The sequence below is a fragment of the Shewanella marinintestina genome (assembly GCF_023283845.1).
GTDB lineage: Bacteria > Pseudomonadota > Gammaproteobacteria > Enterobacterales > Shewanellaceae > Shewanella > Shewanella marinintestina.
Genome location: NZ_JAKILC010000003.1, coordinates 115344 through 336778, shown reverse-complemented (window position 1 = coordinate 336778; position 221435 = coordinate 115344). Strand labels below are relative to the sequence as shown.

Annotated in this window: 191 protein-coding genes, 11 tRNA genes, 1 other RNA gene and 1 pseudogene (1 of these 204 only partly in view); 146 read left to right on the top strand and 58 right to left on the bottom strand. The window is 41.8% G+C overall.

Annotation, left to right across the window (positions count from 1 at the left end):
- Window positions 1-1111 precede the first annotated feature (1111 nt).
- The 23 genes from L2747_RS05440 to L2747_RS05330 all read left to right on the top strand — a co-directional run bounded on the left by L2747_RS05440 (window position 1112) and on the right by L2747_RS05330 (window position 22969).
- A tRNA-Ser gene (locus L2747_RS05440) sits at window positions 1112-1203 on the top strand.
- Between the two features lie 21 nt (window positions 1204-1224).
- Window positions 1225-1301: transfer RNA gene (locus L2747_RS05435), tRNA-Arg, on the top strand.
- A 30-nt stretch (window positions 1302-1331) separates the two neighbouring features.
- Window positions 1332-1408, top strand: a tRNA-Arg gene (locus L2747_RS05430).
- Between the two features lie 32 nt (window positions 1409-1440).
- Window positions 1441-1517, top strand: a tRNA-Arg gene (locus L2747_RS05425).
- Between the two features lie 31 nt (window positions 1518-1548).
- Window positions 1549-1625, top strand: a tRNA-Arg gene (locus L2747_RS05420).
- A 17-nt stretch (window positions 1626-1642) separates the two neighbouring features.
- Window positions 1643-1719 (top strand) — tRNA-Arg (locus L2747_RS05415).
- A gap of 9 nt (window positions 1720-1728) precedes the next feature.
- Window positions 1729-1820: transfer RNA gene (locus L2747_RS05410), tRNA-Ser, on the top strand.
- A gap of 78 nt (window positions 1821-1898) precedes the next feature.
- Window positions 1899-1975: transfer RNA gene (locus L2747_RS05405), tRNA-Arg, on the top strand.
- A gap of 33 nt (window positions 1976-2008) precedes the next feature.
- Window positions 2009-2085: transfer RNA gene (locus L2747_RS05400), tRNA-Arg, on the top strand.
- Between the two features lie 9 nt (window positions 2086-2094).
- A tRNA-Ser gene (locus L2747_RS05395) sits at window positions 2095-2186 on the top strand.
- A 349-nt stretch (window positions 2187-2535) separates the two neighbouring features.
- Window positions 2536-4086 carry an arylsulfatase gene (locus tag L2747_RS05390; protein WP_248998060.1) on the top strand — a complete coding sequence of 517 codons (1551 nt, stop codon included), beginning with the start codon at window positions 2536-2538 and terminating at the stop codon, window positions 4084-4086.
- 114 nt (window positions 4087-4200) lie between these two features.
- Window positions 4201-5178, top strand: a complete 978-nt coding sequence (locus L2747_RS05385) for an AAA family ATPase (RefSeq protein ID WP_248998076.1) — start codon at window positions 4201-4203, stop codon at window positions 5176-5178.
- Between the two features lie 24 nt (window positions 5179-5202).
- Entirely contained in the window at window positions 5203-6129 is a 927-nt protein-coding gene (locus L2747_RS05380) for a DUF58 domain-containing protein (protein WP_248998059.1), read from the top strand.
- The gene (locus L2747_RS05375; RefSeq protein WP_248998058.1) at window positions 6126-6641 is read left to right on the top strand and encodes a DUF4381 domain-containing protein; all 516 of its coding nucleotides are present in this window, start codon (window positions 6126-6128) and stop codon (window positions 6639-6641) included. The genes L2747_RS05380 and L2747_RS05375 overlap by 4 nt, the downstream gene beginning before the upstream one ends.
- Complete coding sequence (locus L2747_RS05370) at window positions 6631-7668, top strand: VWA domain-containing protein (protein WP_248998075.1); 1038 nt, start codon at window positions 6631-6633, stop codon at window positions 7666-7668. Before L2747_RS05375 ends, L2747_RS05370 begins: the two co-directional genes overlap by 11 nt.
- Window positions 7658-9229, top strand: a complete 1572-nt coding sequence (locus L2747_RS05365) for a hypothetical protein (protein WP_248998057.1) — start codon at window positions 7658-7660, stop codon at window positions 9227-9229. Before L2747_RS05370 ends, L2747_RS05365 begins: the two co-directional genes overlap by 11 nt.
- The gene (locus L2747_RS05360) at window positions 9222-10688 is read left to right on the top strand and encodes a hypothetical protein (RefSeq protein WP_248998056.1); all 1467 of its coding nucleotides are present in this window, start codon (window positions 9222-9224) and stop codon (window positions 10686-10688) included. The genes L2747_RS05365 and L2747_RS05360 overlap by 8 nt, the downstream gene beginning before the upstream one ends.
- 497 nt (window positions 10689-11185) lie before the next feature.
- Window positions 11186-11431, top strand: a complete 246-nt coding sequence (locus L2747_RS05355; protein WP_248998055.1) for an OadG family protein — start codon at window positions 11186-11188, stop codon at window positions 11429-11431.
- A gap of 21 nt (window positions 11432-11452) precedes the next feature.
- Complete coding sequence (oadA, locus tag L2747_RS05350) at window positions 11453-13264, top strand: sodium-extruding oxaloacetate decarboxylase subunit alpha (RefSeq protein ID WP_248998054.1); 1812 nt, start codon at window positions 11453-11455, stop codon at window positions 13262-13264.
- Between the two features lie 8 nt (window positions 13265-13272).
- On the top strand, window positions 13273-14403 hold the full coding sequence (locus tag L2747_RS05345; protein ID WP_248951236.1) for a sodium ion-translocating decarboxylase subunit beta: 1131 nt from the start codon (window positions 13273-13275) through the stop codon (window positions 14401-14403).
- A gap of 208 nt (window positions 14404-14611) precedes the next feature.
- The gene (locus tag L2747_RS05340) at window positions 14612-16324 is read left to right on the top strand and encodes a type I secretion system permease/ATPase (RefSeq protein WP_248998053.1); all 1713 of its coding nucleotides are present in this window, start codon (window positions 14612-14614) and stop codon (window positions 16322-16324) included.
- 10 nt (window positions 16325-16334) lie between these two features.
- On the top strand, window positions 16335-17648 hold the full coding sequence (locus tag L2747_RS05335) for an HlyD family type I secretion periplasmic adaptor subunit (protein WP_248998052.1): 1314 nt from the start codon (window positions 16335-16337) through the stop codon (window positions 17646-17648).
- 35 nt (window positions 17649-17683) lie between these two features.
- Window positions 17684-22969: a calcium-binding protein gene (locus L2747_RS05330; protein WP_248998051.1), complete on the top strand. Its 5286-nt coding sequence runs from the start codon at window positions 17684-17686 to the stop codon at window positions 22967-22969.
- A 4-nt stretch (window positions 22970-22973) separates the two neighbouring features.
- On the opposite strand, the gene L2747_RS05325 is transcribed toward L2747_RS05330, so the two are convergent.
- Both L2747_RS05325 and L2747_RS05320 read right to left on the bottom strand, forming a co-directional pair.
- A complete protein-coding gene (locus L2747_RS05325) occupies window positions 22974-23162 on the bottom strand; it encodes a hypothetical protein (RefSeq protein ID WP_248998050.1) in 189 nt (62 codons plus the stop codon).
- A 102-nt stretch (window positions 23163-23264) separates the two neighbouring features.
- A complete protein-coding gene (locus L2747_RS05320) occupies window positions 23265-24518 on the bottom strand; it encodes a dicarboxylate/amino acid:cation symporter (protein WP_248998074.1) in 1254 nt (417 codons plus the stop codon).
- Between the two features lie 487 nt (window positions 24519-25005).
- Between L2747_RS05320 and L2747_RS05315 the strand changes: the two genes are divergently transcribed.
- From L2747_RS05315 to L2747_RS21520, 5 genes and pseudogenes are all read left to right on the top strand, one after another.
- Window positions 25006-27843: a M16 family metallopeptidase gene (locus L2747_RS05315; protein ID WP_248998049.1), complete on the top strand. Its 2838-nt coding sequence runs from the start codon at window positions 25006-25008 to the stop codon at window positions 27841-27843.
- A 178-nt stretch (window positions 27844-28021) separates the two neighbouring features.
- The gene (gshA, locus tag L2747_RS05310) at window positions 28022-29587 is read left to right on the top strand and encodes a glutamate--cysteine ligase (RefSeq protein ID WP_248998048.1); all 1566 of its coding nucleotides are present in this window, start codon (window positions 28022-28024) and stop codon (window positions 29585-29587) included.
- A gap of 7 nt (window positions 29588-29594) precedes the next feature.
- A complete protein-coding gene (locus tag L2747_RS05305; RefSeq protein WP_428848507.1) occupies window positions 29595-30029 on the top strand; it encodes a hypothetical protein in 435 nt (144 codons plus the stop codon).
- 126 nt (window positions 30030-30155) lie between these two features.
- Window positions 30156-30773 carry a transglycosylase SLT domain-containing protein gene (locus L2747_RS05300; protein WP_248998046.1) on the top strand — a complete coding sequence of 206 codons (618 nt, stop codon included), beginning with the start codon at window positions 30156-30158 and terminating at the stop codon, window positions 30771-30773.
- A 57-nt stretch (window positions 30774-30830) separates the two neighbouring features.
- Window positions 30831-30977: pseudogene (locus tag L2747_RS21520) on the top strand (methyl-accepting chemotaxis protein); the annotation flags it as partial.
- A gap of 370 nt (window positions 30978-31347) precedes the next feature.
- Here the strand turns inward: L2747_RS21520 and L2747_RS05290 are convergent.
- Window positions 31348-32610 carry a sensor domain-containing diguanylate cyclase gene (locus L2747_RS05290; RefSeq protein ID WP_248998045.1) on the bottom strand — a complete coding sequence of 421 codons (1263 nt, stop codon included), beginning with the start codon at window positions 32608-32610 and terminating at the stop codon, window positions 31348-31350.
- Window positions 32611-33051: 441 nt separating this feature from the next.
- Here L2747_RS05290 and purE point away from each other — a divergent pair, with 441 nt between their 5' ends.
- The 3 genes from purE (at window position 33052) to L2747_RS05275 (ending at window position 34948) form a co-directional block, all read left to right on the top strand.
- Entirely contained in the window at window positions 33052-33555 is a 504-nt protein-coding gene (purE, locus tag L2747_RS05285) for a 5-(carboxyamino)imidazole ribonucleotide mutase (RefSeq protein ID WP_248998044.1), read from the top strand.
- A 255-nt stretch (window positions 33556-33810) separates the two neighbouring features.
- Window positions 33811-34365 (top strand): sigma-70 family RNA polymerase sigma factor, encoded by a 555-nt coding sequence (locus tag L2747_RS05280; protein WP_248998073.1) that lies wholly within the window; start codon window positions 33811-33813, stop codon window positions 34363-34365.
- Window positions 34358-34948 (top strand): hypothetical protein, encoded by a 591-nt coding sequence (locus L2747_RS05275; protein ID WP_248998043.1) that lies wholly within the window; start codon window positions 34358-34360, stop codon window positions 34946-34948. The genes L2747_RS05280 and L2747_RS05275 overlap by 8 nt, the downstream gene beginning before the upstream one ends.
- 81 nt (window positions 34949-35029) lie before the next feature.
- Here L2747_RS05275 and L2747_RS05270 read toward each other — a convergent pair whose 3' ends face one another.
- The gene (locus tag L2747_RS05270; RefSeq protein ID WP_248998042.1) at window positions 35030-35446 is read right to left on the bottom strand and encodes a hypothetical protein; all 417 of its coding nucleotides are present in this window, start codon (window positions 35444-35446) and stop codon (window positions 35030-35032) included.
- 483 nt (window positions 35447-35929) lie between these two features.
- Between L2747_RS05270 and L2747_RS05265 the strand changes: the two genes are divergently transcribed.
- The 4 genes from L2747_RS05265 to L2747_RS05250 all read left to right on the top strand — a co-directional run bounded on the left by L2747_RS05265 (window position 35930) and on the right by L2747_RS05250 (window position 42545).
- Window positions 35930-39208, top strand: a complete 3279-nt coding sequence (locus tag L2747_RS05265) for a S41 family peptidase (RefSeq protein WP_248998041.1) — start codon at window positions 35930-35932, stop codon at window positions 39206-39208.
- A 350-nt stretch (window positions 39209-39558) separates the two neighbouring features.
- On the top strand, window positions 39559-40695 hold the full coding sequence (locus L2747_RS05260) for an HlyD family secretion protein (protein WP_248998040.1): 1137 nt from the start codon (window positions 39559-39561) through the stop codon (window positions 40693-40695).
- The gene (locus L2747_RS05255) at window positions 40685-41740 is read left to right on the top strand and encodes a DUF2955 domain-containing protein (protein ID WP_248998039.1); all 1056 of its coding nucleotides are present in this window, start codon (window positions 40685-40687) and stop codon (window positions 41738-41740) included. The genes L2747_RS05260 and L2747_RS05255 overlap by 11 nt, the downstream gene beginning before the upstream one ends.
- Before the next feature lie 217 nt (window positions 41741-41957).
- Window positions 41958-42545 carry a lipid-binding SYLF domain-containing protein gene (locus tag L2747_RS05250; RefSeq protein WP_248998038.1) on the top strand — a complete coding sequence of 196 codons (588 nt, stop codon included), beginning with the start codon at window positions 41958-41960 and terminating at the stop codon, window positions 42543-42545.
- A 69-nt stretch (window positions 42546-42614) separates the two neighbouring features.
- Here the strand turns inward: L2747_RS05250 and L2747_RS05245 are convergent, their stop codons facing one another.
- From L2747_RS05245 to L2747_RS05225, 5 genes are all read right to left on the bottom strand, one after another.
- Window positions 42615-43061 (bottom strand): OsmC family protein, encoded by a 447-nt coding sequence (locus L2747_RS05245; RefSeq protein WP_248998037.1) that lies wholly within the window; start codon window positions 43059-43061, stop codon window positions 42615-42617.
- 179 nt (window positions 43062-43240) lie between these two features.
- A complete protein-coding gene (locus L2747_RS05240) occupies window positions 43241-43768 on the bottom strand; it encodes a hypothetical protein (protein WP_248998036.1) in 528 nt (175 codons plus the stop codon).
- A 238-nt stretch (window positions 43769-44006) separates the two neighbouring features.
- The gene (locus tag L2747_RS05235) at window positions 44007-44333 is read right to left on the bottom strand and encodes a DUF3325 domain-containing protein (RefSeq protein ID WP_248998035.1); all 327 of its coding nucleotides are present in this window, start codon (window positions 44331-44333) and stop codon (window positions 44007-44009) included.
- Between the two features lie 3 nt (window positions 44334-44336).
- Window positions 44337-45962: a PepSY-associated TM helix domain-containing protein gene (locus L2747_RS05230; RefSeq protein WP_248998034.1), complete on the bottom strand. Its 1626-nt coding sequence runs from the start codon at window positions 45960-45962 to the stop codon at window positions 44337-44339.
- A 3-nt stretch (window positions 45963-45965) separates the two neighbouring features.
- Window positions 45966-46265, bottom strand: coding sequence for a hypothetical protein (locus tag L2747_RS05225; RefSeq protein WP_248998033.1), 300 nt, complete (start codon window positions 46263-46265; stop codon window positions 45966-45968).
- Between the two features lie 593 nt (window positions 46266-46858).
- On the opposite strand from L2747_RS05225, the gene hpf reads away from it, so the two are divergent.
- Complete coding sequence (gene hpf, locus L2747_RS05220) at window positions 46859-47215, top strand: ribosome hibernation-promoting factor, HPF/YfiA family (protein ID WP_248998032.1); 357 nt, start codon at window positions 46859-46861, stop codon at window positions 47213-47215.
- Between the two features lie 88 nt (window positions 47216-47303).
- Here the strand turns inward: hpf and L2747_RS05215 are convergent, their stop codons facing one another.
- Entirely contained in the window at window positions 47304-49238 is a 1935-nt protein-coding gene (locus L2747_RS05215) for a monovalent cation:proton antiporter-2 (CPA2) family protein (RefSeq protein WP_248998031.1), read from the bottom strand.
- On the bottom strand, window positions 49238-49858 hold the full coding sequence (locus tag L2747_RS05210) for an NAD(P)H-dependent oxidoreductase (protein WP_248998030.1): 621 nt from the start codon (window positions 49856-49858) through the stop codon (window positions 49238-49240). Before L2747_RS05210 ends, L2747_RS05215 begins: the two co-directional genes overlap by 1 nt.
- Before the next feature lie 407 nt (window positions 49859-50265).
- On the opposite strand from L2747_RS05210, the gene L2747_RS05205 reads away from it, so the two are divergent.
- From L2747_RS05205 to L2747_RS05180, 6 genes are all read left to right on the top strand, one after another.
- Window positions 50266-51477, top strand: coding sequence for an NnrS family protein (locus L2747_RS05205; RefSeq protein WP_248998029.1), 1212 nt, complete (start codon window positions 50266-50268; stop codon window positions 51475-51477).
- Window positions 51478-51634: 157 nt separating this feature from the next.
- On the top strand, window positions 51635-52996 hold the full coding sequence (locus L2747_RS05200; protein ID WP_371987871.1) for an ammonia-forming cytochrome c nitrite reductase subunit c552: 1362 nt from the start codon (window positions 51635-51637) through the stop codon (window positions 52994-52996).
- A 342-nt stretch (window positions 52997-53338) separates the two neighbouring features.
- Window positions 53339-53830 (top strand): hypothetical protein, encoded by a 492-nt coding sequence (locus L2747_RS05195; protein WP_248998027.1) that lies wholly within the window; start codon window positions 53339-53341, stop codon window positions 53828-53830.
- Complete coding sequence (locus tag L2747_RS05190) at window positions 53820-54872, top strand: AraC family transcriptional regulator (protein WP_248998026.1); 1053 nt, start codon at window positions 53820-53822, stop codon at window positions 54870-54872. The genes L2747_RS05195 and L2747_RS05190 overlap by 11 nt, the downstream gene beginning before the upstream one ends.
- Window positions 54873-55034: 162 nt before the next feature.
- On the top strand, window positions 55035-57155 hold the full coding sequence (locus L2747_RS05185; RefSeq protein WP_248998025.1) for an alkyl/aryl-sulfatase: 2121 nt from the start codon (window positions 55035-55037) through the stop codon (window positions 57153-57155).
- Between the two features lie 459 nt (window positions 57156-57614).
- Complete coding sequence (locus L2747_RS05180) at window positions 57615-58703, top strand: hypothetical protein (RefSeq protein ID WP_248998024.1); 1089 nt, start codon at window positions 57615-57617, stop codon at window positions 58701-58703.
- A 481-nt stretch (window positions 58704-59184) separates the two neighbouring features.
- Here the strand turns inward: L2747_RS05180 and L2747_RS05175 are convergent, their stop codons facing one another.
- From L2747_RS05175 to L2747_RS05150, 6 genes are all read right to left on the bottom strand, one after another.
- A complete protein-coding gene (locus tag L2747_RS05175; protein ID WP_248998023.1) occupies window positions 59185-61422 on the bottom strand; it encodes an acyl-CoA dehydrogenase in 2238 nt (745 codons plus the stop codon).
- Between the two features lie 625 nt (window positions 61423-62047).
- Entirely contained in the window at window positions 62048-63781 is a 1734-nt protein-coding gene (locus L2747_RS05170) for an alkaline phosphatase family protein (RefSeq protein ID WP_248998022.1), read from the bottom strand.
- A gap of 178 nt (window positions 63782-63959) precedes the next feature.
- Window positions 63960-65090 carry a ribosome small subunit-dependent GTPase A gene (rsgA, locus tag L2747_RS05165; protein WP_248998021.1) on the bottom strand — a complete coding sequence of 377 codons (1131 nt, stop codon included), beginning with the start codon at window positions 65088-65090 and terminating at the stop codon, window positions 63960-63962.
- Window positions 65091-65558: 468 nt separating this feature from the next.
- Window positions 65559-66194: an HAD family hydrolase gene (locus tag L2747_RS05160; RefSeq protein WP_248998020.1), complete on the bottom strand. Its 636-nt coding sequence runs from the start codon at window positions 66192-66194 to the stop codon at window positions 65559-65561.
- A 12-nt stretch (window positions 66195-66206) separates the two neighbouring features.
- Window positions 66207-66839 carry a CIA30 family protein gene (locus L2747_RS05155; protein ID WP_248998019.1) on the bottom strand — a complete coding sequence of 211 codons (633 nt, stop codon included), beginning with the start codon at window positions 66837-66839 and terminating at the stop codon, window positions 66207-66209.
- Between the two features lie 120 nt (window positions 66840-66959).
- Window positions 66960-67601: a hypothetical protein gene (locus tag L2747_RS05150; protein WP_248998018.1), complete on the bottom strand. Its 642-nt coding sequence runs from the start codon at window positions 67599-67601 to the stop codon at window positions 66960-66962.
- Between the two features lie 681 nt (window positions 67602-68282).
- On the opposite strand from L2747_RS05150, the gene L2747_RS05145 reads away from it, so the two are divergent.
- Window positions 68283-68984: a hypothetical protein gene (locus tag L2747_RS05145; protein WP_248998017.1), complete on the top strand. Its 702-nt coding sequence runs from the start codon at window positions 68283-68285 to the stop codon at window positions 68982-68984.
- A 58-nt stretch (window positions 68985-69042) separates the two neighbouring features.
- Window positions 69043-69171, top strand: coding sequence for a hypothetical protein (locus L2747_RS21395; protein WP_283107187.1), 129 nt, complete (start codon window positions 69043-69045; stop codon window positions 69169-69171).
- Between the two features lie 167 nt (window positions 69172-69338).
- Here the strand turns inward: L2747_RS21395 and L2747_RS05140 are convergent, their stop codons facing one another.
- Together L2747_RS05140 and L2747_RS05135 are read right to left on the bottom strand one after the other, a co-directional pair.
- Window positions 69339-69854: a hypothetical protein gene (locus tag L2747_RS05140; RefSeq protein ID WP_248998016.1), complete on the bottom strand. Its 516-nt coding sequence runs from the start codon at window positions 69852-69854 to the stop codon at window positions 69339-69341.
- A gap of 13 nt (window positions 69855-69867) precedes the next feature.
- Window positions 69868-72024, bottom strand: coding sequence for an LruC domain-containing protein (locus L2747_RS05135; RefSeq protein WP_248998015.1), 2157 nt, complete (start codon window positions 72022-72024; stop codon window positions 69868-69870).
- A gap of 361 nt (window positions 72025-72385) precedes the next feature.
- Here L2747_RS05135 and L2747_RS05130 point away from each other — a divergent pair, with 361 nt between their 5' ends.
- Window positions 72386-73201 (top strand): hypothetical protein, encoded by an 816-nt coding sequence (locus L2747_RS05130; RefSeq protein ID WP_248998014.1) that lies wholly within the window; start codon window positions 72386-72388, stop codon window positions 73199-73201.
- Window positions 73202-73220: 19 nt separating this feature from the next.
- Here the strand turns inward: L2747_RS05130 and L2747_RS05125 are convergent, their stop codons facing one another.
- Entirely contained in the window at window positions 73221-74222 is a 1002-nt protein-coding gene (locus tag L2747_RS05125; protein ID WP_248998013.1) for a lipid A deacylase LpxR family protein, read from the bottom strand.
- Window positions 74223-74898: 676 nt separating this feature from the next.
- On the opposite strand from L2747_RS05125, the gene L2747_RS05120 reads away from it, so the two are divergent.
- On the top strand, window positions 74899-76419 hold the full coding sequence (locus tag L2747_RS05120; RefSeq protein ID WP_248998012.1) for an EAL domain-containing protein: 1521 nt from the start codon (window positions 74899-74901) through the stop codon (window positions 76417-76419).
- A gap of 134 nt (window positions 76420-76553) precedes the next feature.
- Here L2747_RS05120 and L2747_RS05115 read toward each other — a convergent pair whose 3' ends face one another.
- Window positions 76554-77114 carry a CBS domain-containing protein gene (locus tag L2747_RS05115; RefSeq protein WP_248998011.1) on the bottom strand — a complete coding sequence of 187 codons (561 nt, stop codon included), beginning with the start codon at window positions 77112-77114 and terminating at the stop codon, window positions 76554-76556.
- A gap of 305 nt (window positions 77115-77419) precedes the next feature.
- Between L2747_RS05115 and nfsA the strand changes: the two genes are divergently transcribed.
- The 4 genes from nfsA to L2747_RS05095 all read left to right on the top strand — a co-directional run bounded on the left by nfsA (window position 77420) and on the right by L2747_RS05095 (window position 81011).
- The gene (gene nfsA / locus L2747_RS05110) at window positions 77420-78142 is read left to right on the top strand and encodes an oxygen-insensitive NADPH nitroreductase (protein WP_248998010.1); all 723 of its coding nucleotides are present in this window, start codon (window positions 77420-77422) and stop codon (window positions 78140-78142) included.
- 238 nt (window positions 78143-78380) lie between these two features.
- Window positions 78381-78908, top strand: a complete 528-nt coding sequence (locus L2747_RS05105; protein ID WP_248998009.1) for a YbhB/YbcL family Raf kinase inhibitor-like protein — start codon at window positions 78381-78383, stop codon at window positions 78906-78908.
- A gap of 124 nt (window positions 78909-79032) precedes the next feature.
- Window positions 79033-79833 (top strand): helix-turn-helix transcriptional regulator, encoded by an 801-nt coding sequence (locus tag L2747_RS05100; protein WP_248998008.1) that lies wholly within the window; start codon window positions 79033-79035, stop codon window positions 79831-79833.
- Between the two features lie 836 nt (window positions 79834-80669).
- On the top strand, window positions 80670-81011 hold the full coding sequence (locus tag L2747_RS05095; RefSeq protein ID WP_248998007.1) for a zinc ribbon domain-containing protein YjdM: 342 nt from the start codon (window positions 80670-80672) through the stop codon (window positions 81009-81011).
- A gap of 504 nt (window positions 81012-81515) precedes the next feature.
- Here L2747_RS05095 and L2747_RS05090 read toward each other — a convergent pair.
- On the bottom strand, window positions 81516-82328 hold the full coding sequence (locus tag L2747_RS05090; RefSeq protein WP_248998006.1) for an AraC family transcriptional regulator: 813 nt from the start codon (window positions 82326-82328) through the stop codon (window positions 81516-81518).
- Window positions 82329-82429: 101 nt separating this feature from the next.
- Between L2747_RS05090 and L2747_RS05085 the strand changes: the two genes are divergently transcribed.
- Complete coding sequence (locus tag L2747_RS05085) at window positions 82430-82963, top strand: carboxymuconolactone decarboxylase family protein (protein WP_248998005.1); 534 nt, start codon at window positions 82430-82432, stop codon at window positions 82961-82963.
- A gap of 18 nt (window positions 82964-82981) precedes the next feature.
- The gene (locus L2747_RS05080) at window positions 82982-83419 is read left to right on the top strand and encodes a DUF417 family protein (protein ID WP_248998004.1); all 438 of its coding nucleotides are present in this window, start codon (window positions 82982-82984) and stop codon (window positions 83417-83419) included.
- A gap of 83 nt (window positions 83420-83502) precedes the next feature.
- Here the strand turns inward: L2747_RS05080 and L2747_RS05075 are convergent, their stop codons facing one another.
- The gene (locus L2747_RS05075) at window positions 83503-84201 is read right to left on the bottom strand and encodes a RepB family protein (protein ID WP_248998003.1); all 699 of its coding nucleotides are present in this window, start codon (window positions 84199-84201) and stop codon (window positions 83503-83505) included.
- Between the two features lie 171 nt (window positions 84202-84372).
- On the opposite strand from L2747_RS05075, the gene L2747_RS05070 reads away from it, so the two are divergent.
- The 4 genes from L2747_RS05070 to L2747_RS05055 all read left to right on the top strand — a co-directional run bounded on the left by L2747_RS05070 (window position 84373) and on the right by L2747_RS05055 (window position 88411).
- Window positions 84373-85857 carry a hypothetical protein gene (locus L2747_RS05070; protein ID WP_248998002.1) on the top strand — a complete coding sequence of 495 codons (1485 nt, stop codon included), beginning with the start codon at window positions 84373-84375 and terminating at the stop codon, window positions 85855-85857.
- Between the two features lie 151 nt (window positions 85858-86008).
- Window positions 86009-86635: an inovirus Gp2 family protein gene (locus tag L2747_RS05065; protein ID WP_248998001.1), complete on the top strand. Its 627-nt coding sequence runs from the start codon at window positions 86009-86011 to the stop codon at window positions 86633-86635.
- Window positions 86636-87071: 436 nt separating this feature from the next.
- Window positions 87072-88034, top strand: a complete 963-nt coding sequence (locus tag L2747_RS05060) for a hypothetical protein (RefSeq protein ID WP_248998000.1) — start codon at window positions 87072-87074, stop codon at window positions 88032-88034.
- Between the two features lie 44 nt (window positions 88035-88078).
- Window positions 88079-88411 (top strand): hypothetical protein, encoded by a 333-nt coding sequence (locus tag L2747_RS05055; protein ID WP_248997999.1) that lies wholly within the window; start codon window positions 88079-88081, stop codon window positions 88409-88411.
- A gap of 70 nt (window positions 88412-88481) precedes the next feature.
- Here L2747_RS05055 and L2747_RS05050 read toward each other — a convergent pair whose 3' ends face one another.
- From L2747_RS05050 to radC, 4 genes are all read right to left on the bottom strand, one after another.
- Window positions 88482-88895, bottom strand: coding sequence for a DUF2787 domain-containing protein (locus tag L2747_RS05050; protein WP_248997998.1), 414 nt, complete (start codon window positions 88893-88895; stop codon window positions 88482-88484).
- Window positions 88896-89100: 205 nt separating this feature from the next.
- Window positions 89101-89433 (bottom strand): type IV toxin-antitoxin system YeeU family antitoxin, encoded by a 333-nt coding sequence (locus L2747_RS05045; protein WP_248997997.1) that lies wholly within the window; start codon window positions 89431-89433, stop codon window positions 89101-89103.
- A 113-nt stretch (window positions 89434-89546) separates the two neighbouring features.
- Entirely contained in the window at window positions 89547-89909 is a 363-nt protein-coding gene (locus tag L2747_RS05040; RefSeq protein ID WP_248997996.1) for a hypothetical protein, read from the bottom strand.
- Window positions 89910-89969: 60 nt separating this feature from the next.
- Window positions 89970-90446, bottom strand: coding sequence for a RadC family protein (gene radC, locus L2747_RS05035; RefSeq protein ID WP_248997995.1), 477 nt, complete (start codon window positions 90444-90446; stop codon window positions 89970-89972).
- 186 nt (window positions 90447-90632) lie between these two features.
- On the opposite strand from radC, the gene L2747_RS05030 reads away from it, so the two are divergent.
- Complete coding sequence (locus tag L2747_RS05030; RefSeq protein WP_012154513.1) at window positions 90633-90836, top strand: helix-turn-helix transcriptional regulator; 204 nt, start codon at window positions 90633-90635, stop codon at window positions 90834-90836.
- 385 nt (window positions 90837-91221) lie between these two features.
- Here L2747_RS05030 and L2747_RS05025 read toward each other — a convergent pair whose 3' ends face one another.
- Complete coding sequence (locus tag L2747_RS05025; protein WP_248997994.1) at window positions 91222-91416, bottom strand: hypothetical protein; 195 nt, start codon at window positions 91414-91416, stop codon at window positions 91222-91224.
- Window positions 91417-91609: 193 nt separating this feature from the next.
- Here L2747_RS05025 and L2747_RS05020 point away from each other — a divergent pair, with 193 nt between their 5' ends.
- Window positions 91610-91849, top strand: coding sequence for a helix-turn-helix domain-containing protein (locus L2747_RS05020; protein WP_248997993.1), 240 nt, complete (start codon window positions 91610-91612; stop codon window positions 91847-91849).
- A 768-nt stretch (window positions 91850-92617) separates the two neighbouring features.
- Window positions 92618-94750 carry a TonB-dependent receptor family protein gene (locus tag L2747_RS05015; protein WP_248997992.1) on the top strand — a complete coding sequence of 711 codons (2133 nt, stop codon included), beginning with the start codon at window positions 92618-92620 and terminating at the stop codon, window positions 94748-94750.
- A 117-nt stretch (window positions 94751-94867) separates the two neighbouring features.
- Here L2747_RS05015 and L2747_RS05010 read toward each other — a convergent pair whose 3' ends face one another.
- The gene (locus L2747_RS05010; RefSeq protein ID WP_346347774.1) at window positions 94868-95056 is read right to left on the bottom strand and encodes a helix-turn-helix domain-containing protein; all 189 of its coding nucleotides are present in this window, start codon (window positions 95054-95056) and stop codon (window positions 94868-94870) included.
- A 602-nt stretch (window positions 95057-95658) separates the two neighbouring features.
- On the opposite strand from L2747_RS05010, the gene L2747_RS05005 reads away from it, so the two are divergent.
- Entirely contained in the window at window positions 95659-96987 is a 1329-nt protein-coding gene (locus tag L2747_RS05005; RefSeq protein ID WP_248997990.1) for a sensor domain-containing diguanylate cyclase, read from the top strand.
- Window positions 96988-97048: 61 nt separating this feature from the next.
- On the opposite strand, the gene L2747_RS05000 is transcribed toward L2747_RS05005, so the two are convergent.
- Window positions 97049-97948, bottom strand: a complete 900-nt coding sequence (locus L2747_RS05000) for a LysR substrate-binding domain-containing protein (RefSeq protein ID WP_248997989.1) — start codon at window positions 97946-97948, stop codon at window positions 97049-97051.
- Between the two features lie 477 nt (window positions 97949-98425).
- Between L2747_RS05000 and L2747_RS04995 the strand changes: the two genes are divergently transcribed.
- The 24 genes from L2747_RS04995 (at window position 98426) to L2747_RS04880 (ending at window position 123047) form a co-directional block, all read left to right on the top strand.
- A complete protein-coding gene (locus L2747_RS04995) occupies window positions 98426-100204 on the top strand; it encodes a flavocytochrome c (protein WP_248997988.1) in 1779 nt (592 codons plus the stop codon).
- Window positions 100205-100817: 613 nt separating this feature from the next.
- Window positions 100818-101726 (top strand): LysR family transcriptional regulator, encoded by a 909-nt coding sequence (locus L2747_RS04990; RefSeq protein WP_248997987.1) that lies wholly within the window; start codon window positions 100818-100820, stop codon window positions 101724-101726.
- A gap of 133 nt (window positions 101727-101859) precedes the next feature.
- Window positions 101860-102069 (top strand): Flp family type IVb pilin, encoded by a 210-nt coding sequence (locus tag L2747_RS04985; RefSeq protein ID WP_248997986.1) that lies wholly within the window; start codon window positions 101860-101862, stop codon window positions 102067-102069.
- A gap of 21 nt (window positions 102070-102090) precedes the next feature.
- Complete coding sequence (locus L2747_RS04980) at window positions 102091-102528, top strand: A24 family peptidase (RefSeq protein WP_248997985.1); 438 nt, start codon at window positions 102091-102093, stop codon at window positions 102526-102528.
- A 62-nt stretch (window positions 102529-102590) separates the two neighbouring features.
- On the top strand, window positions 102591-103424 hold the full coding sequence (locus L2747_RS04975) for an RcpC/CpaB family pilus assembly protein (protein WP_248997984.1): 834 nt from the start codon (window positions 102591-102593) through the stop codon (window positions 103422-103424).
- A gap of 2 nt (window positions 103425-103426) precedes the next feature.
- Window positions 103427-104767, top strand: a complete 1341-nt coding sequence (locus tag L2747_RS04970) for a type II and III secretion system protein family protein (RefSeq protein ID WP_248997983.1) — start codon at window positions 103427-103429, stop codon at window positions 104765-104767.
- Window positions 104764-105252 carry a hypothetical protein gene (locus L2747_RS04965; protein WP_248997982.1) on the top strand — a complete coding sequence of 163 codons (489 nt, stop codon included), beginning with the start codon at window positions 104764-104766 and terminating at the stop codon, window positions 105250-105252. Before L2747_RS04970 ends, L2747_RS04965 begins: the two co-directional genes overlap by 4 nt.
- Window position 105253: 1 nt before the next feature.
- Window positions 105254-106489: a CpaE/TadZ family protein gene (locus L2747_RS04960; RefSeq protein ID WP_248997981.1), complete on the top strand. Its 1236-nt coding sequence runs from the start codon at window positions 105254-105256 to the stop codon at window positions 106487-106489.
- Entirely contained in the window at window positions 106486-107757 is a 1272-nt protein-coding gene (locus L2747_RS04955; RefSeq protein ID WP_248997980.1) for a TadA family conjugal transfer-associated ATPase, read from the top strand. Before L2747_RS04960 ends, L2747_RS04955 begins: the two co-directional genes overlap by 4 nt.
- On the top strand, window positions 107754-108662 hold the full coding sequence (locus L2747_RS04950; RefSeq protein ID WP_248997979.1) for a type II secretion system F family protein: 909 nt from the start codon (window positions 107754-107756) through the stop codon (window positions 108660-108662). The genes L2747_RS04955 and L2747_RS04950 overlap by 4 nt, the downstream gene beginning before the upstream one ends.
- A 76-nt stretch (window positions 108663-108738) precedes the next feature.
- Window positions 108739-109575, top strand: coding sequence for a type II secretion system F family protein (locus L2747_RS04945; protein ID WP_248997978.1), 837 nt, complete (start codon window positions 108739-108741; stop codon window positions 109573-109575).
- A 3-nt stretch (window positions 109576-109578) separates the two neighbouring features.
- Window positions 109579-110286 (top strand): tetratricopeptide repeat protein, encoded by a 708-nt coding sequence (locus tag L2747_RS04940; protein WP_248997977.1) that lies wholly within the window; start codon window positions 109579-109581, stop codon window positions 110284-110286.
- Complete coding sequence (locus tag L2747_RS04935) at window positions 110286-110777, top strand: TadE family protein (protein WP_248997976.1); 492 nt, start codon at window positions 110286-110288, stop codon at window positions 110775-110777. Before L2747_RS04940 ends, L2747_RS04935 begins: the two co-directional genes overlap by 1 nt.
- Window positions 110767-111291 (top strand): tight adherence pilus pseudopilin TadF, encoded by a 525-nt coding sequence (gene tadF / locus L2747_RS04930; RefSeq protein ID WP_248997975.1) that lies wholly within the window; start codon window positions 110767-110769, stop codon window positions 111289-111291. Before L2747_RS04935 ends, tadF begins: the two co-directional genes overlap by 11 nt.
- Window positions 111292-111296: 5 nt before the next feature.
- Window positions 111297-112787 (top strand): TadE/TadG family type IV pilus assembly protein, encoded by a 1491-nt coding sequence (locus L2747_RS04925; RefSeq protein WP_248997974.1) that lies wholly within the window; start codon window positions 111297-111299, stop codon window positions 112785-112787.
- Between the two features lie 3 nt (window positions 112788-112790).
- Window positions 112791-113486, top strand: coding sequence for an OmpA family protein (locus L2747_RS04920; protein WP_248997973.1), 696 nt, complete (start codon window positions 112791-112793; stop codon window positions 113484-113486).
- A gap of 427 nt (window positions 113487-113913) precedes the next feature.
- Entirely contained in the window at window positions 113914-114261 is a 348-nt protein-coding gene (locus L2747_RS04915) for a hypothetical protein (RefSeq protein WP_248997972.1), read from the top strand.
- A gap of 637 nt (window positions 114262-114898) precedes the next feature.
- Complete coding sequence (locus L2747_RS04910) at window positions 114899-119140, top strand: RHS repeat domain-containing protein (RefSeq protein ID WP_248997971.1); 4242 nt, start codon at window positions 114899-114901, stop codon at window positions 119138-119140.
- Window positions 119130-120038, top strand: a complete 909-nt coding sequence (locus tag L2747_RS04905; protein ID WP_248997970.1) for an RHS repeat-associated core domain-containing protein — start codon at window positions 119130-119132, stop codon at window positions 120036-120038. Before L2747_RS04910 ends, L2747_RS04905 begins: the two co-directional genes overlap by 11 nt.
- Window position 120039: 1 nt before the next feature.
- Window positions 120040-120423 (top strand): SRPBCC family protein, encoded by a 384-nt coding sequence (locus tag L2747_RS04900; RefSeq protein ID WP_248997969.1) that lies wholly within the window; start codon window positions 120040-120042, stop codon window positions 120421-120423.
- 591 nt (window positions 120424-121014) lie between these two features.
- Complete coding sequence (locus L2747_RS04895; protein WP_248997968.1) at window positions 121015-121713, top strand: HNH endonuclease signature motif containing protein; 699 nt, start codon at window positions 121015-121017, stop codon at window positions 121711-121713.
- A gap of 1 nt (window position 121714) precedes the next feature.
- Window positions 121715-122125, top strand: a complete 411-nt coding sequence (locus L2747_RS04890; RefSeq protein ID WP_248997967.1) for a hypothetical protein — start codon at window positions 121715-121717, stop codon at window positions 122123-122125.
- Window positions 122116-122427: a hypothetical protein gene (locus L2747_RS04885; RefSeq protein ID WP_248997966.1), complete on the top strand. Its 312-nt coding sequence runs from the start codon at window positions 122116-122118 to the stop codon at window positions 122425-122427. Before L2747_RS04890 ends, L2747_RS04885 begins: the two co-directional genes overlap by 10 nt.
- A gap of 107 nt (window positions 122428-122534) precedes the next feature.
- Window positions 122535-123047, top strand: a complete 513-nt coding sequence (locus L2747_RS04880) for a hypothetical protein (protein WP_248997965.1) — start codon at window positions 122535-122537, stop codon at window positions 123045-123047.
- A 388-nt stretch (window positions 123048-123435) separates the two neighbouring features.
- On the opposite strand, the gene L2747_RS04875 is transcribed toward L2747_RS04880, so the two are convergent.
- The 3 genes from L2747_RS04875 to smpB form a co-directional block, all read right to left on the bottom strand.
- Window positions 123436-124635, bottom strand: coding sequence for an integrase domain-containing protein (locus L2747_RS04875; RefSeq protein ID WP_248997964.1), 1200 nt, complete (start codon window positions 124633-124635; stop codon window positions 123436-123438).
- Window positions 124636-124801: 166 nt separating this feature from the next.
- Window positions 124802-125157, bottom strand: a transfer-messenger RNA (tmRNA) gene (gene ssrA, locus L2747_RS04870).
- 109 nt (window positions 125158-125266) lie between these two features.
- Window positions 125267-125761: an SsrA-binding protein SmpB gene (gene smpB / locus L2747_RS04865; RefSeq protein ID WP_220760005.1), complete on the bottom strand. Its 495-nt coding sequence runs from the start codon at window positions 125759-125761 to the stop codon at window positions 125267-125269.
- A gap of 193 nt (window positions 125762-125954) precedes the next feature.
- On the opposite strand from smpB, the gene L2747_RS04860 reads away from it, so the two are divergent.
- Together L2747_RS04860 and L2747_RS04855 are read left to right on the top strand one after the other, a co-directional pair.
- The gene (locus L2747_RS04860) at window positions 125955-126386 is read left to right on the top strand and encodes an SRPBCC family protein (RefSeq protein ID WP_248998072.1); all 432 of its coding nucleotides are present in this window, start codon (window positions 125955-125957) and stop codon (window positions 126384-126386) included.
- The gene (locus L2747_RS04855; protein WP_248997963.1) at window positions 126383-126715 is read left to right on the top strand and encodes an RnfH family protein; all 333 of its coding nucleotides are present in this window, start codon (window positions 126383-126385) and stop codon (window positions 126713-126715) included. The genes L2747_RS04860 and L2747_RS04855 overlap by 4 nt, the downstream gene beginning before the upstream one ends.
- Before the next feature lie 94 nt (window positions 126716-126809).
- Here the strand turns inward: L2747_RS04855 and L2747_RS04850 are convergent, their stop codons facing one another.
- On the bottom strand, window positions 126810-127304 hold the full coding sequence (locus L2747_RS04850; RefSeq protein ID WP_248997962.1) for an outer membrane protein assembly factor BamE: 495 nt from the start codon (window positions 127302-127304) through the stop codon (window positions 126810-126812).
- A gap of 477 nt (window positions 127305-127781) precedes the next feature.
- Between L2747_RS04850 and L2747_RS04845 the strand changes: the two genes are divergently transcribed.
- The 4 genes from L2747_RS04845 to aceB all read left to right on the top strand — a co-directional run bounded on the left by L2747_RS04845 (window position 127782) and on the right by aceB (window position 133828).
- Window positions 127782-128588 (top strand): SAM-dependent methyltransferase, encoded by an 807-nt coding sequence (locus L2747_RS04845; protein ID WP_248997961.1) that lies wholly within the window; start codon window positions 127782-127784, stop codon window positions 128586-128588.
- Window positions 128589-128676: 88 nt separating this feature from the next.
- Window positions 128677-128889, top strand: a complete 213-nt coding sequence (locus tag L2747_RS04840; RefSeq protein WP_248997960.1) for a hypothetical protein — start codon at window positions 128677-128679, stop codon at window positions 128887-128889.
- Window positions 128890-128893: 4 nt separating this feature from the next.
- Window positions 128894-130678: a tetratricopeptide repeat-containing diguanylate cyclase gene (locus L2747_RS04835; protein ID WP_248997959.1), complete on the top strand. Its 1785-nt coding sequence runs from the start codon at window positions 128894-128896 to the stop codon at window positions 130676-130678.
- Between the two features lie 1545 nt (window positions 130679-132223).
- Window positions 132224-133828 (top strand): malate synthase A, encoded by a 1605-nt coding sequence (gene aceB / locus L2747_RS04830; RefSeq protein WP_248998071.1) that lies wholly within the window; start codon window positions 132224-132226, stop codon window positions 133826-133828.
- Window positions 133829-133962: 134 nt separating this feature from the next.
- Here the strand turns inward: aceB and L2747_RS04825 are convergent, their stop codons facing one another.
- From L2747_RS04825 to L2747_RS04810, 4 genes are all read right to left on the bottom strand, one after another.
- On the bottom strand, window positions 133963-134457 hold the full coding sequence (locus L2747_RS04825; protein WP_248997958.1) for a nuclear transport factor 2 family protein: 495 nt from the start codon (window positions 134455-134457) through the stop codon (window positions 133963-133965).
- Window positions 134458-134522: 65 nt separating this feature from the next.
- Window positions 134523-135347, bottom strand: a complete 825-nt coding sequence (locus L2747_RS04820; RefSeq protein ID WP_248997957.1) for a M90 family metallopeptidase — start codon at window positions 135345-135347, stop codon at window positions 134523-134525.
- A 209-nt stretch (window positions 135348-135556) separates the two neighbouring features.
- Entirely contained in the window at window positions 135557-136006 is a 450-nt protein-coding gene (locus tag L2747_RS04815; protein ID WP_248997956.1) for a CopG family transcriptional regulator, read from the bottom strand.
- Window positions 135966-136709: an AAA family ATPase gene (locus tag L2747_RS04810; RefSeq protein ID WP_248997955.1), complete on the bottom strand. Its 744-nt coding sequence runs from the start codon at window positions 136707-136709 to the stop codon at window positions 135966-135968. The genes L2747_RS04815 and L2747_RS04810 overlap by 41 nt, the downstream gene beginning before the upstream one ends.
- Window positions 136710-137270: 561 nt before the next feature.
- On the opposite strand from L2747_RS04810, the gene L2747_RS04805 reads away from it, so the two are divergent.
- From L2747_RS04805 to L2747_RS04790, 4 genes are all read left to right on the top strand, one after another.
- The gene (locus L2747_RS04805; RefSeq protein WP_012154549.1) at window positions 137271-137495 is read left to right on the top strand and encodes a DUF3820 family protein; all 225 of its coding nucleotides are present in this window, start codon (window positions 137271-137273) and stop codon (window positions 137493-137495) included.
- A 278-nt stretch (window positions 137496-137773) separates the two neighbouring features.
- On the top strand, window positions 137774-138076 hold the full coding sequence (locus L2747_RS04800) for an NrfJ (protein ID WP_248997954.1): 303 nt from the start codon (window positions 137774-137776) through the stop codon (window positions 138074-138076).
- A gap of 228 nt (window positions 138077-138304) precedes the next feature.
- Window positions 138305-138802 (top strand): GNAT family N-acetyltransferase, encoded by a 498-nt coding sequence (locus L2747_RS04795; RefSeq protein ID WP_248997953.1) that lies wholly within the window; start codon window positions 138305-138307, stop codon window positions 138800-138802.
- Between the two features lie 61 nt (window positions 138803-138863).
- Window positions 138864-139385, top strand: coding sequence for a GNAT family N-acetyltransferase (locus tag L2747_RS04790; RefSeq protein WP_248997952.1), 522 nt, complete (start codon window positions 138864-138866; stop codon window positions 139383-139385).
- Between the two features lie 129 nt (window positions 139386-139514).
- Here the strand turns inward: L2747_RS04790 and L2747_RS04785 are convergent, their stop codons facing one another.
- On the bottom strand, window positions 139515-141278 hold the full coding sequence (locus L2747_RS04785) for a bifunctional metallophosphatase/5'-nucleotidase (RefSeq protein ID WP_248997951.1): 1764 nt from the start codon (window positions 141276-141278) through the stop codon (window positions 139515-139517).
- Window positions 141279-141423: 145 nt separating this feature from the next.
- A complete protein-coding gene (locus L2747_RS04780) occupies window positions 141424-142497 on the bottom strand; it encodes a CNNM domain-containing protein (protein ID WP_248997950.1) in 1074 nt (357 codons plus the stop codon).
- Between the two features lie 160 nt (window positions 142498-142657).
- On the opposite strand from L2747_RS04780, the gene rlmN reads away from it, so the two are divergent.
- From rlmN to der, 8 genes are all read left to right on the top strand, one after another.
- On the top strand, window positions 142658-143779 hold the full coding sequence (rlmN, locus tag L2747_RS04775) for a dual-specificity RNA methyltransferase RlmN (protein WP_248997949.1): 1122 nt from the start codon (window positions 142658-142660) through the stop codon (window positions 143777-143779).
- A 32-nt stretch (window positions 143780-143811) separates the two neighbouring features.
- The gene (pilW, locus tag L2747_RS04770; protein ID WP_248997948.1) at window positions 143812-144600 is read left to right on the top strand and encodes a type IV pilus biogenesis/stability protein PilW; all 789 of its coding nucleotides are present in this window, start codon (window positions 143812-143814) and stop codon (window positions 144598-144600) included.
- Window positions 144600-145589, top strand: coding sequence for a RodZ domain-containing protein (locus L2747_RS04765; protein WP_248997947.1), 990 nt, complete (start codon window positions 144600-144602; stop codon window positions 145587-145589). Before pilW ends, L2747_RS04765 begins: the two co-directional genes overlap by 1 nt.
- Window positions 145590-145611: 22 nt before the next feature.
- Entirely contained in the window at window positions 145612-146727 is a 1116-nt protein-coding gene (gene ispG, locus L2747_RS04760) for a flavodoxin-dependent (E)-4-hydroxy-3-methylbut-2-enyl-diphosphate synthase (RefSeq protein ID WP_248997946.1), read from the top strand.
- A gap of 138 nt (window positions 146728-146865) precedes the next feature.
- Window positions 146866-148140, top strand: a complete 1275-nt coding sequence (gene hisS, locus L2747_RS04755; RefSeq protein ID WP_248997945.1) for a histidine--tRNA ligase — start codon at window positions 146866-146868, stop codon at window positions 148138-148140.
- A 15-nt stretch (window positions 148141-148155) separates the two neighbouring features.
- Window positions 148156-148776 (top strand): YfgM family protein, encoded by a 621-nt coding sequence (locus L2747_RS04750; protein WP_248997944.1) that lies wholly within the window; start codon window positions 148156-148158, stop codon window positions 148774-148776.
- An 11-nt stretch (window positions 148777-148787) separates the two neighbouring features.
- A complete protein-coding gene (gene bamB / locus L2747_RS04745) occupies window positions 148788-149975 on the top strand; it encodes an outer membrane protein assembly factor BamB (protein WP_248997943.1) in 1188 nt (395 codons plus the stop codon).
- 85 nt (window positions 149976-150060) lie between these two features.
- Window positions 150061-151533 (top strand): ribosome biogenesis GTPase Der, encoded by a 1473-nt coding sequence (der, locus tag L2747_RS04740; protein WP_248997942.1) that lies wholly within the window; start codon window positions 150061-150063, stop codon window positions 151531-151533.
- Window positions 151534-151649: 116 nt separating this feature from the next.
- Here der and L2747_RS04735 read toward each other — a convergent pair whose 3' ends face one another.
- Together L2747_RS04735 and xseA are read right to left on the bottom strand one after the other, a co-directional pair.
- Window positions 151650-152357: a hypothetical protein gene (locus L2747_RS04735; protein WP_248997941.1), complete on the bottom strand. Its 708-nt coding sequence runs from the start codon at window positions 152355-152357 to the stop codon at window positions 151650-151652.
- Between the two features lie 166 nt (window positions 152358-152523).
- A complete protein-coding gene (gene xseA / locus L2747_RS04730; RefSeq protein ID WP_248997940.1) occupies window positions 152524-153861 on the bottom strand; it encodes an exodeoxyribonuclease VII large subunit in 1338 nt (445 codons plus the stop codon).
- 120 nt (window positions 153862-153981) lie between these two features.
- Here xseA and guaB point away from each other — a divergent pair, with 120 nt between their 5' ends.
- The 3 genes from guaB (at window position 153982) to tadA (ending at window position 157790) form a co-directional block, all read left to right on the top strand.
- A complete protein-coding gene (gene guaB, locus L2747_RS04725; protein WP_220781142.1) occupies window positions 153982-155454 on the top strand; it encodes an IMP dehydrogenase in 1473 nt (490 codons plus the stop codon).
- Window positions 155455-155576: 122 nt separating this feature from the next.
- Window positions 155577-157154: a glutamine-hydrolyzing GMP synthase gene (gene guaA, locus L2747_RS04720; RefSeq protein WP_248997939.1), complete on the top strand. Its 1578-nt coding sequence runs from the start codon at window positions 155577-155579 to the stop codon at window positions 157152-157154.
- An 87-nt stretch (window positions 157155-157241) separates the two neighbouring features.
- Entirely contained in the window at window positions 157242-157790 is a 549-nt protein-coding gene (tadA, locus tag L2747_RS04715; protein ID WP_283107182.1) for a tRNA adenosine(34) deaminase TadA, read from the top strand.
- Here the strand turns inward: tadA and L2747_RS04710 are convergent.
- Together L2747_RS04710 and mltF are read right to left on the bottom strand one after the other, a co-directional pair.
- Window positions 157780-157917, bottom strand: coding sequence for a hypothetical protein (locus tag L2747_RS04710; RefSeq protein ID WP_248997938.1), 138 nt, complete (start codon window positions 157915-157917; stop codon window positions 157780-157782). The two genes, tadA and L2747_RS04710, sit on opposite strands and share 11 nt — an antisense overlap.
- A 229-nt stretch (window positions 157918-158146) precedes the next feature.
- Window positions 158147-159601, bottom strand: a complete 1455-nt coding sequence (gene mltF / locus L2747_RS04705) for a membrane-bound lytic murein transglycosylase MltF (protein ID WP_248997937.1) — start codon at window positions 159599-159601, stop codon at window positions 158147-158149.
- 293 nt (window positions 159602-159894) lie between these two features.
- Between mltF and purL the strand changes: the two genes are divergently transcribed.
- From purL to L2747_RS04680, 5 genes are all read left to right on the top strand, one after another.
- Window positions 159895-163776 carry a phosphoribosylformylglycinamidine synthase gene (gene purL, locus L2747_RS04700; protein ID WP_248998069.1) on the top strand — a complete coding sequence of 1294 codons (3882 nt, stop codon included), beginning with the start codon at window positions 159895-159897 and terminating at the stop codon, window positions 163774-163776.
- A gap of 1222 nt (window positions 163777-164998) precedes the next feature.
- Window positions 164999-166555: a cytochrome ubiquinol oxidase subunit I gene (locus L2747_RS04695; protein ID WP_248997936.1), complete on the top strand. Its 1557-nt coding sequence runs from the start codon at window positions 164999-165001 to the stop codon at window positions 166553-166555.
- A gap of 15 nt (window positions 166556-166570) precedes the next feature.
- The gene (gene cydB, locus L2747_RS04690; RefSeq protein ID WP_248997935.1) at window positions 166571-167710 is read left to right on the top strand and encodes a cytochrome d ubiquinol oxidase subunit II; all 1140 of its coding nucleotides are present in this window, start codon (window positions 166571-166573) and stop codon (window positions 167708-167710) included.
- 15 nt (window positions 167711-167725) lie between these two features.
- Window positions 167726-167842, top strand: a complete 117-nt coding sequence (cydX, locus tag L2747_RS04685; RefSeq protein WP_012154573.1) for a cytochrome bd-I oxidase subunit CydX — start codon at window positions 167726-167728, stop codon at window positions 167840-167842.
- Window positions 167843-168104: 262 nt separating this feature from the next.
- Window positions 168105-169358, top strand: a complete 1254-nt coding sequence (locus tag L2747_RS04680; protein ID WP_248997934.1) for a dicarboxylate/amino acid:cation symporter — start codon at window positions 168105-168107, stop codon at window positions 169356-169358.
- Window positions 169359-169481: 123 nt separating this feature from the next.
- Here L2747_RS04680 and L2747_RS04675 read toward each other — a convergent pair whose 3' ends face one another.
- Entirely contained in the window at window positions 169482-170054 is a 573-nt protein-coding gene (locus L2747_RS04675) for a hypothetical protein (RefSeq protein WP_248997933.1), read from the bottom strand.
- A gap of 162 nt (window positions 170055-170216) precedes the next feature.
- A complete protein-coding gene (locus tag L2747_RS04670; RefSeq protein ID WP_248997932.1) occupies window positions 170217-172220 on the bottom strand; it encodes a methyl-accepting chemotaxis protein in 2004 nt (667 codons plus the stop codon).
- A 190-nt stretch (window positions 172221-172410) separates the two neighbouring features.
- Between L2747_RS04670 and L2747_RS04665 the strand changes: the two genes are divergently transcribed.
- On the top strand, window positions 172411-172662 hold the full coding sequence (locus L2747_RS04665; protein WP_248997931.1) for an HP1242/YdcH family protein: 252 nt from the start codon (window positions 172411-172413) through the stop codon (window positions 172660-172662).
- A 2-nt stretch (window positions 172663-172664) separates the two neighbouring features.
- Here L2747_RS04665 and L2747_RS04660 read toward each other — a convergent pair whose 3' ends face one another.
- Window positions 172665-175760 carry an efflux RND transporter permease subunit gene (locus L2747_RS04660; protein WP_248997930.1) on the bottom strand — a complete coding sequence of 1032 codons (3096 nt, stop codon included), beginning with the start codon at window positions 175758-175760 and terminating at the stop codon, window positions 172665-172667.
- 6 nt (window positions 175761-175766) lie between these two features.
- Complete coding sequence (locus L2747_RS04655) at window positions 175767-176891, bottom strand: efflux RND transporter periplasmic adaptor subunit (RefSeq protein ID WP_248997929.1); 1125 nt, start codon at window positions 176889-176891, stop codon at window positions 175767-175769.
- 203 nt (window positions 176892-177094) lie between these two features.
- On the opposite strand from L2747_RS04655, the gene L2747_RS04650 reads away from it, so the two are divergent.
- Both L2747_RS04650 and L2747_RS04645 read left to right on the top strand, forming a co-directional pair.
- Window positions 177095-177709, top strand: coding sequence for a TetR/AcrR family transcriptional regulator (locus tag L2747_RS04650; protein ID WP_248997928.1), 615 nt, complete (start codon window positions 177095-177097; stop codon window positions 177707-177709).
- Window positions 177710-178016: 307 nt separating this feature from the next.
- Window positions 178017-178913 carry a DUF6268 family outer membrane beta-barrel protein gene (locus tag L2747_RS04645; protein ID WP_248997927.1) on the top strand — a complete coding sequence of 299 codons (897 nt, stop codon included), beginning with the start codon at window positions 178017-178019 and terminating at the stop codon, window positions 178911-178913.
- A gap of 37 nt (window positions 178914-178950) precedes the next feature.
- Here the strand turns inward: L2747_RS04645 and L2747_RS04640 are convergent, their stop codons facing one another.
- The 3 genes from L2747_RS04640 to L2747_RS04630 form a co-directional block, all read right to left on the bottom strand.
- On the bottom strand, window positions 178951-179511 hold the full coding sequence (locus tag L2747_RS04640; RefSeq protein ID WP_248997926.1) for a chalcone isomerase family protein: 561 nt from the start codon (window positions 179509-179511) through the stop codon (window positions 178951-178953).
- 42 nt (window positions 179512-179553) lie between these two features.
- Window positions 179554-180033, bottom strand: a complete 480-nt coding sequence (locus tag L2747_RS04635; protein ID WP_248997925.1) for a DUF2947 domain-containing protein — start codon at window positions 180031-180033, stop codon at window positions 179554-179556.
- 123 nt (window positions 180034-180156) lie between these two features.
- Complete coding sequence (locus L2747_RS04630) at window positions 180157-182628, bottom strand: 6-hydroxymethylpterin diphosphokinase MptE-like protein (RefSeq protein ID WP_248997924.1); 2472 nt, start codon at window positions 182626-182628, stop codon at window positions 180157-180159.
- Window positions 182629-183294: 666 nt separating this feature from the next.
- Here L2747_RS04630 and pseB point away from each other — a divergent pair.
- The 6 genes from pseB (at window position 183295) to L2747_RS04600 (ending at window position 189422) form a co-directional block, all read left to right on the top strand.
- Window positions 183295-184293: a UDP-N-acetylglucosamine 4,6-dehydratase (inverting) gene (gene pseB / locus L2747_RS04625; protein WP_248997923.1), complete on the top strand. Its 999-nt coding sequence runs from the start codon at window positions 183295-183297 to the stop codon at window positions 184291-184293.
- On the top strand, window positions 184293-185441 hold the full coding sequence (pseC, locus tag L2747_RS04620; RefSeq protein ID WP_248997922.1) for a UDP-4-amino-4,6-dideoxy-N-acetyl-beta-L-altrosamine transaminase: 1149 nt from the start codon (window positions 184293-184295) through the stop codon (window positions 185439-185441). Before pseB ends, pseC begins: the two co-directional genes overlap by 1 nt.
- The gene (gene pseF, locus L2747_RS04615) at window positions 185438-186136 is read left to right on the top strand and encodes a pseudaminic acid cytidylyltransferase (RefSeq protein WP_248997921.1); all 699 of its coding nucleotides are present in this window, start codon (window positions 185438-185440) and stop codon (window positions 186134-186136) included. Before pseC ends, pseF begins: the two co-directional genes overlap by 4 nt.
- Entirely contained in the window at window positions 186133-187671 is a 1539-nt protein-coding gene (gene pseG, locus L2747_RS04610) for a UDP-2,4-diacetamido-2,4,6-trideoxy-beta-L-altropyranose hydrolase (RefSeq protein ID WP_248997920.1), read from the top strand. The genes pseF and pseG overlap by 4 nt, the downstream gene beginning before the upstream one ends.
- A complete protein-coding gene (gene pseI, locus L2747_RS04605) occupies window positions 187664-188719 on the top strand; it encodes a pseudaminic acid synthase (RefSeq protein ID WP_248997919.1) in 1056 nt (351 codons plus the stop codon). Before pseG ends, pseI begins: the two co-directional genes overlap by 8 nt.
- A 73-nt stretch (window positions 188720-188792) precedes the next feature.
- Window positions 188793-189422: a pseudaminic acid biosynthesis-associated methylase gene (locus L2747_RS04600; RefSeq protein WP_248997918.1), complete on the top strand. Its 630-nt coding sequence runs from the start codon at window positions 188793-188795 to the stop codon at window positions 189420-189422.
- A 191-nt stretch (window positions 189423-189613) separates the two neighbouring features.
- On the opposite strand, the gene L2747_RS04595 is transcribed toward L2747_RS04600, so the two are convergent.
- From L2747_RS04595 to L2747_RS04580, 4 genes are all read right to left on the bottom strand, one after another.
- Entirely contained in the window at window positions 189614-189868 is a 255-nt protein-coding gene (locus L2747_RS04595; RefSeq protein WP_248997917.1) for a hypothetical protein, read from the bottom strand.
- Window positions 189868-191196 carry a motility associated factor glycosyltransferase family protein gene (locus L2747_RS04590; RefSeq protein WP_248997916.1) on the bottom strand — a complete coding sequence of 443 codons (1329 nt, stop codon included), beginning with the start codon at window positions 191194-191196 and terminating at the stop codon, window positions 189868-189870. Before L2747_RS04590 ends, L2747_RS04595 begins: the two co-directional genes overlap by 1 nt.
- Before the next feature lie 225 nt (window positions 191197-191421).
- A tRNA-Arg gene (locus tag L2747_RS04585) sits at window positions 191422-191497 on the bottom strand.
- A gap of 294 nt (window positions 191498-191791) precedes the next feature.
- On the bottom strand, window positions 191792-192961 hold the full coding sequence (locus L2747_RS04580; RefSeq protein ID WP_248997915.1) for a flagellar assembly protein FlgT: 1170 nt from the start codon (window positions 192959-192961) through the stop codon (window positions 191792-191794).
- Between the two features lie 488 nt (window positions 192962-193449).
- Between L2747_RS04580 and L2747_RS04575 the strand changes: the two genes are divergently transcribed.
- Both L2747_RS04575 and L2747_RS04570 read left to right on the top strand, forming a co-directional pair.
- Window positions 193450-194070, top strand: coding sequence for a FlgO family outer membrane protein (locus L2747_RS04575; RefSeq protein WP_248997914.1), 621 nt, complete (start codon window positions 193450-193452; stop codon window positions 194068-194070).
- Complete coding sequence (locus L2747_RS04570) at window positions 194071-194517, top strand: LPP20 family lipoprotein (RefSeq protein ID WP_248997913.1); 447 nt, start codon at window positions 194071-194073, stop codon at window positions 194515-194517.
- 98 nt (window positions 194518-194615) lie between these two features.
- On the opposite strand, the gene L2747_RS04565 is transcribed toward L2747_RS04570, so the two are convergent.
- The 3 genes from L2747_RS04565 to flgA all read right to left on the bottom strand — a co-directional run bounded on the left by L2747_RS04565 (window position 194616) and on the right by flgA (window position 196271).
- Window positions 194616-195041 (bottom strand): flagella synthesis protein FlgN, encoded by a 426-nt coding sequence (locus L2747_RS04565; protein WP_248997912.1) that lies wholly within the window; start codon window positions 195039-195041, stop codon window positions 194616-194618.
- 62 nt (window positions 195042-195103) lie between these two features.
- Window positions 195104-195421, bottom strand: a complete 318-nt coding sequence (gene flgM, locus L2747_RS04560) for a flagellar biosynthesis anti-sigma factor FlgM (RefSeq protein ID WP_248997911.1) — start codon at window positions 195419-195421, stop codon at window positions 195104-195106.
- 76 nt (window positions 195422-195497) lie between these two features.
- Window positions 195498-196271, bottom strand: a complete 774-nt coding sequence (flgA, locus tag L2747_RS04555) for a flagellar basal body P-ring formation chaperone FlgA (RefSeq protein ID WP_248997910.1) — start codon at window positions 196269-196271, stop codon at window positions 195498-195500.
- 204 nt (window positions 196272-196475) lie between these two features.
- On the opposite strand from flgA, the gene L2747_RS04550 reads away from it, so the two are divergent.
- The 25 genes from L2747_RS04550 to fliG all read left to right on the top strand — a co-directional run.
- On the top strand, window positions 196476-197396 hold the full coding sequence (locus tag L2747_RS04550; RefSeq protein WP_248997909.1) for a chemotaxis protein CheV: 921 nt from the start codon (window positions 196476-196478) through the stop codon (window positions 197394-197396).
- Between the two features lie 136 nt (window positions 197397-197532).
- Complete coding sequence (locus tag L2747_RS04545) at window positions 197533-198372, top strand: CheR family methyltransferase (RefSeq protein WP_248998068.1); 840 nt, start codon at window positions 197533-197535, stop codon at window positions 198370-198372.
- Between the two features lie 192 nt (window positions 198373-198564).
- Window positions 198565-198963 carry a flagellar basal body rod protein FlgB gene (flgB, locus tag L2747_RS04540; protein WP_248997908.1) on the top strand — a complete coding sequence of 133 codons (399 nt, stop codon included), beginning with the start codon at window positions 198565-198567 and terminating at the stop codon, window positions 198961-198963.
- 2 nt (window positions 198964-198965) lie between these two features.
- Window positions 198966-199382 (top strand): flagellar basal body rod protein FlgC, encoded by a 417-nt coding sequence (flgC, locus tag L2747_RS04535; RefSeq protein ID WP_012276534.1) that lies wholly within the window; start codon window positions 198966-198968, stop codon window positions 199380-199382.
- Between the two features lie 25 nt (window positions 199383-199407).
- Window positions 199408-200223, top strand: a complete 816-nt coding sequence (gene flgD / locus L2747_RS04530) for a flagellar hook assembly protein FlgD (protein ID WP_248997907.1) — start codon at window positions 199408-199410, stop codon at window positions 200221-200223.
- Window positions 200224-200311: 88 nt separating this feature from the next.
- Window positions 200312-201673 carry a flagellar hook protein FlgE gene (gene flgE, locus L2747_RS04525; RefSeq protein ID WP_248997906.1) on the top strand — a complete coding sequence of 454 codons (1362 nt, stop codon included), beginning with the start codon at window positions 200312-200314 and terminating at the stop codon, window positions 201671-201673.
- A gap of 236 nt (window positions 201674-201909) precedes the next feature.
- Window positions 201910-202653, top strand: coding sequence for a flagellar basal-body rod protein FlgF (gene flgF, locus L2747_RS04520; protein WP_248997905.1), 744 nt, complete (start codon window positions 201910-201912; stop codon window positions 202651-202653).
- Between the two features lie 10 nt (window positions 202654-202663).
- The gene (gene flgG / locus L2747_RS04515; RefSeq protein ID WP_248997904.1) at window positions 202664-203452 is read left to right on the top strand and encodes a flagellar basal-body rod protein FlgG; all 789 of its coding nucleotides are present in this window, start codon (window positions 202664-202666) and stop codon (window positions 203450-203452) included.
- A 22-nt stretch (window positions 203453-203474) separates the two neighbouring features.
- A complete protein-coding gene (flgH, locus tag L2747_RS04510) occupies window positions 203475-204149 on the top strand; it encodes a flagellar basal body L-ring protein FlgH (RefSeq protein WP_248997903.1) in 675 nt (224 codons plus the stop codon).
- Window positions 204150-204187: 38 nt separating this feature from the next.
- On the top strand, window positions 204188-205279 hold the full coding sequence (locus L2747_RS04505) for a flagellar basal body P-ring protein FlgI (protein WP_248998067.1): 1092 nt from the start codon (window positions 204188-204190) through the stop codon (window positions 205277-205279).
- 28 nt (window positions 205280-205307) lie between these two features.
- Window positions 205308-206414 (top strand): flagellar assembly peptidoglycan hydrolase FlgJ, encoded by a 1107-nt coding sequence (flgJ, locus tag L2747_RS04500; RefSeq protein ID WP_248997902.1) that lies wholly within the window; start codon window positions 205308-205310, stop codon window positions 206412-206414.
- A 43-nt stretch (window positions 206415-206457) separates the two neighbouring features.
- Window positions 206458-208380, top strand: coding sequence for a flagellar hook-associated protein FlgK (gene flgK / locus L2747_RS04495; protein ID WP_248997901.1), 1923 nt, complete (start codon window positions 206458-206460; stop codon window positions 208378-208380).
- 38 nt (window positions 208381-208418) lie between these two features.
- Window positions 208419-209609 (top strand): flagellar hook-associated protein FlgL, encoded by a 1191-nt coding sequence (flgL, locus tag L2747_RS04490; protein ID WP_248997900.1) that lies wholly within the window; start codon window positions 208419-208421, stop codon window positions 209607-209609.
- Between the two features lie 93 nt (window positions 209610-209702).
- Complete coding sequence (locus L2747_RS04485) at window positions 209703-210524, top strand: flagellin N-terminal helical domain-containing protein (RefSeq protein WP_248997899.1); 822 nt, start codon at window positions 209703-209705, stop codon at window positions 210522-210524.
- A gap of 330 nt (window positions 210525-210854) precedes the next feature.
- Window positions 210855-211673 (top strand): flagellin N-terminal helical domain-containing protein, encoded by an 819-nt coding sequence (locus L2747_RS04480; RefSeq protein WP_248997898.1) that lies wholly within the window; start codon window positions 210855-210857, stop codon window positions 211671-211673.
- A 147-nt stretch (window positions 211674-211820) separates the two neighbouring features.
- Complete coding sequence (locus L2747_RS04475) at window positions 211821-212198, top strand: flagellar protein FlaG (RefSeq protein WP_248997897.1); 378 nt, start codon at window positions 211821-211823, stop codon at window positions 212196-212198.
- A gap of 42 nt (window positions 212199-212240) precedes the next feature.
- Window positions 212241-213611: a flagellar filament capping protein FliD gene (fliD, locus tag L2747_RS04470; RefSeq protein WP_248997896.1), complete on the top strand. Its 1371-nt coding sequence runs from the start codon at window positions 212241-212243 to the stop codon at window positions 213609-213611.
- Window positions 213612-213649: 38 nt separating this feature from the next.
- Window positions 213650-213976: a hypothetical protein gene (locus L2747_RS04465; protein WP_248997895.1), complete on the top strand. Its 327-nt coding sequence runs from the start codon at window positions 213650-213652 to the stop codon at window positions 213974-213976.
- Between the two features lie 7 nt (window positions 213977-213983).
- On the top strand, window positions 213984-214394 hold the full coding sequence (fliS, locus tag L2747_RS04460) for a flagellar export chaperone FliS (protein WP_248997894.1): 411 nt from the start codon (window positions 213984-213986) through the stop codon (window positions 214392-214394).
- A 279-nt stretch (window positions 214395-214673) separates the two neighbouring features.
- Entirely contained in the window at window positions 214674-216107 is a 1434-nt protein-coding gene (locus L2747_RS04455) for a sigma-54 dependent transcriptional regulator (RefSeq protein WP_283107177.1), read from the top strand.
- A 383-nt stretch (window positions 216108-216490) separates the two neighbouring features.
- On the top strand, window positions 216491-217588 hold the full coding sequence (locus tag L2747_RS04450) for a sensor histidine kinase (RefSeq protein ID WP_248997893.1): 1098 nt from the start codon (window positions 216491-216493) through the stop codon (window positions 217586-217588).
- Window positions 217581-218933 (top strand): sigma-54-dependent transcriptional regulator, encoded by a 1353-nt coding sequence (locus tag L2747_RS04445; RefSeq protein WP_248997892.1) that lies wholly within the window; start codon window positions 217581-217583, stop codon window positions 218931-218933. The genes L2747_RS04450 and L2747_RS04445 overlap by 8 nt, the downstream gene beginning before the upstream one ends.
- Before the next feature lie 375 nt (window positions 218934-219308).
- A complete protein-coding gene (gene fliE / locus L2747_RS04440) occupies window positions 219309-219641 on the top strand; it encodes a flagellar hook-basal body complex protein FliE (RefSeq protein WP_248997891.1) in 333 nt (110 codons plus the stop codon).
- A gap of 42 nt (window positions 219642-219683) precedes the next feature.
- On the top strand, window positions 219684-221384 hold the full coding sequence (gene fliF / locus L2747_RS04435; RefSeq protein ID WP_248998065.1) for a flagellar basal-body MS-ring/collar protein FliF: 1701 nt from the start codon (window positions 219684-219686) through the stop codon (window positions 221382-221384).
- Window positions 221374-221435 carry the 5' end (the start) of a flagellar motor switch protein FliG gene (gene fliG / locus L2747_RS04430; RefSeq protein ID WP_248997890.1) on the top strand. 988 nt of this gene lie beyond the right edge of the window, so 62 of the gene's 1050 nt are visible here — the first part of the coding sequence; the start codon lies at window positions 221374-221376; its stop codon lies beyond the right edge, outside the window. The genes fliF and fliG overlap by 11 nt, the downstream gene beginning before the upstream one ends.

Genomic DNA, 221435 nt, shown 5'->3' with positions numbered 1-221435 from the left:
AAAAGTCAGGCACGCCAATCGACGACGGCAACTTCTGATCTGTATCAGAATGATTTAAGAATTCTAGAAGCCAGTTGTTAAGCAACTGGCTTTTTTATTAGCTTAACTCTGCTTTAGTTGATTGGATAAACGAATAGCAGAAGTCTCTTCTACGTAATGAACCTAACGTGAAGAGATTTACCAGCGCATTCAGTCTGAAAAGTCAGGCACGCCAATCGACGACGGCAACTTCTGATCTGTATCAGAATGATTTAAGAATTCTAGAAGCCAGTTGTTAAGCAACTGGCTTTTTTATTAGCTTAACTCTGTTTTAGTTGATTGGATAAACGAATAGCAGAAGTCTCTTCTACGTAATGAACCTAACGTGAAGAGATTTACCAGTGCATTCAGTCTGAAAAGTCAGGCACGCCAATCGACGACGGCAAATTCTGATCTGTATTAGAATGATTTAAGAATTTTAGAAGCCAGTTGTTAAGCAACTGGCTTTTTTATTAGCTTAACTCTGCTTTAGTTGATTGGATAAACGAATAGCAGAAGTCTCTTCTACGTAATGAACCTAACGTGAAGATATTTACCAGCGCATTCAGTCTGAAAAGTCAGCCACGTCAATCGACGACGGCAGCGTTTATCGCACATGAGTACTTATTATAGACCGACGAGTTTTTATATCGTCTATTTTGTCGCGATTTTAAATCTTTGTACTCATAAATTAGGAAGGGCTTTTTTGCTTGAGTGGTAAAGGTCTTTATTTGGCAAGCTAACTCCTTTAGTTAGGGGAGTGTTTGGCTTTTTATAAAAATGTTTCTGCTTTACTAGAGCTAATAATTGATAGTTTCAGTTGAGGCTGTAGCGTTAAGAAGAGCTTTAATGGAGACAAATTTGTTTACCACACGCTTTTTAGTAAAAATTTTAGATTTATAAAAGCGGCTCCGTAACGAGTTTTATTCAGTTTAGATAATTGAAATTGAGTTTAATCACCTATAAAAGCCAACTTTTAAGGGGAGTTAGATTGTTATAGCATCAAGATGCTTAAAAACACCTCAAACGGAAATGGTTTCTTAAAAAGGGTTTGACTTATTTTCGGCAGACAGTAATATGTGCGCCAAGAAACGGAGAGGTGGCCGAGTGGCCGAAGGCGCTCCCCTGCTAAGGGAGTATGGGCTTTAACTCCCATCGAGGGTTCGAATCCCTCCTTCTCCGCCATTTCTTACAATAGACAACGATGCGGATGTAGCTCAGCTGGATAGAGTACCTGGCTACGAACCAGGCGGTCGGAGGTTCGAATCCTCCCATCCGCACCATTTCTATTGTCGTGATAAATGTTTTAGTGAGCGGATGTAGCTCAGCTGGATAGAGTACCTGGCTACGAACCAGGCGGTCGGAGGTTCGAATCCTCCCATCCGCACCATTAAATCATTTATAGCAGTAAACGTTCTATATGCGGATGTAGCTCAGCTGGATAGAGTACCTGGCTACGAACCAGGCGGTCGGAGGTTCGAATCCTCCCATCCGCACCATAGAATGAAAAGAATTTAAAATTTTATATGAGCGGATGTAGCTCAGCTGGATAGAGTACCTGGCTACGAACCAGGCGGTCGGAGGTTCGAATCCTCCCATCCGCACCATATGAAATAACGATTTTGCGCGTGTAGCTCAGCTGGATAGAGTACCTGGCTACGAACCAGGCGGTCGGAGGTTCGAATCCTCCCACGCGCACCATGAATTGACGGAGAGGTGGCCGAGTGGCCGAAGGCGCTCCCCTGCTAAGGGAGTATGGGCTTTAACTCCCATCGAGGGTTCGAATCCCTCCTTCTCCGCCATCATTTGAAGCAAAAAACCGCAACTTGGTTGCGGTTTTTTGTCCTCAGAATGATTGTGATGTTTTAAGTTTTATATGAGCGGATGTAGCTCAGCTGGATAGAGTACCTGGCTACGAACCAGGCGGTCGGAGGTTCGAATCCTCCCATCCGCACCATATAAAACAATTGATTTAAGTAGTACCGATTTTGCGCGTGTAGCTCAGCTGGATAGAGTACCTGGCTACGAACCAGGCGGTCGGAGGTTCGAATCCTCCCACGCGCACCATGAATTGACGGAGAGGTGGCCGAGTGGCCGAAGGCGCTCCCCTGCTAAGGGAGTATGGGCTTTAACTCCCATCGAGGGTTCGAATCCCTCCTTCTCCGCCATCATTACATACAAAAAAACCGCACTTAGTTGCGGTTTTTTTGTATCTGTTGTTTAGCGTATCGAATTCAATAGTTCCTGCTTTTGTTTATGCACTTTATATAAAAATTCAATTTAATAACCTCGTAAATTTCTCCTATTTTAAAATTTTTTTCTATACTGGTTCTAGTTAAGACTATTTTTCAATCACTTAATTCAATTGTAATTTAGGTTGATTACTATTTGTACTCGTGTAGGTTGGTGTAACCAATATTTTTTATGTTGTGTCGTAATTACTCTGGAAGTCGCTTTTGCGCAGGGTGAACACAGGTTTGTTTTCAACAAATTTGTTTTAAAGAATGGAGATCTTATATGGCGTTTTTTCAAAACCATCTTAAAAAGAAGTTAACAGCAATATCCCTTGCTGCTAGTTTTCTTTCTTGTTCCGCTATTGCCGCAGATAAGCCTAATATTTTGGTGATCTGGGGTGATGACATCGGTCAATCAAATATCAGTGCTTATACCTTTGGCATGATGGGTTATAAAACCCCAAATATTGACAGTATTGCCAATGAAGGCATGATGTTTACCGATTACTATGGTGAGCAATCTTGTACCGCAGGTCGTTCGACCTTTATTACCGGTCAAAGTGTATTTAGAACCGGTCTATCTAAAGTGGGTATGCCCGGTGCTGATATTGGTTTACAAGCTACTGATGCCACAATTGCCGAAATTTTAAAGCCAATGGGTTATGCCACAGGCCAATTTGGTAAAAACCATCTTGGCGATCAGGATAAATTCTTACCAACAAATCACGGGTTTGATGAGTTTTTTGGTAATTTGTACCACTTAAATGCGGAAGAAGAGCCGGAAAATATCGACTACCCGAAAGATCCTGAGTTTCGTAAAAAATTTGGCCCCCGTGGAGTGATTAAGTCATCTGCTGACGGCAAAATTGAAGATACGGGACCATTGACCAAAAAGCGTATGGAAACCGTTGATGATGAGACTGTCGCCGCTGCCATCGACTTTATGGAGCGCAAAGTCAAAGCTGAAAAGCCTTTCTTTGTGTGGTGGAGTGGTACTCGTATGCACTTTAGAACGCACGTTAAACCAGAATTACAAGGTTCAAGTGGGTTAAGCAACTATGCAGACGGTATGATTGAGCATGATAATCATGTTGGTCAGTTATTAGCTGCAGTAGATAAAATGGGCATTAAAGATAACACGATTGTATTTTACTCAACTGATAATGGTCCGCATATGAACACATGGCCTGATGCGGGTACAACGCCATTTAGAGGTGAGAAAAATACTAACTGGGAAGGTGCGTACCGTGTCCCTGCAATGGTTCGCTGGCCAGGAAAGATCGCAGAAGGTAGTGTCTCTAATGACATCATGCATCATATGGACTGGTTGCCAACATTTGCGGCCGCAGCCGGTGATAGCAAGGTTAAAGATAAGCTACTTAAAGGCCATAAAGCAGATGGGAAAACATTTAAGAATCACTTAGATGGTTATAACTTCCTGCCTTATTTAACAGGTAAAGATATGACTCCTCCAAGGGAAGAGATCTTTTACTTTACTGATGATGGTGATCTTGCGGCACTACGCTTTAAAGATTGGAAGTTAGTGTTTATGGAGCAGCGTGTTGAGGGAACCCTGTTGCTATGGGCTAATCCATTTACCGTACTGCGTTTACCTAAAATTTATAATTTGCGTATGGACCCTTATGAAAATGCGGACATTACTTCTAATACCTATTGGGATTGGATGTTAGATCGCGCCTTTATGTTAGTTCCAGCTCAAGCTTATGTAGGTAAGTTCTTAGAAACCTTTAAAGAGTATCCGCCTAGTCAAAAAGCAGCGAGTTTTAGCTTAGATCAGGTGATGGAGAAGTTACAGACTCCACCAAGCAAGTAATGATATTAGTTAAGAGGGCGCTTGCGCCCTTTTTCTATTTTTAAAGCAAATGTATACGTTTGCTTTAAAAATAGAAAGTTAATCAAGGAATGTATTTCTACGGAAGGGGATGGTGTGGATAACCAAATAATTCATGGGCAACTGACAGACTTACAATCGGCATTAGCACAACAAGTATTGGGGCAACAGCACGTGGTGAAAGGCCTCATTTTAGCTTTACTTGCCAACGGCCATGTTTTGTTAGAGGGCTTGCCTGGAACAGCGAAGACACGCTCGGTAAAAACATTAGCTGATTTATTACATTTATCCCAAGGTCGGGTGCAGTTTACCCCAGACCTGCTTCCCTCTGATGTGATTGGTTATGAAGCACTTTCAACTACTAATGACAAGCAAATTGACTTTAATCCTGGTCCTGTATTTAACCATATCTTATTGGCTGACGAGATAAATCGTGCTCCTCCTAAAGTACAGTCTGCACTTTTAGAGTCGATGGAGGAACGGCAGGTAACGGTTGGCAATACTACCCACACGATGGAAGAAGTGTTTCTCGTTTTAGCAACCCAAAACCCTGTTGAGCAAGAGGGGACCTATCCGTTGCCTGAAGCGCAAATGGATAGATTTCTATTTAAGATAGTGATTGATTATCCTGATGATGATATTGAACTTGAGATTATTCGTTTAACGAGAGGTCAAGAAGCGACTAACGCACAAGATAATATTGCTATTGATGATGCGGAAGCTTTAATTAAAGCAGCTAGAGAAAAAGTACATGATGTTTTTACGTCTGAGAGCATTGAAAAATATATTGTTTCCCTAGTAATGACAACAAGAAAACCGCAGCGTTATCCCGATAGCAACCTTCAAAAATATATCAAGATTGGTGCAAGCCCAAGAGCATCTATCGCACTCGATAAAGCCTCTAGAGCTCATGCAGTTTTAGAGGGGAGGGATTACGTTGATCCTGACGATGTGCGTGCCGTTGTGTCGCAAGTTTTGAGTCATCGAATTGCATTGTCTTATTCTGCTGTTGCCGATGGAAAAAGTGCTCAAGATATTGTTGACGAGATAGTTAGGGTGACGCCAGTTCTTTGAAAGAAAACGCATGAATAGGTTCGTATGAGCAAAAAAGATCCTCGTATTTACACCAATTTAGATGCTTTATTGGCGTTTAGGCAAGATAGTCGACAGTTTTCATTGTCACCAAAATATCGCCCAGCAGGTATGTTATCGGGCCGTCACGCTTCGACAGTAAAGGGGCGTGGTCTTAATTTTGAAGAATTAAGACAATATCAAGCTGGCGATAATATTCGTCAAATCGATTCTCGAGTTTCGGCAAGGTTGGGTAAGCCTTATGTAAGAGTTTATTCAGAAGAAACAGATCGCCCGGTGCATTTGATTATTGATCAGCGCTTACCTATGTTTTTTGGCAGCCAAAATTATACTAAATCAGTTTCTGCAGCTCAGCTTGCTTCGATGCTGGCTTGGCAAGCTTTTGACAGTGGTGATCGAGTTGGTGGCTTGGTTTTAGGCTGTCAGCAAAATATTCAAATACCAGTAAAGCGTTCGCAAGAAAATGTTATTCGGCTGTTAGAGGCGATTGTTAGTGCTAATAATCAGTTAAGTTTGGCTAAGGTAAAGGACAAATCTTCTTTGTCTTTACTATCTCAGGCAAGGCCGCTTATTTCCACATTAACTAGCCAAAGTGTGATTATTTTTATTACCGATATTGAGGGTATAGAGACATCTGAGATAGCTGAATTAGAGGTGATCTCACAAAAATCTAATGTGTTACTTTTTATAGTCCAAGACCCACTAGAAGATGATCTCTCTCGCGCTCATGGTTTAAGTGTCTCTCATGGTAAGCAGCAAGTAAATATTCAATCAGATACCGACAGCCAATTTAAATATGACCAACTTTATCAACAACGTTTAACCACGCTTGAGCGCAGCTTGTTAGTCAGCGCCATGCCTGTTGGTGTTATTAATACTGAAGACTCTGTGTCATTACAACTGCGGCACTTACTCACGGGAGAGTGGCAATGAACTCAATAGCACAGCTAGTTGATATTACAGCTCCCAATGCCATTCCTTGGTGGCCGCTAGCTCCTGCATGGTACGCTATTTTCGCTATTTTGGGCTTATGTGGGCTTTATGGTGGCGCTCTTAAACGCAGGCAATGGTTAGCTAATCGATATCGGCGTGAAGCCCTTAATGAGCTTAGTAGAATAAGCGTGGTAGATGCTGGTAGATTAAATCAAGTGTTACGCCAAGCAGCATTGAATGGGTTATCGCAAACTTCTACAGCACAGGAGTGCAATCCTAAGACATCACAATCAGCATTATTAAGTCAAACTGGAAAAGAATGGTTTGCGCTGGTAAATAAGACAAGCCCTAGAGAGTTGTTTACGGCCGAACAAGTTTATTTGCTAGAAAAGCTGAATTACCAGAATAGGAACATGAGTAAACAGGATGAGATGACTCAGGCAGAGTTTGAGCGGTTAAAGAACCTATGCGAAAGGTGGGTGAGGGAGCATCAGTTTGAACATGTCTCTTGAATACCCATGGTTATTATTATTAGTTATTTTACCACTTTTTATTTTTAGATTTTCGCCTGCGTATTTGCAACCTGCAGCTTCTATTTATTTACCTTTCTTTGCTCGTTTAATTCGCGCTACAGGGCAAAAGCCTACTTCTGGAAGTCATATCAAGCAACGTAGGTTCATTCAAATGCTGGCTTTATGTTTAAGCTGGATTGCGATTGTTGTCAGCCTAGCTCGACCTGTATTAATTGGTGAGCCAGTAGTCGTTGAAAAAGCGGGTCGTGACTTAATGGTTGCAATCGATCTTTCGCAATCAATGGAGCAACAAGACTATCAGTTAGGTAATGATACCAATGTCTCTAGGGTTGTAGCGTTAAAAGCCCTACTCACTGAGTTTGCCGCTCAACGTACTGGTGATCGCTTAGGCCTGATAGTGTTTGGTTCTGGAGCCTATCTACAGGTTCCGTTTACTCAAGATATAGGGCTTTGGCAAACGCTTTTACAGCAAATGGATACACAGATGGCTGGTCCTGCAACTGCGATAGGTGATGCAATAGGTTTGAGTATTCGCGCATTTGACAGCTCAACAACAGAGCAACGTGTATTGTTACTTGTTACGGATGGTAGTGATACAAGTTCACGGTTAGATCCTGTTGATGCTGCTCGTATCGCTGCTGCTGATGGTATACAGATTTATACTCTGGGAATGGGCTCTATTACTACGGTTGGTGAAGATAAGGTCGACTTTAATACGTTAAATAAAATAGCGCTCATCAGTAAAGGACAAGCATTTGAGGGCAATAATAGTGATGCAATTTCGCAAGTTTTAAAGCAAGTGAATAGCATTGCACCTGCAACATTTGAACAGCAGATCTTTCAAAGAAAAACCGATCTATTTCCATATTTGATAGGGCCGATGATGATTTTCTATATTGTTATTTGGCTCATACTTTGGTTAATGTCCAGGTGGCACAACAGTGCAGCAACGCCATGGTTTAATCGCTATAAGCAAGAAGCCAAGGAGCGCAATAATGTTAACTGACTTTCAATTTGCCTCAGCACATTGGCTTTGGTTATTTATTCCTATCATTGGGCTTATGTATACGATATGGCGACAACGAGTTAGCGACCAACAAGCTGGACAGGGCATTATTGCAGAGCATTTAGCAAATGTGTTTTCGGTACAAAATAGTCAGCGTGCAAGTAAGCTGCCGATACTTATGACATTAGTTATTGCTAGCATCATTATAGTGGCGTTGGCCGGGCCAAGCTGGCTGAGAGCTGGGGATGATAAAATAAAAAGCCCGTTAATTATTGCGCTGGATTTATCTCCGTCGATGATAGGTAGGCGTGGTGAAATTACTCGGCTTGAATACGCAAAGTTACTGGTCACGGCTGTGCTAAAACAGGCTGCAAACAGACCTATATCTTTGGTTGCTTTTGCTGGCAGTAGTCATCAAGTTCTGCCACCTTCAGAGCAATTTGAACTATTAACTTTGTACTTAGGCTATATGGCACCGGAGGTTATGCCGTTAGAAGGCAATAATCTCGACTCTATTATAAGTGTACTGAATGCAACGCCAGCAGCACAGGAGTTTGGCTTTGATATTTTAATCGTCACTGATGGCGTTGATGGACCATCCCGCGAGCTTGCAGGTTATTTAGCTAGCCACAAAGCACATGGAATTGTGGCAGCGTTAAGCTCTAATGCTGAAGAGCTCGCAAATCAACTTAATTTGGAGTTGATTACAAGCAGTGAAATAGATAAAAGCACGCAGCAGGTGGCTGAGCTAGTCGCTAAATTGGCAGCTGATGCGATTGCTAAGTCTAGTATCTTAGTTAACCAAGGTTATTGGCTACTTTATCCGGCAGCTTTGCTATTGTTATTGTTTTTTCGTCGTGGTTTTAATCTTTATTGGACGCCTGCTGTATTGCTAAGTGTTAGTTTAGTGCCTGTTCCTGCACAAGCTAATTGGCTTGATTGGTTTGTCAGTGCTGATCAACAAGGGCAATATTATTTTGATCGTGGAGATTATCAAGAAGCAGCAATTAGATTTAATGATCTAGACTGGAAAGCTTTATCTTACTATAAGGCGAAAGAGTACCGTAAAGCTGCGAAAATATACCGCAGTCAAGCCACACTTCAAAGTTTGTTCAATCTAGCAATGACTTACACTCGGGGGCGTAATTACACCAAGGCGCAGCAGTTGTATGAACTGCTATTGGAAATTGAGCCAGATAATCAAGCTGCACAAAATAACCTACGTATTGTTAAACAGCTCATTCGAGACATAAAACAATTAGGTGAAAGTCAGCAAGAGGAAAGCCCACCAGAATCAATTGACGCTGATGAGATGATTGACAGTAACTTAGGTGCCGATAAACAAACCGTCGGTAAGGTTGAAGTTAAACTGCAACGTCTATCAGTTAGTGAACTACTAAAAAGTGATAGTAAAAAGCAGCAATGGCTGCGAGATATTAGTAAAGATCCCCAACAGTTTTTGGCGTCGAAATTCCAAGCTGAATTTAATAAATCCTTTGATAGCACTAATACTGATATGGGTAAGCAGCCGTCATCGTCAAAGGAAGGTGTTGATGATTAATGGCTTACGTTTGAGTATTAATAACGTTTTACTGCGGTCCTTGCTTAGAAAGGCCATAGCGGGCTTATTGTTGATTGGAGTTAGTCGAGCGAGCCGAACGATAGCTATTTTGATATTAAGTACATTGCCTTTAGGTGTTAACGCAGCAAACCTAAACGATGCTGTAATGAGCCTAAATAGTACGATACAGGGGGATAATTTAGATGTAAATTTTACTCCCCGAGTTAGTGTTAGCCGCTCTGAATCTCACCCTGTAGTTGGCCAAAAAGTTGTATTACGATATGAACTTTTGGTCGACGGTTTCTTTAATGGTGGTACTCAATTTGAGTTGCCATCAATCTCTAGCGCCAGTCTAGCTAAAGCTTCCTCCTTTGCGATTAATGGTAGCAAGCGACTTGAGGGGCGTAATTTGACATCGCAGATCTGGGAAGTGTATCTCTACCCAGAACAGCAAGGACTAATCCAAGTGCCAAGTATTAGTTTTGCTATTAGTTACCAAGATGCCAGCTCTAACTCGTCAAAATCGACTATCTTGCTCGCTAAGCCCGCCTTACTTTATGCATATGTTCCGCCAGAACTCGATATCATAGCCCCTTACTTAGTCGCAGAGGCTGTTACAATTGAAGATAATTGGTCGACATTGAAGGACTCGTATCAGCAGGGAGATGTGATTACACGAAGTGTCGTTATTGTAGCCACTAACCTTCCTGCGAGCCATATACCCCCTTTTAAGGCGAAGCAATTCGATGGTGGCAGCATTATAGCTAGAGAGCCGCAACTTGAAGATATTAGTCGACGCGGCGAAAGTCTTGGTCGTCTTACTCAAGAGTTTAGTTATCTTATTGAAACAAGTGGTGACTATAGTTTGGGGGGAGAAACTATAAGCTGGTGGAAGTTAGGAAGTGGCGTTGAACAGCATTTTTTTACCACATTTAAAATAGATGTTGTGGGCTGGAGTCAGGGCAATTGGTATCAGCTAGTGTTTATACTTAGCTGTGCTGCTATCATTTTGTTGGGTAGGATTGTTTTTCGTTATCAAAAAAATACCTTGTATTGGAAAGCACGACACGCGTTAGTTACTAAAGATTGGCCTTTGTTTGTTGGTTACCTCTATCAACAAAGGGACTCAGTAAAGGCTATTTCAAGGCTAAAACAGGAAACCCAATTAGACACCTCTTCTAAGCAATTGATGCGCAATCAAGCTCAAACATCTATAAAAAATGCCAAAGGGTTGTGGTTAAACGCTGAGCTTGCTTCAACTATGGTAGAAGCTGAGAAGACAAATGGAATTACGACTCGGCTGTTTGCATACTTGTACAGCAAGCGTATTGAAGATAGTTCATCAGAGTCAACTGATCACAGACAAGTAGCAGAAGATGCACTAAAAGCGCGTTCGCAATACCTTAGTGTGTTAGATATGAAGCATTTATTAAAGCAATGCTTTAATAAGTTCTTTTGATCAATTTCTCTAGTGTGAAGAGCCATTCCAAGATTATTCAATTCTAAAATTTCTTTATTCACTCCCCTTCTAAAAATAAGCTGTTAGCAATTAAAAGTAGGCTCCTACCTTTAAAGCTATGCTGCATAAAATTGCAAAGTCGGAAAAGTAGTCTAATTTGTTCTAATTTCTGAATTCATTTTCCACTAAAACCATAGTTAAATTATAAAGAGTTTGTCATAAAAACAAGTATATTGAGGATTGTTCATTTAAAACGTTATTTTAATATTGATTTGTTAGGTGGTGCCCGTTAATTAATGATTTTGTGGTATGACCAATTTACAAGGTGGTCGCTATTTTGTTATAGATTGGTTATTGTTTTTTATCCTTGTTCATCATTTGGTCGTAAAGATGTATCTCAAATGAATGGAATGAAATGCATAATATGTGAATGGTAGGTGAATATTTATTGGCGCACCCCTGTTTTATTCACAATTTAATACCAACGAGAGGAAGAGATGGCTTCAATATCTGAGCAGCTATATGACGCATTAGGGATCATGGTACTAGGTATGGCACTAGTATTTTTATTTTTGAGCTTTCTTATCTTGGCGATGAATTTAGTCGCTAGAAAATTCGGACCTGTGCCACAAGTAGATAATACATCACCAGCGGTTCAGCCTCAGATGAGTACAACAGCTGTAAGCCCATTAATGACTGTGGTAATAACTGCAGCAATTCATCAGCACCGTAAAAAAGCATAATAAAAAGTAGGGAGTATTTGTATGAGCAAGCCATTGGCTTTAACTGATGTGGTCTTAAGGGACGCGCACCAATCTATTCTCGCTACTCGTTTGCGTACCGAAGATATGTTACCCATTGCACCGTTACTGGATAAAGTTGGTCTTTGGTCAATTGAATCATGGGGCGGTGCGACCTTTGATTCTTGTATCCGTTATTTAGGAGAAGATCCATGGGAGCGCATTCGTGAATTAAAAAAGGTAATGCCTAATACCCCGCAGCAAATGTTGTTACGTGGACAAAACTTACTAGGCTACCGCCATTATGCTGATGATCTAGTGCACCGTTTTGTTGAACGTGCTCATACCAATGGTGTTGATGTATTCCGTGTGTTTGATGCAATGAACGATGTGCGTAACCTAGAAACCGCAGTTAAATCAGTAATTGAGGTTGGCGGTCATGCACAAGGTACGCTGTCTTATACAACTAGCCCTGTGCATAACCTAAACACTTGGGTTGATATGGCTAAGCGTATCGAAGATATGGGCTGTCATTCTTTATGTATTAAAGATATGGCTGGCCTGCTCAAGCCGTTTGAAGCTTTTGACTTAATCAGCCAAATTAAGTCGCAAACAGATCTTGTGGTATCACTGCATTGCCATGCAACAACAGGGCTAAGCACTGCGACATATCAAAAAGCGATAGAAGCGGGCATTGATGTGCTCGATACTGCCATTTCGTCAATGAGCCAAACTTATGGTCATAGTGCAACCGAAACCTTGGTCGCTATGGTAGAAGGCACTGACCGTGCAACCGGCTATGACATGGATCTGCTTGAAGAGATCGCGGCTTACTTTAGAGTTGTACGTAAAAAATACGCTGCATTTGAAGGCGAGCTAAAAGGCATCGATTCACGTATTTTACGTGCACAAGTACCAGGCGGCATGCTAACAAACATGGAAAGCCAGTTAAAAGAGCAAGGTGCTGGCGATAAGCTTGATTTAGTTTTAGAAGAGATCCCACGAGTACGTGAAGATTTAGGTTTCTTACCATTAGTTACCCCAACGTCTCAAATTGTAGGTACTCAGTCAGTAATCAACGTTTTAACTGGCGAGCGCTATAAGTCAATGACTAAAGAGACTGAAGGCGTATTAAAAGGCGAGTACGGCGCGACTCCTGCACCAGTTAATGCGGAGCTGCAGCAGCGTGTATTAGCGGGTAAAGAAGCGATTACTTGTCGCCCAGCAGATCTACTTGAATCAGAACTTGGTAAGCTGCGCATTGAGCTAAAAGAGAAAGCTGAAGCTGAGGATATCAAGCTTGCTGATGAACTTGATGATGACGTATTAACTTATGCATTATTTCCACAAATCGGCCTTAAATTCCTTACTAACCGTAATAACCCTGACGCATTTGAGCCAAAGCCAGAAGTCGCTGCTAAGGCATTAGAAGAAGCGAAAAAAGCAGAAGTAAAAGAGGCAAGTCAGCAAGGCCCTGAAACTTACACGGTAACGGTTCAAGGTCAAAGTTTTGTTGTTGAGGTTGCTGAAGGCGGAGATATCAGCCAAATCACCCCGACAGAAAATGTTGTGCCATTTACAGCTCCTGCTGCATCAGCACCCGTTGTTGATTTGTCAGCGGTTAAGCATGAACAAAATGCACCTTTGTCGGGTAACATTTTTAAAGTCCATGTTTCGCCTGGAGATACGGTTAAAGAAGGTGACGTGGTGATTATCCTTGAAGCAATGAAGATGGAAACCGAGGTCCGCGCCGAAGCTGATGGAGTGATCTCCAAGGTTTGGGTGAAAGAAGGTGACGCAGTAGCTGTTGGTAGCCAATTGTTGGCATTAGCTTAGGAGTCATCATGGACGGATTAATTGCATTTTGGGCTGAATCTGGCATTGCTAACTTTGACGGCGGCCAGTTGCTCATGATGGGCGTAGGCTGCATATTGCTGTATCTAGCAATTGCGAAAAAGTTTGAGCCATTACTGCTACTGCCTATTGGTTTTGGTGCCATATTGGCCAACATTCCTAACGGTGGATTTACTGACGAAGGCGGCTTACTGTATTTCGCCTATTACGTCGGTATTGAAACCGGCATTTTCCCGCTACTGATCTTTATGGGAGTGGGAGCATTAACAGATTTTGGTGCGCTTATTGCGAACCCTAAAATGTTATTGCTAGGTGCTGCGGCGCAGTTTGGTATTTTTGCAACTTTGCTTGGAGCGATAGCGCTTAACTGGATCCCAGGTTTTGATTTCTCAATGACAGATGCTGCAGCCATCGCCATTATTGGAGGTGCAGATGGGCCTACAGCGATTTTCTTGGCCTCCAAACTCGCCCCTGAATTACTTGGCGCTATTGCCGTTGCTGCATATTCTTATATGGCATTAGTACCGTTAATTCAGCCGCCAATCATGCGCTTGCTAACGACTGAAGCTGAACGTCAGATTAAGATGGAGCAGCTGCGTGAAGTGAGCAAGAAAGAGAAGATTATCTTCCCGTTGATGGTGCTTGGACTAACGATTTTGTTCCTACCAGCTGCAACTCCACTAGTGGGTATGTTCTGCTTAGGTAACTTAATGCGCGAATCTGGCGTTGTTGATAGATTATCAAGCACAGCGCAAAATGAGCTAATCAATATCGTGACTATTTTCCTTGGTCTAGCTGTTGGTTCTAAGTTATCTGCAGAGCAATTCTTACAGATGGAAACTTTAGGTATTTTAGTACTTGGTGCTGTTGCATTCTCTATCGGTACGGCTTCAGGCGTATTAATGGCGAAAGTGATGAGCAAACTATCCGGTGGTAAAATTAACCCTCTACTTGGTGCCGCAGGTGTATCGGCAGTACCAATGGCTGCGCGAGTTGTTAATAAAGTAGGCTTAGAGTCGAATAACCAAAACTTCTTATTGATGCATGCAATGGGACCAAACGTTGCGGGTGTACTAGGTAGTGCGGTAGCGGCTGGTGTGCTACTTGCTGTGTTGGGGTAAACCTCATTAACTAAACTTATCTAAACCTATTTTAAGTTATTTGTTTTTGAAATCAATCCTGTACTGCCAAGTACAGGATTTTTTTTTGCTGTAAGCAAAATAATATGCGCTGTTGACTATACTAAGGCTTAATAAAAGTAATCAGTATAAAGACTTGCCTGTGTAGCGGGCATCTAGCGGAACCCATTCGCAATGGAGTGCGATTGTTATGAATGACAACTTCAACAGTATTATTCGCTCACTACAAACGGAATTGAAGTATGTGGCGATATTCAGTTTTTTTGTCAATTTATTGATGTTGGCATTACCCATCTACAGCTTGCAATTGTTTGGACGTGTAATTGCCAGCTCTAGTTATCACACCCTAATTAATTTAACTCTAATCGTTATTTTTCTTCTGCTTATTCAAGCTTCTTTAGACTTCGTGCGTAATAAGTTATTACAGCAAAGTGGTTTGAAACTTGAGATGCGCTCAAGCTCATTATTGGTTAATGAGGCTATTCAGGAGTCAGCCCGTCAAGGTGGAATAAGCAAACAAAGCTTGCTTGATGTTCGTGAAGTGAGAACGCTGTTATTAACCCCATCTACCAGCGCTATTTTCGATGCGCCTTGGGTAATAGTGTTTTTGATTGTGCTATTTGGCTTGCATCCGCTACTTGGTGTTACAGCTACCGTTGGTGCAGTGATTTTGTCATTACTGGCTTTTGGTGTTAAAGCTGCTGCTAAGCTGCCACAAGATGCAGCCTCTAAAGCTGTGATTGAAAGCAGTATGCAGATTAATGATATTTTGCGTCATGCCAGTTCATTGCAAGCGATGGGAATGGCGACTGATGTTGCCAAACATTGGCAGCAGGGGCATAAGCAATTACTTGGACTACAGTGGAGCGTTGCCGACAAAGTCAGCATGATGTTGGTGCTCACCCGTTTAACTCGAACTTTACTGCAAGTGGCCGTTATTGGTATCGGTGTTGGCCTTGTTTTGACTCAACAGTTAGGCACTGGCGAAATTATTGCCGCTTCTATTATTCTTGGCCGAGCCTTGGCTCCTATCGAACAAGCTGTAGGTTGTTGGAAGAACTGGGAGTCTAGCTATCAAGCCTACCAAAGATTAAAACTTGCACTAAAACCCAAAACCAATAAGCCAAAAACTTCGTTACCAGCTCCCCGTGGTGAGTTTTTATTAGAGCGAGTTAACTTTGTCATCAATCGCCATAATAAACCGGTGCTTGCTAACATTAACTTTAGGCTACAAGCAGGATTGTCTTTGGCAATTATCGGCCCAAGCGGTTCAGGGAAGTCGACGTTAGCTAAGTTGTTGATGGGAATAGTAGCACCGACAAGTGGCATTGTTAAGCTCGATGGTGCCTGTTTAAGTCAATGGAATGCTGATGAATTGGGACGTTATATCGGCTTTGTGTCTCAAGATGTTGAGCTACTTTCAGGCACAGTTGCACAAAATATTTGCCGCTTTAGCGATGCCGACCCAAAAGATATTGTTGATGCAGCGCGTCTTGCGTGTGTCCATGAACTGATTATTGCTTTGCCTAATGGTTATGAAACCCAACTAGGGGAGGCCGCTAACCAAATTAGTGGCGGTCAAAAGCAGCGGCTTGCTCTGGCAAGAGCAATATTTAGCAAACCTAAAGTGTTAATCCTCGATGAGCCCAATTCTAATCTCGATCCCGAAGGAGAAGTTGCCCTCGCAATTGTGTTGCAACACTGCAAAGAGCAAGGGATCACAGTGATCATGATAAGTCATAGACCCGGTTTTTTAAGGCAAATGGATTGGGTCGTATGTTTACGTGATGGCTGCATTGAAAAAGCCGGACCGAAAGAAAAGTTTATTTCTGACATTCATGAGATCAGCGAGCGTACTGAAAACGCGGTGCAATCTATCGACAAATCTGCCGCTAATCATTAAGAGGTGAATCATGGACGATATTACCGACTTTAATACCCGTAAAGTCATTACCTCTGGCATCGCAATTATTGTGTTTGCTGTGGGCGGTTTCGCTCTTTGGGCTGGGTTAATGCAAATTGATGCCGCGGCTATCGCGCCCGGTAAATTGGTGGTCGAGTCGCAGCGCAAAAAAGTGCAGCACTTGCACGGTGGACAGGTAAAGCAAATTCTCGCGTTTGATGGGCAGCAAGTTGAAAAAGGTCAGACACTGATTGAGCTCAGTGATATACAAGTTGAGGCTGATTACCAACGCATTTTATTAAAGACTCTTAGAGCGCAAGCTCAAATCGATAGATTAACCCCCTTGCTAAATGAAGCCGATATCATCAATCAAACACAGCTAGTTTTTTCTCCTTTAATTAGCGTGCATCAAGAAAAGCCTGAAATTAGTCAACTTATTGTGATGCAGCAACTGATCTTCGATCGACAAATGTCAGACTACAAACTGCTTAACCAGCAATACCAATTCCAGAAAAACCAGCTAGAGCATAGTTTGAAAGGAACTGAGTTAAGAATAAAAGCTACCGAAAAGCAGCTCAGCTTAATCAAGGAAGAGGTAAAGATGAATGCCAGTCTGCTTGATGATGGTTTTGTATCGAAATCAAGGCATTTAGCCATTCAACGCAGTGAATCAGGTGTTGAGGGATTGCTTGCTCAACTGACATCAGAGGCAGAGGTGATTACTGCTCAACTTGGTGAATTAACCCAAACTCATGCAACCAGCCGATCGCAGCGCCAACAAAAATGGGCCCAGCAACTGCAAGAGCAGCGTCAGCTTAGAGATGAAGGCTTGCATGCATTATCGGCTCAGAGTGATAAGAAGCAGAATATCAATATTACCGCAGAGCATAGCGGAACTGTAGTTGCTATGAGCATACATTCCATTGGCGCTGTGATATCGCCTGGTCAGGTGTTAATGGAGCTTGTGCCAGAGTCAGACGAAATGATCGTTGAAGCGTATGTTCGTCCTGAAGATATCGATGTGGTGTATGTCGGCCTATCCACTCAAGTGAGGCTAACCGCTTACGACAGCCGAGATGCAATCCCGATGCAAGGCGAAGTTATTCATGTTTCCGCCGACCGTTTTTTTGCGGCATCAGCCGGACAGCCTGAAGGTTATTTAGTTAAAGTTAGGCTTAATTTAGATGATACTCCACAACCTAATATCAAACTCCACCCAGGGATGTCTGCTGATGTATTTATCGTGCTTCAGCCCCGTTCACTATTGCAATACTTACTTTCCCCGCTAGGTCACTCCTTCGAGTTGGCATTTCGAGAAAGTTAATTGAAAACAATACTTAATTTAAGAGGATTCTTGTCATGGACGATAGCAATCAAAATGATTTGTTAGTAGGAACAGAAACAGATAATCATTTAGAAGGACTGGAAGGTAATGACATTATTGATGGCCGAGCAGGTGATGACTACCTAGTCGGAGGTGCGGGCGATGACAATATTTCAGGCCAAGAAGGGCAAGATTTTATTCTAGGGGATCAAGGGCTAGATCAGCAATCAACAACGCCAGTGGTTGAAACCGCAGAGACAACGGCTTGGGGCGTAGCGCAGACGGTATTTACTGCCGGTAATACTCTAAGCCCTATCACTGATAATTCTCCTGCTACGCAAATTATTAATATTGGTGGTCATGTTGGTAGTGCTGGTAATAACTTTAACTTGAATGTATCTGTGCCTGCAGGTAGCCCTTTGTTGGATGCTGGTACAGAACTGACCGTAAATATTCTTATTCCAGATGCCAACGGGGAAATGGTTATTGCAACCACCGGAACCGTGACGCAACTTCCTGACGGCACGATTCAAATTAATTTTGAGCTGATTCCTGAACAATTAGATTCTAGTGGTGATATTCAGTTGCAGTACCTTACGAGTGGATTAGAACCGAATGAAGAAGTGGTTATCGATTCGGTAGAACTCGTCGCATTAAACACTTATGACGACATCCTTGATGGTGGTGTTGGAGATGACCATTTAATGGGTCAGCAAGGTGAAGATACCTTATATGGCGGTGAAGGTGACGATCTGCTCGATGGTGGTATTAATAATGACAAGCTTCATGGGGAGGCGGGTGATGACTTGTTGATGGGCGGACAAGGCGATGACTTACTTAGCGGCGGTGAGGGATCTGATACGCTAATGGGTGGTGATGATGCCGATACGCTGCATGGTGGTAGTGGCAACGACACGTTAATGGGAGAGCTGGGTGATGACACCTTATATGGTGAAGAAGGTGATGACTTACTAATAGGTGATGATGGTCAAGATGCTTTATTTGGCGGAGCAGGACATGATCAGCTATTAGGCGGTAAAGGCGCTGATGAATTAACTGGTGGTGAGGGTAATGACTATCTGCAAGGCGATGAAGGTCATGACGTGTTATCTGGTGGCAAAGGGAATGACACAATAGTTGCAGGTAGCGGTGATGATGTATTGCAAGGGGATGAAGGCGATGACCTTTTACTTGCAGGTACAGGCAATGATGCCCTTGCAGGCGGAGACGGCAATGACAAACTATTTGGTGAGCAAGGAAATGACACCCTAAGCGGCGGCGATGGCAGCGATGAATTACATGCTGGTAGCGGTGATGATTTATTAACTGGTGGTTCTGGTGACGATGTGCTCTTCGGCTACTCCGGTGCCAATTTACTTGATGGCGGTACAGGTAACGACACCATTTATGGCGGTAGTGATAGCGATACTATAGTAGGTGGTGAAGGCGATGATCTTGTATATGCGGAATCAGGTGACGACAAGATTGACGGCGGGCTAGGTAATGACGCTCTATATGGTGGTGAAGGCAATAACATTATAGATGGTGGAGAAGGCCACGACACAATTTTTGCAGGAGATGGCGATGACAGCTTAACAGGTGGCAGCGGTGACGACACGATTTACTCTGGTGATGGTAAAAACACCATAGATGCTGGCGAGGGAAACGATACTGTTTATGCAGGTATTGGTGAAGACAATATTGATGCTGGTAGTGGTGATGATGTGGTATTTGCTGGCGGTGGCAATGATACCGTGATTGCTGGAGCTGGCAGCGACACCATATATGCTGGCGCTGGTGATGATGTATTAGCGGGTGGTGAGGGCGATGACACTATCTACGGCGAAGATGGTGATGATCTTATTAGCGGCGGTGCGGGTAACGATACCTTGTATGGTGGTTCTGGGCGCGACAGGCTTGAAGGTGGCAGCGGAGATGACAGTCTTAGCGGTGGTGGTGGGGATGATATTTTGCTATCAGGCTCTGGTAATAACTTTGTTGATGGCGGCCAAGGTGATGACAATATTATTGCCGAAGAAGGCGATGATGTGCTCATTGGTGGTGATGGTGTTGATAGCATAATTGCTGGGGCAGGTAACGATATCGTGGATGCCGGCTCTGGTAACGATAACATTGACGCCGGAGAGGGTAACGATACTGTTTATGCCCAAGGTGGTGACGATACTGTTGTTGGTGGATTAGGTAACGACTTACTTCACGGTGGTGTTGGTAATGATCACCTTGATGGTGGAGAAGGCGATGATGCTCTTTATGGCGATGACGGTGTCGATACGCTTGTTGGCGGATTGGGTAATGACATGCTTGATGGCGGCGCTGGAGCTGACATTCTTCAAGGGGGAGAGGGCAACGACACTTTAATTGGTGGCGCAGATGATGACAAATTATCAGGTGGAGTTGGCGACGATATTTTAGTCGGTGACGGCGGTGATGACGTGTTATTGGGTGAGGCGGGCGATGACACCATCTATGCAGGTTCAGGCGCTGATATCCTTGAGGGCGGTGATGGTAACGATAAGCTATTTGGTGGCGATGGTAACGACGAGCTAAGAGGCGGTGCTGGTTATGATGAGCTTTATGGCGGTGCGGGTAACGATACTCTCTATGCGGAAAACGAAGCGGGTCTGCTGGCGGGTGGTGCAGGTGATGATCGCTTAATAGGCGGTACAGCAGACGATGAGCTTTATGGTGATGCGGGTAACGATACTATTACTTCTGCCGAGGGTAATGATTTTGTTTTCGCCGGCGAAGGTAACGATAATGTCGATACGGGTGTTGGCAATGATACTGTTTTTGCTGGCGGTGGTGACGACATCATAGATACCGGTGACGGCGATGATAAAGTTTTTGGTGAAGACGGCAGCAACACTATTAATACTGGGGCGGGTAAAGACGAGATCTACGGCGGAATAGGTGCTGACACAGTATTTGCGGGCGGGGGTGATGATGTAATCTATGGCGGTGACGGTAACGATAATCTGCATGCAGAAGACGGAGATGACTTTGTCGATGGCGGTACAGGTGATGATGCTATTAGCGGTGGCCTTGGTGTCGACACATTATTTGGTGGTGATGGAAGTGATACCATTAGTGGTGATGAGGGCAACGACTTGCTGTTCGGCGGTGAGGGCAACGATAACCTCAGTGGTGGTGAAGGAGACGACCAACTTTATGGTGAGGGCGGTAACGATACATTAGCGGGTGGTGTGGGTGCCGATCTGCTATTTGGTGGTTCTGGTAAAGACAAGCTAGATGGTGGTGGCGGAGATGATCAACTCTTTGGTGATGACGGCAGCGATACTATCGTCGGCGGTTTAGGGGCTGACTTTATTGATGGTGGCAGTGGTAGTGATGATATTGATGGCGGAGAAGGCGACGATATTCTTTTAGGCGGCGACGGTGATGACACCATTGCAGGTGGAGCAGGAGCTGATAAGTTATTTGCTGGCAGTGGAAATGATCACCTATTAGGTGGTGCAGGTAATGATGAGCTGCACGCTGAGTTTGGTGATAACACCTTAGATGGTGGCGAAGGTGACGACGTATTGTATGGCGGCGCGAATAACGACACTTTAATTGGTGGTGCTGGTAAAGATTATATTGAATCGCACCAAGGCCATAATATCGTTGATGGTGGCGCAGGTGAAGATACCATTATTACTGGCAGCGGCAACGATCAAATCGCAGGCGGCGCCGAAAACGATAGTATCGAAGCAGGTAATGGTCATAACATCATAAGCGGTGGTGCTGGTGATGACAATATTGTTGCCGGCAGTGGCAATGACGTTATAACTGGTGACGAAGGCCACGATACTATTCACGCTGGCGAAGGTAATAACCAAATTAGTGGTGGCAGCGGAAATGACAGCATTGTAGCGGGTAGCGGCAACGATATAATTTCTGGCGGAGAGGGCAATGACACCATCAATGCAGGTAATGGCGATAACCAAATAAGCGGTGATGATGGCAACGATACCATTGTCGCAGGTGCGGGCAGCGACATTATTGCTGGTGGAGCCGGTGATGACACAATTCGCGCTGGTGATGGTCATAACACTATTACTGCAGGGCTTGGTATTGATTCAGTAATCGCGGGTTCTGGTAACGACAATATTTCAGGCGGCGATGGCAATGACGTCATTGATGCTGGTGCTGGCAATAATGTACTAAGCGGTGATGCTGGCAATGATACTCTGGTCGCTGGTGGCGGGAATGATGTGCTTAGTGGCGGCGAGGGCATTGATAACCTTAATGCTGGTGATGGTAATAATGAGCTTTCGGGTGGCGCTGGAGACGACAAATTAGTCAGTGGCTCAGGTGCTGATTTGTTAGACGGTGGTGACGGTAATGACTCTCTATCTTCGGGTAGCGGTAACGATCAACTCTTTGGTGGTGCAGGTAACGACACCCTAAGTGGCGGCTCAGGCGATGACATGCTTTATGGTGAAGCTGGAAACGATAAGTTAACCGGTGGTGGCGGCCATGATCAGTTGTTTGGCGGTGAAGGTGATGACAAGCTAATTGGTGGCGGAGGTAATGACCAACTGCATGGTGATGCAGGCCATGACCAATTAAGTGGTGGTAGCGGTAACGATTTATTATTTGCCGGAGAAGGCAACGATAGCTTAGATGGCGGTAATAATGATGATGAACTATATGCAGGCAGCGGTGATGATAAGTTAGCAGGTGGCAGTGGTAACGATAGTTTATTCGGTGAGGCGGGTAGCGATACCTTAGACGGTGGAACTGGTGCTGACTTAATGTTTGGCGGTGGCGGTGACGACACCATAGTATTTGACCGAGAGGACTTTGGTAGCAACGCTGATGGCAGCATGAACAGTGATAGCTTTAGTTACGATGGTGGCGACGGGTTTGATGTGCTGCAGGTATCAAGTAGCAATAATGAAATTATTGATATGACAGGCGCAGGCATTCAAAACATGGAGGCCTTTATTGTTGAAGACGGCGTAACTGATATTCAGTTGATGTTGTCGCTCGATAAAATCTATCAACAAAGTGATGGAGACGGTATTGCATCTAACGATGCTGACGACCCATTTGAAAATAATTTCTTAGTCGTCGGTAGCGAGAATCTAGATTTATCGGGTGGTAATTGGAGTCAATCTGAAACCATGTTAACTAGCCAAGATATGGATGATGAGCTTCGTGAAAAATATGAAGCAGAAGGAGTCGACATCGACACCTTACAAGGCTTTATTTTCTCCAGTGACGAAGGAGATGTGGTCATATGGAGCGATATAGACTTATCTGATATCTCGCTCAATGATGAAGCATTAGGTTAGCACGTTAGGTTGCCATCACATTTTGCCCTGCGGTGAGCCAAAGTAAAAAGGCGAGGGCAAAGATGATGGTCAAGCTGATCCCTATTATATAAAGAAACCCTGTTTTACCTTGTTTTAACGGTACGCCGTTATAGTTAAGAAAAAGCGCCCAAGCCAGAGAAAGTAATATTGGCAGAATGAAAAGTTTAGTCATATCTAAGCGCTCCAATAGGGTATTTATATTTAGTAGAATATTGAAAAGTATAAAGTAAAAAGGCCGCAATTGCGGCCTTTTTTATTAAAGCTAAAGTGAATGTTAGCTACGAACTTGCTCTATTTCGGTATTTTCTTGGGCGTAAAACTGCTGCTCATCAAGCTGACCTTCAGACTTACCTATCACTACCGCTGTCATCATGTCGCCTGTAACATTGGTTGCTGTGCGGATCATGTCGATAATGCGATCAACAGCTGCGATAAAGGCGATACCTTCAAGCGGTAAACCAACAACACCTAAAGTCACAGTTAGCATCACCATTGCACTTCCTGGAACGCCTGCAGTGCCGACTGAGGCCACAGTCGCTGTAACAGCAATCAGCATGTAATCGGTCATATCAAGTGGAATGCCATAGATTTGTGCAATAAAGATTGCCGCAATAGCAGGGTAAATGCCGCCACAACCGTCCATATTCATGGTCGCGCCTAAGGGCAATACAAATGAACCATAACGTTTAGATACACCCATTGATTCAGTACAGCGCGTGCTAGCTGGCAGGGTGCCAAAACTTGATGCAGTGGTAAATGCAACAATTTGTGCCGGTATTGCTTTACGGAAAAATTGAATCGGGCTTAGTTTTGCTGCAAATTTAACTAGGCCGCCATAAACAAAGATAATGTGTATGAGTGCAGCTAAGTAAATAGCGCCAATAAACTTACCTAGTGGCAGTAAAGTCGATAAACCATATTCGCCTACAACCCAAGCCATTAAACCAAATACACCAATAGGAGTGAGTTGTAAAACCATACGAGTCAGCTGGAACATCACTTCTGCACCTGCTTCAATAGTGCGCTTTAATGGCTCGGCTTTTTCACCAACTTTATTAATTGCGATACCAATAAGTGCTGCGAAGATAATGATCTGTAAAACTTTACCTTCAGCCAGTGAGGCAAATGGATTGACCGGGATCATATCTAACAAGACTTGGGCAAAGCCTGGCACATTTCGCTCTCGCACTTCTGTAGCGACAAGCTCCATTGAGCCACCCATATCAATCACTGAACCAATTGTTAAACCGATTAGTGACGCAATCGTACCGGTAAACATAAACATGGATAAGGTTTTGAAGCTAAGCCTCTTAAGACTAACTTCTGACCCGAGTGAGGTAATGCTGACAACAATTGCACAAAAAATGAGTGGCGCAACTAGCATCTTAATCGCGCTAATAAAGAGATCACCTAACGGTTTGAGTACAGTTGCTGATTCACCAAAAATGACACCGACGCCAGCACCTAAAATAAAGGCGGCTAATACTTTCTGCCAAAATGGGATATTTTTAATTGTTTGCCACATTATCAAAATTCCAGTGTTTGATTTTTATTAAACAACTTATCAGGGGAGTAACCTTTGTCTATAGCATCGACTAGTTTGCAGACATTAACGCGTAAACTCTATCGAGATTTACATTTAGTTACCCAATTGGAGTCATTCTATAGATAGTGTTGCTTGCATCACAAACCGATTTGGTTATAACTTATCGTAATATAAGAGTTTGTTTTAATAACTTTAAATTTTAACCCTGTTGCAACATGGTAAGTGTTTTGTCATCAATTGTGTAAAAAATTAAGTTAATTCACTAGATAAGCGAATTTTTTAATTTGTGGATTGTCGATATAACCAAGTATTTTGCTTAGAACTTGTTATTAAAACGGATATTTTTTTACTCCGTAAATTCAAATTTCATCGCTGGTTGTTTTTCTTGTTGTGGGTAATACTAGACGCAATATTGAACTGCATTGTAAGAATTAGACATTATAGCCAGTTGTGAACAAGGAGAACGTCATTGAAAAAATGGATATTAGCGGCGGCAGTGAGCGCTGCATTAATGGGCTGTGCGGGACAACAACAAAGCGCAGTAAATTTACCAGAAGGTGTAAAGCTGCTTGAGACGGTGAGCTTTACAGGGGAGCAAGTTGGCATCCCATATCGTAAATATCAATTAGCGAATGGCTTAACGGTTATTTTGCATGAAGATCACTCAGACCCTTTAGTCCACGTTGATGTTACCTACCATGTGGGCTCTGGCCGTGAACTAGAAGGGCGCAGTGGCTTTGCTCATCTATTTGAACATATGATGTTTCAAGGTTCGCAAAATGTCGGCGACGAGCAACATTTTAAAATTATCACTGAAGCCGGTGGAACATTAAATGGCACCACTAATACCGACAGAACCAATTATTTCGAGACTGTGCCTAATAACCAGCTAGAGAAAATGCTTTGGCTTGAATCTGATCGCATGGGCTTTTTCTTACCGGCGCTAACAGAAGAAAAATTTGAAGTTCAGAGAGAAACGGTCAAAAACGAGCGCGCCCAACGTATCGATAATCGTCCTTACGGACGAATGGGAGAACGCTTTAACCAAGCATTTTATCCTCAAGGTCACCCCTATTCTTGGCCTGTCATTGGCTGGCCAGAAGATTTAAATCGCGCTGATGTTGAAGACGTGAAACATTTCTTCCAACGTTGGTATGGCCCTAACAATGCCACTTTAACCATAGGCGGTGATTTTGACGAAATGCAAACTCTCGCTTGGGTAAATAAGTATTTTGGCGAGATCCCAGCAGGCCCTAAAGTCGACGCGCCAGTCAAAGAGTTGGTCACTTTAGATGAAACTCGCTACCTATCTATGGAAGACAGAGTTCACCTGCCACTGCTTCGTATTGGTATGCCAACAGTTTATGCCCGCCATGAAGATGAAGCGGCACTTGATTTACTATCAAATATTCTTGGTGGCGGCAAAACATCTCTGTTTTACAAAAACCTAGTTAAAGATGGCCTAGCAGTGCAAGCTGGCGTTAGTCATCCATGTCAGGAGCTTGCCTGTCAGTTTTCTATGTATGCGTTAGCGAACCCTGCTCGCGGTGGCAACTTAGCTGAAATCGAGCAAGCCATGCAAGATTCGATAAAGGAGTTTGAACAGCGAGGTGTAACCGATGACGACCTTGAAAAGGTTAAGGTTAACTTTGAAGCGGGCACTATTTTTGGCCTGCAAAGCGTACAAGGTAAAGTGTCTAGCTTAGCCTTCAATGAAACCTTTTCTAACAATCCAGACATGATAGGTTTTGATTTAAAGCGCTACGCCAATGTCACCAAAGAAGACGTGATGCGGGTGTTTAATAAGTACATTAAAGACAAGCCAATGGTAGTTATGAGTGTGGTACCGCAAGGTCAATCACAATTGATCGCTAAAGCAGATACCTTTACACCAGCCGCTGAAAAGGTTGCAGCTGTTGCGGTTGAAGATCTCGATGTTAAACCGCAAATCGTGTCATCGTTTGATCGCAGTGTTATCCCTGCAGAAGGTCCAGCTCCTGTACTGACTATGCCAGCACTTTGGCAAGGTGAGCTTGCTAATAAGATTGAAGTGATTGGTACTGAAACCAGTGAAACACCAACGGTTGAGATTGTTATCTACCTTAATGGTGGTCACAGACTACTCGGCGTAGAACAGGCTGGTCTTGCTGGCATGACGGCGGCGATGATGAACGAGTCTAGCCAAAAGCGCAGTGCAGAAGAGTTAACTCAAGCGCTAGAAATGCTCGGCAGTAATGTAAGCTTTAGTGCTAGCGGTTACCAAAGCCAAGTTAAGATTTCATCGCTAACGGCAAATTTAGATAAAACCATGGCGATTGTGCAAGAAAAGCTTTTTGAGCCAGGCTTTAAAGCGGCAGACTTTGAGCGTGTTAAACAGCAAAAGTTACAGCATTTACAGCGTGAGCTTACCGAGCCGAATTATTTAGCCTCAACGGCGTTTAGTGAGTTGCTTTATGGTAAAGACAGCCCATTTGGCGTAAGCAGTGGTGGTACCCTTGAAACAGTGTCTGCAATGACGCTTGATGATGTCAAAGCTTTCTATAAGAAGCAGTACACAGCGGGTAACGCACAAATCGTTGCCGTGGGTAATTTAAATGAAGCGCAAATGGTGTCAAAGCTTGCTACGCTTTCTACTTGGAAAGGCGCTGCAACGCCACGCCCTGAGCTTGCTGAGCTGCCTAAAGTGGATGGTGGTAAAATCTACATTGTTGATAAACCAGAAGCGGCGCAGTCAGTGATTAAGATTGGTAAGCGTGGTCTAAAGTACGACGCAACTGGTGAGTTCTTTAAGTCATACTTGATGAACTATCCCCTAGGCGGTGCGTTTAACAGTCGCATCAACCTCAATCTGCGTGAAGATAAAGGTTACACCTATGGTGCAAGAAGTTACTTTACTGGTGGCCCTGAAGAAGGTTTCTATCAAGCAACGGCAAGTGTGCGTAGCGATGTAACTAAAGAAGCGTTAGTTGAGTTTATTAAAGAGATTAGCGCCTTCCAAAAAGACGGCATGACACAGAAAGAACTCGACTTTATGAAGAGCTCTATTTCACAGTCAAAAGCACTTGATTATGAAACGCCGTATCAAAAAGCAGGGTTAATGCGTAATATTCAACGCTATAATTTGGATAATAATTACAGTGAACAGCAGACTGAGATTACCAATGAAATTAGCCGTAATGAGTTGAACCAATTGGCTAAAGAGCAGTTGGATTTAGACGATATGGTTATTTTGATTGTGGGTGACCGCGCCAAAATAGAGTCTGAATTATCAACACTTGGTTATCCAATTCAAGTTTTACAGTTGTAAAAGCTTGATCTAGACCATATATCCGGGAGATGGTGTCGATTCTGTGGCATCATCTCACCGTTTATTATGTTGGCAGTTAAATAAACGCTAATTTGGTACGACTTGAAATTTAAGTTGGCTATGGCGGGTCTGACTGACATGCTATTAAAGTTAGAGTCACGTACTAGAGAGTAATATATTGAAATCTTTCAATGAATTAGTAGGCAAACTGTCGGATCCGGCAAGTCGTCAGGCGCTAAAATCAATGCAACGTGGCATTGAGCGTGAAGCGTTAAGAATTGAAAAGTCAGGTCATTTAGCCTTGGATAAACATCCACAGGCGCTGGGCTCGGCATTAACGCACTCGCGGATCACCACTGATTATAGTGAGTCATTACTAGAGTTTATTACGCCAGTTTTTGAAGATATTGATGAGCTAGTCGAAGATCTGACTTTGACCCATGCCTACAGCGTGCGCCACTTAAATGGTCAGCGTTTATGGCCTGTGAGTATGCCTTGTTATTTAGGTGACGCCGGCGATATTCCAATCGCTGATTATGGCAATTCTAATACTGGACAAATGAAGCGACTATATCGAAAAGGCCTAACTTACCGATATGGCGCGCAGATGCAAATTATCTCTGGAGTTCACTTTAACTTTTCAGTTTCAGATCAGTTATGGGACCGACTTTATGAGCTTTCAGATACGTCGTTAACCTTAGAAGACTTTATTTCAGAGTCTTACTTTGGCCTTATCCGAAATTATCGCCGCTTAGTGTGGGTATTACCTTATTTGTTTGGTGCATCCCCAGCACTGTGTAGCACCTTCATTCAAGATCCTAAAACTAATAACTTCCCATTTGAGGTTATTGGTAATGGTACTCTTTATTTACCTTATGCAACCTCTTTACGCATGAGTGACTTAGGTTACACCAACCAAGAGCAAGATAATTTAAACATTAGCTACAATGGCTTGCCTTGTTACTTAGAGGGCATGAAGTCAGCGATTAATATGCCGTCAGCTAACTTTGCTAAAATCGGTGTCAAAGTTGATGGCGAATATCGTCAGCTTAACGCCAATATTTTGCAAATCGAAAACGAGTTTTATTCGCCAATCCGTGCAAAACGTGTTGCTAAAGGCAATGAGAAACCGTCAGAGTCTTTAGCTCGAGCTGGTGTTGAATATATCGAAGTACGCGCATTAGACGTTAACCCTTACAGCTCTGTGGGTATTGAAAAGTCACAAATTCGTTTCTTAGATTTGTTCCTACTTAACTGTTTATTACAGCCGTCTAAAGCGACTGATGCAGCAGAAGAAGCTGAGATTTCTGCCAACCTAAACTCGGTAGTATTAGAAGGGCGTAAGCCGGGATTAATGCTAACGCGTTCAGGTGAAGATATTAACCTAAGTATTTGGTTAGATTCGTTATTTGACAATTTAAAAGATATCGCAAAATTGCTTGATGACGAGCAAGATGATTATCAAGTTGCTTTAGCTAAGTGGCAAAAAGCAGTTAACAATCCTGATGAAACCCTATCGGGTCAAATCATTAAAGGTTTGAAAGAAGATCAAATTGACCACAGTGATTGGGTATTAGAACTTGCCGAGCAATATCATCAACAATTGAAAGCTTATCCGTTATCGGAAGCGATGACTTGTCGATATGAACAAGATGCTAAGGTATCACTTGAGAAGCAAGCTACTATCGAAGCTGAGCCAAGTGTGAGCTTTGATGAATTCTTAGCTGATTACTTCAAGGCGTAATAGCGTGATTAAAAGCGCTATATCAGCACTAAGCTTGTCTGTATTGGCAGTACTGGTATCTGGTTGTGCATCACAACCAGATACCAGTAATCAATGCGGCATAGTTGCGACGTATATGGAGCCAGATCCTGAAGCTAATATTTATCGAGCGGTGGTAACTCACCTAGATGGTAAACCTGTTATTTCTCAGCCTAATTATCGTCTCAGCCCAGGTAAGCATACGTTTATTCTCGCCGAGCTAATTGACGCGCCTAGCCTGAAAGTTAAGCTGTCAGCACGAACACCAAAAGAGTTGACCATCTCTGTTGAACATAATGAGCGCTATCATATTGGTGCTAAGTTTAACGTAGATAAGGTCTATCGTGGTGATGATAGTGGTTTTTGGCAACCAGAAGTTTGGCTACAAGAGTCCTATGAGTGTGAGTTTCCTGCACCGCTTTAATCTACGACTGGTATCGATTTCCCCTTCTTGATTTGTAACACAATTTACTCAAACCTCAATTGCATGTTTTGCTTATCAATGTGACACTACGACTTTGCTTTTACTGTCTGTTGGTATCCTTATTTTATGAAATGGCCTGCATTATTTGCGACTGTTGTTTTAGCAACCCTGTTAACAGGGTGTGCCACTCCTCCTCCGAAAGATCCTGAGAATCTTTGTTCGATATATACTGAAAACAGATCTTGGTATAGCGCGGCTAAAAACACTCGTGAAAAGTGGGGCGTACCTGTGCATGTGCCGTTGGCAATGATGTACCAAGAAAGCTCCTTTAAACATAATGCAGCCCCGCCAATGGAATATTTTTTAGGTTTTATCCCTATTGGTCGAGCCAGCGATGCCTATGGTTATGCGCAAGCAAAAACAATGACATGGGATGATTACGTAAAAGAAACCGGTAACTCTTGGTCTAGCCGCAGTAACTTTGACGATGCGATGGACTTTATGGGCTGGTTTATTTACAAGACCCATAAAATAAACGGTGTGTCGAAATGGGATGCTCGTAACCAATATTTAAATTATCACGAAGGCTGGGGCGGATATAAGCGTAAGACCTATAATCAAAAAGCTTGGTTGATTAAAGTTGCTGCTAGGGTCGATGCTCGCTCTAAACGGTATGCTGCGCAATATAGGCAATGCCAAGAAGATCTTGATTCATCATGGTTATGGCGTTTATTTTTCGGTTAAGCGAATAAGTTGTCACTCAGCTATTAATGAGCCTCTGCAGTGCAGAGGCTTTTTTATTTAGATCTCCTCCGGCAAGATAGTGATGAGATTGGTAATGTACTTGAAGTGATAAAAGGGATTGCTAAGCAAACTAACTTATTAGCATTAAATACGGCTATTGAGGCGGCTCGTGTCGGTGAGCAAGTGCTTACCGGGAATGGCTTTTTGAACTCAAGAGTCGACTGTTGAGAGCCAAAGTATTGTTGATGAGTTATCAAGATAAAACCAGCAGTAAAATAGCGACTATTACAGCAAGCCAAAAAAGTTTATTACAATGCGAAAGCATCACTGCTGCATTTATTCAAATCGACGCAGTGTTAAACTAATTGGATAGGCTTGCTGGGGAGATCCGTTTCAGTATTGAACGACAAAAACACGCGACCTCTACCATAATAGATAAAGTGGGCGAAATTGAACGGTTAAGCCACGAAATGCACGCCAGCTAAAAAGTACTTCACAGCAAGCTCAACAACAAAAACATACTTCTATAATGCTCGATAAAGCTCTTAGAGGTATTTGCGTGTAATCTTTTAGCTTAGGTTGATGATTGCTTGAGCCGCTTGTTGCGATACATAATGTCATCGGCTGTTTTAAAACTTGCTGCTAAATTGCCTTGGAACTTAGCAATACCATAACTAAAGCTTATGCTTTGGCTAAGGTTACCACTAGTATGGGGAGAGAGACCAGATTGCTGCTCGGTTAATGCTTGTTGCATTAACGTTAAGTCAGCTTCAACTTTTTCCAAAGGGCCGTGACAAAGCACGATAAACTCATCTCCACCATAGCGCGCAACCAGATACTGTTTATGCCAATGCTGCTTTAGTATATTGGCAAAATGTTGTAGTGCTTTATCTCCTGCAAGGTGGCCACCTGTATCATTAATCATTTTGAGGTTATCGAGATCTAGAATCACTAAATAGCTGCCAAAGTGCTGCTTAATTTTCCAGTCTTTTACACCTTGTTCAAAGCGTTGTCGGTTGTACAGTTGAGTTAAGCTATCAAAATTAGCTAATAAGTTAATCTGGCGGGTCTTTTGATATAGGGCAATGGCATTTGCTGCTTCATGAGTCAAAATCGCGACGAGGTTTCTATCGTAGTGGTTAAAGGCTTTTGGCCTAGCACTATCTAGGTTGAGCATGCCATATAAGTTGCCATCAATATGTATCGGGCTAGAAAGAGTTGACCGAATAGGCGCTTGCGGTGCGGTGAGTAATACATTTTGTTCTTCAGCAGATAAAGTACTGTGGGCATTGATATTTGCCATATCATCGATCACCACCACTCTATCGCATTTACCTTTTGTCAGTTTGTACTCAAAAGATTGGCTTAGATTAAACTGCACGCTGCGAAGTTTGTTGATATCAATGCCTATAGTTGACTCAAACTGTAACGCGCCATCGTTAGGGTCAACCTTAATAATTGAACCCATTTCTGCACCATCGATACTACTAACCGCTTTTTTTAATAGAGCGTTGAGAAAGGCGCGCTCATCATGATATTGATTAGCAATGTTGACCAGTTCAAAGGTTGTATCGTTTACATGAATAACCTGTTGTAGGTGCTCCCAAAGGCGATTTAGCCGACCTTGGTGAAAGTAATAACTCAAGCTATAACCTAGTAAATAAATGACGGCGACTAAAATTAGGTTGGCAATAGAGTTTGCGCTATGGGTAATGCCAATGAAAATACCCCAACCAATAAGTAAAAGCAGCATGGGGGTACCTAAGAGGGCTAGGTGGGTTTTTAAATCAACAGAATCAATTTTCTTTTTCTTCAAGCTATCTTTAATAGGTGCCATGAATATCCTTATTCGTAAAACTACCGTGATATAAAGTGTTTGCTGATTGAAAGAGTGTTCGTCATAGCGACTCCTGTATTTATTGTTTATGTTTCTCATCATATGTAAAAAAATCATGACTGACAAAGGTGATTGAGCTTTAAGCCCGCCATCGTCGCCATTTTGGCTGAGTAAACATTACTACCACCTAAATGAGAGCATTATTTACTGCTGAAAAAGCAAACCTTCACACAATAAATATAGCAAAATTAACCAGTAAAGATATTTATCAACTATTTTGCAGCTTTGTTATACATATGTATGAATAAGTTATTTGCAGTTATTTCAAACCTTAGGGATAATTGCGCGGCAGGCTTGGGGGAAGCCTGTTTACTAAGTGCGCTAAATTTCATTATAATGCGCGCAAATATAATAATGTACCGCCCTACTCAAGGACTTAAAATGAGCAAACCATTTGTTGCAGTATTAATGGGATCTGATTCAGATCTGCCTACAATGCAAGCCACCCTCGATGTGCTTAAAACTTTCGAAATCAACTTTGAAGCAAAAGTAACTTCAGCGCACCGTACGCCTGCAGCTACGCATGCATACGTAACTGATGCTGAAGCGCGTGGTTGTAAAGTCTTTATTTGTGCTGCAGGTCTTGCTGCGCACTTAGCTGGTGCTGTTGCGGGTATTACAACTCGTCCAGTTATCGGTGTTCCAGTTGATTGTGGTCCACTACAAGGCCATGATGCATTGCTATCTACAGTGATGATGCCAGGTGGCGTTCCTGTTGCAACCGTTGCTATCGGCAGCGCTGGTGCTAAAAACGCAGGTTATCTAGCAGCTCAAATGCTTGCTGTAGGTGATGATGCTCTAGCTGTAGCAGTTAAAGAAGAGCGTGCTAAGTCAGCTGAAGCTGTTCAAGCTAAAGACGCTGCACTACAAGCTAAATTAGCTTAAGTTTTCAGGTCAACATCTAAATTCGCCTGTTAACAATGAAATGCCGCTAAGAGTAACGCTCTAGCGGCATTTTTTATATTCAGCTTTGCCCGATATCAGTTATTGGCTATTTTCTCTAACGTCTTTCCACGCTAGACAAATCTCAAGCACCCATGCAGACTTAAGCGGTTATTATTTTTAGCTAAGGAAGATGCGGTGGAGCAATCTTTGTCATTAGATAATCCCTCGAGTGAAGTAGACTCAGACCAAGCGTTAATGTTGCAATATGCAGCGGGAAATGCTCGAGCATTTGAGCTGCTTTATGTAAAGCATAAAGGCCCATTATATCGCTATTTTGTCAGACAAATTAACGATCTGCAGTTAGCGGAAGATTTGTATCAAGAAACTTGGAGCCGAGTAATTAAGGCTGCGAGTCAGTATGAAACCAGTGCAAAGTTTACCACTTGGCTCTACCGAATAGCCCATAACTTAGTGATTGACCATGTCCGCGCACTAAAGCCTGTCAATAACTTCACCGAAGTGTTTGAACCCGAACAAGATCATGAGGCGCAATTAGGTTGTGATGACGCTAATCTTGAGGCACAAATGCTCGATAGCCAAAAAGCTCATTTATTAAAAGGCTGTGTAGCCAATCTACCTCAGGTACAAAAAGAGGCATTTTTACTCAATGTTGAAATGGGCTTTACTGCGGCGATTATTGCCGATATTGCTGGAGCAACATTAGAGGCAACTAAAAGCCGCATTCGTTATGCTTATAAAGGATTAAAAGAGTGCGTGGATTTAAAGTGGCAAGGAGCGAATCATGACTGATAAAGAGCAAGCTACAATAGAAGCTGAGATCCAGTCTATGTATCGAAAAAGTGCCACAGAGCAACCATCTTCAACTCTAGATAGCGATATCATCGCTCAGGCTCGCGCGCATGTCTCGCATTCAAATAGTGGTCAAACTAGCCAATCTTTCTGGCGCCAATATCGATGGCCATTGTCATCGGCTGCTTCGGTATTGGTTGTCGTCACGTTATTTATGATTAACCCTGCGATACAAAATAGCGCTGATTCACCACAAGGCGAGCCAATGATGATGTCGGCTCCACAAGTGGCGACACCAGAGCCGCAGATGATGCGTTCGATGCAAGATAGCGCAGCTGCAGCCAAGGCGGTTGATGCATCTAAATCAATTAACGATAGTAAAATTGACCAGCAAGGCTCTGTTAATCAAGCTATTGCTAATCAGCTTGATGCAGTAGCGCAATTATTAAAATCCAAGCAACTTAGCCAAGCTGATGAGCTATTACAGCAGGTTCCTAAGCAGTGGCCGTCAGTACTTGAAGACAATCATCCACTTCATGCTCGTTACCATCGTTTGCAGAAAGCGATTATGGCTGACCATTGAAGATAAAAATTGTGCTAAAAATATAGAATAATGAAAGTAAAAGCCTGCATTTGCAGGCTTTTTATTTAAGAGACGGTAACCTTAAAGTGATTTAAACCAGTCCCAAATTCCCAAAGATGAATCTTCAAAAAGGTCGATCCCCAAAGCTGATTTGAGTAAGTAAAGTAACAAAAGTCCCAGCAGTAAGGAGATTAGTACAAACCCAACAACGCATAGGGTAAACAAGGCTAAAGTGAGCTGTTTTTCTTTACGGCTATATGCACGCTTATTGCGGCCAATAAGCACAACATAGAAAAACCGCCAACCAATAAATGGAATATAAAAGCTGCCTCGATTATCGATAAAGTGTCGTTGCCATTTATTGTTAATGAGGGCTAAGCGCATGTATACCAGCTGTGGCTCAGAAAAACTGTTTGCACAATGTTTTGGCATATTACCCAAGGCGTTATTGACTCGGGTGTCATCCCTTAATGAGGGGCGTGGGTAGTCTGTTTGCATAGGTACCTCGAACAGCCGCTTAGTTCAAATAAATAAGGGTTCTGTTTATTACTTTATGCCAAAATGAGTTTAGGTTTTGAACGCTTATTCTTGTTAGCAAGCATTCTTTGTTATGCGTAAACAAGCATTTGCATATATTTATAGTTAGCTTAGTTGAGATTTTATCAATAGCGCTGCTTGTTTAAGTATTTAATACTTTTATATGGGAGGTTGCTAAAGTTTGAAGCTCAATCTACGAGGGTTAAAAAGTAAACTAAGTGATAACGGTTAATTTTAACTAAGCTCATCGATGAAAAATTGCAGCAAGTTTGGCATAGATTCGAACTTGTGGCAGCGTTAGTTAACTTGTGACTTATTGTTATTGTGACAACACATTTGCTAATACATATTTGCAGATATTTTGCTGATGCATGGGTAAAAGTTTGCTACCTTGTTGGGCTGAAAGAATTCGTCCGAATAATAACAATAGGATTACTAGCTTAGATGAAAATTCGTCACTCACTCGCATGCTGCATGCTTGCCCTAGGTACTTTGACTCTTTCCCCTGCACACGCCTCAGAATCGACTCTTAAGCCGGGCTACTTTCGAGCGCCGGCGCTAAACGAGCAAACCTTAGTGTTTACCGCTGAGGGCGATTTGTGGACTCAAGCACTATCAGACACCCAAGCTAGGCGCTTAACCAGTTTACCGGCAGAAGAGCTTGGCGCAAGCATCTCAAAAGACGGTCAGTTTGTGGCATACGTTGCCAATTATGAAGGCTCGTCAGAAGTTTACGTTATTCCAATTAATGGCGGGCAAGCTAAGCGCGTAAGTTTTGAAAACAGCCGCGTGCGAGTACAAGGCTGGACCGCTGATGGAAAAGTTTTATATGCCACAGATAATGCATTTGGTCCGGCGAACTACTGGGTATTAAGAACCGTCGATCCACAAACCTTGCTCACAGAAGACTTGCCTTTGGCCGATGCCATTGAAGGGGATATTGATGATAAAGGTGAATATGTTTACTTCACCCGCTTTGGCCTCCAAACAACAGGCGATAACGCTAAAGTGTATCGTGGTGGCGCTAAAGGTGAGCTGTGGAAATATAAGCTTGGCAGCAAACAAGAAGCGACGTTGTTAACGGCTGCTCATCAAGGCTCTGTCAGACAACCTATGTTATGGGACTCTCGCCTTTATTTTGTTAGCGATAGTGATGGCAATGACAACATTTGGTCAATGGCTACGGATGGCAGTGATCTTAAGCAGCATACTCAATATAACGAATGGCAAGTGCGTAATGCACGACTCGACCAAGGTCGCATCGTGTTTCAGCAGGGCGCCGATATTAAGTTGTTTGATATAGCAACTAACCAAGACCAAACTGTTGAGATTGATTTAACATCAGACTTTGCCCAAAAGCGTGAGCACTGGGTGAAAGCACCAATGAAATACGCAACAGCCACTAACTTATCGCCTCAGGCTGACAAAGTGGTGATCACCGCCCGCAGCCATGTGGCAATTGCTGGCACCGATGGTCAACGTTTAGTGGAGATATCTTTGCCGGGTCATAACCGCGTACGTAACGCAGTGATGAGCCAAGATGGCGCTTGGGTATACGGTATTAGCGATGCAACGGGCGAGCAAGAAGTGTGGCGCTTTGCGGCAGATGGCAGCGATAACGCCAAGCAGCTAACTAAAGATGGCAAAACCCTAAGACTCGATCTGCACTTGTCACCTGATGGACGTTACCTTGCCCATGACGATTATGACGGCAATGTATGGTTGTTAGATTTAAAGAAAGGCAGTAATAAAAAAATCATCACTCAAGGCGAGGGGCTGGGTCCATATGCTGATATCGTTTGGTCTGGTGACAGTCAATTTATTGCATTAACCAAAGCGGAAATGGGTAAAGCGCGCCCGCAAATCGTGTTGTACTCATTAGACGATAATCGCGCTGAATCACTGACTAGCGATAAATACGAGTCATTTTCGCCAAGCTTTAGCGCCGATGGCGACTGGCTGTATTTCTTATCAAATCGTCAGTTTGTGTCTACACCGACTTCACCTTGGGGAGACAGAAACCTAGGGCCAATGTTTGATAAGCGCACCCAAGTGTTTGCGATAGCCTTGAATGAAGACGCGCGTTTTGCCTTTCAAAAGCCAAATGAGTTGTTATCAAAACCTGCAAAAGCGGATGATGACGAGATTGAAACCGAAGTCGATTGGAAAGGTTTAGCCAATCGTTTATGGCAAGTGCCAGTGCCTGCGGGTAACTACAGCTCACTGCAAATGGCAGACGATAAGTTTTACCTGCTTGATACCACAACTAGCGGTAAATCTAGCTTGAAAGTGGTTAAGTTTGATCCGTTAAGCCCTAAAGTTGACACCTTTGCTAAAGATGTTGGCGAGTATCAATTGTCTCAAGACTCAAGCAAATTATTTATTCGTAAGCAGTCTAAGCAAGGCAGCGAAATGCTGATTGTTGATGCAGGCGATAAACTGCCAAAAGAGCTGACTAACGCCAATGTAAAAACCAATCTATGGCAGCTGGCGATTGAGCCTGCGAGCGAGTGGCAACAGATGTTTGAAGACGCTTGGTTGATGCACCGCGATTCTTTTTATGACAAGAGTATGCGCGGACTTGATTGGCAGGCAACCAAAGCCAAATACCAACCGTTAGTCGATAGACTAACCGACCGTCATGAATTGAATGATCTGTTTACGCAGATGATGGGCGAACTAGATTCTTTGCATTCACAGGTGCGTGGTGGTGATGCACCAAAAGATGCCGATAAAGCAAAATCAGCCAGTCTTGGCGCGCGTCTTGAGCAAACTAAGGCGGGAGTAGTCATTGAGCATATTTATCAAGGCGATCCTGAGTTACCAGCACAAGCAGCGCCACTGGCGCAAATGGGCGTTAATGCCAAAGTCGGTGATGTGATTGTCTCGATTAACGCTAAGCCGCTCAATAATATGGCCGATGTGACTAAGCTGCTGCGTAATCAAGAGGGCAAGCAAGTATTACTTACTCTTAAGCGCGGCAGTAAAACTCATCAAACAATTGTAGAGCCAGTAAGCCCATCTAAAAATGCCAAGTTGAGATACACAGACTGGGTGCAACATAACAGCGCCAAAGTGTCCAAAGACAGTAATGGTAAGTTTGGCTACTTGCACCTATATGCCATGGGTAGCGGTGATATCTCAAGCTTTGCGCGAGAGTTTTACGCTAACGTCAATAAAGACGGGTTAGTTATCGATGTGCGCCGTAACCGTGGCGGTAATATTGATAGCTGGATCATTGAAAAGTTACTGCGCAGGACTTGGGCATTTTGGGCGCCAACCCATGGCACACCATCAGGCAATATGCAGCAAACCTTTAACGGTCAGTTAGTTGTTCTGACCGATCAGCTAACCTACTCTGACGGCGAAACCTTCTCTGCAGGCGTTAAGGCGTTGGGTATTGCGCCATTGATTGGTAAGCAAACAGCAGGCGCAGGTGTGTGGTTATCTGGGCGTAACTCATTAACAGATAAAGGCATGGCACGTGTAGCTGAGTATCCACAATATGCAATGGACGGTAGCTGGATTATTGAAGGCCGCGGTGTTAGCCCTGATATTGAGGTCGACAACCTACCATACGCAACATTTAGCGGCACAGATGCGCAATTAGATAAAGCAGTTAGTTATCTAAAAGAGGCGCTTAAACAGCAACCTGCCACTAAGCTAGTACCTAAACCTATGCCAGTAAAAGGCATGGCCGAAGATGTGCATAAGGCATTCTGATAAACCGCTAGTTAGTTAACTGTGTAAGATGGCGTTATGAGCCTTGAATAATGGCCTATAACGTCTATCTTTATCCCTCCTTTGCTTAGTAACCTTCTTTATTCCTTTAGCAAGCGCAGTGCTCAATCTCGATCGACTACATGTGGGATCTTGCTTACGCGATTTTGTTGAATTTATTTTACAAAAATATTGAATATTTATAGTTATAGACACTAAACTGGATAAAAAATAATGTGAGTAATCAAGCGTTAATTCATACTAATCTAAAGAATTTATTGCTTAATTATTTAATACGCCATTCACGCAGAGCTTTTATTGCAGCTTGCCAGTCGGTTACCAAAGGGATGAGTATGACTGAAGAAAAAACAGCGATCGCAAATGATGAAGTGAGTACTAGCGATAACGCGCCGCAAGAGAGCCCAAGTAAAAATAACAAAATACGTAAAGCGACCAATATTATTTTAATCGTCGTAAGTTTTTTATTTGTATTCCACCTTATTGCCGACCGCTTTATTCCCTCTACCGATTTAGGTCGAATTCGTGGCTATGTAGTGCCTATTAGCCCGCAAGTCTCAGGTGAGATTGTCGATATTTTAGTTGAGCCAAACACCTTGATTAGACAAGGTGATGTGCTGGCAAAAATTAATCCACAAGATTATGAAATTGCTCTGAATCAAGCCGAACAGTCCCTTAAAAAAGCAGGCCAAAACGTGGGCGCGCAAACCGCTAACGTAGCTGCGGCGCAAGCAAAGGTGACTAACGCGCAAGCCAATCTTAAGAATGCCCAAGTACAGTCTAAACGTATCTTTGCCATGGTTGATAGAGCGGTGATGTCGCAGGCCGATGCGGATAATGCTAGGGCTGAGTTAACGAAGGCTGAAGCTGGCGTTGCTGCGGCTAAAGCCGAACTGGCGAAAGCAGAGGAGCGCCTTGGTGCAGAAGGTGAAAATAATACTAACGTTAAATCAGCATTATTGAGCCTTGAAAAAGCCCAGTTAGATTTAGCACGGACCTCGATTACAGCGCCGACTGATGGCGTTGCGTCAAACTTCAGATTAAAAGAGGGGATTTACGCCAGTGCGGGTCAGCCGGTGATGACGTTTATCTCATCGGAAGATGTATGGATTGAAGCTTACTTTAGAGAAAATAGCTTAGGCAATATGCAGCCTGGCGATAAAGTTGAGTTTGCACTTGATTACGCGCCCGGAGAGGTCTTTCAAGCGACGGTTGGTAGCATTGATTACGGTATCGACTGGGGGCAAAGCGAGCAAACAGGTAAGCTTGCACAGGTATCTGGTCAAACAGGCTGGCTGCGTCAATCTCAGCGTTTTCCTGTCACTATCGTGTTGCCTGCAGATGAAGCTGTGGGGCTAAGACGTGTTGGTGGCCAAGCCGATGTGATTGTTTATACCAGCGACAGTAGCATCATTAATCTATTTGGTAAGTTTTGGATCCGCCTTGTGAGCTGGTTCTCTTATGTCAGATAGTCGCAGTGCTTCAATAAATACAAGGATGGCCTCTGAAGAGGCCATCTATACCAGACGCGTTCTACGTTTTACTTTAGGTATTGGTTTAGCGGTTGCGATATCAGCTATTTGGGCGTGGCCACTGGCGTTTATCGTGCCGGTTTTTGTGGCTAAGTTTTTAGTTGATAGGCAAGAGCCAACCGTGCAAACCGTGTACGAGCTGCTTATCTCGATGATTTGTACTATAGGTCTGGCGTGGATAGTGAGTTTCGGACCAACCCAATACCCTATGGTGTTATTGCCACTAATCGCGATGATGATGCTTTGGGGTTATTACCTATTTAGCGATCCTAGGTGGAACTTCTTTGCGACCATATTCATTGTCGCAACCTTACTTTTACCTTATATGAGTTTATTGCAGCCGGGAGCTGCGATATTAGTTGGAGTAGGGTTAAGTTTTTCGGGTGTGGTTGCGGTGTCTATTTTTGCCTTGCTGCATGCATTGCTACCGGATTTATCGCCCAATAGAGAGCAACTAGCGAGTGCTGCGCAAAGTCATGATGAGCGAACTCATGAAGCGTTTAGGGCGTTGATTATTGCGTTCCCAGTTATTTGGTTCTTTTACTTCCTGGAAATATCTGGCGCGCTGCTAACCATGATTTTTATTGCCATTTTGTCGTTGCAGGCTGCGGGCGCAAAAAGCATTAAGGTCAGTCTGTTTTTATTGATCACCAATGGTATTGGCGGTGCATTAGCGATTGTGTTTTACAACATGCTTACCATAGTACCCGAACTGCCTTTTTACATTGGTATGTCAATGCTCGCAGCCTTGTTGTTTGGGCAAAAAATATATGCCAATCCAGAAAAAGCGCCGCTTTACGCTGGTATTTTATCAGCATTACTGGTTGTGGTTGGCTCAACGGCATCTTCGACCGATAAAGATGTTGCAGTGAATTTCTATTTAAGGATCTTACAGCTGTTTTTGGTTGGGGTTTATATGATTTTCGCATCCTTCTATTTAGAATCTCGTGATTGGAAGTTTTTAAAGAAAAGAAATAGCCTTTAGCTGCAGACTTTAAGCGCTCGTATTGAGTTGCTCTTGTGATGCAATAAACACATTCGAACAAAAGTGATAGTGATAAAGCTTGTATCAAGCAGCCGTTAAGCTTTGAGGTGATATATAACTGAATCAATAGCTTGATTCTTGTGCTATACGTTAAATAGTTCAACTAGCTACATCTTGAGTGCCAATGCTCCTCATTATTTTTGTTAAGGATTAATCCATGTTTCAACTGAACTCTCTTAAACTTGCGGCAATTGCTATTCCTGTATTTCTCGTGGGTTGTGCAACCGGTGATACACCTGAAGCCAAAAAAATGCATGCCCGGGAAGAAACTCAATCTGCGTTGCAAGAGATTTATAGTGAACACTCCGGGGCCAAATCGGCTGTAGCTAACTCAGTTGGCTATGTCGTCTGTACAGGCAGTAACAGTTACCTGTTTGCCTTATCTACCGGTGGTGGAGTATGTGTGTTACACGAAGGAGGGAGTCGTTCTTATTATCGTTTTGCTACTGGTGGTGTCGGTGCAGGTATTGGTTGGAAGCAAGTTGCTTTTGTACAAGCGTTTAGTGAACGTGCAGCGCTGACGCGATTTAAAGAGTCTGGCTATGAAGGACAAGCGCAGGCAGAAGCAAGCGCCGAGTATGAGGGCAGTGGTGAGCAAGCGTCCGCGAACCAGTCGGTAGATGTATCTGGCGTGAAAACTTACCAAGTAAACTTAATGGGCGCTGCTGCGCAAGCCACGGTACAAGGTTATAAGTATTGGGAAACTGACTTTACAGATGACTTTATCGAAAATGATGCAGAGTAAATTTTAAACGCTCAAATTAATAAAAAAGCTAGGCATAAGGCCTAGCTTTTTTATTGGGCTATTTCAAAGTTAATATTTGATTTCAAAAGCTGTTTCGTTACTTAAACTATTAGCGATAAAGCAGTTGTTATGAGACTTTTCATGCATTTTCTTGAGCACATCTTCATTAACTTCAGTCGCAAACTCAACATGGGGTTTTAATACAATTTTACTGATAAATATTTGTCCCTTAGAGTTTTTGCCTAGTTCAGCATAAGCATTATCTTGGTAACTTAATATGGGGAGTCGTTTAAGATGGGCGATAGTGAGAAAAGTCAGCATGTGGCAGCTTGCTAATGCAGCGAGTAAACTTTCTTCTGGGTTAACTTTATCATCTGAACCCTTGTATTCAGGCGCAGATGAACCCTGAATTTGTTGGCCGCTGCCGAAAGTAATTTGATGATCTCGGCAAAAGTTTTGTAGTTCTGTTACTGGTTTATCAGTAGGGGACCAACTGAGGTTGATATTAAAGCTCATATTTTGCTAACTCTTATTATTAGGTAATCACAATTAGTACAACATTACTGTTCATTTTTAATCGATTCAGAGTTGCTTTACCAGTCAATTTAGTGAGTTATTATTTTACTAAATTAGAGAATTAGCTTAATACGTTCTATAAAACAACCTTGCTTTTTCAGCGTTGCTGGAGACAAGAGTTAGCTTTGTTCATTCAAGTTCTGGCTGGTGCTGGCGTAGGTTTGCATGGTAGCAATTTGTTGTTGCTGAGCTTTAGCGTTCACGCCCGCTGCGCGGGCGTCATCATTATTAACCAAGTAATGGGCGGTCATTGGCGATACTCCTGAATTATTACCTGTGACGACATTAGCCATATCAGCATAGATTTGGTATTGCATCTTAGCCTTTTTATATTCGATGTAGACCTCTGCTTTTTCGCCTTCATTTGGCAGGTTAGGTCTGTTAGCGAGGACTTGAGCATCATTTTTGTTAGTTGCAGATAGTTTTATTGATTCTTCGCTTAAGCTCACGGTGTCTTGATTGTTTATTGCAGGCTGAGTCTGCCGACTTGAGCTTGAGTGTTTAGTTGAATCGATAGTCTGAATTGTTGCAGATGCGCCACTTTGTGTAAGCATATTTCTGGCAGGAGCTTTATTGGTATTCGCTGAGCTATCATTATTTTGAGTGGGAGTATGATTAACTGAAGCGCTAGGGGAGGCTGTAAGCATGGGATCTCAGTATGGTAAGTTATTCTTGGTAGCGTCAATACTAAAACCTCTAAACTGTACCTAAGCTGAACTAAGATAAGAACTTGGCCTTGTTGGGTTTTTTCTCACTAAAATTGAGAGTAGTAATAGGTTTGTGTACGGGCCTGTTATTTTTAGCCTGCAAAGTCTCATGATACAAAAAGCCTTTTGCATGACTGCAAAAGGCTTAGTGCATATTAACCAGCTAACAGTTCTGCAGTTAGTTAATAGCGATTAATACTGAGCTAAAAACTGTACTTGCAGCCATTGAGTGAGGCAAAAATTTGGCTCTATAGCTGAGCATTAAAATGACTAACAGACCCGCAAAAGACAATAAACCAAAGAACAAAATACTGCCGTAGGCAAAGCCTTGGTCTGTAATGCATCCCCAGTAAGTAGTGCTAATGCCAACCCAGCCAGCAATGTAAAGTAACCTAGCTTGTAAAGGACTCGGTGCTTTGCCAAATGCATCTCGATAATGAGAAAACATCGCTAACGCGAGCAGTCCAAATGCGAGATAGCTAAACCCCAAAAGACTTAATATCACGGTTTATACTCCCTCTTTTACTGCAGATTCATTATGAGCTCTGCGTTTAGGTGTCACATTCTTGGTTATGACAGTGTTTTTACTAACTAGTTTCACTCGGGCAAAAAACAATGCAAACCCCATTATCACAGCCATTAAGTCAAAGCCAACTAATGGCCATTGTTGCATGGCTATGTTACCGAATAGGTGGCTGTTTGATGTGAACGCATTTAATACTGGGATAGCGATTAATAAGCTTCCTGTAACTGCTAGTGCGGTTCTCCAAGCATTGCGAGAACGATTAATACAAGCGAGTAATCCCATGGCTGCTAAGGCAATGAAGAAGCAATTGACCTCCCATTGAGCACGGTTAAGCATCTCAGTAGGAAGTAGTCTATTAGCATAGAAAAATGCTGCTGTAGCGAAAGGAAGACCGACAATGAAGGTTAGGTTTAAACCTTCGACTAAACGTAAGCCAAAGCTTGCTTTCGCGCCTTGTTGAATTTGTTTTTGCTGCTTTTGGCGAATTTTAACAGCCCAAAGTAATGTCCCTGTCGTGATCATTGCGCAGCCTAAAAAACCGCTGATAAAGAACAATGCACGTAACAAAGGCTCTGCAAAACGGCCAGTATGCAGCGCAATTAATGTATCGTAAGTATCTTGTGCACCAGAGTCAGGTTCAATTCCAGGGTTAGTTAGCTCGCCGGTAGTGCCGTTAAATACTACAGCAGTTCTTCTATCGGTTACCGTTTCGCCAGTATCTCGATAAAAGTTAACTTGGCTATTTTTATCACTTGGATTGTTAATCACGACTTGCTTAATCGTCGAATCTTTAAATATACGTTCAACGTCAGGAAGTAACAGACTTAGTGCCACTGTTTGAGCTTCAATGCCTACTGGTTGAACTTGTACTCGACTTGGACTTAACTCCTTTCTAAAGGATTTAAAGTCGCCGTCATAGGCAGTCATAACTCCCCAAGGCATATACATCATCATTAATGTAATCAATCCTGTATAGGTGATCATCAAATGGTAAGGTAATGCTAGCACCGAGCTGACGTTATGGGCGTCTAACCACGAACGGCTGCCTTTGTTGCGACGAAAGCTAAAGAAGTCTTTAAAGATTCTTTTGTGAATAACAATGCCACTGATCAGTGCGACCAACATAAACATGGTACAAAAACCAACTATCCAGCGTGCTATTTTGGCCGGCATGTAGTGCAGATCAAAATGCAGACGGTAGAAAAAGTGGCCACCTTTTGACTCCCGCACATTGGTTATTAATGTATCGCCTTCAATTGGAGCGATATGTTCTTCAAACTTACCGCGGCGTTGCCCTTCTTCTGGCTGTGTTTGCCAGCCGTAGCTCATATAAGGTTTGCGGTCAGTAGGAAAGTTAATTCGCCAATCACGAGCGTCTGGAGCTTGTGCAGATAAGTAGTTTTGAGCCCGAGTTAATTCACTAGCGACATTAATGTTTTCATACTGCTGAATAACATTTTTGTGCAGTTCAGGCTTGCTCCAAAGCGTCATTTCATAGCGGTAATAACTTAATGTACCAGCAAAAAACACTAATAATAGTACCCAACAAACAAGTAAACCTACCCACGTATGCAGCCAAGTCATGCTGCGAAAAAAAGAGTCTTTCATTATTTAACCTATGATCAAAATGAGTAGGTAGAACAAACCACTGAGGCAGAGCAGGTCGGTGAGTGCACGCCATTGGTTTTTTACGCTAAACGCCCAAATTCCGGCACCGGCATAAGCTGAAAATGACAGCATCATTGCCGTCAATGTGCTATCAACGGGCGAGAGAGGCAATACCATTGCCAACAAGGCAGATAAAGTTGCTGCAACTAGATACCCTGCAAAGATGGCTGACAGTGCTCTTATTGCAACGTCGCACTTATCGGTATTGAGTGAGAGGAGTATTTTTGTTTTTGTTGTTTGCACTTCGATAAGCACCTAAGAGATCAGCATTTGGAAAGAAAATATGATTGACGGTATTCTACATTAATTTATTTAACTGATAACTGTTTTCATTCGTATTTAATGGTAAATGTACTAGACTTGGGAGTTAGATCTCAATTGAATGCGGCTTAGTGTTGCTGGAGTTCACTTGAATTTAGGTGGTTTTTTTCAGTTTTTTACGCATTCGCTGTAAAATATTTAATCAGTAAGTGTCTGATGTGTGACGAACGTTGGAGTTTGTTTATATTTTTTAGGTAAAGCGTAATAAAAATCAAGCTAAAGCGTTTTTTTTTGTCTAAATTAGTAGAGGGCTGATTAGGCCTTATATAACCGTATGCTAATCAACTACACTAATGAAGGGCGCCGTTCTGCTGGTGTTTTAACCACACCAAGATGGTTGCTTGAATAAAATTATTAAATAACAAAAACTGTTTTTACCCGATACACACTGGGCTACAGCAACGAGTTGACTATTTTACCAACAAGCTTTAGATAAATTATTTTTAACAAAAGCTTGTAATTTAAAGCTAAAAACCCAAATGTAATAGGTGAAATCATTGTAAAAAGGAAAACCTATGAAAATAAATCTTTCTGGTCACCACGTTGATGTAACAGACGTAGTAAGACAGCATGTCCAAGAGAAGTTTTCGAAGATAGAGAGCCATTTTCCAACCCTGATCGCACTTGATATTATCATTGCTAAAGAGCACGGCGACTTCCAGGTTGAAATTAGAACGAATTATGAGGGAAGCAGTATTTCCGCTTCTGGTAATGACTCAGTTATGTACCCAGCCATTACCAGCGCAGCTAAAAAACTCGATGCGGCACTAAAGCATCGTAAAGGACAACTGAAGGCTGATTTGCATTCTAAGCCAGTTGTGACGACACCAGAAATTGCACATGAGAAAGTGCAAGAAATGAATTTGGTATAAAGTAATTAGCCAGCCTTTGTTAAACGAATAGTTTAACGGTTGATAGATTAAAGCCCCGATAACGTTAAACGTTTTCGGGGCTTTTTATTTACGCTTCGTCGTTTTCTGATTGAGAAAATTCAGTGTGGTTATTCTTTGGTGGCGGCGTCCAACCACGTTCCATTTTAGAAAAGCTACGATAACGTTCATCTTTCATCGCAGCACTTAAGGTTTCTTCTAATTGAATAAACATATCTCGGTAGTGCACTAAGTATTTGTCATCTTCTGTAACTTGTTTCCACGCTTCATAAAGGGTGTCTTTGTGCGTCACCTCGGTTTCATAAAATGTTGCCCGCTGTTGTTCAGCTTTAAACGGGTGTACCCCAAGTCGAATTAACGCGTGCTTACCTAGGTTTAACGCTGAATGGAAAGTTTCACTGACCATAAAGTCTGCGCCAGCATTACGCAGACGGTATAGATGACGACGGTCAAATGCACGCGCCATCACAATCACATGCGGATGGGTATGCTTTATATATTCAACAAGTCCAACCGCGCGCTCAGGATCGTCAATGGCAATGACCAACATTTTAGCTTTATCTATGCCGGCGGTATGCAGTAAGTCGGGTTGAGTTGCATCACCATAGAAGCTCTTGGTATTAATTTTTCTTAAGTTTTCTACCTGCTGCACCTCGTGATCGAGTACCACTGTTTTTACGCCGTTAGTCACTAATAGTCGGTTAACGATCTGACCAAAACGGCCAACTCCGGCAATAATGACAGTGCCTTTTTCATTAATATCATCAGGCTCACGGGTATTCTCTGTTTTTTCATAGCGCGGCAAGATGACTTTATCAAACAGGATAAATAGGCCTGGAGTTAAGAACATAGAAAGAGCGACAACTAAAGATAATAGCTGGGCTAACTCAGTTGGAATAACATGGTTTTGTACTGTGTAGCTCAGTAGTACGAAACCAAACTCACCGGCTTGGGCCAAGCTCAGTGCAAACAGCCAGCGATCGCTGCCCCTGATCTTAAAGATAAATGCCAAAACTAATAACACTAGCGCTTTAATGAGCATCACTGCAAAAGTCATTGCTAAGACTGGCGCAATGTTGGCAAACAACACCTCAAAGTTAATACCTGCACCTACAGTAATAAAAAATAACCCGAGCAATAGCCCTTTAAAGGGTTCGATATTTGACTCTAGCTCATGCCTAAATTCGCTGTTGGCTAGCACTACGCCGGCAAGGAATGTTCCTAAGGCAGGGGACAAACCAACAAGGCTCATCAGTGCGGCAATACCAATGACTAACATGAGTGCTGTGGCGGTAAATATTTCACGTAGTCCAGAGCTTGCTACATAGCGAAATAACGGCCGACTTAAAAAGTGACCGCCAACCACCACGCTGGCTATGGCTAGTAAAACTACGATGGCATAGGCCCATCCTGGAAGGCCAGCAACTAGTGACATTTCTTCATGATGCTCAGCTGCTGTTTGTGCCAAAGATTGTGCTTTCTCGACTAGCTCTGGTAATGCTAGCAACGGAATAAACGCTAACATGGGGATCACGGCAATATCTTGAAACAACAATACCGAAAAGGCGTTTTTACCGCCTTCTGTTTTTGACAAACTTTTTTCGTTAAAGGTTTGCAGCACAATAGCGGTAGAAGATAAGGAAAATATCATGCCGACTGTTAGCGCAATGGTCCAGCCATAGCCAAAGCTCATGGCTATCCCCATAACCACTAATGTGGATAGGCCCACTTGTAATCCACCTAAGCCAATTAACTTATTGCGCATGTCCCACAGCATTCTGGGCTCAAGCTCTAAACCAACTAAGAACAACATCATCACCACGCCAAATTCGGCAAAATGCTGCAAGGTGTTGGTTTCGGTGCCAACTAAACCAATGATAGGGCCAATAACAACACCGGCGATAAGGTAGCCAAGAACTGAACCAAGGCCTAAGCGTTTGGCAATGGGCACTGCAATAACTGCTGCGCATAGATAAATAAAAGCTTGAATAAAATAGGCTGTCATTAGTGCTCCCGGATCACTTGGTCGAGATGGTCATTCAGTTTTTCGACTTTTTGCGCTAGCGCAATATCGATACGGTCTTCACTTAGTGCTTTTAATGTTGTAATCCATTTATCGATATGGTTTTGCACTCGGTTTTCTTCAAATGCACTGCGGGCACAAAAAAGTGCAAACGGAGCGATAAATTGCATCCCAGTTAAATTGGCGGTTTGTTCTAGAGGACGAAGCAATTCTCTGAGAGTAAAGTGGTTAAAGCCATCTTCCTTATACGCAGCTTCACTGCCGCCAGCACTTAATACACATAAAAAGGTTTTGCCCTCGAGCGCTTTTCCATTAGCGCCGTAGGCAAAATTGTATTCTAAAACCAAGTCTTGCCACTCCTTTAAAATCGCAGGAGTGGAATACCAATATAATGGGAACATAAACACAATGACATCGTGCTCGACGAGCCTTTGTTGTTCCTTATCGATGTTAATCCTAAATGTGGGATATTCAGCATAAAGATCAACTGCAGTGACGTTAGGTTGTAGACCCGTGGCATGAAAGAGTGGTTTATTGATTTCAGAACGCTCTTGAGAGGGATGAGCATATAAGACGAGGATTTTTTTTGCCGCGGTAGTCATGGTTGTCCAGTCACTTTGCTTAAAAGATTGTAATTAAATCTAGCATAGACAATCGGCTGAGCTAAATATTTTTGCCGATAAGCTGTTGGCGTAGAAATAATTAATAGCCATCAGGTTACAGCTTTTAAAACGAATTGGGCTATTACTCTCAGTTCTTGCAGACTAAAGGCGCTGATGGTGGTAAAAGCAGCTAACATTAAGAGAAAGCCAACTGTTGAACTGGGGCTAAAATAGTAACAAGATAACGTTTTAAGCGATGACTACCTCTAAAGTTATAAACAAAAACAGAGAGATAGCAACCCAGCTCACAGAAGTCATAATCGTTTTTAATTTCCATTGTTATCGAAAAATGACCTAGATACACTAAAGCGGTATTTTAAATGCAAGTTTTATGTAAGGTTTAAACTATGCTCAATATTGATGATCCTAAACAGACAGAAAAAATCCCTGCCATATTTCGCTTAGGCTTCAGGCCTTTCTTCTTGGGCGGCGCAGCGGTGGCTATGTTGTTTGTGCCTTTATGGTTGTTAACTTGGTTTTATCCACAATATAGTCTATTCCAAACAGACTTTTGGGTGAAGGTCGTGCCTTTATGGTGGCATCCACATGAAATGCTGTTTGGGTTTGCGTTAGCCATAGTGTGTGGCTTTTTATTAACCTCAGTGCAAACTTGGACCAATCAGCCAGGCATGAAAGGTTGGGCGCTAGCACTCACGTTCAGTTGTTGGTTACTGGCTAGGTTAACACTACTACTGCCTGTATCGATTCCGTTGTGGCTGCCAGCGTTATTTGATTCGCTGTTTTTAAGCTTCACTGCCATTAAGCTTTGGCGCTGCATTTATAAAGTAAAGCAATGGCATAATATTGGTTTCCCCATAATGCTATTTGTTGCTATGAGTATTAACCTATTGAGTTATTACGCATTAAGCCAAAGAGACTTTTCTTTGAGCCAACAAATTTGGCAATCTATGCTGTGGTGGTTAGGCTTGTTAATCACTATAGTGGGTGGGCGTGTTATTCCGTTTTTCACCGCTATTCGTATTAAACAAACTAAACCTAATCCCATCCCTGTACTGGATAAAAGCCTAATTACGATTATGGTGTTGCTAGTGGTGCAAGCGATTAGCCAAGCGATGCCTAAAGGGCTGGAGCAAGTTTTATTGTTTACTGCTGCAGCATTACACTTTGTTAGGTGGTCACGTTGGTTCCCTCATAAGACATTAAAAGAACCAATGTTATGGTCATTGCAAATAGCCTATTTATTCCTTCCCATCACATTATTCCTATTAGCTTGGAATATTGCAGACTCAATGGCATATAGGCATCTATTGCATCTGTTTGCGATAGGCACTTTAGCTGGGATCTGTTTATCGATGATTTCACGGGTATCGCTTGGGCACACCAGTCGCAATATTTATGAGGGACCAAATATGCTGGTGGCTTTTTCTTGCTTACCAATAGCCGCGGTTATCCGCGCTGTGATGCCGATTGTTTGGCCGGCGCAGTATCAAATTTGGTTGTGGTTAGCGGGTGGCTTGTGGTCATTGGCATTTGGCATGTTTGTTGTTAATTACGCGGCGATTTTATCTAAGCCGCGTATTGATGGACGTCCAGGATAACGCTGAGTATACAATTAGTTTAGTGAATCATGTTTTATCGTAAATGGCGATAATGGTTGAAAAGAGTAGTTATAACAATAAAGGTTGATAGTAAAAAATGATGGTACATAAGAGTGTTAAATTAGCGAGTGTATTTACCGTAGGCTTGTTGTGGCCAATGGGAGACGCATTCGCTGAGTCGGCAGTAGAGCATGACAAAAAAAGCCTAAGTAAGGCTGCTGTGGAGCAGCAAAAAAGGGATAAAGGATTACGTGATAAGTTTCCTGTGCAATATCAAAGCTGGCAGCAAACCTCTGAGCAAACTGAACGTGAAGATATGCTGGCAAGCTACCCCGCGGCAGTGATTTTATGGGCGGGCTCATCTTTTGCTAAAGAATATAATAGCCCACGCGGGCATCACTTTGCTGTTGCCGATGTTACCCATACTCTGCGCACAGGCGTGCCGCCAAAAGACGGTGAAAAGGGACTATCAGCGAGCTGCTGGACCTGTAAAACCCCTGATGCCACGCGTTTGATGAAAGAGTTAGGCGTTGAAGGGTTTTCAGCTAAAAACTTTACCGATGTTGGTACTGAAATTAATAGTGTCGTCTATTGCACTGATTGCCATGTTGACGGCAAAGCTGAGCTAGCGATGCCGCGTCCGCATGCACAGGATGCGATGGCGAAAGTACATATTCCATTTGATAAACAAGACGCCAATATGCAAGGCGCACAAACTTGTGGTCAATGCCATGTGACCTATTATTTCCAGCCAGAGCGCAGCGACAAAGTGAATATTCCTTGGATCTTCGGTAACACCGTTGATGACATTGAAAAGTACTACGATACTCGCCGTTTTTATGAGTGGATCCATCCAATATCGCAAACGCCGATATTAAAGGCGCGCCATCCAGAGTTTGAACATTGGAGCCGCAGTAAACATGCGCAGGCGGGGGTCACTTGTATTACTTGCCATATGCCTGAAGAAACCGATGCTAAAGGCAACACTTTTACTAGCCATAAAGTCAGTAAAGCATTGGATCACTTTGATACGGTTTGCCAAGGTTGTCATAAGAGTGAAAAGACTATTGTTAAATCGCTTGAAAACAGCAAGGCTGAAATTAACGCAAAAGCCCGTGAAGTTGAAGGCCTATTAGTTAAAGCGCACTACGAAGCGAAAGCAGCATGGGATGCAGGCGCCACGTGGCCATTGATGAATGACGCAATTATGGCTATTCGTCACTCACAATGGCGCTGGGATTTTGCTATGGCTTCGCACGGCCTTTATGCTCATAACCCTGAAGAAGGCCATGCACTACTAGATATGGCGATTAAGCAGGTTAATTATGCGCGTGAGTCATTGGCTGAGATCTTGAAAAAATTCGAAGTAAGTAAAGTTGCTTACCCAGATATAACCACGAAAGAGTCTGCGCACAAAGCCGTTGGTATTGAGCTCGATAAACTGACTGAGCAAAAAAAGCAGTTTATTAAGCAAGAAGTCGATAAAGAGTGGTCTGAAGTGACTCATTATGGTTATTAATCAGTATCATTTCTGAATAAACATTAATACTCGTTAAATAGTGATTCTCTTAGGCTCAAAGGTTTACCTTTGAGCCTTTTTTATATTTTGCTCCTCCGTATTATCGCTAACAAGGGAGGGCTATTATTAGGGTTTAATGCTTTCTAATTTAGCGACTACATATCAATGTGATATGTATAATTAGTGCAGTGACAAGATGAGTCTAAAGCTGGTAATCTATTGTTAGTGTTTTAAAAACAACCAGTTTTAATTGGTATGTTATTCATGGATGAAGATTTTTTATTGTGTGAAATACCACAATACTAGATCAACTTATTTAGCTAAAAAGCTGAGGTATAGGATATGCGGCACCTAATAAAAAGCTTAACTAAAAACGTAATTATCGGTTTTTCTAGTTTGCTTTTTGTCACATCAAGTTTTGCATTCGATAGCTTAAGTGAGGCAACACTTAAGCAAAAAGGAATGGCATTTGTACAAGCTACCGAGGCTAGATTGCAACCGGACACCACAGTTGCCGATATTGAGCACTACATTAGTCTTTTATCAGATAATTTTATTGACGAATATGTACACTATCAAGTCACATTTGCTGCAGATAAAAATAAATTACGCGCCCGTTTGATTGAAAAAATGAACAGCGAGATCTCGGACAGTAAAGTGACGATGCAACAGATGATGGTAGGTCCTAATGTTGTGGTTTTGAAGCTCAAACAGCTAGGACAGATTAAACCCGTCGGACAGGGAGACGTCATTCCTATGGATAAAGTGAGTGTGCTTACACTTGAGTTTGATAAGAATGGCTTGATTAGTCACATTCGTCGTCATGAACCGTAATCCCCCCATCATGACCGAAGTCAAAGGTGCAGCTCGATACAGCACCATTGCAGCTTGGTCACTTGCGATTGCTAGAGCATTAAGCGTTACAGGTATAGAGCCGAACAGCTTGTTTGAACAAGCTGGCCTTTGTTTAGGTGAACTTGAAGCAAAACCCGAGCAACGTGTCGATATAGATAAAATGACTCGGCTTTGGCAATTAGCGGAAACAAAAACTGAGTCGAGTGATTTTGGCTTAACAGTAGGTCAATATGCTTACCCTATTCATTTTCATTCTTTAGGCGCACTGATGCTAAGTAGCGATTCGCTTGCACAAGCTTTTGAAGCGCTACCCGACTACTCAGCTTTGGTCAGCAATGGCGCTCGGATCCGTTTGCAACGTACACCACAGTGGTTAGGTTTTACTATTACACCGCTTAATGGCGTTACCATTAGCGAACTGGCAATCGATGCTTTTTTTAGTAGTTTGATGCAGCACGGAAAGCAGATGGTTGGCCATCGACATTTTATTAGAAAGGTTGAGTTGATCCGCAGTACGCCTAAAAATGCCGATGCATGGCATGAGTACTTTAACTGTGAAGTGACAATGAATGCGACTGACAATTGTATGTGGATGGATAGGGGGATCTTAGAGCAAACTGCGATGACTAAAAACCCACAGCAAGCTAAGCAAACTGAAGCCGTAGTAAGGCAGTATTTGCATCAAATGCAGGCATTAAGTTGGCGACAGAAAGCCAGCCAAGGGATCCATGCTGTTTTACTTAACCAAGAGCCGACAGCATTGATGATTGCGCAGATGTATAACATTAGTGAGCGCAGTTTAAGTCGTTATTTGAAGGCGGAAGGCACAGGGTTTAGAGAGTTACTAAAGCTGAAAAGACAAGAGCTCGCTTTACATTATTTAACTAATACCGATATGACAATAAGTGAGCTTTCAGACACCTTAGGCTATACCAGTGTCAGTAATTTTACTCGTTCATTTACGACTTGGATAGGAGTGAGCCCATCGCAATACCGGCACAAAGTGTATCGTCAACAATAAGCTTTTATCAAAGCGTTTCTCCGACAAAGTCAATTACAGAGTAACGAACTAAAAGCAGACGAGTAACTGCTGTGCAATTCAGGTTGGCGAGAAATGATAAACCTTGTGTTGCCTTAATGTAATAGGTTGGGTTTATCTTGTTAACTAATAAAGCGGTTTAGTATGTCATCGTCTCTGATTGTTCTCCAACAAAAGCGGCTAGCTCTTGCTAGCACTCAAGCTAAAGTTTTCGCTAGATCCCGCGCTAGCATTAGCAAAAAACTTTGCATTCTTCCTGCTGTTAAACCTTGCTTTATCAGTATATTGACGTCGGTGCTGGCTTCGGTATTAGTCTTGGGCTGTCAGCCAGATCTCAGCGTGAATGCTGTAGGGGCTGACAGTGAGTTACAAGGCGCTGATCCAGCTGGGTTTACGCCAGCAAGCCCACATACTGTTGCCGCTAATAAAGCGGTTCTAGGTGCGCTGCCTTTCGATAATATACAAGACTTTGAAGATGCGAAACGTGGCTTTATCGCCAGAATGCCACAGCTTAAAGTGGTTGATGATACTGGCAAGGTAATTTGGGACAGAACTGCTTATGACTTTATTCAAGGGGAGGCGCCTAATAGCGTCAACCCAAGTCTTTGGCGTCAAGCAAGCCTAAATAACATCGATGGCTTATTTGAAGTCACCAAAGGTGTTTACCAATTGCGTGGTTTTGATTTAGCCAATATGACGGTGATTGCAGGTGATAGCGGTTGGATTATTGTTGATCCATTAACCACGGCTGAAACCGCCAAAACCGCACTAAAATTTTTAAATCAAACCTTAGGTGAACGACCTGTATCGGCGATTGTATTTACCCACAGTCATATGGACCATTTTGGTGGGGCTTTAGGCTTATTTGAGCAAACGCCTGATGACGCTATTGATATCATTGCGCCAGCCGGATTTATGCATGAAGCTACCAGCGAAAACGTGATGGCGGGCACCGCAATGAGCCGCCGCGCCATGTACATGTATGGCAAGCAACTACCGCGCTCTAGCCGCGGCCATATCGATTCTGGCTTAGGTAAAGAGCCTGCTTTTGGTGAGTTCGGTATTCTCAGCCCTAATATCGTGGTTGAGCAAGACTCTGCCATGGAAATCGATGGCGTCCCGTTTGAGTTTCAAATCGTATCAGGCTCAGAAGCACCTGCTGAGTTTACCTTTTACCTACCTGAGCAGCAGGCTTATTGCGGCGCCGAGCTAGTCTCTAAGAACATGCATAACCTTTACACCCTGCGAGGCGCTAAAGTACGTGATGCCTTAGTATGGAGTCGAGCAATCGATGATGCCCTTAACGCTCAGCGTGACACCAAAGTGTATTTTGGTAGCCACCATTGGCCTATCTGGGGTCAAGCTGAGGTGAATGAGTTTTTACAAAAGCAGCGTGATACTTATAAGTATATTCACGACCAATCGGTGCGCATGCTTAACGCAGGCTTTACTCCTGCTGAAATTGCCGAGCAAATACAGATGCCGCCATCACTGTCTAATACCTTTGCTAGCCGCGGTTATTACGGCACAGTTAAGCACAATGCCAAAGCGGTATACCAAGCTTATTTAGGCTGGTACGACGCCAATCCCGTTAATTTAGACCCATTACCAGCAACTGCATCAGCGGTTAAGTATGTGGAGTTAATGGGCGGCGCTGACAAGATCATAGCTGCGGCTAACAAGGCGGTTGCTGCCGGGGAGTATCGCTGGGCGGCTGAATTAGTTAATCATCTAGTGGTTGCAGACCCAGATCATAATGAAGCCAAAGTTTTGCTTGCGAGTATTTATGATCAGCTGGGTTATCAGGCAGAATCAGCGCCTTGGCGTGATGTCTATTTGACTGCTGCGTATGAGCTAAGGCATGGCAGCCCTGAGGTGGGAATTGATTTAGCCTCAATGAAGCAGATTTTGCTGCAATCACCAGTCGAGAACTTTATGCAGTCGATGGCATCAAGAGTGATTGGGCCTGAAGTGTTCGGTGAAGAGTTTATCCTTAATATCAACTTTACCGACCTTGATAAAAACTATGTGCTAGAACTTAAAAACTCAGTGCTACACCATAAGCTTGCGCCAAAGTCTGCCGAGGCTAATGCGACGTTAAATATTAGCCACGAGCTATTTGTCGATCTGATTATTGGTAAAGCAGGAGTAAAAGAGGTGCTATTTTCAGATGAGCTTGCAATCGAAGGCAGTAAGCTTGATTTTATCAGCTTTTTTTCGTCACTAGATAAACCCAAAGGTGTGTTTAATATTGTGACACCTTAGTGATTAGGGCGTTAGCTACGAATTAATATCAGGCTTACCTAGGCACTACCAGTGGCTATAGGGATTTACGATAGAGAAAGGCTCGTTGAGTGCTGAGTTCACATGTCGCTATTTCTGTGGGACGCTGTAAAGCCATCCATGGCCGCTCTGCGGTTTCATCCCTGAAACCGAAGCCCACAGCCGCAGCGACATCTGATGTTGCATTTTACGAGTTATCTATCTTAGATACTGCAATTCATTGTTGGATAGAAAAGATTTAGAAAGGTAATTTTTCTATTTGTCTTCGGATAATACCTAGTAATGCAAATCGCTTGAGGTCTTCATCGTTCACTTCTTTTTATAGATCAAAATTAGTGCATCATCGGATTCAATCATTAAGTTGAAGAATCGAAAAACTATCACTATCATCGTCGCTATTATTCATAATATTTTCATGCGGTTACAAAAGTTGATTAACGAATGAGAAACGTTGTTAGTGAAGATAAATTCAGAGATTTCCGAGACTTAGTAAATTCTAACTCAAGCTTTGTATATCAAATCTACAAAGATAAAGGTGGTAAGAACCTATTTAATCTAGTTTGTTCTTGTATGGATTGGGTTACTGTTTCAGTTCGACATTTGGAGAATGTACCTGAGTTTGATAAAAACTTAGATACAAAATGTATGCAGGTATATTCCCTAATCTCTTCGATTGATCTTATATTCGAGGCAATCAAACAGCTACACAGGGTCTTTGTAAACGAAAAAAACATTCCATTTTCAGGCGAAAAGAAGTGTTTTAAGAATCGACTATTTCTCAATGAAGATGATAACACTTATTTCAAAACAATTAGAGCTTGCTTCGGCGCTCACCCTGTAGATTTAAAACAATCAAACTCAAAACGTTTTGCTAGTTGGCCGTTTGAGAGTCATTTCAATAGCGGGGATTTATGTGTTCATTTATACAGTAGGGATGTAAATGAAGAAGATTTAGCGCTAAACCTAAATATAAATGAATTATTGGAGTTTCTCACGACTCGATATGACTATCTTGATGTTATTACAGGAAAAATACAAAGCTTGTTTATCGAATATCAGAAGAGTCTTTCAAATCAACCGATTGAAACTAAATCTGATCCGCTTGAACAACTCTACGTACTTAGAGCTGAGTCTGAAAAACGCTTAGACAACGAATACTATAACGGTGAGATTGATGATCTGATTATGATTTTCGAAGCAGAAGTAACAACTCTAGAGCTTGTATCAATTGCTGATAGTTACAAAGGCTCACTCTTACCGCTCATTGAAGAAATTAAGACCAATCTTCAAACAATGAATATTATTGATTTAGAACATGGCTCTGATCTAAGAATAAGGTCAGATCTTAGCAGAGAGTTGAGCTACGAACTTTCAAAGTTCTATACTTGGGTTCATGATGATAGGTATGCTCCCCTGATTCATTACTATTTCGAACGGTTTAACGATGTTACGAACGGTAAGTTTGATTTCAACAACACAGATGAAATTAACCTCACGTTTCTTAAAGCAAAGCTGATGTTAGCAGAATAGCTTTTCTAATAAAGGATTGATTCGTTAAGAGTATCTATTCTAAGTAGAAATAGGGCTGTTCCAAGTTTGAAATCGAACCTCTAAGTCGAGTTAATACGCCAATAACTAGGTGTAGATGCGGCTGAAGCCGTCGAAAACATGGATGTTTTCGTTGAGCCTACACGGACGTACTAGCAGCGAGCTTCAGAAGTATCTGCACATGCGGTCGTTCATTCACATCTGACCCATAGGGATATGGGAAATGTCATTATGATGTAGGGAACATCATTGACCATGTGATCACGACATTCGGACATCCTGTCCAGCACCCGCTGCAGGCGATTAATCACTCTGAAGCGTCAATTTAGAACTCACTGTCATATAACACCGAGCAAAAACAAAAATCCAATTAGCTTATTTCGAAGCTAAAAAAACCACCTTGCGGTGGTTTTTGGGTGACGGTCTATTACTGCTTACTGGGCAGTGATTACAGAATTAGCAACTAGTTAGCGATTTTAAGCTCTGCTCGGTCGCTAATCAGATTGAGGTCAAAATCAAACTCATCGACGCGGATGGCACGTTCACGCTTAAGATTATAATCTTGTAGCAATTTATGCTCAGTATCGCTAATCACTTTTGCCTCAAGTGCGGCATCTAAGGTGAGTGCAAAGCGAACACCTGGCTTAAATGTCTTGGCGCGAATTGCTTTTTTGACTTTAGCCAATAGCGGTAAACACTCGATTTTAGCAAGGTAAGCTTGCTCGTTAATGTCGTTGCCATCACCGGCAATTGGCTTAACGAGGTGAGTCAGATGCTTTTTAAACTCGGTATTTAACTGCGCTTGCTCTGCTAACTCTCGCACTAGGTCGTCGTTGATTTTTGGCATCTTAGCTGAGTAAGTCACGGTGATTAAACGCATAAACTTACGTGTCGCTGATGATGGGAAGTTATCTAAGAAGTCTAGTAACGCTTTTTCAGCTTGGCACAGTGACCAGCGAGTCGCGTAATGGAAGTAAGCCGCGGCTTCTTTTCGCTCGGCAGCGGTTAGCTTTTGCTCGTAGTAACGAATTGACGCCATCGCAGCGTACAAGTAGCTCATTACATCACCAAGACGGGCTGACAGCATCTCGGCTTGCTTCAGTTTGCCGCCAAGTACCAACAATGAGAAGTCAGCATAGACAGCAAGCTTCGATGCAAGCTTATGTACTGATTGCTCGTAAGGCTTCACTTCGGCAAGAGTTGATGCTGCTGAAGCGGTAAAAGGTAATAGACCCAGCTTAAAGGCGCGTAAGCTGTTGCCCACACTGTAGCTAACGGTTTTACGTAAGATGCCATTAAAGACTTTGTCAGCACTTTTCTCGTTTGAGTGAATAGACTCAACCATAGATTGCAAGTATGGGTGACAACGCATCACGCCTTGACCGAAAATCATTAGGTTACGAGTAAGAATGTTTGCGCCTTCTACGGTAATCGCAATGGGCTGCGCCACATAGCCAGAGGCTAAGGTGTTTTGCGGACCACATTGAATTGCTTTACCGGCTTGAATGTCCATCGCAGAATCGAGTACATCACGGCCAAGCTCTGTCATGTGGTATTTAGCTATTGCAGTAACAACAGATGGCTTTAGCCCAAGACCAAGCCCTTCGGTTGTGAGTACGCGCATTGCTTCTTGCAGATAGGTTTTGCCGGCAATATCGGCAAGCTTTTCTTGAATACCTTCAAACTTACCAATTGATAAACCAAACTGCTCACGCACTGCTGCGTATTCCGCTGATGATTTAAATGATGCTTGGCTGACTGATACGCCCAGTGCTGGCAGTGAAATACCGCGACCAGCGCCTAGACAAGCCACTAGCATTGCCCAGCCGCGACCGATATTCTTTTGGCCGCCAATGATAAATTCCATTGGAATAAATACGTTTTCGCCGCGGGTAGTACCGTTATAAAAACGAATCCCCATAGGATCGTGACGATTACCGAGCTGCACTCCAGGATGTGATTTTGGAATAAGTGCGCAGGTAATACCAAGCTGTTCTTTACCGCCTAATAAGCCGTTTGGATCTTCAACCTTAAAGGCTAAACCTAATACGCTGGCAATAGGCGCTAGCGTAATGTAACGCTTGTCCCAGGTAACGCTTAAGCCAAGTACCTGTTCACCTTGGTATTCACCCATAGTGACGGTACCAATATCTGGAATGCCACCAGCATCTGAACCTGCCTCTGGGCTGGTTAGTGCAAAACATGGGATCTCTTGACCATTGGCTAAACGTGGTAGCCAGTAATTTTGTTGCTCTGAGGTACCGTAATGCATCAGTAGCTCACCCGGGCCGAGTGAGTTTGGCACCATTACGGTAACAGCTACGGCAGAGCTTTTAGCGGCAATTGTTGCCACAATCGTCGAGTTGGCGTACGGGCTAAACTCAAGACCACCAAACGACTTTGGAATGATAAGCGAGAAAAACTTATTCTCTTTTAAAAAGGTAAGAATGTTTTCGGGTAGATGCTTGCTGCGCTGGATCTCAAAATCATCGACCATTTCAAGCAAGGTAGCAACTGGGCCGTCTAGGAATGCTTGCTCATCGCTTGATAGCGTTGCAACAGGAATATCACGCAGGGCTGCAAAGTCTGGTACACCTTGGTAAATCGAACCTTCTAACCACACATCACCGGCATCGAGTGCCTCTTGCTCTGTAGTAGAAATGCTTGGCAGTACTTTTTTTAGTTTAGTTCTAATGCTCATATTAAATGCTCGTCCGACCAGAAGTTATATCTCACATTACGTCACAAAATGAGTCGCAGATCAAATTTTCAAACGATAAATTTAAACACTTGTTTGGATTTTGTTTTGGTTTGCGTTTGGTTTTGTGCTTTTAGGTTAAAAATTTCATAGGCTTACGAGTGTACGCTTAAATGAATTTATTTTTTAGTAAATTGATTTTGTTAGTGAAAAAGACTGCATAAATATATCAATATAGTAGAAATTGCATATGCTGTTATCAAACAGGCTTGTTAGATTTAAGCAAAAGTCGCCCCCCAAATGATAGCTAATGAGTTAACAATGTGGCGTTAGAACTCTGATAATAAGATTGAGTTTTAGAATTTTAAATTGCCTGAAACAGCTACCTAACTATGTTGAGAACAGCTAGATTTAAGTCAAACAAAATCGCGTTGAAATCAGTCTAGAAGTTTTGCTTGTGCGGCATTAATAGGCGCTGCGGGTGTGAGGGGCAATTACGGCAGTATTAATTTCGAAACTATTAATTCCGATACTATTAATTTCGTTATTATTAATTCAATTATGAAGCGGAGGGTAATAATAACGAGGCAAGTTTGTATTTACCTCGCTATTAAAAATTCACTTGAATTTAATCTTGATCGATAACTTCAATGAGTACATTACCATCGCTGCCTGAGGGCTGTTTTGTATCTGCAATCGTGGCAAGGGTTATGGCAATATCAACGGTTTCTACCGTACGTGATACCGTCTGCTGGTCAATGTTTTTTCCAGCAAAAATAAGCGGTACAAACGTGTCGTATCGCCAAGGTGAACCATGGCTTGATGCCACGCTTAGCCCATCAAATTCGTTAATGAAATAATGGGGTTTGAACACGATATAAATATCACCTGAACGTTGAGGGTGGTGGTTGTTTGAAACTAACTTTGCTACGCGGGTATCAGGTAAATGATTGTTGTTTATATCGCTGCTGGTGGCGCTAAAGGCAACACCGTGTAACTTAGTAATTTCATTGGCCACCGCACGTTGAACTTGCTCGGGGTTGAGCTGATATTTGGCTAGCGTAACGTGATTTAGATATAAGTAGGGCGTTTGAAACTTATTGATAAGTTTATCGCTTGAGGCAATTTTAAATTGCTGTTTAACAGCTTTAATCGCTGTTTCTGTTTCCCATTTATTTGGGTCTACGTATTGCGCATCTATGCCCATATTTTGTAGGTATTCTGGCGACTCAGGACTGCCGTGATCGGCTGAAAGTACGATCACGGTATTATCTAAGCCGACTTTTTTATCGATATAATTGAGTAGGTCGGCCAAGGTCTTATCAAGGTGAAGCAGATTATCTTCGGCTTCTAAGCTCGATGGACCAAAAATATGACCAACATAGTCGGTAGATGAAAAGCTTACCGAAAGATAGTCGGTGATCTCGTCTTGGCCAATGGCTTCATTCTCTATGAGTAATTTGGCAAAGTTTGCGGTGAGCTGATCACCGGCGGGGCTTAAGGTTAAAAAGGTAGTGAAGTACTTACCGTCGCCTGCGCCATATTGATGGGGAAAGGTTCGCCCAAAACCAGGAAAAGCAACTTCCCAATCTTGATCATCGTTGTTGGCAAATAAATAGCTGTTTTGCGGTTTAGCTAACTGCCAAGTTTTATTGGCATAGTGTTGCGCTGGCTTCGTGGCGTTATGCTGTTTTACCCAGTTTGGATAGTCTTGATAATAAAACTTTGAGCTGACAAATTCTCCCGATTTTTTAGAAAACCAGAAAGCTTTACCTGCATGACCAGCCATGGCTACAGCGCCTCGATCTTTCACTGATACGCCAAACACTTTGGCCTTACCATTGGTTTTAAGTGCTAGCTCATCACTGAAAGTCGATACTAAAATGTTCATTGGTGAACGACCTGAGGTACTAGCGGTTTTTTGAGTGGGGTCTATTTCTGTCTTTTTATTTACATCACCGTCGGCAGACAGTAGCGGATAACGAGGATCTTCAATATTGTAAACAGAGTGGCCTAGGCTGCGGTCATACCACACGTTGCCGACCATCCCGTGATTAGCAGGGTAGGCGCCAGTAGACAAGGTTGTGTGGCCTACTATGGTTTCGGTATTGGCGTGAGCATGTTGGGCATTTTGATAAACAATGCCTTTATTGAGTAGGTAATTAAAGCCACCTTCACCAAATCTGTCTTGATAGCGGTTTAGCATGTCACCGCGCAGTTGATCGACCGTAATTTGTAAAATGAGCTTTGGTGTTTCAGCCATAGCATCATGAGCGAATAACGCACTGGCTAAAGATAGCGTTAACATACTGATACTGGTGAATCTGGCTAAAGTAGGTAGAGGATTGCAAGATGTTAGCATTTGAATTCCTTATCTTAGTGCTACTCAAAAGTATTGATTAAGCTTACTACATACTTGGAAAGATCCACCATATAAGGCTAATAGGTATTAAAAAAGGGCTAATTCATAGCCCTTTTTATCGGTTTTAAAACTTGTTACCTCTAGTGGTTAACACTACTTGATAGCACGGCTCGATAACTCAGCCGCGCTTATTGGCTCGCGCATTCCCTTGAACTCGTTTATACATTTTACTTAAGCTTTTACCTTTAGCCCGCTTCTCAGCAATGCTTGCGCCATTGAGCGCTTGTTCACGCATCAACTTTTGAAAGCTTTGTAGGCGGCGCTCGGTTAACAAGCCTGCTTCAATAGCAGTTTGCACTGCGCAACCTGGCTCTTGTTCATGTTGGCAGTCGATAAACTTACATTGCTGCGCATATTTGACTAAGTCGGCGAAGGTTTCGTGCAAGCCTTCTTCACAATCAGCAAGTTGTAATTCACGCATTCCCGGCGTATCTAACAACAAACCACCGTTGGCGGTGATGTGCAATGAACGGCTTGTGGTAGTATGGCGGCCTTTGCTGTCATCTTGGCGAATATCCGAAGTTAACTGGCTTGCGTCGCCAAGCATGGCGTTAACTAGGGTCGACTTACCTACGCCTGATGAGCCTATAAAGGCAACTGTTTTGCCTTCGCTGCAATAGTTGCTTAAAGCCTTTGCGCTTTCACTATCTAAACCGTTAACGGTTTCAATCAGTAAGTTTGCATCTAGCTCGCGCAGAGATTCAATAAATGGGCTTAAGTCATCGCATAAATCAACTTTAGTTAGCACAATAACTGGCGTGACTTTTGCCTCATTCACTAGGGCTAAATAACGCTCGATACGGTTAACATTAAAGTCATCATTTAATGATGATACGATAAATACCCAGTCAAGGTTGGCGGCGATAAGCTGCTGCTCTACTTTTGAGCCTGCAGCCTTTCGACTAAAAAGTGCACTGCGCTCAAGTAATGATACAAAGTTATGTTGTTCATCTAAAAGTACCCAGTCGCCTACCGTCATTTCTGGCATAGCTTGATGGATAGCTAGGCTTGTTTCGCCGCTCTCTGTTAGCAGTTGATACTGACTACGGTGGTGGGCACTTACTCGTGCAACATAGGCATAATTTAGTGACTCTGTAATAAGCTGCTGCTGAAAAAATCCGTTCCAGCCCATTTGCTTTAAGCTTCTTAATAGCGCTATTGGTTTAGCCTGTACAGGAGCACTGCTAGCTGCAGTTGTTTTAGTTAGAGTGTTTGATTTTAAGTGGTTAAAACGATTTGATTTGGTCATGTAAACCCCAGCGCAAAGCGCCTGAATATTGATTCTGGGGGACTTTAAATAGATAAGTTCCCGGTATTGTTGTGCGGTACCGGGCAAAGCGCTTTTAAAAAGTCAGCAGAATAGGTAAGCATGATAAATATCATACAAACTCGCTCAAGTGACTTGCATGATAAACATGCCTAATACTGACTCTTGTTGTTAACAAGAGAGGGTACTTAAAGTGCTGCAGCTGCCCAGTTAGGGTTTACTACAATCATCAAATTCTCCAATTTATAAAGCTATCGTTAATAGGCTCGCTTGCTGTGTAAAACGCAACAACACAAGATTTGCAGGTAATTTAGCAACTCCTTAGTTGCAAGGCGAGATTTGCATCATTAATGTTACTTAATTTGTGCTCGTTCTCACATTTTTCTTGGGGATAACGGCCGTTATAGAGTGCTAGACGTATTAAACCTTAGCCTACGGTTTTTGTTTAAATTATGTTTGCAGTTGAGAGTGAAAATAGTCAATGAGTGTTAGGTAGCTGCTGCAAACAATATCAGCTTGGTTGGCGTAGTCTGGGATCAGGCTTGGTGTATAGAGAACACTTCTTGTGCCAGCGTTATTGGCGGTTTGAAGATCAAACAGATAATCGCCAACAAATAAAATATTTGCAGGCTTGATTTGCCATTTTGCACAGATCCGTTCAACGCCCTCTGGGTGGGGTTTCGCTTTGGCATCAAAACGAGTTAACAATGGGTCAAAATCAGTGCCGACTGTTAAGTCGAGGTTGGCTAGTGTGATGTGGGCGGCTTCTGGCATATTGCGGGTTAGAATCGCTTGCGGTATACGTAGGCTGGTTAAAAATGCCATCAGTTGTTGCGCACCAGCGATCCAGGTAGCGTCGTGTGAGCTTTCAAGCTCATAGTGCTTGATTATGGCATGTGTTTGCTCTGCCAGAGTGGGCTCTGTGATTGAATTTACGTAGCTTAATATATCGGTTCCGGGCTTGATACCGAGCTCAGCTCTTAATCCTTCAAAATTTGGGTTTGAGTTTGCCAAGGTGCCATCTAAATCAAAGATCACTCCTTTGATTTGATTAAAATCGACATGGCTATTGATGGTTATGCTCAATCAGAATTATCCTTAATCTGCGCAGATGAAATTAATTTCTTTAAACGATAGCTCGAACTCACCAGCTTGCTTGTCGGCGACTAAAAAGCCCAGTTGTTTAATATTGTTGAAGTTAAGTGCGGGCGCATCAACGCTGCGTCCTCGATACACGGCGGTAAAGTCACTAGGGCTGAGCAGCAGGGTTATCCAACTGTTTTTTTGGGTGTGAAAAGAGCTCGAGTAAGCAAAAGAATCCCATTGATTATCGATTCTAAGTCTTAATTGATAATCTCTACCATCGCCTTTGACCTGCAAGCGGATCATGTTTATGTCACTGGTAACCGGTGTTGATAATGATGTGCGAGTGGAAGCAAAACCGCCATTTTGTTCTAACGATAAAGTGCCCGAAAAAGTGGCAGTGCCCTTATCGATAGTAAGTCTACTTGCGGATATGCCACCCATTACTGTGTCGTTAATCATTCGCCATTGAGATGCTTGATTGAGTGCTAACGCAAACTCTTGTGCTTGAGCATTGCTTGGATAATGGGTTGTCATAATCAAAAGTACCGCCATGACCAAAATTGAGTAAATAGATTTTTTATTATGATGTTGTTTTTGTGCCAAATCACTATACATCTTTGGCAACGGCTTCACTATCGGTTGCATGTTTTTACCTTGCTAAAAGCTTGGTTTGATATTGATTACGAAACAAATGCACAAAAGGTTTATAGTGCTACGCCAAAATAAAAAAGCCACACTGAGGTGTGGCTATTTTTGAACGTCAATTTAGCTTACATAGCTCATCCATTCTGCTATTTCAGCAGGGTTACCGTAGGCTTTAAGCCAACGGATAAAGCTTTGAGGGCACCGAGTATGGAGGTTGAGTTGGCACCAAGCATCTAAAGAGGCTTGGGTATTATAGCCATCAATGTATGCGTTATAGGCTTTGTCTGCATGACGCCAAAAATTATGGTCAATGCGTCCACGTTCAGCAAGAAATGGATGGTCGCCTTTAGGCTGGATCTGCTTACAAACGTCAGTACTCAAATCAGTCAAAATTCGTTGTAGTACATCGGCGCCGATCTCATTGATCTCCAGTTCATCAATGCGAGCGATATCGTTACCTACGATCAAGCTTACGCGTTCAATTAAATAATCAGTATTGAGGTTAATTGCCATTTCATAGGCAAAAACATCCAGCCTGGCAAAGATACGGTCTCTAAACTCCTCTTTAGTGAAAACTTTATCTTTTAGCGCTTTGTTGTAGCTTTTACTATTAGGATGCTTACTCGTTAGCTCTTTTTGCAGTAGCGGGTATTCGCTTAAGTTCTCTTTTGGTAGCAGAGAAAGGAGGTGAATAAGCTCTGGCGTATTAACCATTAAGCTACCGAGTTCAGCTTGTGCTTTAGACGAAAGAGTTGTTGCCATTAGGACTCCATGTTGGCATACCTGTAGTTTCATATTACCTTGTTTTTATTCATTTCCAAATATTACTAACCAATACTAAGAGCCCGTGAGTTTTTTAGTAATTGTTAAGCAGGCAGACTGCGTTAATTGAATGATTAATGACTTTCTAAAGCTTCATGGACTCTCTAGCCAAGGATGGCCCCCAATCTGTTTATGCATCGCTACGGCGACTGGACAGAGTGAATTGGGATTGAGTGTCATTTCATTTCTTCGCTGCTTTATTTCTTTAGCCCCTCACTTTTTAAGTTTAGATTTCGTTTCTTTGTTGCCGTAAATCAATGCCGTGTAGCCATGTGATTAGGCTATTTTAGGTTTGCCTGTAATATGTTCGAGTTCAACACCTCTGTTGACTATTTTAATCATGTTTTAGTGCACCTAGGGTTGAAGCCTGCTTTATGTATAGCGGCATTACATTTCTGGATTTAATGATTTCTACTGTTTACCAATTTTCTTAATGATGTTTGGTGAAACGGCTCTCTTTACCATGTGCTCATCTTAACGGCGACCTTGATGACCTAAGCGGTTATGACCGATTCGTTGAGGCTGGGGGCAAATCCTCATAAATACCAATCACCACGTTCAAAGGATGGAGTGGTAACACAGGCATGATGCCTTTGTTTATTTATATAGAGAGAATGAATCATGAAAAAAGCATTACTTACTTGCGTATTATCTTCTGTTGTGGCTGTTTCTGCTATTGCGGTTTCACCTATTGCTGCCGCAAGCGACTTTACAATTAACCCTATGGTTGGCGCATCTAAAAATAAGGCAATGGGCACGAATGTAGCAGCGGGTCTTGAAGCCGGTTATAAGGACTTTATCTTAGGTTATACCTACACTGGCGAAACAGAAAAAGACAGTCAATCAACAAGCTTTAATATTGACGAGGCTTTTCCCGGTGGAGCGGATTTCCATACAATAGACGCATCTGTTTATCAGAAAGAAAAATATAAGGCGCATACTTTATATCTTGGTTATCAATTTCAGTTGGGAAGCGGTCATTTAGCGGTTAAGGCCGGCGCCGATTTTTCAAAATATGATGGCTCGCTAGGCTTTTCTGCTCAGGAAGTCGTCCCTGGTGGTGTTGCTCATAAAGCAGGGATGAATATTAAAGGCAAGAGTAATACCGAAGTGCGCCCAATGGTTGGTGTGGGTTATTACTTAGATAACGGTGTTAACTTTAACTTGCACTATACCTTCCAGACTGGTGCGCGCGACCTTAACTATAGTGCTAGTGGTTATATTGATGGCAACAGTGGTTCAACTCCGATAGGTAAAGGTAAAAACCATATGCAAAATAAAGATTTCGGCACTTGGATGTTTACTGTTGGTTACCGCTTCTAATCCAAATGATTGTATGAAAGCGCCCAAGGGCGCTTTTTTGCGTAAGAGGTATTTAGCGATGATGAAACACTTAGCTGCTACGATTATTTTAGTGGTGCTATTTATTTTAATTTTTGGCTGCAGTCAGCAATTTGCTAACACTCAAGCTGAGCTTAAATTTAATACAAGTATGCATTCATCGAGCTAGGATAGGCTTTAAAAGTCGCGCAGTCTTTTTTTGTTTAATGCATGGATTAAGTTCTGGCGGTAAGATCATTTTTTCGAGGGGGACAGATTTATTCAAAAAAGCTGCGATCCAGTGGAGAATGAATCGCAGCAAAACTTGATATTAAGCTATTGCGGGTGACGATAGGACTAATTCATAGTAAGTACTTGTGAGTCCGCATCTTGTAAATAACGCCATTCTACAAATTGAGGCGCTTGACCATCGTAGAACCAAATAACAGCAATTAACTGACTTGCGTGATTGGCTACTTTGACTTGTTTTGCCAGTTTGCCGTCAGTGAGTGGTCCTCTAAATAAACAAGAGTTGAAGTTAACCTTGTAACCAGTGCCATTAGCTTGATAATCATCGCAAAGTGAAAAATAACCGCGATTAGTATTTCCTTTATCTACATCGATTTGTAAGGTGTACGCCGATTGCAACTTGTTATCAGCGTCCACAATCAAATCATCTAGTGACGTTGGATCCGGAGCAGGATCTGGAGCCGGTGTAGTTGTTGTTGGTGGCGTAGTTGTGGTTACTGGTGCTGGAGTCGAAGGGGCTCCACCGTCATCATCTCCGCCTCCACCACATGCAGTTAAAAGAAACGCGCAACATACCATTAAGCTAACAGGACGATTAAACAGAGTGTTGATTTGAATATTCATGGCATGCTCCAATTTAGTTGTTGAAAATTAGTGAGTCATCGGCATTTTCATACCAAGTCGGGTTGGTGTTACCTGTGCTATCAGCTGCAAAGTCAACAAACTCAGTATAGGCATTGTCTAAACGCTCTTTCTCTTTAGGGTGCTTCCAGTCCACAGGGATCTCAATTGCCCATGCCATGCCGTTCTCATCTTGGAAGTATTGTGAGGCTCCAGGATTTGAAGCATCATCTCGAGCGCCAAAGTAGTTCGTAGAGAACTTATCTGTAGGTGCTTGGTTTTTTAAGTGGATCTCTAATTGACGACCCGGGTTAGCTCCAACAACATTTTTTGCCGCTAGACCATGGTCAGTATTTGGCGTTGCGAAAATGAATGGGTCATAAGGGAAAGCTGGCACAATACTTTCGTCGACAGGTGTATCAAACGGAATATCTAATGACCAAGTAGTTCTAAATGCGGTTTCACATCCAGTTTCTGTTCTTAGGTATTCACAGCCCTGCTCGAGGGTGACGTAGTCAGATAGATCTTGAGTAAACACAAATACCGCATTGGTTTGCCCAGTTTCTAAAGGTGACTCTGTTTGCTCGATATTATCAATCGACCAACTAATAAGAGACTCTTTGATTTTTCCACGGCTAACTCCTGGTAAATGAACCGCGAAACCATTGTGATACGCTGCGCCCATTGCAGCTAGCTGCGCTTCAAAACCAATGCGTCTTACCTTGTTATTTTTAACATACTCAATGATGCGTAATTGTACGACGACATCATTCATATCAAAGTCACCTTGGTCAGGATAAAGATCCTCATAGGCAAGGGTGGTAAAGGTTGAAGATGAAGGGTAGTAATTAATGGTGACGCCAGTTTCTGTTAAATTAACGGCGTAATCCTCGACTTCACCATCGCCGACACCACCTGTAGGCGTAATGTCTCGTTGAGTACTTAAACGAAAACGTGCCCAAGTAGGTCCTGCTTTTGCCCAGCTTGGAACTTCAATGCTGAGTGTGTTTTGACCATCATCAATACGTTCACCAAGGATTATTTGCTCTTCTAAGTCAAACTCACCATTTTGGTTCCAATCAAACCAGGCATTAAGAAATCCATCACCACCAGTGGCGTCCACTAGAATTATTGCGGTTTCACCTAGCTCAAAGCCTGTTGGCATGGAGATCCCGTCTTCATCGTCTGCATTATCACTAGCATCATCTGACAGAGGAGAGGCATAACCGTCCGATTCATTATCGACGCTGCTACCAAGATACAAGCTATTACTAATTGTGTGTCGAGCACCGTTAGAGGCTAACAAGGTGCCGTAGGAGTCTGGAGCATCACCAAAGTCGACAGTGTCACCCACTACGACTTCAGCTAATGCACAGCGTGCGCCGTCATTACTTGAAGAGGATGGACCATAAGCAAATAGTACTGCGCTTGGTGAAGGAGAGTCGACATTTACTTTGTAGATATTACCGTTACTGTTGTTGCTGACGTAAAGATTACCGTCTGGGTCAAAGAATTGTGCGCCAAAGATAAAGTTACCCGAGGTTGAGGTGATAACTGTACCTAAATTAGTTGCTTCTGCTGAGCTTGGGTCAATACGCAGTAGCTTACCGGTAGATCCATTGCTGATACTGTACATGTAACCGTCTGTCGGATGAAAAGCTAAATCGGTAATATTGTAGGTGGCATTATTTTTACTGCCAGGTACTAATGTCATGTTATAGCTAGCGGGGTTATCAAGAGGGATTTTGAATAAGCCTTTACCTTTACTGTAGCCGTACCAAGTGTTCTCGCTAATCGCGACATCACCCACATAAAAGTTCCCGGCAGAGGCTGATGATGCGTCTTTGTTAACGGTTAGAGCAACAATTTGATAATCGTCACCTGCACGACCTAAAGAGCCTGAGGCATAATCCCAACCATATAAATAGTTGTCGTGATAGTTAAAACCTACACCGTTGTAGCCGCTGCCAGTCCCCATATCATCAGAGAGCTCCACATAACTACCAGTGGCTAAGTTAACGCCATAACTCTTAGGAGTGTTGGATTGTTTCTGGATGACAAAAGCCTCTGTAGGACATGCACTAAAAGGGTCTGATGCGCTGACATTAGCTGAAATGAGCACGCTTAAAATTAACGGGGAGCAGCTTAATGGGATCTTCTTGGATATTTTCATAATGCATCTCTCACAGTCTTGTTATCAATGTATCTTGATAAAGCATAAGCTGTGCCAATAATGGTAGTGATTTAATATCAATGGCTTACGTGTTTTCGTTTGTTGCTTTTGTCGTTTCATTCGCATTTTGCAAATCAAAAAAACAAACTGTTATTGTTAAAAATGTGGAGATTTATTTATCCGTGGAAGGTCGTTTTATAACGTTGTGAACTAGAGCGACTAAGCGGCTTATTAAGTTGTTGGTAACTTAAAATACTTAAGCGAAATAAGCGCTTTGGGCATCTAATGTAGATGTATTACACTCGACTCAATATGCTGCAGCTTGTAACAATCTGGATGTTTAATACTGGGAGTATTGTGAGTGAGAAAATTGACCGCGATAATGTGTATGTTGCTACCAAGCAGTATGGCAAATGCTGAAGATGTATATGAAATTGGTCCTGATTCACCTAAAGAAGATGAGTGGAACTACCTTATTGCTTTTCCTATGGTGTGGGCGCCAGACATCTCTGGAGCCATCTCTGCCGATACTGAGCGGGTTGATATTGATGTCCCCTTTAAAAACATCGTCGATAACCTTAACTTTGGCGTGATTGGTGAGCTTTATGCACAAAAAGGTAACTGGCTTTATAGCTTACGGGTTAACTACCTAAGGATAAAAAGCGATAGTCAAACAGTGGGGCTAAAAGGGCCAATAACCGGTGGCATTATCTCTCCAGGGCACAATATTGAGACTGATATGCATTTAGCGGTGAATGACTTTCTCGCCGGTTATGAGGTTTCGCCAGGTCTTAGACTATTTACGGGCGTACGGCATGTTTTTAGTAAGATTGATTTGAACGTTACGCCGCTTAAGTATGATGGACTTATTAATATTAACGCAGAGGTTCCTGTTGCAGATGAACACCTTTTCGATTGGTTAGTGGGGGCAACTTACCGCCACTGGTTTACCGAATCGTGGGGTATGTCAGTAGGCGCAGATACAAAGATCTACGGTGATAACGACAGAGATTTTGGTTTTAATGCCACCGCCTTATATCGTTTTGGCCACCTGCATAATGTTTGGGTCGGTTATCGTTACTTACAAATTGGCAATGACTCACACCGTGATGGAGTCAAGTACGAGATGGATTTCATTGAAAAAGGCCCGCAAATAGGCTGGGCCTTCAGTTTTTAATCTCGTGTCCCGTACTAAGTTATAGTTGCTTGCTGTAACTTAGTACGCCGTAGCCATGCCATTTATCACTGTCTGACTCATATTCTTTAGTATATAAATCAAAGCTCCAACTGACTGACCAAGTGGGAAAAGCCCAAATCACTCCGGTGCTTGCTTTTGCCTGTTGATGCTGAATCTGCACGTAAGAGTCATAAGGTAGAGAGCCATCTATGGTCAAATCATTAAATCGGTAACCGGCTTGTGCTCGGGCATATACCGTCCAGCTGCCCCTTTGGCGGGCGCTATTACTGTATTGGCCATAGTGGCCATCGTGGCTGCTCAATTGACCAAAAGATTGTGCTAAATCATCCCCCCATCTGAACGTTAGACCTAAGTTAGCCTCAGAGCGAAAATTGCCTAGCATATTATGGCTATAACCACTTAACTCCCACTGACTATCTTTTCCGGCAGGCTGTCTGGTAAACAAAGAATCGACCTCGTAAGCCAGTTGTACAGTGAGCTGATTTTCTACTTGGTATTTCCACCCATTTGGTGATGTTGAATCTGTTATTTTATGTACAAACTCTTGCATCGTTTGTGCACCGGAAGCTGGGCCTATAACACCAATGCTGAACCAATTTTTTTGCGCTAAGATTTCGCTAAAACTACCGGTAAAGCTCTCAAGCTCTAATAAACCGGCATAGGGACGATCAAAGGGTTGGGCGTAATCATATTCAATCTCTTTTGGTGTCCATAATCTTTGATAAATTTTAGCGCCCCATTGCACAGTTTGTTTTGTGCCTTCAGTGGTAGCTCTTAACTGCTTTTGCCAATTAAAAGGCCAAGGTGCTTGGCTAAAGTCTGCTTGTGGTAATTCTTGCCAGCCTAAAACAAAGCCATTGGAATAATCGCCATCTTGGCCAATAACGACATCATTATCAAAACTAAGGTGCCATTGAGAGGCGGAAAGGGTGAGGGGCAAACACAGTAGTGCGCTAGACAAGGTTAGAGAGCGGTAACGTAACGGCAATAATAAGGCCAATGTATGCTCCTCAAAGTTTAGTGTGGATGTATGATTTCAGGCAAAATTTTACATTCAGACTAACCCACCCAGCATAGCGTTAAAGGGTTTTATTGTGCAAATAAATTTGTTTACAGTTTTGAACTGACATAATTAAACATTAGTGTTGGCTTATTTAATTGATTTGTTTGATGTTTATCAAGTTCAGTATTTACTTATTAGTTTTTTATTCTGTTATTTTTGGTTTTACGTTGTTTATTGGATTGTTTTGGAGTTATTTCTAAATTATTAGGGTTTTTATGCTGCTGATTAACTTTAGTTTTGTAACTATTAAAGAGTGGATAAATCAACATGAACTTACTTAACTGATTGAAATTGTTATCTTTAGTTCTGGGTTGGCTGCGGCTGTCATTGATGTGTTTGTCGATAAAAAGCCTTACGTGTACATTAAATTTCATGACTGTGAATCCGCTCTGTTTTTAAACAAATTATAGTTGACCTTGTTTTTGAACAGGCGTAGATTCGCGCCCTCTTAAAATGGTGGCTTTTTAGTCACTGCAATTTAGCGCATTACATTAGGCTTTTGGTTTTAGGTTCTTAATCTTTGTGTATTGCTAATGTTGGGTGTCGAATGTACCTGATACGTTCGACGTTGGATTTTACGTTCCTGTTATCTATTTAAATTGGCCGTACATTAATGCCTACGATTATCAATAAAGCTATGAAGGTAAACCTTCCGTGGCTCTTTATTGCTATGGTTCTGCTCTGTAATGTGATTTCGTATTACATGGTGCATTACCGTTTATATAAAACATTTTCAGCTAAAGTGGTAAGGCTTGATAACTCATATTTGGCTGGGCTTACTGCAGCGAATAAGCATTTAACTGACTTGCAAGGTAAGTTAAAAAACCTGACGACAGCAGGCTGTTCCGCTGAGCTAGTTGATACGCTAAGAAACTATATTTTAACGTCACAAGAGCAAGATATTGTTTGGTTAAAGTTTACTGACGAGCCGCTTATATGTTCGGCGCTGGGGGTGACTCGCGCCTTTGGTCCTCATTATAACCATATTTATCAATCGAATGAGTTAGGCCTTGATTTGTATCAGCCAGTTAAAGCTAACTCCTCAAATGCGGTTGAACCGATTTATCTAGGAAAGCGTGCAGATCAATACAGACTGTTTGTTAGTACTGAGACAATTCAAGATCAACTTGATATTTTAGCGGGCAGTAAACTCTGTAGTGGTTTGATTGTACATTTAGCAAACGGTAAAGAGTTACTAAGATTTAATGTCGATAAGTTTGATAGTGAGCTTGTTGAGTTTAAGTCAGGCACTACGGATCTGCGTTATCAATTTGGCCTGAATAACCAATATAAACAGCTATTAAGATTACATTACTTTTTTGTGTCTATCATTGCACTAGCAATGATTCTACTGAGTGGATTTTTACTAAGAGGGATATTAACCCAAGTTTTGTTGTATCGAAACTTCGCTCAAGGATTAAAAAGAAATGAGTTTTACCTCGTTTATCAACCAATAGTTGATGCTGCAACCAGTTCAACATTAGGAGTTGAAGCACTTTTAAGGTGGCGTAGCCAAGATGGAACAACTAAGAATACCGCTAGCTTTATCGGTGAATTAGAGCTGTCACCATTAATGCCTAAAGTGACTCGATGGGTCGTTACTACCGCGCTAACAGAGTTGCATAGCAAACTTGATGGCAAAGGCTTAGCTTGGTGCAGTATTAATATAAGCGCTAAAGAAATTGAGTTAGGACAAATGGGGGCATTTTTACAAGATCTTGCAGCTGAAGGGTATCCGGTAGAGTATTTAAGCTTTGAATTGACCGAACGGATCCCAATTTCAGACTGGAATAAGCTGAGAGAGTTTATTGCTGTTTGTCAGGAGCTAGGTTGTAAAGTTGAGCTAGACGACGTAGGTACGGGCTATGGTGGTAATTTATGGCTACAAAACTTGGAATTCGATTACCTTAAAATAGACCAGCAATTTGTTAGTCGTTTAGGCTGCGCTGGTAGCAAACTGTCTTTAATATTGTCTTATATAGCGATAGCCGAAGAACTTGATATTGATGTAATTGCAGAAGGGGTCGAGACTCAAACTCAGGCCGATATCTTGAGCTCACTCGGCGTACACTTGCATCAAGGTTGGCTTTATTCAAAAGCCTTAACAGCAACAGATTTGATGCTTACTGACTAAATAAAGAGTTATTTAGTCAGTATCTAACTTAAAAAGGCCCTATTGCAACGAATATGTAATAGGGCTTTTTTGTTGCGCTAGCAATATATGGTCGTGACATGTAGCCAAAGTGGCGAACAAAAGTCACATATTTACTATCTTGTTGCCTTAAAGATTTGTGAAAATGATGGTGGCTGATGAATATCAATTGGAATGTTTAACTTTCTGGCGACGTCGTTCGCTGCAATAAGGCCACGTATATGGTGTAACTCGTGGTCAATAACTAACATGTGATGTAGCCCGTTTTCCTCTAAAGCTCTAACGACATCACTAACTTTTGCCGTGGCGACTTGATGATAGTCCAGCGCCATTAAGCCTTCTCTTGCAACCATCATATCGGTAACTTGAAGGTCGTTAATATGCATTGAGTTTTTGGTCGCTAATTTCATCATCTTGCTGTGTGACAATTCATATTGAGTAATGATCCCAAGAAACCGATTGGTTGTGTCAACAACTAGACGCATAAAAGCATGGGTCTTAACCATGATCTCAGCGGTATCTACAGCGCTTGCTGAAGAATCGATAACCATAGGCTGAGAATGGTCAAAATCAGTGAAAATTGAGAGGGCAGGTGAGTCGAGATTGGCTGAGTATTCTTTTTGTGACCACATTAAATGGTCAATTGAGGCTGTGCTAAATAATTCTAGGTTTCTCATCAGTATGCTCCATGAATATTTATGGCTGACGGAGATGGCAAAATGTGATCTCTGTTCCATATGTTTATTAACCTATTCCTGTAGTAGGGATTGGTCAATAAAGATGAATCACAATTAATTTTAGTTACTTTTTTGTCTTAGTTGTTAACTATAGGTTGTTTTTTGCTCGGTAATTTTTTCTGCGTAGTTGTTATGACGATGACTTAACGGCTTTATTATTGAATAAATAGCTTTTTCTCTTGGTAGTTGCAGTAAAAATATAAGATGAGTAGGCTGGCATTAAAAAATGTATAGGTTAAATAATAATGAACCAAACTATAGAGACCATTTTACAGCATCGTTCTATTAGGCATTTTACTGAGCAGACTATTGAAGCTGACAAGTTAGACTTGATCCTACAATGTGCCAATGCCGCTTCGAGCTCCAGTTTTATCCAATGTACCAGTGTGATAAGAATTACTAATCAAGATAAGCGTTCTAAAATTGCCGAATTAGCAGGTGGGCAAAGTTATGTCGAAACTGCAGCGGAGTTTTTAGTCTTTTGTGCTGATTTTAATCGTCATCTACAGGTGAGCCCTAATGCGCAATTAGGTTTTACTGAGCAAACCTTAATTGGCGCTATTGATACCGGTTTAATGGGGCAAAATGCACTGTTAGCGGCTGAATCTATGGGTCTTGGTGGTGTATACATTGGCGGGATCCGTAATGATCCCTATAAAGTAACGCAACTATTGGATTTACCCCAGTATGTAGTGCCGTTATTTGGAATGTGCATTGGTTACCCAGCGAAAGTCCCCGAAAAGAAGCCGCGCTTACCTTTGAGCATTGTTGTGCATCAGGAATGTTATCAAGTAATAGATCGCAATGAATTAGCACAATACGACCAACATATTAGAGACTATTACGCAGCGCGGAGCAGTAACAACAAGCAAATCTCTTGGTCTGAGCAGGTTAGTGCTACCTTAGACAAAGAGTCGCGACCGTTTATGCAAGCATTTTTGGAAAGTCAGGGACTTAGTACTCGATAATCTTAACGCTAAAGAAACTTATCGAGTATTAGCTTTGGTTGTGGGCTCAATGATGAGTTATTAGATGACATTTTTTATCTATGAGCTTATTTAGGTTGATCATTTAAATTTCTTATTACTTTAACGAAAACTTTCAAAATTTGTGTCGATAAAGTATTAAATGATAGTTTGCGTTCATTAATCTTGTTGTTATTAACTAAACTAGATGTACATTCAATTAAGGCGTCTAGGATCGATTATGAAGCACATAGGTTTAATTATCGCGTTATTGGCTTTTTCTGCTCACAGTTATGCATTAGAGCTTACGAGTACAGATATCAAAGAAGGACAGTTGATGTCATCGAAATTTGAATACAATGGCATGGGCTGTAAAGGGCTAAATTTATCACCGCAATTGTCTTGGAAAAACGCACCTAAAGGCACAAAAAGCTTTGCGATAACGGCTTTTGACCCTGATGCGCCAACAGGCAGTGGCTGGTGGCATTGGACGGTACTCAACATTCCTGCAGACACGGCATCAGTAGCACAAGGCGCATCAGGTAAAGTCAATATTGGTCTTGAAACAAGAACTGATTATGGTAAGCCGGGTTACGGTGGAGTTTGCCCGCCAGAAGGCGATGGAATGCACCGTTATCAATTTACGATTTGGGCATTACCAGAAGCTAAAATCGATTTGCCTAGCGACATATCTCCGGCTGTAGTCGGCTTTACATTGAATAAAATGGCAATAGATAAAGCCGTATTAACAGCAACCTATGTGCGTTAGTTTTTATAGCCTTGCCTAGTTAAAATCGACTGCCTAGCCTGTGCTAGGCAGAAAGCTTAGTTAGAAATAGATCTAATGTTATCTTAGCTAAGCATTACATGGGTGTTGGTTGCAGGGAATAGAGTTGAGTTCACTAGTTAAAATTGATCGATATTACAGTCACAAGCCACAACCGTTACGCAATGTTCCTGTATTTACGCCAAGTATTATTGCCGTTACTGCAGGTGTAAAGCATCTGCAATGGCAGGGACAATCGCTGCGCTTTAACCGGCTCAATTGGTTATTAGCCGCTGAAAATCAGCCGCTGACTTTTATTAATGAACCTGCACAAGATAAATTTCAATCTGTTCAAATATCATTTAAATCTTTGCCATCATCAGCATTGCTTAAGCAAATATCGACTGCTGATAAAGAACTGTTACAACCGCCTAGCATTGAGGTGAATGATAACCTTAAGTTTGCATGGTCACAGTTAATAGCCATGGCAGATTTACCATTAAGTACGGCTGCTCAGCAGTATTATTTAGATGGTTTTTATCAGCAGCTTCATGAAGTAGGAGCTTTATCGCAACTGTTTGCAGATGAGCTATTTTCTTTACGGCAAAAAGTGAGTCGTTATCTATCTACTGATCCTGCGAACCATCACAGCATAGAAAGCACCTCAGCGCAGTTTGCGATGAGCCCAGCGACATTTATGCGTCATTTAAGTAAAGAAAATGCGTCATTTAGAGAAATTCTAGCTGAAGTACGAATGCTTAATGCTATCAGTATTATGCAGTCGGTCAATTTCCGTAAAAAGCAACCTTTGAGCCAGCTGGAGCTTGCATTTCGATGCGGCTATCAATCAGAAAGTCGATTTAGTCAGCGCTTTAAAGCTCAATTTGGGGTCTCTTTAAAGCAGTACCAACAAACAATTGCTTGCTGAATAGTTGTTAAATCAAAGGGCTAAATATATCTGCTTTTAATAGAGAAATATTGAATGGATTTTTTGGCTTAAAAGCCTGTGGCGCATGGAATACAGGCTATAATTAATCATGAAAAGCGTATTTTAGAAAGTGACGTAAGTCGGTAGGAAAGTCGTAAGTAAAGTAGGAAGTAAAGTTAGTTGAGCATTGTAGCTTGTGTGTTTGAGCAATGTGAAAGTTAGCTTGTTTGTAGGTAATCGTCACTGCTCTAAGAGCAGCAACCACGTTATTTGGGGCTTAAATCGTGGTCAACGAGGGATGAAGCATAGCCCGGTTATCGCTATATGACTCGCTTCCCGCGACGCGCTTTTCACTCATCTACTTATCATCTATACCCAAGGCTTACTATTGAGTAAGCCTCTTTTATGCGCGCTATAAACTCAACCGCGGATTTATGTTGAGCACTTTGATTTTACGGTAATATATTAGTCAGGATTAAGCTGTATTTACTAACGTCTTTTACCACTGATTTAAGTTTAGAATATTAGCGAGAGTTGCATCAATGTCTGAGATCACCTTGTGATCAATATCCTTGTATTGGATAGCCAGCTAGTTTGATAAAGCTGTTGAGTATGTGAAATGCAGATAATTTATACTGAATAGGCCTTATTCTGTTACCTAGATCAAATGTTGAATTTCACAAAATATTGCGCGCTCACAAGACGACTTTTTGAACCTAGCTGATAATCGAAAATTTTATTATAATGTGTCTTTAAAAGGTGGATCCTTTAGTGGCCATTTTATCAATGGTGCATTAAGCCTGATCCAACAATTTATTCATTAAAGAGAAAATGCCATGAGCGCTATCCCACCATGCCCAAAATGTGAGTCAATCTACGTATACGAAGATGGCTCAAACCTAGTTTGCCCAGAATGTGCTCATGAATGGAACCCGAACGAAGTTATCGTTGATCCAGATGCAATCATCTTAAAAGATGCTGTAGGCAACCTACTAGCAGAAGAAGACAAAGTCACGCTAATTAAAGACCTTAAAGTTAAAGGTTCATCGCTTATCCTGAAAGTAGGTACTAAAGCGGTTATTAAGCGTTTTGTTGATGCTGACCACGATATTGACTGTAAAGTTGATGGCCACGGCCAGATGATGCTTAAGTCTAAGTTTGTTAGAAAGCAAAACTAATCAGCTGGCTATGAAATAAAAGCTGTTTTGAAACATAAGCTGATATGAAGAAACCTGCCTAGTGCAGGTTTTTTTGTATCTGAATATCTATGTGGGATTAAACTCGGTACAAGGAGCTACAGTAGGTAAACCTAAGTGTAATGAATACATTCTCTATCTTTAGCCATGTGGAATGAATACCTCTATGTGGCTACATGTATTGCAATAGTAGAGTTGGTTTGAATTTTATATAGAGTTCGGTAAACAACAGATACAAAAAAGCCGCTAAATCCGTCTGGTAGGGATTTAGCGGCCTTTGAAGGTTATTGCTAACCTAGTATTGGTGGAGGCGGCGGGGCTCGGTATTGGTGCTTACCTATTTGTTTTAATGTGCTTTATTTATTGGTTTTTACTTAGGTGTTACTTTTGGTGTTACATTAAAGTCTGGTCACTTTTAAATAATTTTAAAATATTTTATGTCGCTTAAACGATACAGCTGAAAACGAAGTTAACAGACATGTTTATTTAAGTTTGTTTCAGATACCAAGCTCGTGGCGTGATACCGAATTGACGTTGAAATGCGCGAGAAAATGCAACGCTTCCGCTGTACCCCACCTCTAAACATACAGATTTGATTGGTTCTCCCTTCATCAGCAACTTTTTAGCTAACAGCAGCCGAGCCTCTGTGACGTAGCTGAGAGGCGGTTGTCCAATGGTTTGATTAAATAATGCTGCAAACCTAGCACGTGACATCCCAACTTTATTCGCTAACTCATCAATGGTCCATGGGTAATCTATTTGTTTGTGGATTATTTCGATGGCTTTTGAAAGCTTGGGATCTGATAAAGCTGATAAAACACCTTCTTGGCATATTCTGTTTTCAACTAAATAACGAAGTATCAATAACAGCAGTAGATCAAGTAAAGTTGAGATGATGGCAGCTTGAGCAAAACGTGATGTAAAAGCCTCAACAAATAACATGTTGATTGTGTCAGATAGACTTTCTAATTCGCTAAGAGGGAGAACTATAGCATCGGGTAGAGCTCGGTATAGTGGCGAATCTTTAAAGTTTAGGTTGGCACATACAACATCACAACCATCTAAGGTTTGCGGTTGGAGACGATGGGCTTTCCCTTTGGGGTAAATAATGAGTGTTGGTTCAATGATTCTATGCGTTAAGCCATGCTCTTCGAATAGAAGCATCTCTCCGGTTCTAACTAAGTGCAATATCCCACCTGCAGGGTGCTCTGTACTTGAAGAGCTTCCACATAAATTACCTGAGAAGAATAAGTTCGCTTTGGGTTCTGCATGAGATATTAATGCGGATAAGGTATCCATTTGAGACTCTGGGTATGTATATCAAGATTAATAGTGATAAATCGTATTACTGATAGTGTCAATATCAATATCGTAAATTCACTTAATCAAAGGAGCTCAACATGAGCCGTATTCTTCCAGTATCAAATCCATCAGGTGATGTAGCGACTACGTTAGCAGCAATCAAAAGTAAGTTAGGAATGGTACCTAACCTTTATGCAACCATTGGTCATTCATCCACGGTGCTTAATGCGTACCTTGCATTTAGTGATGCTTTATCCAAAGGGCGTTTAAGCGCGAAACAGCGAGAGTTAATCGCTTTGGCGATAGCTCAGGTAAATCAGTGTCAGTATTGCTTATCTGCTCATACCCTTATTGCAGGTAATACTGGATTAGCAAAGCATCATATCAAGGAAGCAAGACAAGCTAAGGCTGATAACACGTTGGATCAAGCACTGATTACCTTAGCCGTAGATTTGGTTGAGCAGCGTGGAGAGCTCACTACAGAACAATTAGATATAGCTAATAAAAATGGAGTTGATAGCGAGTTGATCTTTGAAGTGCTAGCCCTACTGACGGCTAATATATTTACCAATTATGCAAATCATTTAGCTCAAACAGATATTGATTTTCCAGAAGTAAGCCTTACGGTTTAATATTGAAAGGAGCAATTTATGCAGCAGGAAAGAGGTTATTTAGTCGGTCTAGCTGGTGTTGTACTTACGCTATTATGGATTGGTGTATTTAAGTTTACTCCGACAGAGGCGGAAGCAATTAGGCCACTAGTTGAAAGCCACCCGTTAATGAACTGGATGTTCAGCATTTTAAGTGTACAAGGGGTGTCAAACCTAATTGGGATTACTGAAATTATTGTCGCTATAGGTATGGTTGTTGGTATTTGTAAGCCAAAAATTGGTTATTGGAGTGGCTTAGCAGCAATAGTTATCTTCATTACTACATTAAGCTTTCTTTTTACTTTGCCAGGAGTTTGGAAAATAGTTGATGGTGTACCTGTAACTGATTTTTTTATACTTAAAGATGTCGTCTTCTTAGGCATTGCTTGGTTTAGTGTTGAAAGAAGTCGAGAGCTTATGAATAAAGGTAATAACTAAATTAAAGGTTTTATTAGGCGTCATTATGTTATGGCGCTTTTTATTATTTTAAAGTAAAGAGGTTGAATGGCCATTTTTATATATCATTTTAGCATGCTGTTATAATAAATGATTGACGCATTATCGTAATTACACCCACTTATAAGAGTTTTCTCATGTTGAGATTCCCTTAATATCTCAAACAGATTGCTAATATTTTCTTTTAACTCTTCTATAGTAGACTCTTGTTTACCTATATTTTCTTTTAATCTATCTAACTCCTCTTTTTTTATTTTTGAATTGGATATTGTGGCTTCTAGTTTTTTACTGTCTCGAGTTTGCTTTAATATTAATTCATTGTGTTGTTTTTCAGATTTTAATTTTTGTTCAGCATTAATCTGATGCTCAAGTGAACCCTCTATCATCACTTCTATTACTTTGTTTTTTTGCATGCCTTGATACGTGCAAATAAGCTCTAGCTTCTGCATATGCTTAGGTGTAATTGCTACATTAAGCATCTTTTTGGCTCCGTATTTTTTACGATAAAGGCGAGCTTTATGTGCTTTATACATCTTACTAGCAACGCTTTTAATAAACACAGTCGCTTCGACACTTGAATTATTTGTTTGGTACTGTAGGAAAAGCTGATCTTTCATCTGGGGTAGAATGAGGGTTGCATCAAGCGAAATTAATAATTTTTTCGAAAAATACTCCCTTACCCACACTAACTCAGCTGGTGTTTCTGAACGCAGAAAATCGAAGAGTTTGTAAAATTCTGCTCTAGTTAAGTTCCTCTCCATCATTGGTAATGCTCCTTAATTTGACTTGAACTAGCGATATTTGCATGAAACAGTTAACGATCTTCGTATATTCAACTAGTAGATTTACTAGTCGATAAATTGAGAATTATGACGATATTATCTCGGTTTTTGACGCTTTATTGTGCTATCCATAGCAATTATAGAAACTAATACATGGATTTACGTAAAGTGAAGTTGCTTAAAAGTATGACAGGAGCATCGCCCGAAACTAGGATCATCTTATTGCTATGGATAGCAATGAGGCGAGAGCTTTACGTGGCTTTGCCTTCGGAATATGCCAAGTATCTTGGTGTGAGTAAGAGAAGCCTAATGAAGGCCATTGATTACCTGCTATCAGAAGGATACATAGAAGAAGTGCCAGGCCTATCAAGGCGAAAGGGACGAAAGAGAGGGAGTGGGTATGATATCTCTTGTACATCATTACAATGGTTCGAGGAGTCAGTGAATGAGATATTTTTAAAGGATTATTTTTATAGCACTTTATATTTGAATATAAATGGGGATAGTCAAAAGCTAAGCTTAGAACCTCAAGTTTTGCTTCTAGTACTAATATCCACATCCGATCAGTTTTCAAGAGTTTATAATGTAGATTATGAATACATTAGTCAATTAACAGGGCTTAAACTTGAATATATAAAGTACAATCTATCCACTCTTGTTAATGAAGGTTTTTTGCGTCCGCTAGTCGTCGATTTTAAACCTAAAGGACGATTTTCAGTTATTGATCTTGTATACGAAGTAATAAAACCTCCATGTTTAATAAGCAAATTTAATTTTGAACCCTTGTTGTTGGGTTGTAATTATGAAAGTAGTTATTTTTACTTTGATGTAATACTGAGAGACTTATCACTTATTTATGATTGTTTAACAAAAGATAGGCGGGGGACAGCTTTATCAGAAAGGAATTGTGAATATGTTTTTAGAGAAATAATGACTATTAATGATAAACATCGTCATATTTATTTTGTAGGTTTCTTGCATTACAGTTCTAAAATAGGACATATGATTTTTAATGACAAAAAACTAAAAGAGCAAATTTTTATTTGTCATGAGATTTGTATAGAAAACCATGTTTTACTAGAGTTAAATGATGATGAATTGATTGATGAAATAGTATCATTTCTTAAGAGAATTTTTCCTTATGACGGAAGTGATGAGTTTAAACCTGATATGCTTAGAAATATGGTTAGTATTTATAGCGTTTATAAAAATAAGTTTGAATTTGTCAAACAGTGTAAAGACGTTAATGGCTTATCAAACATGGGGCTTTTTTATCACTTGTGGGCAGAGTCAATGCTGCCGTTTATCAAGAGTCTTTCGTCTCAATTAAGAGTGCTGTCTGAATCAAAGTCCTTGAAGGTGGAAGCGATAAGACTTTTACCAACGTCGAATGGAATGATTACTCAAAGGCCCGTTACCGAAAGTGGTGATGTACTGATGGGAAATACTATAGATGAAAAAGGCATTTCATATCAATTGGCTGTTAAAGATTCGGTTGAATTTTTTTGTGGTAACACTGGCTCACTTAAAGACAAGTATTGTGTCTTCGGGAAGGATGTCTATGAAAATAACTCCAGAGTAATTATTGGTGAGAAGGAGTACGAGATTACTATTAAATATAATTCTCAGGTATTTTAGCTTCCGGATCGCTTGGGCTAGTATCATCCGGTATGTTTCGGTAATAGTATTATATACACAACTCTTAAGTTATTACGTGTTGAGACCAGTCATCATGTAAAAGATTACACAGATATATAAACCTATGTAATTAATCATAGGAGTATCAATCATGTTTCAATTCGAGTCATACCATCAGTTAAACACTCCATCTCAATATCGATATATCGAAAGCTACTTGTCTATCTTTGAAAGGGTACTGCACCAGCAGTTGGCATGTAACAAACGTATTACCTGTATAAGATTAGACTTACGATTCCCTAAAGTTTCCAATTACCAGGACCCTAAAGTTATTTCACGCTTTATTGATGCACTTAAGGCGAGACTTAATGTTTGGAAATCACAACATGCAGTCCAAGGTAAACAACATCATCGACTAGGGTTTAGTTATGTGTGGGTTAGGGAGCGCCACAACTCTCATAACTGGCACTATCATTTAGTGCTGTTCTTCAATAAAGATGCGTTTGCTTATTTAGGTATTTTAGATTTAAACAGAGACAACATGCGATCTCGTCTTGTTGAAGCCTGGTCTAGCGCGACTGGAATGATTGATATTGAAGTTAAGTCATTAGTACACATTTCTAACAAAGATATTAAGTACTTAGATTCAAACTCTGCAGAGTTTTATGAACAGTTAAACCGCTTGTGGCAACAGCTTACCTATTTGGCAAAAGTGGTTACTAAAGATGTAAATGACGGTAACCGTAATATTGGTTACAGTCGAAAGGTTTTCTATTAGACAAAAAATCATGAGAGGTTTAGGCCTCTTTGGTATCTAGGCATTGGATGTAATCAAGCTGAAAGCTTGATTACATCTCAGCAGTGGCAACCGTTAAAAAGTGTGGTTTCTTACTTTTTAAACTGATGTTATGCATAAAATAAAGCTGACAATTATCAAAATTTCTAAGGTATTAGCATACTCTTTACTGAAGGTTGTTAATTATTTGACAAGGTGGTCTTAAAAACTATTAGCCGATGAAATATACAAATATTTAACAATCTGGATACGTGCGCTGTGTCTAAATATTGTTCAGGCCAATAAAGTAGAGGGTTGCTATGGAAACTAAATGGCAACATTTTATCACACTTGATACATGTTGTATCGAGCGTTTATTAATCATTGACAAGATTTAACAATTACTTTTTTATTAATCTCTAAATTATGGAACTTAAATATGGATGTTTATGAAAAATTTAATGTTATTTTTTTATTTTGTTCTTTTTCTGCATCAGCTTATTACCCTACCTACGTAAGTAGAACAGATCACCTTACAGAGCTAAGTTATAAATCTTCGGGATCATGGAGAAGCATAGTCATAAATAATAGTCTGGCGGGAAAACCTTTACATAATGAAGTCAAATCTGCTTTCAACTCGATAAATAGTGAACTATTTGATTATGTTGAGTCTGCAGCAAGAGAAGAAATCAATGATATACCCACTCTTCGTTTTCGAGAATTAAAGTATGCGAAGCTTGTTGGGCCGTTAAAAACAAAAATAATAACAAGTGGAGATGGTGTTATCACAACTGAGGTAAGTGGATTTAATTTTTCTTCTGAAGTGAAAGTAGAGTTTACGTTATTTACTCTATATGGGAAGGTTAATACATCTGAACTAAGGTTTTCGGCTGATTACGATGTTATAACTGGCAGAGTTTATAACCTCCGTGACATTGGTCATATGCAGGTTAATTTTGATGTTGACGGAAATGGAATAATCAATAGCGCTGTTGCTGAAGTTTTAGAAGCATTAGTGAATATCTTTAAACCTGATTTTATTCAAGACTCGGTAGATGAATCACTTGATCAGTTGATTGAAAATGAATACTACATTGCAGGCTTGGATAGTGTTATTCCTGAGGGGGTGTGGGTCATAGAGAATATCGATATAGGCATTAAAATTAAGGATGCTATTCGCGGTATAAAGGCTGGAGAATATATCGATATAACCCTAACAGAGTGGGATCAACGTTTCTATGAAGGTTCAAAGTACAGATACTACTATCGTAATCGAGTTCAAATAGATATCTCAAATAATTACAAGTTCGACTATGGAAATGAACCGGTATTTGCTACAGGAGATTGGATAAACCCCTGTGCTGGACCAGGTGGTTCTAATAGTGGTTGCTATGAGCCGTAATACATATTCACCGCTTTCCCTTAAATTTAAACAGGATGTTGATTATGACTAAATACTTATTAATACTTACATTATTAGCCAGCATTTTTCTTACTGGCTGTAGCTCGTTACATGAGGTACCTGCCAGTAGCAGTGCTTCAGTAAGTCAGAACCTTAAGGTTGGTGATACAGTTAAGATTACCAAACTATCTAATGATGTATTGGAGTTTGAGATTGAAGGCATAACAGGAAAAAGAGTGTTTGGTGAAGGTATATCAGTAGATATCTCCGACATTGGAAAAATTGAAAAGAAGGAGTTCAGTGTATTTAAAACACTGTCACTTTCTTCAGGGCTTGCAATACTCGGTGCAATGGGAATTCTCATCATTGCCTTATAAGCTAGGTAACCATAGAAGTTTGGGGGACTGTTTATAGTCCCCTGGAATTCCTATAGCATCGACTACAGTGTCAATCTAATTGTATGTGGATTGTGTAAACGCCCATTTCTTGATAAGCGATAAAGTTATCGCAAAACATTGAAACCAACTCCCGTGCTTCTCGTTCACCAATCCATCCACTGAATAAGCTATACACTTGCTGTGAGTTAAAACAGATATCGATATCTTTTACTAGTTCAGGAAATGGACTCCCTCTAAAGGCAAAGTCGGTCACATAGACTAAGCGCCAATGATCTTGTTGTTTCTCTAGTCGGACTTCCACTGGATGGTAGCCACCATTGTCAGCTGAATAATCAGGATCACGGAAGTTGAGGGTGATGGCATTTGAGTTATTGGGGTGGGTATTAAAAAGTACCCGTTCCAGTAGTGTAAAAAATGCTGTGGGCATCTTGGGTGTTTGGTTTCTAGCGATATTAATGGTCATGGTGTATTCCTTTTTAATTGTCATAATGAAATAGGCCTAAGCACATAAATGCTTAGGCCTTGTGTGCTTGCTGAGTGGTGTAACGGCTTGAAGTGCGATAATTAGGTGATGCTAAGTTTTTAAGTTAACTAGAGTGATAAGGGAGCTGGTGAGGGGGAGTGGTAGAAGGACGGAAGGGATAATCTAGTTTGCTCGTATAATATTTTTAAGATGTGGGATAAATGGCAATGTACAAATAACCATGGCTGCCTAAGGTGTCAGCCTCACAGGTGAAATCACCTTGTTGAATCTCGACACATTGCTGGTGGCGGTGATCAAGCTTGCCAGAGAGTACCTGGTTTTCAAGTTGCTTAATGATCTCAGGGAAGGCGTCGTTGAGTAGCTGACCTTGCTCTGGGGGAAAGTTGCCGACAAAGCCTGAGCGATCCCACAGGAAGTCTAAGCGACTGCCTTGCAGAATAAGCCGCGCACCAAATCGCGGCGTAATATTACGCTGTAAGCCCCATTGATAGGGCATAGATGGTTGAATCGTTGTCATGCTGAAACTCCTTTGAATATTTGCTTGAGTTGATGTGTTGCAGGTGGATGTGAGGTAACGCTATAGAACAACAGATAAGTGGTGATGGCAGATGTTTAACTAGGGGCATGTATTTAAGTATGTACGCTCCAATTGGCTTGCTGATTACTGCCATGGTTGTAATAGACACCGTTGATAGTGCGCTGCCAAACATCGGTAGGTTGACCGTGCTCATTGCAGATACAACTGTAACGACAAAAATCTATCTTTTTTGGTAAATGCTCAACCAGATCCCTTTGAGAGACAAACAGCAATGTCTTATGTAGGGTGGTGTTGGGTTTGACGATAGGGTGACCTGTCGTTTCACCTCTTTCATTAAGCGGTCTTGCAAACATCGGTAAGATGAATTCAACCATCAATCTTCTGCGCAAGTCAGGAAATGCGGCGCAAGCTTCAGCCACGCATGCTTGAGAAAAACTGTCAGTAAATTCGATCATGCTGAACTCCTTATTGATTCGGTAACCCGTTGGTATTAGTCATTGTTGATTACACAGTTGCTATAGCAAGCCGCGCTCAGCGAATGACACTGGTGTTTTACCTACCACGATATGATCGAGTACTCGCACATCGATCAATGCCAATGCATCGGTTAAACGCTTGGTGATCAGTTTGTCAGCTTGAGAGGGCTCAGCTTCACCGGATGGATGATTGTGGGCCAAGATAACCGCAGCGGCATTAACTGCTAATACGGCTTTTACTACTTCTCTGGGATAGACGCTGGCAGCATCAATGGTGCCAAAAAACAGCTCATTGAATTCCATTAGCCGATGTTGGTTATCGAGCATCATTACTGCAAATACCTCACGCTCGTAGTTGATCATCTTGTAGGTCAAAAATTGTTTAGTTGCTTCAGGATTAGTGAAAACATCGTCAGAAACTAACTTTTCGGCGATGATGTTGGCGGCAGTGGCTAAAATTTCATTAGATGTTTTTGGCCAGGTTTTTATGTCAGTAACAGATGATTTAGCTAGCATATTAAGACTCCTTATTTGTTTAGTGGGTCTATTCGCAAAGTTGATATATATCTAAAAAAATTTGTACGGGATTGAAAGCAATGAGCTTTGGGTTGAGGACTGTTGAGATCATGTTTAGGGAAGAGACTGCAAGTTAAAAATTACTGGCACTGGTTATTGAATGAGATTAACTACCGGGACCTCATCATGAAACTAATCAGACTCAAAGATGTAATCGCATGCACAGGCTTAGCACGTTCAACAATCTATAAGTACATAGAAGAAGGGATTTTCCCTAAGTCAGTGTCATTAGGCGACCGCGCTGTAGCGTGGGTAGAGAATGAAGTGCAGGAATGGATATTAGAACGGATTGAAGAACGAGACTTACGGAATGGAAAGGTTAGTGAATGATAGATTGACTGCATAAACGGAGAGCCTAAAAGACTCTCCATGATATTGAGCTAAAATGCTTTAGCTATCCGATTCAACCGCCCACTTATAACCAGCAATAACGCCAAGCAAGAATAACTCAGCAATTGGCTTGTGCATCACAAAATTAAACATAATTCTGCTCCTTTAAAGCTTGGTAAATACTCACGCCAACCGCAAAGCCTGCGATAAATGCAATAGGCATAACGCCTCCTAAATGAATCACTAGAAAGTAAAAAACAGCTGGTGGCTTGATGTCCACCAGCTGCTTTGCTGTGCCGTTATTGGTTACAGCATAAGGATGATATATAGGTGAAAATATTTCCAAATTTGAATTAAAAGAGGCTAAACACCTATGCCTTTCCCCCTATTTATTAGCTGGTTCTTGAATACCTTTAGTTTTGATGTAAACCGTTATTGAATATCCAATTCCGTACATTGCTGCAAACATTCCCCAGCCAGCGGCAGCCTCAAGATCTGTCTCTGCAAACGCTACAGTTAGTATCAAACATAATGAGAAAAAGCCCATCCCTACAATTGACATAGTTTTAACGACTGACATGTATTACTCCTTTGTTACATTGTTTGTGTGCTGCACTAGTTAAGAAAGCATAGGTATGATTCAAATTTGATTATGGGATTAATAGTCTAAACTTAAATGACCTCTATAGAGGTCAGATGGTACCCCTTAGTGCGTGGTTAGTCTACCTGAATCTACGTGAAAATCGTCAGATGTATATACTCTGGAGATCTCTGTGGATAATGATGAAGTTACAAAAGTTGGTTTAGTATTTGGTAAAGCGATAAAGCTTCGCCGGATAGAACAGGGACTAAATCAAGAAGAGTTAGCTGACAAAGCCAATTTAGCGCGCTCTTTTGTGTCAGGTATTGAGCGAGGTGTTGCTAAAGCAACCGTCATTTCAGTGTGGAAACTAGCTACGGCTTTAGATTGTAAGCCGTCTGATATTTGGGTTGTTGCAGAACGTTTATATTAAACTCAATCCATAAACGGTTTATATAAGTTTGCATTAAAAAATGTAAACCAAGAGTCTGTTAACAATATTGGTGACTTGGCTAAGGTTTACATTTTAGATGGTTTTGTTATTAAAATGAAAATATCGTGAATACCAGCCTGATTGCGTTGCGGTTTTGTGACGCGATAATGTAAAGCTGTTTTTCTTGTGGCTGATAGAGGTTAATAAATCGCTTGATCTGCAGATGCAAATGATAACTAATATCATCAGTTTATTGGTTAGATATATGCACCATTATGTTTTTCGAAAACTTATTGAGTTCTTCCTACGCTACACAAGTTGATATTTTATTCATTAAAAACTTGGCTTTCTCATCATTGAGCAAAGAAGTACTTTTTTATACAGACTTTATTTTATCTGTTTTAGATCCTGAATATTTCACCTTTCTAAATCCGCTTCTTATCTTTTATTGCGTAGCACTCTTGTGCTTTGTTCCTCTCTCGATAATTCATCTATCCAATGTCAAAAATGCAAGGCAAGAAACACTTTCAGGCCGCGACTTTAAAGAACTTTCTGTATCGCCTCAGATTCATGTCGGGTCATCGTCAATTCTTTGGATTTTCGGGCTTTATTGGCATAACGCTTCAATTTCACATTTTTACCAAGACTTCGAAACATTAGCTGCAATAAGGCTTAAGTCTTGTTGTTAGTTAAAGAGCGAATGATCTAGGTACATCAAAACATCTGCTTTAAATACGAGTAAGACCAAACGAAACTTAAGGAATAAGTATGTTTAATGATAGATCCAAGTTTACTTTGAACACGCTAGCACTGGCAATTTCAACTAGTTTGAGTTGTTCAATCGCCTTTGCTGAAACACAAGATTTAGATAAAAAACCGGAAGTCATAGTTGTCACAGGTAGTCTATTAGGTAATTCAGAAGTTGCCGATTTAAAGAATTATACGGGTAACCGCTCCATTATCACCTCAAACCAAATAGAGCGTACATCAGCCCGCTCTATTGATACAGCCTTACAGCAGGTGCCAGGGATTAAGATTAAAGATGAAACTGGAACTGGCATTTTGCCTAATATTTCTGTTCGTGGTTTAGATAGCAGTCGAAGCGGCTACGCACAAATATTGTTAGATGGTATCCCTATGACATTGGCGCCCTACGGGCATACAGGACAATCACTTTTTCCCGCTACATTATTTATGATAGATAGAATCGATGTCGCACGTGGTGGAGCATCGATTCAATATGGCCCTAACAATGTTGGTGGTGTAATTAACCTTATCTCTAAACCAATTCCAACAGACTGGGAAACAAGCTTCAATGAACGCATTACTTTCTTTGGAGATAGCCGCAATCTGTTTGATACTAATGTCAGTACTGGCGGTGCAATCAATGACGATTTCTCTATGCGTTTAGATGGCAACCTCACCAAAGGAGAATCCTTCCGTGACCACTCAGATACAGACATTAAAAATCTGATGCTGAAGACTGTTTGGAATATTGATGAGCAAAATAGTTTAGATACGACATTACAATATTATGATGCTTTTTCTGAACTACCTGGCGCACTCAATACGCCAGCTTACGAAGCCGACAGAACACAATCCCTTCGCCCTAATGATGAATTTAAAGCCGATACAAAAAGAGCCTCCCTTAAGTATAGTCATGTACTTGATGAGTCGACCTTCATTGACTACGGTGAGTTTGACCTTACGGCTTTTGGTAATAAAAGTTCACGTAATTTTCAGTGGGATTTCTATGATAAGAACAAGGATACAGATGGTGACTTAGGCAGTCATTGGAGTGACACAACTCAAGAAGCTACTCATCTGAGAAATTCTCCTCGAGATTTTACGGTATTTGGTATAGAACCAAAAGTAAGCTTGTTAATTGATGGGGAGATAAACCAACACATTATAGCTGGAGTTCGATATGTTAACGAAGATATCAGCTATAAACTCAATCATATTGATAAGTCTACACAGATAGCTGTCCGTCCACGTGATTGGCAGATGGATACTGATGCAATGGCCTATTATATTAGTAACAAGATTAGCTTCCTTGATGATGTGTTTTCTATTACACCAGGTCTAAGGTATGAAGATGTCCGTATGACTTTTACCAACATTGGCCAAGATTACAGTCAGGATAACCATGTTAAAGAGTGGCTTCCAGGTATAACAATGGGCTATGAATTCTCTGATAATTGGTTTGGCTATGCAAATGCGCAGCGCTCTCTGCGAACACCGCAAATTTCACAGTTATGGCCAAAAGGGCAAACGCTTGAATCTGAGCTGTCGTGGAATTATGAAGCTGGTGTACGCTTTACACCTACAGATCGCAGCAACTTAAACTTAGCACTCTATCGTATAGACTTTAAAAACAAAGCTGAATATGACAGAAACATCAGCATGTTTGTTAATATAGGAAAAACTAAAAACCAAGGTATCGAGTTAGAAGGGACTTATTCGCCAGCTTCACTACCAGATCTTACTTTAACAGGCGCTTATAACTATTTAGACACAGAACAGTTAGATGGGCAGTTCGTAGGCAATCAGTTACCGTTTGTATCTAAGCATCAATTCTCTGCCAGCGCGCTCTATAGTATTCAAGAGGTTGATTTAGGCCTTTTGGCTTATCACTACAGTAAGTCATTTGCTGATCTAGCTAATACAGTTGAAGAAAATGTCTCTGGCACTGCAGGAGAGATGCCTGCCTATACAGTGGTAAATTTCAATATAAGTACTGAATTTTTTAAGAAGAACAATCATGGGGTTAAAGTGGGATTATCGGTAAATAACCTGCTTGATAATGAGTATTACTTTAGAGGATTAGATGTCTCACCCGCAGGTCGCGTGCCAGCTCCTGGACGTTCGTTTAGCTTAGATTTGGGCTATACGTTTTAAGAGTGACTATTTAGATGTAAAGTTACAAATGGAGGCGGCTCTAATCAAACGATTAGAGCCGCCTTTTTTAAGTTAGCTAATAAATATTTATCATTATTTTTTCTAGTTAGCGTGAAGTTAATGTCCGCTAAAAACCTTCAGAAATTCATGCGCAGTGGTTCCGCAAGCAATACAAACCTGTTCTAGCTCTAAAATTCTAAGCTGTCGCTCACCACTTTCGTATTTTGAGACGAAACTTTGTGGTTTGTTTAACTTCTGTGCTAGTTCACTTTGGTTTAAAGTTGCATTCTTTCGCATTAATTTCAATGCATTACGAAGAGATTCTTCTCTGTCTGACCATTTTTCATCTTGAAATGATATTTCAGATTGAAAAGTATCCCAAAATAGGATATTTTGTTGTTCTGATCCTCATGTATAGTTTTAAAGCTCCCTAGCATTTATGAAGAATGGATGTTGACGTTATTTAAGTTTAGCTGGTTATCTAGAAAAGTGAGGGAATGTCTTAAGGTGGCTTTATAACTGATGATTTTTATTGGTGTACCTGCAGGTTTTAGCTACATATAAAATTTGTTTATAGATTTTAAGTGGTAGTGCAGAAACGAACAGTTTTGTGGATTTATGTTAATTGTAGTTTTTAGCTTATGTTGTTACACGTTTAATTAACGTTATTTACAGAACTGATAATATGTGAGTGGATGCGTAACAAAGGTTTGATTCAATCTACTTTCTTGTTTAATTAAAATATAAAAATGTACGATTGGTATATAGACAAAAACCATGCTGTACGTATAATGCGCAGCCTCCTAAATATTCATTCTAAATAGAACGTTATATCACTTATCTGTTGAATATACTTTCAGTTAAAAGCTAAATTAGGTCACGCTTAACCACATGGATTGGTAGTTGTTATGTTGAATAAATTTTTTGTTTTTTTATTTTTGATGATAATGATTTTAATTACTAACTTTATTGTCTACTCATTAGATAGAGTTAAAGATGAGAAACGTTTGTTTCTAGTTGTTGCTGAATTAAACAAAGTGATGGCGTCAATTTTCAATGGTGCATTAATATCATCTGAAGTTTTGAAAGAGATGGTCGAAGTATCTGATGAAAATAACTTAACATCAAAGAAATTTGACCGAATTTCGAAAGATTTACTAAAAAGCCATAAGAATGTTGATTCAATATTGCTATTGCCAAATGGCGTTGTTACCTATGTCTACCCTTATGAGGATAATAAAAAAGCTATTGGGCATGATGTGTTATCGGATCCAAATAGAAAGTTAGGGAGTATGGAAGCAATATTAAAAAGTGAGGTTTCAGTAATTGGTCCAGTTTCATTAATTCAAAATGATAAGCAAGCTTTTATTGTTAGAAGAGTAATTCGAAATGGAACTGAATTTTGGGGGCTAACATCCTCTATAGTTTACTTGGAGTCTATACTTAGCAGTATCGATACAGTGATAAAAGACTATGATATCGATAGTTATCATATATCTGGCTATAACCCTGATAGTAAGGCACCTTGCGAAAAGATCATAACTTCTAAGGGAATAATTGAAGGTAGAGAGCTATCAGCAGTTGTCGGTGTTTTTAACACAAAATGGGAAATCTCTGTATCTAAAAGCAAATCAGAACCATATATTAAAATATTTATATTTTTGTCTTTATTAGTACTTTTTTTGTTATTTCTATCACCTTCCTTTAGGTACTTTAAAAAGTACAAGGGTAGTGAAAAAGAAAAGTTAATACTGGAAAACGAAGCTCATACTGACTATTTAACTGGTTTGCCTAATAGAAGAGGGTTTGAACACCAGATTAGGAGCTTTCATCATTCAGATAATTTTGGCTCAGTTGCTATTTTTGACATTGATTTCTTTAAGAAAATCAACGATACGTATGGCCACGATGTCGGCGATGGAGTCTTGGTAGGTTTTGCTAACTTTTGTAGAAAGCATGTTCCGGATCGCTTTGTCTTATCGAGAAGCGGAGGCGAAGAATTTATATTATTAATGCCATTAACTAAAATCGAAGATGCAAAAGCTCAATGTGAACAATTAAAGGTGTTGATTTCAAATGAAAAAATAGCTGTTGATTCTTTAGTTTTAAACTTGACGATGAGTGTCGGTGTTTCTTACTTTGAGCATACCAAAGAGATTAAAGCTGCTCTAACTTTAGCTGATAAGGCACTATATCGAGCTAAACAGGGGGGAAGAGATCGTGTTTGCGTTAATTGATTTTATACCAACTAGTTAATCAATGTCGTAGATTAACCAGTTGATTTTAAATTGTATTTTGTTAGGCGGTGTCTTTGCAGTTTTTTAAGATGGCATAATATAATTTTGCAGTTGACTCATGTTGCATATTTTCATAAGTGGTTACTAAGTGGTAAGACGGGGATTTGTGATCAGGTATTTCTATGTCGAAAGGTTTAATTAATCGTCCACTTCGCAACTCTTTTTGCACTAAAATGCTATTTACGTATGCTATGCCCCCACCTTGCATTGCAGCTTCTATAGATTGAATTGAGTTTTGAAAAGTAAGCTTCTGTTGTGTAAAACTATTACTTAATAAATTTAGTCTTTGCAGTACAATATCCCATTGGACGAGTCTATTATTGGTATAGATAAGTGTACTTTTATCTATAGTCTCTTGATCAAAGTGATGGCCTTTGTCTTTTAGATAATCTGGATGACATACGGGGATCATTGTTTCATCGAACAAATGTACTGAGTACATATTTTCCCAGGTATCGTAACCATATCGGATAGCGAGGTCTAAATCTGATTTAGAAAAATCTAGATAGTCTAAGGTGTCAACAAATTCAATATTACTATCTATATTTGAATCTAAGTCATTCATTAGTACTGGAAGTAACCAGTTCTTCAGTAAAGATGGGGGAACTGCAACTCTAACTTGTGGCCTTTTTCCTTCAATTCCAAGATCAATCGTAGCCTCTTCGATATTCTTAAGAATAATTGATATTCTTGAATAATATCTGAGACCATAACTCGTTAGTTGTATTTGTCTATTCCCCCTAATGAAAAGAGACTTACCGATAAATTCTTCAAGCTTGTTTATCTGATGACTTACTGCGCCAGGTGTCACATTTTGTTCTGCTGCTGCCAATTTGAAACTCTGAAAACGGGCCACAGATTCAAAATAGATAATAGATTTTATTGGTGGGAGTGTTCTCATTTTATTCGTATCCTTGTAAATAAATGAACTTATCAATCAATCTAAATTGTCAGGTTACATTTATTGTTTATAAATTTTACTCTGGTAGTTTAGTTTTTTTATTGTATTTAAAATAACTAAGCTGTCAGGTTAATTAAATTAAACTATTATCTTGTCGGTTTAACTCAATTGATTTGATGTATATTAATGTTTAAATTTGTGGTGTGAATGTTATTTGGATCTCATTATCAACTTATTTTTTATTTATTATCTTTTAGATGTTCTAACCAGAAAGTAGTAGATGGTAATAATTGGTTTACGTTCTAGTTGTATACAGTTTTGTGTGCTTTTTTCTTTTTTGCTTTTTCATTTTTAGATGGAAAGAAGAAGTGACTGACGACAACGGTTTCTTAATTATTGATTTACTACTTTTTCTTGGAACTACAGGAAGTTTCTTTCTAGGTTTATTTATAAAAACACTAATCTAAGGGTAAGTTGATGAAAAAAATAACATTATTATCGTTGTTTATTTATGCGAGCTTTTCAGTTAATGCCGCTGATAATCTTGCTGAATTCCATAATGAGTCGGGTATTGATTGTAAAGATTGTCACGCAACAGGGGTAAAGAATGTTCAGGATAACCAGCTAGAACAAGATACTGCATGTGTGTCTTGTCACGGTGATCTAAATACAATTGCAACAAAGGAACTTAAAGAGAAAGAGCTATCCGTTCATCATAACCATCTAGTAGATATTGGCTGTACCTCTTGTCACTCGGGACATGCTGAACCTGTTATGAATTGCATAACATGCCATCAGAATTTTGATGAGAAATTTGCTATGCCGTTTTTAAATGGCAAGTTAAATGCATCGATAAAATTTGATGATGTCACCGAAAAAGAGCTAACAGATGCGATTATGGATGGACCCGCAGAAACACATCAAATGATTATTATTGGTGCAGGCTCTGCTGGTTACTCTGCTGCAGTACAAGCAAAAATGTCTGGTCTTGACGATATAATTATTTTCGAGAAACAACCTTATATCGGCGGCAACTCTCAATTATCTGCTGGTGGCTACTCGGCTGCAGAAACAATAGCTCAGGCCCGCTTAGGTTATAAGGATGGTATAGAACAGTTTTATAACGACACCATGAAGGGCGGTCATAATATCAATGATCCTAAGTTAGTAAAAAAACTAACAGAGGATAGTGCAGATGGACTTAGTTGGTTAACTGCCTTAGGAGGAGACTTTTCCGCTGCAAGGCGTGGTGGGGGACATACGGCGGATAGACTTCACAGACCAGCAGGCGGGAAGAAGAATGGTCCTGAACTAATATCTGTTCTGCAACGTAATTCAGATGCATTGGGCGTGAAAGTCGAGACAAATAATAAAGTATTAAAGATTGTTCGGGCCAAGAGCGGCGAAATAGCGGGTGTTGTAGTACAAGGAAAACACTCAGGTCTTCGCTTCATTGCTGCACCAACAGTTGTGTTGGCTACTGGTGGCTTTGGGTGGGATAACAAGTTAGTCGCACAATATCGACCAGATTTACTCGGAACGCCCTCAACAAATGCGCCTGGTAATACAGGAGATGGTATCGGTTTAGCTAAGGGAATTGGCGCAAAGATGGTTGATCTGAAAGAGATCCAAACATTCCCTACAGCAGGTAATGGTGTACTGGTTATTACAGGAACAATACGTGGTGCTGGTGCGATTTTATTAAATCATCAAGGTAAGCGCTTCTGTGATGAAATGGGGCCAAGAGATAAGGTTTCTGAATGTATTTGGGAGTTAAAAGAAAGAAGTGCTTGGCTAGTTTGGGATGAAGAGATAATGAATGAGGTCAGTCAAGTTAAAGGGCTTGAACCTCTAGGTATGTTAACTAAGATTGAAAGCTACAACGATTTTAAGAAGGTTAATATTGACCCTGCTGTAGCTAAAGTATCGATAGAGCAATATAACAAGTACCAGAAAGATGGAAGCGATCCTGATTTTGGACGTAAATTTATGGCTCGTTCACTTAAGTTCCCATTGTATTTGGTCGATACCTCGCCAGCGATTCATCACACCATGGGAGGTGTAGGAATAACGCCAGAAGCTCAAGTTCGAGACGAAAATGACGAGATTATTCCTGGTATGTTTGCTGCTGGAGAGGTGACTGGTGGCGTTCATGGGGCAAATCGTCTAGGTGGAAATGCGATTGCAGATACAGTTGTGTTTGGTCGTCAAGCAGGTAAGTCAGCTGCACATTATATTATTAATAAGACTCTATAGTTAAAACTTTAAAAATAGGGTAGCGATGAGCGCTATCCTATTTTAGTCTGTTCCAATCATATTATGAATTTTATAGCTACCGTAATTAATCAACAGTCAATTAATTCACGTTTGTGGTCAATGACTATTTTTAAAGGTATAAAGTCACCATCTCGTTTTTTTAGTTTTTAGTTAGTTTTCTATTTGAAATTGATTTCTCTATCTTTTATGGATTTATTTTTGTATTTACAAATCACGCCTTTGTGAAACAATATGTAACACTTGTTGTTGTTTTGTTTTGATTGTATTTTTATTTAGTACCCTTGTTGTTTTGTTTGTTTCGCATCGAATTAATTCATTTTTAAATATAAGTTAGTTATATAGTGATTATAAGTGCTACTTATTGCACTTATGTTTTTGTTGTTTTTTAATTGATTGATAGTTGTTTTGTATATCTTGGTTTGGATACAATGTAAGAAATATAAAGTTAGCTTGGTTTTATATTGATTGGAATTCTAAAATGTTGTGTTAGTGCACTGGTTAACTTTTTCGTCTGTTGATATTGAGTTTTGATAAACGAATTTTTAGATAATTACTAACATGGAAGTGAAATGTTTAAATGTAGATGTTAATTATGAAAATTCAAATAGAAAGTTTAAACACTTTTATCGCTGCTGCTGATACTGGTTCATTTAGTGCTGCAGCAAGGAAACTGAGTAAGTCTCAAGCTGCAATAAGTCTTTCGATTCAGAACTTAGAGATTGATTTAGGGTTCGCTTTATTCTATAGAAACAGAAAACTCCCAGAGTTGACACAGCAGGGGGAGTTAATTTTGAAAGATGCTAGAGACCTTATGTCTCAGTATCGAGCCTTTATTGAGCGTTCAATTTCCATTTCTAACGTAGAGCAAGTTAAGTTATGTATAGGGATAGACCCACTTGTTTGTTGTCATAAGATTAATGAAATAATTCAAGATTTTTCAACAGCTTTTCCATTGATTGAGCTTAAGATTGTACAGCGGAGCAGTGAGTCATTGAACCAAAAACTCAATGATAAGAAAATAGATTTTGCGTTGGGTATATTCAAACATGATATTAAAAGTAATTTTGAGTATCTCTCTGCATTTAAATTACATGGTTATTGGGTCGTTGCCCCTAACTATGCCAAAGAATTGAAGCTATTTTCTGATAATGGAGTCGTGAAAGCAGACAAGAGTCTGTTTAGTAGAGCTCGAATTTTATTGCCTTCAGAAACCCCTTCAATATATATAAATGAAACCAACATATCAAAGCAAGTTTGGTATGTTGAAGATATACATACACTTTTGTCTTTTTGCCGAAATGGACTAGGTTTTGCTTATTTGCCAAGCTTTGTTGTTGAGCATGACTTGAAAAATGGGAAACTAGATAAGTTATTATTGGAGTCTGATTTGAGATCTGAAAACTACTTGATGGCATCATTGATTTACCCTGCAGGAATAAGCAAGTCAATAGCTATGGAATGGTTATCTCAACGTTTCTTAGATTTTAAAGTATGTCGATGATTCTGAATGTTCTTAATCGAGAACTATAAAGTAATCTGATAGGTCCTATTTTTATTTAAATTTAACTGTGAGATAAGCTCTGCCTTGTATTTATTTTTATCTCTAATGTAATTTGAATTAAATAGGATTTTTTATGAATAAGTTTTACTGCAATGCAATGGCTTTTCTTGCTACATACAAAAAAGACGAGCGCGGTGTAACAGCTATTGAATATGGTTTAATTGGCGTCGCTATGGCTGTCGCTTTGACCGCTGCATTTGCTTCTGACGGGAGCTTAATGACTGCATTAAATGACGCATTTGCAAAAATTACAGCTAACTTGACTAAAATGACTGGTAGCTAAGTTAATTTTTAGTTTCTTATTATGATAGCGATCACTCTTTTATTGGTTATTTTGGTTTTATGTTGCCTTAGCGATATATTTTACCGCCGTATTTCAAATAAAGGGTGTTTCGCTGTATTGATTACTTGTGTGTGGCTTGCAGCTAGTCAACAAATATTGCTTGAAGGTCTTCTTAATGGACTTTCAATTTTTCTGTTGAGCCTATTACTTTTTAGATTCAGGTGGCTTGCCGCTGGAGATGGAAAGTTAGCGAGTGCGCTTGCTGTTGCCTTGCCTCAATCTTTACTGCCTATTGCACTTTGGTTCACATTGTTATGTGGTGGAGTGCTAGCCGTAATCTATCTAGTTAAGTATCGAGTGATTAACCGTATTCCCCGTGAAAGGGAGCTTGGATTACCATATGGTATTGCAATTTCTTTTGGGTTTTACATTCCTATTTTGACCTCTTATCTAGGTTAACAGGGAAGAACACGATTGTTAAATAACTACTGATGTTTATCGGCCCAACAGAATAGTTGAAAATGCTTAATTCCAAATTGATATTCATTATTGCATTTATTGCGGTCCTTGCTGGGCTATACGGCGTAGCCGATAAACTACTCACTAATCCAGAGCCTGAAGTTCTCGTCTCGACAGACGACAGTGCTTTGAACACATTAACTTTATGGCAACTCAAAGCTGCAATGAAAGAAGGCAGTCGCTTATCTTTTGCAGATCTCAAAAGGGTTCAGTTGAATAAAGATGATGCTTTAACTATTGGTGTAAAAGCTGATGTCGAACTTCAGATAGACCCTAGAACAGTATTAAATTCACCGGTTAAGGCTGGTCAGTACTTATTACCTGAGTTGCTTTCGAATCCTGGTGATCCTGGTTATTTGAATCTTATTACGCGTGACGGTATGACTCTTTATCCATTATCCGTAGCTACTCGTAATTTAATCGAAAATTATATTATTCCAGGCGACCATATCAACATTTTGGCTGTTAGCTCTCCTCTATATAACTTAGCCAACGACAATGGCAATTCGAATGATTTTGAAGGATTACAGGCTTCTTTGTTGATGACAAAAGTGAGGGTGATCTCGGTAGGTGATTCTGATACCAAAAATCAAGGCAGTAGTATAAATCCAAGTATGAAAAGTACTAATAAAGATGAAATCCGAATTGTTATTGAAGTCAGTCCACAAGATCTTGCTCGGTTAACGTTAGCGCAAAGAACGATGCATTTACAGATTTTTCATAGTTCTGATGATGCTGACGGCTCCAGCGCAGATGTCAGCGATATTATCAAGAATTATACCGGTATCGTTGAGTTACGAGGCGATTCACAAAACAATGTTGGTGGAATATTTTAACCATGAAAAAACGGATATTTACTTGGATTAATAGCGTACTCGTTAGCGTGTTTTTATGTGGTAATACATTGGCTGCGGACAGGTTTGTTACATTAAATGATGCTACAAGCATTGAACTTGAACAGGAGATTGGTACGGTTTTTATCAGTCAGCCTGAGATTGCAGATTATAAAGTTACCGGTAAAAATAAATTAGTGGTTTACGGACGACAGTTAGGGCAAGCCCGGTTATTTATCTATAACAAGGCCCATGAAGTTATTTTATCGGAACTTCTTCATGTAGATCTCAACCTCTCTCAGATAAGACGCCAACTAAAACTTGTGTACCCGGAGCTGGATATATCACTTGCCTCTGTTGGTGATAAAGTTGCAGTTCGAGGCGTAGTTTATAGTGAAGAACAACGTAGTGATATTTATCGCCAAGTTGCAACGTTTCTTGGCCGTGAGAAGATCGAGCGTTTTGATGAATCAGAGTTGGTCGAATTTAAGGACTCCTTCACTGAAGCTAACTGGTTAGCGTATGAGCGTAACTTTACTTGGCAAGGGATTATCGAGGGGCTAACACTTTCACAAACTCAACAGGTTAACGTCAAGGTGTCAGTTGCTCAGGTGACAAAGGAGTTTAATGAAACCCTTGGTGTGAACTGGTCTACTGTTGGGCGTAGTGTCGGCGAGTTCTCTTTCTTGGACTTTAAAGCCGATGATTTAACAACAGTGATAAATGCACTTGGAAAAGACAGTATTGCTGAAGTCCTAGCTGAACCTAATTTATCCGTCATGTCAGGAGAGTCTGCTAGTTTTTTGGTTGGTGGTGAAATCCCTGTGATATTTACTAACAATAACACCACCAATATTACCTATAAAGAATTTGGTATTCGTTTAGATTTATCGGCCAAAGTACTCAATAACGATAAAATTAAGTTACAGATGATGCCTGAAGTCAGTGCTGTGGAAGGTTTTATCGAAGCCGCAGGAATTAAGATCCCCCAATTAACAACACGACGTGCAATGACCACAATAGAATTGGGTGACGGCGATAGTTTTCTGTTGGGTGGTTTGATGAGCAGTGATGAACTTGAGAATATTAGCAAGATCCCCTTGCTAGGAGATATTCCCGTTTTTGGCTCATTGTTTCGCCAAGCAGGTACAAGCCGTAAAAAGACAGAGCTTGTGATTGTAGCCACTGTCAACCTTGTGAAACCACTTTCCCCCGCAGAGATCAGACTACCTAAGATCACTCCGACCAAATCATTAGCCCGCTTTTTTAACGTAACACCTGCAGCTGGGGAAAACGAAAACATTAATGTCATTCAGATGCTTAACCAGGGTGGATTTATTCAATGAAAACGTTAATTGTGAGCAGTTTAATATTTTGTTTATTAGCTGGATGCGCTGATAAAGCAATGCCTCAAATAGGCAGCGAAGCGATTATTTATCAGGAACTACACCATTTGATTATCGAAATGGAGGGGAAGCAAACCTCTGATGAAATAGGTCACCAAATTGAACTCTTTATTGATGGTTTTGACAGTAATATCGAACAAACTTATTGGACTTTAGATTATCAGAATGCTGATAAAGCATTCATTGAGCCTTTAAGAAATCAATTGCTCAAACGAGGTGTCACGCCAGCTCATATCGTCATTGAAACAGTACCTTCTACAGATAGAGTGATAAAAATTCGTGTTGGCCAATATAAGGTTAGAACCCAAATATGCCGTCGTGGCATTTTTGGAGAAATGAGTGATGACATAGGTTGTTATGTTGAATCTATGCGGCTGAAGCAGGTGAGAGAGCCACGAAGCCTAGTATTAAAGAAAGGGACATAAGATGTTTGACTTAGCCAAAGTTATCACTAAAAACAGTGAGAATTCGCGGGAACAAAATGGACCCGCTAGTTGTTCTTTTTATTATCAAACGTCTGAATGTTTAGCTTTAATCGAAGAGGTCTTTCGTTTTGAAGGTTGGAACCTTCCATATTGTATAAAAAGCTCTACTCCAAGTGCAATGCAGTTTGATGGTCTTAAAGATATCGTCATCTTAGAGCTTAATCAGTCTACTAATGTTGTTAAGGATGCTCGAGAGTTTTCAGCGAAACTTCCCAATCAAAAGGGGGTGGTGGTTATAGGTAAAGAAGACACCATTACCACGCTGAGAGAGTTAAAGGAAATGGGGATTTACTACCTGTTTTGGCCACTGAATCAAGAGGAATTAAGTGAGTTTCTTCGCCATGTTCATAATAATCTTCAACAAGCTTCTGGAGTAAACAAGAACCGTAAAGCCAAGCGTGTTGCTGTTGTGAGTAGTAAAGGCGGTATTGGTAATACAATGATTACTTGTGAATTAGCCGCCACCTTGTCTTACCAAGGGGTTGATACGATACAGGTTGATCATCAGTATTTTAGCAGTAATACCGATATTCTATTGGGCCTTAAAAACTTTGAACGTCAGGATACAGAAAATCTCTCCCTGCAATTACGTGATATGGATGAAGTCAGTGCGAGTAATTATTTAAGGAACGTTGATAAACACTGGCGTTTATTGGCATTTATAGGGCCTAAATCTGCAGACGAACTTTATAGCGATAGCCAAAATATCGCTGACTTACTTAGCCGTCAAGCCAACTTTATTATTGAAGATTTCTCTAGTTCTAATGATTTTGTAATGGATGCTTCGTTGCTTTCTGAGCGTATTGACGTGTTTGTTATAGTGCTAGATGCCACCGTGTCTTCCGTAAGGAATGCTAGCAAGATCATAGAGAAAATTGATCTTCATAATCTATCAGGTACGGCGGATATTCGTATCTTAACTTTTTTGAATTTACATCGTCCAGATGGGGCTTTCCCTTTAAAAAGGGATGAAGTTGAACGTTACCTATCGCGACCAATCGATGTGCAGTTAGATTATGCTGCTAATTTTTCAGCCTCGATGCTATCAGGTAAACGCCTACATAGATTGGAAAAGCGTAACGGGGCGTTCAGTCGTTTAGCTCGCCTTATTCAAGGTAAAAAACCAGAAGTGGTCCATTCCCCATTCGGTAAGTTTAAGGCTCTGGTTACACGATGAATAACAAAGAAATTTATCTAAGCTTTCGCGATCAAATTTTCGAGGCGCTCGATGCTCAAGTGATCGCTAATATGTCGCGTGAGGAACTTTCTCGGCAGATCCAAAGCGCCGTAGAAGTGCTAGCCAACAATTTTAGTCAACCTATATCTACTGCTGTACGCGGGATGACAGTCAAAAATTTGGTTGATGAATTGCTAGGGCTTGGGCCGCTGCAGCCGTTGCTTGAAGATGACAGTATCAATGACATTATGGTCAATGGACCCGACCAAATCTTTTATGAGCGAAACGGCAAGATTCATAGTTCTGACGTGGTGTTTGTGAATGAAGCTCAATTGCTTGAAATTGCACAACGTATAGCCGCTAGGGTGGGGCGTCGAGTAGATGAATCATCACCGATGGTTGATGCGCGTCTGAATGATGGTAGTCGAGTTAATATTGTTATCAAACCCATTGCTATTGACGGTACAACGATCTCTATTCGTAAATTTAGAGAGCAAAAAATTGGGTTAGAAGAACTTGTCGGGTTTGGCTCGCTATCCCCTGAAATGGCTAGAGTTTTGATGATTGCAGCTCGTTGCCGCTTAAATATCTTAATTTCGGGTGGAACGGGCTCGGGTAAAACAACGCTATTAAATGCACTCTCAAATTATATCGCAGATGATGAGCGCATAATTACTATAGAAGACGCGGCAGAATTGAACCTGCAGCAACCTCATGTTGTTAGGCTTGAGACTCGTCCCGCGAGTATTGAGAACAGTGGTCAAGTAGACCAAAGAGATCTAATTATTAACTCTCTTCGGATGCGTCCAGATAGGATTATTTTGGGTGAATGTCGTGGTGCAGAAGCATTCGAAATGCTACAAGCCATGAACACTGGCCATGATGGGTCAATGTCGACACTCCACGCCAATACTCCAAGAGACGCCATTTCGAGAGTTGAGTCTATGGTAATGATGGCCTCGCTTAATCAACCTTTAGACGCTATCCGCCGTACGATTGTTGGCGCGGTCAATCTGGTTGTCCAGGTAAATCGTCAACGAGATGGCTCTCGAAAAATTACCAGTATTTCAGAGGTAGTCGGCCTTGAAGGAGAGAACGTTGTAATGGAAGAGTTATTCCGCTTTCAACCTTCTGACGGCCAAAGCATGGATAAGGTACTTGGGGAATACCTTTCTCCAGGGATAATGCAGCGATCTATTTTGATGCAGCGTTCTGCGTATTTTGGTTTGCAAGAGGAATTAATGCACGCTTTCAGAGGTGTGCAATGATCTTGTCTCTATCTTTCATTTTATTTGGCGTTGCAGCGCTATTGTGGGGCATGCGAAGCCGCTCGATAAAGAGTCAATTTCTAGTTAACAAAGTGCAATCTTCTGAACTCGATGAGTTTCATTCTGCTGTAAAGCTTGAGTCTCTTCAGCATAAAGCTTGGTTTTCAAAAATTCAGATGTTACTTCGACCCGCATTTATGGCTTTAGGCGATAAAGCTTGGCTTAAACTTACGTTTTTCCTCTGTTTCTTAACGAGTGTAGGCATCTATATCAATAGCCTCTTACAACTTGACAGTATTTGGTTGCCAGCAGCTTTACCCATTCTAGGCTCCTTGTGGGGATGGAATTGGTTAATGAGGAAAAGAAAAAAAGCCTTTGATGAAACCTTTCCTGATGCACTTAACATCATGATGAGTGCAGTTTCTTCCGGGGAAAGTATTATGCAGGCGATCACTTATGTTGGAAAATCTCTGGATAATCAAATTGGATTAGAATTTAGAGATATGGGAGATCGACTTAAGTTAGGTGAACCCCCTGAACAAGTATTTAAGCGTGCCTGCAAGCGATATCCGTACCCTACATTTTTATTCTTCATTGTGACAATAAGAGCCAACATGTCCAGAGGTGGCCAACTTAAGTCGGTCATGGCTAGGTTAATTCGTGTCTTGATGGATGCAAGAACGTTAGATAAGAAAAAAGCTGCGATGACTTCCGAGGCAAGATTGTCAGCTAAAATTGTCGCTTCTTTACCTTTTTTCTTCATGGTTTTATTGAGTTATTTAAGCCCTCAGAATGTCGATTTCGTGCTCACTGACCCTGCTGGGAGGTATGTCCTGTATTACGTTGTAGGAAGTGAAGCGCTAGGTATGTTTATTATCTGGTTACTTATCAGGGCTGTTCGTTAATGATTGAACGGGTCCTAATCATTAAGCAGTTTAATTTGAATTATGTATTTAGATTGTTCGTTGAGGAGCAAAAATAATGCTTGTCTTAATAATAATTACAATCAGTGGTTTTATCGCGTTAGGCCTCGCTATTTGGCATAAAGAGAAGCAGCGCCAGTGGGGGATTCAACGTTATTTAAAGATTTCCCAAGAAACCGGGCTACAGAAACTCAGTAAGTTGGTTGTTCGTATAGGCCAAGAAAAACGAGAAGAATTAGAGCAGCAGTTTATTGAGGCAGGGTTTTACGATACTCGGTTGGCTCGTTTTTATGTGCCAGCGAAAATAGGACTAGCCCTGGTTATTATTTTATTGGTGGTTGTTTCAGAAATGGCAATGCCAAATAAGCTGATGATAGGTGCGATTGCAATGGTAATAACGCTTATCGTGCCTGATTCAATTCTAGCGATGCGTAAGAAAATGCTTGTGAAGAAAACCTCCCGTCAGTTGCCTTATATGCTGGATATGATGTCAGTGTGTGTACAAACAGGTATGACCGTTGAAGCTGCTTTAGCTTATTTAGCAGAAGAGCTAAGAGCATTTGATAAAGATCTTTGTTTTCACATTAAAAAAACTGCAGATACATCGCGAGTGACAGGGCTTGAAAAAGCACTGTTAGAGTTGAGTGAGCGGATTCCTACATCGGAGGTGCGTAGCTTTTCGTTAACCTTGATTCAGAATATTCAGTACGGCACATCTATCGCAAATGTATTAGCGGATTTGGCGGAAGACATGCGTCAGATGCAGGTGCTTTCAATGGAAGAGAGTATTGGTAAGTTAGCTGCAAAAATGAGTGTGCCTTTGATTCTATTTATCATGTTTCCGATTGTAGTACTGATATTAGCCCCTGGGTTCATGCAGCTTTCAATAGGTTAGATTATGCGTCGATTTTATATCATTTCATTTTTATTTCTGTTTTTAATTACAGGTTGTAGCTCAAATCAAATGGCTACAGCTGTGACTGAAAAAGATCTTATCGCTGTGGGAAATCATGCAGGCCTGATTCGATTCTATAAAGATGAGCTTATTAAAGAACCTAATTCAAAAGTGATAATGCTGAAGTTAGCTCAGTCTTATTATGATTATGGTGATAGTGAATCGGCCAGTTTCTATGTCGAACAGTTAAAAAAAGAGGGTGCAAGAGAACCTGAACTTTATCTATTGTCAGGCAATATAGCAGCGGATATAGGACTGTTTGAGCAAGCCGAGACCGATTATAAGACCTCTATTGAGAAAGGCTACCATGGGGCTGAACTGTATATAAAATCGGGAATAGCTTTAACCAATATGAAGAAGTATATCCAAGCAGAAGATGCGTTTAATCAAGCAAGGCTCAAAGGGCATGACGACATTACTGTCAAAAACAACCTTGCAGTCTTGTATTTGGCTAAAGGGGAATACTTACGAGCGGTTGAGTTACTCACGCCAGTTTACCGTCAACACAGTGATGAAAAGAAGCTGGCTTTTAATTTAGCAATCTCTCTATTCAAAGTCGGTGATTACCGTGAGGCTCATCGCTTGCTAAGTGATGACTTTTCAGATGAACAGATTTCGGCGCTGTTTAATAGTTTGAGCCAGGTGAACTAATGCAATTAATTAATTCAAAAAAACGTCAATTAGGGGCTTTTTCTGTTGAATTTGCTATTGGCGCTATGGTTATGTTCTTTGTCACATTCGGGATCTTTGAACTGAGTCGGCTTATTTATGTTATCAACCTAACAGAGTCTGCGTTGCGTGAATCTTCTCGAGATACAAGAGTATGGGAAGGCGAGCGATATGATGATCTTTATCAGCAAAGGTTGATTCAAATGTTTGAGAACAAAGGTGAGATTTGGCATCTATTAGCAGATCCTAAACGTTACAGCCTATCGATTTCTTATTTTGAAAGTTTCCCCGATCTCCTTAATGACAAGCCAAGTATCACCTTAACAAAACAGCAAAGAAGCCCGCTTGCTATTTATGAAATCAGTTATGACTACACGCCTATGTTTATTCTTGCAGGTGTTTTTGAACAAAAGATATCTCGGAGAATATTAGTCACTATGGAACATGAAGGCTGGCCAGTTGATGAGAAATAAACAAAGCGGAGCATTCACTATAGAGTTAGCTTTTGTGCTTCTTTTCACATCAGCATTGTTAGCCTTTACTGGTGATATTGCATTTCAATTGCTCAATAGAGTGAACCTGGACAGGGTGAACTTTTCCTTAGTGAATATTTTAAAGGAGCGAACACGTTTCTTTGATGGAAACCTTATTGTGACATCAACCGATGTCGACGACTTAGATGTATTAGCAGCTAGGCTGCTTGGTTATGCACAGACATCTGAAACAGCTCCATACGGAATGCGAGTAGAATGGCTTGTTAACGATCGCTATTCCTCTATTAATAAGGGGATCGGAGGTGGTACTCCTTGTAGTGCAGGGGATTCACTAAAAGACAGGACGAGCCTTGTGCCTCATTCGTCAGCAGATAAGCATTTCCCTCTTTATCAAGTAACGCTCTGTTTAAATACAGACTCTTGGTTTAATCAATTTTGGGGTGATGACACGAGTCATTATATCCATTCAAGTTCAGTGATGCCGGGAAGGTAGTGCTCATGAGTAATGAAGCGATGACATTGAAACGTCAACAAGGTGCAGCGGCTATCTATTTAGTATTTCTACTCATTCCATTATTTGCCATGGTGTTTTTAGCTTTAGATGGGACTCGTTACATCCAGAAAAAAAACCGCTTGGCAGATGCGACCGAAGCGGCAAGTTTGGCAATTTCAATGGCTAATTGTGACGATCGAGATTATGAGACTCAACTTGCAAAAGACTATATCTCAAGCTACGTCCGAAATATAAAAGAGATAAGTCAGGTAAAAATAGAACGTACAGAAGAGATTGATAATTATCCGCTATCTGATGGTTCATACGAAGAGAGGGAGTACACGCAATATAGAGTGTCCGCTAAAACAGAACACTCCTCTTGGTTACACAGCGCTCTGATCCCAAGTTTTAATGAAACTGAAATGCTTGCCAATCGGGCTGTAGCTCGTGCTTATCCTAAGTATCTGGGAGACCGTGATGTAGATATAGTCTTTGTTTCTGATTTTTCTGGTTCAATGAAAGGTTCTAGGATTAACAGTCTTAAAGATGCAATTACTCAAGTATCTAATGAGATTTTAATTCCCAGAGATGGGGAGACTCAGGTACGAAATCGCGTAGCTTTAGTACCGTACAACATGCGGGTTGTTGAAGGTGGAAGTGATAGAAGTATTTGCATGACTCAACTCAAGTACCGTAATCCAAGTGGTAAAACGAGTAGCAGTTACACCGATTACGAGTCAATAAATTGGAGAGAATGGGCTAATCAAAGCTATAGCAAAGTTTCTAGTTGTGCCAATAGTAGTCGAAAGTGTAATGGGTTACCCGGACCAAGGGCTGACGCTCGTACGATTAAATCTGTGGTAAATGACAGTTCTCAAAAGTGGCCTGATAGCAGTAATTGGATTGATTACAGTCGAAGTGTTGACCAAGTATTTACACAAAGCCCAGATCATGTTCAGCACCACCCAAGTGAGGAAAGGCTCTATAGTAGCTCAATGTGTAATGGTCGCTTTTGGACAATCCCATTAACAAATCAAAAGGCGCAGATCATGAAAGTGAACAGCATGTCGCCTGACGGTGGTACTTCGGTATATCAAGGTTTGTTACGAGGTGCTCAGATATTGGATCAAGGTAGGCCTGTAAACCCTAATGAAGAGGAAGAGAAAGGCTATACCAAGCGGCTTAAAATGCTGTTGATTATCAGTGATGGTAAGGAGGACCCTTATAGAGATACTTTTTCTAATCTTGTTAATGCTGGTGTTTGTACCAAAATCCGAGAGAGATTTAACGACGGTGATCTTCCGTTGCATATGGGGGTGATTGGTGTCCAGTTTAGTGCATCAGGGCAGAATGCCTTTAAGAAGTGTGTCGGTGAAGAGAATATTATTGATGTGGGCAATTTAGATGATTTGATTCAAGAGATTTTAGATTTGATTAAAAAGGGGGCCAAAAGCGATGGGATCCCTAGACTATATTACCGACATACAGAGAGCTAATTCATGACAATTAAAACATCTTTATATTCCGGAAGCATTATAAGTGTGCTGTGGTTATTAAGTGGATGCGCCCAAGAGATTCCATCAGAGAGCACTAAGCCAAATGTGCAACAGCAACGTCAATATGAGTTAGAGTCATACTGTGCAAATAAAGGCTATAACATCAGCTATAGCGTGACAATCGAAGATGTTACTGCAATTGCAAACCATCGAGATGGATACTTGATGATCCAACAAGAAACTAATCATCCAGATATTAAATCAGCATTATTAACCTTGGCCAATCATCAAGATATTTCACTAACATGTATGGAATATTTATCGACCACAGGTTTAATCAAATGGGATGCTAAGGACGAGTTACTGGCGAGGGTCTATTTTGATTTTGACAGTAATGCGCTTACCCCTGAATCTCGCTTTATATTGGATAAAGTAGCAAAAAGACTCATTCAAAACTCTGAAGTTGTTAAGCTGGTGGGACATACCGATGCCGTTGGAACTGATGAATATAACTATAGTTTAGGTTTACGCCGAGCTAATAGTACCGAAACATACTTGTATCAACAGGGAATGAGCAATACGCAGCTAGAATCTCTTAGCCAGGGGGAATTGAAGCCAATAGCTGATAATGAAACCGGCGAGGGCAGAGGACTAAATAGAAGAGTAGAATTATTAGTTTCTCCATCTACCGTTGAGTAAATTGTAGGTGAGTTTCTATTAGAATATCTCTGAATAGAACAAGGTTAAACTTGTTTTATTCTTAACACTTATTGTTTAAGCCTTTGCTGAATTAAAGTTAAACCGAGTTTGAGAAGGTTCAAAAACGAGGGCTAGAGCTATGCCGATGTAGTATTAGACTCGGGTATAACTACAGTGAAGAAGTGTTTGGATAAGTAATACATCTACATAGCGGCCCTTTAACCCAACCTTTACTAATCGATAAGTGACAGATTCAGACTACTTTTGAGATGACATTAATCTGCACGGTCCTTTTTCAATTTATCAGAGTTTTTACTCTGAACTAGCTGAAAATCAATACTTTGAATTGGGTAGTTTCGCGGTATACATGATTGAATACGCCATTTGTTGTATACACATATTTATATGCTTTTAAGGTGAGTGTTTTATGAATAAAGTAGTGGGGATTTCTTTAGTTATCTTGGGGGGAATTTCATATTTCGCTTATGAATCATTTATCGTTAAACCTAAACATTTGGATAATTCTTCGAAGAGCATGCTTGGCCAAATTGGTATTAAAGAAAAATGGTTTGACGCCTTTAAAATTATAGATGGTTCAATAGTATTATCTAGACATATTGAGTCATCTTTTGAAGATGGGGATACTGTGCATACTATTGGAACAATTGAATATACAGTCGAAGGTCAGCATTTTTGTAGGTATGTTGATTTTAATTTTAAGCTAGGTTCATTAAACGATTATCAAATTAACAACGTATCAACTTGCTTGGATTGATTTCACACAACAATCTATTAACCCTATTTACGACACTCGGGCTTGTTAGTTAGCCGAATGTTTTTTGTTTTTGCGCATCAATCGAACACTATAGGTTTACCAATTCTGCAATTCAGTTTTAGAACCTGACTTCTTACTTATGCCCCAAAACGTATTTACCTTTGAATAAAGGTGAGTCGAATCGCCTGCTGCGGGCATATATGTAAACAGTGCCGTGACACGCAGCAAGTCAGTCCTTGGAAGTTCGGCTATATCATGGACGGTCACGGCCGTAACTGCACGTGGTAATTGGTGTACTTATTTTGATTGATGTTGCTTGATGTCTAACGCGGAAATGCCCCTTTATTAGTTGTGCCTAATGACAACACTGAATTAAGTTGGTGAAATTTTAATTAGTAAAACTTATAAATAACACCTTGACGACCCCCCTTAACAATTGGCACTAAGTGGATGACCGTGAACCTATAGCTTACCTCTTTTAAAGGTTTACTAGATATTTGGAACTTAGGTTAAATAACTGTTGATTATTTGTAAGTTGTGTAAATCTCTTTGAGGTTGATACCTGTAAATGTTCATATACCGTCTGCTTAATTACATGTTTTTTTAATATGTAAAAAACAATAACAAGGGTAGGTTTATGATACTGCTAAGAAAGTTCAGTTGGCTCACTTTTTTACTAATATGCTGTTCGTCTGCGCAAGCCGATGAAGCTTATCAATCTCAAATGGACTATTTAAGGAACTATACAGACAACCAAAATATAAATTATGAGCTTAATAGCTATAAATCCGATCTTTTTGGAGAAAACCTGAGCCTTTACAATGGCACATTGAGGTTTGAAAGGCAGGATGCTGTCATTCCTGGTAATTCTAATTTAGATATGTCCTATAGAACTTTTTATCAAACGTATATGCCAAACTCCTTAGGCTGGGAAGAAAATATTCCAAGGATTGAAGCGTTTTCTGCATATAGCCATGTAACAAAAAAATCATCATTACCTACCGACTGGCAACTTGGAAAGTTCTGTAGTGGAAATATACAAAAATCCAGAGATGGCATAGATGAAGAAGCTAGCCGAGCATTTCATACAACGCCAAGAATTGTTATCCCAGGTATCGGCTCTGAAGCATTGTTATTCAATAATGGTTCTATCGGTAAGTCAACTAGCGAGTACCGCTTTATCACCCGAAATAAATGGATTGTGAGCTGTTACTCAGAGCATGGAAGAGAAGGGTTTAAAGTTAATTTACCTAATGGTCATATTTACTATTTTAATAACGGCGATGGAGTAACACCTGAAAAATCACTAAATGTAGAGGGTGCATTTATGGTCGTTTTACCAGATAGCCCTCATTTTAGAGAACATACTGGAATATATGTATCAAAAATTGAGGATAGGTTTGGCAATCGCCTAAACTATAAATATTCAAAAAAAGGATTAAAATCTATTTCGAGTAATGATGGTCGGAGAATTGAGGTACATTATAATGGGCAAGAGAAAACAGTCCTAGCAACTGATTCTACTAACAGTTATCAAAAAAAGTGGATTTATAATAATGGGGTTATTACTAGACCAGATGGTAAGAAATGGGAGTATAATCTATATCAAATAGATGCTTGGCCGTCCGACGAACTTCTAGATGGAGGAGCATCAAACCCGCCATGTATCTTGTTTTCACAGTTTTCAGGAACGATGAGAGTTAAACACCCTGATGGTGCTGTCGGTGAATTTAGCTTTGAAGAGCGATTCCAAAATAAAGCTCGAGATTATGCTTGGGGTTTTCTCGCGCCTTGTTATAAAACATATAGTTTAGTGAAGAAAAAAATAAAGACTGGTAAAGAAGAGCTTGTATGGGAGTATGATTATTCATCGTCTTGGCGTTCGGGGTTAAGACAGTTTAAAGCAGGGGATGCTATTCCAGAAGGATATAAAATTCCATCTCCAGTCCCTAGCAATGTTGATAGGCATTTAACTAAAACAACAACGATAACATCACCTAATCAAGATAAAACCATACATTATATTAATCGGGACCATTATAGCTATCTTGAAGGTACAACGGTCGCTGAGGAGGTATACAGTAAGAGTGGACATTTATTAAGACAAATCGAGTATAGTCACAAACGCTCTGGGACGTATGGCAGTCGTTCTGTGACTCACGTTGAAGGTAATTCATTCTTAAATAATAATGCAGCAATTTTGAATAAAACAAAAACGAGTCAGAGCGGTGATATTTTTGAAAAGAAAATAAATAAATTTGACTCTTTTGACAAACCTCTTTCAATAACCGAAACGAGCAATAACGGTGAAGATGTTAGGTATTCTCTAAAGTACGATAATGACCGAACACATTGGGTTCTATCTAAGTTAAAAAGTAAAGATACTGTTGGGGACGGCAGTTTCCCCGATGTTGAATATAGCTACTACTCACCAGAGAGTGCACACGCTTCTTTATTATACCAAGTGAAAAAATTCGGTAAACTTCAAGCCACATTTAGCGAGTATCATCCTGATGGAAATATCAAAAGAATTGACTATGACTCAAGTGGACTTAAGTATTCTAAATTGGAAGATTACTATAGGGGCCGCGCTCGCAAAATAACATTGCCTTGTGCTATCCCAAACGCTTGCAATACGGTTAATGGAAGTACAACTAATACAATGATTGCTAAGTTAACAATTAATGGCGATGGTACGACAGGCAGTATTACCGATTTTAGAGGACACAAAACTACATATAACTATAATCCAATCGGCTGGCTCACTAAAATTGATTATGGTGACAATAAATGGACCGATAAATTAATTAACTATACACAAGTTAATTATGGAGACGATGGTATTGCTGGTAGTGAAATTGTTGTTGGGCAGTTAAAGCAAACAGTAACTCAAGGGAATTATGAGCGAGTTAGGTATTTTGATGGATTATTACGACCTACTTTAACCAAAGAAAGAGATAAAAGTAATGATGATACAATTAGGTACCAACAAACAGTATATGATTTTGAAAACAAACCAACACTAGAGTCTTTCCCAAGTGGTAACGCAAGCAATATGATGGGGGTCGAAACCAAATATGACGCATTGGGGCGTGTAACTGCTATAAAACGACAAAGCGATGATTCTAGCACAGAAATAACATATTTAAGTGGTAATAGAAAACAAATCTCTGATGCTAATCAAAACATCACTACTAGCACTTACTACGCATATGGTCATCCCAGTTTTAATGTCCCCACTTTAATTGAGGCGCCAGATAGTAGCGATATAGAGATTAGTTATAACAAATTTGGACAAGTGAAGAGTATTACTCAAAGAGGGGTCACAGAGAAATACTTGTATGATAATCATCAGCAGCTCTGTAAGACCTACCGACCAGAAACGGGGGTAACCGCTTTTGGTTATAATGCTCAGGGCCAAAGAATATGGCGAGCAGAAGGGACTAATGGGGGCAGTGATAGCTGTGCAGCATCATCAGTCCCTGCCTCACATAAAGTCATTATGAAATATGATAATTTAGGTAGACTTCGAGCTCAGCACTTTCCAGAACCAAGCCTTAATAAAACTTACTCTTATGATTTGAATGGTAACTTGTCCTCATTAAATTCAGGTAGCGGTAATAGCGCTATCAATTGGGAGTACAAATACAACTCACTTAATTTGTTGGAAGAAGAAACTTTATCGATGGATGGTAAAAGTTTTTCGCTTGACTGGACGTATAACAATCTAGGAGCGCTATTATCACTTAAATATCCTTCTGGAAGAAAAGTAACTTATTATCCTAATGCCCTTGGTCAACCAACTAAGGTGAGCGAAGGTACTGTAAACTATACAAACAATGTTAAATATCATCCAAATGGGACAATTAAGCAGTTAACTTATGGTAACGGTATTGTCCGTAATATTAATTTGGATACCAGTGGGCGTATCGATGAGATAAAAGACTCCAAGGGGGCTAACCATAAACTCAATATAGACCCACGTTATGACTTAAATGACAACGTTGCAGGTGTTATTGACTGGATTGACCGCAGTAATGACATTGATAATATGCGTTATGATGGCATGAATCGATTGCTATCTGCTGATGGTAAATGGGGAAGAGGTTATTACCATTATGATGGCTTAGGGAACATCACGAGTCGCAGTATAAGTGGCTCTGTTATTAATTATAATTATAACCATTTAAATCAATTAGACAGGCTTACTGGTGCATATGCTTATCGCTATCGTTATGACTCCCGAGGAAATGTTATCCATAATGGTCGCTATAATTTAAACTTTAACCATGCTAATCAATTAACGGCAGCCAAAGGGTTGGCTTATCGTTATGACGGTCATAATCGACGCGTTAAAAAACAAAATGATTACAGTATATATAGCCAAGGAGGGCAACTGTTACATCGTGAAAAAGCCAATGGAGAAAAGACCGATACCATTTACTTAGGTAAGCAAATCATGGCGGAAATAACGTTAACAGGAAATAACAACCCACCCCCTCCAGAATTACCAATAGCGAAACCCAGTATGAACCTTATATTTTCGGCCAATCATGTTGGGGAGGGATGTCGGAAAAATTTCGGATGCATAACTCCGGTATATCCCTCTCCATATAAGCAATTACAATTTGAGCCTTTGCCTCCTATTAATCTTACCAGAGGGTACTACTTATTATCATGGACGACGAAGGGCGCAGAAACGTGTTCAGGTAAGGTATTACGCAATGGTTCAACCAGCAAAGTATTAACGGGTACAAGTACAATGGGGATTAATTTTGAAAATGATGGAGCCTTGTATCAAGCAAGTTTAACGTGTGTTGGACGTGGTGGTTCAACCACTAAAACAGCAATTATTGGGGGGAATGGCGATGAATATTAATGAATATGTTGGGATACGCTATATATCAACAACGCTATTATTGATTTTATGTTTAATGATGAGTCCTCTTGAGGCCGCTCAAACCATACGTTATCAACATACCGACATGCTAGGTACACCAGTAATGGAAACCGATGAAGCTGGTAATGTCATCAGTCGAAGTGTGTACGAACCATTTGGTAAGCGTCTTGGTGGTGAGAAAGCGGGTATAGGCTACACAGGTCATTTGCAAGATCCAGACCTTGGGCTAACCTATATGCAGGCACGATACTATGATCCACTTATCGGGCGTTTCTACTCGAATGATCCTTTATCATTCAGGGATGTACATAGCTTTAATCGTTATGCTTATGCGAATAATAATCCGTACAAATATACTGATCCTACAGGAGAAGCTGCCGAAAGCTGGTTAAATAGGCCTAGCGGTGTGAGTATTCAGCAAAATCAGAATGCTTATTCTGAAGCTGCTGCGATCGGTGCTGCCGTTTGGACTGCTGGTGCAGCATCTGTATCAATGACAGCTTCTGCATCAGTTACAGCCTTGGAAGTTACAGCTTTAGCGACAGGGGATTCTGTTAGTGGAGTTAGTGGAATAAGTCGAGGAAAGCAGGTTGGCAGTATAATAAAAAAAGATGGTTCGACTAAAGCAAGTACAATTAAGGCGAAAGCAGAATCGGTAGGATTTACACCCCAGCAATCCTCTAATGGCCCTTTAAAATTAGTTGATGAAGCTGGCACACCTAGGGTTACTATTAAGGGAGGGAGCGATAGAGCACCAGGCAGTGCAGCTCCTCATGTAGAGCTAAAAGATTCAAATGGCCAACGCGTAAGCCCTTCGGGCTCACCTGTTACACGTAGAAGCCCTGAGAACCACACCCCAATAGAGAATGACTTGTAAGATGAAAAACTATTATGAAATCGATATATTAAAAAATTTTTACCTTGAAGATTCATATGTTATAGATATCAAAGAAACTGAAAACAGTATTATTTTTTATATGGAGTTCGTCTTAAAACCGGCCCATTCTAGCTACTCTGAACCTCTTGATGACGAGCAATACTGTTATAAAAGTGGCACTATTGAGTTTATGAATTGCAGCTCTATTACTTGGATAAGCAGAGCAAAACAGACTTTTACTGATCGAAATGAAAATGTTGATTATGGAAATATCGACTCATTTTTTCGTAAAGGAGATGTCAATTATCTAGAAGGTGACTGGGGAATAGTTGAGTTCGCTAATTTAGAGCGAAATATTGCAATCACTTTGAGTGAAAACATGTAACTTCAATCACGACTCTAGATGTCATAAAGAATACATCTATCCAAGCCCCGCAAGGGGCTTTATTTTTGGCTGATTTATGCTCCACCGTCTGCCGACACTCTTCGGAATAGCCAGCCAATTTACTTTGGATCTGATGCTGGCTTTGTTCGGAATGCCTGCCGAGAGTGATTGGATTTTGCACGTACTAAATAAAAAATGCCCCTTTATTAGTTACAGGCAAAAGCAGGAAGCAACTGTGAGGAGGCCTGTTGGCCTACTTTTACTAATCGATAAGTAGTAATCACGAGTTGCTTTCAATTCAACATCAATACCAATGCTCACTGTGCAAATGTCTATGGGCATTTATCCAGTAACACTCTTTTATAGTGCTTATAAATCAATAGCTTTTATCGAGTAAAAATTAAATAATAGGTTTGTTAAATGTGCATGCGCGCTTTGCCAAATACGTGCGAATGCGCACTATACAATTTTTATGCTTATCATCCAACATCGGTGCAAAATATTAATTTTAAAGGAATAGATTTAAGTCAAACATCCTCTTGTTAATGAGTGTTATTGTTTGAAATAACTGTTCAGAGTTTAGGTGTATAAATGTCGATAACGAACAAATCAATAAAACTGTTGTGGTCAAATGCTGCTGGTAGGTGTTCATTTAGAAGCTGTGGTGAAAGATTATCAGTTGAAGAAGCAGAAGGTGTTACTCCTTATACTCTTGGTGAAATGGCACATATTAAGGGTAATAAACTCGGCTCTAATCGCTATGATGTAGAACAATCAGCTATTGAAAGAGATAGCTATGAAAATCTTATATTGCTTTGTCCAACTCACCATACATTGATAGATAAAGCCGAAAATGAGGATGCGTTCCCCATTGAATTACTCCACGAAATGAAGCGTGAGCATGAGAGTTTTATTTCAACTCGGTTACAGGGTACAAAGATAGATAATATTGACCAGCTTAAGGACAAAATTGCTCCTTATATGGCTGAAAACTATCAAGCGTGGGAGCAATACGGTCCCATGTCAGAAAATGCGCGAAAAAACCCTAATAGTGACCAAGTTTACGCTTTATGGACCTCAGAGCGTCTTTCAACGATCGTTCCAAATAATAGGGAAATCGCAGCCCTTGTGCAGGAATACAGAGAGTTGTTCTCTCGCAGGGAACAAAGAGTTGTAAGTAAGTTTATACAACATGTCGAAAGTTATGAGCAATGGGTTCATGATAAAATCCCTTACAACGCTGTTCAGCGCTTTCCGAGCGACTTTGAAGACTTAATATTAGGAGAATAATATGCCCGCACATAATGATAACTTTCCTTGGATGAGTTACTACGGAAATTACAGGTTCTTTGAACAGCGTATGAATGAGCATAGTAAGGTTAGTTCATGTGAACAGTTGGATGCGGGTCTATATAGTATTGAACTGAATAATGGAAGTACTCTTAAGGTATTTATATGTGAATGTTATTCGTTCGGCACGGCTGAGTATGTCGAGTCTTGCGAAAACTACGGTGCTCTTGATGCTGTTGTTATAAGCTCAAATTGGTGTGGTTATGGTCTTGAGCTAAAGCGAGATTGTATGGCAGATAAAGTTGGAATCTTCGATGTTCGTGGTTTTATGGCTGCAATCAATAAAAATGAATATTGGACTTATATGACAGAGTACGAAAAAGATAAATTTAAAGAGTATGGTTGGTTGTAAAATTGTTAGCTAAAGTCTATGGCTTTGGTTCCTACTTTAAAGGGGCAGAGGCTTTCAATGATATAGATATCTTGATTGTTCATAATTCGACTAGCCGTAAGTCATGCTTAGAAGCCATTTCATTGAAGAAAGGTCTAATGGCAAAAGTAGAAAAAGCCTCAATAACTATGCTTTCTAAATCAGAAGAAGCTGAACTGAACTTTATAAGTAAAGCATCAGCGAAGTATCTGTTGTCTTACAACGGCAGTAATTTGTGTGACGTTATTTCTATCATAGAAACTATGAAACCAACTGATAGATAAACATAACAAAGCAATCAAGGTGACCCGTTACACTCGGTGGTTTGGTTCGGAGTTCGGCGCTTGGTAAGTTAATCGTGGGGCACCTTATTGCAGGCGTTAAAAAAAGTATGGACAAACAAGAACATTGTAAAGAAGTTTACGCATATTACGGTTTAGCGATGTATCGTGCGCAGTGTGTGGAACAGTCAATTATTCAGTTGCTCATCTTTTGTGATTTATACGAAAGAGAGGCAAAGTCTAAACACACCCAAGAGGAGTGGGAGGCTAAGTTTGATAGCTTTGATCAGGAAGTTAGTGATAAGACGATGGGGAGGCTAATAGGACACCTAAAATCTTTAAACGTACTTCAAGCGACTACAGAATCGTTGTTGGCTAAGGCTCTCAAGGAGCGTAACTTCTTGGCTCATAGCTATTTCCAAGCTAAGGCTATGGATTTTATGAACGAGTCTGGGCGTAATAAGATGATTACAGGATTGGAAAAATCAATAGAGTTGTTCAATCAAGTCGAGGACATCTTAAACCCGATCACAATGACTGTCGCAGCAAAGTATGGGTTAACCGAGGAAGTTCTAGCAAATATCCAAAAACAGGCTCTGGAAGAGGCGAAAACTGACCTTTAACAAGAGACTATGGAGTCAATAGCTAACTTTGAGCTTTTGGCGCTTTCCGCATTACACTATCTCTTAGCATCAAAGGCAAAGGGGTCGGAGCGAATAAGATAAATTGAGATACTTTGCCTCATCTAAGTCACTCCTGATAGACCAGATACTCTAACGCATTTCTGTCCAAAAATGAGTTAGGCCTTTAGCCATAACTCTAAATATTAAAGGTTATGCTGTTCTAACCAAGTGTAGATACAGCTGATGCCATCGTAGAGCTTACAGGGACGTACTTGAAGCGTGTCTCAGAAGTGTCTGCACATACGCTGGCCGCAGGCCATTGAAACCACTTTTGTCCAATAATGAGCTACGAATGTCATAACTTTGTAGAACTCTAATTTTAATAATTCTAACCTCGTCTTGACTGTTGTATATGCTCACTCCACCAGCACATTAGCTCTCTGCGCCGCTCAATGTAGTCGGCGCGATTATATGCCGCTCTTACGGTGTTTTTATCTACATGAGCCAATGAAACCTCAATAAGCTCAGCATCAAAGCCTTGTTCGTTTAGTGTAGTGCTGGCTAATGCACGTAGCCCGTGGGCCACTAGACGGCCTTTGTAGCCCATACGTTTGATAGCCATATTGGCCGTTTCGGTGTTGGTGTGGTTATTTTTGTTTCTATCTGCAGGGAATATATATTCCAAGTCACCACTGATCTTCTGCATGCGCTCTAGTAGTGATATAACCTGTGGTGTGAGTGGGATGATATGCTCACGCTTCATCTTCATGCGCTCTGCAGGAACAACCCATATTTTCTTATCAAAATCAATTTCAGCCCACTTAGCCATAGCTGCTTCCGCGGGGCGAGTCATGGTATGTAATTGAAGCTCTATCAAGCAGCGAGTTGTTAGCTTGATACTCGCGTAGGACAGCGCCTCCATAAGCTCAGGAAGTTCATCAGGTTTAATTGTGGGCATTTGGCGTTTTTCTGGAATGCCAAATGCTGCAGCTATGCCAATAAGCGGGTTTGAGTGGATTAGGCCAGTATTGACTGCAAAGGTCATTACTTCGTTTAGCCAGCTGATCACGCGCTTGCAGGTTTCTACATTGCCTTTAGCTTCTGCTGGCTTGAGTACTTGAATAACTTGTGGGGCGGTTAAGGCACTGACCGGTGTTTCACCTAGGGTTGGGAAGAGGTAAAGCTCAAGGCGACGATACAGCTTTTGGCCGTGATTTTCAGAGACCTTTTGCTTTTTAATTTCAAACCAAGCGTCAGTTACCGATCTTAGGGTGTTTTCTGCATCGGTTTTTACAGCAGCTTTTTGTTGCTGCTGGTGGTGTTGTGGATCGATACCTTGAGCAAGTAACTCTCGGGCAGCTTCTCTTCGCTTTCTTGCTTCAGCTAGTGGCACATCAGGGTAGGTGCCTAAACCTAGGTTTGCTCTTTTCTTGGTGACAGGGCGTGAGTAATTAAGCAGCCAAAACTTTGAACCACTAGTTTTGATCCTAAGTGATAGCCCCCTACCATCAGAGAGGTTGTATTCTTTTTCTTTAGGTTTTGCGTTTGCAACAGCAGTAGCAGTAAGAGGCTTGGTAGTATTGGCCATTATTTGTAACACCCAAATCGCGAAGTGGTTTTGATGTTACATTGAGTGTTACTTAAAACTCAAGCTGCTATGAAATGGTAATAGACGTTGATGGACGCTAAGTTATTGATTTTAGCGTTTTACAGGCAGAAAAAAAGACGCCCGAAGACGTCTTTGTTCCTGTATTTGGTGGAGGCGGCGGGGCTCGAACCCGCGTCCAAAAAGCCTACATCCAAGGCGCTACATGCTTAGTCTCTCTTTTGGTTAACCAAGTACACTCCGAAAGACAGGATTGCAATTGGCGAGTTCAGTACTATTTCGCGGTTCACCCCTGAACGTGGTTCCCTCGCTATCAAATGTAAAGGTGACCATCTTATTACTCTGCCCATTTGAGAAACGTGAGCAAGATGGCTAGCTAGCCTAAGCTGCTAGAGCGTAGTTATCGTCGTTTGCAACTATAACTGTGCGGCTTTTTACGAGGCCAACCGCCCCTCGGCATGCTCCCAGGGTTTCGAGAATCTTGTCGAATCCAGAATCGCCCCCAAGTACAATTTGATTGTAACGCGTCATATCTTGTTTTAACAAGGATAAAAAGCACATTACTAATCGATTGTTCGTTATACGACCGTTATTGGTCATATTCTTGTATCTATTACTGTTGAACAGCCTTTTTCATGGTTCGAGACTTTTCAATCTGCCATTCACGGTCTTTGGTATCCTCACGTTTATCGTGATCTTTCTTACCTTTACCTAAGCCGATCTCTATTTTTACCCAAGCACCTTTTTGCCAATACATTGAAATAGGTACGATTGAGTAACCTTTACGTTCCACCAAGCCTTCTAGCTTATCCAGCTCTTTACGTTTAAGTAGTAATTTACGTGAGCGCAATGGATCACATACTACATGTGAAGATGCTGTATTAAGCGGGGCGATTGTGCAGCCAAAAAGGTAAGCTTCGCCTTCCCTTAAGAATACGTAGCTTTCAGACAAGTTTACCTTGCCCATACGAATAGACTTCACTTCCCACCCCATGAGGGATAGGCCCGCTTCTAGCTTCTCTTCGAACTTATAATCGAAGGTCGCGCGTTTGTTACGTGCGATGGAAGCTGAACTGTTCTTTGAGTTTTTTGCATTTTTCTTAGCCATAGGGAAGTCATTATACTCAGGCAAAACAAATATGGAATTAGCGACATCGAATTATTCGATGATTTCTGTTGTAACGTAGCGAGTTTGTTTGCTTTTTAATCGCTTAAAGCAGCAGTACTGTATCATAGATGCGTTTTCTTGTGTTCATGCTAAAATCGACCTTTCGAATTTAATTACCGAGTATCTATCGTCAATGCCGCAAATTTCACGCAGTGTTTTAGTTCGCTTTAGTGCGATGCAGATGTATGACTTAGTTAATGATGTTGAGTCTTATAAAGAGTTTTTACCTGGTTGCGTGGGTGGCAAGGTTATTGAATTCGACGGCAAGACCATGGTTGCATCAGTGGATGTGTCAAAAGCTGGGATCAGTAAAACCTTTACTACGCGTAATCAGGTTGTACCTGGTAAAAGCATTCAATTGCAATTGGAAAATGGCCCATTTAAGGAATTAGTTGGTCAATGGACGTTCACAGAGCTAACAGAGGATGCTTGTAAAGTAGACTTTGAGTTGAGTTTTGAGTTTTCAAGCTCCATTGTTGATATGGCTTTTGGTAAGGTTTTTAAAGAATTGATGGGCTCTATGGTGACGGCGTTTACAAGCCGTGCAAAGGTGATATACAAATGAGTACAGAGCAAGCGCCATTTATTGTTGAAGTGATATACGCTTTAGCTAAGCAGCAAAAGTTGATAAAGGTTAATGTCCCTGTGGGAACGACTTGCATCGAGGCGGTAAAGCTTAGTGGTATGCAGAGTTACTTTCCTGAGATCGATCTAGAAACCGTCAAGTTGGGTATTTTTAGCCGTTTAGTTAAACACGATGAAGTGTTGCAACCTGGACAACGAGTTGAGATTTACCGTCCTTTAATTGCTGACCCTAAAGATGTGCGCCGTAAACGCGCGGAAAAAGCTAAAGAGGATGGTCGTATTAATAAGATCACCGGCAGTAAAATATAATTTCATTGCGCAGTTAGCTCTTAGCAAATTGAAACAATAAAAAATGGCGAGTAACCAATTAGGTTCTCGCCATTTTTCATTTAATCAGCTGTTATTATTCAAACTTTTCAGATAGTGACTCAGGTTGAGTTTCTTTTTCTTCGACCAATGGTTCAGCTTGCGGACGTTGCTCCGGAATCAACGGATCATCTTCAGGAATATTCACTTCAGGTAGTCGGCTATCCTCTAGCGGAGTATTAAAGTCGGCGCTTAATTCATAGTCACCTTTCACTTCAACTAACTGATTACCGTTGAAGTTAAGAATAAGCTCTTTATGAGTAATACTAGCATCACGACCACTTTTGTAGTGGTAGACATAGTACCAAGTATCATCAGAAAAACTATCCCGTAACACTGGACGACCAAGTACATACTCTACTTGTTCTTTAGTCATGTCGATTCTAAGTTTTTCGACCTGTTGTTTTTCCATATAGTTACCCTGAGGGATATCAGGCTTATAGATCAACCAGTCAAAAACACCGCATGAACTAAGTGATAACGAGAGCGCAGCAGCGCCCAAAAGGGTAAGACTTTTCTTTTTAATTGTCATTGAATGCGCTACTTCATCAAAATCTGTCGGTCATAATACCCAAGGCTTCCCCCTTATGACAAGGGTAATTGCTAATGGGTGTGCTTGGTGCATGATTCTATACACAAATTGCAGATTTTAATATTAATCTCTGCAGGATAAATATATTGAGTCGAAAAATAACATTTAGTTCCGAATAGAGATTGCTTGTTGGCTTATTTCAGCGTTTTTTACCCTTACCTATATTAGATGACATGTTTGATTGTGGTAGTACAGAGCGTATTTTATAGCGTTTAATTCAGTTTGTGCTAATGCTTGGGGGCTTATCTAGGCGACTGCTGCTTTTAAGATTACTACTTGTAAAAACAACTTGTTAGTTTGTGTTTTAGTTGTGTAATGGTTATGTTAGTTTAATGGTGTTTGGCGATTTTTAATCGCTAAGATTGAGCGCTAAATCACCAATAATAATGATAAATGAATTAACAGGCAGCTAAATAAATGGAAGCAGATAAAAAAGGGACTTTAATTTGTGTCGGTACAGGACTCAACTTGGCCGGACAGATAAGCGTTATGAGTAAAAGTTATCTCGAACATGCTGACGTGGTCTTCTCTTTAGTGTCTGACAGCTTTACTCAGAATTGGCTTGAGTCGCTTAACCAAGATGTGCGTAGTCTTCAGCCTTATTATGCACAAGAGGGCGAAGTCAAAAATCGTCGTGATACATACAAGCAGATGGTTGAAGCGATTATTGAGCAAGTTCGTCTAGGTAAAAAAGTTGTTTGCGCACTATATGGGCACCCAGGCGTATTTGCTTGTGTGTCGCATTTTGCTATTGCACAAGCTAGAGACGAGGGATATACAGCCCAAATGGAGCCGGGGATTTCTGCTGAAGCTTGTTTATGGGCTGATATTGGCATAGATCCAGGGGCTTCAGGACATCAAAGCTTCGAAGCTAGCCAGTTTATGTTCTATAAGCATACTCCCGACCCGACAACACATCTATTGCTGTGGCAGATTGGTATTGCCGGTGAACATACTTTAACCGAGTTTCATACTTCATCAGATAGGTTGCAAGTGTTAGTGGAGCAGCTTAACGAGTGGTATCCGCTAGAACATGAAATCGTGCTTTACGAGGCTCCAAACCTACCTACTCAGTCTCCAAGGATCGATAGAATCGTGCTCAAGAATTTGCCATTTGCGCGCCTTTCATCTATCACCACTTTACTAATACCACCATCGCGTGAGCTTGAGTTTAACCATCAGGTATTGGCTAAGCTTGGGATTACAGCTGAAGAGTTAGGTTAATTCAACGCTAATTTTAACACTATATATCTTCGCTACCACGTGGCTAATTAAAACCAACCAAAATGTTCATCTATTTAAGGGAATAATAATGTCAAAGTTTAATGTGTTTTTCGAGAAGTTAGGTTCTGATGCAAAATTACTAGAGCAATACAAACAAGACCCTCAAGCTGTTATGCAGGCGCATGGTTTGAGTGAGGAGGAAATTCAAGTGGTGCTTTCTGGTGATAAAAATAAGATAGAATCTATTGCAGGCGCTAAACCTATGGGCTCATATACAGTAGTTTTTACGAGTAATAGATAGAATCATGGTGCGGATCTTCATTATTTTTTTGCTTTTTAGTCTAGCTAGGCCGGTAAATGCTGAAGCTGTGGACTATAACTCTGCTTTGGTAAATATTGCGGATTCGCTTACCTCTTCGCCACAAAACTCTGAAGATAAATTAAAAAAACTGTTAGAAAGTTGGGATGAATTGACTGCTGAGCAAAAGGCTAAATTGACTTTTTATCGTGCTGTCGTTCAAACCTATAAAGGCGATTATCAGTCGTCGTTAATATTGCTAGGCCAAGCCGAAAAGTTGCAGCCCGATAAAGAAACGTTGAATAACATTTATCAGCATTTTGCGGCTAATTTTATATTACTTAAACAGTACCCTGAAGCTATCGAATTTATGGTAACAAATTTAAGTAAAATTGAACAAATTGATGATATTGAAACAAAAGCTGGAGCCTATGTGCGCTTGGCTAATTTGGCGTATGAGATTGGTGCTTATCAAGAGTTATATGAATACGCATTAACTGCAGCTAGGCTTAGTGAGAATAACAATGCTCGTCAGCATTGTTTTGCATTACTCTATATTGCAGTAGCGGATTTAAAAAAGCTTAACTTTAAAAACGCAGAGAATGGTTTTGATTATAGCCTTCAGTATTGTAGGAATAATGGTTTTCCACTGATTGGCTCAATGTCACTAGCAGGTCTTGCTGAAGTAGCAATGCACAATGAAGATTTTACAAATGCGAAACTCTTGCTAGAGGAAGCACTTTTAGGCTATCAAGAATTTAATTTTGAAAGCCAAATTAATAATGTTACAGCATTATTGAGTCAAACCTATCTGAGGTTGGGGCATTTATCTTTAGCAAATGATTTCGCATCAAAGGTGATGGCGCTCGATGACTCGGTCATTAATATTGGTGATAAAGCCAAAGCAGCTAAAGTATTGTCGCAGCTTTATATTGAGTCACAGCAATACAAGCTTGCCTATGATTATCTAGAATCTCATCAACATTATTCTGAGCTGATTTTAGATGATACTAAAGCTAAGGCAAACGCCTATCAGATGGCTAAATTTAAGCACCAAGAGCAGGCTCGTGAAATACAGTTATTGAATCAAGAGCGTCAATTGATGCAAACTCAGAAAGAGCTGGATCAGTCAGATAAGACTAATAGCTTAATGCTCGTTACTATGCTGATTGGTAGTATATTTTTCTTATCACTGTTTTTACTTTCTAGTCATAGACAGAAGATACGTTATAGAAAACTTGCGCTCACTGATAGATTAACCGGTGTTTATAATCGTGGTGCGGGTCAAGATTTTGCTGAAAATGAGTTTGTCCAAATTTGCATACGAGAAGCTCATTTTTCAGTTGTAGTTTTTGATCTAGATTGCTTTAAAAATATTAATGATACGTTTGGGCATGGAACTGGTGATTGGGTATTAAAGCGTGTTGTTTCAGTCGTGCAGCCGTTAATTAGAGATAGTGATATTTTTGCTCGGATGGGAGGAGAAGAGTTTGCCATATTTTTGCCTTATTCAGAGGCCGATGTGGCTTTAGAAATTGCTGAACGTTGTAGAATGGCAATCTCTAATATTGATACTAAATATTCAGGACATGTATTTGATGTGAGTGCGAGTTTCGGGGTGGCCAGTAATACCTTTGATGATCTCAGCTTAGATCCTTTATTAAAACGCGCCGATATAGCTTTATATTCATCTAAACACTCAGGCCGTAATTGCGCGACTTTATATACCGTCGAACTTGAGACTCAACAGGGAGATGAGGTCACTCAAAAGCCATTGTTATTTAGCCAATAGGTATAGTAATTCGCTATGCTTTTATTGGTTTATCAAACATTTTTCATATTGTCTGCTAGTCGCCAATTTAATGATATTGCTCTACCAATGACATATCTGCCAAATCGTCTCAAAATCTTAGCTGAAACAGTGGTGATTTTCCTATCAAGCAATTCAAGATCCAAAGTAGAAGCAAATAAATAAAAATACTTCAGAATAACAAGTCATATCGGACTTTTATATATGACAAGCTAAGCCAAAGCTTTAACATAACACCGCTGAAGTCCTTTCTAGCTGATCCTGAGTTCGATTAAGCTCTTCACTAGCTGTAAGCCATGTGGTTTCGTATGTGACTGATATACAGAGATAGATAAGATATCTCTGTATATCGGTAAAAGTGATGAATGTCATTAATGCCCGATGATTATCGATATAACAGATGTCAGAGCAAAATGCTCGAACCTAGAGGCACACTTGCGCGGTCATTAGGAGTTATGCAATACCCGTTATCGATGGCATTTAGTCGCTTGCCTTCGGATCATTAAACAATTGCTGCTTGAACAATCCCTTAAATTGACTTGTATATAGTCGGCTCACTTAACTAAGTCTGAATACTTACGTTTTTATGGTTTAAGTGAGGGGGCTGACAATTTAATACTAATTCATCTGTATAGGCTTTTACTTAAGAGCTAGTTTGTCATCTTTTACTTTAATGAGCGTTCATCGACGGTTAATTGGATGTTTTTATTATAAAAGTAAACTTTTTTGCAGAAAATTTTCGAGTGAACCAATATTTTTTAGAATGTTGGTCATCAATTATCAGCTATTGAATTAAATGAATTAGGTATTCATCTAATTACTTTTACGTAAACGTAAGAATCAAACGCTCGTTTAAACTTCTGGTTTGAAAAAGTTGACCCATATTATTGTTTTTAAAGTACTAATATGCTTTACCTGTAAGTTAAAGAAAAACAGCTATGTAAATTGATAGCGACGGATCTAATTATTATTTTTGTAACATAAAATTTACATTGTGAAATTTAATAACGAAGTTAACTCATAGCTGTTGGCTTTGGTCAATTTGTCTTACGTTTTATTAATTACTTATTTTTCATATCTATGGGTTTTTATTTTAGTTGTTATTTTACAGGTGTTTACTAGCTATTTAGTGGTCTGTTTTTAGTGTGTATCTTGCTGTTTTAGAGTCTGTCTTAGCCTCTTTCAGGCCTGGGTGTTTACTTGCAACTTAAGTTTGTAGTCAGTAGTTTTGTTGTAAATCAACAGATGCTTAACCAGTTCTCGATTGCCTTTTAATTGCTTGGAATTTTTTAGTGAGAGTCAGATTATTAAAATTCGCTTGGGTTTATCTGACCGAACCTTAAAGAAAACCATAAGCAGTTAAATGAGTATGTAAGTCCTAGTTGTATATAGCTATAAAGCGAGGAACGACAAATGATAGAAACATTGACTAACGCCGCCGAAGTAAACAAAGAATCGCTTTTGCAACAAGAACTCATTGGTGAGAAGCCACAAGTAGCGCAAGGCACTAGTCATGTTACTCGTAATATGAGTTTAGAATCTGAACTGCTTATCCTAGATAGCGAAGTCGATGGACAACAAGCACTGTTATCTGATGGAGTGAAGTCTTTACTTAAAGCGTTATGTGGAAGATTTGCCGCTGAGGTCCCACAACTACTTGCTAACAGAAAGCACAAGCAACAAAGTATTGATAGGGGCGAATTACCAGATTTCTTACAACAAACAAAATCGATACGAACAGGTGATTGGCAGATCCGTGGGATCCCCAAAGATCTGCAAGATAGACGAGTAGAGATCACCGGTCCAGTAGATCGTAAGATGGTTATTAACGGGTTGAATGCCAATGCTAAAGTATTTATGGCCGATTTCGAGGACTCGCTTGCACCAACATGGAACAAGGTCATTCAAGGACAGATTAACCTCCGAGATGCTGTAAATGGTGATATCAGCTATACCCATCCAGAAACAGGCAAACACTATAAGTTAGATGACGATCCAGCAGTACTTATTTGTCGCGTACGTGGTCTACACATGCTTGAGCAGCATGTTCTATTCGATGGCCAGGCTATCCCCGCGGCACTATTTGATTTTTGTGTTTATTTTTATAATAACTATCGCAAGTTGTTGCTGAAAGGCAGTGGCCCTTACTTTTATATTCCCAAGCTTGAAAACCATTTAGAAGCGAGATGGTGGGCTAAGGTCTTTGCTTTTGTCGAGCAACGCTTTTGTCTACAACCTGGCACGATTAAATGTACTTGTCTAATTGAAACACTCCCTGCAGTGTTTGAAATGGACGAGATTTTATATGAATTGCGCTCGAATATTGTCGCATTAAACTGTGGTCGTTGGGATTACATATTTAGTTATATTAAGACGTTAAATACATATAGTGATCGCGTGTTGCCCGATAGACAGTCAGTGACAATGGATAAACCTTTTTTGAGTGCTTATTCTAGATTGTTAGTGAAAACCTGCCATAAGCGTGGTGCTTTGGCTATGGGAGGCATGTCTGCATTGATCCCATCTCATGATGCTGAAACAAATAAAAAGGTTTTGGATAAGGTTAAAAAAGACAAACAGCTTGAAGCGCGCAATGGCCATGATGGCACTTGGATTGCCCATCCGGGACTTGCCGACACCGCAATGGCTATTTTTAATGAGTACATTGGAGAAGATCATGTTAATCAGCTGCATATTACTCGCGACGTAGATGCGCCGATACATGCCGGTGAATTACTTGTACCAAGTCGTGGTGAAAGGACTGAGACGGGAATGAGGCTTAATATCAGTATTGCACTGCAATACATTGAATCTTGGCTCAGCGGTAATGCGTGCGTACCGATATATGGTCTTATGGAGGATGCTGCAACAGCTGAGATTTGTCGCGCGTCTATCTGGCAATGGATAAAGCATAAGCAAAAGCTGACATCTGGTGTGATAGTGACTAGATCTCTGTTTAAGAAGATGTTGTTTGAAGCGTTAGCTGAAGTGAAAGAACAGGTGGGAGTGGACAGGTTTACCCACGGACAATATACCCAAGCTGCAGTGCTGTTAGAACAAATTACTCTTGCAGATGAATTAGTGGATTTCTTAACTTTACCTGGGTATTCGATGCTTTTAGCGAAAGATTAAAAAGTTTGGCTACACTTTGTAGCTTGTGTCCCCCGCACGGTAATCCTACGTGCTGTGCGGGTTTTTATTTTTAGTTGATTTTTTAAGTGTGCTGGTTGTGATTGGCGACTCTTCGGAGTCGCTTTTTTTTATGATTATTCATCATTGCTACTGGCCGATATTATTTGTTTCGTTATCGATTTCGCTATGCTATTTGGGATAGGGAAGCTTAAGTGGTATTGGGCAATTTTCCACCCTTTGTTAGTTTTGATTAAGGTTCCAGTTCCTCGGCTTACTCCGTAAGAAGGGCTCATGAGTAGCTCGTCAAACCATATCACATCGCCATGTTGAGTCATTTTTCTGCTCGATAAATCATAACGCCAGCCTTTAGTTGGGCGAGCGTACTGCTCAAATGTAGCCTTGTCCCAATGTTCATTAGCATCAGTGCCAATAAAAATGCCTTGTTCATCATAAAGCGCAAAGTAATTATCCCAATCTGCTGCTGATGAGTACTGATTTAATGCATCTAACACTTCTGTAGCTTGTTGCTTGTCATGAGTTGAGCTTTGTTCTGCCAGCGCTTGAGTTGAAAATGCCCCTAATAGAAAAAACACACTGCAAAGGTTTTTTAGCGATATCAATTTCAACATGTTTATTATTATCCTTTATATGTTGGGGCTAATTTCTATATTGGCAGCTCTTGATTATAGGGAAGTCAGCGCCAATTAATAGGGTCGAGTTGATAGAATGAACTGAGCTCTTTATATAACGCAGGATGAAGTTCATAAAACGGCAAGGGTTGCTCGAAAAATACTTCACTTATTACCGCAAAAAATTCAGCAGGATTTGTTGCTCCATAGTAGCTAAACAATGACTGCTCACCTGTTCTTGATGCTGTTACCAAATGCTGATATTCCAGCATTAGTGTTTCTGACCATGATTGGTAGTCTGCTATATTTTTTAAAATTGGCGCGCCATTGGCATTGCCGCCTTCTTGATCTAGTTGGTGGGCAAACTCATGGATCACAACATTGCTGCCATCATCAGGGATTGCTGCGTCATGTTTTGTTGTTTGCCAAGACAGTATTACACGGCCATCTTGCCATGATTCACCAGCCAATACTCGGCGCTGATCCGATACTACGCCAGCACCATGTTGCTGCTGATTTTCAACAATGAATGCAGATGGGTAAATTAATATTTCTTTTAGATTAGGGTAAAAGTCTGTTTGTCTATTAAGTAATAACAAGCAAGCTTGTGCGGCTACGGTAACTCGAATTTCATCATTAATTTGTAAGCCATCACAGCCAACGAAACGCTTTTCGTTAATAAAAACTTGAATATGTTTTTTTAACTGTAATTGCAAATCTGCTGGTAGCATTCGAAAAAACGGGATACGACGCTTTAAGATTTCTCGCCATTCATGGGGAAACGGTTGTTGCGTAATATTGAGGCGATGTTGTTTAGTACGCCATGAGGCGCTTGCTATCCAAGTAATAGCAATACAGCTAACTACCAGAATAAGAATGATTGCTAACATAGTACGCCTTTTTATTTTAGTAATGGGTTAACTTTGATATGCGGATCTTATGTGTAAAATTCAACCGTTACCGATTATGTATTGCTCAAAGTTGATTGTTACTTATGGAATGAGAGCTTGAAAAAAGGCAAAAAAATGCTGACAGAGCATTACTTCAAAAAGTCGTCCAACTACTGTCAGCCAAGGCGAGGGAGGGATATAGATAAGGATTATTCAACGATGATACTTTTTTCCTTTTGCTTTCTTTGCTCAGGGCTCAAATTAAAGTGATGCTCTATTAAGAAGCGGATTAACTTAGATTTTGCTACGTCACAGTCATCTGCCAAAAGGGCTAAATGCGAAATTGCAGATTCGGTAAGGGTAAAGGTAGCTCTTCTTACCGGGGTACAACCTCTTTTTACCCTTGGAATAGGTTCTGTTTGTGCCTTTTGTTTGTTGCTTATTAAACCGTTTTTTTCTGTCTGCACATTAGCTGGTTTATAGTCTAAGTTACCGATGCTTGATTGCTCTGTAGTAACCAGTTTTTGGCCTAAAGCATAGCGATTAGCATCATTAATAAAGTCATCAAGAAGCGAGTCCAGTGCTAATTGACGAGTTTGGTTATCGTTATGGGATGTCCTAGACGGCGTAGAGTTTTTCTTGAGATCTGCCAGACCCATAATCACCTCTCATCTTATTAATCTGTTTTTCAGCTAGACGGTTGCGGATCTCCGTTGCACTTGTGACTTGTAGCATTTCACAAGCAATGCCTCTGATTTCGTTAGCGGCTTTACCTTTAGGCTCTATTTCAAGGACAGACAAACCAGATTCTTCACTATCATCATAAATATTACGGCTATAAGTAATAGCGTCTAATACATTGATATCGTATGTTTTACAGACTTCTTTAGCTTCAAAAATACGGCTTGCTTGGTTTGGTAAGTTTGGGCATTGAGTGATGACAAAAGTAGCTCGCATTTTTGGATTTATCATCATGCATGTGGCGACGATATCATCCATATGACTGACAGTTTTTAAATCACGACGCTTAGGACGAAGAGGCATAAGAACATGCGACGCGACCGACATTGTTGCACGTAACGCGAGGTTATCTTGGCCACCACAATCTACAAGTACATAGTCATAATGTTGCTCTAAGCTGAGTAAATCGTTTCTAATTTTTCCATAGAGCTGAACGCAATTAATACTAGGAAGTTCGGTGTTATTGTTACGGGCGTGGATCCAATCTGATGTCGTCCGCTGTGGATCGCAATCGACCATGATAACTGACGCTTGGCACTCTGCAGTTAAAAATACAGCGATGTTTTGGGCTAGGCAGCTTTTACCGCTTCCGCCTTTTTCGCCACCAACGAGTATGATCATATTGTTTTCCTCTTGTACGCGGTTAATTTATTGCTTTTATAATTAGGAACAAGGTAAGTAGCAGTTGTGAACTTAATTAGTCGGTGAGCAAAAACAGAAACTAATTCGATTTCATATAACTGTTACAGTTAATTTAATCTAGGTCGCTATGCTCAATACGTCAACAGTATGATTTTTGACACTTTTATCAGAATTGACCAGTGTTTTTTTTTTGACGCTAAATGCCATTTTGATGGTTTTTTGACGCGCAGTGGTGGGTAGGTAAGTATTTTATAATTTACTAAATTAATTAGGTGTTTACAGCTAAATTACTCAGAGAGATTTACTTCTTATTAAAGAGGAAGCGAGTCATTAGCAAGTGTTTACGTTGACTTGTTAATGGCTGTTGGTCGATTTTTTATAGTTATGTTTGTTTTTATGCGCAAAAGGTATATGTCTTTTGCGATTTTATAGGCGCTTGGTTGTCAGTGAAATCGATATTTGTAAACCGGTAGAGGATTAAGGCTGGTACAATGCGAGCTTTTAAATAGCCAAATCGTTACATATTGAGGTTGAATCACCATGGATGAAAAACTCCTTTTTGAGGCCGTAACTCAAAAAATGCCTTTTGGTAAATATGCTGGCAGGTATTTACTTGAGTTACCTGAGCCTTATCTGGTTTGGTTTCACTCTAAAGGATTTCCTGAAGGTAAATTAGGCCAACAATTGGCGCTGATGTATGAAGTTAAGCTCAATGGCTTAGAGGGAATGTTACAACCCATTCTTGATGAAGCTAAGCGGTCATAAGCTGGGATAATTTATTGATGAAAAGCTGAATTCGCTAAACATATTAATTAATGTTGCCTAATAGAACTATGCTAGTTAGTGTATATACACTTGTGCTAATTGAATGATAAATATGCTGTAATCTATAAAGTTCCATGATAGGGCATAAAATAGTTGGTTATGAGAGTTGGATCTAATAGTTGAGTATTGACCTAATATACCAGTGACTAAATAGAGATTTATCCTCTTTGGCATGCTTTAATATTGACGAATTGATAACTTTTTAAAGGAAATTTCCGATGATAGCTAAATTAGTGAAATTGGCTGCAGCAGCAACTCTAGCACTCGGTATCTCAAGCGCATGGGCACAAGGTGTTATGCATGAAGGTACTGTCATGGATACCATGAATGGCGGCGGTTATACCTACGTACAGATCCAAGAAGCAGACAAAACATTTTGGGCTGCTGGTCCACAAATTGAAGTTAAAAAAGGCGACACTGTTGTCGTTCAAGAACAAATGTGGATGAGCGATTTTAGCAGCAAAACGTTAAACCGTACTTTTGACAAACTATTGTTTGTCGGTCGCATCGATAAGAAATAATTGCGCTCTTTAACGCTTTGTCGTTAGAGAAACAAGTATTTCTATAGTTAAGTTTAATGGCGTAGACTCTGTCTACGCCATTTTTTTATGTTAACTTAACGCGAAATTGAAACTCATTCTCCACCTAGAATTATAGATTTAAGTCAGTGCTATAGTTGTGCCTTAACCAGTTTAAATCGATAGATATAACTCCTAAGTGATAACCCCTTATTTAAATGAGCGTTGTAGATGCTTAAATTAATTCTTTATCAAAAGTGCTTCGCCGAAGATATCGCGGTATTGGTTCACCAAGCTATTAGCCGCATTGACTGTGATGTTTATAGTGCAGAGGAAAAGTCTGCATGGTCTTTTGCTCCAAGATCTCGTTATCACTGGCATAAACGTTTAACGCAATCGCAAACTTGGCTAATGATTGATGTCGGATCAGACTCTGCTACGACGAGTTGTTGTGGCTTTATTAATCTTGAAACGGGCTATGCTAGCCGCGGCTATATTGATAGCTTATATGTGCATCCTGACTATCAAGGGCAAGGAATTGCAGGACGTTTATATAAGGCTTTAGCGTGCTGGGCAAAAGAACAAGGCTATCAAATGTTATCGGTTGATGCTTCTGTGTTATCGAAACCTTTATTTGAATCTGTAGGCTTTAAGCTTAGGCACAGTAGTTACCAAGAAAAACGCGGAGTCGTGGTCATGGGGTATTATATGGAGAAGGCATTAGCTTAACGGTATTAAGGATATAACCACTTGTTTTGAAGAGCTGCTGCAAAGTATTTATAGGTTTTTAATGATAACAAAACAGACTTTTACAATAAGACCTTTCTTAGCTAAAGATGTGTCTCAGCTAGCGCAAGTATTTCACTTGAGCATTACTCTCGGTGCTTCCGAGTATTACAATGAGCAGCAACGAGCGGTTTGGTCTCCGAGATTACGCAGTGATGATATTTGGTTAGACCGTTTACGTGGCACGTTTACTTGGGTCGCTGTGTGTGAACAGCAAATAGTCGGCTTTATTAATTTAAAGGGGGGAGAGCAGGCTCAGAAACAGTTCACAGACTTTTTACTTACGGCTGAAATTGATTGTTTGTTTACCCACCCTGATTTTGTTGGTCAGGGGGTTGCGAGTGCTCTGTACACCGAGCTTGAAGCTAAAGCTCGTTGCCTCAACATTACTCAATTAACAGTTGAAGCATCGTACTTAGCAAAGTTATTTTTCGAACGAGTAGGCTTTGACTGCACACGTCAAAATCAACACCAACGAGAAGGGCAGATGCTGGTCAATTTCAGTATGGTAAAATCGCTACTATAACCGTTTTGCAACGCGCTGCTAGTTTTCATGGCATTTGCTTTAACTTAAGCCTCTTTAGATCCTCTATCACTTAAACTTATTATACGCCTGACTTAGAAGTGGAATGTAATAAAGCGCCGTAAATCTGATCTAAAACAGTGGATGATGACTAGTATAATGTACTTGAGGTTCAATCATTTCATCTAAGGTTTCTGCTTTACTAATAAAGCGAGTAAAAGCTTGTGGTAGGCTCAACCCTTCAATATCTTGTTGCCATTTAGCTTGTAAAATGGGGTAGTAGCCCTCTTTACCTGATGCTGTATAGGACGAGGATACACCTTTATAAAATATCTCGGGATTGACTGCGAGCCAGCGTTCGCTGCCGGCAATCTTGGTGAGTATTTCAAGTTTGATGATCCGCTCACCGAGTGGTTGCTTACCATCATAGAAATATTTTAATCCATAAGTGTAAGGAAAGCTTCCTGCTCCGGTACCAATCACACTATTGTTAGTTGCTGCATTGATTGCAGATTCAAGCATTTGAAATAGATAGATCCCTTGGATCTCATATGCTACTAACGGAATATCAAAGGGCAGTATACGTCCCAGAACTTCAGCTAAACTCACATCACCTTTATCAAGAGACTGGCGCACACCGCCCGCATTATGTAGCGCAAAGTCGACATCAATACCTAGCTCTCGGGTTTCTTGATACATACTGCGACTCACCCAAGGCGCAATTTCACTTCCGTGCGGGAGTGCTTTGCTAGGTAGGCGAGTATGGACTAAATTTTTGGGTACAAAGGCCAGTATTTTATTGCTGAGCGCATCTAGGCTTGGACGATATTTTTGTAAAATTCGCGTTTGAACTTGGCTATCTTCTTCGTCCCAAAGAATAAGTGGGTTAGTGAGTAGCTGCTCACGAACATTGATATAATCTTGTGGGCTGACATCATCAGATGCTTGCAAGATAAATTGCTGGTCGAGCATAAAGTAATTGCCACCAGACAAGTTGATGACTTTGCCTTTAGCGTCAAAGATGACATCGGCAATACCTAAGGTTTCAGCGTATTTTCCCGCGTGTAAAATTGCGGTGTGATTAATGCGCTCACCATAGGGCATATTCGATAAGCCTAGAGTGCTGAAATCACCTTGCAGTGTATGTGAGTGCCCACCAACAATAAGACTAATGCCATCAACTTCAGCCGCTAACACTCTATCTTGATCGACACCTAAATGACTTAATACGATGATGTGTTCAATCCCAGCATCGTTTAATTGTGTTACCGTGCGCTTTGTTGTCGCAATAGCATTTACAAAATGTGTGTCTTCATCGGGCCCTGCAATTTCGCTCATTTGATCGAGTGTTATACCAAATATAGCGACTTGTTTGTCTGCTAGTGGCTTTAATAACACTTTTGCGGTTTGGGTATCAGAACAAAAATCCAGTAAGTTTCGATGATTTGCTAGGCGTGCACTTTTATCTGGGCATTCATGGCTAAGATCCATGTTACCAGCCATCAAGGGAAACTGAATATCATTAAGGAAGTCGAGTACTGGCTCGTTGCCTGCATCTATTTCATGATTCCCCAGCACCATAGCGTCAGGTTTAAGCATGTTAAGCAAGTCTGAATTGGCCTTACCCTTAAACTCGTTAAAGTAAAGCGTGCCTTGGAAACTGTCGCCACCGTGCAGGAATAAGAATTCTTGCTGAGCTGATTTAGCTAGGTCTCTTGCTTGCTTAAGCTGATAAGCAATACGAGCATAACCGCCTGTATGGCTATAAAGCGTTAATTCTTTTTGAGGCGCTGTAATCGTAAACTGAATACGATTTGCATCGAAGTGAGAGTGGGTATCGTTAATGTGGGCAAGTTTTAATTTATATTGCGCAAGTGTAGGGTGTGCTGTTGTCATCTTATTCCTCGGGACCAAACGAGGAGTATAACACGCAGAGGTCAATAAATAACAAGTGGAATTTAATCGAGGTTAGGTTGAGCTAATCGGCAGGCTTTAGCGATTAAAAAAGGGAGCTAAGCTCCCTTTTTATTTGTATGACTACTTATTCAGTTTTTTCTTTTTCGAAATCACCGTCATCAGACAATACAATGCCCTTGTCTTTCATACGACGGCTCCACAACTTACGGGCAAATTGCTGCATGTCAGTTACAGGGTCGTTTGAATCGACAATTTCAAGACCGAGCAGTGATTCTACGATATCTTCTAAGGTAACAATACCTTCGTTAGAGCCGTATTCATCCACGATCATGGCTATTTTGGTATTTCGCTTAATCATAAGCTCAAAAAGAGGCAGAATTTTAGCAGTCTCAGGGATCACTAATAAGTTCTTTTTAAGTACTGCAATAGACTCTTTTGGCGTTCTACGTTCTGCTAGCAAAATATCGTTTCTATTAACGTAACCAATAATATTATCTGGCTCTTCGTCATAGACAGGAATTCGAGTAAATGGTTTTGCCATGTATTGACGCGTAAATTGATCTTGCGTCAAATCAGTTGGCAATCTGAACATTACAGTTCTTGGTGTCATGATCGCGGTAACAGGCATCTCTTTAACCGATAGCATCTGAGTCAAAATCTTTGACTCTTGCTCATCAAGTTCACCCGATGCACGACCAATTTCTGCCATTGCACTCATCTCTTGACGAATATATTGACCTTCGTCGCCCTTACCCATTAGCTGAGTAACCTGCTTGGACATCCAAATGAGAGGTAAAGTGCTACGTTCCATCCAAACCAAGGCGATAGAAACAGCAGGAGCTAAAGAGCGCCAATAGTTTGCACCTAAGGTTTTAGGAATGATCTCTGAGAAGAAGAGAATTAAGAAGGTAAGAACACCAGAAAATACGCCTAGCATCTCATCGCCGAATACCTTAGCCGCTTGAGCACCAGCAACAGCAGCACCGACGGTGTGTGCGATGGTATTTAAGGTCAGGATCGAAACGAGAGGAGATTCCACGTTCTCTTTTTGCTTACGTAGTCGGTTAGCTGCACCTGGGTTTGTGCTCGACAACGAGGCAATGTAACTTGGCGTAACTGAAAGCAATACCGCTTCAAATACACTACAAAGAAAAGAGACAGTAATCGCGACAAATATTATAATGATAAGAGTTATCATAAAGGTGAAATTACACCTCCACATGGCAGACCAAAATTAGTCTGCGCGGATTCTAGCACAGGTTTAGATCTTTGGTGATAGCCTGCTGGCTAATATTTGTTAAGATCTGTATAATTCGCCGCCCGCGAGCAGGTTTTAGGTTTTTTTGAGGTTAGACAAAATGAGTGAAAAGAAGATCAATTTATTGGATCTTGATCGTAAAGCATTAAGAGCGCTATTTACCGAGATGGGTGAAAAGCCATTCCGTGCTGATCAATTGATGAAATGGATTTATCATTTTGGCGTTAGTGACTTCGAAGAAATGACTAACATTAACAAAGCATTACGCGCTAAATTGGCAGCCAAATGTGAAATTCTTGCTCCTGCGATTTCAAGCTACCAAAAGTCAGCCGACGGCACGATTAAGTTCGCGATTAACGTGGGTGACGGTCAAGAGGTTGAAACCGTATATATCCCAGAAGATGACCGCGCAACGCTTTGTGTATCATCTCAAGTAGGCTGTGCATTAGAGTGCACATTCTGCTCAACAGCACAGCAGGGCTTTAACCGTAACCTAACAGTTGCTGAGATTGTTGGCCAAATTTGGCGCGTTGCTGATTTTATCGGTTTCGTAAAAGATACTGGTGAGCGTCCAATCACTAACGTAGTGATGATGGGCATGGGCGAACCATTGCTAAACCTAAAGAACGTCATCCCAGCAATGGATATCATGTTAGATGATTTTGGTTTTAGCTTATCAAAGCGCCGCGTGACATTATCTACATCAGGTGTGGTACCTGCACTAGATAAACTAGGCGATGCATTAGATGTTGCTTTGGCTGTGAGTATTCACGCGCCAAACGATGAGCTACGCGATGTATTAGTGCCAGTTAACAAAAAGTATCCATTAGAAGAGTTCTTAGCGGGTATTCGTCGTTATATTGCTAAATCAAATGCTAACCGTGGCCGTGTTACCGTTGAATATGTGATGCTTGATCATATCAATGACAGCACAGATCAAGCGCACGAATTAGCTAAGCTGATGAAAGATACACCTTGTAAGGTGAATCTAATTCCATTTAATCCCTACCCAGGTTCGCCATATGGTCGTTCATCAAACTCGCGTATCGATAGATTCTCTAAAGTATTGATGGAGTATGGGCTTACCGTTATTGTGCGTAAGACGCGTGGTGATGATATTGATGCTGCTTGTGGTCAGTTAGCCGGTGACATTCGCGATAGAACCAAACGTTTAGCGAAAAAACAAATGCAAGAGAACCAAATTTCAGTCACAATGAACTAACTCTTTGTATCCACTGGTAGATGGGCTTAAGAATGAATCAGAGAAAGCTGGTGTTGCCGCTGGTAATGATATTGTCATCTGTCATGGCATCCGGTTGTGTAACTCAGGATACCTATACAGGTACTGATACCCCAGTCTCTGAGCGAAAAGTTAATAAAGAGGCTGCTGCACGTCAACGTGTGCAGCTTGGTTTGACCTATCTACAAAAAGGTAACAGTGAACAGGCAAAAGCCAACCTTGATCGAGCATTGGCTTTTGCCCCTAATTTAGAAGAGGTTCATATTGCTTTTGCCTATTACTACCAGTCAGTGGGTGAAATAGAAAAAACAGAACAAGCCTATAGGCAAGCGATTAACGCAAGTGACGCAACAGGCGATTCATACAATAACTTTGGCGCGTTTTTATGCCAACAAGGTAAGTATGCAGAGTCTGAGAAAATGTTTCTTAAAGCTGTTGACCAGCCCCTGTATACCCGTTCGGCATCAACCTATGAAAACTTAGGTATATGTAGCCGTAAAGCTGGTCAAATTAGTCAAGCGCAGAAGTATTTTGCTATGGCGCTAAAGTACGATCCTAGAAGACGCACCTCGTTAATTGAGTTAACAGAAATCGATTACGAAGAGGGGAGATATGCTGAAGCACAAGAACAGCTATCTCGTTACCACCGAGTTGCGGCAGAGTCAGCCACCAGTCTGGCACTTGGGATTAAAATTGAACAAGGTTTGAGTGACGATTACGCAGTAAGACGATTTGGTATCTTACTACTGGCAAAGTTTCCACAGTCAGTTCAAGCCAAAGAATATCGGGCTAGTATGCATTAATGAAAAATGAACAGAATCAAGCGCCCAATGTAGATAATGAAAGCCTAGTGGATGAGCCTACGCTCACACTGGGCGTTTTGCTAAAAACAGCAAGAGAAAGTAAAGGGCTGTCTATTGAAGCTGTTGCTTCACAACTGCATTTGCGTCCAGCAATCATTGAAGAAATCGAAGCCGATAATTTACAAGAAGTCGGCGCAGCAACTTATGTGCGCGGTTACGTTAAAAACTACGCAAGAGCAGTACAAGCAGACCCTTTTACTGTGCAAGAGTGCTTAGATAAGCAGCTTGAAGATGACGAAAAACCGTCAATGCAAAGCTTTTCTCGTAAGACGACCCATCAAGCTCGCGATGGTCGCTTAATGGTACTTACTTACGTTATCGTATTTGTACTGTTAGCACTGATGGTGTTGTGGTGGTTTCAAAAGTCATCAATGGAAACGGCAGTTGATTATTCACAGCCAACCGTTGAAGAAGTTGCCGCATCGGTTGAAGTTGGCTTACCAAGCCCCGTTGAAGTGTTGTTCGATAATAGCGACTCAGGAATTGAGCCTGCTGCAGAAGCTGATGACTTGTCAGCAGAAAGCGCTTTAAATGATGCGCCAGCTGCTATTGTTATCGATAATGCAGAGCTTGCTACCGAAGCAAGCATTGATGCCGCTAACACAGCAGGACAGCAGAGCAGTGAAAATGTTGCTGCAGAAACACCTTCTGACACTCAATCGACATTGAATGCCATCAATGGCTCGACATTAACGCTAAACTTAACAGGTGACTGCTGGATTAAAGTGACCGATGGTGCTGGTAAAGTATTAGTGAGCGATCTTAAAAAGTCAGGTAACCAAATCAATCTTGTTGGGCCAGAGCCGTTTGCGGTCACTTTGGGTGCCCCGCAAGTAGTCAATATTAAACTTAATGGCCAAGCGATTAGTTTGGAGCAGTATCCTAGCGGTAAAGTGGCAAGAATGACTCTACCATTCGCTGGACAATAACAGATCACAGAGCACAAAGACGATGTATAACGAATCTCCTATTATTAGACGCAAATCGAGCCGTATTTATGTTGGTAATGTCCCTATTGGTGATGGTGCTCCAATAGCGGTGCAGTCGATGACCAATACACGTACTACAGATGTCGAAGCGACTGTTGCTCAAATTAGAGCGTTAGAAAATGTCGGTGCTGACATTGTGCGAGTTTCAGTACCTACAATGGACGCGGCTGAAGCCTTTAAACTGATCAAGCAGCAAACCACAGTGCCTTTGGTTGCTGATATTCATTTTGATTACCGTATCGCGCTTAAAGTAGCTGAGTACGGTGTGGATTGTTTACGCATTAATCCTGGTAATATCGGTAACGAAGAGCGTATTCGTAGCGTAGTTGAGTGCGCGCGCGACAAAAATATTCCTATTCGTATCGGGGTTAACGGCGGTTCATTAGAAAAAGATCTAATGGATAAATACAAAGAGCCGACACCAGAAGCCTTGCTTGAGTCAGCGATGCGTCACGTGGATATTCTTGATCGTTTGAACTTCGACCAGTTTAAAGTAAGTGTTAAAGCGTCAGATGTATTCTTAGCGGTTGAGTCATACCGTTTGTTAGCGAAGCAAATCATACAACCGCTACACTTAGGTATTACCGAGGCTGGCGGTGCACGTGCCGGTTCAGTTAAGTCTGCAGTGGGTTTAGGGATGCTACTAGCTGACGGCATTGGTGATACGTTACGTATTTCGCTTGCAGCTGATCCGGTAGAAGAAATTAAAGTCGGTTTTGACATCTTAAAATCGCTACGTATTCGTTCTCGCGGTATTAACTTTATTGCTTGCCCGTCATGTTCACGCCAAGAGTTTGATGTGATTTCAACGGTTAACGAGCTTGAACAGCGCCTTGAAGATATCGTCACGCCAATGGACGTATCAATTATTGGTTGCGTCGTTAATGGCCCAGGTGAAGCACTAGTCTCTGATATCGGTCTTACCGGTGGTAACCGTATGAGTGGTTATTACGATGACGGTGTGCGCCAGAAAGAACGTTTTGACAATAACAATATTGTTGATTCGTTAGAAGCTAAGATCCGCGCGAAAGCAGCAATCGTAGCAGGCCGAATTCCGGCTCAAGATTTAAATAAGTAAGTACAATGCCATCACAAGCCTGCTCTGCAGGCTTGTGATTTTTTATGGCTGAATCCAGCTGTTGTACGTTTAGTCCCGAAACGCCTATAATGCGAGGCGTTTTTTAATTTTTATATAGCAAATTTGACGAGTCGAATAGTGGCAAAACAGATCCAAGCGATTCGCGGAATGAACGACATTCTGCCTACCCAAAGTCCTTTATGGCAAAAACTTGAAACCGTATTACGTGACACCGTTGGGTCATATGGTTACAGCGAAATTCGTACTCCTATCGTTGAAAGTACAGATCTCTTTAAGCGCTCTATCGGTGAAGTGACTGATATCGTTGAAAAAGAGATGTATACCTTTGAAGATAGAAACGGTGACAGTTTAACGCTGCGTCCTGAAGGCACGGCCTCTACAGTACGTGCGGGTAACGAGCATGGTTTGCTATATAACCAAGAGCAACGCTTGTGGTATATGGGTCCAATGTTCCGTCATGAGCGTCCACAAAAAGGTCGTTACCGTCAATTCCACCAGTTTGGCGTTGAAGTTTACGGAATTCCAAGCGCTGATATCGATGCTGAAGTATTGATGTTATCTGCAAAGTTGTGGGAAAAGCTTGGTATTTCTGAACATGTAACACTAGAGCTAAATACTTTAGGTGATACAGAAGAGCGTGCGGCATACCGCGATGCATTAATTGCTTTCTTAGAGCAACATAAAGATGTATTAGATGAAGATAGTCAACGCCGCATGTACAGTAACCCGCTGCGCGTTCTGGATTCTAAAAATGCTGATGTACAGGCGCTTTTGGCTGATGCTCCTGTCTTAATGGATTACTTCGGTGAAGATACACGTTCACATTTTTCACATTTATGTGAACTCTTAGAGGCTGTCGGCATCCAATACACAATCAATCCTCGCCTAGTGCGTGGTTTAGATTATTATAATCGCACAGTTTTTGAGTGGGTGACTTCAAGCTTAGGTTCACAGGGCACAGTTTTAGCTGGTGGACGATATGATGGTCTTGTGGGTCAACTCGGTGGTAAGCCAACACCTGCTGTAGGCTTCGCAATGGGTATTGAGCGCATTGTATTACTACTGCAAACTCTTGAGCTAGATAAGGACATTGGTCCAGCTGTTGACGTATACGTTACAGCGATGGGCGAAAGCTGTCGCATTGAGGCATTTAAAATCGCCCAAGAACTAAGAGCAAGCTTGCCTGCAGCAAAAGTGATGAGCCATTGTGGTGGCGGTAACTTTAAGAAGCAGATGAAGCGAGCCGATAAGAGTGGTGCCACTGTTGCATTAGTTATTGGTGAAGATGAAGTGGCCAACAACCAAGTAGCAGTGAAACACCTTCGCGAAGATAAAGCACAAGAATTGGTTGCCCGTGATGCATTGGCGGCTTATATTGCAGAACTGATTTAAAAGGGGAAGACTTAAGTGGAAATCTATAGCACAGAAGAGCAACAAGTAGATGCTATCAAACAGTTCTGGAAAGATTACGGCACATCAGTAGTAATTGGTGCTGTTGTCGGTTTAGGTGGATTATTCGGTTGGAACTATTACTCTGACTACCAAGTAGCTCAAGCAGAAGCTGCTTCTGAGTCATTTCAAGCTTTGAGCAGTCAAAACACTGCTGATGCTGCAATGTTAAGTGCAGCAGAAAGCTTTGCTAAAGAGCACGGCCAAAAAGGTTATCAATCACTACTTGAGCTACTAGTGGCCAAATCAGCGGTTGAAACTGGCGACCTTGCTAAAGCTGAGGCAACGCTTAAAACTATTATTGCGACTAATGCAGATAGCAGCATTGTTCTTATTGCTACTATGCGTCTTGCACGTGTACAAGCAGAACAAGGCCAATTTGCTACTGCGATTGCAACGCTAGACCAAGTAACTGATGTTGCTTCTGCAGCTCAAAGAGATGAGCTAAAAGGTGATTTCTTAGTACGCCAAGGCGAAACAGAGAAGGCAAAGATTGCCTATCAAACAGCAGTAGACAATGGTGGCACTATGACTAGTCCAACATTACAAATGAAGCTTGATAATCTGAACAAGGCATAAGGAATCTGCCCATGAAGTCTTGGTGCAAAACACTGCTCGTATGTGGCATGAGTTTAGGTATGTTGTCGGCATGTTCATCTAGCGATGTAGAAGAAGAACCGATAACGCCACTTAGCGAAATCGAAGCAAGTGTGTTTCCAGAAGTAAGTTGGAGCGCAAATGTTGGTGATGGTGTAGGTGACTACTATTCACGTTTACGTCCTGCTGCACGCTACGACAAACTGTTTGTAGCAGATCGTTACGGTAAGGTTGAAGCATTTGACGAAGTCACTGGCGAACGCGTTTGGGAAAATGACTTTAGCTCAGCATTTAGAGATAATGCGTTAGCTAAAAACAAAGGTGCACGTTTAGCTGGTGGTGTGACTGCTGCGCGTAACAAGATTTTTGTGGGCGGTGAAAGCGGACTGTTAGCAGCATTTGATGAAGCAACAGGCGAAGCTATTTGGCATGTGGTTGCCGGTGGCGAGTTATTATCTGCACCAACTGTGGGTGAAGATGTTGTTGTTGTTAATACCGGCGCTGGTACGTTAGAGGCGTTCGATGTTGATGACGGCAGCCTACAGTGGGTTTATGAAAACCAACTGCCTACCTTAACCCTTCGTGGTACAGGTGCCGCTTCATATGAAGCAGGTGGATTCTTTGTTGGCACTGCTGATGGTAAAATTGCAGTGGTGATTAAAAACAATGGGCAGGCAGCTTGGGAACAAGCAATCTACACCCCTACTGGAGGCAATGAGTTCTCACGTATGGCTGATGTGGATATGAAGCCATTGCTAGTAGGCGAAAACCTATATGCAGTTAGCTATAATGGTAATTTAGTGTCGATGGAGATGCGCACTGGTCGTATCGTATGGACACGCAGTTATTCTAGCTTTAACGAGCTAGCATACTCAGGTCTAAACCTATTTGTGGTTGATGATCACAGCCGTGTTTATGCGGTTGATAGACGTAATGGTCTAGAGTTATGGAATAATGCAGAGTTAGCTAATCGTAGTTTGACTGCACCAGTATCTTTTAAAGATTACGTGGTAGTGGGTGATTTTGAAGGTTACCTTCACTTTTTAAACAAGTCAGACGGTCAAATCGTTGGACGCGTAGAAGTGGATAGCTCTGGTTTATATAGTCAGCCATTAGTTGTTAATGACAATTTATATGTGCAGACTCGTGGTGGAAAAGTGGTTCGAGTAACACTTCCGTAAGCCAAGTCGTAAGAGATGATAAGGCCCCTGGATGTGTATCTGGGGGCTTTTTAGTTATTAGAAAATGAGTAATAGAGGCAATTAAATGATTCCTGTTGTGGCCCTAGTTGGGCGACCAAACGTTGGTAAGTCGACCCTTTTTAACCGACTTACCCGTACCAGAGATGCGCTTGTCGCTGACTTTCCTGGGCTAACTCGGGATCGTAAATACGGCCGAGCACATCTTGCAGGTTATGAGTTCATCGTAGTCGATACTGGCGGTATTGACGGCACTGAAGAAGGGATTGAAACTCGCATGGCCGAGCAATCTCTTGCTGCGATTGAAGAAGCAGATGTAGTGCTGTTTATGACTGACGCGCGCGCAGGTCTAACTGCTGCCGATCTTGCGATTGCTCAACATTTACGTAGCCGCGAAAAAACAACTTTCGTTGTTGCTAACAAAGTTGACGGTATCGATGCAGACTCTGCTTGTGCTGAGTTCTGGTCACTGGGCCTAGGTGAGGTTTACCAAATGGCTGCTGCGCAAGGTCGCGGTGTGACGAACATGATCGAATATTCTTTAGCGCCATATGCAGAAGCAATGGGCATAACTAAAGAAGAAGACGGTGATGATGACGAAGAAGAGCGTGAATACACCGAAGAACAAGCAGAAGCTGAGCAAAAACGTCTACAAGACTTGCCAATTAAGCTTGCGATTATCGGTAAGCCAAACGTCGGTAAATCAACGCTAACTAACCGTATTTTAGGTGAAGAACGTGTAGTTGTTTACGATGAACCTGGTACGACTCGTGACAGTATTTATATCCCAATGGAGCGTCAAGGCCGTGAATATGTACTGATTGACACTGCAGGTGTTCGTCGTCGTAGTAAGGTGCATGAAACTGTTGAGAAATTCTCAGTAATTAAGACGCTGAAAGCGGTTGAAGATAGTAACGTAGTGTTGCTCGTTATTGACGCCCGTGAAGGTATTGCTGAGCAAGACTTAGGCCTATTAGGCTTTGTGCTTAACGCTGGCCGCGCATTAGTGATTGCAGTAAACAAGTGGGATGGTATTGACCAAAACGTTAAAGATCGCGTTAAGAGCGAGCTTGACCGTCGTTTAGGCTTTATCGATTTCGCCCGTATCCACTTTATTTCAGCACTTCACGGTACTGGTGTGGGTCACTTGTTTGAGTCTATCGAAGAAGCGTATGACAGTGCCACGCGCCGCGTAAGTACTTCTATGCTGACGCGTATCATGCAGATGTCACAAGACGATCACCAGCCACCATTGGTTAATGGTCGTCGTGTTAAGCTTAAGTACGCTCACGCCGGTGGTTACAACCCACCAATCGTGGTTGTACATGGTAACCAGGTTAAGAAGCTTCCAGACTCTTACAAGCGTTATATGATGAACTACTTCCGTCGTTCATTAAAAGTGATTGGTACGCCAATTCAGTTGCGCTTCCAAGAGGGCGGTAACCCGTTTGAAGGCATGAACAGCAAGAAACTTACTGTGAGCCAAGAGCGCCGCCGTAAGCGTATGGTTGGTCATATTCGCGATAAGAACAAAGATTAATTCTTTTGTTGTTTGAAATAGTCGAATGACTTTTAAAAGGAACCTTAGGGTTCCTTTTTTATTTTATGGTTACAATTATCCTTCTGAAGGAAGCTTCTTTTCGATAGCTGGTAGGGTTATTTTGCGCTTTGTTGTATTACATCTTCAAGTCGCTGTCTCAGTGGCTCGCTCATGGGAAACGTAAAGCTAGCGCCTTGCATAATTTCTACAGGCTCAATAGCCTGATCTTCTTTGTAGGCTGCAACATAGTCATTGTCGCTAACCATTTTTTGGTAATGTTTTATTGCTTCAATGGCTTTTTTTAGATCTTGGTTTTTGTAACTGAATTCTGAGGTGTGAGTTAACACGTATTCAGTGTCTCTTTGCTGTTGAAACTTTCTGTCTGTGCGACTGATAAAGCCTTGTATGCCACCGGTTTCGATATAAGAGTCGCTGGTACCTTGAATTCGGTTTACGCTTATACCGTCTGGTGTGGCTATTTGATGACCGCTCCAGAAGTTAATTTGCTCATTTTTCAAATCAATTCGAATGTCGTTTAACTCCACATGTTTATACATATCATGAGCTGTGACACGACTATTGTAGCGATATTGAACAACTAAGCTTTCAAATGGCCCGTCTCCCCCCGAATGGTGACAAGTAACACTGACAATGTCAGGTAGAGGCTCGCATAAACGATTGACTAATTCTGGTTTTAAGCCGAGCTTTAACGCCGCCGCTGTATAGGTGTCTGTAATACTGACTTTACTTTCTGTTGCAGCATATGCGCTGACATTTGATGTTGCCAATACTAAGGCGAGAGACACTTTTATTGTGTTAAGCATATTAATTTGCATCTAATCCATTATTCTCATGAGTCGTTTATAGGTAGTCTAACTGATTAATTTAGTTTAATTAAAGGCTAATCTACCAGTAATTCAGCACAAAACACCACTGTGTTGATAAGGCTAGAATTTATCTTCTATTAAACAACCTCACTTCAAGTTAAAGTTAACTAACTTCAACTACAGTTGAAGTGACACTGCCATCACGCAGGCGGGTTGTTAATGTGTCACCAATCTTAGTGTCACTTGGTGACTGCACCACTTTGTTTTGACCCGTAAGTGTGATGCTGTAACCACGGCTTAATGTGGCCAAAGGGCTAACGGTTTCTAATTGTTGCGTGCGGTGAGCAAGGCGCTGCTCACTCATCTTTAACTTATCATCCATGGCATCATTGAGCTTGGCGCTGAGGTAGCTCAAGCGTTGGGCTTCAAGTGTCAGGCGATGTTGCGGCGATTGATTAGCTAAGCGATTACTTAAGTTCTGCTGTTTTAAGGTAGAAGCATGTAACTTGGTTTGCATCGCTTGATGTAGGCGCAGCTGCATTTCATCGAAACTTTGCTCGTACATCTGTAGGCGGCGCTGTGGGTCTTGTTTTTGTAAGCGGTGCTCAAAGGTTTGAACTTGGCTTTGCTTCTTTAACTGATAATGCTGCCAAGCCTGTTTTAGGCGCGATAATTGCGATAACAGCTTTTGCGCTTTATTGTCGGCATCTTTTGATAACAGCTCAGCGCCTGCTGATGGCGTTGGCGCGCGTAGGTCAGCGACATAATCACTGATGGTCATATCCACTTCATGACCAACGGCAGATACAACAGGAATACCACTGTTATAAATGGTGTGGGCTAACCCTTCGTCGTTAAAACTCCATAAATCTTCGAGAGAACCGCCACCACGAGTCACCAGTAATACGTCAACTTCGCTGCGTGAGTTAGCAAGGTTGATAGCATCACAAATGCTTTTTGCAGCATCAACGCCTTGCACGGGAGTCGGGTAGATGATGACTTCAATTGATGAGTCTCGGCGTGCGAGTACATGTAAAATATCGCGAATGGCAGCGCCCGTTGGCGAGGTCACAACACCGATTTTTTGAATGTTAGCGGGGAGCGGGCGTTTAGTGTCGCTGGCAAATAAACCTTCGGCTGCAAGCTTCATCTTTAACGCTTCATATTGCTGAGCGAGCAAACCATCACCTGCTGGCAGCATAGATTCAATAATTAATTGGTAATCACCGCGAGGTTCATAAACGCTGATATTGCCTTTAACTAATACTTGTTGACCATTGGCTGGTCGAAAGGTCACCGCTTGGTTTCGGCCCTTAAACATGGCGCAGCGAATTTGAGAAAAATTATCTTTGAGGGTTAAATACCAATGACCAGAGCCCGGCGCCGCAAAGTTTGAAATTTCAGCATTAAGCCAAATTCGGCCAAGCTGACCCTCTAAAAGTTGCCTTACTTCACCATTAAGACGAGAGACGGTATAAACATCGTTTTTTGGGGTTTTCATAATTTTTTTACACACAAATGCGATTTAATGTCTATTTTCCATTTACCAACCCAGATATGCAAGGTATAATCTCGCCGCAATATTTCACCTCTAATTCCTACTCTCTTGGGGAGATGTTGCATGTTAAGATTGAAAAAAGAAGCGCTTACTTTTGATGATGTGTTGCTGGTTCCAGCGCACTCTACCGTCCTCCCAAATACAGCTGTTTTAAAAACACGCCTGACGAATAAGATTGAGTTGAATACTCCAATCGTGTCTGCTGCTATGGATACTGTTACCGAAGCTCGTTTAGCTATTGCTATCGCGCAAGAAGGTGGCCTAGGTTTTATTCATAAAAACATGACGATTGAGCAGCAAGCTGAAGAAGTTCGCAAAGTAAAGATTTACGAAGCGGGTATCGTTCAGCAGCCAGTAACAGTGACACCATCAACCACATTAGCAGATCTTAAGGCATTGACCGAAAGAAACGGTTTCGCAGGTTACCCTGTTGTAAACGATGCAAATGAGCTTGTTGGTATTATTACTGGTCGAGACGTACGTTTTATCACTGATTGGTCTCGTACCGTTGATAAAGTGATGACCCCTAAAGAGCGCCTAGTAACCGTTCCTGAAGGCACTAAGTTAGATGAAGTTCAAAAGCTTATGCATTCTCACCGCGTTGAGAAAGTATTAGTTGTTGATGACAACTTCAAGCTTAAAGGTCTTATCACTGTTAAAGATTTCCAAAAAGCAGAGCGTAAGCCAAATGCATGTAAAGACGAGCTAGGTCGTTTACGTGTTGGTGCTGCTGTTGGCGCTGGTCCTGGTAACGAAGAACGTGTTGATGCCTTAGTATTAGCTGGCGTTGATATCTTGCTTATCGACTCTTCACATGGACATTCAGAAGGCGTTTTGCAGCGTATTCGTGATACTCGTGCTAAATACCCTGACTTACAAATCGTTGGCGGTAACGTAGCGACGGCAGAAGGTGCGTTAGCACTTGTTGAAGCGGGCGTTAACGCAGTTAAAGTGGGTATTGGTCCTGGCTCTATCTGTACGACTCGTATTGTTACTGGTGTTGGTGTACCGCAAATTACTGCTGTATCAGATGCGGCTGCAGCGGTTAAGCACTTAGACATTCCAGTTATTGCTGACGGTGGCATTCGTTTCTCTGGTGACCTTGCTAAAGCACTTGCTGCTGGCGCATCGTGCATCATGGCGGGTTCTATGTTTGCAGGTACTGATGAAGCGCCAGGTGAAACTGAGCTTTATAACGGCCGTGCATATAAGTCATACCGCGGTATGGGCTCACTAGGCGCCATGACCCAAACTCAAGGTTCGTCTGACCGTTATTTCCAAAGTGATAACGCAGCAGACAAGCTAGTACCTGAAGGTATTGAAGGTCGCGTAGCTTACAAAGGTAAGCTTAAAGAGATCATTCACCAGCACATGGGCGGCCTACGTTCATGCATGGGCCTAACAGGTTGTGCAACGATTAAAGAGCTAAATGAGAAAGCTGAATTTGTGAAAATCACTGCAGCTGGCATGGGCGAGTCTCATGTGCACGACGTGACTATTAGTAAAGAAGCACCAAACTATAGCACTCGTTCTTAATTAGTATTTTAGATATTAAAGGCGACAATTAGAGTCGCCTTTAAATTAAGCCAAATAGACAACTCATAGAGTGTTGCTGTTTGGTTAGTTAACAATGTTGAAATATAGAGATAAGGTACCCCATGAGCAACATTCATGAGCATAAGATCCTCATTTTAGATTTTGGATCGCAATACACTCAACTGATCGCCCGTCGCATTCGTGAAATCGGTGTGTATTGTGAACTTTGGGCTTGGGATGTTTCTGAAGAGCAAATTCGTGAATTCGCTCCAAACGGCATTATCTTAGCCGGTGGCCCTGAAAGTGTTACCGCAGAGAACTCACCACGCGCACCTGAATATGTGTTTAACGCTGGCGTACCTGTACTAGGTATTTGTTACGGCATGCAAACCATGTCTGAGCAGCTTGGTGGTAAAGTTATTCAAGGTGTGGGTGAAGGCGAATTTGGTTATGCGCAAGTTGAAGTGCAAACTGAATCTGCATTATTTAAAGCGATTGAAGACGCAATCAGCGAAACAGGCAAGCCACTACTTGACGTATGGATGAGCCACGGTGATAAGGTTTCTGAGATCCCTGAAGGTTTTGTTGCAGTAGCAAAAACTGAAACGTGTCCGTTTGCAGCTATGGCAAATGAAGACAAACACTTCTACGGCGTGCAGTTCCACCCTGAAGTGACTCACACCCGTCAAGGTAAGCGTATGCTTGAGCATTTCGCCCTTGAGATCTGTGGCTGTCCAGCAAACTGGAAACCATCTTCAATTATTGAAGATGCCGTTGAGCGCTTAAAAGAGCAGATCGGTGATGACGAAGTTATCTTAGGTCTATCTGGTGGTGTTGATTCATCTGTTGTTGCTATGCTGTTACACCGCGCAATTGGTGACAAGCTAACTTGTGTATTTGTTGATAACGGTCTACTTCGTTTGAACGAAGCGCAGCAAGTTATGGATATGTTTGGTGACCACTTCGGTCTAAACATTGTTCATGTTGATGCTGAAAACCGTTTCCTAGATGCAATGGCTGGTGAAGCAGAACCTGAAGCTAAGCGCAAGATCATTGGCCGCGTATTCGTAGAGATCTTCGATGAAGAATCTAAGAAGTGCGTTAACGCTAAATGGCTTGCTCAAGGCACTATCTACCCAGATGTTATTGAGTCTGCTGGTAGCGCAACGGGTAAAGCACACTGCATTAAGTCACACCATAACGTTGGCGGTTTGCCAGACGATATGGCAATGGGTCTGGTTGAGCCATTACGTGAACTGTTTAAAGATGAAGTGCGTAAGATTGGTCTAGAGCTAGGTCTTCCATACGACATGCTTTACCGTCACCCGTTCCCAGGACCTGGTCTTGGTGTACGTGTTCTTGGTGAAGTAAAGAAAGAATACTGTGACTTGCTACGTTTAGCTGATGCGATTTTCATCGAAGAGCTACACAAAGCTGACCTTTACAACAAGGTAAGCCAAGCATTTACTGTATTCCTGCCAGTTCGTTCTGTAGGTGTAATGGGCGACGGTCGTAAGTACGACTGGGTTGTTTCACTACGTGCAGTTGAAACTATCGACTTTATGACAGCGCATTGGGCACACTTACCTTATGATTTCCTAGGTCGTGTATCTAACCGTATCATTAACGAAGTTGATGGTATTTCGCGCGTCGTTTACGATATTTCAGGTAAGCCACCTGCAACGATTGAGTGGGAATAATCTTCGGATTATAATAACGCTTAAATAAAAGGTGCTTCGGCACCTTTTTTATTGGCGCTAGCGTCAACATTATCTTTGGAGCTCGATTTGTCACAGTTTGACTCAATAGAACAACAAGATCTTCATTTCATGAAAATGGCAATGGAGATGGCAACCAAAGCCGAAGAGAGGGGCGAAGTCCCTGTTGGTGCAGTGTTGGTTAAAGACGGTGAAGTGGTAAGCGCTGGGTTTAATTATAGTATTGGTTTGCACGACCCGAGCGCCCACGCTGAAATGCAGTGTCTGCGTCAAGCAGGAAAGATAATGCAAAATTATCGTCTGCTCGATACGACGCTTTACGTCACCCTTGAGCCTTGCGCAATGTGCGCAGGAGCGATTGTGCATTCTCGAGTAAGCCGTTTAGTCTTTGGTGCCAAAGACTTGAAAACCGGTGCTGCTGGTACGGTTGTTGATATTGTGCGCCACAGCGCTTTTAATCACTTAGTCGAAGTCGACTCGGGAGTGTTAGAGCAAGAGTGTGCAGAGCAGTTGAGTGCGTTCTTTAGACGCCGTAGAAAAGAGATTAAGGCGGCTAAAGTGTTGGCGAAACAACAAGCGTTAGAAAATGGTGAGAGCCACGGTCGTACTAAGGATTAAAAAAGCTATCTTCAGCAGGTTTTATAAATACGAAAAACTGCTTCTGGCGGCTTAGTACTTTTTGGTGACGTGTTTTTAGCTGACTACGGCGGCGCGCAGCAACATTGTTGATTGCTTTTTTTCTCATATTAGCCTCACTGTTATTGTTACTTATCAGTATTCGACGTCGAACTTACTTAGTGTGTATGTTTTTGCTAAATTGTCTTACTACTATTTAGCAAACTTCAATATCAAAAGTCTACGCGAGAGTTATTAATCTTTGATGAATTTACAGAATAAACAACGAGTGTGATGCAGTAGACATGACTAGCATTAGTTGAGGTTGATTGGAATATTAAACGCTAATTGTTCTTTGCTTAATTCACTTCTGGTGATTGGTTGAGTAAAGGTTGTTGAGGCACCTGAATATCGACTACTTCTTCTTGGATCTCTGCTGTTTGAAGTGGCTTGTTTCTAAGCTCAAGCAACATGTTCTGGTTATCAATCCAAACGAGGGTGTCATAATAGCGACGAATGCTATCAACATAGTGTACAGCCTCATTGCCGCGGGCATAACCGTAACGTGTCTTTTTGTAATATTTACGCTTTTGCAGCAGTGGCAATACTGATTTCACATCACGCCATGCACTCGGGTTTAAGCCCTGAGCTTGCGCCAATTTACGCGCATCTTCAACATGACCTAAGCCAATGTTATAAGAGGCGAGGGCAAACCACATACGTTGGCTTTCAGGGATAGAGTTCGGCAGCCGCTCAAGCATACTGTTTAAGTATTTCGCACCACCTTGGATGCTCTGATACGGATCAAGACGGTTTTTAATTCCCATTTGTTTTGCAGTGGGTAATGTCAGCATCATTAAGCCACGCACACCGGTTGGAGAGCGGGCATTTGGGTTCCAATGAGACTCTTGATAAGCGGTTGCTGCGAGCTTACGCCAATCGATATCGCCAGCGTATTTTTCAAAAGTAGCTTGATACTTAGGTAACTTGTTGTCGATGGCGCGAATAAAGGCGCGGGTATCTACATAGTCAAAACGCTTTACATGAGCAAAGTACTTTTCATTTAAGTGAGCCAATGTTCCGTTACGCTTTTCTATATGCCAAAAAGCCAACAACTCACTCATTAGTTTGTCGCTGTTATTGGCTGGTAGTAACCACACTACAGGCTGCTTTTCTTTTAACACTAAACCTTCACGTAGCTCTGGCATAAAGCGGCGATTAATATCTAAGCTAGTTGAGTCGGCAATAGTGTAAGGAATATCGCCCGCCGCAATCATGGTTAGTAATTCTTCGGCATCTTTACCTTTTTCCTGATTCCAAACTAAGTCAGGGTTAGATTTCTGCAATTCCGTTAAGGTATCAACAAAAGAAGAGTTGGTGATAACCGTGATTTCACCGTCGAGGTTATTAATGCTTTTAGGGATAGGCGTACCTTGGCGGTAAACCAAGACTTGGTTTACGCGGTAAAGCGGCGGGCCGACTCTAAACTGCTCTCTTCTAGCGGGAGTGTCACCTAAGCCAGCTGCAATAATATCAATTTCGCCTTGTCTCATTGCGCCATAAAGCTCACCAATATTGGCAAACGGCTTCATAGTTAATTTAAGATCTAGGTATGTGGCAAACCGCTCAGCCATTTCGTAATCGTAACCAGAGTCACCCTGACCAGAGGTAAAATAAATTTGTGGGCCGTAAAGCGTTCCTACAACTAGCTCTGTAGGCTCGGGAATAAAGGCGGGTTTTTCTTGCTCCACGACGACTTTCTGGCAGGCAGCCAGTAAGGTTATACAACATAGAGTCAGCAAGAGTTTGTTCATTGGTTACTTTTTGTTAGCGCTTTACTTTCAAGGAAATAGCCGTCGATTATACCACAAACTTAGTCGCCGTAAAAAAATCGCATTTTGCTTGATGAACCTTAGTTTTAGTATGTACTTAAATTGTAGATTTGCAGAGAATTGAGCTGAACAAGGGTAAATAAATTCAGTGCGCTTTTTCCTATACAGGAAACACTGTTTTCAATAGCGACTGCTGATGATTTGTGACAAACATTTCCCTATAATAGCGCCCAGATCTGACCCTGCAATTATAATATATAAGGTGAAAAGACGTGATGGAGATCATCCGCGGAGCCCCTGCACTTTCGGCGTTTAGAGTTCAGAAGCTGATGCAAGCTTGTGAATCGGCAGCACTACCAGTGCGCCACATCTATGCTGAGTTTGTCCATTTAGCTGATTTGAAAGAGTCGTTAAATGAAGAAGAAAGTCAACAGCTTGAAAAAATCCTAACCTACGGCCCCGCTATTGAAGCGCACACGCCAGAAGGTCATCTCCACTTCGTTACACCCCGTCCCGGCACCATTTCTCCTTGGTCATCAAAAGCAACAGATATTGCCCACAATTGTGGTCTGAATAAGGTAAAGCGCCTAGAGCGTGGTATTGCCTATTATGTTGAGAGCGATGAACTAAGCAGCGAGCAAACTAAAGTATTAACTGCACTATTACATGACCGCATGGTTGAAGTGATGTTGCCAAGCTTTGATGATGCAAGCGTGTTGTTTGCTCGCACAGAGCCGGCAAAGTTCACTAGCGTTGATGTACTTGGCGCAGGACGTGTTGCACTAGAGCAAGCTAACACTAAACTAGGCTTGGCTTTGGCTGATGATGAAATTGACTACCTAGTTGATAATTTTACTCGACTAGGTCGTAACCCGAACGATATTGAGCTAATGATGTTTGCTCAGGCGAACTCAGAGCATTGTCGTCATAAAATATTTAACGCAGATTGGACAATCGATGGCGAAGTACAGCCAAAGTCATTGTTCAAGATGATTAAAAATACCTTCGAGAAGACACCGGACAATGTGTTATCTGCTTATAAAGATAACGCCGCGGTAATGACAGGCTCTACAGCTGGTCGTTTCTTCCCGAAACAAGATGGTGTTTACGGCTACCACACTGAGCCAATGCACATCTTGATGAAAGTTGAAACTCACAACCACCCAACAGCAATTAGTCCATACCCTGGTGCAGCGACAGGCAGCGGTGGTGAAATTCGTGATGAAGGCGCAACAGGCCGCGGCTCTAAGCCAAAAGCGGGCCTAACAGGTTTTAGTGTATCAAACCTTAAGATCCCAGGTTTTGTTCAGCCATGGGAAGCCGATTACGGTAAGCCAGATCGTATCGTGACGGCGTTGGATATTATGACCGAAGGCCCATTAGGCGGCGCGGCATTTAATAACGAGTTTGGTCGTCCGGCACTTATAGGTTACTTCCGTACTTACGAGCAAGAGGTTAACAGCCATAACGGCGTTGAAGTGCGCGGTTACCATAAGCCAATCATGCTTGCGGGTGGTTTAGGTAATATCCGTGAAGAGCACGTACAAAAAGGCGAGATTACCGTTGGCGCTAAGCTAGTGGTACTTGGCGGCCCAGCGATGAATATCGGCTTGGGCGGCGGCGCGGCCTCATCAATGACATCGGGCCAATCAAGTGAAGATTTAGACTTTGCCTCTGTACAGCGTGAAAACCCAGAAATGGAGCGTCGTTGCCAAGAGGTTATCGACCGCTGCTGGCAGATGGGTGATGACAACCCAATCCAGTTTATTCACGATGTGGGCGCGGGCGGATTATCAAACGCATTCCCTGAGCTGGTAAATGATGGCGAACGTGGCGGTAAGTTTGAGTTACGTAAAGTACCGTCTGATGAGCCAGGTATGAGTCCATTAGAGATTTGGTGTAACGAGTCACAAGAACGTTATGTGATGTCAATTGCACCAGAGAACATCGAGCTATTTACTCAAATTTGTCAGCGTGAGCGTGCTCCGTTTGCGGTTGTGGGTGTTGCTACAGCAGAAAAAGAGCTAGTTCTAAGTGATGAGCACTTTGAAAACCATCCAATCGATTTGCCACTGGAAGTGCTATTAGGCAAAGCGCCTAAGATGAGCCGCGATGTAGTAAGCGCTAAAGCTAACTCTGCAGCACTTGACCAAACTGGTATTGAAGTTAAAGAAGCGGCGCACCGCTTACTGCGTTTGCCAACGATTGCCGAAAAGACTTTCCTTATCACCATCGGCGACAGAACGGTAACAGGCTTAGTTAACCGTGATCAAATGGTGGGCCCATGGCAGGTACCGGTAGCCGATTGCGCGGTTACCGCGTCAAGCTACGACTCATACACAGGTGAAGCCATGTCTATGGGTGAGCGCACGCCGCTTGCACTACTAGACTTTGGCGCATCGGCGCGTATGGCGGTAGCTGAATCGATTTTGAATATTGCTGGTACTGATATCGGCTCGTTCAAGCACATTAAGCTGTCTGCTAACTGGATGTCTCCTGCTGGCCACCCAGGTGAAGACGCAGGTCTTTATGAAGCGGTTAAAGCTATTGGTGAAGAGCTGTGCCCTGATTTGTCTTTGACAATTCCAGTGGGTAAAGACTCAATGTCGATGAAAACGGCTTGGGAAGAAAACGGCGTTCAAAAGACGGTTACCTCGCCAATGTCATTAGTCATTACGGCATTTGGTGTGGTGCAAGATGTGCGTAATACGGTAACGCCAGAGCTGCGCACCGATAAAGGTGACACTGACTTATTACTGCTTGATCTGGGTCTTGGTCAAAACCGCTTAGGCGGTTCTTGCTTAGCGCAGGTATACAGTGAGCTAGGTGATATCGCTCCAGATCTTGATAACTCAGCAACACTGAAAGGCTTCTTTGAAACTATTCAGCCAATGATTGCCGATAAGTCGATTATTGCTTACCACGACAGAAGTGATGGAGGTCTTTACACCACACTAGTTGAAATGGCGTTTGCGGGTCACACTGGGCTAAATGTTGATTTAAGTGCTCTGACAGGTACAGACGTTGAACGCTTGTTTAACGAAGAGCTAGGTGCAGTGATTCAAGTTCGTCGTCAAGACGTTGCGATTATCACTGAAAAGTTTGCAGCAGCAGGCGTACCTTGCCATAAAGTGGCTGAGCTTACAGAAAATGACAGCATTGCAATCTTTGATGGTACGCGTGAAGTATTAACCGAAACACGTACTTCACTACGTACTATTTGGGCTGAAACTACGTACCGCATGCAAGCGCTACGTGACAACCCAGAGTGCGCTAAAGAAGAGTTCGAGCTTAAGCAAGACGCCAAGGACTTAGGTCTAACCGTTGATTTAAGTTTCGATCCAAGTGAAGACGTTGCCGCGCCATTTATCTTAAAAGGCGCAGCACCTAAGATGGCTATCTTGCGTGAGCAGGGCGTTAACTCGCATATCGAAATGGCGGCGGCATTTGACCGCGCAGGTTTCGAATCGACTGACGTACATATGAGTGACATCCTAAGCGGCCGTATAAGTCTAGAGCAGTTCCAAGGTCTAGTGGCGTGTGGTGGCTTCTCTTACGGTGACGTATTGGGTGCCGGTGAAGGTTGGGCTAAGTCGATTCTGTTTAACGAGCGTGCTCGTGAGCAGTTTAGCCAATTCTTCGAGCGCAACGATAGCTTCTCGCTAGGAGTGTGTAATGGTTGTCAGATGCTATCTAACCTTAAAGACATCATTCCTGGCACTGAGTTATGGCCACACTTTGTGCGTAACCGCTCTGAGCGCTTTGAAGCGCGTTTTAGTTTGGTTGAAGTGCAGAAGAGCCCGTCGTTATTCTTCCAAGGTATGGAAGGCTCTCGTATGCCAATCGCTGTGTCTCACGGTGAAGGTCGCGCTGAGTTTGCATCGCCTGAAGCGTTAGCAGCGGCAGAAGCGTCTGGTACGGTTGCACTGCGTTATGTTGATGGCAATGGCCAAATCGCAACTAAGTATCCACAAAACCCGAATGGCTCACCAAATGCGATTACCGCATTGAGCTCAACTGACGGCCGAGTGACGATTATGATGCCGCACCCTGAGCGTGTATTTAGAACCGTTGCTAACTCATGGCACCCAGAATCTTGGGGTGAAGATAGCCCTTGGATGAGAATGTTCCGCAATGTGAGAAAGTCAGTCGGCTAATATACTGTTTGCTGATGTAGCGTTAGTCTGACTAACGAAAAGCCCCTATTAATAGGGGCTTTTTTTTGCCTGAAATATTTAATAGTTAATCGTTAGACCAAAGAAGTACCACTAAACAATGGATTAGAGAGCATTTACTGCTAAATGGAATGCTAATTAATCTGTTTTGTAGTGGTTAAAGCAAGTTTATCCATAAGCTGAGGTTATGCATACTCTTTGGCTTTAGAGTATGGGGGACAGTTTTAAGCGAGAATAATTCGCCAGACATAAAAAAGCCCTCCTTATTGCTAAGGAGGGCCGCTTTGCGCTAACAAAACTTCAAGAATTATCTTGCATTATAAAGTCGTACTTATAGCTCTCTAGAAGTATAAAGTTCAACGAAAACACGCTGATAGCTAACAACTAGACGCTCAAATAATTTTGTCATAACAGTTTCTCCACATAGATAGATGATTTAAGCGGAGTTAGTCTTTACCGGGCTACTTCACCGGGTTGGCTAGACCGTCTCCTTAACTTGGTGCTCATTTTAGGCGAGGTCTAATTTTTGATCAAACGAGAAAAATTGCATTTAATCATTAGTAAAGCTAATGGTTGAATCTTCGTTTTTTATTGATTTGTAATCTTGGTTTTTATATCTCATTGTTTCTGTTGCTTTATTTGTAAGGAATCTTATTTTTGCAGATGAATTCGCAATACCTGAGTTGTTGCTAAAGTTGTTAACATCTAGTGTTTTATTGCTTTGGTAGTAAATTAAATGTGTATCTGCTGAAAATATTTGTTTTGCCTATTTATTATTCGTTCCTATCATGAGTTTTTCGTGTTGTCAACCGCCTCTAGGGTGGAACTGTGTGCTTCACCCCAAAACCCATTGAAACCGAATGCTTTGATTGATTTGAATCAATTTTGAATGTTATAAAAACCCTGCGGATAACCTTATTTCGTCTTGCAAGTGACTGATATTAACTAATTTGTTTATTCTTTATTTGCGTATTCGAGAAGGGAGTCACAACAGCCATTGAAAATGTGATCGCAAGCGTGGGTTTGCTAGTGTTTTTGGCTTTAAAATACAAAATTTATGAATTAAACAACGAATCGCGGTTGAAGTTGGAGTTTTGTTACAAAACCTGACCGTTTTACTGCATTAATATTCCTATATAGGCAATCACTCTCGTTGATGGGGATCTAACGAAAGTGATTTGACGCACCACCTAAGGAGTCACAAATGATTTTAGAAGAGGTTGTTGAGCTGTCGCGTTTCCAGTTTGCGATGACAGCCATGTATCACTTCCTATTTGTTCCCTTGACCTTGGGGTTAGCATTCTTGCTAGCCATTATGGAATCACTTTATGTGATGACCAATAAGCAAATCTATAAAGATATGACCAAGTTCTGGGGTAAGTTATTCGGTATCAACTTTGCACTTGGCGTTGCAACTGGTTTGGCGATGGAGTTCCAATTCGGAACTAACTGGTCATACTATTCGCATTACGTCGGTGACATTTTTGGTGCACCACTTGCTATTGAAGGCTTAATGGCATTCTTCCTAGAATCTACTCTTGTGGGTATGTTCTTCTTTGGTTGGGATCGTTTCAGCAAACGTCAGCATTTAGCGGTAACTTGGTTAGTTGCGCTAGGTTCTAACATGTCTGCATTGTGGATTCTGGTTGCTAACGGCTGGATGCAAAACCCAGTGGGTAGCACATTCAACTACGAAACCATGCGTATGGAAATGACCAGCTGGGGTGAAGTGTTATTTAACCCAGTTGCACAGGTGAAGTTCGTTCACACTGTAGCGTCAGGCTATGTAGCGGGTGCGATGTTCGTTCTTGCAATCAGTGCTTACTATATCCTTAAGAAGCGTGATCTACCGTTTGCACGTCGCTCATTTGCGATTGCAGCAAGTTTCGGTATGGCATCTATCCTATCTGTAATCGTTCTTGGTGACGAATCAGGCTACAAGGTAGGTGAAGTGCAACGCGTTAAGTTAGCAGCAATTGAAGCTGAATGGCACACTGAGCCAGCTCCAGCAGCATTTACTGCAGTAGGTTTCCCAAATCAAGAAACTCACGAAACAGACTTCGCAGTTAAAATTCCTTATGCAATGGGTATTATTGCAACGCGTTCGCTTGATGAGCAAGTTACCGGTATTAAAGATCTAATTGCTGAGCACGAAGTGCGTATTCGTAACGGTATGGTGGCATACGGTCTACTTGAGCAATTACGTGCAGGTAATGAAACTCCTGAAATCCGTGCGGCATTTGAAGAAGCTAAAGTTGACCTAGGTTACGGTCTACTACTGAAGCGTTACACTGACAAAGTGGTTGATGCAACAGATGAGCAGATCAAAGCAGCAGCTGATGATTCTATTCCAAACGTAGCACCTATGTTCTGGTCTTTCCGTGTCATGGTTGGTGCCGGTATGGTGATGTTACTCGTATTTGCTGCAGCATTTTGGCAGAGCACGCGTCATCAAATCGAAGAGAAGAAGTGGGTTCTTAAAGCGGCACTTTACAGCTTACCGCTACCGTGGATTGCTATTGAGTGTGGTTGGTTTGTGGCTGAATACGGCCGTCAACCTTGGACGATTTCTGAAGTGTTACCGACATTCATGTCAGCCTCTAGCTTGTCAGTGGGCGACCTAATGTTCAGTATCATCTCTATTACGCTGTTCTATACCATCTTGCTAGTGATTGAACTGTTCTTAATGATTAAGTTCGCACGTATTGGCCCAAGCTGTTTGAAGACGGGTCGCTATCACTTTGAAAAGCTTGATGCCTAAACTGGAGATCTGATTATGTTTGATTATGAAATGTTAAGATTCATCTGGTGGGCACTGATTGGTGTGCTTTTCATCGGATTCGCTGTCACTGACGGTTTCGATATGGGTGTAGGTGCCTTATTACCGATTATCGGTAAAGACGACACTGACCGCCGTATTATGATTAACTCTATTGCACCGCACTGGGATGGTAACCAAGTTTGGTTAATCACCGCTGGTGGTGCATTGTTCGCTGCTTGGCCTATGGTCTACGGTGTGTCTTTCTCAGGTTTTTACGTGGCAATGATGCTGACGTTGTTTGCATTGTTCATGCGTCCAGTAGGCTTTGACTACCGTTCAAAGATTGAAGATCCAAGATGGCGTAAGTCTTGGGATTGGGCACTGTTTGCGGGTGGTTTTGTTCCACCGCTCATTATCGGTGTTGCGTTCGGTAACTTGCTACAAGGTGTTCCGTTTAACTTTGACGAATACCTGCGTGCAACATACCACGGCGGTTTCTTCGGTCTACTTAACGGCTTTGGTATTCTAGCTGGCCTAGTGAGCGTGAGCATGTTTATGCTTCAAGGCTCTACTTGGTTACAAATGAAGACTGAAGGCGAACTACGTGTTCGTGCTGCTAAGATGTCACAGTTGCTATCTGTAGCACTGTTCGTATTCTTCGGCGCTGCGGGTGTATGGTTAGTGAACGGTATTGACGGTTACGTGATTACTTCAGCTATCGACACATACGGCGTTTCAGACCCAACTCTGAAAACTGTTAGCGTTGAAGCTGGCGCTTGGTTAGTGAACTACGATAAGTATCCTCTGACTATGGCGTTCCCAGTGATTGGCCTGCTTATGCCTATCTTAGTATTGCTATGTAGCCGCATGAACCGCTCTGGTTTTGCGTTCTTCTTTAGCTCACTAGGTATTGCAGCTGTCATCTTAACGTGTGGCGCAGCAATGTTCCCATTCGTTATGCCATCTTCACTAGAGCCAAACGTAAGTTTGACTATGTGGGATTCGACTGCAAGTGAGATGTCATTGACTGTAATGACATGGGCTGCAATCATCTTTGTACCGATTGTACTTAGCTATACGGTTTGGACTTACTTGAAGATGTTTGGTCGCTTATCTCGCGACTTCATCCAAAAGAACAAGACCTCACTTTACTAATAAGGAGCCTAGATTATGTGGTATTTCGCTTGGATTTTAGGCGTATTGTTAGCCTGTTCTTTTGGTATCATCAACGCCTTATGGCTTGAGACTACTGAGAACATGGACCGTGATGCTGAAACTGAAGATTAATCTTCTCTACAGTTAAATGGTTAAGAAAAGCCCCGCAATAGCGGGGCTTTTTTTTTCTATTGTTAAACTGCTGGTTAAATTAACTATTACCATCAGGTAATAGTTAATTGCATAAATGACTAATTATCATTTTTTAATTTGACGTTATAATCCGCCACTTTATGTATTTAGACCCACCCACCGTGCGTTCGGTTCTTAGCTACTTAATTCATTGGGCGAACGCAGGATTGTTTAGTACTTGCTGATTACTTTGGAAATTTCTATGTGGAATAAAATTCGCAGTTCTCTGCCACTACAACTAATCATTGCTGCGGCAGCAGCTTGGTTATTAGCAACTGGGATCACTGAATTCACAGCCTCCAGCGAGGTGACTAATATCAGTCAACAAGGCTGGTACCAGCTACTTATGCTTGGTAAAACGGTTTATATCGGTTTGCTTAAAATGGTTGTTGGGATCATGGTAATGCTCTCTTTGATTGAGGGAATCAGCAACATAGGTGCTATTGCTAAGCTGAAAACCCTCGGCCGCCGCACCGTAGGCTTTTATATATTCACCACAACGATAGCTGTTAGCCTAGGCTTAGGCGCATCTTTGTTATTGCCTCCTTGGCAGCCTCTTGCTCAAGCGGTGCCGTTAGCGGCTGGCACAAACTTGATTGAAGCGGAAGCTGCGAGTGGCAGCGCTATTGCGGGCAAAATGCTACAAATGGCATTAGTAAACCCCGTTGCAGCGATAGCTAATGGCAACTTGTTAGCCGTGGTCGTATTTGCATTCATGATAGGTATTTCGCTGCTTATCGCTTTGCCACAAGAGCATGTGTTATTTGAAGTTATTCGCGGTATGAATAAAGGCATTAATACTTTAGTTGGCGGTATTATTCGACTTTCCCCGTTAGCTATCTTTGCCATTATTTTTGAGTTTTCAATTGGCGGTAGCGAAGCTTTATTTAGCCAATTGGCAATGTTTTCACTGTTAGTTTTTGGCTTGACTATGTTGCATGGCCTAGTAGTGTTACCGAGTTTAGCCAAGTTGTTTACAGGCATAAAGATCCGCAGCTTGTTTAAAGGAATTAGTGCGCCGCTAGCCATGGCGTTTGCTACGTCTTCAAGTGCAGCAACACTGCCGTTATCGATGAAAAGTGCCGAAGAGCTAGGGGTTACTCCAGCGACTAGCAGTGTGGTATTGCCGTTAGGCTCTGTGATGAATATGGATGGCACGGCACTGTTTGAAGGTGTGGCTGCGATTTTCTTGGCGCAGCTATTCGGTGTGGACTTAACGACGACAGGGCTAATCATGATTTTTATCATGGCGATGGTTTCGTCTATTGGCGCACCCGGTATGCCATCAGGTTCAATGTCGGGGATGCAATTAGTGCTGCTTGCAGCTGGGATCCCGCTAGAGGCGATTGCAATCTTGTTGATTATTGAAAGGCCACTGGATACTTTCCGCACAGCGGTGAATGTTGAGGGCGATATTATTGCTGCCTTGGTGGTCGATAAGTGGCAGCGTAGCTAGTACATAGAGAGGCTAATGTACTGAGAAATGCACAGAGAGGTTAGTGTACTGAAAAGCGGTAATCAATATTGAACTAACCGCAACCAAATTGGTAACGGTTAGTTTTATTAGACTTTCTGGCTATTACAGCTCGGCGCGGTAAATAAACAGCGCTGTGTCCATCACCATCTCTGACACTGGAGTGGTATTAAACTGCTCAGTTGCTTGGTCGACGATTTGATAGATGTTATCTCCTGCTTTGTCTAATTCTTTGACGCTATAGCAGTTTTTAGAGGTACGTAGATCGCAGCCTTTAACCATTAAGTCAGTGGTAAAGTAAGTCGCATAAAGTGCAATTTCATTGATCTTGTCATTTTTAGTATGCAGTACTTTAATTTCTGCAACACCATCAATGGTTTCATCTGTCATCAAACGGTTTACCGCGCGCTGATACTCTTGCTTATAGGTTGCTGAATCCTTGCTAATAAATAGGTAAGAATCAAAACCTAGCTCTTCAAGTTGCAGGCCAAGATCGGTGGCAAAAGTTTTACCTACTTCAAATAGAAAGCCGTTTGCGGCTGGGTTATTTTCATAGGTAGTATTAAGACCTTCCCCAGCAATAATAAGTAATTTCTTACCTTCAACCGTGTTATTTTTGTGGTTCGCACAGCCCGCCATAATGACGATAAACGAGACTATCAATAGTTTTCTGAACATACTTTTCTCTCTATGCACTTTAATGGTGACCAATAAAAGTGTGACGCCTAAGAATTGGTGAGGACGGTAATGAGAAATTTACCAAAAATCAACAATAAAAAAGCAACAGTGTCCTGTTGCTTTAGATTATTTATCTAGCAATCACTTTATTTATGTTAACGCTTATGCCTTGAAAACACTGATCTTAGCGTTAATGTCATCAGCCAATGCTGCAAGACTTTCAGCAGAATCAACGCTTTCTCCTGCGCGCTGCTCACCATCTCTAGCCAGTTCTGTAATTTGGTGCAGATTACGAGTAATTTCTTCCGCTACCGCACTTTGCTGCTCAGTCGCACTGGCGATGCTACTTGCTGTTGTTGCAAGCTCCGCAATACTATTGTTGATTTCGATAAGCTGGGCAATAGCATCTTTTCCTTGAGCTGCTGATACGTCGCCAAGCTCATTGCTTTGATTCATTTGCCCTGTAGTTAGTTTAACTTGCGACTGCAATTGGGTAATGGTGTGTGAGATCTCTGCAATTGATGTTTGGGTGCGTTGAGCGAGTGTTCGTACTTCATCGGCGACAACGGCAAAGCCACGGCCTTGTTCACCGGCTCTAGCAGCTTCAATCGCGGCATTAAGAGCCAACAGATTGGTTTGCTCGGCAATACTATTAATGACTTCAGTAACTTGACTGATTGCTTGGCTTTCTTTATTGACGACCTCGACACTGTGGTGGCTTTGAGACAGCTGTGTGCTCAGATTTTGTAAGCCAATAACCAAATCATTTAAATGGGTTTGGCCTCCTTTAGCGGCATCATCAACACGTTGGCTCATGCTAGCCCCTTCACTGGCATGGTTAGCTACATCACGTACTGAGGCAGACATCTCTTCAATCGCGGTGGCAATTTGGTCGGTTTGTGCCATTAATGATTGTGCTTCTTCACCGTTAAGTCTTGCGGTCTCTTGGGTTTGATTAGAGTGGGCCTGCAACGCGGTAACAGACTGCTGCAACGCTAAAATAAGTTCCCTTAAGTTAGTCGCCATTTTTGAAGTGCTTGCGGTGATTAGGTCAACTTCGTTGTTGCTGTTTGCCTTATCTGCAGTAAATGTTTGAGATAGATCGCCAGCCCCCAGTTTTTCCAGTTGATTTTGTAATGCGCCAAGAGGTTTTAGGGCTCTGACTAATACTTGAGATAATAACAAAGTAATCACTATCATGCCGATTATAGAAACTGCGGCATTGATTTTGAGTAATGTAACACTTTCTTCATTCAGCTCAGCAGCGCCGACTTGACCGATTAGCACCCAGTTCCAACCCGGGATAGTAATTGAATAGGCATAAGATTTTTTACCCTTTAGGTTGTTATATTCCCATGAGCCTTGATGAGTTAGCGCTTGCTCAATCGTGATACCATCAAGTGTGTTTGAATTAACTTCAGTGCCAACTGAGTGCTCTGGATGAGCGACAACAGACATATCCAGCTTTCTGACTAGTAGGTATGAGCCTGTCTCTTCAAGCTGCAGTTTATTAATAGATTCTCTTAATTGGCTTAGCGAGCCACTGATATCGAAACCTATATATAAAATACCAATTACTACGCCACTGCTGTCTTTGATTGGGCGGTATATAGTCATATAGTCTTTGCCAAAGAGCTGAGCATAGCCTTCGTAATCATTACCTTTTAGCATTGCGCTATAAGCTGGATGATCTTTATCTAGATATGTGCCTAATGCTCGTTTGCCTTCAGCATTCTTAAGTGAGGTTGAAATCCGGATAAAGTCTTGGCCGTCTCTCACAAACACCGTGGCATTGCCGCCCGTGAGCTTTGAGTATCGGTCCACTTTACTCTTTGAAGCGTTGATTTGTTCTTTTTCATGTCTAAGGGCTGGTGTCACCACTCCCATGACTCTGACGGTTTTTTCTGGCTTGAAGAAGTTACCTGGATACATTGCGCGAAATACGTCGGCATTTCGCTTAGCAAGTGAAAGTAGGCTTTCGTATTGCAGTTCAATTAAGTCTGCAGTGCCTTGGGTCTGAGCTTGCATAGCGCTGATCCCTTTATCCCTTAACACATCAGATGCTGTTAAGTAGGATACGCAGCCGAGAAAGCCAAAAATGAGTACGGTAAGAAGTAGGGCAAGCATGCCGATTTGTTTAGCAATCGGCCAGTTTTTATAATTCATACTAATTCTTTGTCTGCTTATAGTTTATTCAATGTAATTGATTTACTGCACAAAAGAATTGATGTAGGTCTATAAGTTAAGGCTTGATAACATAAATCTTTACAGAGCCCAGGTGGATATTTATCCAGAAGTGGTAGCTATGGGGTATTTGAGTAGCGATAATGGCTGAAAGTAATAAAGGAGAAGAAATATGTTGGGCGAAAATCATTTGTTAACCCACGAGTTTCCAGAATATCTATCGGCGATTATTGAGCTTAAATCCACTAATCGCAATTTCTGCCAATTGGCAAAACGTTATCATCAACTCGATCATCAAATACGTGGGTTTGAGAATAATGAAGTGCCCATCACTGACGAGCACTTTATTGAATTGAAAGCTGAGCGGGTAACACTTAAAGATCAGCTTTATCGGCTATTGGTTGCTCACGCTAATCAGGCTTAGCTTTATCCCGTTACCAAATGCTTACTGGCTGCATTGGATTTGGTATCGCTTGTTCTGGTTTTTTTAGGTCGCATAATTAAGTGATACATAGTCGGTACCCAGACTAAAGATAATAATGTCGTCAGTAATGTGCCGCCAGCAATGGCAATCGCGAATGGCGGCCAAAAACCACCGCCAGCAATGATCAACGGCAGAAAACCGCCGATGGTAGTAATCGTGGTCGAACCGATATGACGGCCACAGCTAGTGACTAAATCAACAATGGTTTGTTTGTCACCCGCGCGTGTCTCGGGCGCCTCTTCCAGCTCTGCCAAAATCACAATAGCGGCGTTAATTGCCAGCCCCATTAATCCTAATAAACCGATGATTACCGTAAAGCCAAATGGATAACCAAAGATATACACCGCCAGTAATCCCAACCCTGCCGACTGCATCGCGCTGAACAAGATAATGGCGGTGAGTCTAAATGAATTAAAAGACAGTACCACAGTGGTAAGCAGCAAAGTGACCACTAACACCAAATTAGACATCAAGTTACCGACTGCTTCATTACGTTTTGCACTCTCACCACCCAGCTCAATGCGGTAACCGCTTGGTAGTGCTATTTGGCTGAGAGCTTCACTGGCATTGTCCACCACGGTTTGTGGCAGCACGCCAGAGGTTAAGTAGGCTTCGATAGTATTGACCCGCTGACCGTCTCGTCTTGGAATTGCGCCGCGGCTAACCTCTATTTCACTCGTTGAAATAGCCGATAACGGAATGCCTTTACCACTGTTTGACACTAAAGTAATTTCAGACAGTCTTGTTTGGTCTTCACGGGTGCTATCGCTTAACCGCACGCGCACAGGTAAAGACTCTGTTTGCTCTAAAATACTGCCGCCATTTATACCTGTGGTGGCCATTTCCACCTGTTTGGCAATATCGGTTAATGATAGGCCGCTCATTAGGCTGGCGTCTTCATCGATTTGCAGCCAAACCTTTGGCGCGCCAGCACTTAAGGTGGCGCGGGTATGGATAACATCTGTGGTGTCAGACAACACTTTACGAACCTGTTCACCGAGCTGCTTTAATTGGTCTAAATTGGGACCAAATATCCTCACTTCTACCGGCGCATTAAAAGGCGGGCCTTGTTCGAGTTTACGCACAATAATTTGCGCCTGTGGGTAACGTTTATCGAGCGACTTTTGCAAGGCCGGAATGAGCTTATTAGCGGTCGCAAAGTCGGTCGCCTTTACCATAGCCTGCGCATAATGACTGGCACCTTGTTGGCGTTGCAGTAAGTTGTAATAGAAAGAGGGCGTATTGCCGCCAATCACCCAATCGATGCGACTAATGCCTTGGGTTTGGCGCAACTGAACATCGATTTCTTCAACTTGTAAGCGAGTGTGGTCAATGCTGGCGTGCGGCGCCAAATAGACTTCAATCTGAAACATGTCTCTATCTGATGGCGGGAAGAACTGCTCAGTCATTTTTCCGGCGGCAATAAAGCCCATTACCGGTAAAACACCGATCACCAACGCGGCAAGTAACGGCCGTGATAACGCTAAGGCTAACGTGCGTCTAAAGGCGTTGCTCATAAACGGCAAATTAATGCCGTGCTGATACCAATGTGTGCCTTTGCCGTCAACGCCGAATCTACCCGCAAGGCCGGCAATAATGGTATGCGAGATAATAAAAGAGCCGAGTAAGGCAAATATAACCGAAATGGCAATGCCACCAACAAACTCGCCAGCAGCGCCAGGCATTAATACAATTGGTGCGAACGCGAGCATGGTGGTGATGGTCGAGCCAGCAAGGGGTAACCAAAGGTGTTGCAGGGTTTGTTTAACCGCATTGATCCTATCCATGCCGCTTTGGCGGCGCTGAGAGATGGCGTCAACAATCACAATGGCGTTATCCACCATAATACCTAATGCGACAACCAGACCCGTGACTGACATTTGATGAATAGGCAGGCCGATATATTTCATGCAGGCTAAGGTAAATAGTGCGGTAAGCGGCAAGGATAATGACACGATGACGGCATTTCTAAGGCCTAAAGTCAGCATTAGCACCGCAAGAATAATCACGAAGCCGAGTAATAAGCTCGCGATCAGATCGCCAAGTCGTTCAGTGGTATAACCCTCTTGGTCGAATAACCACTCAATTTCAATATTAGCTGGAATGCTGCTTTGCAGTTCATCAACAGTTTGGCGTACTTGGGCTAGCCATAAATCGACGCGGGTATTGCTGAGCATTCTCGCCGCAACCATTACGCCTTGTTGCTGATCGATTAAGGCAATGCTGTTGGCGGGCTCTTTAGGTTGGCGGCTGATGCTAGCAATATCGGCGAGACGAATTATTTGCCCATTTTGAGTGACTTTTAAGGGGACTTGGCCAATGCGCGCAATAGAATCAAGCTCGCCAGAGACTTCGATTAAGGCTTTAAAATAGTCGTTGTTGACTTCACCGGCCGAGACTTTGGAGTCGGCATTTTGTAGAATTTTCGCAATCGCAGCAGGGGATAACTCAAGCTGATTAACCTTATTACCGTCTAGTTTAACTAAAACCTCTTCGGTTGGCTGGCCATAAAGATTAACAAAGTCAGTGCCGCTCAGTAGGCGCAATCGGCTTTGTAACTCTTTGCCGTAACGATTGAGCATATCAGTGCGCACTTCACCGCCGCCACGCCAAGCAATGCCTAATATGGCAGTATTGGCATAGCCGAGCTGATCGTCCAAGGTCGAGTTTTGTGCCGATGTGGGCAGTTTACCTTTGGCGTCGGCGATTAAGTCGCGTGCCCTTGACCACACCGGGGCGGTTTCTAATACGTCATCTTTGAGCTCAAGCTGAATAACCGAGATCCCAGGGCGGGAGGTCGATTGCACTAACTTGAGTTCTTCAAGGCGTCTTAACTCGCTCTCAAGCTCTTCGGTGACCAGCGCCTCTACCCGCTCAGCTGACGCGCCAGGATAGTGAGTGATCACTGATGCAAAACGGTTGGTGATCTCTGGATCTTCCATACGCGGTAGGCTGGATATGGCGCCAAACCCGGCGACGATTAACAAGGCAATCACAAGGCTGATAAGACGGCCGTTCTCTACTAATGACTTAACCATCTATGATTACCTCGTTGCGAGTTGGGCTTGTTGAGTCACCAACTGGCCCGCCACTAGCTTATGTAAACCTTGGGAGACATATTGCTCATTGGAATTAATAGCGCCATTAATGAAGGCTTTATCTTTTACGGTATAAATAATTTCCACATCGCGGCGCTCAACTTGGTAAAGCTCACTGTCGGTCGGGTTAAGAACAGGGTGTAGGACATAGATATTCCACAGACCTCGCACGCCATCGGTCAGTGCACTTAACGGCACCCAGTAACCTTGAGAGGCAATGGTTTGCTGATAGCTTAAGTAACTTAGTTCTCCGTTAATCACATCGGCGTTGGCTGGCAAGGTGATCCTAAGCTCTACAGTGCGGGTGATTGGGTTGAGTTCAGCGCTAATACCGGCAATCTTACCTTGGTAGTGCTGGCCTCTCACACGGATATCCGCGTTTTGCCCCGTAGTGAGGTGATTAGCAATATCCACTGGCACGCCGATATAGGCTTGGATGTTATTGTCTTCGATTAGGGTATAGACCGGGCTGCCAAGGCTGACTACTTCGCCTAAGTTATGAGTTCGTTTACTGATGACACCGTCAAAAGGCGCGAGCAGATCGGATTTTTCTATTTTCAATTGATTCGCTAGTAACGCCGCATTTAAGCGGTTGCTGGCGGCTTTAAGACTGTTTAACTGGCCGCGCTGCTCATCTAATTGTTGCTCAGAGACATACCCTTGCTGCTGTAAACCTAAACTTCTATTGAGGGTCGTTTGAGCCAAATCTAAGTCGGCTTGGTTTTGTGAAAGACTGGCAGTTAACTCATTTTTCTCAGCTAACAATAGGCGGGTATCGAGTTTGGCAAGCAGTTGCCCTTGTTTAACGCTGTCGCCGCTATCGACCGTTAACGCATTAATCTTACCGGCTAACTCAAAGCCTACTCCCGTGGTATTGCCTGCTCGAATACTACCCGAAAACTCTTGGTTAAATTGATAGTAATCATCAATATGCAGCTCTTGCGCATTAACAGATTGGTAACTTGGCGTGGCGGCTAATGGTATATCACTGTCTTGGCAGGCTGATAGAAAAGAGACTGCAGCTAGTAACATAAACATTTTTCGATGTATTAGCACACTTTGAGTATTCATTACACTAAGCCTATTTTGTTAACGCCACGGTAAGCGATAAGTATAAAAATTGTTAAACTAGACTGTGTAGTCTAGAGTGTTGAGACTAGACTGTCTAGTCTAATTGTGGTCTATTAGTTCGCAAAATGGACTGAGTAGTCTAGTCTGTGCTTAAATAGCAATATAGATTTACCTTGAGGCTAATCGCGGGAGTGAAGCCCTTTATGAATGCACCATCAATGAGCCGAAGTGAGCAAAAGCGCGAGCAGATCTTACAAGCTGCTAAAGAGCTATTTTGTGAGCAGGGCTTTCCAAATACCAGTATGGATGAAGTTGCCAAGCTTGCTGGCGTCTCTAAACAAACTGTGTATTCGCACTTTGGCTGTAAAGATGATTTGTTTGTCGCATCGATAGAATCCAAGTGTTTAGTGCATGGTGTTAATCAAGAGTTATTGTCTGATCCATTAACGCCGGAAGTCAGTTTAGCCTTGTTTGCCAAGCACTTTGGTGAGGTGATCACAAGCCCTGAAGCCATTACAGTATTTAAAGCCTGTGTGTCGCAGTCAGATTCACACCCTAAGATCTCAGAGCTCTTTTATAGTGCGGGTCCAAAACATATTTTAGGCTTGTTAGCGGAGTATTTGGCTAAGGTCTCAGTGATCGGTGACTACCAGTTTAACAATCCGCATCACTGCGCCGTGCGTTTGTGTTTGATGGTATTTGGTGAAGTACGTATGCGACTCGATTTGGGTTTAGATGTGAGCGATCTATTGGACGAGCGTGAGCAATACATTAACGATACGGTAGAGATGTTTTTGAAAGCTTATAAAACGATTTAACTGGTTTTATCTAAACTTGTTTTGGGCTGTAGTACCAATCTATACCAATGTTATTAAAGGAGCTTACTGCTCCTTTGTTGTTTTTGTCATTAGACTAATCTCAAGCGCCTCTTTTCATAGGCTAGGAGATAACTGATTGGAAGCTAGGTTTAGCGACCTTCGTATAATAAGAAAGGCTTGAAAAAATAGTTGGATACAAAATGATCCTACAGCTTGATGAAAGCGTAGAGTAAAGTACTTAATTGAGCTTTACTGAATCGTTAAGCGTCACTGATATTAATAATTATTAGCTAATGGAGTTAGCAATATGAATAAGCCTTTGGCATTGAGTGTGCTTGCCGTTTCAAGTTTGGTGGCTTCGCCAATTTTGTTAGCGCAAGAGCAGCAAAAATCTTCTTATCGACCGAGTCCATTTACTGTTAGCGCTTCACGGATCACCACTGCGAATGCCGATGTAGGTGTTCAAGGTAATGAATTACAGCGCGACCAATGGATGTTTGATTTTAAAACCGGTATGCCGCTTGGTAAAAAGTGGTTTGTTGGTGCGGGTGTCGGTTACGACAATCTTGATTATGACTGGCGCTCGTCGAGTTTAAAAGACAATACTCAAACTTGGGATAAAATTGAGCGTTACCGCGCCAGTTTATCTTTGTCCTACCGCCCGAATAAAAACTGGATGTTTATGCTAGCGCCTAAGCTGCAATATGCTTATGCCGATACAGCCTCAGCCAGTAATGCGGCCAGTTACGGTGCGGTATTATCGGGTATGTACCGTTTTGATTCCGGTAATATGTTAGGTTTCGGCGTCGCTTACCTAAATGACATTGATGAAGTTAGAACGGTGCCGTTTTTAGCAGTAAATTGGCAGATCACCGAAAATCTCAAATTGGGTAATCCGTTTTCAGCAGGCTTTAGCGGCCCTGCAGGTCTTGAGCTGAGCTATCAATTGAGTTCTGATTGGAATGTCGGTTTTGGTACCTCTAAGAGAACCAGTCGCTTTTTAATTGCAGATGAAAAAGATACTGCGGAAATTGATGAGTGGGTCAGTTTTGCTAGAGTAGGCTGGGATATTTCCCGTTCGGTAAGCGTTAATGCTTATGCAGGCTATTTCTTTAATGGCGAATTAGAGTTAAACCCGCAGAACAGTAAGGAAGATATCGACAACCAAGGCGCAGCGGCCTTGGATGTGACATTTAAGTTTTAGCCCTACTTACAAGAGCAATAAGCCAAACTTAGCTAGATTATTTGCCCAGCATAGCTTCTTTTAAGCTGTCTTGGGCAGGTTCACTACCTAACCAAATCATAAGTACTGCTTGGCGGAAGTCTTCACCAGCAATTGTTGCTTGAACTTGGCCATTTTTATAGGCAGTTACACCCGTTGCTTTATCAGCAAGTAAAGTGAATTGATCACCTTCAACAATCTCAGCGCTAAATAGCCCCATAAACTGTTCGATTTTGGCTGCAATCGGTGCGGTATTACCCTCAGTTGCATCATCAAAACCTTCATTGATGGCATCTTTCATTTTATCGGCGGTGATCATGCCTGATGTGATATTTAGGCGCACTGCAGCACTAGGTGCTTCGAGAGCCGCTTTTGCACTATCAATTGCTTGAGGGACGTATAAGCTGCCAACGTATAAATCGATAAAGAATTTGCTACGCACACCAGCACCATTTAACAATAGTGTTTGGTTTTCGATATTAATTGAATCGTCAAGCTGCACACCAGAAATTTCTTGAGCCTGCAGTGATGATGACAGTAATACGCTTGTAGCAAGTAGTAGGGTAGAAACGGATTTCATCATAATATCTTATTCATCTCTTATTAAATAATGCGCCTACATTTAGCCGCGCGTACCTAATTGGAATTGACCACTTTGGTGGAATATAGCCGCTTGCTTTTGTTTAGCTGAAATCAATAATGGGCCATCGTCAAAGAACAAAAAGCACTTCCAGTTACGGACAAACACATCCCAACGAGTTTCAATCACTTGGTATTTTTCGTAGCAGAAATAAACTGGAGTGTCATCAGCCCAATCGAAGTGCTCACTGAAACCTTCAGGCAGAGCGGCTTCCTCACTGTCCCAAGGGGCTTGCCAGTCTTCAGTTATTACCCAAGCACTGTCTTTGGCTGCCCAGTCACCTTTGGCAAACTGTTCTGTACGGCTACTTTTATTACTAATCCATTTATTCCAAACTTCCATCGATGATTTTTGATCAAGCGGCATAATTAGCGCTTTATCTTCATCAGTAACCGGCAGGTCTTTATGATTAAAGATCCACTTACGTTTGTATTGCTCAAATGGAATATAGGTATGTGCCACAGCGCCTCTCTTGCAAGGATATTAATAAGGAAAACGCCGGCATTATACCCTGCAAGTTAGGTTAATAGCAGCGGCGCAATAAGTTTTTTTACTTAGCGCCGCTTAGATGTAGTTTTGAGTTGCTTAAGCTTGCAGTTGCTGGAGGTAGTTTGGGGCTGTGAGATTATCAGGATCAATTGCTAGTACCTGATTAAAGCTTGAGCGAGCTCCGTCTATTTGCCCCATTTCAGCAAGGAAAATACCTAGTTTTAATAGAACACTGATATCAGTTGGGTACTTATCTAGAAAGTCTAAATAGATATTGAGTGCTTGCTGGTTTTTACCTTGTAATGTGAGTATATGAGCATATTGCGGCAAGTATTCATCGCTGTAATTAATTATCTGTTCTAACGTTTGTTCAGCTAAATTAATATCATGAAGTTTAAGTGCCAACACTAATATTTGTTTTTTCTCTACTTCAGTTTGGTTATCTGGTTCGATTTTTTGTAAGCAAGATAAAGCGGTTAGATTGTCATCGCTAAGGATTGCAAGGTAGCTTTGGGCTAGATAATAGAGCCGTTGTGCTAACGCGTCAGCTGCAATCATTGCTTCAATGCTGTTAATCAGTTGCTTTAATCCCGTTTTATTCTTGCTTTTATATAAGTCGATAATTTTTGCAAAGGTGTTGTGCAGTGACATATTGGCTTTTTTAAGGCTGAAATATGGGTGCTCCATTGAGGTTAGTTGATCTTGATATTCAAGTGCGATTTGCTGCAGGCGAGCATCATCCGAATCTAGTGTTAAATTGAGTGCTTTTCTCAGTTGGCAGACATTGTGGACTCGGCCTGGTTGTTCGCTCTGGCGCCAATGATTAACCAGTTTGGTTATTGGCGCAGTCTCAGCAAGTTCTAGCTGCCTAATCGTCAAGTTCTCTATGGTTTGATTAAGAGATCCAAGTAATTCTATTGCCAAGGTATTGAAGGCTTCGTAGTAGCGAAGCGTCATATTTTGCATGTGTTCTATAGACCAAGTCTCAGACTCCTGAGTGGTCAAGAATTTAGAGAATTCATAATATCCATAGAACTTAATCACTTGAGATAATGCGCTGTATTTATTTTGGAGTTGGCTTTCAATCTTGTCGATTTTACTGACGATGATTTGATTTTTCTTAGACTGGAACTCAATATCACGAGCTTGAGCATTAAGCTCAATGGCTTGGCTTGCCAGTGCTTTTATTTGTTCTAAGTCTTGGATTGCCTGCTTAACCTCTGCGATCATCTTATTAAGGTGCTCCGATTTCTCAGCAGCATAATCAGGCACTAGGTCTAATAGTGCTTCAGGTGAAATATTGGCTGTTTTCAGCTTAATAGACTCAACTTTCTGATGTGTTACGCCGTCAAGCTTTGCTGCATTTTCAGAGAGATTAATAATATTTGCCTGTGGATAGGCTAGCGCGTCTTCTGTGAGAGCTTGGCCAGCATAGATAAGCTGTACAATGGTTTCAGCAATATTGCCGGCATAGGTTTCAACCCATTCACCAATACGGCTATTGTTTGAACCTGCATTAGCTTCGACGGCACCATTGGCATGAGACACGCCGCTACTCGAATAGCAAAAGTCTGCGCCAGTGAGCAAAATATCGCTAAAGCCTAACTCTATAGCAATTCTAACCGCGCTGTTGGTGACCGTTGGCCCTACGGTTGGAATATTGTCGGCATCTTCATCTGTCCAGGGTAACTTGCTACCTAAATAGAGTGACTTACCTAACCATTGAGATATTAGTCGGTGATTAACATGGTGCGAGTTGACGAAAAGACTTTCGTGGGTGAGCGCCATCATGTCTCGATTGACCTCGAAACTAAAGTCTTGTGGGTCAACAGATACGATAATATGTGCTGGGATCCCCGCATGAGATAACCTTGAAGCCATTCTTGAAACCGTAATCACAAACAGCTGGTGGTAGTTATCTACAATCCAATCGAAATGCTCATCCAGAGAAGGGCCTCCGCCAATTACAATGCAGGTTTTCCCTGCAAATCTTCCGTTAAGGATAGCTGCAGGATACTGATTATCAGCAAGGTTTTTTAATTGCTGAATTAAGAAGGTCTTTTGCTCAAAATGGGACTTTCGTTCAACGGCTCTAAATGACAGTTGCTTGTCGACTAAATTGATTAGTGTGCTGTATTCTTCAATGATGCCGAGTGTCGATGCAAAAGAGTGATGGATCATATACTGCTCTTTGATCAGATATAAATCATTATCACCTGATTCTATTTCAGCTTGAAACGCATCGAAGGTTAAGATCTGCATCTGCTTTTGTTTATCAACATCGATTTCGACATTGAGCAAGGCTAATACTGGATTCAGTTCGACGAATATATATTTACTGCCCGTTGGTATTGGGTGTTCAAGGATATAATTGGCAAGCAAGCCTGAATCTATGCCGACAATAATGTGTAAGCTATCTTCTTGAAAAATTGCCTCTTTAAATCGTTTTTTAAAAGCTGTCTTAGAGTCAATCTTTTCGAACGTATTTCGATTTACGCTAGGTAGGTAATATTCGCCAAAATTGCTAATTGCGAATTGATTGGTAATTACAGATTCAGATACGTTCATTGCCAATTTAAGCCTTATTTAGTCGTTATTAGATTGCTTGCTGTGTTTGCCTGTTACGTCAGGGAATTGCCGTTTTATAGTTAGTTTTTCTGCAATTCTGGTGAAAAATAAGATAAGCAAAATTTACGCCATTACTGGCTAGTTCTTCCAATTCTGGACGCATTGCACCGGAGTGTAAGCGCAAGCCGAGAGCTTTTAAATAGTGATAAGCAAGAACCGGCACATCGGCAGCACATTTGAACTCGTTGAAGCTTAGCTTATTGATTTTTTTCTAACGCTATATTAGGCAAGGCTCACGGGAAAATGAGCCTGTACATTGAGCGTCAAAATTCAGCCACTCGAGAGTCATTGTCGGTTAGGTGTGATGTTTTTTTGCTCAGACAACCAAGGCGCTAGCCAATAGTGTCGATGCTGAGCGAATATTTCTATATAGTCAGTTTATTGATAAAATACCGCGCTAAATGTCTGCTTTTATTTTAATTATCCAAATAGAACAGCGTTTTTTATTGGCAAGGTTGAGCAAATCTAAGCCGTAATCAATATCTGCTTTTAGGTTAATTTTGATTATTACTTTTTTTGGTATGCATTTTGCTCAGTAAATTTTGAGACGTAGTCTGGCTTTATAATTGTTCATACAGAGCACTGTAGTGATAAATTGGAGATAACATGTTTGATAATAAATCGATCCTTATTACTGGTGGCACCGGGTCGTTTGGCCAAAAATATACCAAAACGATACTAGAGCGTTATAAACCAAAGCGATTAATTATCTTATCTCGTGATGAGCTAAAGCAGTATGAAATGCAACAAGTGTTTAATGCACCTTGCATGCGTTACTTCCTCGGTGATGTCCGTGATGGCGATCGGATGATGCAAGCATTCAAAGATGTGGATTATGTTATTCATGCTGCAGCCATCAAACAGGTGCCTGCAGCCGAGTACAATCCTATGGAATGTATTAAGACCAACATTTATGGTGCTGAAAATGTGATTAAAGCGGCTATCGCCAACAATGTTAAACGTGTGATTGCGTTATCAACAGATAAAGCGGCCAACCCAATCAATTTATACGGTGCGACTAAACTCGCTTCAGACAAATTGTTCGTCGCGGCCAACAATATGGTGGGTGAGGGCGTAACACGCTTTTCTGCTGTTAGATATGGCAATGTTGTTGGTTCGCGTGGCTCAGTCGTTCCTTACTTTAAAGGGCTGATTAATGAAGGTACCACTTCATTGCCTATTACTCATCCTGAGATGACTCGCTTCTGGCTATCGTTGCAAGACGGTGTTGATTTTGTATTAAAGAATTTTGCCAGAATGCAAGGTGGTGAGATTTTTGTGCCTAAGATCCCATCGGTAAGAGTCACTGATATTGCAGAAGCCTGTGGACCCGGCTTAAAACATGAAATTATCGGCATAAGACCAGGAGAAAAGCTGCACGAAATTATGTGTCCAGGTGACGACTCACATCACACCATTGAGTTCGATGACCATTTTGTTATCACGCCAAGCATTATCTTTTTTGGCAAAGACATGGATTACTCTAAAAACTTGCTTAATGAGCAGGGAAAAGCGGTTGAAATGGGCTTTGAATATCACTCAGGCAACAACCCTGACTTTTTATCAGTAGAGCAAATTAAGTTGCTTGATGAAGGTAAAGACTAATGATCCCTTATGGGCGCCAAAATATCTCTGCTGAAGACATTGCCGCTGTAACTGCTGTGCTGCAATCAGATTGTCTGACCCAAGGGCCACAAGTCCCTTTATTTGAGCGTAATATCTGTCAAATGACGACTGCGCAATATGCGGTAGCAGCAAACAGCGCGACCTCTGTGTTGCATTTGGCGTGTCTGGCTTTAGGTGTTGGAGCCGGCGATTATGTTTGGACCAGTCCTATCACATTTGTTGCCTCAGCTAATTGTGCACTTTACTGCTGCGGTGAAATCGATTTTGTCGATGTGGACCGTCATACAGGTAATATGTGTCCCAAGGCACTTGAGTGCAAACTCAAACAAGCTAAAGCCCAAAACTGTCTGCCTAAGGTTTTGATCCCTGTGCATATGGCGGGTCACAGCTGCGATATGCGGGCGATATGGCAATTGGCACAAGATTATGGCGTTAGGGTGATTGAAGATGCTTCACATGGTGTTGGTGGTAGTTACTTAGGGAGCAAAATTGGCGCTTGCGAATATAGCGACATTACTATTTTTAGTTTCCATCCGGTAAAAATTATTACTACCGCCGAGGGCGGCGTTGCAACCACCAATGATCCTGCCCTAGCTGAGTCCATGGCTTTGCTTCGTAGTCATGGTATTACGAAAACAGCAGAAAAATTGTTAAGACCTGATGAAGGCGATTGGTACTACGAGCAACATGAGTTAGGGTTTAACTATCGCATGACCGAGCTGCAAGCCGCGTTAGGCAACAGCCAGATCAAACGTTTGGATAGCTTTGTTGAGCAAAGAAACAAGCTGGTCATGACCTATGTAGCAGAGCTTACAAAGCTTAATGTAACCAGTGTTGTCCCCCTTGAAAATAGTTATAGTGCTTATCACTTGATGATTGTGCTATTGCCGGAGAGTCTAGATCGCAAAGTGGTTTTTGATGCGATGCGAGCGGCTAACATCTTTGTTCATGTTCACTATTTTCCAGTGCATTTACAGCCATACTATTTAAACAAGGGGTTTGCTGAGCATGACTTCCCAGAGGCGGAATATTTTTATCAGCACTGCCTTACTTTACCGCTATTTCCCGATTTAACAGAACAAGAGCAAGCTTATATTATTGATACGTTAACAGGGCTGTTGTCATGAATGTGGCGATTATTCCTGCAAGGGGCGGTAGCAAACGTATTCCTCGCAAAAATATTAAGCATTTTAACGGTAAACCGATTATTGCTTATTCTATCGAAGCGGCGCTGCAAAGTGGTTGCTTTGATCGAGTGATTGTCTCTACCGATGACAGCGAAATCGCCGAGGTTGCAAGACAATATGGCGCTGAAGTGCCTTTTAAGCGTCCAGCTGACATTGCTGATGATTATGCGACAACCTTAATGGTAATTGAGCATGCTCTTAATGTGTTAGCGCTTGACGGTGTGCAATACCAACACTGTTGTTGTATCTATGCGACCGCACCTTTTGTCACCGCCAAGCAGCTAAAACAAGGTTTGCAGCAAATGCAACAAAGGCAAGCTGATTATCTGTTTCCAGTCTGTGAATTCCCAGCGCCAATTCAAAGAGCAATCCGCCTAGATGACAATGCTAATGTGGCGATGTTTGCACCAGAACACCTTAATACCCGTAGCCAAGATTTAAGCGCTGCATATTATGACACCGGGCAGTTTTATTGGGGAACCGTCGCTGCTTACCTTGCCTCTAAGCCAATATATAGTGAAAAAGCCAGTGGCTTAGTTTTGCCAAAGGGCTGCGTAGTTGATATTGATACCCCAGAAGATTGGCTGTTAGCTGAAGCTTTATTTAGCTTCTATCAGCAAAGGTCGATGAGTTGAAAGTCATCATTAGAACCGATGCTTCGCTGACTATCGGTTGCGGCCATGTATACCGCTGCCTAACGTTAGCAGAGCAACTAACCAGATTTGGTTGTGAGGTTGAGTTTATTGCTGGTGAAGTTGCTGGTAATTTACATCAATTGATCACACAAAAAGGCTATGTGTTGCACTCTTTAGCAGTTATTGCCGAGCAGCAACTTCGCTCGCCCATACTTGGGCGTACATGGCAACAAGATGCCTTGCTAACAAAGCAAATATTGGATCAAGCGAGTGCTGACTGGTTGGTTGTTGATCATTACAGTCTAGATATTCATTGGCATAAAGCGGTGGCAGCTGAATCTGGTAAGAGATACCGGCTAATGGTCATTGACGATCTTGTTGATCGCGCTTATGACTGCGATCGATTAATTGACCAGACCTTTGAACGCCAAGCCAGTGATTATGTTATAGATGCTCATTTACCTGCCGAGCAGCTACTGGGAACGGACTTTTGCTTACTAAGAGATGAGTTTAGCGAGTACGCTGAACAAGCGAAAAACAACAGATTGCAATATCAAGGGGTTAAAACGATATTACTTAGTCTGGGCGGCACAGATATTGATAATATAACGGCGACAGTTCTTAGGCTGTTGGATACCAGCATTCTTGCCGATAGCACACGAGTCAATGTCATTATTGGGCCTAATAATCCCCATGCCGAAAACCTTCAAAAGGTAATCGGTGAAGCGAGATTACAATGCCGGTTATTTGTTGCCGTTAATGACATGGCGCGCTTTATAAGCCAAGCGGACGTTGCCATTGGGGCTGCAGGCTCAAGCGCATGGGAGCGCTGCGCGTTATCTTTACCTGCATTAAATATCACTTTAGCCGATAATCAGCGCACCATAGCAAAACGCCTCGATGCTCAGGGCATAGCCATTTCACTCGGTGAGCCGTCGTTATTAACCACTGCAGCAATCGATGCTGCTTTAGCAAGGTGCGATGCCGATTACCTGCAGATGGCTAATGCAGCGAGTGAGCTTGTTGACGGCTTAGGCGCAAGTCGAGTCGCATTGAGTTTATTTAGCGCTGAAGATGCACTGGGTCACTCGATTTATTTAAAGCGTGCGAGCCACAATGATTGCCAATGTCTATATGACTGGCAGCAAAGTCCTGCAACGCGGCGCTATGCGTTAAATAGTGCGGTTCCAACATGGCAGGAGCACAGCGCTTGGTTTGCCAATAAAATTACACAAGCTGACAGTTACCTGTTGGTGTTGCGCCGTAATAGTATTGATGTTGGTATGGTGCGTTTAGACCCTCTATCTGAGTCAAACCATTACTTGATCTCAATCGTGACGGCACCTGATTGTTACCGTCAAGGTATTGCAAAATCTGCACTTTTGCTGATTAGGCAAGCGTTTAAATTGATAACGATTCACGCGATCGTGTTGGCTGGCAATCATGCGTCTCAAACGCTGTTTGCTCACTCTGGATACGTACAGCTAAGCGAAGAACAATGGATACAATACCCTGCGAAGGAAGCCAATGAGTAACATAATTTCAATTGATGGCAGAGTGATTGGTGAAGGGCATACGCCTTATATTATTGCTGAATTATCTGCCAACCATAACGGCAATATTCAAACCGCTTTCGACATTATTGCCGCCGCTAAAAAGGCTGGGGCTGATGCGGTAAAAATGCAAACCTATCGACCAGATACCATTACCTTAGATTGCGATCATAGCGATTTTCAAATTGAAGGTGGCCTTTGGCACGGGCAAAGCTTATACCAGCTGTATGAGTGGGCGCACACGCCATGGGATTGGCATAAACCTTTATTTGATTATGCGCGCCAATTAGGCATTACCCTATTTAGCTCACCATTCGATTCAACTGCTGTTGATTTATTAGAAGATCTTAACGCGCCGGCTTATAAGATAGCTTCGTTTGAAGCCGTTGACCTGTCGTTAATTAAGTATGCTGCAGCAACAGGTAAGCCACTTATCATATCAACAGGCATGGCCAATGCAGAAGAAATTGCAGAGGCTATTGATGCCGCGCGCAGTGCAGGTTGTAAAGAGCTGGCGATATTGCATTGTGTTAGCGCTTACCCTGCAGCGGCAGAAGACTATAATCTTGCCACCTTGGTCGATATGAAAAATCGATTTAATCTAGTAACAGGGCTGTCAGATCATACCCTAAGTAATATCACCGCGATTGCGGCCACAAGCTTAGGCGCCAGTATTATTGAAAAACACGTCACACTCGACAGAACCGGTGGTGGTCCTGATGATAGTTTTTCATTAGAGCCAACTGAACTCGAGCAACTTTGCCGCGACAGTAGGTTAGCTTGGTCAGCGTTAGGCAAGGTCAATTATGCCCGAAGCGCTGCTGAACAAGCGAATATAAAGTTTAGGCGATCACTGTATGTGGTGAAGTCTGTTAAAGCGGGTGAGCGGGTAACAATGGAGAATGTAAAAAGTATACGTCCAGGTTTTGGTCTAGCGCCTAAGCATTTAGAGGCCGTTATAGGCACACACTTTAACCAAGATTTAACGGCGGGGACAGCATTGAAAATGGAGCATGTCCTAAGTAAGTGATGTGGGTTGATAAACCTTTAGCAGCTCGTGAAACGATTTACGAGTGATGATAAATACAATAGGTAAGTTGAGCATGGCATATAAGACAGAGCAAGAAAGCTTTTGGGCGGGCGAATTTGGTAACGAATACATTAAACGTAATCAAGGCGCGGAGCTGTTAGCGAGTAACTTAGCCCTCTTTACGCGTATTTTTAGCCGCACAGAAAAGATCGACTCACTTATCGAATTTGGTGCCAATATAGGCATGAATATTCAGGCCTTTAAGCAATTGCTACCTAATAGCGATCTGTCAGCGATTGAGATTAATGCCACCGCTGTTGAGCAGCTAAAGCAGATCCCTGAGTTAACTGTAATACATGATTCATTACTCACATTTGCGCCCGAGCGCCAATATGAAATGACCTTCATTAAAGGTGTGCTTATCCACATTAATCCAGAGGCGTTAGCTGAGGTATATAGCGCCTTATACAATGCGAGTGCACGCTACATCTGTATTGTAGAATATTACAACCCATCACCGGTTGAAGTGCCTTACCGTGGTCATAGTGGTAAGTTATTTAAGAGAGATTTTGCCGGTGAAATGTTAGATAAGTATGCCGATCTTAAGCTAGTTGATTATGGATTCAGTTATCATAGAGACAGGCTATTTCCGCAAGACGATTTAACCTGGTTTTTATTAGAAAAATCATCTACTCAAGCTTAAACTCACTACAATTAAAACTGCCAGTATCACTGCACTAGGGAGCAGAGTTATAAGTATTAGCGTGTTTGTAATCAAGCCATAGCATAGATGTGGTTATGGCTTGATAGTAAACGACTTTCAGACTAACTCGCTTTGGCATACCAATTTCATTTAAGCCTCCATTACGCAAGTACTTTTCACTTTAATAGCTCTTATGAAAGCAATAAGGGTAATTCATACTCTAAGGCATCCGCTAATCCTAACCAGTCATGCTTTTCTTGCGCGGCAAGCATACTGCTTAATATGGGCATGATTTGCTGATTATTAGTTAAAGAAGCTTGAAGCTCAATTAACTTATCTATGCATTCAGTCAGTTGTAATGAGCCTTGCGCCTCATGACCTAATCTTAATTGATGAGCTGTGCTTATCAGTTGCTGAATTAGAGAATCATTTACCATTTGGGTCATTATTTACACTCTTTAAAGCTAGCACCGTCAATACGCGCGCTAGATAAGCTGGATTGATAAAAAGCAACATGAGGCTTTGTGCGAATATAGTGCTCTAGACTTCTTAAATAGCCTCTAAAACTCAGTTCAGTCGCCACTTTTTCACCTATACCATTAAACACCCAGTGTTTAGCATGTGCAGCTTTGAGCCCTAAAGCCCCGTCCGGCCAGTGAGCATGGGTTTTGTTATTCGGGTAACAAAAGTCGCTACCAAAAAGGGTGATGTCAGATGCTTGAAGATGAACAGCCAAATCGATAGCAGGATGAAGAACGCTACCATTAGAAAACAGTCTTAGCTTAGTAATTTGCTCATTGATTGCATCATATTTTGTATGTTGCGAATAGGCGTTATATTTAGGTCCAGGCCACCACTCAATTACATCTGTCGGTACGGTTGGGAAATAAACCAAGTTGATATCGTCAGCTAATGTCTTCGGGAAATGCTCCCGAGTAATATTTTGTTCAATACTCACCACAATATCAGGTACAACGCCATGGCTGATAAGCGGCGTTAATGCGGTGTCAACAGCAATGAATAGCCGGCGTTGCCCTAACGGTTTAAGCCTTTCAGTTGCTAAAAATTGATAGTGCTGTTCTAACGAAGGGCCTGTGCCAATCACATAGGCTTTCGGCTTGCTATAGTGGTCCTTTAGCTTTGCTGCATCGGCATCTTTACTCAGCAGATGCCGATTCGCCGCGAGCCTTTGTTTAAATATCGATTCATTGTCTTGTGAGCGCTGATTGGCATAAGCACGATTGTTCTCGTAAACCAGCAGGTCTCGTAAGACGGCATTACAATCGTCAATCAATAATAGATCTGGTGTGATGGAAATATATTGCCCATTAGTCACATTCTGCGTTAATTCACTTTCAATATAGACTCTAGGATCATTAAGCCATTCGCTTTGGTCGGTATAACAAAGTAATAATGCAAACAGCGAATAGTTAAGAGGGCAGACCGTAATGGTTTGTAGTTCTGATCTGAGAGGGGCTTGAAATGAGTCATTAACCGTTGAGTCATCACACAAGAGTGAAATAACATCACCCATTCCCATGCCATAAACTGTCACATCAACACAGTTTTTAGGTAGTTGTTCAATAAAGAGTTGCGCTTCTGCAAGGCGATTATGGCGACTGCTTAACTGGATCCCATTTACCGAGATGGTTTGGTTTTGTCCGGTGACAAGATTGGCATCAAAATGGTCAAAGTTTGCAAGTGTCAGTTTTGAGGCTACAGCAGGCCAGCGTTGACTAATAAGCGCTAAATTACTCGTAAACAATTCTGTCATTTAATGGTTTCCTGAAATGTCGTCAGCTATAACAGCGCAATTAACGCATTATTAGCATGGTATCAGTTAACGGTTAGCTGCTGAACTTGAATAGAGAACTTTGAGCGTAAATGAGAGTAAAAACAAAAATAGAGTTACAAATATGATCGCTAGGTTGTGAGCGAGGCTAAAAGTAAACAATGAAGATGATATAGCAGAAGTAACATCACCCAAAAGGCATGTATATGGTCTCCCCACAGGGACTCGAACCCCGATCGATCGCTTAGGAGGCGACTGCTCTATCCTGTTGAGCTATAGGGAGACTGAGCTGATTATACTGGTTTTCTCCCTAATGAGAAGAGGGGATGAAAAGCTAATTAATTTAGTTGCTTAATTAATGTTCGCTATTTCAATTTAAATTGTGAATGGCGAGGGGCACTCGCCATTTATTGCGTCTATTGTTATTAGACTAGCCATATTGAAACGACTCTTCTTCAAAGCGAACTTCTTTTGACTTTTCAAGACAAGATTGCTGGTTTTACTTGCTAGTCTCTAAGTCTCTAAGTCTCTAAGTCTCTAAGTCTCTAAGTCTCTAAGTCTCTAAGTCTCTAAGTCATTATAGCTTTATTGCTAAATCGTTTAACTGCACGTTGAGCGATGCTGCGATTCCTGTTAACACCGCTGTCGAGCTTTCTTGTGTTACTTGGTCGATAGTAATTGTCGCTTTGCTTTTACTAGCAACTGCTCGCATGTTATCTAAGCGGTCGGGTAGATTTTGCTGTAAGACTAACTGCAGTTTATCGCCAACACGGATGCCGTGCTCTCTGCCTAGATTGATAATGATCCTGTCACCCTGACGAGAAACAATTTGGCCTAGCAGAGGTCGGCAGTTTAGGTTGTCATCGATATCAATACTAACTTGGCTTAGCACTTTGTCAATTGCTTCGCCATATTCTGAGCCCCAAAAGGTGGCACTATTTGAGTTGACGGTACGCTGGCGTTTAAACTCCCACTCAGCTGCTTGGGTATATTGTTGACTCCAGACTTTTTCGCCGCTAATAGCGTGAAACAGTGACACGCGAATATGAAAGTTACGCATGGGGTCATTATCCCAAAGGCCTAATGTGCTGGTAAACGGTTCGGTTGAAATATCGATAATTTCTGGCAATAAAATATATTGGCTGTCGGTTATTTCACCCAACCAAGTCGGCAAGCGGTAACCGCGAACGTCAACCAATGCTTGGTCGATATCTAAGCGCTCATTGGCATGAATATGTGGGAAGCTACTATTTGAGCGCTGCTGTATGATGTTAGCTAAACGCTCTGATAAGTTCTGCTCGAATAAACCGATATTACCGTAGCGGAGTTGTGTGCGATCTTTTATCAATGCCTGAGGGATTAAAATTGCCGCTTTAAGTCCTGTGGTTGGACAAGCTTGTTCCATTGGCTCAAGTATATCGATGCGGACATTTACACTAAGTACGTTGTCGGTGATTTGCTCATTAATGAGTTCAACATTTTGACTATGTGCTTGCTGTGACATAGTGAATGAATCATCAATGAGTTGGCCATTACTCAAGGTTTGCTGACTACTAAAGCTTGCTCCGGATTTTAATGTGGCATAAGTTACCGCTTGATTAATAGCATCTTCTCTAGCTTGGGCAACATTATTGCCAGTTATTTTGGCTTGTCCGCTCGCTGTGACCCACTTAGCTGAAACAGGCTGTGTCATTAATGATGATGTTAGGCATATAAGTGCCAGTATTGAATATGGTGCTACTTTCATCTTACCTTTTCCGGTTTTATCACTAGATACAGTTTCTAAAGAGGGCTTAAACGACGTTTAACTGGCGCTTATGCATAACTAAAGAGTACTAAGCAAGTTATATGCCCGTCGTTATGTGTTTGTTGTATAAAGTCCAAGTCATGCCCTGGATTGAACACGCGGACTCTATTGCAACTTAGGTTGATAGACTTAAATCAAGGATCCTTGCTTGGCTGATTTTTCTGCAGTTTTAAGTCGCAATTAATTTCTTTCAATCTGACTCTTTTTAGTTGTGAATAATAGACTCTATAGTGAGTGATAAAGCGAATTAATTGTTTAATAAGTGCTTTTTGCTTTGTTAGCCTTAGTCGGAGGATTTCAGTAATGGAGTTTAATGATAACAATAAAGTTATCCTATTTTACGCCGATAAAGTCTTAACAGTATTAGTTCGCATCATAAGGTGCACGAATTAGTCGTAGGCGTATTAACGCCATATAGGGCTTTAACAATGTATAAATTTATTATTCTTTTACCGTTATTATTTACTTTAGGTTGTGAAACAACCACTGAGCTCCCTAAAGCAAGTAGTGACGGCTATGGTCTACCTCATACAGCGGCAATAAACCAAGTATCAATGCAGATGGTTAATGCATTAGTGCGCCAAAATGACGGTTTACGCTCTGACCAGCCGTTAATTGTAACTACACCAGTATTGGTTAATGATTTGCAAACCACCAATGCATTTGGATTGCAGTTTCAGCAGGGGTTGATCGCAGCGCTACACGATAATCAATTTAATCTAGTTGATGTAAACGTTAGTGAAGCGCTTAAAGTGCTCCCCTCTGGCGAGTTTATTTTGAGTCGAGATTGGCAACAGTTACCAGCGGATTTGCCAGTCGAACATGTAGTTGTGTCAACAATGAGCTTATCTAATAGTGGCATGGCGTTAACGAGTCGAATTGTTAATGTGACCAATAATCGTGTGGTATCAGCAGCCCAAGGCTTTGTTAATGCAAAAGAGATGGCTGATTATATTCGACCTTCTCAGAAAGTTGTTTCAGAAGGCGGTCTGCTATACCGCAATAGCAACCTCGCTGAGCAAACCGTATCAGTGATTGGAGAGCAGTAGATGAAGGCGATAATCTTGTTAGTTACCTTGTTGCTAAGTGGATGCTCTGCGCAAGATAGGTATGTGCAATATGAAACTGAAGCGCCGACGAGTTTTCCTAAAATTACCGCAATTGGGTATGCAACGCTAGATATTCAACCCGCAGCGGAGCCCGCACAGCGGGTGCTAATGGCTATGCAGGCATCAAAAATAGCAGCATATCGAGAATTGGCTGAACAGGTTTATGGTCAGCAGCTCACCGCTAACAGTCAGGTGCGTGACTGGGTAATGGCTGGAGATAATATTCAAACTTCAGTATCAGGTGTCATTCGCGGCGCTAGGGTTGTGAAGAGTTATCCGGCTGGAGAGCATTACGTTACTGAACTTGAACTGGATTTTGAGCAGGTTTGGGCGCTGTATCAGCAACAAAACCGCTCTCAACGAGTGAAGACAGTGACTTATTTTTAAGTAAAAGAGTCTCTGATATCTTTCTTCATTCGGGGAGGGGGATTAAACAACAAAAAGCCGACATTGCATATGTCGGCTTTTTGTTGTTTGTCTTAGCGCTAGGCTTTAAGGTTACTACCTAAAGTTGAAATGCTTGAGGTTTTACCTTTGCCGTCATAAGTTAAGCTTGATGCATTTCTGCTAGTTTGCAAAGCTTGAGAAAATCGGTTTAAGCTGGCTAAACTTAATTCAATTAACGATTCATTCTCAGCGTTAAGCTGCTGACATTGCGCTAATAAGTCTTTAGCGTTACTCACTTGCGCGGCAAGCTCCGCATCGGTTTTGAGTAATGCAATATCTGGCTGGGTAGCAATCATCTCATCATTTTGTTTTAGGCTTGTCAGTAAATTAGCCTTAGTGCTAGCTAATGCCAGCAATGCATCGGCTTGCTGCGCATGCAATGCTTGCTTTTCTTGGCTAATCACTGCATTTAGCTCAGTCAACACTTGGTGTTGTGAGCTTAAAAGTTGAGAGAGATTTGTCATATTGGCCTTGTTTTTTCGCTCTAAATGAGTTCGTAGCTGAGACCGATTATGCTTAACTGAGCTTAATCTAAGTCTTTAAGGTCATTTTCCAAACTAGCAATGTTACTTGCAAGCTTTTCTGGATCGATTTTGTAACGCCCTTCGGCAATTGCCGCTTTAATCGCGTCTACTTTCTTTTGATCGATTTCTGGCATATCGGCCATCTTAGTTTGAACATTTTGAATTTGTTGTGCTTGTGGTGTAATTGACACCGAGTCGCTTTTTTGCGGCGTTGGCGCTGCATTGGTTGGTGCCGTTTGCGCAGGGGTACCTTTAGCACTTGTTCCTGTACTAATACGAGTATTAGCGTGAGGGTTAACTTGTTTAATATCAATAGCCATTTTGAGATCCAACATTTATTAAAGAGAGTTTCTTACACACCATATCGGCGGCCTAACTCATTACTTTAGATTTATTTTACATTCTTACTTCAACTTGGCCAACGCCAGTCACTCTAGCGTCGAGATTTTTGTGAGAATGGCTATTCTTAATTCTTATTTTGTCACCCACATTGCCATCATGTAGCGCTTCACCTACGGTTTTAATTTGAAAGTTTTCAGAGCGAGCGTATATAGATACGCTGTCGCCTTTGCAAATAATGCACAGCTGATTAGCAAATATAGGTTGTCCAGGCACTACGCGCCTTTTTAACCTTGCACCGACAACATCTTCAACGAATTCAAATTGGTGACCTCGTAAACTGGCTTGTTCGATATATTCAATTGCCACATCACTGCCAGAAAGTAAATCTCCTGGCCCCATGGTCGATTTTGCCACGACAACCGGGTACATGATATCGACTTTGACTGATAGAAATATTTGCCAAGGGTAACTTAAGTCGGGGCTGTTACAGCTAATTTTTACGGTATTGTTGCGTCTAATGGCACGGTTACTGGCAATTTCAGCCTTAATAGGTGGGTAACAATTGGGGAGGTTTACTCGGGTATCTAGACTTTGGGGAGTAATTTGAATTTTTGCTTTTTCAGGCGCTTCTATTTTTTCTTCTACAGCGGCTATAGCTAATCGAGAAATGGTCGATATAGAAGGAATACTGGCCTGCGCAGTTGCAAATACCTGAGTAGGTACCAAAAGCGCAACTAAAAGCGGGCATAAGTACAAATTCCTAATGAATGCAGTCGTTTGATTCGTTAGAATACGGCTAAATTTTGTAGTTTTTGGGACTGCAGTCATCTTTATCCTTTTGCATCAGTGAGCGTCATTAGTTTGACTTAAAGAGTGTGACTTGCTCAGGTGTCGCTATATAAGCAAGTAGTATGCCTAAAAGGTATTTCAGTGTGAAAGGGAGGCTGGTAAGCCACTTTATAGCTGCAGTCGTAACATCATTTTAATGAAACAGATATAAGCCTATAGAAGTAGGTACAGGGCAAAAATTGTATGTCGAATATTCTTGAATCAGTAAACAAACGGACTCAACTGGTTGGGCAAAATCGCCTTGAGTTATTGTTATTTAAACTTAATGGACGTCAACGATTCGGAATTAACGTTTTTAAAGTAAAAGAGGTGCTGCAATGCCCACCTTTGACAAACTTACCTAAGCTTAACTCTAAAGTGCGTGGTATCGCCCATGTGCGGGGTATGACTATTTCTGTCATCGATTTAAGTGCGGCAACGGGTGGTCGTCCGATTGAAGACATCGCTAATAGCTTTATCATTATTTCAGAGTATAACCGCAGCATTCAGGGCTTTTTAGTTAGCTCTGTTGAACGAATTATTAATATGAACTGGGAAGCTATTATGCCTCCGCCACAAGGCGCAGGTAAGCTATCTTATTTGACTGCGGTGACAGAAATTGACAATGAGTTGGTTGAAATTTTAGATGTTGAGAAAATTCTTGATGAAATATCTCCGGTTAATACCAATACCAGTAAAGAATTGGATGATGCATTAACTATTGATCGTGAAAAGCATTATCACATTATGGTGATAGATGACTCGTCAGTAGCGCGCAAACAAATCATCCGTGCGTTAACCTCACTTAATTTGCAAATCGATACAGCAAAAGATGGTAAAGAAGCGTTAGATAAACTGCGAGCGATAGCGACAGAGCTTGATGATGTGTCGACAGAGATCCCATTGATTATTTCTGATATCGAAATGCCTGAAATGGATGGTTATACTTTAACCGCTGAAATTCGAGATGATCCAAAGCTTAAGAATATTAAAGTGGTACTCCACACTTCTTTAAGCGGAGTGTTCAACCAAGCAATGGTGCAAAAAGTTGGCGCCAACGACTTTATCGCGAAATTTAATCCTGATGAGTTAGCGGCTGCTGTAAACAAGCACTTAAGTTTATAATTATCCCACCTTGAGCGGTGATGAGACGCGGTGTTACTTGTGTTTCAGGCGCTGCTAAGGTATAACGCTGCGTTCGTTTTTTGACTATTGCCAATGCAGTTTAGCTTAATGCGGTTTGTTTAAAATTAATTAGGATATAAGAGTGTCGAATAAATCTCTCGCTGAGAATGAGTACAATCAATTTAGATTATTCTTAGAGCAGCACAGCGGTATTGTGCTGGGAGAAAATAAGCAGTATTTGGTGCGCAGCCGATTAGCACCGCTAATGGGGAAGTATAACTTACCCTCTTTATCTGATGTGGTGAAACATTCGATGAAACCGACTGAGCGTCAATTGCGCACAGAGGTAATTGATGCCATGACGACTAATGAAACTTTATGGTTCCGTGACCGTTACCCATTTGAACTATTATCTAATTCAATTTTACCGACGTTTAGCCGACTAGGCCGTCCAGTGAAGATTTGGTCTGCAGCATGCTCGTCTGGGCAAGAACCGTATTCATTGGCGATGAGTATTTTAGAACACCAACAACGCAAACCGGGAAGTTTGCCTGGCAGTGCAAGTATCTTGGCTACTGATTTGTCACCATCGATGCTTGAACGTTGCAAAAATGCCGAATATGACAACCTTGCACTCGGTCGTGGTTTGTCTGATGAACGTAAACGTCAGTTTTTTGATGCTTTACCCTCAGGCAACATGGTGATTAAGTCTAACGTAAAGCGCTTGGTGAACTTTAGAGCTCATAACTTGCTTGAAAGTTATACGCTTCTGGGCAAGTTTGATATTATTTTTTGCCGCAATGTTTTGATCTACTTTTCTCCAGAGGCAAAGCGAAAGATATTGCGGCAATTTGCTGCCGCTTTAAATCCGAACGGCATATTGTTTCTAGGTGCATCGGAGTCTATTGCAGGCTTGTCTGATGAATTTGATATGGTGCGCTGTAACCCCGGCATTTATTATCAAAAAAAATCTTGATGTCTTCTTAACGTAAGATCAACGTTATTAATAACGCGCCTCGCTCTTAGGCGCGTTTTTTATTGCCTTTTTGCTGTACTTTTTAGCACGATTTTTATTTCAGCTACGATGACTCATTAAACCTTTCTTATTATTTAATGTTTTGGCACAAGTATTGCTTTATTTTAGCCATAGAGCTGAGGAGGCAATTTTATGGCGATTAGTTTTGACAAAGCATTAGGCATACATCAACACACTTTGGGGATCCGTTCTCAGCGTGCTGAAGTATTGTCTTCAAATATAGCTAATGCTGATACGCCAAATTATAAAGCGCGTGATGTAGATTTTACCAAAGCCATCAACGCAGCCAAGTCGCAACAGTCGGGACTTACTATGGCTAAAAGCGATAGTAAGCACTTTGATTTAGCAGCATTATCTCAGCAACATGTCAGTTACCGAGTGCCTAACCAACCTGATACTGGTGATGGTAACACCGTTGATATTCAGCAAGAGCAATCAGCATTTATGCAAAATGCCCTTGAGTATCAAATGTCACTGGGTTTTCTAGACAGTAAGTTTTCAGGTATGAAGAAAGCGATTAGAGGCGATTAATTATGAGCTTATTTAATATTTTCAATGTGGCTGGTTCTGGTATGTCAGCTCAGTCGGTCAGACTAAATACCACCGCTAGTAATATCGCTAACGCTGACTCTGTATCAAGCAGTGTTGGTGAGACTTATCGCGCTCGTCATCCTATTTTTGAAGCTGAGATGAGTAAAGCACAACAGCATCAAAGTGCATCGGCTTCAGTTGCTGTTAAGGGAATTGTCGAAAGTGACTTACCGCTTAATAAAGAATTCTCGCCAGATCATCCTATGGCGGACACAGATGGTTTTATTTACAAGCCAAATGTAAATGTGATGGAGGAGATGGCTAACATGATTTCAGCCTCTCGCTCATACCAAATGAACGTACAAGTCACTGAAGCAGCGAAGTCTATGCTTCAGCAGACGCTTAGAATAGGCAAATAAACTCAGTGAAAGCTGGAGGTAAACTTTGAGCCTTATAAATCCGCTCACATCAACGCAGTCTGCAACGGGACAAAGCCCGCAGGCTAATGCTATTTCGCCGCAAACAGCCGCTACGGCGACTCAAAGTGCGGCAGCAGCAGCGACGGTAACAGAGCAACAGTCAACCACGGGGAATCCATTTCTTGACGGTTTACGTCTACCAGAAGAAAACGCGGTACCTGACGCTAATAATCAAGAATTAACTCAAGAAGATTTCTTTGCGTTATTAAGTCAGCAGTTGTCAATGCAGGATCCATTTAAGCCGGTTGAAAACGACCAAATGATCCAGCAGATGGCATCTTTCTCAACTGTAGATGGTATCACTAAACTTAACGAAGAAATTGTTAACCTTAATGCATTGACTAGCTCAAGTCAGGCGCTGCAGGCATCGGGCCTCGTTGGGCAAAAGGTGCTAATTCCTTCTGATACGGGCCATATTTCAGCTGAAGACCCAAGCATGAAAGGCATTATCAGTACGCCAGAATCGATTGAATCTATCACAGTGCGTATTGAAGATGACAAAGGCCAGTTAGTTGACACCTTTACCGTTGACGGTAGTGAAGGCGGCAATATCGATGTCAGCTGGGACGGCCTAGACAAAAATGGTCAGCCTGTTGCCGAAGGTAACTATTCCTTCAAAGCGAGTGGCAAGGTAGATGGTAAGAGCGAAGAGTTACCTGTGTCGACCTATGCTCATGTATCGAGTGTTTCACTGGGTAATGCTGCGACCGGAGCTATTTTGAATTTACGTGGTGTTGGCGGCATTAAGATCGGTGATGTTCTCGCTGTATCTGAAACTTAACAAAAATAAAGATATGTATTGAGATTGTGCTATTCATCAATGTTTAGACCTTCTTAAAAATCGAATTACATAAGGATTGAGGTGAACCATGTCATTTAACATTGCTTTGAGCGGCATTTCGTCAGCACAAAAAGACCTAAATACCACTGCAAACAACATTGCTAACGTTAACACCACAGGCTTTAAAGAATCACGTGCTGAATTTGCAGATGTGTATGCCAATTCTATTTTTTCAAATAGTAAAACAGCAGTTGGCGGGGGAGTTACAACGAGTCAAGTGGCTCAGCAATTCCATCAGGGCAGCATGGCATTTACCAATAACTCGCTTGATATGGCAATTAACGGTGGTGGTTTCTTTGTAACCTCATCTGAAGCAGGCTCACAAGATCACTCATTTACGCGTGCGGGTGCGTTTAAGTTTGATTCTAATAATTACATTGTTGACTCAGCGGGTAACTTCTTACAGACCTTCCCTGTTGATAAAGAGGGTAATTCTACCTCTGTGAGCTTAACCACAACTAAACCGGTGCAGATCCCTGACACGGCTGGTAGTCCAGTTAAGACCGACAATGTTGGTATTCAAATGAACCTTAATGCAGGCGAAGGCACGTTAGATCCAGCAGCGTTTGATCCGGATGACCCAGAAACGTTTAACAACTCAACTTCTGTAACCATGTACGATTCACTTGGTGAACCGCATATTTTAACTTCGTATTTTGTACGCCCACCTAACGCCGCCCATACCGGCGAAAGTAACTGGGTAGCGTTTTATGCGGTAGATGGGAAACCTGTTGATTTAGACCCTGCCGCGGGTGAATACAATGTTGATACCAATGGTGACGGTACGATCGATGGTAAAGCATCTGCTGAAAATGCTGGTGGCTGGAAAGGTGCTGCAATTTCATTTAATGACACAGGCGCATATACTGGCAGTAACCCTGCGGTGATCAAGACCGAAGCATTGGGTGTGGGTGGCGCGAACGTATTAGGTCCTGGCGCTGATGGCTCACAAACGCTAACACTTAACTTTAATAATCCGACCCAGTATGCGTCGCCATTTGAAGTAACTGAGTTGACGCAAGACGGTACAACCGTTGGTCGTTTAACTAACGTTGAAGTTGGCGCAGACGGGCTAATTAACGCAAGCTACAGTAATGGTTCAACAGTACCATTAGCACGTGTTGCCTTGGTTAGTTTTGCTAATGAGCAAGGATTAACTCAAGCAGGCAATACCTCTTGGAAAGCGAGTTTAGATTCGGGACCTGCTTTAGCTGGCGAGGCGAACAGTGGCACATTTGGTGGTATTCGTTCATCCGCACTTGAACAATCGAACGTAGACTTAACGACTGAGCTGGTTGATTTGATTTCTGCTCAGCGTAATTTCCAAGCTAACTCTCGAACGCTTGAAGTGAATAACACGCTACAGCAGTCAATTCTACAGATCCGCTAAGCAAAGCATTAGCTAGTGTGAACACGTTGCCGCAATGGCAACGTGTTTCCTATCCAATCATTGATACTCGTTTTTCTGATTAAGCTTTTACCTTTAAATTACTGCATAAGTTTCTCATCACGCATTTAATATCAATCACTTCAATATCGTTCTCACTTTAACCTCCTGATAAATAGCAGTAGTTGGCACAGAGTTTGCTTTGCTATTGTTTAGACGGAAGTTTGACGGAGTGTTAAGTGGACAAATTGCTCTATGTCGCAATGAGCGGCGCAAAACAGAATATGAATTCGTTGGCTGTAAGTGCCAACAATTTGGCAAATGCGAATACTGATGGTTTTAAAGCTGACTTGGCCCAAGCACGCTCTATGCAAGCTTTTGGTGAGGGCTTACCTACACGTGTATTTTCAATGACTGAAACTCCGTCTGCAAACTTTTCTAGTGGCCCAATAAAAACGACTGGTCGCGATTTAGATATCGCCGTTAAAGGCGATGGCTGGATTGCAGTTCAAGCAGAGAATGGTGGTGAAGCTTACACCCGTTCAGGCAGCTTACGTTTCGATAACTCAGGCGTTTTACGTAACGACAGAGGCACAGCTGTGATGGGCGACAATGGCCCAATCGTTCTACCTTTACCCATTGAAAAGGTAGAGATCTCCCAAGACGGTATTGTCTCTGTGCGTCCGTCTGGTGCTACCGCTGAAGTGATTGAAGAGGTGGCCCGGATCAAGCTTGTTAACCCGGGTAACCAAAACTTAATGCGCGGAGAAGACGGATTATTCCGTTTGATGTCAGGTGAAAATGCCCCTGCTGATCCTAGCGTAGGTTTGTTAAGCGGCGCTGTTGAAGGCAGCAATGTTAATGCCGTACATGAAATGGTATCTATGATTGACCTTCAGCGTCAGTTTGAGATGCAAGTAAAAATGATGAAAACAGCAGAAGAGAACGATCGCGCGTCTTCTGCCTTAATGCGCATAAGCTAGGAGAGATACTATGCATCCCGCTTTATGGATAAGTAAGACTGGTTTAGACGCTCAGCAAACCGATATTTCTGTTATTTCTAACAACGTGGCAAACGCCAGCACTGTTGGTTTTAAAAAGAGTCGTGCGGTATTTGAAGACTTGCTTTATCAAAACGTTAATCAAGCTGGTGGTATCAGTGCTTCGAATACTAAATTGCCTAACGGTTTAAGTATTGGTGCGGGTACCAAAGTGGTTGCTACCCAAGAGATGTTTACTCAAGGCAACATGCTCACTACTGATAACTCGTTAGATTTGATGGTTGAAGGCCCAGGCTTTTTTGAAGTGCAATTACCAGATGGCACCGCAGCTTATACCCGCAACGGCCAGTTTAGTTTAGATGACACCGGCCAAATCGTGACCCCAGGTTCAGGCTATGTGATTCAACCTGCTATCACCATTCCTGAAGATGCCACAAGTATCACCGTTTCAGCTGAAGGTGAAGTGTCGGTTAAAACACCGGGCAACGCAGAAAACCAAGTCGTGGGTCAGCTAGCTATTTCTGATTTTATTAATCCGTCAGGACTCGACCCTATGGGGCAGAACTTATACTTAGAAACTGGCGCAAGTGGCACACCTATTCAAGGCACTGCATCACTTGATGGTATGGGCGCGATTCGACAAGGCGCATTAGAAACCTCAAACGTGAACGTGACAGAAGAGTTAGTAAACTTGATTGAAAGTCAGCGTATTTACGAGATGAACTCTAAAGTGATTTCAGCTGTTGACCAAATGTTGTCTTACGTTAACCAAAACCTTTAAGCATTTATAAGAGGCGTTGAATATGAAGCATTTGTGGCTTTTGGCCCTTGTTGCAGTAATTTCAGGATGTAATTCAACTAACGGTAAACCGATAGCGGACGATCCTTATTATGCGCCTGTGTATCCAGAGGCGCCGCCGACGAAGATCGCTGCGACTGGCTCTATGTATCAAGATAGTCAGGCTTCTAGTTTGTATTCAGACATTAAAGCGCTGAAAGTGGGTGACATCATTACCGTTTATTTGATGGAACAAACTCAAGCGAAAAAGAGTGCTAATAACGAGATTTCCAAAGGGACCGATCTGTCGCTTGACCCGATTTATGCCGGTGGCGGCAATATCACTGTGGGTGGTAATCCGATTGATCTGCGCTACAAAGACAGCATGAATACCAAGCGTGAGTCTGATGCAGACCAAAGCAATAGCTTGTCGGGTAGTATTTCTGCCAATGTTATGCAAGTACTCAACAACGGTAATTTGGTTATTCGTGGTGAAAAATGGATAAGTATCAATAACGGTGACGAGTTTGTACGTATTACCGGTATCGTTCGCGCGCAAGATATTCGACCAGATAACACCATTGACTCACAACGTGTGGCAAATGCGCGTATTCAATACAGTGGTACAGGAACCTTTGCTGAAGTACAAAAAGTAGGCTGGTTAGCCTCATTCTTTATGGGTAGCTGGTGGCCGTTTTAGGCTAGAAAGGTTTTGCCTAGTGCTAAGGATTTAGGATGATGAAATTTAAATTGGTTTTACTTTGCGCCATTTTGGCGATAACTGCGCCGGCTCATGCGCAGCGGATCAAAGATATTGCCAACGTACAGGGCGTACGTAGTAACCAGTTGATTGGTTATGGTTTAGTGGTTGGTTTACCCGGAACCGGTGAAAAAACCCGTTACACCGAGCAAACGTTTAAAACTATGTTGAAAAACTTTGGTATCAACTTACCGGACAATTTCAGACCTAAGATTAAAAACATTGCTGTGGTAGCAGTTAGTGCTGAGATGCCACCATTTATCAAGCCTGGCCAAACATTAGATGTAACAGTATCGAGTTTAGGTGAAGCTAAAAGTTTACGTGGCGGTACATTACTACAGACTTTCTTAAAAGGTGTCGACGGTAACGTATACGCTATTGCTCAAGGCAGCATGGTTGTGAGTGGTTTTAGTGCCGAAGGTATGGATGGTTCTAAAGTAGTACAAAACACACCTACCGTTGGCCGTATTCCAAATGGTGCAATGATTGAACGAACAGTTGCAACGCCATTTTCAACAGGCGACCACTTAACTTTTAACCTGCGCCGCGCTGATTTTTCGACGGCAAAACGTTTGGCGGATGCAATTAACGATCTGCTTGGACCTGGTATGGCAAGACCACTTGATGCGGCATCTGTGCAAGTGAGTGCGCCGCGCGATGTGTCACAACGGGTATCGTTTTTAGCCACGCTTGAGAATATTGAAGTCGAACCTGCAGCAGAGTCTGCCAAAGTCATTGTTAATTCTCGTACTGGCACCATTGTGGTTGGCCAAAACGTCAAATTATTGCCAGCAGCAGTGACTCATGGTGGCTTAACTGTGACCATTGCAGAGGCAACGCAGGTATCTCAGCCTAATCCATTTGCAAATGGACAAACGGTTGTCACCACCGACAGCACAGTTGATGTGGCGGAAGAAGATAGCCGTATGTTTATGTTTAATCCTGGAACCACGCTAGATGAGCTAGTTCGAGCGGTAAACTTAGTCGGTGCGGCGCCTTCAGATGTGCTAGCAATTCTAGAAGCGTTAAAGATGGCAGGGGCTTTGCATGGTGAACTGATAATTATCTAAATATTGTCAGTTTTATTGGAAAGGTGTCATGGAAAAGCTGTCGAACGCATCGCAATTTCTGGATCTTGGAGGCTTGGACTCATTAAGATCCAGAGCCCAAAAAGATGAAACCAGTGCGTTAAAAGAAGTTGCCCAGCAGTTTGAAGGGATCTTCGTGCAAATGCTGATGCAAAGCATGCGTGACGCCAATGCTGTATTCGAGTCTGATAGCCCGATGAATAGCCAATACACCAAATTTTACGAGCAGATGCATGATCAGCAAATGTCGTTAAATCTATCGGGTGAGGGCATGTTGGGTTTGGCTGACTTAATGGTGCAGCAACTTGACCCTGCAAATAGCCCAATGACTCCAGCGTCTGTATTACGTGGTGATATTAATGGTGGCTCAAAAGCGGCGGCTTTGACTATGGATAAGCCTGATATGTTGCAGATGCCGACAGCGCGTGTGGCAAGTGTTGATGCGAGTAATCATACCAGCACTAATCCAATGGCCTTAGCAAGCCTGCAATCTAATCAATATGCCAGTGTTAATGGCAATGCCGAATTAGCAACCGCAGCGCCCAAACTACAAACTTTAGATTCCGTATTAAGTGGCAAAGTATTGCCGTCCGCGGCAGTCAATGGCGATAAATCCCAAGCAAATTTTACCAGCCAAGATGAGTTCGTATCACGCTTATACCCTCATGCTGAAAAAGCGGCCGCTGCACTGGGGACGACACCTGAAGTATTGATTGCGCAATCTGCGTTAGAAACCGGATGGGGTCAGAAGATGGTTAAAGGTCATCAGGGGCAGCAAAGCAACAATTTATTTAACATTAAAGCTGACAACCGCTGGCAAGGTGATAAAGCTTCTGTAAGCACCTTGGAATATGAGCAAGGTATCGCTGTAAAACAGCAAGCTAATTTTAGGGTTTATGAGGATATCGGCCAAAGCTTTAACGATTTCGTGTCGTTTGTGTCTAACGGTGAGCGCTACCAAGATGCGATGAAGCAAGCAAGTAACCCACAAGCCTTTATTCGTTCTCTGCAAGATGCAGGTTATGCAACCGATCCTAAATATGCCGATAAGGTTATTCAGGTGATGAAAACTATTACTCGAGACTTTAAAGATGTCTTACAAGGGGTTAAGCAATGATTAATCGTGTTGTTCAATCTCTTACAGCAAGGAGCCAGTACGTATGTCTTTAGATTTAATGAATATTGCCCGTACAGGTGTATTGGCTTCTCAGTCTCAGCTAGCGATTACCAGTAATAACATCGCCAATGCCAATACCGCTGGTTATAACCGTCAGGTGGTTTCTCAGTCGGCGCTCGATTCCCAGCGCATGGGCAATGACTTTTACGGCGCGGGTACTTATGTTTCAGATGTAAAAAGGGTTTATAACGATTACGCCACTAGAGAGTTACGCATTGGTTCTACTGCGATGAGTGAATCGCAAACTACTTTCGGAAAAATGAGTGAGCTCGACCAGATTTTTTCTCAGTTAGGCCAAGCGGTGCCGCAAGGGATGAATGACTTTTTCGCCAGTATGAATGCCTTGGCTGATCTGCCAAATGACATAGGTATGCGAGATTCATTTCTTACCAATGCCAAACATCTAGCGAGTACGGTTAACCAGATGCAAGCTCATCTAGACGGGCAGATGACGCAAACTAATGATCAAATTGCTGCAGTCACAGACAGAATTAACGAGATCAGTACCGAGTTAGGCAACATTAACCGTGAGCTAATGAAGTCTCAAGGCCAAGATATGCAGCTGCTTGATAAGCAAGATGCATTAATTTTGGAGCTTAGTGAATATGCATCGGTTAACGTGGTGCCATTAGATTCCGGTGCTAAAAGTATCATGCTAGGTGGTTCGGTTATGTTGGTGTCGGGCGAAAAGTCGATGCAGATGGGAACCTCTCAAGGCGACCCGTATCCGAATGAATTACAAATCACCGCCCAATCTGGTGATAAAAGCATGATAGTTGATGCGAGTAAATTGGGCGGCCAGCTTGGCGCATTAGTCAATTACCGTGACGAGACACTACTGCCATCACAAATGGAATTAGGCCAATTTGCTTTAGGTGTGAGTGATGCATTTAACAAGGCACAAGAGCAGGGCTTTGACTTAAATGGTCAAGTGGGCGCTAATATATTTACCGACATTAACGACCCATCCATGCAAATTGGTCGAGTCGGTGCGCTATCAAGCAATACTGGCTCTGCAGTTTTAGGCGTCCATATTGACGATGTTGGAGAGTTAAGCGGTAGTAGCTATGAATTAAAATTTACCGCGCCATCAACTTACGAGCTAAAAGATGCCGCTACTGGCAATATAACGCCGCTTACTTTAAACGGTACTAAGCTCGAAGGTGCAAATGGCTTTAGCGTTAATATCAACGCTGGCACATTAGCCTCGGGCGACACCTTTGAAATCAGACCGACTTCTGGCGCAGCCTCTTCAATATCGGTTGAGATGACCGATCCTAAAGGTATTGCGGCTGCAGGTAGTCAAATTACTGCAGATGCTTCGAATATCGGTAATAGCCAAATTAAGCTAGTCAGCATTGATGACCGGACGGCAGCTAATTTCCCAGTTACAGGCTCAGAGCTTACCTTTGAAATTAATCCAGGTGCAACGCCGCCAACGTTTGAAGCATTTGACGCCAATGGCACATCACTAGGTGCACCTGCAGCTTATACACCGCCGACAATTAGCGCTCATGGCTTTACATTTGAAATTGACTCCTCAGCCACCACAACAGAAAAATTTAGCTTCGATTTGTCATTTGCGGAAGGGGATAACTCTAATATGGTCAACATGGCAAATCTGAATGAAGCCAAGCTGATGAATGGCGGTAAAACAACTTTGAATGATGTCTTTGAGAATACAAAGCTAGACGTGGGCAGCAAAGCTAAGTCGGCTGAAATGTCAATGGGTTCGGCTGAAGCAATTTACAACCAAGCTTATACGCGAATTCAAAGCGTATCAGGGGTTAACTTGGATGAAGAAGCGGCAAACTTGATGCGCTTTCAGCAGTCTTATCAAGCATCTGCGCGGATCATGACTACCGCAAATGAAATCTTCAACACACTATTTAGCTCACTGCGTTAGCACTGAATGCTTAACGATTAGGGACAGGAATTAAGACTATGCGAATTTCAACTGCGCAAATGTTTCACCAAAACATTAATAGTGTGACCAGTAAACAGTCGCAGACAAGCCAGATCATTGAGCAGCTATCGACTGGAAAGCGTGTCAATACAGCGGGTGATGATCCAGTTGCTTCAGTGGGCATTGGCAACCTTAAGCAGCAGAATGCAGTCGTTGACCAGTTTCTTAAAAATATAGACTACACCAAAAATAGATTGTCAGTATCTGAAAGTAAACTAGGTAGTGCGGCTACTATTACCAGCAGTGTTAGAGAGCAAGTATTAAGGGCAGTAAACGGCACACTAACTGAAAGTGATCGGCAAACAGTTGCCGATGAGCTACGTGGTAGTCTTGAAGAGCTAATGACCATTGCTAATAGCAAGGATGAGTCGGGTAATTATCTGTTTGGTGGTTTTAATACTGGTAGTCAGCCATTTGAGTTTGATGCGAGTGGCAACGCGGTTTATAACGGCGATAGTGGGATCAGAGAAAGCATCGTAGCCTCAGGCACGACTATTGGCGCCAATATTCCGGGCGATCTTGCTTTTATGAACTCTCCCAATGGTTTAGGGGATTACAGTGTCAATTATTTGGCCTCACAAACTGGCGAATTTAATGTCGAAAGCGCAAAAGTGACAGATCCTGCGACACATGTGCCCGATACCTACACATTTACTATGGTTGGTAATGATTTAGAAGTCAGAGATTCGACGAATGCTGTTGTCACCACTGTACCAGCTTTTGATCCTAACAGTCCCGTCGCCTTCAACGGCATTGAAGTTAAGCTAGATGGTAAGCCCGCGTCAGGTGACTCATTTACCATGGAACATAAGCCTGAAGCGAGTTTGCTCGATACTATCAATAGTGCGATAGCCTTAATTGAAGACCCTAACCTAGTCAATACTCCTGCAGGTAAATCAGAGTTGGCACAAATGTTGAATAATATCGACAGTGGAATGAATCAACTGGATGTTGCACGGGGTGTTGCCGGTAATAGCTTAAAAAGCTTAGACAGTTATGCTGCAACCCATGAAGAAGAAAAGATTGTGAACAACTCGGCTCTTTCGATGTTGGAAGATTTAGATTACGCCGAGGCGATAATGCAATTAGAGCAACAACAGCAAGCTTTAAGTGCAGCATCAAGCGTTTTTACTAAGGTCGGCACAGTGTCATTGTTTGATTATATCTAAACCATGAATGCCACCTAAATAATTAGAATTCAAATTAACCGAAATTAGCCAAGCCTGAAGTCTTGGCAGTAATTTTAGATAAGGGAAATCATAATGGCTATTACCGTTAATACCAACGTTACATCAATGAAAGCGCAAAAGAACCTAAACCAGTCAAGCCAAGGACTGTCGACCTCAATGGAGCGTTTATCGAGTGGTCTTCGCATTAACAGTGCAAAAGATGATGCTGCAGGTCTAGCAATTTCTAATCGTCTAGATTCACAGGTGCGTGGTCTTGATGTAGGTATGCGTAACGCCAATGATGCTATCTCTATTGCACAAATTGCTGAAGGTGCAATGCAAGAGCAGACGAACATGCTACAGCGTATGCGTGATTTGACCATTCAGGCATCTAACGGTGCTAACAATAGTGATGATCTTTCAGCTATTAAGAAAGAGATTGATGCGCTATCCACTGAAATCACCTCAATTGGTAATAGTACAGCCTTTGGTAATACAAAATTATTGAATGGTGGTTTCTCTGCAGGTAAAAACTTCCAAGTAGGCCATCAAGCCAAAGAAGATATTGAAGTGACGGTTAAAACGTCAAATGCAACGTCGCTGTCTGTGGGGGCTTTAACCTTAGCAACATCTGCTGCTCGTCAATCTGCTATGGGGAAAATCGATGCAGCTATTAAGACAATTGACACCCAACGTGCGGATTTAGGTGCGGTGCAAAACCGTTTAGCTCATAACATCAGTAACAGTGCTAACACCCAAGCGAACGTTGCTGATGCGAAAAGCCGTATTGTTGATGTCGATTTCGCTAAAGAAACGGCTCAAATGACCAAGAACCAAGTGTTACAGCAAACAGGTAGCTCTATGCTTGCCCAGGCAAACCAGTTGCCACAAGTTGCCTTATCACTACTTGGTTAATTAAGCATAAGCGATGCGTTTACGTACTATTGGCGCTTAATGCTATCCACTTAAGTTAATTGCACTGAAAGCAATTGGTTGAGTTAGCTTAAAATAACAATCCATATTGACTGTTAACCCAGTTAATATGGATTTTTTAGTTTAAAAGAATCGGTTTAGTCACTGATATTATTATGATTTATATGTATTTGTAGAAAAACACTATTTTTTTTAAAAAAAGTGCTAAAGATTAAAAAATAGCAGCCGTTAAAGTTACTGTAACCCAATAGACCCGCCTGGCGTAAATAGACAGGCAAGTTTTAAAGCCAGGTATTAAAGAGGAAACAAATTATGGCTATTACAGTAAACACAAACGTGACTTCTATGAAAGCGCAAAAGAACTTGAACTCTTCTAGCCAAGGTTTGGCTACCTCTATGGAGCGTCTATCAAGTGGTCTTCGTATCAACAGTGCGAAAGACGATGCTGCGGGTCTTGCAATTTCTAACCGTCTAGATTCACAGGTGCGTGGTCTAGACGTTGGTATGCGTAACGCTAACGATGCTATCTCAATTGCCCAAATCTCTGAAGGTGCAATGCAGGAGCAAACTAACATGCTTCAGCGTATGCGTGACCTAACTATCCAGGCATCTAACGGTGCAAACAACAGTGATGACCTTGGCGCGATTAAGAAAGAGATCGATGCACTAGCAACAGAGATTACGTCAATCGGTTCAACTACCGCATTTGGTAACACTAAGCTGATGACTGGTACTTTCTCTGCTGGTAAAAACTTCCAAGTTGGCCACCAGGCTAAAGAAGATATTACTGTTAAAGTTAAAAAGACTGACGCAACTTCATTGTCAGTTGGCGGTTTAACGCTTGCAACTTCAGCTGCTCGTCAGTCTGCGCTTGGTAAGATTGATGCTGCAATCAAGACGATTGATACTCAACGCGCTGACTTGGGTGCGGTACAAAACCGTCTAGCACACAACATTAGTAACAGTGCAAATACACAAGCAAACGTTGCTGATGCAAAGAGCCGTATTGTTGATGTGGATTTCGCAAAAGAAACGTCTGCAATGACTAAGAACCAAGTACTACAGCAAACGGGTTCTGCGATGCTTGCACAAGCTAACCAGTTACCACAAGTTGCACTATCTCTTCTTTAATCGGGTTTCTCGTTAAGAGTATTTACCGATAAAGTAGCAGTTTAAAGGGAGATTCGTGATGAATCTCCCTTTGTTGTTTATAAACCTTGACGTAATAGCTAGAGGTATACGTCCTAGATTGAATAGTTACCGAGGTGATGTATGACAATGGATGTGAATTTCACGAGTGCTACCAATCCTATTGCTGTTAAACAGGAATTAACCAGTACTCAGACAGAAGTCGACTCAATAGATAAAGCCGTTCTGTTCAAAGAATCAAGCAGTGTAGAAAGAACGTCGCTGGCCAAGGATAGTGAAGAGAAAACTGCTGACATACATGAAGTCGCTAATGAACTTAATGATATGATGTCACTGATGCGTAAAGGTCTTGCCTTTAAGGTCGATGAACATTCGGGGCAAAGTATTGTTAGCGTATTAGATGTCGACTCTGGGGATATCATTAGACAGATCCCTAACGAAGAAGCGCTAGAATTAGCACAAAAACTTGCAGAAGTGGCGGGATCTTTGCTTAAGACTGAAGCATAGGTTGAGCGTCAAAAAATAACTTATTTTGTCTAGGGGGCAAAAATGGCATTAACAGCGACCGGTATAGGTTCTGGATTAGATATCAACACCATTGTTAAAGTGTTAGTTGATGCCGAAAAAGTACCTAAAGAAGCGATTTTTGATAAAACTGAGGCGACAATTGAAGCCAAGGTATCTGCAATGGGCACCCTCAAAAGCCAACTATCTACGTTTCAGGAAGCCCTCGAAAAGCTGAGCGATCCCGCAGCACTGAATATTCGTAAAGTCTCTACAGGTGACAGCGACTACTTCACTGCAACAGCGGATAAAAACGCCCAGTCAGGCAGTTATCAAATCCAAGTTGAACAACTTGCTGCATCTCACAAACTGGCAGGTAAAAACGTTGCCGATGCTACTGCTGGAGTCGGGCAAGGCACACTGGACCTTGAAGTTAACGGTAAAGCCTTTACTGTTGCGATTGAAGCGGGTGATTCACTCGATGCGATTGCCAAGAAAGTCAATGAATCCGCCGATAATGCAGGGATTACTGCCACAGTGATTAAAAGCGATGGTGGCAGTCGAATTGTATTCAGCTCTGATGAAACTGGTACCGATAATCAGGTTAGCGTGACAGCAGCAGATGCAGTTGGTTCGGGCTCAGGGCTCAATGACATGTTTGGTGCGGCGAATTTAGAAACCTTACAAGCCGCGCAAGATGCAGTGCTGCACATTGATGGCCAAAAGGTGACTTCACAAAGCAATGATGTTGAAAATGCCATTGCTGGCGTGACACTGTCTTTGACTGATGCCGATCTTGCTAAAACTTCGACCTTGAAAATTGAACAAGATAATGAGGCCGTAAAAGAAAATGTAAAAGGTTTTGTAGATGCATACAATACCTTAGTGGACTCTATTAGCAGCTTATCTAAGTATGATGCTGAAAAAGAAGAGGGCGCAGCCCTGCAAGGCGATTCAATGTTGCGCTCGATTGAATCCCAGATGCGAAATATGATCAGTAATCGCGTTGATGTCGACGGTGAAACGATTGCTTTGTACGATATTGGTATTGAAACTGACCGATACGGCAAAATGTCAATCAACGATGAGAAGCTCGATAAAGTCATCGCCGAAGATATGGGATCCGTCGAGGGCTTATTTGCGACCCCTGATAAAGGTATTGCAGCCAGCTTAGATAACTTAGTTGAGGGTTATGTAAAGTCTGGCGGATTGATTGATAGCCGTGATAACGCATTAACTAATGATAAACAGCGTTTAGATGATCAACGCGAAGCATTTAGTTTAAAAATGGAAATGCTACAAGCACGCCTGTTTAAACAGTTTAATGCAATGGATCTTGTCGTTGGCCAGTTGAATCAACAAAGTGCCGGATTAGTTGATAGGTTGAACTCGTTGCCAGGTGTGATCGGTTCATAGTTGTATTGAGTTTCCCTTCGGATTCTAAGGAGTTCAGTGTGCATTTAAAGCCTCTATGCCAACTAAATGATGAATTAGACGCGCTGTTAGATAAGTTAAATCTCGTGCCTGCTGAAGATGAGTCGACCGATGAGTTGGTATCATACTTGCAGGAGTTAGTTGGTAAGCGTCAAAGTTTACTTGTTAAAGCTTTTGAAAATGCGACAGCAGCAGATGCTGCTGAATTGAAAAAGCAGATTACGCTGAGTCAGTCATTTGAGGTAAAAGCCAATATGATTAAGGCGCATCGGCAGTCTTTGCTACATGCAGGACGTAAAAGTAAACAACAGCTAAATATGTACAAGACCATAGATTCTAACAGGTAGGTTTTTAATGAGAAGCTCTCTTCAGTCGTATCGTAAAGTTTCGTTAGATAGTGAAATCTCAGTTGCTTCACCGCATCGTATTATTCAGATGATGTTTGATGGAGCGCTGCAGCGCCTTGCTCAAAGTCGCTACGCGATAGAGAATAATGACTTGGCTAACAAAGGCGTATTTATAGGTAAAGCGATTGGCATCATTACTGGTTTAAACAATAGTTTGAACATGGAAGCTGGTGGAGATATCGCTCAAAACCTAAGTGATTTATATGACTTTATGTTACGCCGGATCTCTGAAGCTAACATCAACAATGATGTTCAAGCAATCGATGACGTTAGCGAGATCATACGTACGATTAAAGAAGGTTGGGATGCGATACCAGCAGATAAACACCATATTGACTCTCATGCGAGTGCAATATAGACAGTCGATAAAATGGGAGGTTTTACCCCCTCCTTTTTGTCACCTGTCAAAAAGATGGCTATCTGATACATCAGTGAAGAGTTTTTAAGCTAAAAACAATTGAGTTTCTCATAAAGGTCATCAGGGGCTTGCTTATAGCGGGCTGATAATACACTATTCTATTCGGTAGTTAATTCATAAAGCATTTTAGATAACTACCCGCTTGAAAAATAAGCTTGAAAAAAGCAACCAACACTAATAATTAATGCGCTGAAATATTTGAGCCTTATGGCCTTCGGAATGATGCAAACAGATCAACGAATTCTACTTGTCGGTAGCCAATCCGAGCGAATTAATCGCTTGTCATGTGTATTTGAATTTTTAGGTGAGCAGGTCGAATTGACCGACTTTGATAAACTTGAAGCTCATACTAAACAAACGCGTTTTCGCGCGATTGTTTTGCCATCTGGAAATCAAGAGAAAGAAGCGATTCAGTCTTTGGCTGGTATGCTTCCATGGCAACCTTTTTTAATGCTCGGGGAAAGAGACGACGTTAAAGCGTCGAACATTCTCGGTAGTATCGAAGAACCATTAAATTATCCGCAATTAACTGAATTGCTGCACTTTTGTCAAGTCTATGGGCAGGTTAAGCGCCCAGAGATCCCGACGAGCGCAAATCAGACTAAGTTGTTTAGAAGTTTGGTTGGACGCAGTGAAGGTATCGCTAACGTTCGACACCTAATCAATCAAGTTGCTAGCTCTGAAGCTACAGTGCTTATCCTCGGACAATCAGGTACTGGTAAAGAGGTGGTCGCTCGAAATATTCATTATATTTCCGATCGCCGTGACGGACCGTTTATACCGGTTAACTGTGGTGCAATTCCTCCTGAATTATTAGAAAGTGAACTGTTCGGTCATGAGAAAGGCTCATTTACAGGCGCAATAAGCGCGCGTAAAGGTCGCTTTGAACTTGCCGAAAAAGGTACTTTGTTCCTTGATGAAATCGGCGACATGCCATTGCAAATGCAAGTTAAGTTATTACGTGTATTGCAAGAGCGCATGTTTGAGCGAGTTGGTGGCAGCAAATCAATCGTAGCTGATGTACGAGTCGTTGCAGCGACACATAGAAACCTTGAAAGCATGATTGAAATTGGTGATTTCAGAGAAGATCTATATTACAGACTCAATGTGTTTCCAATTGAAATGCCCGCATTATGTGAACGCAAAGAAGATATTCCGTTACTGCTTCAAGAGTTAGTTAGCCGAGTATATAACGAAGGGCGCGGCAGAGTGCGCTTCACCCAGCGTGCGATTGAATCGCTTAAAGAGCATTCTTGGTCGGGTAACGTGCGCGAACTGTCCAATTTGGTCGAACGTTTAACAATTCTTTATCCAGGTGGGTTAGTTGACGTAAATGATTTACCTATAAAGTATCGCCATATCGATGTTCCTGAATATTGTGTTGAAGTCAGTGAAGAACAGCTTGAGCGTGATGCACTTGCTTCTATCTTCAATGATGAAGAACCTATCGAGATCCCTGAAACCCGTTTCCCAAGCGAACTGCCGCCAGAAGGGGTTAACCTAAAGGATCTACTTGCTGAGCTTGAAATCGACATGATTCGACAAGCGTTAGATCAGCAAGACAATGTCGTGGCTCGCGCAGCTGAAATGCTCGGTATACGCCGGACAACTCTCGTTGAGAAAATGCGTAAGTACGGTTTAAGTAAAGATTAAGGCTGAGATAACCGCTTCGCTCACGGAAGACGGAACGTTCGCTGACTCACTCACAGAACGCTGCGCTGACGGTACAAGCTGAAGCCGCACAAGCAAAGATCTTTCGCGAATAAGCCAGAAGCTGAGTCTTCTGGCTTTTTTATTGCCTTTCTTTTAACCTTTTCTGTAAGCGAAGCGTTCCATAGTGATCTGCAATTCAATTAAATAGTCACGTGCCGTAAGGCCGCAGGCCGTTCCATCTTTGCATTTTGTTCTTAGCTTTTCCCTAGAACCTAGAAGTCACTAAGTGATGCCCTCACTACGCAGCGTCCTTCTTAGCTTTAAACAACTGGCATAATTCCTGCTTTAAACCGCGTATATGCAGTTTTTTTGACGGGGTTACCATGTCCGCTATTTTAAAACCACAGGTTAAGCCTGTAGATGCTAGTAAGTCGCAGCGTCCACAGTTAGTCGACGTTCAGCAAGCCGCAAATATGTCTAATCGTATGGACCATATTCTGCAAGCTATGCCGTCTGGAGTGGTGATTATTAATGGCGATGGAATAGTGACCGATGCAAACCCGGTTGCAATTGAACTCTTAGGCAGTCCTTTAGAAGGCCTACGCTGGCTGCAAATCATTAATCGAGCTTTTTCCCCGCAAGATGATGATGGTCATGAAGTTTCATTACGTAATGGTCGCCGAGTCAAACTTGCTATTACCCCATTAACACCAGAGCCAGGGCAGTTGATTGTATTGACGGATCTAACTGAAACTCGCTTGCTGCAAAAAAACTTATCTCATCTGCAACGATTATCAGCGTTAGGAAAAATGGTGGCTACGTTAGCGCACCAAGTCAGAACGCCCCTAAGTGCTGCGCTTTTGTATGCGTCGAACTTAGCAAGTCCAAAGATATCTGCTGACGCGAGAAAGCGCTTTCAAGGCAAACTGGTTGATAGGCTTAATGAATTAGAGCATCAAGTCAACGACATGTTGTTAATGGCTAAAGGACGTCAACAAGAGCTCGATAGCATATTAACCATTGATGAAGTGGTTGATAATGTTTTAGGCAATTGTTTGCCTATCGCAGAGCAAAAGGGTTGTCGCTTAGTATTTGATAATCAATCTAAACAGAAAATTAGAGCCAATGATGCCGCTTTATGTTCAGCAATTAATAACTTAGTAATGAACAGTTTAGAAGCAGGTGCCAATTGTATTAAATTGCAGGCGTACGATACGGCGACGGCATTGCACCTTGACGTAATCGATAACGGGAAAGGCCTTGATAGTGAAATGCAGCACAAGGTGCTCGAGCCATTTTATACCACTAAATCCCAAGGTACAGGCCTAGGTTTGGCAGTGGTGCAATCGGTGGTGAGCAATCATGGCGGTATGATGCGTTTTAGTTGTCATTCAGGCGCTGGCTGTACTGCATCACTAAAGTTTCCACTGATTTTAAAAAATAAGAGCGAAGAAATGCTCGGAGATGTAAAGCATGTCTGAAGGTAAGTTACTGCTTGTTGAAGATGATGCATCACTGCGTGAAGCTCTGCTAGATACATTACTTTTAGCTCACTATGAGTGTGTAGATGTAGGCTCTGCCGAAGAGGCTATTTTGGCGTTAAAAAGCCAAAGCTTTGACATGGTGATAAGCGATGTGCAGATGGAAGGTGTTGGCGGCATAGGGCTGCTTAATTATTTGCAACAACACCAACCTAAGCTCCCCGTTTTATTGATGACCGCGTATGCGACTATCGACAATGCGGTTAACGCGATGAAACTTGGCGCGGTTGATTATTTGTCAAAACCTTTCTCACCAGAAGTATTGCTTAATCAGGTGTCGCGTTATATGCCGGTCAAGGCTGCTGAAGGCAATCCCATCGTTGCTGATGAAAAAAGTTTAGCTTTACTTGCGTTAGCTCAGCGAGTTGCGGCATCAGATGCCTCGGTGATGATTATGGGCCCAAGCGGCAGCGGTAAAGAAGTTCTAGCGCGTTATATTCATCAAAATAGTCAGCGCGCGTCAGAACCTTTTGTGGCGATAAACTGCGCTGCAATTCCAGAAAATATGTTAGAAGCTACGCTGTTTGGCTATGAAAAAGGTGCATTTACCGGGGCTTACCAGGCTTGTCCTGGCAAGTTTGAACAAGCGCAAGGTGGCACTTTATTGCTTGATGAAATTTCAGAAATGGAAGTGGGTTTGCAAGCTAAGCTACTGCGAGTACTGCAAGAGCGTGAAGTTGAGCGTTTAGGTGGTCGTAAAACGATAAAACTGAATGTTCGGGTATTGGCGACCTCAAACCGCGATTTAAAGGCGATGGCTGCATCTGGCGAGTTTCGTGAAGATCTCTATTATCGGATTAATGTGTTTCCATTAACTTGGCCTGCATTGAACCAACGTCCTGCCGATATTTTGCCGTTAGCACGACATTTACTGCAGCGGCATGCGCTGATCGCTAATCGTAATGAACTGCCTGAATTTAGTGAGTGCGCTTCAAGACGCTTATTAACTCACCGCTGGCCGGGGAATGTGCGAGAGCTCGATAACGTGGTTCAACGAGCGTTGATTTTATCTATTAGCAATGAGATCACCGCGGCAGACATTATTATCGACTCTTTAGAGTTAGATTTCAGTGCTGAAGCAGCCCCCGTAACCGACGCTAAACCCCAAGAGCTTGAAGGTTTAGGAGATGAGCTTAAAGCTCAAGAGCATGTGATTATTTTAGAAACCTTATCTCAATGTAATGGCAGCCGTAAATTAGTTGCCGAAAAACTAGGGATAAGCGCTAGAACTTTACGTTATAAAATGGCAAAAATGCGCGATTTAGGCATTCAAATACCGGCTTAAGGCCAAGAAGGGCGACCTTTGGGCTGTTAGAGCGTTCGCAGGCTCAATCCGAGGACGCTGCGCTGACGGTACAAGTTAAGATGATTCAAGCTGTGTCGGTTAAAGTTAAGATCTTTCGTGAATAAGCCAGAAGCTGAGTCTTCTGGTTTTTTATTGCCGTCGCTTTCAATCTTATTTTTCCCTAAGCGCAGCGTTCTGTAGTGGCCTTCTATTAAAGTAAATAGCAACGTGCTGTGAGGCCGCAGGTCGTTCGCCTTTGCTTTTCCTAGCACCTAGGGCCTTCTTGGCTTTCCCTTCTTTTTACAAACTGGCAAGCTATTTGCTTTATCCCTGTATATCAACATTTTCGTCAAGAAAACGACAAGGGAGCTAAGTATGCAAATTGGTGCTAATTCATTACTGCAAGAGATGCAGTCACTTAACGGTCAAATTGGTACTTCAAGCATTCAAACTGGGATCTCGCGCCAAGTACAAAATACATCGGGTGCTGATTTCGGACAACTTCTCTCCCAAGCTGTTGGAAATGTAAGCGAACTTCAATCAAATGCTGCTAATCTCGCCACTCGACTTGAGATGGGAGATACCACGGTGACATTATCTGATACCGTGATCGCCAGAGAAAAATCAAGCGTGGCATTTGAAGCAACTGTTCAAGTGCGGAACAAGCTCGTAGAAGCTTATAAAGAAATTATGAGCATGCCTGTTTAGGCCTTTGATAACTAAAAGCAGGGTGCAATAGTGAGTACAGAAATGGTCGTAGGAACAGGTTCCGGTTTAGCTACCGATCCGCAAGCAACAGGTGTGCAAGAAGAGCATAAGCCTGGCATCATGGGGTCAATTGGCGGTGTTGATATGCTGCGCCAAGTGACGATGATTTTGGCTCTTGCTATCTGTTTAGCTCTCGCTGTTTTTGTGATGATCTGGGCACAGGAGCCTGAATACCGTCCGCTGGGAGAAATGACCACAGCTGAAATGGTACAAGTACTCGATGTTTTAGATAAAAATCAGGTTAAATATCAGATCCAAGGTGATGTGGTTAAAATTCCTGAAGATAAGTATCAAGAAGTTAAGATGTTGATGAGCCGAGAAGGGCTCGATAATGTTGAAGCTAATAATGACTTTCTGAATAAAGACAGTGGTTTTGGTGTTAGTCAGCGCATGGAACAAGCGCGCTTAAAGCATAGCCAAGAGCAAAACCTTGCTCGTGCAATTGAAGAATTAAGAAGTGTTACTCGCGCTAAAGTTATTTTAGCTCTGCCAAAAGAAAACGTTTTTGCACGAAACCGTTCTAAGCCAAGTGCCACTGTAGTGGTGAGCACTCGTCGTGTGGGGTTAAGCCAAGAAGAAGTGGACTCGATTGTCGATATCGTTGCGTCTGCAGTGCATAACCTCGAGCCTAATAAAGTTACAGTAACAGATTCAAATGGTCGTCTGCTTAACTCTGGTAGCCAAGACGGTGTATCAGCAATTGCTCGTCGCGAGCTAGAAATCGTGCAGCAAAAAGAATCTGAATACCGTAATAAGATTGAATCGATTTTAATGCCAATTTTAGGCCCTGAGAACTTTACAGCTCAAGTCGATGTTAGTATGGATTTTACCGCGGTAGAGCAAACTGCAAAACGTTATAATCCTGATTTACCAGCGCTGAGAAGTGAGATGGTGGTTGAGAATAATTCTAACGGCGGCACGACAGGTGGCATTCCAGGCGCACTATCAAATCAGCCGCCAATGAACGCTGAGATCCCGCAAGAGGTCAATGCAACAGAGGCTGCAACACAAACATCTGGCAGTTCACACAAAGAAGCTACTCGTAACTTTGAGCTTGATACCACGATTAGTCATACTCGCCAACAAATTGGCACATTGCGCCGAGTGAGTGTGTCGGTTGCGGTAGATTTTAAAAATGCGCCAGTTGCAGAAGATGGCAGCGTAAGCCGTGTACCTCGTACCGAACAAGAAATTGCTAATATCCGTCGCTTATTAGAGGGCGCAGTCGGTTTTAACACTCAGCGTGGTGATATTATTGAAGTTGTCACTGTGCCATTTATGGATCAGTTGATTGAAGCGGCTCCAGCGCCTGATATGTGGGAAGAGCCTTGGTTTTGGCGTGCAGTTAAGTTAGTTCTTGGTGCATTGGTTATCTTAGTGCTCATCTTAGCTGTTGTACGTCCAATGCTTAAAAAGTTGGTTTATCCTGATAGCGTCAAGATGCCAGAGGAGCCACAAATGGGTGGTGACTTAGCTGAAATTGAAGATCAATATGCTGCGGATACACTGGGTATGTTGCAGCGCCCAGAAGCGGAATACAGTTATGCTGATGATGGTTCAATTTTGATACCTAATTTACATAAAGATGATGACATGATTAAAGCCATCCGCGCATTAGTGGCCAACGAGCCTGAACTATCGACACAAGTCGTGAAGAATTGGTTAATTGAAGATGACAAATGAGATGAGTGTAGAAAACAAAACTGAAGTTGCTGGTTTTAAACCAAGTGACTT

Excerpts from the sequence above, each read along its gene's own strand:
- L2747_RS05390 (WP_248998060.1), top strand. The coding sequence starts at position 2,536 with ATGGCGTTTTTTCAAAACCATCTTAAAAAGAAGTTAACAGCAATATCC.
- L2747_RS05380 (WP_248998059.1), top strand. The coding sequence starts at position 5,203 with ATGAGCAAAAAAGATCCTCGTATTTACACCAATTTAGATGCTTTATTG.
- L2747_RS05375 (WP_248998058.1), top strand. The coding sequence starts at position 6,126 with ATGAACTCAATAGCACAGCTAGTTGATATTACAGCTCCCAATGCCATT.
- L2747_RS05370 (WP_248998075.1), top strand. The coding sequence starts at position 6,631 with ATGTCTCTTGAATACCCATGGTTATTATTATTAGTTATTTTACCACTT.
- L2747_RS05365 (WP_248998057.1), top strand. The coding sequence starts at position 7,658 with ATGTTAACTGACTTTCAATTTGCCTCAGCACATTGGCTTTGGTTATTT.
- L2747_RS05360 (WP_248998056.1), top strand. The coding sequence starts at position 9,222 with ATGATTAATGGCTTACGTTTGAGTATTAATAACGTTTTACTGCGGTCC.
- L2747_RS05355 (WP_248998055.1), top strand. The coding sequence starts at position 11,186 with ATGGCTTCAATATCTGAGCAGCTATATGACGCATTAGGGATCATGGTA.
- oadA (WP_248998054.1), top strand. The coding sequence starts at position 11,453 with ATGAGCAAGCCATTGGCTTTAACTGATGTGGTCTTAAGGGACGCGCAC.
- L2747_RS05345 (WP_248951236.1), top strand. The coding sequence starts at position 13,273 with ATGGACGGATTAATTGCATTTTGGGCTGAATCTGGCATTGCTAACTTT.
- L2747_RS05340 (WP_248998053.1), top strand. The coding sequence starts at position 14,612 with ATGAATGACAACTTCAACAGTATTATTCGCTCACTACAAACGGAATTG.
- L2747_RS05335 (WP_248998052.1), top strand. The coding sequence starts at position 16,335 with ATGGACGATATTACCGACTTTAATACCCGTAAAGTCATTACCTCTGGC.
- L2747_RS05330 (WP_248998051.1), top strand. The coding sequence starts at position 17,684 with ATGGACGATAGCAATCAAAATGATTTGTTAGTAGGAACAGAAACAGAT.
- L2747_RS05325 (WP_248998050.1), bottom strand. The coding sequence starts at position 23,162 with ATGACTAAACTTTTCATTCTGCCAATATTACTTTCTCTGGCTTGGGCG.
- L2747_RS05300 (WP_248998046.1), top strand. The coding sequence starts at position 30,156 with ATGAAATGGCCTGCATTATTTGCGACTGTTGTTTTAGCAACCCTGTTA.
- L2747_RS05290 (WP_248998045.1), bottom strand. The coding sequence starts at position 32,610 with ATGGCACCTATTAAAGATAGCTTGAAGAAAAAGAAAATTGATTCTGTT.
- purE (WP_248998044.1), top strand. The coding sequence starts at position 33,052 with ATGAGCAAACCATTTGTTGCAGTATTAATGGGATCTGATTCAGATCTG.
- L2747_RS05280 (WP_248998073.1), top strand. The coding sequence starts at position 33,811 with ATGTTGCAATATGCAGCGGGAAATGCTCGAGCATTTGAGCTGCTTTAT.
- L2747_RS05275 (WP_248998043.1), top strand. The coding sequence starts at position 34,358 with ATGACTGATAAAGAGCAAGCTACAATAGAAGCTGAGATCCAGTCTATG.
- L2747_RS05270 (WP_248998042.1), bottom strand. The coding sequence starts at position 35,446 with ATGCAAACAGACTACCCACGCCCCTCATTAAGGGATGACACCCGAGTC.
- L2747_RS05265 (WP_248998041.1), top strand. The coding sequence starts at position 35,930 with ATGAAAATTCGTCACTCACTCGCATGCTGCATGCTTGCCCTAGGTACT.
- L2747_RS05260 (WP_248998040.1), top strand. The coding sequence starts at position 39,559 with ATGACTGAAGAAAAAACAGCGATCGCAAATGATGAAGTGAGTACTAGC.
- L2747_RS05255 (WP_248998039.1), top strand. The coding sequence starts at position 40,685 with ATGTCAGATAGTCGCAGTGCTTCAATAAATACAAGGATGGCCTCTGAA.
- L2747_RS05250 (WP_248998038.1), top strand. The coding sequence starts at position 41,958 with ATGTTTCAACTGAACTCTCTTAAACTTGCGGCAATTGCTATTCCTGTA.
- L2747_RS05245 (WP_248998037.1), bottom strand. The coding sequence starts at position 43,061 with ATGAGCTTTAATATCAACCTCAGTTGGTCCCCTACTGATAAACCAGTA.
- L2747_RS05240 (WP_248998036.1), bottom strand. The coding sequence starts at position 43,768 with ATGCTTACAGCCTCCCCTAGCGCTTCAGTTAATCATACTCCCACTCAA.
- L2747_RS05230 (WP_248998034.1), bottom strand. The coding sequence starts at position 45,962 with ATGAAAGACTCTTTTTTTCGCAGCATGACTTGGCTGCATACGTGGGTA.
- hpf (WP_248998032.1), top strand. The coding sequence starts at position 46,859 with ATGAAAATAAATCTTTCTGGTCACCACGTTGATGTAACAGACGTAGTA.
- L2747_RS05215 (WP_248998031.1), bottom strand. The coding sequence starts at position 49,238 with ATGACAGCCTATTTTATTCAAGCTTTTATTTATCTATGCGCAGCAGTT.
- L2747_RS05210 (WP_248998030.1), bottom strand. The coding sequence starts at position 49,858 with ATGACTACCGCGGCAAAAAAAATCCTCGTCTTATATGCTCATCCCTCT.
- L2747_RS05205 (WP_248998029.1), top strand. The coding sequence starts at position 50,266 with ATGCTCAATATTGATGATCCTAAACAGACAGAAAAAATCCCTGCCATA.
- L2747_RS05200 (WP_371987871.1), top strand. The coding sequence starts at position 51,635 with ATGGGAGACGCATTCGCTGAGTCGGCAGTAGAGCATGACAAAAAAAGC.
- L2747_RS05195 (WP_248998027.1), top strand. The coding sequence starts at position 53,339 with ATGCGGCACCTAATAAAAAGCTTAACTAAAAACGTAATTATCGGTTTT.
- L2747_RS05190 (WP_248998026.1), top strand. The coding sequence starts at position 53,820 with ATGAACCGTAATCCCCCCATCATGACCGAAGTCAAAGGTGCAGCTCGA.
- L2747_RS05185 (WP_248998025.1), top strand. The coding sequence starts at position 55,035 with ATGTCATCGTCTCTGATTGTTCTCCAACAAAAGCGGCTAGCTCTTGCT.
- L2747_RS05180 (WP_248998024.1), top strand. The coding sequence starts at position 57,615 with ATGAGAAACGTTGTTAGTGAAGATAAATTCAGAGATTTCCGAGACTTA.
- L2747_RS05175 (WP_248998023.1), bottom strand. The coding sequence starts at position 61,422 with ATGAGCATTAGAACTAAACTAAAAAAAGTACTGCCAAGCATTTCTACT.
- L2747_RS05170 (WP_248998022.1), bottom strand. The coding sequence starts at position 63,781 with ATGCTAACATCTTGCAATCCTCTACCTACTTTAGCCAGATTCACCAGT.
- rsgA (WP_248998021.1), bottom strand. The coding sequence starts at position 65,090 with ATGACCAAATCAAATCGTTTTAACCACTTAAAATCAAACACTCTAACT.
- L2747_RS05155 (WP_248998019.1), bottom strand. The coding sequence starts at position 66,839 with ATGCAACCGATAGTGAAGCCGTTGCCAAAGATGTATAGTGATTTGGCA.
- L2747_RS05150 (WP_248998018.1), bottom strand. The coding sequence starts at position 67,601 with ATGGCAACAACTCTTTCGTCTAAAGCACAAGCTGAACTCGGTAGCTTA.
- L2747_RS05145 (WP_248998017.1), top strand. The coding sequence starts at position 68,283 with ATGAAAAAAGCATTACTTACTTGCGTATTATCTTCTGTTGTGGCTGTT.
- L2747_RS21395 (WP_283107187.1), top strand. The coding sequence starts at position 69,043 with ATGATGAAACACTTAGCTGCTACGATTATTTTAGTGGTGCTATTTATT.
- L2747_RS05140 (WP_248998016.1), bottom strand. The coding sequence starts at position 69,854 with ATGAATATTCAAATCAACACTCTGTTTAATCGTCCTGTTAGCTTAATG.
- L2747_RS05135 (WP_248998015.1), bottom strand. The coding sequence starts at position 72,024 with ATGAAAATATCCAAGAAGATCCCATTAAGCTGCTCCCCGTTAATTTTA.
- L2747_RS05120 (WP_248998012.1), top strand. The coding sequence starts at position 74,899 with ATGCCTACGATTATCAATAAAGCTATGAAGGTAAACCTTCCGTGGCTC.
- L2747_RS05115 (WP_248998011.1), bottom strand. The coding sequence starts at position 77,114 with ATGAGAAACCTAGAATTATTTAGCACAGCCTCAATTGACCATTTAATG.
- nfsA (WP_248998010.1), top strand. The coding sequence starts at position 77,420 with ATGAACCAAACTATAGAGACCATTTTACAGCATCGTTCTATTAGGCAT.
- L2747_RS05105 (WP_248998009.1), top strand. The coding sequence starts at position 78,381 with ATGAAGCACATAGGTTTAATTATCGCGTTATTGGCTTTTTCTGCTCAC.
- L2747_RS05095 (WP_248998007.1), top strand. The coding sequence starts at position 80,670 with ATGAGCGCTATCCCACCATGCCCAAAATGTGAGTCAATCTACGTATAC.
- L2747_RS05090 (WP_248998006.1), bottom strand. The coding sequence starts at position 82,328 with ATGGATACCTTATCCGCATTAATATCTCATGCAGAACCCAAAGCGAAC.
- L2747_RS05085 (WP_248998005.1), top strand. The coding sequence starts at position 82,430 with ATGAGCCGTATTCTTCCAGTATCAAATCCATCAGGTGATGTAGCGACT.
- L2747_RS05080 (WP_248998004.1), top strand. The coding sequence starts at position 82,982 with ATGCAGCAGGAAAGAGGTTATTTAGTCGGTCTAGCTGGTGTTGTACTT.
- L2747_RS05075 (WP_248998003.1), bottom strand. The coding sequence starts at position 84,201 with ATGATGGAGAGGAACTTAACTAGAGCAGAATTTTACAAACTCTTCGAT.
- L2747_RS05070 (WP_248998002.1), top strand. The coding sequence starts at position 84,373 with ATGGATTTACGTAAAGTGAAGTTGCTTAAAAGTATGACAGGAGCATCG.
- L2747_RS05065 (WP_248998001.1), top strand. The coding sequence starts at position 86,009 with ATGTTTCAATTCGAGTCATACCATCAGTTAAACACTCCATCTCAATAT.
- L2747_RS05060 (WP_248998000.1), top strand. The coding sequence starts at position 87,072 with ATGGATGTTTATGAAAAATTTAATGTTATTTTTTTATTTTGTTCTTTT.
- L2747_RS05055 (WP_248997999.1), top strand. The coding sequence starts at position 88,079 with ATGACTAAATACTTATTAATACTTACATTATTAGCCAGCATTTTTCTT.
- L2747_RS05050 (WP_248997998.1), bottom strand. The coding sequence starts at position 88,895 with ATGACCATTAATATCGCTAGAAACCAAACACCCAAGATGCCCACAGCA.
- L2747_RS05045 (WP_248997997.1), bottom strand. The coding sequence starts at position 89,433 with ATGACAACGATTCAACCATCTATGCCCTATCAATGGGGCTTACAGCGT.
- L2747_RS05040 (WP_248997996.1), bottom strand. The coding sequence starts at position 89,909 with ATGATCGAATTTACTGACAGTTTTTCTCAAGCATGCGTGGCTGAAGCT.
- radC (WP_248997995.1), bottom strand. The coding sequence starts at position 90,446 with ATGCTAGCTAAATCATCTGTTACTGACATAAAAACCTGGCCAAAAACA.
- L2747_RS05030 (WP_012154513.1), top strand. The coding sequence starts at position 90,633 with ATGAAACTAATCAGACTCAAAGATGTAATCGCATGCACAGGCTTAGCA.
- L2747_RS05025 (WP_248997994.1), bottom strand. The coding sequence starts at position 91,416 with ATGTCAGTCGTTAAAACTATGTCAATTGTAGGGATGGGCTTTTTCTCA.
- L2747_RS05015 (WP_248997992.1), top strand. The coding sequence starts at position 92,618 with ATGTTTAATGATAGATCCAAGTTTACTTTGAACACGCTAGCACTGGCA.
- L2747_RS05005 (WP_248997990.1), top strand. The coding sequence starts at position 95,659 with ATGTTGAATAAATTTTTTGTTTTTTTATTTTTGATGATAATGATTTTA.
- L2747_RS05000 (WP_248997989.1), bottom strand. The coding sequence starts at position 97,948 with ATGAGAACACTCCCACCAATAAAATCTATTATCTATTTTGAATCTGTG.
- L2747_RS04995 (WP_248997988.1), top strand. The coding sequence starts at position 98,426 with ATGAAAAAAATAACATTATTATCGTTGTTTATTTATGCGAGCTTTTCA.
- L2747_RS04990 (WP_248997987.1), top strand. The coding sequence starts at position 100,818 with ATGAAAATTCAAATAGAAAGTTTAAACACTTTTATCGCTGCTGCTGAT.
- L2747_RS04985 (WP_248997986.1), top strand. The coding sequence starts at position 101,860 with ATGAATAAGTTTTACTGCAATGCAATGGCTTTTCTTGCTACATACAAA.
- L2747_RS04980 (WP_248997985.1), top strand. The coding sequence starts at position 102,091 with ATGATAGCGATCACTCTTTTATTGGTTATTTTGGTTTTATGTTGCCTT.
- L2747_RS04975 (WP_248997984.1), top strand. The coding sequence starts at position 102,591 with ATGCTTAATTCCAAATTGATATTCATTATTGCATTTATTGCGGTCCTT.
- L2747_RS04970 (WP_248997983.1), top strand. The coding sequence starts at position 103,427 with ATGAAAAAACGGATATTTACTTGGATTAATAGCGTACTCGTTAGCGTG.
- L2747_RS04965 (WP_248997982.1), top strand. The coding sequence starts at position 104,764 with ATGAAAACGTTAATTGTGAGCAGTTTAATATTTTGTTTATTAGCTGGA.
- L2747_RS04960 (WP_248997981.1), top strand. The coding sequence starts at position 105,254 with ATGTTTGACTTAGCCAAAGTTATCACTAAAAACAGTGAGAATTCGCGG.
- L2747_RS04955 (WP_248997980.1), top strand. The coding sequence starts at position 106,486 with ATGAATAACAAAGAAATTTATCTAAGCTTTCGCGATCAAATTTTCGAG.
- L2747_RS04950 (WP_248997979.1), top strand. The coding sequence starts at position 107,754 with ATGATCTTGTCTCTATCTTTCATTTTATTTGGCGTTGCAGCGCTATTG.
- L2747_RS04945 (WP_248997978.1), top strand. The coding sequence starts at position 108,739 with ATGCTTGTCTTAATAATAATTACAATCAGTGGTTTTATCGCGTTAGGC.
- L2747_RS04940 (WP_248997977.1), top strand. The coding sequence starts at position 109,579 with ATGCGTCGATTTTATATCATTTCATTTTTATTTCTGTTTTTAATTACA.
- L2747_RS04935 (WP_248997976.1), top strand. The coding sequence starts at position 110,286 with ATGCAATTAATTAATTCAAAAAAACGTCAATTAGGGGCTTTTTCTGTT.
- tadF (WP_248997975.1), top strand. The coding sequence starts at position 110,767 with ATGAGAAATAAACAAAGCGGAGCATTCACTATAGAGTTAGCTTTTGTG.
- L2747_RS04925 (WP_248997974.1), top strand. The coding sequence starts at position 111,297 with ATGAGTAATGAAGCGATGACATTGAAACGTCAACAAGGTGCAGCGGCT.
- L2747_RS04920 (WP_248997973.1), top strand. The coding sequence starts at position 112,791 with ATGACAATTAAAACATCTTTATATTCCGGAAGCATTATAAGTGTGCTG.
- L2747_RS04915 (WP_248997972.1), top strand. The coding sequence starts at position 113,914 with ATGAATAAAGTAGTGGGGATTTCTTTAGTTATCTTGGGGGGAATTTCA.
- L2747_RS04910 (WP_248997971.1), top strand. The coding sequence starts at position 114,899 with ATGATACTGCTAAGAAAGTTCAGTTGGCTCACTTTTTTACTAATATGC.
- L2747_RS04905 (WP_248997970.1), top strand. The coding sequence starts at position 119,130 with ATGAATATTAATGAATATGTTGGGATACGCTATATATCAACAACGCTA.
- L2747_RS04900 (WP_248997969.1), top strand. The coding sequence starts at position 120,040 with ATGAAAAACTATTATGAAATCGATATATTAAAAAATTTTTACCTTGAA.
- L2747_RS04895 (WP_248997968.1), top strand. The coding sequence starts at position 121,015 with ATGTCGATAACGAACAAATCAATAAAACTGTTGTGGTCAAATGCTGCT.
- L2747_RS04890 (WP_248997967.1), top strand. The coding sequence starts at position 121,715 with ATGCCCGCACATAATGATAACTTTCCTTGGATGAGTTACTACGGAAAT.
- L2747_RS04880 (WP_248997965.1), top strand. The coding sequence starts at position 122,535 with ATGGACAAACAAGAACATTGTAAAGAAGTTTACGCATATTACGGTTTA.
- L2747_RS04875 (WP_248997964.1), bottom strand. The coding sequence starts at position 124,635 with ATGGCCAATACTACCAAGCCTCTTACTGCTACTGCTGTTGCAAACGCA.
- smpB (WP_220760005.1), bottom strand. The coding sequence starts at position 125,761 with ATGGCTAAGAAAAATGCAAAAAACTCAAAGAACAGTTCAGCTTCCATC.
- L2747_RS04860 (WP_248998072.1), top strand. The coding sequence starts at position 125,955 with ATGCCGCAAATTTCACGCAGTGTTTTAGTTCGCTTTAGTGCGATGCAG.
- L2747_RS04855 (WP_248997963.1), top strand. The coding sequence starts at position 126,383 with ATGAGTACAGAGCAAGCGCCATTTATTGTTGAAGTGATATACGCTTTA.
- L2747_RS04850 (WP_248997962.1), bottom strand. The coding sequence starts at position 127,304 with ATGACAATTAAAAAGAAAAGTCTTACCCTTTTGGGCGCTGCTGCGCTC.
- L2747_RS04845 (WP_248997961.1), top strand. The coding sequence starts at position 127,782 with ATGGAAGCAGATAAAAAAGGGACTTTAATTTGTGTCGGTACAGGACTC.
- L2747_RS04840 (WP_248997960.1), top strand. The coding sequence starts at position 128,677 with ATGTCAAAGTTTAATGTGTTTTTCGAGAAGTTAGGTTCTGATGCAAAA.
- L2747_RS04835 (WP_248997959.1), top strand. The coding sequence starts at position 128,894 with ATGGTGCGGATCTTCATTATTTTTTTGCTTTTTAGTCTAGCTAGGCCG.
- aceB (WP_248998071.1), top strand. The coding sequence starts at position 132,224 with ATGAGTTTAGAATCTGAACTGCTTATCCTAGATAGCGAAGTCGATGGA.
- L2747_RS04825 (WP_248997958.1), bottom strand. The coding sequence starts at position 134,457 with ATGTTGAAATTGATATCGCTAAAAAACCTTTGCAGTGTGTTTTTTCTA.
- L2747_RS04820 (WP_248997957.1), bottom strand. The coding sequence starts at position 135,347 with ATGTTAGCAATCATTCTTATTCTGGTAGTTAGCTGTATTGCTATTACT.
- L2747_RS04815 (WP_248997956.1), bottom strand. The coding sequence starts at position 136,006 with ATGGGTCTGGCAGATCTCAAGAAAAACTCTACGCCGTCTAGGACATCC.
- L2747_RS04810 (WP_248997955.1), bottom strand. The coding sequence starts at position 136,709 with ATGATCATACTCGTTGGTGGCGAAAAAGGCGGAAGCGGTAAAAGCTGC.
- L2747_RS04805 (WP_012154549.1), top strand. The coding sequence starts at position 137,271 with ATGGATGAAAAACTCCTTTTTGAGGCCGTAACTCAAAAAATGCCTTTT.
- L2747_RS04800 (WP_248997954.1), top strand. The coding sequence starts at position 137,774 with ATGATAGCTAAATTAGTGAAATTGGCTGCAGCAGCAACTCTAGCACTC.
- L2747_RS04795 (WP_248997953.1), top strand. The coding sequence starts at position 138,305 with ATGCTTAAATTAATTCTTTATCAAAAGTGCTTCGCCGAAGATATCGCG.
- L2747_RS04790 (WP_248997952.1), top strand. The coding sequence starts at position 138,864 with ATGATAACAAAACAGACTTTTACAATAAGACCTTTCTTAGCTAAAGAT.
- L2747_RS04785 (WP_248997951.1), bottom strand. The coding sequence starts at position 141,278 with ATGACAACAGCACACCCTACACTTGCGCAATATAAATTAAAACTTGCC.
- L2747_RS04780 (WP_248997950.1), bottom strand. The coding sequence starts at position 142,497 with ATGATAACTCTTATCATTATAATATTTGTCGCGATTACTGTCTCTTTT.
- rlmN (WP_248997949.1), top strand. The coding sequence starts at position 142,658 with ATGAGTGAAAAGAAGATCAATTTATTGGATCTTGATCGTAAAGCATTA.
- pilW (WP_248997948.1), top strand. The coding sequence starts at position 143,812 with ATGAATCAGAGAAAGCTGGTGTTGCCGCTGGTAATGATATTGTCATCT.
- L2747_RS04765 (WP_248997947.1), top strand. The coding sequence starts at position 144,600 with ATGAAAAATGAACAGAATCAAGCGCCCAATGTAGATAATGAAAGCCTA.
- ispG (WP_248997946.1), top strand. The coding sequence starts at position 145,612 with ATGTATAACGAATCTCCTATTATTAGACGCAAATCGAGCCGTATTTAT.
- bamB (WP_248997943.1), top strand. The coding sequence starts at position 148,788 with ATGAAGTCTTGGTGCAAAACACTGCTCGTATGTGGCATGAGTTTAGGT.
- der (WP_248997942.1), top strand. The coding sequence starts at position 150,061 with ATGATTCCTGTTGTGGCCCTAGTTGGGCGACCAAACGTTGGTAAGTCG.
- L2747_RS04735 (WP_248997941.1), bottom strand. The coding sequence starts at position 152,357 with ATGCTTAACACAATAAAAGTGTCTCTCGCCTTAGTATTGGCAACATCA.
- xseA (WP_248997940.1), bottom strand. The coding sequence starts at position 153,861 with ATGAAAACCCCAAAAAACGATGTTTATACCGTCTCTCGTCTTAATGGT.
- guaB (WP_220781142.1), top strand. The coding sequence starts at position 153,982 with ATGTTAAGATTGAAAAAAGAAGCGCTTACTTTTGATGATGTGTTGCTG.
- guaA (WP_248997939.1), top strand. The coding sequence starts at position 155,577 with ATGAGCAACATTCATGAGCATAAGATCCTCATTTTAGATTTTGGATCG.
- L2747_RS04710 (WP_248997938.1), bottom strand. The coding sequence starts at position 157,917 with ATGAGAAAAAAAGCAATCAACAATGTTGCTGCGCGCCGCCGTAGTCAG.
- mltF (WP_248997937.1), bottom strand. The coding sequence starts at position 159,601 with ATGAACAAACTCTTGCTGACTCTATGTTGTATAACCTTACTGGCTGCC.
- purL (WP_248998069.1), top strand. The coding sequence starts at position 159,895 with ATGGAGATCATCCGCGGAGCCCCTGCACTTTCGGCGTTTAGAGTTCAG.
- L2747_RS04695 (WP_248997936.1), top strand. The coding sequence starts at position 164,999 with ATGATTTTAGAAGAGGTTGTTGAGCTGTCGCGTTTCCAGTTTGCGATG.
- cydB (WP_248997935.1), top strand. The coding sequence starts at position 166,571 with ATGTTTGATTATGAAATGTTAAGATTCATCTGGTGGGCACTGATTGGT.
- cydX (WP_012154573.1), top strand. The coding sequence starts at position 167,726 with ATGTGGTATTTCGCTTGGATTTTAGGCGTATTGTTAGCCTGTTCTTTT.
- L2747_RS04680 (WP_248997934.1), top strand. The coding sequence starts at position 168,105 with ATGTGGAATAAAATTCGCAGTTCTCTGCCACTACAACTAATCATTGCT.
- L2747_RS04675 (WP_248997933.1), bottom strand. The coding sequence starts at position 170,054 with ATGTTCAGAAAACTATTGATAGTCTCGTTTATCGTCATTATGGCGGGC.
- L2747_RS04670 (WP_248997932.1), bottom strand. The coding sequence starts at position 172,220 with ATGAATTATAAAAACTGGCCGATTGCTAAACAAATCGGCATGCTTGCC.
- L2747_RS04665 (WP_248997931.1), top strand. The coding sequence starts at position 172,411 with ATGTTGGGCGAAAATCATTTGTTAACCCACGAGTTTCCAGAATATCTA.
- L2747_RS04660 (WP_248997930.1), bottom strand. The coding sequence starts at position 175,760 with ATGGTTAAGTCATTAGTAGAGAACGGCCGTCTTATCAGCCTTGTGATT.
- L2747_RS04655 (WP_248997929.1), bottom strand. The coding sequence starts at position 176,891 with ATGAATACTCAAAGTGTGCTAATACATCGAAAAATGTTTATGTTACTA.
- L2747_RS04650 (WP_248997928.1), top strand. The coding sequence starts at position 177,095 with ATGAATGCACCATCAATGAGCCGAAGTGAGCAAAAGCGCGAGCAGATC.
- L2747_RS04645 (WP_248997927.1), top strand. The coding sequence starts at position 178,017 with ATGAATAAGCCTTTGGCATTGAGTGTGCTTGCCGTTTCAAGTTTGGTG.
- L2747_RS04640 (WP_248997926.1), bottom strand. The coding sequence starts at position 179,511 with ATGAAATCCGTTTCTACCCTACTACTTGCTACAAGCGTATTACTGTCA.
- L2747_RS04630 (WP_248997924.1), bottom strand. The coding sequence starts at position 182,628 with ATGAACGTATCTGAATCTGTAATTACCAATCAATTCGCAATTAGCAAT.
- pseB (WP_248997923.1), top strand. The coding sequence starts at position 183,295 with ATGTTTGATAATAAATCGATCCTTATTACTGGTGGCACCGGGTCGTTT.
- pseC (WP_248997922.1), top strand. The coding sequence starts at position 184,293 with ATGATCCCTTATGGGCGCCAAAATATCTCTGCTGAAGACATTGCCGCT.
- pseF (WP_248997921.1), top strand. The coding sequence starts at position 185,438 with ATGAATGTGGCGATTATTCCTGCAAGGGGCGGTAGCAAACGTATTCCT.
- pseI (WP_248997919.1), top strand. The coding sequence starts at position 187,664 with ATGAGTAACATAATTTCAATTGATGGCAGAGTGATTGGTGAAGGGCAT.
- L2747_RS04600 (WP_248997918.1), top strand. The coding sequence starts at position 188,793 with ATGGCATATAAGACAGAGCAAGAAAGCTTTTGGGCGGGCGAATTTGGT.
- L2747_RS04595 (WP_248997917.1), bottom strand. The coding sequence starts at position 189,868 with ATGACCCAAATGGTAAATGATTCTCTAATTCAGCAACTGATAAGCACA.
- L2747_RS04590 (WP_248997916.1), bottom strand. The coding sequence starts at position 191,196 with ATGACAGAATTGTTTACGAGTAATTTAGCGCTTATTAGTCAACGCTGG.
- L2747_RS04580 (WP_248997915.1), bottom strand. The coding sequence starts at position 192,961 with ATGAAAGTAGCACCATATTCAATACTGGCACTTATATGCCTAACATCA.
- L2747_RS04575 (WP_248997914.1), top strand. The coding sequence starts at position 193,450 with ATGTATAAATTTATTATTCTTTTACCGTTATTATTTACTTTAGGTTGT.
- L2747_RS04570 (WP_248997913.1), top strand. The coding sequence starts at position 194,071 with ATGAAGGCGATAATCTTGTTAGTTACCTTGTTGCTAAGTGGATGCTCT.
- L2747_RS04565 (WP_248997912.1), bottom strand. The coding sequence starts at position 195,041 with ATGACAAATCTCTCTCAACTTTTAAGCTCACAACACCAAGTGTTGACT.
- flgM (WP_248997911.1), bottom strand. The coding sequence starts at position 195,421 with ATGGCTATTGATATTAAACAAGTTAACCCTCACGCTAATACTCGTATT.
- flgA (WP_248997910.1), bottom strand. The coding sequence starts at position 196,271 with ATGACTGCAGTCCCAAAAACTACAAAATTTAGCCGTATTCTAACGAAT.
- L2747_RS04550 (WP_248997909.1), top strand. The coding sequence starts at position 196,476 with ATGTCGAATATTCTTGAATCAGTAAACAAACGGACTCAACTGGTTGGG.
- flgB (WP_248997908.1), top strand. The coding sequence starts at position 198,565 with ATGGCGATTAGTTTTGACAAAGCATTAGGCATACATCAACACACTTTG.
- flgC (WP_012276534.1), top strand. The coding sequence starts at position 198,966 with ATGAGCTTATTTAATATTTTCAATGTGGCTGGTTCTGGTATGTCAGCT.
- flgE (WP_248997906.1), top strand. The coding sequence starts at position 200,312 with ATGTCATTTAACATTGCTTTGAGCGGCATTTCGTCAGCACAAAAAGAC.
- flgG (WP_248997904.1), top strand. The coding sequence starts at position 202,664 with ATGCATCCCGCTTTATGGATAAGTAAGACTGGTTTAGACGCTCAGCAA.
- flgH (WP_248997903.1), top strand. The coding sequence starts at position 203,475 with ATGAAGCATTTGTGGCTTTTGGCCCTTGTTGCAGTAATTTCAGGATGT.
- L2747_RS04505 (WP_248998067.1), top strand. The coding sequence starts at position 204,188 with ATGAAATTTAAATTGGTTTTACTTTGCGCCATTTTGGCGATAACTGCG.
- flgJ (WP_248997902.1), top strand. The coding sequence starts at position 205,308 with ATGGAAAAGCTGTCGAACGCATCGCAATTTCTGGATCTTGGAGGCTTG.
- flgK (WP_248997901.1), top strand. The coding sequence starts at position 206,458 with ATGTCTTTAGATTTAATGAATATTGCCCGTACAGGTGTATTGGCTTCT.
- flgL (WP_248997900.1), top strand. The coding sequence starts at position 208,419 with ATGCGAATTTCAACTGCGCAAATGTTTCACCAAAACATTAATAGTGTG.
- L2747_RS04485 (WP_248997899.1), top strand. The coding sequence starts at position 209,703 with ATGGCTATTACCGTTAATACCAACGTTACATCAATGAAAGCGCAAAAG.
- L2747_RS04480 (WP_248997898.1), top strand. The coding sequence starts at position 210,855 with ATGGCTATTACAGTAAACACAAACGTGACTTCTATGAAAGCGCAAAAG.
- L2747_RS04475 (WP_248997897.1), top strand. The coding sequence starts at position 211,821 with ATGGATGTGAATTTCACGAGTGCTACCAATCCTATTGCTGTTAAACAG.
- fliD (WP_248997896.1), top strand. The coding sequence starts at position 212,241 with ATGGCATTAACAGCGACCGGTATAGGTTCTGGATTAGATATCAACACC.
- fliS (WP_248997894.1), top strand. The coding sequence starts at position 213,984 with ATGAGAAGCTCTCTTCAGTCGTATCGTAAAGTTTCGTTAGATAGTGAA.
- L2747_RS04455 (WP_283107177.1), top strand. The coding sequence starts at position 214,674 with ATGATGCAAACAGATCAACGAATTCTACTTGTCGGTAGCCAATCCGAG.
- L2747_RS04450 (WP_248997893.1), top strand. The coding sequence starts at position 216,491 with ATGTCCGCTATTTTAAAACCACAGGTTAAGCCTGTAGATGCTAGTAAG.
- L2747_RS04445 (WP_248997892.1), top strand. The coding sequence starts at position 217,581 with ATGTCTGAAGGTAAGTTACTGCTTGTTGAAGATGATGCATCACTGCGT.
- fliE (WP_248997891.1), top strand. The coding sequence starts at position 219,309 with ATGCAAATTGGTGCTAATTCATTACTGCAAGAGATGCAGTCACTTAAC.
- fliF (WP_248998065.1), top strand. The coding sequence starts at position 219,684 with ATGGTCGTAGGAACAGGTTCCGGTTTAGCTACCGATCCGCAAGCAACA.